The sequence below is a fragment of the Paenibacillus vietnamensis genome, from assembly GCF_020169515.1.
Taxonomy (GTDB): domain Bacteria; phylum Bacillota; class Bacilli; order Paenibacillales; family Paenibacillaceae; genus Pristimantibacillus; species Pristimantibacillus vietnamensis.
Genome location: NZ_JAHMHW010000001.1, coordinates 173,015 through 403,700 on the forward strand (window position 1 = coordinate 173,015; position 230,686 = coordinate 403,700).

The 230,686-nt window shown below is 53.6% G+C and carries 188 protein-coding genes, 2 tRNA genes and 4 pseudogenes (2 of these 194 cut by a window edge); 159 read left to right on the forward strand and 35 right to left on the reverse strand.

Going from position 1 to position 230,686, the window contains the following annotated elements:
- The 3 genes from KP806_RS00650 to KP806_RS00660 all read left to right on the forward strand — a co-directional run.
- On the forward strand, window positions 1-481 hold the 3' portion of the coding sequence (locus KP806_RS00650; protein WP_224721627.1) for a YVTN family beta-propeller repeat protein. The gene continues 434 nt to the left of window position 1, outside the view; 481 of the gene's 915 nt are visible here — the last part of the coding sequence; its start codon lies beyond the left edge, outside the window; its stop codon occupies window positions 479-481.
- A 90-nt stretch (window positions 482-571) separates the two neighbouring features.
- Window positions 572-1,000, forward strand: coding sequence for a DUF4395 domain-containing protein (locus KP806_RS00655; protein WP_224721628.1), 429 nt, complete (start codon window positions 572-574; stop codon window positions 998-1,000).
- Window positions 1,001-1,303: 303 nt separating this feature from the next.
- Complete coding sequence (locus KP806_RS00660; protein WP_224721629.1) at window positions 1,304-2,692, forward strand: ABC transporter substrate-binding protein; 1,389 nt, start codon at window positions 1,304-1,306, stop codon at window positions 2,690-2,692.
- A gap of 28 nt (window positions 2,693-2,720) precedes the next feature.
- On the opposite strand, the gene KP806_RS00665 is transcribed toward KP806_RS00660, so the two are convergent.
- The 5 genes from KP806_RS00665 to KP806_RS00685 all read right to left on the reverse strand — a co-directional run bounded on the left by KP806_RS00665 (window position 2,721) and on the right by KP806_RS00685 (window position 10,367).
- Window positions 2,721-3,581 carry a hypothetical protein gene (locus KP806_RS00665; RefSeq protein ID WP_224721630.1) on the reverse strand — a complete coding sequence of 287 codons (861 nt, stop codon included), beginning with the start codon at window positions 3,579-3,581 and terminating at the stop codon, window positions 2,721-2,723.
- A 92-nt stretch (window positions 3,582-3,673) separates the two neighbouring features.
- On the reverse strand, window positions 3,674-4,636 hold the full coding sequence (locus KP806_RS00670; protein ID WP_224721631.1) for an alginate lyase family protein: 963 nt from the start codon (window positions 4,634-4,636) through the stop codon (window positions 3,674-3,676).
- 45 nt (window positions 4,637-4,681) lie between these two features.
- Window positions 4,682-8,674: a glycoside hydrolase family 2 protein gene (locus tag KP806_RS00675; RefSeq protein ID WP_224721632.1), complete on the reverse strand. Its 3,993-nt coding sequence runs from the start codon at window positions 8,672-8,674 to the stop codon at window positions 4,682-4,684.
- 33 nt (window positions 8,675-8,707) lie between these two features.
- Window positions 8,708-9,346: a hypothetical protein gene (locus KP806_RS00680; RefSeq protein ID WP_224721633.1), complete on the reverse strand. Its 639-nt coding sequence runs from the start codon at window positions 9,344-9,346 to the stop codon at window positions 8,708-8,710.
- A gap of 151 nt (window positions 9,347-9,497) precedes the next feature.
- Window positions 9,498-10,367, reverse strand: coding sequence for an AraC family transcriptional regulator (locus KP806_RS00685; RefSeq protein ID WP_224721635.1), 870 nt, complete (start codon window positions 10,365-10,367; stop codon window positions 9,498-9,500).
- A gap of 157 nt (window positions 10,368-10,524) precedes the next feature.
- Between KP806_RS00685 and KP806_RS00690 the strand changes: the two genes are divergently transcribed.
- The 14 genes from KP806_RS00690 to KP806_RS00755 all read left to right on the forward strand — a co-directional run bounded on the left by KP806_RS00690 (window position 10,525) and on the right by KP806_RS00755 (window position 26,795).
- Window positions 10,525-12,492: an alpha-amylase family protein gene (locus tag KP806_RS00690; protein ID WP_224721636.1), complete on the forward strand. Its 1,968-nt coding sequence runs from the start codon at window positions 10,525-10,527 to the stop codon at window positions 12,490-12,492.
- Window positions 12,493-12,524: 32 nt separating this feature from the next.
- Window positions 12,525-13,661 carry a serine hydrolase domain-containing protein gene (locus KP806_RS00695; protein ID WP_224721637.1) on the forward strand — a complete coding sequence of 379 codons (1,137 nt, stop codon included), beginning with the start codon at window positions 12,525-12,527 and terminating at the stop codon, window positions 13,659-13,661.
- Between the two features lie 187 nt (window positions 13,662-13,848).
- Window positions 13,849-14,217 (forward strand): helix-turn-helix domain-containing protein, encoded by a 369-nt coding sequence (locus tag KP806_RS00700; protein ID WP_224721638.1) that lies wholly within the window; start codon window positions 13,849-13,851, stop codon window positions 14,215-14,217.
- A complete protein-coding gene (locus KP806_RS00705) occupies window positions 14,214-15,179 on the forward strand; it encodes a lysylphosphatidylglycerol synthase transmembrane domain-containing protein (protein WP_224721639.1) in 966 nt (321 codons plus the stop codon). The genes KP806_RS00700 and KP806_RS00705 overlap by 4 nt, the downstream gene beginning before the upstream one ends.
- The gene (locus KP806_RS00710) at window positions 15,176-16,654 is read left to right on the forward strand and encodes an alkaline phosphatase family protein (RefSeq protein WP_224721640.1); all 1,479 of its coding nucleotides are present in this window, start codon (window positions 15,176-15,178) and stop codon (window positions 16,652-16,654) included. The genes KP806_RS00705 and KP806_RS00710 overlap by 4 nt, the downstream gene beginning before the upstream one ends.
- A 30-nt stretch (window positions 16,655-16,684) precedes the next feature.
- A complete protein-coding gene (locus tag KP806_RS00715) occupies window positions 16,685-17,443 on the forward strand; it encodes a glycosyltransferase family 2 protein (protein WP_224721641.1) in 759 nt (252 codons plus the stop codon).
- Window position 17,444: 1 nt separating this feature from the next.
- Complete coding sequence (locus tag KP806_RS00720; RefSeq protein ID WP_224721642.1) at window positions 17,445-19,004, forward strand: hypothetical protein; 1,560 nt, start codon at window positions 17,445-17,447, stop codon at window positions 19,002-19,004.
- Between the two features lie 30 nt (window positions 19,005-19,034).
- Window positions 19,035-20,099 (forward strand): hypothetical protein, encoded by a 1,065-nt coding sequence (locus KP806_RS00725; RefSeq protein ID WP_224721643.1) that lies wholly within the window; start codon window positions 19,035-19,037, stop codon window positions 20,097-20,099.
- Window positions 20,100-20,171: 72 nt separating this feature from the next.
- Window positions 20,172-21,653, forward strand: coding sequence for a stalk domain-containing protein (locus KP806_RS27735; protein WP_224721644.1), 1,482 nt, complete (start codon window positions 20,172-20,174; stop codon window positions 21,651-21,653).
- Window positions 21,654-21,739: 86 nt separating this feature from the next.
- Window positions 21,740-22,654 (forward strand): FTR1 family iron permease, encoded by a 915-nt coding sequence (locus KP806_RS00735; protein WP_224721645.1) that lies wholly within the window; start codon window positions 21,740-21,742, stop codon window positions 22,652-22,654.
- A 12-nt stretch (window positions 22,655-22,666) separates the two neighbouring features.
- Entirely contained in the window at window positions 22,667-23,428 is a 762-nt protein-coding gene (locus KP806_RS00740) for a hypothetical protein (RefSeq protein WP_224721646.1), read from the forward strand.
- Between the two features lie 131 nt (window positions 23,429-23,559).
- On the forward strand, window positions 23,560-24,249 hold the full coding sequence (locus KP806_RS00745) for a response regulator transcription factor (protein WP_224721647.1): 690 nt from the start codon (window positions 23,560-23,562) through the stop codon (window positions 24,247-24,249).
- Between the two features lie 2 nt (window positions 24,250-24,251).
- Window positions 24,252-25,697: a sensor histidine kinase gene (locus tag KP806_RS00750; protein WP_224721648.1), complete on the forward strand. Its 1,446-nt coding sequence runs from the start codon at window positions 24,252-24,254 to the stop codon at window positions 25,695-25,697.
- 3 nt (window positions 25,698-25,700) lie between these two features.
- Window positions 25,701-26,795: a Fe(3+) ABC transporter substrate-binding protein gene (locus KP806_RS00755; protein ID WP_224721649.1), complete on the forward strand. Its 1,095-nt coding sequence runs from the start codon at window positions 25,701-25,703 to the stop codon at window positions 26,793-26,795.
- Window positions 26,796-26,893: 98 nt separating this feature from the next.
- Here KP806_RS00755 and KP806_RS00760 read toward each other — a convergent pair whose 3' ends face one another.
- Both KP806_RS00760 and KP806_RS00765 read right to left on the reverse strand, forming a co-directional pair.
- Window positions 26,894-27,946: an NAD(P)-dependent alcohol dehydrogenase gene (locus KP806_RS00760; protein WP_224721650.1), complete on the reverse strand. Its 1,053-nt coding sequence runs from the start codon at window positions 27,944-27,946 to the stop codon at window positions 26,894-26,896.
- 71 nt (window positions 27,947-28,017) lie between these two features.
- Window positions 28,018-28,812: a Nif3-like dinuclear metal center hexameric protein gene (locus tag KP806_RS00765; RefSeq protein ID WP_224721651.1), complete on the reverse strand. Its 795-nt coding sequence runs from the start codon at window positions 28,810-28,812 to the stop codon at window positions 28,018-28,020.
- Between the two features lie 236 nt (window positions 28,813-29,048).
- Between KP806_RS00765 and KP806_RS00770 the strand changes: the two genes are divergently transcribed.
- The 6 genes from KP806_RS00770 to KP806_RS00795 all read left to right on the forward strand — a co-directional run bounded on the left by KP806_RS00770 (window position 29,049) and on the right by KP806_RS00795 (window position 40,466).
- Entirely contained in the window at window positions 29,049-31,292 is a 2,244-nt protein-coding gene (locus tag KP806_RS00770; protein WP_224721652.1) for an AraC family transcriptional regulator, read from the forward strand.
- A gap of 183 nt (window positions 31,293-31,475) precedes the next feature.
- Entirely contained in the window at window positions 31,476-33,074 is a 1,599-nt protein-coding gene (locus KP806_RS00775) for an extracellular solute-binding protein (RefSeq protein WP_318153461.1), read from the forward strand.
- An 89-nt stretch (window positions 33,075-33,163) separates the two neighbouring features.
- A complete protein-coding gene (locus KP806_RS00780) occupies window positions 33,164-34,072 on the forward strand; it encodes an ABC transporter permease (protein WP_224721654.1) in 909 nt (302 codons plus the stop codon).
- A 58-nt stretch (window positions 34,073-34,130) separates the two neighbouring features.
- Window positions 34,131-34,964 carry a carbohydrate ABC transporter permease gene (locus KP806_RS00785; RefSeq protein ID WP_397376352.1) on the forward strand — a complete coding sequence of 278 codons (834 nt, stop codon included), beginning with the start codon at window positions 34,131-34,133 and terminating at the stop codon, window positions 34,962-34,964.
- Window positions 34,965-34,971: 7 nt separating this feature from the next.
- A complete protein-coding gene (locus KP806_RS00790; protein ID WP_224721656.1) occupies window positions 34,972-38,394 on the forward strand; it encodes a glycoside hydrolase family 2 TIM barrel-domain containing protein in 3,423 nt (1,140 codons plus the stop codon).
- A gap of 8 nt (window positions 38,395-38,402) precedes the next feature.
- Entirely contained in the window at window positions 38,403-40,466 is a 2,064-nt protein-coding gene (locus KP806_RS00795) for an alpha-glucuronidase family glycosyl hydrolase (RefSeq protein ID WP_224721657.1), read from the forward strand.
- Between the two features lie 267 nt (window positions 40,467-40,733).
- Here the strand turns inward: KP806_RS00795 and KP806_RS00800 are convergent.
- Window positions 40,734-41,237: pseudogene (locus KP806_RS00800) on the reverse strand (transcriptional regulator).
- A 572-nt stretch (window positions 41,238-41,809) separates the two neighbouring features.
- On the opposite strand from KP806_RS00800, the gene KP806_RS27515 reads away from it, so the two are divergent.
- The 23 genes from KP806_RS27515 (at window position 41,810) to KP806_RS00910 (ending at window position 76,020) form a co-directional block, all read left to right on the forward strand.
- Window positions 41,810-41,935 carry a hypothetical protein gene (locus tag KP806_RS27515; RefSeq protein WP_263575522.1) on the forward strand — a complete coding sequence of 42 codons (126 nt, stop codon included), beginning with the start codon at window positions 41,810-41,812 and terminating at the stop codon, window positions 41,933-41,935.
- Window positions 41,936-42,512: 577 nt separating this feature from the next.
- Window positions 42,513-44,930: a nitrite reductase large subunit NirB gene (gene nirB / locus KP806_RS00805; RefSeq protein WP_224721658.1), complete on the forward strand. Its 2,418-nt coding sequence runs from the start codon at window positions 42,513-42,515 to the stop codon at window positions 44,928-44,930.
- A 16-nt stretch (window positions 44,931-44,946) separates the two neighbouring features.
- Window positions 44,947-45,282 carry a nitrite reductase small subunit NirD gene (gene nirD / locus KP806_RS00810; protein WP_224721659.1) on the forward strand — a complete coding sequence of 112 codons (336 nt, stop codon included), beginning with the start codon at window positions 44,947-44,949 and terminating at the stop codon, window positions 45,280-45,282.
- Between the two features lie 35 nt (window positions 45,283-45,317).
- Window positions 45,318-46,496 (forward strand): nitrate/nitrite transporter, encoded by a 1,179-nt coding sequence (locus KP806_RS00815; protein ID WP_224721660.1) that lies wholly within the window; start codon window positions 45,318-45,320, stop codon window positions 46,494-46,496.
- Window positions 46,497-46,537: 41 nt separating this feature from the next.
- The gene (gene nirB, locus KP806_RS00820; RefSeq protein WP_224721661.1) at window positions 46,538-48,913 is read left to right on the forward strand and encodes a nitrite reductase large subunit NirB; all 2,376 of its coding nucleotides are present in this window, start codon (window positions 46,538-46,540) and stop codon (window positions 48,911-48,913) included.
- A 4-nt stretch (window positions 48,914-48,917) separates the two neighbouring features.
- The gene (nasC, locus tag KP806_RS00825) at window positions 48,918-51,056 is read left to right on the forward strand and encodes an assimilatory nitrate reductase catalytic subunit NasC (RefSeq protein ID WP_318153455.1); all 2,139 of its coding nucleotides are present in this window, start codon (window positions 48,918-48,920) and stop codon (window positions 51,054-51,056) included.
- Window positions 51,057-51,215: 159 nt separating this feature from the next.
- Window positions 51,216-52,538 (forward strand): multi antimicrobial extrusion protein MatE, encoded by a 1,323-nt coding sequence (locus KP806_RS00830; RefSeq protein WP_224721662.1) that lies wholly within the window; start codon window positions 51,216-51,218, stop codon window positions 52,536-52,538.
- Between the two features lie 135 nt (window positions 52,539-52,673).
- Window positions 52,674-54,251 (forward strand): MDR family MFS transporter, encoded by a 1,578-nt coding sequence (locus KP806_RS00835; protein ID WP_224721663.1) that lies wholly within the window; start codon window positions 52,674-52,676, stop codon window positions 54,249-54,251.
- 6 nt (window positions 54,252-54,257) lie between these two features.
- On the forward strand, window positions 54,258-54,866 hold the full coding sequence (locus tag KP806_RS00840; protein WP_224721664.1) for a PadR family transcriptional regulator: 609 nt from the start codon (window positions 54,258-54,260) through the stop codon (window positions 54,864-54,866).
- Between the two features lie 597 nt (window positions 54,867-55,463).
- Window positions 55,464-58,739, forward strand: a complete 3,276-nt coding sequence (gene icmF / locus KP806_RS00845) for a fused isobutyryl-CoA mutase/GTPase IcmF (RefSeq protein WP_224721665.1) — start codon at window positions 55,464-55,466, stop codon at window positions 58,737-58,739.
- A 182-nt stretch (window positions 58,740-58,921) separates the two neighbouring features.
- Window positions 58,922-59,110 carry a GapA-binding peptide SR1P gene (locus KP806_RS00850; RefSeq protein ID WP_224721666.1) on the forward strand — a complete coding sequence of 63 codons (189 nt, stop codon included), beginning with the start codon at window positions 58,922-58,924 and terminating at the stop codon, window positions 59,108-59,110.
- A gap of 175 nt (window positions 59,111-59,285) precedes the next feature.
- The gene (locus KP806_RS00855) at window positions 59,286-61,553 is read left to right on the forward strand and encodes a helix-turn-helix domain-containing protein (RefSeq protein ID WP_224721667.1); all 2,268 of its coding nucleotides are present in this window, start codon (window positions 59,286-59,288) and stop codon (window positions 61,551-61,553) included.
- Window positions 61,554-61,769: 216 nt separating this feature from the next.
- A complete protein-coding gene (locus KP806_RS00860; protein WP_224721668.1) occupies window positions 61,770-63,401 on the forward strand; it encodes an extracellular solute-binding protein in 1,632 nt (543 codons plus the stop codon).
- Between the two features lie 81 nt (window positions 63,402-63,482).
- Entirely contained in the window at window positions 63,483-64,379 is an 897-nt protein-coding gene (locus KP806_RS00865; RefSeq protein ID WP_224722397.1) for an ABC transporter permease, read from the forward strand.
- Between the two features lie 58 nt (window positions 64,380-64,437).
- Window positions 64,438-65,310 carry a carbohydrate ABC transporter permease gene (locus tag KP806_RS00870; protein WP_224721669.1) on the forward strand — a complete coding sequence of 291 codons (873 nt, stop codon included), beginning with the start codon at window positions 64,438-64,440 and terminating at the stop codon, window positions 65,308-65,310.
- A gap of 18 nt (window positions 65,311-65,328) precedes the next feature.
- The gene (locus KP806_RS00875; RefSeq protein ID WP_224721670.1) at window positions 65,329-66,333 is read left to right on the forward strand and encodes a sugar phosphate isomerase/epimerase family protein; all 1,005 of its coding nucleotides are present in this window, start codon (window positions 65,329-65,331) and stop codon (window positions 66,331-66,333) included.
- On the forward strand, window positions 66,330-68,141 hold the full coding sequence (locus KP806_RS00880) for a hypothetical protein (protein WP_224721671.1): 1,812 nt from the start codon (window positions 66,330-66,332) through the stop codon (window positions 68,139-68,141). The genes KP806_RS00875 and KP806_RS00880 overlap by 4 nt, the downstream gene beginning before the upstream one ends.
- The gene (locus tag KP806_RS00885; protein WP_224721672.1) at window positions 68,138-70,381 is read left to right on the forward strand and encodes a glycoside hydrolase family 88/105 protein; all 2,244 of its coding nucleotides are present in this window, start codon (window positions 68,138-68,140) and stop codon (window positions 70,379-70,381) included. Before KP806_RS00880 ends, KP806_RS00885 begins: the two co-directional genes overlap by 4 nt.
- Before the next feature lie 298 nt (window positions 70,382-70,679).
- Window positions 70,680-71,693, forward strand: a complete 1,014-nt coding sequence (locus tag KP806_RS00890) for a LacI family DNA-binding transcriptional regulator (protein ID WP_224721673.1) — start codon at window positions 70,680-70,682, stop codon at window positions 71,691-71,693.
- 209 nt (window positions 71,694-71,902) lie between these two features.
- Window positions 71,903-73,789 (forward strand): ABC transporter ATP-binding protein, encoded by a 1,887-nt coding sequence (locus tag KP806_RS00895; protein ID WP_224721674.1) that lies wholly within the window; start codon window positions 71,903-71,905, stop codon window positions 73,787-73,789.
- A gap of 524 nt (window positions 73,790-74,313) precedes the next feature.
- Window positions 74,314-74,937: a GyrI-like domain-containing protein gene (locus KP806_RS00900; RefSeq protein WP_224721675.1), complete on the forward strand. Its 624-nt coding sequence runs from the start codon at window positions 74,314-74,316 to the stop codon at window positions 74,935-74,937.
- A gap of 309 nt (window positions 74,938-75,246) precedes the next feature.
- Complete coding sequence (locus KP806_RS00905) at window positions 75,247-75,675, forward strand: hypothetical protein (protein ID WP_224721676.1); 429 nt, start codon at window positions 75,247-75,249, stop codon at window positions 75,673-75,675.
- Between the two features lie 15 nt (window positions 75,676-75,690).
- Window positions 75,691-76,020, forward strand: coding sequence for a low molecular weight protein tyrosine phosphatase family protein (locus KP806_RS00910; protein ID WP_224722398.1), 330 nt, complete (start codon window positions 75,691-75,693; stop codon window positions 76,018-76,020).
- 395 nt (window positions 76,021-76,415) lie between these two features.
- On the opposite strand, the gene KP806_RS00915 is transcribed toward KP806_RS00910, so the two are convergent.
- Window positions 76,416-77,420, reverse strand: a complete 1,005-nt coding sequence (locus KP806_RS00915) for a LacI family DNA-binding transcriptional regulator (protein ID WP_224721677.1) — start codon at window positions 77,418-77,420, stop codon at window positions 76,416-76,418.
- A gap of 159 nt (window positions 77,421-77,579) precedes the next feature.
- Here KP806_RS00915 and KP806_RS00920 point away from each other — a divergent pair, with 159 nt between their 5' ends.
- From KP806_RS00920 to KP806_RS00975, 12 genes are all read left to right on the forward strand, one after another.
- Complete coding sequence (locus KP806_RS00920; RefSeq protein WP_224721678.1) at window positions 77,580-78,341, forward strand: SDR family oxidoreductase; 762 nt, start codon at window positions 77,580-77,582, stop codon at window positions 78,339-78,341.
- A complete protein-coding gene (locus KP806_RS00925; RefSeq protein ID WP_224721679.1) occupies window positions 78,338-79,615 on the forward strand; it encodes a lactate racemase domain-containing protein in 1,278 nt (425 codons plus the stop codon). Before KP806_RS00920 ends, KP806_RS00925 begins: the two co-directional genes overlap by 4 nt.
- A complete protein-coding gene (locus tag KP806_RS00930) occupies window positions 79,612-81,126 on the forward strand; it encodes a gluconokinase (RefSeq protein ID WP_224721680.1) in 1,515 nt (504 codons plus the stop codon). Before KP806_RS00925 ends, KP806_RS00930 begins: the two co-directional genes overlap by 4 nt.
- Window positions 81,127-81,152: 26 nt before the next feature.
- Window positions 81,153-81,968, forward strand: coding sequence for an ATP-dependent sacrificial sulfur transferase LarE (gene larE / locus KP806_RS00935; protein ID WP_224721681.1), 816 nt, complete (start codon window positions 81,153-81,155; stop codon window positions 81,966-81,968).
- Complete coding sequence (gene larB / locus KP806_RS00940) at window positions 81,965-82,639, forward strand: nickel pincer cofactor biosynthesis protein LarB (protein WP_224721682.1); 675 nt, start codon at window positions 81,965-81,967, stop codon at window positions 82,637-82,639. The genes larE and larB overlap by 4 nt, the downstream gene beginning before the upstream one ends.
- A 1-nt stretch (window position 82,640) precedes the next feature.
- Window positions 82,641-84,092, forward strand: a complete 1,452-nt coding sequence (larC, locus tag KP806_RS00945) for a nickel pincer cofactor biosynthesis protein LarC (protein ID WP_224721683.1) — start codon at window positions 82,641-82,643, stop codon at window positions 84,090-84,092.
- A 44-nt stretch (window positions 84,093-84,136) separates the two neighbouring features.
- Window positions 84,137-85,408: a glucuronate isomerase gene (locus KP806_RS00950; RefSeq protein WP_224721684.1), complete on the forward strand. Its 1,272-nt coding sequence runs from the start codon at window positions 84,137-84,139 to the stop codon at window positions 85,406-85,408.
- Window positions 85,409-85,630: 222 nt separating this feature from the next.
- Entirely contained in the window at window positions 85,631-87,133 is a 1,503-nt protein-coding gene (locus tag KP806_RS00955) for a spore germination protein (RefSeq protein WP_224721685.1), read from the forward strand.
- Window positions 87,060-88,289, forward strand: a complete 1,230-nt coding sequence (locus KP806_RS00960; protein ID WP_224721686.1) for a Ger(x)C family spore germination protein — start codon at window positions 87,060-87,062, stop codon at window positions 88,287-88,289. Before KP806_RS00955 ends, KP806_RS00960 begins: the two co-directional genes overlap by 74 nt.
- Before the next feature lies 1 nt (window position 88,290).
- On the forward strand, window positions 88,291-88,536 hold the full coding sequence (locus KP806_RS00965) for a hypothetical protein (protein WP_224721687.1): 246 nt from the start codon (window positions 88,291-88,293) through the stop codon (window positions 88,534-88,536).
- On the forward strand, window positions 88,533-89,627 hold the full coding sequence (locus KP806_RS00970; RefSeq protein ID WP_224721688.1) for a GerAB/ArcD/ProY family transporter: 1,095 nt from the start codon (window positions 88,533-88,535) through the stop codon (window positions 89,625-89,627). The genes KP806_RS00965 and KP806_RS00970 overlap by 4 nt, the downstream gene beginning before the upstream one ends.
- Window positions 89,628-89,667: 40 nt before the next feature.
- Complete coding sequence (locus KP806_RS00975; RefSeq protein ID WP_224721689.1) at window positions 89,668-90,588, forward strand: hypothetical protein; 921 nt, start codon at window positions 89,668-89,670, stop codon at window positions 90,586-90,588.
- Window positions 90,589-90,674: 86 nt separating this feature from the next.
- On the opposite strand, the gene KP806_RS00980 is transcribed toward KP806_RS00975, so the two are convergent.
- On the reverse strand, window positions 90,675-90,893 hold the full coding sequence (locus KP806_RS00980) for an alpha/beta-type small acid-soluble spore protein (protein ID WP_224721690.1): 219 nt from the start codon (window positions 90,891-90,893) through the stop codon (window positions 90,675-90,677).
- A gap of 154 nt (window positions 90,894-91,047) precedes the next feature.
- Here KP806_RS00980 and KP806_RS00985 point away from each other — a divergent pair, with 154 nt between their 5' ends.
- The 10 genes from KP806_RS00985 to KP806_RS01030 all read left to right on the forward strand — a co-directional run bounded on the left by KP806_RS00985 (window position 91,048) and on the right by KP806_RS01030 (window position 106,697).
- Window positions 91,048-92,877, forward strand: coding sequence for a sensor histidine kinase (locus tag KP806_RS00985; RefSeq protein WP_224721691.1), 1,830 nt, complete (start codon window positions 91,048-91,050; stop codon window positions 92,875-92,877).
- The gene (locus tag KP806_RS00990) at window positions 92,870-94,387 is read left to right on the forward strand and encodes a response regulator transcription factor (RefSeq protein WP_224721692.1); all 1,518 of its coding nucleotides are present in this window, start codon (window positions 92,870-92,872) and stop codon (window positions 94,385-94,387) included. Before KP806_RS00985 ends, KP806_RS00990 begins: the two co-directional genes overlap by 8 nt.
- Before the next feature lie 122 nt (window positions 94,388-94,509).
- The gene (locus tag KP806_RS00995) at window positions 94,510-95,979 is read left to right on the forward strand and encodes an ABC transporter substrate-binding protein (RefSeq protein WP_224721693.1); all 1,470 of its coding nucleotides are present in this window, start codon (window positions 94,510-94,512) and stop codon (window positions 95,977-95,979) included.
- A gap of 70 nt (window positions 95,980-96,049) precedes the next feature.
- Window positions 96,050-96,988 carry an ABC transporter permease gene (locus KP806_RS01000; protein ID WP_224721694.1) on the forward strand — a complete coding sequence of 313 codons (939 nt, stop codon included), beginning with the start codon at window positions 96,050-96,052 and terminating at the stop codon, window positions 96,986-96,988.
- 18 nt (window positions 96,989-97,006) lie between these two features.
- The gene (locus KP806_RS01005) at window positions 97,007-97,930 is read left to right on the forward strand and encodes a carbohydrate ABC transporter permease (protein WP_224721695.1); all 924 of its coding nucleotides are present in this window, start codon (window positions 97,007-97,009) and stop codon (window positions 97,928-97,930) included.
- Window positions 97,931-97,993: 63 nt separating this feature from the next.
- Complete coding sequence (locus KP806_RS01010) at window positions 97,994-99,313, forward strand: glycoside hydrolase family 125 protein (protein WP_224721696.1); 1,320 nt, start codon at window positions 97,994-97,996, stop codon at window positions 99,311-99,313.
- On the forward strand, window positions 99,310-102,435 hold the full coding sequence (locus tag KP806_RS01015) for an alpha-amylase family protein (RefSeq protein WP_224721697.1): 3,126 nt from the start codon (window positions 99,310-99,312) through the stop codon (window positions 102,433-102,435). The genes KP806_RS01010 and KP806_RS01015 overlap by 4 nt, the downstream gene beginning before the upstream one ends.
- Before the next feature lie 16 nt (window positions 102,436-102,451).
- On the forward strand, window positions 102,452-105,196 hold the full coding sequence (locus tag KP806_RS01020; RefSeq protein ID WP_224721698.1) for an alpha-mannosidase: 2,745 nt from the start codon (window positions 102,452-102,454) through the stop codon (window positions 105,194-105,196).
- 159 nt (window positions 105,197-105,355) lie between these two features.
- Complete coding sequence (locus tag KP806_RS01025; RefSeq protein WP_224721699.1) at window positions 105,356-105,553, forward strand: DUF2188 domain-containing protein; 198 nt, start codon at window positions 105,356-105,358, stop codon at window positions 105,551-105,553.
- Between the two features lie 232 nt (window positions 105,554-105,785).
- Window positions 105,786-106,697 (forward strand): DMT family transporter, encoded by a 912-nt coding sequence (locus tag KP806_RS01030; protein ID WP_224721700.1) that lies wholly within the window; start codon window positions 105,786-105,788, stop codon window positions 106,695-106,697.
- Window positions 106,698-106,774: 77 nt separating this feature from the next.
- Here the strand turns inward: KP806_RS01030 and arfA are convergent, their stop codons facing one another.
- A complete protein-coding gene (gene arfA, locus KP806_RS01035; RefSeq protein ID WP_224721701.1) occupies window positions 106,775-108,292 on the reverse strand; it encodes an arabinosylfuranosidase ArfA in 1,518 nt (505 codons plus the stop codon).
- A gap of 472 nt (window positions 108,293-108,764) precedes the next feature.
- Here arfA and KP806_RS01040 point away from each other — a divergent pair, with 472 nt between their 5' ends.
- Window positions 108,765-109,667 (forward strand): ArsR/SmtB family transcription factor, encoded by a 903-nt coding sequence (locus tag KP806_RS01040; protein ID WP_224721702.1) that lies wholly within the window; start codon window positions 108,765-108,767, stop codon window positions 109,665-109,667.
- A gap of 55 nt (window positions 109,668-109,722) precedes the next feature.
- Here the strand turns inward: KP806_RS01040 and KP806_RS01045 are convergent, their stop codons facing one another.
- A complete protein-coding gene (locus KP806_RS01045; RefSeq protein WP_224721703.1) occupies window positions 109,723-111,348 on the reverse strand; it encodes a response regulator transcription factor in 1,626 nt (541 codons plus the stop codon).
- Between the two features lie 187 nt (window positions 111,349-111,535).
- Between KP806_RS01045 and KP806_RS01050 the strand changes: the two genes are divergently transcribed.
- A complete protein-coding gene (locus tag KP806_RS01050; RefSeq protein WP_224721704.1) occupies window positions 111,536-112,423 on the forward strand; it encodes a carbohydrate ABC transporter permease in 888 nt (295 codons plus the stop codon).
- Window positions 112,423-113,256 carry a carbohydrate ABC transporter permease gene (locus tag KP806_RS01055; protein WP_224721705.1) on the forward strand — a complete coding sequence of 278 codons (834 nt, stop codon included), beginning with the start codon at window positions 112,423-112,425 and terminating at the stop codon, window positions 113,254-113,256. The genes KP806_RS01050 and KP806_RS01055 overlap by 1 nt, the downstream gene beginning before the upstream one ends.
- Before the next feature lie 86 nt (window positions 113,257-113,342).
- On the opposite strand, the gene KP806_RS27740 is transcribed toward KP806_RS01055, so the two are convergent.
- The 4 genes from KP806_RS27740 to KP806_RS01075 form a co-directional block, all read right to left on the reverse strand.
- Window positions 113,343-114,674, reverse strand: a complete 1,332-nt coding sequence (locus tag KP806_RS27740; protein ID WP_224721706.1) for a DUF11 domain-containing protein — start codon at window positions 114,672-114,674, stop codon at window positions 113,343-113,345.
- A gap of 165 nt (window positions 114,675-114,839) precedes the next feature.
- The gene (locus tag KP806_RS01065) at window positions 114,840-116,144 is read right to left on the reverse strand and encodes a YheC/YheD family endospore coat-associated protein (protein WP_224721707.1); all 1,305 of its coding nucleotides are present in this window, start codon (window positions 116,142-116,144) and stop codon (window positions 114,840-114,842) included.
- A 46-nt stretch (window positions 116,145-116,190) separates the two neighbouring features.
- Entirely contained in the window at window positions 116,191-116,613 is a 423-nt protein-coding gene (locus KP806_RS01070) for a DUF11 domain-containing protein (protein ID WP_224722399.1), read from the reverse strand.
- A 345-nt stretch (window positions 116,614-116,958) separates the two neighbouring features.
- Complete coding sequence (locus KP806_RS01075; RefSeq protein ID WP_224721708.1) at window positions 116,959-117,876, reverse strand: helix-turn-helix domain-containing protein; 918 nt, start codon at window positions 117,874-117,876, stop codon at window positions 116,959-116,961.
- A 140-nt stretch (window positions 117,877-118,016) separates the two neighbouring features.
- Here KP806_RS01075 and KP806_RS01080 point away from each other — a divergent pair, with 140 nt between their 5' ends.
- The 11 genes from KP806_RS01080 (at window position 118,017) to KP806_RS01130 (ending at window position 127,471) form a co-directional block, all read left to right on the forward strand.
- Window positions 118,017-118,751, forward strand: coding sequence for a ThuA domain-containing protein (locus KP806_RS01080; RefSeq protein ID WP_224721709.1), 735 nt, complete (start codon window positions 118,017-118,019; stop codon window positions 118,749-118,751).
- 169 nt (window positions 118,752-118,920) lie between these two features.
- Entirely contained in the window at window positions 118,921-120,537 is a 1,617-nt protein-coding gene (locus KP806_RS01085) for an S-layer homology domain-containing protein (RefSeq protein ID WP_224721710.1), read from the forward strand.
- A 132-nt stretch (window positions 120,538-120,669) separates the two neighbouring features.
- Entirely contained in the window at window positions 120,670-120,975 is a 306-nt protein-coding gene (locus KP806_RS01090; RefSeq protein WP_224721711.1) for a hypothetical protein, read from the forward strand.
- Between the two features lie 158 nt (window positions 120,976-121,133).
- Complete coding sequence (locus KP806_RS01095) at window positions 121,134-121,391, forward strand: hypothetical protein (protein WP_224721712.1); 258 nt, start codon at window positions 121,134-121,136, stop codon at window positions 121,389-121,391.
- Window positions 121,392-121,520: 129 nt separating this feature from the next.
- The gene (locus KP806_RS01100; protein WP_224721713.1) at window positions 121,521-121,841 is read left to right on the forward strand and encodes a Dabb family protein; all 321 of its coding nucleotides are present in this window, start codon (window positions 121,521-121,523) and stop codon (window positions 121,839-121,841) included.
- Entirely contained in the window at window positions 121,834-122,295 is a 462-nt protein-coding gene (gene nikR, locus KP806_RS01105) for a nickel-responsive transcriptional regulator NikR (RefSeq protein ID WP_224721714.1), read from the forward strand. Before KP806_RS01100 ends, nikR begins: the two co-directional genes overlap by 8 nt.
- Before the next feature lie 149 nt (window positions 122,296-122,444).
- Window positions 122,445-124,043, forward strand: a complete 1,599-nt coding sequence (locus KP806_RS01110; protein ID WP_224721715.1) for an ABC transporter substrate-binding protein — start codon at window positions 122,445-122,447, stop codon at window positions 124,041-124,043.
- 15 nt (window positions 124,044-124,058) lie between these two features.
- Complete coding sequence (locus KP806_RS01115) at window positions 124,059-125,054, forward strand: ABC transporter permease (RefSeq protein ID WP_224721716.1); 996 nt, start codon at window positions 124,059-124,061, stop codon at window positions 125,052-125,054.
- Window positions 125,051-125,920, forward strand: a complete 870-nt coding sequence (locus KP806_RS01120) for an ABC transporter permease (RefSeq protein WP_397376340.1) — start codon at window positions 125,051-125,053, stop codon at window positions 125,918-125,920. The genes KP806_RS01115 and KP806_RS01120 overlap by 4 nt, the downstream gene beginning before the upstream one ends.
- A gap of 35 nt (window positions 125,921-125,955) precedes the next feature.
- Window positions 125,956-126,882 (forward strand): ATP-binding cassette domain-containing protein, encoded by a 927-nt coding sequence (locus KP806_RS01125; RefSeq protein ID WP_224721717.1) that lies wholly within the window; start codon window positions 125,956-125,958, stop codon window positions 126,880-126,882.
- Window positions 126,872-127,471 carry an ABC transporter ATP-binding protein gene (locus KP806_RS01130; RefSeq protein WP_224721718.1) on the forward strand — a complete coding sequence of 200 codons (600 nt, stop codon included), beginning with the start codon at window positions 126,872-126,874 and terminating at the stop codon, window positions 127,469-127,471. Before KP806_RS01125 ends, KP806_RS01130 begins: the two co-directional genes overlap by 11 nt.
- Before the next feature lie 9 nt (window positions 127,472-127,480).
- Here the strand turns inward: KP806_RS01130 and KP806_RS01135 are convergent, their stop codons facing one another.
- Window positions 127,481-128,326 carry a helix-turn-helix transcriptional regulator gene (locus tag KP806_RS01135; protein ID WP_224721719.1) on the reverse strand — a complete coding sequence of 282 codons (846 nt, stop codon included), beginning with the start codon at window positions 128,324-128,326 and terminating at the stop codon, window positions 127,481-127,483.
- Between the two features lie 127 nt (window positions 128,327-128,453).
- Here KP806_RS01135 and fabF point away from each other — a divergent pair, with 127 nt between their 5' ends.
- The 3 genes from fabF (at window position 128,454) to KP806_RS01150 (ending at window position 131,813) form a co-directional block, all read left to right on the forward strand.
- Window positions 128,454-129,689, forward strand: a complete 1,236-nt coding sequence (gene fabF, locus KP806_RS01140; protein ID WP_224721720.1) for a beta-ketoacyl-ACP synthase II — start codon at window positions 128,454-128,456, stop codon at window positions 129,687-129,689.
- Between the two features lie 96 nt (window positions 129,690-129,785).
- Window positions 129,786-130,898: an AI-2E family transporter gene (locus KP806_RS01145; RefSeq protein ID WP_224721721.1), complete on the forward strand. Its 1,113-nt coding sequence runs from the start codon at window positions 129,786-129,788 to the stop codon at window positions 130,896-130,898.
- A gap of 90 nt (window positions 130,899-130,988) precedes the next feature.
- On the forward strand, window positions 130,989-131,813 hold the full coding sequence (locus KP806_RS01150) for a uroporphyrinogen-III synthase (RefSeq protein WP_224721722.1): 825 nt from the start codon (window positions 130,989-130,991) through the stop codon (window positions 131,811-131,813).
- A 51-nt stretch (window positions 131,814-131,864) separates the two neighbouring features.
- On the opposite strand, the gene KP806_RS01155 is transcribed toward KP806_RS01150, so the two are convergent.
- The gene (locus tag KP806_RS01155) at window positions 131,865-132,698 is read right to left on the reverse strand and encodes a DUF4163 domain-containing protein (RefSeq protein ID WP_224721723.1); all 834 of its coding nucleotides are present in this window, start codon (window positions 132,696-132,698) and stop codon (window positions 131,865-131,867) included.
- Between the two features lie 267 nt (window positions 132,699-132,965).
- Window positions 132,966-133,913, reverse strand: coding sequence for an AraC family transcriptional regulator (locus tag KP806_RS01160; protein WP_224721724.1), 948 nt, complete (start codon window positions 133,911-133,913; stop codon window positions 132,966-132,968).
- Between the two features lie 71 nt (window positions 133,914-133,984).
- On the opposite strand from KP806_RS01160, the gene KP806_RS01165 reads away from it, so the two are divergent.
- The 27 genes and pseudogenes from KP806_RS01165 to KP806_RS01290 all read left to right on the forward strand — a co-directional run bounded on the left by KP806_RS01165 (window position 133,985) and on the right by KP806_RS01290 (window position 163,736).
- Window positions 133,985-135,070, forward strand: a complete 1,086-nt coding sequence (locus KP806_RS01165) for a Gfo/Idh/MocA family protein (protein ID WP_224721725.1) — start codon at window positions 133,985-133,987, stop codon at window positions 135,068-135,070.
- 27 nt (window positions 135,071-135,097) lie between these two features.
- Window positions 135,098-135,934, forward strand: coding sequence for a sugar phosphate isomerase/epimerase family protein (locus KP806_RS01170; protein WP_224721726.1), 837 nt, complete (start codon window positions 135,098-135,100; stop codon window positions 135,932-135,934).
- A 478-nt stretch (window positions 135,935-136,412) separates the two neighbouring features.
- Complete coding sequence (locus tag KP806_RS01175; RefSeq protein ID WP_224721727.1) at window positions 136,413-138,863, forward strand: glycoside hydrolase family 95 protein; 2,451 nt, start codon at window positions 136,413-136,415, stop codon at window positions 138,861-138,863.
- Complete coding sequence (locus KP806_RS01180) at window positions 138,860-141,688, forward strand: glycoside hydrolase family 3 C-terminal domain-containing protein (RefSeq protein ID WP_224721728.1); 2,829 nt, start codon at window positions 138,860-138,862, stop codon at window positions 141,686-141,688. Before KP806_RS01175 ends, KP806_RS01180 begins: the two co-directional genes overlap by 4 nt.
- 103 nt (window positions 141,689-141,791) lie before the next feature.
- The gene (locus tag KP806_RS01185; RefSeq protein ID WP_224721729.1) at window positions 141,792-142,166 is read left to right on the forward strand and encodes a hypothetical protein; all 375 of its coding nucleotides are present in this window, start codon (window positions 141,792-141,794) and stop codon (window positions 142,164-142,166) included.
- A 154-nt stretch (window positions 142,167-142,320) separates the two neighbouring features.
- Window positions 142,321-144,123 (forward strand): sensor histidine kinase, encoded by a 1,803-nt coding sequence (locus tag KP806_RS01190; protein WP_224721730.1) that lies wholly within the window; start codon window positions 142,321-142,323, stop codon window positions 144,121-144,123.
- Window positions 144,116-145,672 (forward strand): response regulator transcription factor, encoded by a 1,557-nt coding sequence (locus KP806_RS01195; protein ID WP_224721731.1) that lies wholly within the window; start codon window positions 144,116-144,118, stop codon window positions 145,670-145,672. The genes KP806_RS01190 and KP806_RS01195 overlap by 8 nt, the downstream gene beginning before the upstream one ends.
- A gap of 278 nt (window positions 145,673-145,950) precedes the next feature.
- Complete coding sequence (locus KP806_RS01200) at window positions 145,951-146,910, forward strand: ABC transporter permease (RefSeq protein WP_224721732.1); 960 nt, start codon at window positions 145,951-145,953, stop codon at window positions 146,908-146,910.
- Between the two features lie 12 nt (window positions 146,911-146,922).
- Complete coding sequence (locus KP806_RS01205) at window positions 146,923-147,816, forward strand: carbohydrate ABC transporter permease (RefSeq protein WP_224721733.1); 894 nt, start codon at window positions 146,923-146,925, stop codon at window positions 147,814-147,816.
- A 70-nt stretch (window positions 147,817-147,886) separates the two neighbouring features.
- Window positions 147,887-149,584 carry an ABC transporter substrate-binding protein gene (locus KP806_RS01210; protein ID WP_224721734.1) on the forward strand — a complete coding sequence of 566 codons (1,698 nt, stop codon included), beginning with the start codon at window positions 147,887-147,889 and terminating at the stop codon, window positions 149,582-149,584.
- Window positions 149,585-149,751: 167 nt separating this feature from the next.
- Window positions 149,752-150,228: pseudogene (locus tag KP806_RS01215) on the forward strand (beta-galactosidase trimerization domain-containing protein); the annotation flags it as partial.
- An 11-nt stretch (window positions 150,229-150,239) separates the two neighbouring features.
- On the forward strand, window positions 150,240-150,368 hold the full coding sequence (locus KP806_RS27915; protein WP_397376341.1) for a Beta-galactosidase C-terminal domain: 129 nt from the start codon (window positions 150,240-150,242) through the stop codon (window positions 150,366-150,368).
- 360 nt (window positions 150,369-150,728) lie between these two features.
- A complete protein-coding gene (spoVAC, locus tag KP806_RS01220) occupies window positions 150,729-151,220 on the forward strand; it encodes a stage V sporulation protein AC (RefSeq protein WP_224721735.1) in 492 nt (163 codons plus the stop codon).
- A 1-nt stretch (window position 151,221) separates the two neighbouring features.
- Window positions 151,222-152,238, forward strand: coding sequence for a stage V sporulation protein AD (gene spoVAD / locus KP806_RS01225; protein ID WP_224721736.1), 1,017 nt, complete (start codon window positions 151,222-151,224; stop codon window positions 152,236-152,238).
- A 2-nt stretch (window positions 152,239-152,240) separates the two neighbouring features.
- Window positions 152,241-152,591, forward strand: coding sequence for a stage V sporulation protein AE (gene spoVAE, locus KP806_RS01230; protein ID WP_224721737.1), 351 nt, complete (start codon window positions 152,241-152,243; stop codon window positions 152,589-152,591).
- A gap of 138 nt (window positions 152,592-152,729) precedes the next feature.
- Window positions 152,730-153,686 (forward strand): AAA family ATPase, encoded by a 957-nt coding sequence (locus tag KP806_RS01235; protein WP_224721738.1) that lies wholly within the window; start codon window positions 152,730-152,732, stop codon window positions 153,684-153,686.
- Between the two features lie 4 nt (window positions 153,687-153,690).
- Window positions 153,691-154,941 (forward strand): DUF58 domain-containing protein, encoded by a 1,251-nt coding sequence (locus KP806_RS01240; RefSeq protein WP_224721739.1) that lies wholly within the window; start codon window positions 153,691-153,693, stop codon window positions 154,939-154,941.
- The gene (locus tag KP806_RS01245) at window positions 154,938-157,187 is read left to right on the forward strand and encodes a DUF4129 domain-containing transglutaminase family protein (RefSeq protein ID WP_224721740.1); all 2,250 of its coding nucleotides are present in this window, start codon (window positions 154,938-154,940) and stop codon (window positions 157,185-157,187) included. Before KP806_RS01240 ends, KP806_RS01245 begins: the two co-directional genes overlap by 4 nt.
- 142 nt (window positions 157,188-157,329) lie before the next feature.
- The gene (locus KP806_RS01250; protein ID WP_224721741.1) at window positions 157,330-157,854 is read left to right on the forward strand and encodes a YqeG family HAD IIIA-type phosphatase; all 525 of its coding nucleotides are present in this window, start codon (window positions 157,330-157,332) and stop codon (window positions 157,852-157,854) included.
- Entirely contained in the window at window positions 157,851-158,978 is a 1,128-nt protein-coding gene (yqeH, locus tag KP806_RS01255; RefSeq protein ID WP_397376342.1) for a ribosome biogenesis GTPase YqeH, read from the forward strand. Before KP806_RS01250 ends, yqeH begins: the two co-directional genes overlap by 4 nt.
- A 53-nt stretch (window positions 158,979-159,031) precedes the next feature.
- A complete protein-coding gene (aroE, locus tag KP806_RS01260) occupies window positions 159,032-159,874 on the forward strand; it encodes a shikimate dehydrogenase (protein WP_224722401.1) in 843 nt (280 codons plus the stop codon).
- A 350-nt stretch (window positions 159,875-160,224) separates the two neighbouring features.
- Window positions 160,225-160,515, forward strand: coding sequence for a ribosome assembly RNA-binding protein YhbY (gene yhbY / locus KP806_RS01265; RefSeq protein ID WP_224721743.1), 291 nt, complete (start codon window positions 160,225-160,227; stop codon window positions 160,513-160,515).
- A gap of 14 nt (window positions 160,516-160,529) precedes the next feature.
- Window positions 160,530-161,120: a nicotinate-nucleotide adenylyltransferase gene (nadD, locus tag KP806_RS01270; protein ID WP_224721744.1), complete on the forward strand. Its 591-nt coding sequence runs from the start codon at window positions 160,530-160,532 to the stop codon at window positions 161,118-161,120.
- A complete protein-coding gene (gene yqeK, locus KP806_RS01275; protein WP_224721745.1) occupies window positions 161,110-161,682 on the forward strand; it encodes a bis(5'-nucleosyl)-tetraphosphatase (symmetrical) YqeK in 573 nt (190 codons plus the stop codon). The genes nadD and yqeK overlap by 11 nt, the downstream gene beginning before the upstream one ends.
- Window positions 161,683-161,686: 4 nt before the next feature.
- Window positions 161,687-162,034 carry a ribosome silencing factor gene (rsfS, locus tag KP806_RS01280; RefSeq protein WP_224721746.1) on the forward strand — a complete coding sequence of 116 codons (348 nt, stop codon included), beginning with the start codon at window positions 161,687-161,689 and terminating at the stop codon, window positions 162,032-162,034.
- On the forward strand, window positions 162,031-162,969 hold the full coding sequence (locus tag KP806_RS01285; protein ID WP_224721747.1) for a CvfB family protein: 939 nt from the start codon (window positions 162,031-162,033) through the stop codon (window positions 162,967-162,969). Before rsfS ends, KP806_RS01285 begins: the two co-directional genes overlap by 4 nt.
- Complete coding sequence (locus tag KP806_RS01290) at window positions 162,969-163,736, forward strand: class I SAM-dependent DNA methyltransferase (RefSeq protein ID WP_224722402.1); 768 nt, start codon at window positions 162,969-162,971, stop codon at window positions 163,734-163,736. The genes KP806_RS01285 and KP806_RS01290 overlap by 1 nt, the downstream gene beginning before the upstream one ends.
- A 266-nt stretch (window positions 163,737-164,002) precedes the next feature.
- Here KP806_RS01290 and KP806_RS01295 read toward each other — a convergent pair whose 3' ends face one another.
- Complete coding sequence (locus tag KP806_RS01295; protein WP_224721748.1) at window positions 164,003-164,218, reverse strand: Maf family protein; 216 nt, start codon at window positions 164,216-164,218, stop codon at window positions 164,003-164,005.
- A 283-nt stretch (window positions 164,219-164,501) separates the two neighbouring features.
- On the opposite strand from KP806_RS01295, the gene nrdI reads away from it, so the two are divergent.
- The 20 genes from nrdI (at window position 164,502) to KP806_RS01395 (ending at window position 187,780) form a co-directional block, all read left to right on the forward strand.
- On the forward strand, window positions 164,502-164,861 hold the full coding sequence (nrdI, locus tag KP806_RS01300) for a class Ib ribonucleoside-diphosphate reductase assembly flavoprotein NrdI (RefSeq protein ID WP_224721749.1): 360 nt from the start codon (window positions 164,502-164,504) through the stop codon (window positions 164,859-164,861).
- Window positions 164,848-166,932, forward strand: coding sequence for a class 1b ribonucleoside-diphosphate reductase subunit alpha (nrdE, locus tag KP806_RS01305; protein ID WP_224721750.1), 2,085 nt, complete (start codon window positions 164,848-164,850; stop codon window positions 166,930-166,932). The genes nrdI and nrdE overlap by 14 nt, the downstream gene beginning before the upstream one ends.
- Window positions 166,933-166,975: 43 nt before the next feature.
- Window positions 166,976-167,932: a class 1b ribonucleoside-diphosphate reductase subunit beta gene (nrdF, locus tag KP806_RS01310; protein WP_224721751.1), complete on the forward strand. Its 957-nt coding sequence runs from the start codon at window positions 166,976-166,978 to the stop codon at window positions 167,930-167,932.
- 95 nt (window positions 167,933-168,027) lie between these two features.
- Window positions 168,028-169,005 carry an ABC transporter ATP-binding protein gene (locus KP806_RS01315; protein ID WP_224721752.1) on the forward strand — a complete coding sequence of 326 codons (978 nt, stop codon included), beginning with the start codon at window positions 168,028-168,030 and terminating at the stop codon, window positions 169,003-169,005.
- Complete coding sequence (locus KP806_RS01320; protein WP_224721753.1) at window positions 169,005-169,808, forward strand: ABC transporter permease; 804 nt, start codon at window positions 169,005-169,007, stop codon at window positions 169,806-169,808. Before KP806_RS01315 ends, KP806_RS01320 begins: the two co-directional genes overlap by 1 nt.
- 7 nt (window positions 169,809-169,815) lie before the next feature.
- Window positions 169,816-170,598, forward strand: a complete 783-nt coding sequence (locus KP806_RS01325; protein WP_224721754.1) for an ABC transporter permease — start codon at window positions 169,816-169,818, stop codon at window positions 170,596-170,598.
- Between the two features lie 113 nt (window positions 170,599-170,711).
- A complete protein-coding gene (hprK, locus tag KP806_RS01330; RefSeq protein WP_224721755.1) occupies window positions 170,712-171,620 on the forward strand; it encodes an HPr(Ser) kinase/phosphatase in 909 nt (302 codons plus the stop codon).
- A gap of 129 nt (window positions 171,621-171,749) precedes the next feature.
- Window positions 171,750-172,202 carry a GyrI-like domain-containing protein gene (locus tag KP806_RS01335; protein ID WP_224721756.1) on the forward strand — a complete coding sequence of 151 codons (453 nt, stop codon included), beginning with the start codon at window positions 171,750-171,752 and terminating at the stop codon, window positions 172,200-172,202.
- A gap of 108 nt (window positions 172,203-172,310) precedes the next feature.
- Entirely contained in the window at window positions 172,311-172,754 is a 444-nt protein-coding gene (locus tag KP806_RS01340; RefSeq protein ID WP_224721757.1) for a hypothetical protein, read from the forward strand.
- Between the two features lies 1 nt (window position 172,755).
- The gene (locus KP806_RS01345; RefSeq protein ID WP_224721758.1) at window positions 172,756-173,547 is read left to right on the forward strand and encodes a PhzF family phenazine biosynthesis protein; all 792 of its coding nucleotides are present in this window, start codon (window positions 172,756-172,758) and stop codon (window positions 173,545-173,547) included.
- A gap of 736 nt (window positions 173,548-174,283) precedes the next feature.
- Entirely contained in the window at window positions 174,284-175,237 is a 954-nt protein-coding gene (locus KP806_RS01350; protein WP_224721759.1) for an ABC transporter permease, read from the forward strand.
- 33 nt (window positions 175,238-175,270) lie between these two features.
- Entirely contained in the window at window positions 175,271-176,155 is an 885-nt protein-coding gene (locus KP806_RS01355; RefSeq protein WP_224721760.1) for a carbohydrate ABC transporter permease, read from the forward strand.
- Window positions 176,156-176,245: 90 nt separating this feature from the next.
- Window positions 176,246-177,841 (forward strand): extracellular solute-binding protein, encoded by a 1,596-nt coding sequence (locus KP806_RS01360; RefSeq protein ID WP_224721761.1) that lies wholly within the window; start codon window positions 176,246-176,248, stop codon window positions 177,839-177,841.
- A 300-nt stretch (window positions 177,842-178,141) separates the two neighbouring features.
- Window positions 178,142-180,484, forward strand: coding sequence for a helix-turn-helix domain-containing protein (locus KP806_RS01365; RefSeq protein WP_224721762.1), 2,343 nt, complete (start codon window positions 178,142-178,144; stop codon window positions 180,482-180,484).
- 147 nt (window positions 180,485-180,631) lie between these two features.
- Entirely contained in the window at window positions 180,632-183,220 is a 2,589-nt protein-coding gene (locus tag KP806_RS01370; protein WP_397376343.1) for an exo-rhamnogalacturonan lyase family protein, read from the forward strand.
- The gene (locus KP806_RS01375) at window positions 183,217-183,891 is read left to right on the forward strand and encodes a DUF1961 family protein (protein ID WP_224721763.1); all 675 of its coding nucleotides are present in this window, start codon (window positions 183,217-183,219) and stop codon (window positions 183,889-183,891) included. The genes KP806_RS01370 and KP806_RS01375 overlap by 4 nt, the downstream gene beginning before the upstream one ends.
- A gap of 36 nt (window positions 183,892-183,927) precedes the next feature.
- A complete protein-coding gene (locus KP806_RS01380) occupies window positions 183,928-184,728 on the forward strand; it encodes a polysaccharide deacetylase family protein (protein WP_224721764.1) in 801 nt (266 codons plus the stop codon).
- Between the two features lie 15 nt (window positions 184,729-184,743).
- A complete protein-coding gene (locus KP806_RS01385; protein ID WP_224721765.1) occupies window positions 184,744-186,009 on the forward strand; it encodes a hypothetical protein in 1,266 nt (421 codons plus the stop codon).
- A gap of 237 nt (window positions 186,010-186,246) precedes the next feature.
- Window positions 186,247-186,696 (forward strand): hypothetical protein, encoded by a 450-nt coding sequence (locus tag KP806_RS01390; RefSeq protein WP_224721766.1) that lies wholly within the window; start codon window positions 186,247-186,249, stop codon window positions 186,694-186,696.
- Between the two features lie 298 nt (window positions 186,697-186,994).
- Window positions 186,995-187,780: a DUF817 domain-containing protein gene (locus KP806_RS01395; RefSeq protein ID WP_224721767.1), complete on the forward strand. Its 786-nt coding sequence runs from the start codon at window positions 186,995-186,997 to the stop codon at window positions 187,778-187,780.
- Window positions 187,781-187,811: 31 nt separating this feature from the next.
- Here KP806_RS01395 and KP806_RS01400 read toward each other — a convergent pair whose 3' ends face one another.
- A complete protein-coding gene (locus tag KP806_RS01400; RefSeq protein ID WP_224721768.1) occupies window positions 187,812-188,966 on the reverse strand; it encodes a GGDEF domain-containing protein in 1,155 nt (384 codons plus the stop codon).
- 122 nt (window positions 188,967-189,088) lie between these two features.
- Between KP806_RS01400 and KP806_RS01405 the strand changes: the two genes are divergently transcribed.
- The 3 genes from KP806_RS01405 to KP806_RS01415 are packed head-to-tail and all read left to right on the forward strand — an operon-like array spanning window position 189,089 to window position 194,829.
- Complete coding sequence (locus KP806_RS01405; RefSeq protein WP_224721769.1) at window positions 189,089-190,219, forward strand: glycosyltransferase family 4 protein; 1,131 nt, start codon at window positions 189,089-189,091, stop codon at window positions 190,217-190,219.
- Between the two features lie 38 nt (window positions 190,220-190,257).
- Complete coding sequence (locus tag KP806_RS01410) at window positions 190,258-191,553, forward strand: metallophosphoesterase family protein (protein WP_224721770.1); 1,296 nt, start codon at window positions 190,258-190,260, stop codon at window positions 191,551-191,553.
- 3 nt (window positions 191,554-191,556) lie between these two features.
- On the forward strand, window positions 191,557-194,829 hold the full coding sequence (locus KP806_RS01415; RefSeq protein ID WP_224721771.1) for an AAA family ATPase: 3,273 nt from the start codon (window positions 191,557-191,559) through the stop codon (window positions 194,827-194,829).
- 26 nt (window positions 194,830-194,855) lie between these two features.
- Here KP806_RS01415 and KP806_RS01420 read toward each other — a convergent pair whose 3' ends face one another.
- Window positions 194,856-195,896: a YkvI family membrane protein gene (locus KP806_RS01420; RefSeq protein ID WP_224721772.1), complete on the reverse strand. Its 1,041-nt coding sequence runs from the start codon at window positions 195,894-195,896 to the stop codon at window positions 194,856-194,858.
- Between the two features lie 111 nt (window positions 195,897-196,007).
- Here KP806_RS01420 and KP806_RS01425 point away from each other — a divergent pair, with 111 nt between their 5' ends.
- On the forward strand, window positions 196,008-197,297 hold the full coding sequence (locus tag KP806_RS01425) for an ArsB/NhaD family transporter (RefSeq protein ID WP_224721773.1): 1,290 nt from the start codon (window positions 196,008-196,010) through the stop codon (window positions 197,295-197,297).
- Between the two features lie 13 nt (window positions 197,298-197,310).
- Here the strand turns inward: KP806_RS01425 and KP806_RS01430 are convergent, their stop codons facing one another.
- Window positions 197,311-198,021 carry a hypothetical protein gene (locus KP806_RS01430; RefSeq protein ID WP_224721774.1) on the reverse strand — a complete coding sequence of 237 codons (711 nt, stop codon included), beginning with the start codon at window positions 198,019-198,021 and terminating at the stop codon, window positions 197,311-197,313.
- 215 nt (window positions 198,022-198,236) lie between these two features.
- On the opposite strand from KP806_RS01430, the gene KP806_RS01435 reads away from it, so the two are divergent.
- The 3 genes from KP806_RS01435 (at window position 198,237) to KP806_RS01445 (ending at window position 199,533) form a co-directional block, all read left to right on the forward strand.
- On the forward strand, window positions 198,237-198,806 hold the full coding sequence (locus tag KP806_RS01435) for a xanthine phosphoribosyltransferase (RefSeq protein WP_224721775.1): 570 nt from the start codon (window positions 198,237-198,239) through the stop codon (window positions 198,804-198,806).
- An 83-nt stretch (window positions 198,807-198,889) separates the two neighbouring features.
- Window positions 198,890-199,210: a hypothetical protein gene (locus KP806_RS01440; RefSeq protein ID WP_224721776.1), complete on the forward strand. Its 321-nt coding sequence runs from the start codon at window positions 198,890-198,892 to the stop codon at window positions 199,208-199,210.
- Between the two features lie 101 nt (window positions 199,211-199,311).
- The gene (locus KP806_RS01445) at window positions 199,312-199,533 is read left to right on the forward strand and encodes a hypothetical protein (protein WP_224721777.1); all 222 of its coding nucleotides are present in this window, start codon (window positions 199,312-199,314) and stop codon (window positions 199,531-199,533) included.
- A gap of 56 nt (window positions 199,534-199,589) precedes the next feature.
- Here KP806_RS01445 and KP806_RS01450 read toward each other — a convergent pair.
- Window positions 199,590-199,676: transfer RNA gene (locus KP806_RS01450), tRNA-Leu, on the reverse strand.
- 143 nt (window positions 199,677-199,819) lie between these two features.
- Window positions 199,820-199,906 (reverse strand) — tRNA-Leu (locus tag KP806_RS01455).
- Window positions 199,907-200,052: 146 nt separating this feature from the next.
- On the opposite strand from KP806_RS01455, the gene KP806_RS01460 reads away from it, so the two are divergent.
- Window positions 200,053-200,925 carry a divergent polysaccharide deacetylase family protein gene (locus KP806_RS01460; RefSeq protein WP_224721778.1) on the forward strand — a complete coding sequence of 291 codons (873 nt, stop codon included), beginning with the start codon at window positions 200,053-200,055 and terminating at the stop codon, window positions 200,923-200,925.
- On the opposite strand, the gene KP806_RS01465 is transcribed toward KP806_RS01460, so the two are convergent.
- The gene (locus KP806_RS01465) at window positions 200,890-201,600 is read right to left on the reverse strand and encodes an N-acetylmuramoyl-L-alanine amidase family protein (protein ID WP_224721779.1); all 711 of its coding nucleotides are present in this window, start codon (window positions 201,598-201,600) and stop codon (window positions 200,890-200,892) included. The genes KP806_RS01460 and KP806_RS01465 overlap by 36 nt on opposite strands.
- A 126-nt stretch (window positions 201,601-201,726) precedes the next feature.
- Here KP806_RS01465 and KP806_RS01470 point away from each other — a divergent pair, with 126 nt between their 5' ends.
- Entirely contained in the window at window positions 201,727-201,924 is a 198-nt protein-coding gene (locus KP806_RS01470) for a YqzE family protein (RefSeq protein ID WP_224721780.1), read from the forward strand.
- Here KP806_RS01470 and KP806_RS01475 read toward each other — a convergent pair.
- The 3 genes from KP806_RS01475 to KP806_RS01485 all read right to left on the reverse strand — a co-directional run bounded on the left by KP806_RS01475 (window position 201,915) and on the right by KP806_RS01485 (window position 205,715).
- Entirely contained in the window at window positions 201,915-202,814 is a 900-nt protein-coding gene (locus KP806_RS01475) for a hypothetical protein (protein ID WP_224721781.1), read from the reverse strand. The genes KP806_RS01470 and KP806_RS01475 overlap by 10 nt on opposite strands.
- 124 nt (window positions 202,815-202,938) lie before the next feature.
- Window positions 202,939-203,895, reverse strand: a complete 957-nt coding sequence (locus tag KP806_RS01480) for a YqhG family protein (RefSeq protein WP_224721782.1) — start codon at window positions 203,893-203,895, stop codon at window positions 202,939-202,941.
- Window positions 203,892-205,715 carry a DEAD/DEAH box helicase gene (locus tag KP806_RS01485; protein ID WP_224721783.1) on the reverse strand — a complete coding sequence of 608 codons (1,824 nt, stop codon included), beginning with the start codon at window positions 205,713-205,715 and terminating at the stop codon, window positions 203,892-203,894. The genes KP806_RS01480 and KP806_RS01485 overlap by 4 nt, the downstream gene beginning before the upstream one ends.
- Window positions 205,716-205,985: 270 nt before the next feature.
- On the opposite strand from KP806_RS01485, the gene KP806_RS01490 reads away from it, so the two are divergent.
- Window positions 205,986-208,592: an adenosylcobalamin-dependent ribonucleoside-diphosphate reductase gene (locus KP806_RS01490; RefSeq protein ID WP_224721784.1), complete on the forward strand. Its 2,607-nt coding sequence runs from the start codon at window positions 205,986-205,988 to the stop codon at window positions 208,590-208,592.
- 139 nt (window positions 208,593-208,731) lie between these two features.
- Here KP806_RS01490 and KP806_RS01495 read toward each other — a convergent pair whose 3' ends face one another.
- Window positions 208,732-209,955, reverse strand: a complete 1,224-nt coding sequence (locus KP806_RS01495) for an eIF2A family protein (protein WP_224721785.1) — start codon at window positions 209,953-209,955, stop codon at window positions 208,732-208,734.
- Between the two features lie 368 nt (window positions 209,956-210,323).
- Here KP806_RS01495 and KP806_RS01500 point away from each other — a divergent pair, with 368 nt between their 5' ends.
- The 4 genes from KP806_RS01500 (at window position 210,324) to KP806_RS01515 (ending at window position 212,588) form a co-directional block, all read left to right on the forward strand.
- On the forward strand, window positions 210,324-210,554 hold the full coding sequence (locus KP806_RS01500; RefSeq protein ID WP_224721786.1) for a hypothetical protein: 231 nt from the start codon (window positions 210,324-210,326) through the stop codon (window positions 210,552-210,554).
- A 506-nt stretch (window positions 210,555-211,060) separates the two neighbouring features.
- Window positions 211,061-211,330 carry a VanZ family protein gene (locus KP806_RS27920; RefSeq protein WP_224721787.1) on the forward strand — a complete coding sequence of 90 codons (270 nt, stop codon included), beginning with the start codon at window positions 211,061-211,063 and terminating at the stop codon, window positions 211,328-211,330.
- A gap of 461 nt (window positions 211,331-211,791) precedes the next feature.
- A complete protein-coding gene (locus tag KP806_RS01510) occupies window positions 211,792-212,217 on the forward strand; it encodes a hypothetical protein (RefSeq protein WP_224721788.1) in 426 nt (141 codons plus the stop codon).
- On the forward strand, window positions 212,214-212,588 hold the full coding sequence (locus KP806_RS01515) for a hypothetical protein (protein ID WP_224721789.1): 375 nt from the start codon (window positions 212,214-212,216) through the stop codon (window positions 212,586-212,588). The genes KP806_RS01510 and KP806_RS01515 overlap by 4 nt, the downstream gene beginning before the upstream one ends.
- A gap of 63 nt (window positions 212,589-212,651) precedes the next feature.
- Here the strand turns inward: KP806_RS01515 and KP806_RS27925 are convergent, their stop codons facing one another.
- On the reverse strand, window positions 212,652-212,942 hold the full coding sequence (locus KP806_RS27925) for a MarR family winged helix-turn-helix transcriptional regulator (RefSeq protein ID WP_224721790.1): 291 nt from the start codon (window positions 212,940-212,942) through the stop codon (window positions 212,652-212,654).
- 44 nt (window positions 212,943-212,986) lie between these two features.
- On the opposite strand from KP806_RS27925, the gene KP806_RS01525 reads away from it, so the two are divergent.
- The 3 genes from KP806_RS01525 to KP806_RS27930 all read left to right on the forward strand — a co-directional run bounded on the left by KP806_RS01525 (window position 212,987) and on the right by KP806_RS27930 (window position 215,690).
- Window positions 212,987-213,889: a chloride channel protein gene (locus KP806_RS01525; protein ID WP_263575560.1), complete on the forward strand. Its 903-nt coding sequence runs from the start codon at window positions 212,987-212,989 to the stop codon at window positions 213,887-213,889.
- Between the two features lie 651 nt (window positions 213,890-214,540).
- The gene (locus tag KP806_RS01530; RefSeq protein ID WP_224721792.1) at window positions 214,541-215,074 is read left to right on the forward strand and encodes a DUF6143 family protein; all 534 of its coding nucleotides are present in this window, start codon (window positions 214,541-214,543) and stop codon (window positions 215,072-215,074) included.
- A 307-nt stretch (window positions 215,075-215,381) separates the two neighbouring features.
- Window positions 215,382-215,690, forward strand: a complete 309-nt coding sequence (locus tag KP806_RS27930) for a transposase (protein WP_397376353.1) — start codon at window positions 215,382-215,384, stop codon at window positions 215,688-215,690.
- Here the strand turns inward: KP806_RS27930 and KP806_RS01535 are convergent.
- The gene (locus KP806_RS01535) at window positions 215,657-216,100 is read right to left on the reverse strand and encodes a hypothetical protein (RefSeq protein WP_224721793.1); all 444 of its coding nucleotides are present in this window, start codon (window positions 216,098-216,100) and stop codon (window positions 215,657-215,659) included. The genes KP806_RS27930 and KP806_RS01535 overlap by 34 nt on opposite strands.
- Before the next feature lie 35 nt (window positions 216,101-216,135).
- On the opposite strand from KP806_RS01535, the gene KP806_RS27935 reads away from it, so the two are divergent.
- Window positions 216,136-216,261 (forward strand): zinc ribbon domain-containing protein, encoded by a 126-nt coding sequence (locus KP806_RS27935; protein WP_224722404.1) that lies wholly within the window; start codon window positions 216,136-216,138, stop codon window positions 216,259-216,261.
- A gap of 119 nt (window positions 216,262-216,380) precedes the next feature.
- Here KP806_RS27935 and KP806_RS01545 read toward each other — a convergent pair whose 3' ends face one another.
- Window positions 216,381-216,941, reverse strand: a complete 561-nt coding sequence (locus KP806_RS01545) for a hypothetical protein (RefSeq protein WP_224721794.1) — start codon at window positions 216,939-216,941, stop codon at window positions 216,381-216,383.
- A 516-nt stretch (window positions 216,942-217,457) separates the two neighbouring features.
- On the opposite strand from KP806_RS01545, the gene KP806_RS01550 reads away from it, so the two are divergent.
- The gene (locus KP806_RS01550) at window positions 217,458-217,601 is read left to right on the forward strand and encodes a hypothetical protein (RefSeq protein WP_224721795.1); all 144 of its coding nucleotides are present in this window, start codon (window positions 217,458-217,460) and stop codon (window positions 217,599-217,601) included.
- A gap of 262 nt (window positions 217,602-217,863) precedes the next feature.
- Window positions 217,864-218,416, forward strand: a pseudogene (locus KP806_RS01555) (recombinase family protein).
- A 577-nt stretch (window positions 218,417-218,993) separates the two neighbouring features.
- On the opposite strand, the gene KP806_RS01560 reads toward KP806_RS01555, so the two are convergent.
- Together KP806_RS01560 and KP806_RS01565 are read right to left on the reverse strand one after the other, a co-directional pair.
- Entirely contained in the window at window positions 218,994-219,599 is a 606-nt protein-coding gene (locus KP806_RS01560) for an IS4 family transposase (RefSeq protein ID WP_224721796.1), read from the reverse strand.
- Window positions 219,600-219,907: 308 nt separating this feature from the next.
- The gene (locus KP806_RS01565; RefSeq protein WP_224721797.1) at window positions 219,908-220,054 is read right to left on the reverse strand and encodes a hypothetical protein; all 147 of its coding nucleotides are present in this window, start codon (window positions 220,052-220,054) and stop codon (window positions 219,908-219,910) included.
- A 546-nt stretch (window positions 220,055-220,600) separates the two neighbouring features.
- On the opposite strand from KP806_RS01565, the gene KP806_RS01570 reads away from it, so the two are divergent.
- From KP806_RS01570 to KP806_RS01600, 7 genes and pseudogenes are all read left to right on the forward strand, one after another.
- Window positions 220,601-221,101 carry a hypothetical protein gene (locus KP806_RS01570; protein ID WP_224721798.1) on the forward strand — a complete coding sequence of 167 codons (501 nt, stop codon included), beginning with the start codon at window positions 220,601-220,603 and terminating at the stop codon, window positions 221,099-221,101.
- 14 nt (window positions 221,102-221,115) lie between these two features.
- The gene (locus tag KP806_RS01575; RefSeq protein ID WP_224721799.1) at window positions 221,116-222,084 is read left to right on the forward strand and encodes a hypothetical protein; all 969 of its coding nucleotides are present in this window, start codon (window positions 221,116-221,118) and stop codon (window positions 222,082-222,084) included.
- 19 nt (window positions 222,085-222,103) lie between these two features.
- On the forward strand, window positions 222,104-222,580 hold the full coding sequence (locus KP806_RS01580) for a stalk domain-containing protein (protein ID WP_224721800.1): 477 nt from the start codon (window positions 222,104-222,106) through the stop codon (window positions 222,578-222,580).
- Window positions 222,581-223,061: 481 nt separating this feature from the next.
- A complete protein-coding gene (locus KP806_RS01585) occupies window positions 223,062-225,740 on the forward strand; it encodes a DNRLRE domain-containing protein (RefSeq protein ID WP_224721801.1) in 2,679 nt (892 codons plus the stop codon).
- Window positions 225,737-229,984 (forward strand): polymorphic toxin-type HINT domain-containing protein, encoded by a 4,248-nt coding sequence (locus KP806_RS01590; protein WP_224721802.1) that lies wholly within the window; start codon window positions 225,737-225,739, stop codon window positions 229,982-229,984. The genes KP806_RS01585 and KP806_RS01590 overlap by 4 nt, the downstream gene beginning before the upstream one ends.
- Window positions 229,985-230,019: 35 nt before the next feature.
- Window positions 230,020-230,325: a hypothetical protein gene (locus tag KP806_RS01595; RefSeq protein ID WP_224721803.1), complete on the forward strand. Its 306-nt coding sequence runs from the start codon at window positions 230,020-230,022 to the stop codon at window positions 230,323-230,325.
- Between the two features lie 203 nt (window positions 230,326-230,528).
- Window positions 230,529-230,686, forward strand: a pseudogene (locus tag KP806_RS01600) (recombinase family protein); its annotated part runs 89 nt beyond the window's last position; the annotation flags it as partial.

The window sequence follows — 230,686 nt, forward strand, 5'->3', positions numbered from 1 at the left end:
TCATGACAGCAATACGATCTCTATTTTCGATGTGAAAAAGAATAAGGTTATCGATACGATAAAAGCCGGCGTCGGCCCGGATCAAATCGCTTTCACGATGAACGGCAAATTAGCTTATGTCACTACGGATAAAAATGTTGTTTTGGTTATAGGTGTTCGCAGCCGAAGGATCCTGAAAAAGATTAAAGTCGGACGTAAACCGATCGGCGTAGCGATAACCCCTGACAACAAATTTGCCTACGTCGCTAATGAAGGGGATAATACGGTTTCCGTCATAAAACTAAGAAATAATAAGGTAATAGCTACCGTTCCAGTGGGAAGTAAACCTGGTATTGCAGCCATCACTCAAGATAGCAGATTTGCCTATGTTGCCAATTTTGGCGAAAATACAGTGTCTGTAATAAGAATCAGGGATAATAAGGTGATTAAGACGATAAAAGTAGGAAATGCAGCTTCCGGGCTTGCCATTATCCCTATATAGAAGATATAAAACATATCGTTCTATGATTTTGTTTATCAGGCGTAGGATATATAATGGAGATAGTTCGATAAGAAGGGTGGTATAGGAAACGTGAACAACAGCTCATCGTCCATTCCGAGGCCTTTAGTCAGAACGAATCAATGGGTCATTGTATTGTCCGTCCTATTGTCCTGGATCACAGGCGTCTATTGGATTTTGGCCGTTCCATTGATTGCCGGATTGATGGGATTGGTTTTTGATTTTAATCCCATCATGCGAATAGCAAATGGTTTTCTTAAAAAAGATCCCTCCGCATACCTTCCCGAAGATAAAGGGCAGCAGAGGTTTAATCAGCTGCTGGCTGTTATCTTTTTGCTGATTGCACTAGTCAGTCACATCATGCATTGGACCGTCTTCGGTTATGCTGCTTCAGCGATGGTCTGCCTGGCGGCTTTCATCGCCATACTTGGATTTTGTATCGGCTGTTTTATTCATTACCAGTGGTCCCAATTGAAGGCTCGCAGCCGAAAACGGACTTGATAATGGTCTTGCGGTTTATTAAGATAAGGCATCGCCGTTTTGGGCGATGTTTTTTTGTTGGTTAAATGAGCCTATAACAGGGCGGAAATGCCCCGTTGAGGGTAAGTGCCGAATCCTTTATGTTTGGAACAGCAGCTTAAAGAATCACATCCTAGAAGCATCACTTTAGACTTTCGTGACGAACGGGGGGTGAAATAATGACCGTATGCCGGCAGCTGATCTGAATATTTGTAAGCGCTTTTTATGGAAGTATTCGCTCTTCTGCTGTCTGGAACATTGAATCCGAATGGAGGTTATTTAATTGTGAAAAAGTCTATCAGTATGATGCTTCTGATCATGATGGCCGTGTTGGCCATTATCGGCTGTACGAATGAAGCTGGGGGTACTCCGAACAGCTCCGATGGACCGGACAACGCGATGAAGGATCCCGCCGAAGAGTCCGGCAATGTCAATGAGGAAGCTGCCGCAACAAATGACAATGAGCTGTTCATTTATACGGGGGACCAGCTTTTTAACAAACGTTACGTGGATGAAGATAATTTTGAACTGCTTATCGGCCAATTTATCAAAAAGAAGTTTCCGGATATTGTGATCAAGCATGTTCAGTGGGACGACGGCAACCGTTACGAGGATCTGGTAGCGAAACGAACCTATCCGGATATTATCCTTGAGGATGTACGCCGCAATACGCACCGGTATGTGGAAAGGTACGGTCTGCAATATGATATGAGCGAACTGATCAAAAAGCATAATTTTGATACCGGAAAGCTGGATCCGGCCTTCCTGCAGATGTCGGAAAACGCGTCGGACGGCAAGCTTTACTCCCTGCCCTTCGAAGGAAGCGAGTACCTGCTGTATTACAACAAGGATATTTTCGATAAGTTCGGCGTGGATTACCCTAAACCGGGGATGACCTATGACCAAATTTATGAAATGGCCAAAAAGCTGACGCGTCAGGACGGGGATATCACTTATAAAGGATTCCAGCAGCACCCTGAATATTATATGATGTTAAACCAGCTTTCGGAGCCCGCTCTCGACCCGGTCGAAGACAAAGCTTCCTTGCTGTCGGACAATTGGGGCAAGATCGTAAACAATCTCAGGCGGTTTTATGACATTCCCGGCAATCAGTTTACGACGGTTAAGGACTTTCCGAAAGGCCAAATCGCCATGGCGGTCGATGTCGAACAGGGTATCGTCGATTATGCGAAAAACTATAAAGACCTGAATTTCGATATTGCGCCTGTACCGGTATTTGCGGAAGCGCCGAACTCCAAATATCAGCCTTACTCATACGGAGCGTTTATTACGAATCAGTCCAAGAAAAAAGATCTTGCATTCGAGGTTCTGTCTTATCTTCTTTCGGAGGAAATCCAAATCGAAAGGTCCAAGCTCGGCGTCAGTTCGCCTTTGACGAGCGAGGCCGTTCGGGAAGCGTATTTGCAAAACGTTCCGGAGATGCAAGGAAAGCAGCTCCAGTCGCTCTTTGCCCTTGACAGTGCGATGCCGGCTGCCCGCAAGCCCGGATTGACGTTCATCGACCCTAAAGTGCGCAATGTATTTAACCCCTTGATCTTCGAAGAATCCAAAGACACCCAGACCGCACTGAGGGTCGTCGAAGAAGAGATGAACAAAGCGATTGACGAGACGAAAGCGGTTGAAGGGCAGGGAGGGTTCAGCTCGCATTTGTAAGAACCCTCATCAAACAAACAACCGATCCTCAAAAGGATCGGTTGTTTGTATAGGATTTCGTCCCGAATCGTTCCAGCTTGTGGCGGATTACGGCAATCAGGCACAGCACGGCAGTGCAGCAAGGCGCATAGATGAGCCAAAATTGCCATAGCGGAATCATAATTTTTATGATTCCGAGCCGCATCAGGACGATGTGCGCAGCGAAGATGACGAGCAGCGAAATTGCTTTGGTCAAGGGCCGTCGGCCAGCCGTCACGAAGGAGGCAAGCACGACCGCCTTGAGAAAGCTGTAGATCGCCGAGATAAAGAGATCGTCGTGGTAAGGATCTGCGAAATAGCCAATATGGAAAATGCGAATACCCGTCAAGGCCAACACGAAGACAAGCGTCGCTGCGACGCTCCACGAAATCATCAAAAGTGTAACGAACCGGATGACACGGCCGCGTCCCGCTAACCAAATCGGCCATTGCCGGGCGAGCCGGAAGAAAAAAAGCTGCGCTATTAGCGTGTAAGCCGTTTTCCACCAATACTGCTCGTAAATGCCGAGCTCAAGGAACAACCATTCTATTCCGGCGAAGATAAGCGCAAGGCAGACGATCCACCGCCAGCTCAATCGGTAGACGGCAACATAAGCGGCAGCTACCGGCACTGCGAGCAGATTGGAGACGACGGCTCCGAGCGTACTGTCATAAAAAGGAATACCGACAAGGCGTGGAAAATAACGGTAGCTATCGAACCAGAGATAAATAAAAAATTCAAACACGTAGATCATGCCGGAGAAGGAGAGCAGCAGGATGAGCGGCCAAGCTGCGCGTTTATGGAGCATCAGTACCGATATGGCGATCACGCTGAACGCAGTGAGAATGAGATAAGGTATTGAATTCGGCATAGGATCCTTTCCGATCGAATCAAAATGATTTTATTTCCATTTTGACCAGTTCGGAAGTAAAACAGACTCTTGCTGCTTATTCAATTTCTTAGTCAATCGAGCTGCAGCTCCGGATACACCCAAGCATATGACTGAAAATACCCGCTGTTTTTATTGGTATTGCCGATGATGGGACGATAGGGGGAGACAAAGCGTTCATATTCGGGATCCCCGTAAATGCCGGACATGGCTCCGAATAAATCCAGAGGCCATGTATCGGAAGACAGCGGCGCAGGAACGTTCTGATCCTTGCCGTACGGCCACTCCGCAGCGCGGCCATCGGTATAATACATTAACGTGTCGAGCGATTTCTTGATGCTTGCTCCGCTGGGGGAGGTCCAGCGGAACAGGTTTTCGCCGGTAACGTCCATAATTTGCTTGGCGGCCGCCGTTAGCGGTGCCAGGGCGAAATAGTGGTACCAGATCGAATTTTTTCCCCTGTTTGTCTCTTCCGGGATGAATCCCGCGGGCGCAAGAGAGTGGTCGATTTGCTCCTTCAGATTGGCGGTTTCCTCCGCAAAGCGGTCTTTGTCGTCGAGGAAACGGAACAGGGACAGTTGGGCATACAAGCTCCAGCTCCACCAGTTGTTCCGGAGCGGGATACGATCCCACTCCGGCAAGCAAACCCCGGTCATCCATCGGACGAACCTCTCTTGAGCCTCCGTACGCCAGTCCGAATAGGCTTTGAGCAGCTCCGCCGCTCGTATGAGCCCTGTTCCCAGATAGGCGGAGACGAGCGGACCGTCATTGTCCGCAAGTGCCCGATTGACGGAAGCCCAGCCATCGATCAGCTCGGCTGCCTTATCGGCATAGGCTGCTTCGCCTGTAAGCCGGTAAGCAAGCGCAGTTGTGTAGGCCGCTTGGGCATCCGCCTCCATGAGCCGCTTGGCTGCCTGATGTCCGGCCGCATCGAAATAAAAACCGGGAATATGCCAGACCGGAACGGCGTGGCAGCGAACCGACAAGCTCTCGCCGGCGAGTCTAAGAAGATGGTCACTTGCAGTCGGGTTATTCATAAGCGCTCGGTATCCTTTCCAGTCTTATTTTGCGGATTTCCGCTCTTATTTGGGTTCCACTTCATCAAGGGTCAGGCGGTATTGGAGGTTTCGCATATAGGTGCCGTCCGTATTCTTGAACACCATGCCGAAGCGGATTTCCTCCCCCGGGCTGTGTACAATGGCGATCAGACGGTTGATCCCGGCTTGCAGAGCGATATGCCGCTCCGGCTCGGGAACCCTTCGTCCGTTCATATAGATCTCATAGGCACAGCTCGCGTTTATTTGAAGCTGTCCATTGACCGCTTCATCGCCTGAATCGCCGGCCGGCCGAAGCAGATGCACGAAGCAGCTCAGAAACCAGCGGTCACCCCCCGGATTGCCGATATGGAAGGTTCCGCCGGAGCCGCTGCGTTCCTTCTTCTGCATCCAGCCGTAAAGTCCTTCGCCCAAGTTGTTAAGCGAAAATTCCGGGTCGATGTAATAGGCTTTCATAGCCTCGTAATCCACATAGGGACGGCAAGGCATAGCCATCACCTTCTCGACGGCCCACTCTCCGTCCCCCTTGACACTGGATAAAAATCCGTCGTCGAAGACAGCGCCCAAATTAGCCAAGAGTTTCGTGTACAGGCGAATAGACTTATCATTGTCCGGGTCGAGAAGCAGCTGGGAGAGCACGTAGAGCCCTTCCCCCGATTCAGCCTCCAGCACATACGTTCCTGGCGGCCGTTCTTTCTCCTTATTCAGCTCCACCAGCGCTACCCTGCTGTATTCATCCGTATGCTGCCCTAAAAAATAATCCTTCCAAGCCGTTCCTTCCACGCCGGTGCAAAGAGCAGCCGTGCCGGCCGCCTCCAGGCTGTACAAAGCGAGAGGGCGGTTCACAGCTTCCCGGGGCGAGAGGAATACCTTGTCAAAGCCGAACAGGTCTACCGGACTTAAGCCTTGGACCTCAGGCATGGAGTATTCCGCCTCCAGATGGTAGGTTTCATGCTCCCGGATGGCCACATCGCGCTTCAGCAAATGAGACAAGATATTTTCTTGACCGGGCTCCGCCGGCAGGATTACGACTTTGCCGCCGCCCTGCGCATATTCCCGGATGGCCGCAGCCGCTTCTGGCTCCGAAAGCAGGTGCGGCTGGGCCGCAATGAGCCCATAGGCATCAAGCGTTTGGCCGCTTGGCTCCAGCAGCATATCGAACCTTAGGGCAAGCGTCCTCAGGAAGGCTTCGGCTTTGCCTCCCGGCTGTACGATGGCCCCTGTATTGACGCTGACCGTTTTGGTATTTCCCGCATAAGCAAGCAGATTACGCAGTAAGATGCATGCCTGGGGCACTTGATGGAAATTGTCCATCAGCTCAAGCTGGCTGGCGATAAACAGTCCTTTTCCGCTCCTGTACTCCAGAAGCGGCGACCACAAATCTCCGCCGTCGCCGAAATCGCCGGAGCCGCATTCCAGGATCATGGTGAAATTGCCTTTGACGGGCTTCTCAAAGGCGGCCCGGATAATCGGAAGCGGGCCTTCCTCGCGAACTTCTTCATGCCAGAGCATCAGATCCTCGTTGTCCAGGCCGAGAAGCACAGGGTGATCATAGCTTCCGGCATGGGCTCGAATGAAGTCCTGTCTTGAGATGGCAAGCTTCCCGAGCGACAAATGAAGCTGCTCCAGCAGCAGAACCCGTCCTCCGGAGGCTACAAATCGTTTGAGAGCCTGCTCCAGCTGCCCGTCCGCTTCCTCCAGCTTGCTGCCGGCAACCAGCAGATGATCCGGCGAAAGCAGTCCGATCTGCTCCGCAGAGACGTGTCTGCATTCCGGGACAAGCGTGCCGATGATGCGGAAATCCCGCTCTCCGCCCACATAGGCGACCGGTCTGCCGACCGCTGCCGGGTCGGTTTTATAGCGGGAGGGATACAGCTTATAGCTCAGGTCCAGCTCGTGCACGGGCTTGTTATCGTGAAGCATGTCGGCATGAAAGTGCAGCGATGACACGGCTTCGACAGGCTCTGAAATCCAGGTGAACGTCACGGTTTTGCGGCCGGCCGGCTCTTGTTCAAATTCCAGATGCTCCTCGTGAATGAGCCTGCCTTCCTGCCGGACTTTGCATTCAATCCGAATCCGGCGCGTATGGAGCGTGTCGTTATACACATCAAAGCTTCTGACGACCGGATTATCGTTGAAGAAGGAGCCGTTATATTCTGCCGGTATCATCGTGGCGGGCTTGAAGGAAGCCGCCATCCTATCGAACGCCGGGTTTTTCCGGTAGGCCGGATATTCCTCCGGCAGGAGGCCGTTGTTCAGCGTCAAGGAATATCGCGGAATGACCTTCGGTTTAGGAAAGGCCGTATCCGGTTCGGCCGCCTGCAGCGGAATATCTTGGTCGGGCATGGCGCGCATAAAATAATGGGCGAAGTTAAAGGCGGATATCCCGGTTACTCCTTGCCGCCTTGCATATTCCACGAACAGCCGCTCCTTTTCCGCCAATCCTTTCACGCTTTCATCCGTGCTCCGGTACGCCGCCAATCCCGTGTACATGCTGCTGTTCTGGGGGCAAATATACCACCAGCCGCCATGCTCGCCGAACACAAGAGGCACCTTCCGGTCCCACTGGGCGATCGTTCCGTCGATATTGTAATGCCGGCTTTCCACCTCGGTGAGATGTTTGGGGAGAAGCCGGTTGTCGCCCTCCGCAATGACGGGACGGGTAGGATCAAGCTCCCGGATGCTGTCTATCATGGACGGGATATGCTGCTTGTAACCGTCGCGCCCATCCACCCAGCGCATTTCGTTCTGCAAGCTCCACATGATGACGGACGGGTGATTGCGGTCCCGTTCCACCAGTCTTCGGACATGGGCTTTGCAGTTGGCGATAAAATCGGGATGATCCGCCAGCATCGATTTGCCGGAGCCGTAAATGGCGGTTTCGTCGACAATCAGCATGCCTTCCTCGTCGGCGATGTCCAGATAATAGGCCGGGTGCGGCTCTGCGTGAAGCCGGACGCAGTTGACCCCAGCCTCCTTGCACATGCGATACCAGTTCCGGACATACTCCTTTGTTTGCTGAAGCCCGCCCTGAAAATGCCAGGAATCGCCCCGCAGGTTGACGGGAATTCCGTTAAGAATAAAGCGAGGCCCTTCGGTCCATATTTCGCGGAAGCCGAACCTTTCCTCCACACGGTCGATGATAAGGTCGCCGTCCATCAGCAAGAGCTCCAGCACATAGAGAAACGGCCGGTCCGGGTCCCACCGCTTGGCATCCGCCCAGTCCAGACGGAAGGCGGCAAAGCTTGTAAACTCCTGCAAGACCCATTCATCGGCACCGGCTTCGGCCCTGAGAATAGGGGAAGCATGCTGCCGTCCATCCTCCCGTACGGTCAACTCAAGCCTAAACGGCGTCCCGTCAAGCTTCGTGAAAGGATGGCTTACCGAAGCATCTACCTCAAGCCGGTTTTCCCGGACCGACGTGCGGATCGCGACATCCGACAGCGAGATGTCAGGCCGGCTTTCCAGGTAGACGTCCTGCCAGATGCCTCTGGCGACGGAGCCGAACCAGGAGCCGGCAAGTCCGGTTATCTTTTGCTGTCCGGAAGGCAGCGCTACCTTGTCGAAGCTGCCGCAAACGACATGCAGGTCGTGCTCGGCTCCCGCCTTGACCCATTTCGTTATATCTGCCAGAAACGGCAAATAACCGTCCTCCCAAAGGGCGAGCAGGCGGCGGTTCAGGTAGACGGCGGCCTTCTGCATGATTCCGTCCAAACGCAGGAAAATACGCGTCTCCTGTCCCGTCATCGAATCGGGGAGCCGGAACACCCGATGAAGCACTCCCGCATCCGCGCGCGCCCACTCCTTCGGGTAACCGTATATCTCATAGGGGGAATACCCGTGTTCGGTTATTTCCCCGAAGATTTTCCCAGACGGCCGTTCGTACGATCCCCTCCAGCTGGAAGGAACCGTAATTTTACATTCCTCATAGACTAGCTCCGCAGGGAGCCCGAAGCCAGGTCCGTGACCGTACAAAGGCATGAAATCCCATTCGCCGTTCAAGCAAAAAGCTGTTCTCATCCGTGCTTGCTCCTCTTCTAATCGCGATTGTCGTTAGGCCTGGATAACCAGGGGAATTTCCAGCCAGATCAGGGAGCGCTCCGTCTCCTCGTCCCACTTGATGAAGTGGGGCTCCATGACGGACATCCAGTCCGGCGGAGTGCTGGAGGTGGAGAGCTTGCCTTTGTATGGAGGCGGTTCGACGGAAGCCGGCGCTTCCGAGTAGAAAAACATCAGGTTCTCGTGAAGGGCGATGATCCCGTATTTGTCGCCGTCGCCGGGCTTTTCTTCCTGGTACTGATAATGGTAAAAAATATAGCTGGCCGCCTGCTCCGGCTTCAGTTTTGCAATACGGGCATACGGTTTGGTCTCCGGGTCCCGCCGCCGCCAATGCTCCTCGCTGACAGGCTGCTGATAATGAAAGATGTCGGTCATCGGCACCCAGCTTCTGGGCATGTCCTCACCGGGCCAGGCTTCCAGAGCAGCCTCGCAATGGCTGAAGAGGACATGGGGATCAGCCTGCTTCGTCAAGCTTTCATAATAGAGAAACAGCCGGACGCCGCTGCGGAACAGACTAAGCTGACGGACTCCGTATTCCTCCATCCGGGCCCTAAGCACGGGCAGGGCGCCGCGGAAGTACGCTTCTGGATCGATGCCGTCGCGGCATTGCGCCCGATAATGATATCGCTGCATAAGTCACCTCCTGTTAATGCCTCCATTATAAAGCCGGTCTAATGAGGCTCGGTTGTGCTATAATACAGCTATATTGCGATTATGGCGCTGCCCGGCGGGAGGGGGGACGTCATTGATCGCTCCCTAATTCAGAATGTCGCAGCCGTTATCGTTATGCTCTTCCGATTCTTCCGGTACGGTACTGACCCGGCGTTAATCCCGTCTGCTTACGAAAGAGACGGATGAAGTAATTGGCATTTTCAATGCCGACCTGCCGGCCGATTTCGGACACGGTCAGCCCCGTATTTTCCAGCAGCGATTTCGCCGTCTTGATTTGCAGATAATGCAGGTATTGCAGCGGGCTCATCCCTGTGTATTTTTTCAGGCATCTGGCAAGATAGTCGAAATGGAAGTGGAGCGTCTGCTCCATATGCTTCGCGTCAAAGGGGCGGGTCAGATGCTGCTGCAGGTAGACAATCGTTTGGTCGCAGAGCAGCCTGGAGCGGGGGGCTAATTGTGTGCGGACTGCCGTTTGCAGGTGGACAAGCAAGCCCGCCAGCTCGGTTTGCAGCTGCAGGGAGGTGGCGGGCGACAAAGTGTGATGCAGCTCCAGCATCCTCTGCAGAAACGGAAGGAAATCGGGGACATGCAGGCCGGTGAATTTCGGAATATACATAACCTGACTGTGAGGGGCCACATCGAAATTTGTCCCTTTGGCAGAAGGGGAGGACCAAGGGATTTGCCCGCTCTCGATCGTCCGCACCGGTGCCGGATGGACAAAATGGATCCAGTAGATTTCCGTTATTTCTTCGCAGGGGCGATGCCCGAAATGCATGCGGTTCGGCTCGAGCACGAGCATGGAGCCTTCTTTGATTTCGTAGGGCACATCGTCTTCCGTCATATACAAGGCGCCCTTCGTGACGAACAGCATGTCGTATACATTAAATGAACGGTCAAAATGCTGCTGTCCCGGTGCCCAGAAAGCATGACCGATCATGACAAGCTGCGGCAGCGGGGGGATGATAAGCTCGAGGCAATTCATAGGGCCTTGCATCTCCTTTATGTAAACGTTGTCTTATTGTAGCACGGTCAAATCCGGGAAGGTAGAAAATGTGCTATAAAAAGTCGCTTATGAACCTGTCCGATCATGCCGGGGATTTATATACTTAACCTATATGATCCGGAAAGGAAGAGATAATATGCGATTTCGTCAGGTCCATCTCGATTTTCACACCTCCGAAGCGATAGCGCCGATCGGAGCCCGTTTTGACAAAAAGCAGTTTCAGGAGATGCTGCAGCTAGGCCATGTGGATTCCATTACGGTGTTCTCCAAATGCCATCACGGCTGGGCATATCATCCCTCTGAAGCAAACGAGATTCATCCGGGACTGGGCTTCGATTTGCTGGCGGCCATGATCGAGGCGGCCCATGAAATTAACGTGAAGACACCGGTGTACCTGTCGGCCGGTCTGGATGAGAAGCTAGCCAGACGCCACCCGGAATGGCTTATCCGCGACGAGAACGATCAGACGAATTGGGTCAAAGGCTTTATGCAGCCGGGCTATCACCAGTTTTGCCTGAACACCCCTTACCTGGATATTCTGCTCGAGCAAACGCGCGAGGTCGTGTCCCGGTATGAGGTGGACGGCCTTTTCTTCGATATTGTCGGGGTGCGAAAATGCTACTGCCACAGCTGTGTAGAGAACGTCCGGCAGGAGGGGAACGATCCGCGGGATGAGAAGGCGATGCGCAAGCTTTGGGAGAGAACCTATGCCAATTACACGGCAAAGGTGAAAGAAACGGTAGAATCGATCAAGCCGGGGCTGCCGATCTTCCACAACGGCGGGCACATCATGCGCGGACGCCGCGATTTGGCGTTTATGAACACTCATTTGGAGCTGGAATCGCTGCCGACAGGCGGCTGGGGCTATGACCATTTCCCGCTGTCGGCCAGGTACGCGCAGACGCTTGGAGTCGATTTCCTCGGCATGACCGGCAAATTCCATACGTCCTGGGGAGAATTCGGCGGCTATAAGCACCCGAATGCGCTCCGTTACGAAACGGCGCTCAGCATCGCCAGCGGCGCCAAATGCTCGATCGGCGATCAGCTGCATCCGGACGGCCGGATGGATGAGGCGACCTATGCGCTGATCGGCGCAGCGTACCGCGAGGTCGAGGACAAGGAAGCCTGGTGCGCGAAGGCGACGAATGTCGCGGATGTGGCGCTTCTGTCATTGGAAGCGACCGGCGTGCATCCGAAGGCGGAGGCGCATGCGCCCCAGTCCGATGCAGGGGCTGTGCGCATGCTGCTGGAAGGGAAGCTTCTTTTTGATGTCATCGATAAGGAGCATGATTTTACGGACTATAAAGTGCTGATTTTACCGGATTATGTGGCGGTGGATGACGAGCTGCGGGACAAGCTGAAGCCGTACCTGCGGCAGGGCGGCAAAATTCTCGCGACAGGCTGGTCCGGACTTGATCCGGAGGGCAGCCGGTTTGCGATCGACCTCGGCGTGCGGCATCTGGGGGCAAACCCGTACCGCCCCGATTATTTCCGTCCGATGTTCAAGCCCGGGAGCTTGGGAGAAGCCTCCTATATTTTCTATTCCCAAGGCCAGAAAATCGAGCTGGCCGGCGGAACCGGGCTTGGACGACGCGAGAACCCGTATTTTAACCGCGGCGTATTTACGTTCTGCTCGCACCAGCATACCCCTAACAGCTATGCCGACGGCGGGCCGGGCATGGCGGAAAGCGGCAGCGGCATTTATATCGCCTGGAGTGTATTTGAAGATTACGCGACCAAGGGCAGCCTGATCTTGAAGGAAGCGGTCCTCTTTGCACTGAATCGCCTGCTGCCGGGCAAGGCGCTGCATACCAGCCTGCCGGCGCAAGGCGTCGTCACGCTGCAGGAGCAGAAGGAAGAGAAACGGCTCGTCAACCATCTGCTGTACGCCTCCCCGGTGCGCCGCGGAGACGGCGTTGAAGTAATCGAGGATATCGTCCCGCTGTACGACGTCGGGGTTTCCGTCCGGACTTCACACCGCGTAAAAAATGTGTATTTGGCGCCGCAGATGTCGCCGCTTCCCTTCGAATGCGAGGACCGGACGGTTCATTATACGGTACCTAAGCTGGAGTGCCATCAGATGGTCGTTATGGATTATGAATGAACATGACTAATCAGCGTAAAGGATGAATAATAATGGACTTTAAGCCATTGTCTCAATTTATCGACCGCATCACCTCTTGGCGGATTCCATGGGCGGAGGTGCTGGTCATGCACCGGAACGAAACGGTTTTCCGTTACCGGAACGGCTTTGCCGACCTGGAAGAGAAAACGCCGATCGAAGAGGGGCGGATCATCAATATTTACTCGATGACCAAAATCATGACGTGTACGGCAGCTCTTCAGCTCATTGAGAGGGGAGCGATGCTGCTGAACGATCCGATAGCGGCCTATCTGCCGGAATACGCCGAAATGAACGTAAAGAGAAAGCTGCCGGACGGCGAAGTCGTACTCGATAAGGCAACGAGGCCGATTACGGTGCGCGATCTGTTTACGATGACGGCCGGGTTTTCCTATGACTTTGGAGCGCCTTCCATTAAAGAAGTCGTGAGAAGCACGGACGGCAAGGTGCCGACCCGCGCCTTCGCCGCGGCGCTTGCGAAGGAGCCGCTGCTGTTCGAGCCTGGCACGAGGTGGAATTACAGCTTGTGCCATGATGTTCTTGCGGCTCTTGTCGAGGCGGTGGACGGAAGGCGCTTCGGCGAGTATATCCGAGATGAGATTACCGGGCCGCTCGGCATGCGCGACACGGGCTTCGATCTTTCGGATGAGCAGAGAAGCCGTCTCGCTCCGCAGTATGAATACAACGATAAGCTTGGCAAGCCTGTACGCAAGGACGGGAACGGCTTCCGGGTCGGAACGGAATTTGAAAGCGGCGGGGCGGGTCTTCTGTCTACCGTGAGCGACTACGCTCTTTTTCTGAATGCGCTCACGAATCAGGGAACAAGTCCGGACGGCGTACGCATTTTGTCGCCGGCGACGATGGATTTGATGCGAACGGACCAGCTGACCGAGCCGATGAGAAGCGATTACGGTTGGGACCAGCTGAAGGGCTACGGATACGGACTTGGCGTCCGGACACATATTTCCAAAGCCGTAAGCGGATCGCTCAGCCCGCTTGGAGAATTCGGCTGGAGCGGCGCCGCCGGCTGCTTGGCCGTCATCGATCCGGCTTCGCAGCTGACCGTCATGTATGCGCAGCACATGCTGAACAACCAGGAGCCGTACGTGCATCCTCGCTTGAGAAATATTGTATACGCCTGCCTGGCGTAAATATAGGGTGAAGGGCCGCGTTTCCGGACGCGGCCCTTTTTTTGTTGAGGTGAAAAAAATTTATTTTTCACATCATTTTCTCATTTTCGTTCGCTATAATTGCCTAAGAGTTCGGAATGATAATCATTATCAAGTTGCATTCGGATCGAATCCGGTGCAGTCAGCATAGCAGGAAGGAGGCGGGGGAGTGAACGCTCAAACCTTAAACCGGGCCGTCCATTACCATCGAAAACGCACCGCAGGATTCAGGGATCGATTGCAGCGGAGAAGATACATGATCCTTCAGCAGCTGATCGAGAGCGGCCCGCTATCGACTGGGGAGCTTGCGATTCAGCTGTCGATGACCATACACGCCGTTAGAAAAGCGGCTCTAAGCTTAACTGTCAGCGGCTTAGTCGCAAGGGATGAGTCAAACGGTGAGCGAATGACCGTCACGGACACCGGCATGCGGGTCTGGAAGGAGGCCGACCGGGAGAAGCAAAGGTGGCTGGAGCGCCAATCGGCTCTCGGCACCGCCCTTGAGCTTGAGCCGTCCGTTAGCGCCCGGGTAAGATGAAGGGAAAATCGTTAGCCGCGTATGGCGGTCTGGGACTTTTGATCATTTTCCTGATGTTAAGCTGGCAGCTGTTCGACCTTCACCTTCTGGTCGAGCAGCTGCGGGGCATGCTCGCCGAGCCCGGATGGCTGTTTTTTATGTTTGTCGTCTACCTCCTTTCCTTTGTACTGAAAGCGGCGGCCTGGCAAGCCTATGCCGGACGCGAGCATCCGTTCGGGCTATACCTTCACGGCATATTTTACAGCTTGCTTGTCAATCACCTGCTGCCGATTAAGGCCGGTGATTTCGTACGCGCCGGTCTGTTAATGAAGAAAGCGCGGATGAGGTGGGATACCGCTCTTCATTCCGTTGTGATGATGCGGTTGACGGACTTGTTCGTTTTAGGGACGATTGCCGCAGCGGGCATGCTCGGGCTCGGGATGGCCGTTTCGTGGTATACGATAGCCGGGGCGGCTGCGGCGGCACTTATTTTAGGAGCTGCATTGAAGCTTATGCCGATCCGGCGCTGGCCGTTCGTTAGCCGTCATGCTGAGCAGTTCAAGGCGGTAGCGATCTCCAGGCAAGGGCCGTATATTTTTGCTCTGGTTGCCGCCAGCTGGGTGCTTGAAGCGGTTATTTTGTACGGGATTGCCCGAATGGCGGACATCCGGCTTGGCGCTGCCGCCTCGATTTGGGCGAATAGCGTAACGATAGGAGGCCAGCTCTTTCACGTCACGCCCGGCGGAATAGGCACCTACGAAAGCACGATGAGCGGAACGCTTGCGCTGCTGGGAGTCGACTGGGAGAAGGCCTACGCAACGGCTTTGCTGGCCCATGCTTTTAAATTCGCGGTGTCGTTCCTTGTTGGCGCCTATTCCTTACTTCGAATGCCGATCGGCTTACAGGAAGCAAGGGGATGGCTGCGCATGCCGCGGAAATCTGACTTACAAACGAATCAAACGAGCGAGAGGATATTCAAATGAAACATGCATCATCTTTTGAGATTGTGGCGGCAAGATGCTGGAATCTGCTGAACGAAGGAAAGCCGTTTACGCCGATATTCACCGTTTCGGTCTTCCTTCTGTACCGGTATGACCAGTGGCTGAACGGAGGCTTCTGGACGGCCGCGGGCCTAAGCCTGCTTATGATTTTGCCGGTGCTGGCTATATTTTATCATTATGATTTTCCGTTGTTTCTAAGAAACTATTTGTGGTTTCCGGCAGTAGCGGCGCTGCTGCTGTGGGAGCCGGCCCATCTTCCTCTGCATGCGCTGTCGATCGGCCTGTATCTGTTCTTCACGATCTACTTCTGGGGAACGTTCTATTACCGGATGCGAATCGGCACGTCCTGGTGGAACTTTAGAAGGTTCTGGAAGCTGGTGCTCAAGAACAGCGACTCGACAAGCGGCAATGCGCAGGAACAGCTGCCGAAGCTGCTGCTGCTCCTGTTTCTCTGGGATCATTTTTATTCCTTGCTGTCTTCGGAAAGCTCCTGGACCGCAGCGCCATTCGGGGATGAAGTGACCGTACTCGCTGTATTCACAGCCTGTTTGTGGCTCTACAGCTGGATTTTGCATCGTTATCTGTTCGATTGGAAGCCTAAGGAGCCGGAGCGTTTCACAAACGGGCCTGACCCTGCAGGAAAAGCCGTAAACGAGAAGGTTATTGTAATTGTAGTCGACGGCATGCGCAAGGAGCGGTTCGAGGAGGCCGATGCGCCGTTTCTCAAGAAGCTGAGGCAGGAAGGAACCGAGTATACGCAGATGGAGACGGTATATCCGGCGAGAACGGTCGTTTGCTTCTCGTCGATGTTCACCGGAGCCTACCCGAAGGACCACGGCATCCGTTCCAACATGGTATGGAAGCTGGGCATCCGGGTGGAGAGCATCTTTGATTCGCTGCGGAAGATCGGGAAGAAGGGGCGGCTGCTTGGCATCGCCCATCTGATCGACTCGATGGGCGACGATGTGGAAAGCGTAACGGCGGTTATGCATAACGACAAAGCGGACCGCAACATTATCGAGCGCGCCAAAAAGATCATGGCCGAGCAAAATCCGGATTTATTCGTGGTGCAGATGATCGCGGTCGATCAGACCGGCCACAGCATGGGCGTGCTGTACGACGAGTATTTGCAGAAAATCGCGGAGGCCGACAGGCTGATTGAGGAATTTGTAGGCTGGCTCCGTGACCAGGGCATGATGAAAAATACGACGCTCGTCCTTTGCGCCGATCACGGCCAAGCCGACGGCATCGGCGGTCACGGGCATTTGGACGAAGGAGAACGGTTTGTGCCTTTCTTCCTGCACGGTCCTGCCGTTCGGCAAGGCTGCAGAATCGATGAGAGACACTCGCTCGTTTCGGTTGCCCCGACTCTCGCTTACTTGCTCGGGGCGCCATATCCGAACTCCAGCCGCGGACCGGTGCTGACCGAGGCGTTCAAAAGTGATGACCAGGCCTGAAAGGAATCGCGTGATGAAAGTAGGTAAATCATGAAATCTTCAGTCAACAAGAAGCTTATCGTATTCATACCGGCTCACAACGAGGCAGGAAACATTGAGAGCGTCATTGCCCGCATCCCGAGAAGCTTCCATCCCGATTACGACGTTCAGGTGATCGTAATCGACGACGGCTCGACCGACCGGACGGTCCAAGCGGCTAAGGAAGCCGGCGCCGATTATGTCTACTCCTTCGGGAAAAACAGAGGGCTCGGAGCCGCCGTCAGGGAAGGCTTGGCAAGGTGCTGCATGCACGATGCCGATATCGGATTGATGATCGATGCGGACAACGAATATCCGCCGGAGCAAATTCCCGATGTCGTCGCACCGATCATGAACAGGTCGGCGGACTACACATTCGGCTCGCGGTTTAAAGGAAGCATTGCGGGAATGAGAGTGCACCGCCGGCTGGGGAATTACTTGTTTACGCTTCTCCAGTCCGTCCTGCTGCGCAAATGGATCTATGACGGTCAGTCCGGCATGCGCGGCTTTTCCCGCGAAGCGATGGAGTGTGCGGAAATTATTCACGATTACAACTATGCTCAGGTGCTGACCTTGAATTTGCTAAGGCAAGGATTTCGCCTCGAAGAGGTTCCAATCTCCTACAAGGTAAGGACGCAGGGGCAATCCTTCATCAAGTTCCGTCAATACGTAACCTCTGTCATCCCGGCGATTTATAAGGAGATGAAGCGGCCGGTTGTCCGCCGCAGCTCCTTCGTCTCAAGCAGACAGGTAAGGGAAACGTCAGGTTAGCATGTCGCGGTCCGTATTCATACGTTACTTCTCGATTAGCGCTGCCTGTATAGCCATATTGATGCTATTCGTTCTGAATTTGCATTACGCCAGTCCGTTTGTACGTTCATGGGATGAAGTGGATTTTGTCCTCGCTGTCGACAGGTTCGATCTGCTCGCGATGCAGCCCCACTTTCCGGGATATCCGTATTTTATTGCGGGTGCTAAGCTGATCCATCTTTGGCTCGAGGATCCTGTACAGTCGCTGATCGTGTGGAATGCGGCGCTTGCCGGCAGCGCAGCCGTCCCGATCGCGCTGCTGGCCAGAAAGTATATCGTCGCTGGAGCTGCCGCCTGGGTGCCGGTTTGCGTACTGTCGCTCCCGTACCTGTGGCTGATGGGCTCAAGGCCCATGTCCGAATGCGCGGGCATCGCCGTGCTTTGGTGGTACCTGTGGAGCGTGCGCTGCGCAGCGGACCGTCCTCGATCGAACGTCCGGTTAGGGGTCGCATTGTTATTGTTCAGCATACTGATGGGAATTCGCTTGTCGTACTTTCCGTTCGGCATGGCGCTGCTTCTGCTGCTCATTTTCCAGTATAGAAGCGCCCCGGAGGGAAGCGGAAGGCTGCGCAGACTGCTCCTGGCACTGGCGGCCGGAGCCGGAGCCCAGCTTGTCTGGATCGGCGGGCTGGTTCTGTCCGAAGGGACGCTGCAGGGCTTCTGGCAGCTGTCGATGGCATTTGTCGCCGGACATTTCTCGGAATGGGGCGGGGGCATCGTCTCGGTGAAAATGCCGATCGGGCTGCGGTTCGTCACGTTATTTTCCGATCATCTGATCCGGGACGTATGGCTGAGCCGATCGGCCGTGCTGGCAGCGTGCTACGGCTTGCTTATCTTCGCAACAGGATTTGGAATCATCCGGCTGAGGGGCGGCGGGAGGCAGACGTTCAGCGTTCCAAAGTATGCCGGGTGGCTGCTCATCTGTTTGGCCGCATATGCGGTATGGGTATTGCTCGGTCAAAATATCGAGAAACCGCGCCATATCGCACCGGTCGCCGGACCGCTGCTGCTCATGTTGTTCGCCGCGGCTCTGAGGACGGCGCAGGTGCTGAAGCGGCCTGCGGAGGAAAGCCGCCGCTCCCGATGGAATCGGGCTGCCGCGACAGCGATTCAGCTGTCCGTCGCAGCGGTCGCAGCCGTTCAAGTCATCACCGGCCTGCAGCAGCTGGAGCTTCAAGCCGGACAGCAGCCGGCCGTCTATCAGCTCAATAATTATATGAAAGAAATAGAAGAGCCTCTTGTTTTGTACACATGGGAGGAAACCCGGGTGCTCGGATATTTGCAGACGGATTATGAGCACCGGAAGGTGTATACGTTCGATTATTTTTATTCGCTCGCACAGGCGGATACCGGCAGACGGATATTTTTGACGGATCATGTGCTGAGCGGTTTTTTGAAGCAAAATGAGGCTTCGGCATCGCAGGTCGTGCCTGTCGCCCATTTTGTCTCAGATCCGTTATTAGACCCGGTCTATTCCGAGATTACGCTTTACGAGTGGAAAAGACAGGATGAACCTAAATAGAAACATACGAACAGACAGGGGAGAGTGCAAGTGTCTAGATGGTTAAAAAGCGGTCTGGCGGCGATTGTCTTCTTTTTATGGCTCGCTCCGGCCGGCGTTTCGGCTTACTCTTACGGAGATGCGAATACGGAGGATGTTGCCGAGACTTTTAAAGTAATCGCATCTGCCTTAAACGGAAGCAAGCCGGATTGGAAAACGGCTGCCGACACGCATCAGGTAAGGCGTTCGGAAATTAAATCGCATTTTGGCGAATCGGTTGCGCTGACGCTGGATAAAAATCTGGAAGCAAAGGACAGCAAGCTGCTGATTGCCAATTACAAAGCGGTTCTCGTCATGAACCTGGACCGGCGGTTTACATACGCCCTGAAGGATGTAGAGGACTACGCGGCAGCAAAGCTGCTTCTGGCCAAAGCGAAGGCTACCTTCGATACGCTTGCTCCGTATATGTCCTCCGGAACGGACGACATGAACCGGGCTTTCGAAGACGCGCTGGAAGCGCTCGGCAATCCCGGCTTGTTCGGAGTCGGGCAGAAGGACGCCGATCCGGAATTGTTCAAGCAGAAGGTCAATTTCATTTACGGAAAAGTAAAGCCAAGCTTTCCTTACAAAGCCTATGTGAAGCCGGCCGCCACAGAAAAACCGGTCAAGCAGCCGACTGCAACGCCGAAGCCGCAGCCGAAGCCGACCAAAGCGCCTGCCGCGACAAGCAAGCCGGCAGCAAGCGCCAAGCCGGCCGCAGCCGATGCGGAGAAGGAGACGGAAGCGGCGACGCCGACCCCGGCGCCAAGCACCGAGCCGGAGGAATCGGCATCCGCGAGCCCTGAAGCATCGGCGAGTCCGGAGCCGTCCGCAACGGACGAGGCGGCCGCAGCCGAAGCTTCCCCGCCTGCCGCGACCGGCAGTCAGACGGATGAGCCGGCAGCCGATACCGAGGCTTCTGCACAGCCCGCATCGGGTGAGGAGCAGGCGCTGGGCCATGCACCCATGGAGCGGTCCGATAAGACAAATCCGATCGTTACGGTGTCCGTCATCGCGGGAGTCGCCATAATCGGCGGCGGAGCACTTTGGTTTATACGCAAAAAAGGTTTTATGTAAGATTCCATTTCACAATTCCAAAGTGACAGTGAAGTTGAATCGTATCTTAATCATATATGAGGAGAGATGAAAGTGCGTAAGTTATTATCCATTGTTATCAGCTTTGCCCTAGTTTTTTCTTCCTTTTTCATGCTGGCTTCCGCAGTCGGCGCTGAATCGAAATTCGGCATTACCGAGGATGCGGATATCGTCGCCAAGGTTACGGCTTTTGCGGAGATTAAAGCTTTGTTCACAGAGAATACGGATCTGAACGCCGTTAAAGACTTCTATGTTACAAATTTCCAGACCGATGTCAAACGCATTGACGCAACGATCAAGCCCGACGATCCGAAAATCGATGAGAATGTTTCGTTCGTACTCGAAAATGCGATCAAAGGAAACCTTAACGCAGGCCAAGCTAAACAAGCGGTAGACAAAGGCCTTCAATGGTATTTCTACTTCAGCATGCGCGATCTGATCAGCAACAAGGTTAGACCTGCACTGGCAAGCGGAGATTATAACACGGCCAAAACGGAATTTGAAAAGGTAGTACAAATCTATGAAGGCGTCATCCAAAGCACTGTTCAAAAACGCGACGACAAGTATGGATTGCATATGGTCGCTATTTTGCAAGGCACGATCGAGCAGCTGTTGACCGACATTGAAGAAAAGAACGTCAACGATTTTAACGTGCACCGTCAAGTGCTGGACAAAACGATTATTAAAACGTACGCGCTGGCTGCCCTGACTTATGCAACGACTATTCCGACGAAGCCGGCTGCCGATCAGCCTGCTGCAATTACGGAAGGCTACTTCCTCTTCCTGCCTGTATATACTTACCTGAGAGGCGGAAGCGTCGAGGACGCCAACTACATTTTGAATGCATTTGCATCCGGAGACGCGAGCAAAATCGATAAAGATAAAATTCAAGCGGCTATGCAGCGCACGATGATCGGCAAAGTATCCGAATACGTGACAAACGCATTTGTGAAGCTGGCTGCCGGAGATTTGCAGGGCGCTCGCGGTTACGCGATGGAAGGCAACATGTTCTTGTCCTCGCAGGAAGTGTTCTTCACCAAGGAGGAATATGCGGCGGCGGCAGCTTACGCGCAGCAGTTCGCCGATGCGATCGACAAGTCGGATGTTCGTACAGCCGGGTCCGCTTCCTTTAAAATGCTGAAGTACCTGGTTGCCAAAGACGGAACGCAAATCAAAGTGGGCGACAAAACGTACAAAGTAGACGGACAGTCCCGCACAGCGGTTAGCGCGCCGTTCATCAACACGAAGACTTCCCGTACGCTCGTTCCTGTCCGCCTGATTGCCGACGCAATCGGTGCCGAGGTAGGCTTCGACAATTCGACGAAGACGGTTTCCATTATCAAAGACGGCAAAAAGACCGAACTGAAGCTGGGCTCCGACAAAGTCGTGCAGGACGGCAAGGTGAACGAAACGGTGAAGCTGGACCAGCAGCTTATCATCGTGAAAGGCAGCTCGTTCATTCCGCTCCGCGCAGTTGCCGAATTGTTCGGTAAAGGCGTGTTCTACGAGAAAAACGAAATCATTATCCTCCGCTAATCGACTGTCCATTTCCGGGAGACGCCTGCGCATCATGCGCAGGTGTCTTCCGCCATGTATTCAACTTACAGAACGGGGGGCAAAATATGGATGTACAATCATTTCTGATTACGTTCCGTGAGGCGCTCGAAGCGATTTTGATCGTTGGCGTCATTCTGACATATTTGAAAAGAATCGGTCAGACGGAATGGAACAAGTGGGTATGGGTCGGGGTAATTCTCGCGCTGGGCGCCAGCTATGGCGTTGCTCTGGTCTTTCAGACGGTGTTGACAGGCTTCTCAACGATGGGCAGCCAAAATTATTTGAAAATCGGCATTATGCTCGTCTCCTGCGGGCTTCTCTCGCATATGGTGCTGTTCATGAGCCAGCAAAGCCGCAATTTGCAGGGGAAGGTCGAGCACAAAATTTCAACGATTCTTACCGTCGGCGGAGCGCTGAATATGATTCTCCATTCCTTCCTCGTTGTCGTCAGGGAAGGCGTAGAAACCGTGTTTTTTTTCGCGGCGATTACGGGCGGAGATATTCAGAAAGCGCTGCAAAGCTGGGGGGCGTTGATCGGTCTGATTCTCGCCGTCATCGTCGGATATTTGTTTTTTAAAGGAACGAAAAAAATTCAGCTTAAAACGTTTTTCCGCATCACCGGCGTGTTTCTCATGATGATTGCGGGAGGTCTTCTGGTTCAAGCCGTCGGCATCATGCAGGATATCGGCATGATCGGCTCGGTCTTCCGGACGCCGGGCGGCGAGATCGGTGAGATTTACAATCTGACGGCGATTATGCCCGAGCATCCGCTCGACGAAGTCCAGTATATCCGCGACACCGGCGAGCATCCGCTCATTAACGGGCAGGTCGGTATTTTCTTCAAAGCCTTCCTCGGTTATTCGCAAAACCCGTCCGTAGAAGAATTTCTGCTGTATTGGGCCTTCTATTTGATGATTGTGATTCTGCTGGGATTGCAAAAAAAACGGAGCGAAAACATTCGGGCTGCAAACCAGCAATAAGGAGAGAGAATGTTGAAAATCGGAATTATCGGTTACGGACATGTAGGAAAAGCGATGTTTAAACAATTCCCGGCTGCGGCGGTTTACGACGGGCCGCTTGGCATCGGGAGCCGGGAGGAGCTCGGCGGTCTAGATGCGGCCTTCGTCTGCGTGCCTACGCCCGAAGCCGCTGACGGCAGCTGCGATACGTCGGTCGTCGAGGAGGTGCTGAGCTGGCTCGAGGCGTCGGTCATCGTGATCCGCTCCACCGTGCCGGTCGGCTTCACCGACAGCCAGATCAGGGCGACCGGAAAGCGGATCGTATTTCAGCCCGAATACTACGGCGAAACGGCCGCACATCCGTTCTCGGACTTGACTTCGAGAGGCTGGATGACCTTTGGCGGATTAAAGCCGGATGTGAAGCTTGCCGTGAAGGCGTACCAGAGCGTTTGCAATGCGGAGGTCAAATTTGTGATGACGGATGCCCGCACCGCAGAGCTGGCCAAATATATGGAAAATTGTTTTTTGGCGCTGAAGGTTACGTTCTGCAACGAATTTTACGAGATTGCGCAGGCCTTTGATGTCGATTACTCCGAATTAAGAGAGGTTTGGCTGGAGGATCCGAGGATTGGAAGAAGCCATACCTTTGTATACGAGGAAAACCGCGGCTTTGGCGGGAAATGTCTACCCAAGGATTTGAATTCGATGCTGCATCAGGCCGCAGGGAAAGGCTTGAATGTCGGGCTGCTGCAGGCGCTGCGCACGAGAAACGAACAATTTAAGAAAAACGATTGATTGGCGTACGGTTATCGCATAAAATAGGTTCATGCACAATAATGATAATCATTTTCATTTATTATCCAGCATGCATGTAAGTAGGGCCGGCATAAAAGCATGGCTTTAGCCTTGCGGGGGGAAAAGGCGTCGTGAAAAAAGTTTTGCTGATTGAAGACGAGAAAAATATGTCACGTTTTATCGAGCTTGAGCTTCAGCATGAGTCGTTTTCGGTCACCGTTGCTTTCGATGGCAACACGGGGCTGCAATTAGCGCTGTCCGAGGATTGGGACATTATCCTTCTCGATATTATGCTGCCCGGAATGGACGGACTCGAGATTTGCAGGCGGGTTCGTTCCTTTAAATTTACGCCGATCATCATGTTAAGCGCCCGAGACAGCGTTTCCGAACGCGTATCCGGACTCGATTGCGGAGCCGACGATTATTTGCCCAAGCCGTTCGCCATTGAAGAGCTGCTGGCGCGCATGCGGGTCGTATTCCGGAGGCAGCGGGCAGAGGAGAAGGAATACGGGAAAGATCTTCTCCCTATCCTTTCCTTTCAGGATTTGAGCCTGGATCCGAATTCGAGAAAGGTATGCCGGGCGGGTCTGCCGATCGAGCTGACCAAGCGCGAATATGCTCTGCTAACGGTGTTTTTAAGCAACGCGAACCGGGTGCTTGACCGCGAGACCCTGCTGGATAAAGTGTGGGGCTTTGAGGTGGCCGTCGATACGAATGTCGTGGACGTCTACGTCCGGTATTTGCGCCGCAAGATCGACCCTCCCGGTGAAGCCAGCTATATTCAGACGATGAGAGGCATCGGATACGTGATGAGAAAATGAGCTTGAAAAAATGGACGGGCTTTTACTTTCGGATGCCGATCAAGTTCAAGCTGACCTTTTGGTCAACCTTGCTTATTATGGTGCTGTTCGTCGGGTATAATGCGCTGCAGTACATGTTTATGGAAAAGTGGATTATCCACCGTGAGAAAAAAAATGTGCAGCACAGCATGAACTCCATCCTGAACTACTTCCTCGAAGAGGAGGAGGAGTTCCGGCCGGAAAATCTGGCGAAGATCAGGCTGTATTTGGGTAAAATGAACCGGGACGACCAGCGGATCCGGATTCTCGGGGCGGACAACCGCCCAATGCTGACGATATCCGATAATGTGCCGGAAGCGGGACTGGAGACGGTCTCCGTTCCCGGTCGGCAGGTCGGCATTTACAAGGTGGACGGCTATTCCCTTCTTATTCTGAGAAGCCCGCTCATTATTCACGATTTTACCGGCACGGTGGAAATCGTGAAGAGTCTGGCCCAGTTTGAGAGTCTGACAAAATCCATTTCGCAGGTGATGTATGTTTTCGCTTTGGGTGCGGTCGTTTTAAGCATACTTGTCGGCTGGCTGCTGACGCGGAATTTGCTGAAGCCGCTGCAGGGGATGGCCGAGACGATCAGAGACATCAAGGATAAAGGGATGCAGGAAAGAATGCGTCCATCCCTGAATGGAGACGAAATCTCAACGCTGATGGTTATGTTCAACGGCATGATGGATCAGGTCGAGGACGCTTTTCGGCAGCAAAGCCGGTTTGTCGAGGACGCCTCCCACGAGCTGCGGACGCCGATCGCCATTATCGAAGGGCATTTGGCGCTTCTGCGCAGATGGGGGAAGGAGGATCCCGTCATTTTGAACGAATCGCTGGACGCCTCCCTGGAGGAGTTTGCGCGGTTAAAGCGGCTCGTGCTCGAGCTGCTGGCCTTGACCCGGGCTGAGAAGGAATCGCGGAATGCCGAAGCTCTGCTGACGAATCCGGCTGAAGCGGCCGGGAAAATGGTTGAACGATTCGCGCTTATTCATCCTGATTTCCGGCTGGATACCGATTTGCAGAGGCTGAGCGGTGTCAGCTTGCTAATCACGATCGAGCATTTGGAGCAAATTTTGCTCATTATTTTGGATAATGCGGTCAAATACTCCTTAGAGCTTAAGGAGGTTTCCGTTAAAGCATCCGTGAACGGGACACAAGCCGAAATTGACATTATCGATTACGGAATGGGAATTCCCGAAAAGGATTTACCGTTTGTGACCGACAGGTTCTATCGGGTCGACAAAGCGAGAAGCCGGGAGCTTGGCGGCAACGGGCTGGGCCTTGCGATCGCCAAGCGGCTCGCTGAACGTTACCAGGGTAAGCTGTCCATCCGTTCCAAGGAGCTTTCGGGCACGACGGTTACGGTCAGCTTGCCCTGCTTGGCTAAAGAAGGGAAGCCGGTTACGGACACCGATCGAGGAGGGTAAAGGGTGAAAGGGTTGTTGATCTTCATATTTATTTCCATCGTTTGCGCGGCCTGCAGCATAACGGGAACCGGCGGAGAGCCTCCTCGAGCCCATTCGGAGCAAAACGGTGCGGACAAGCCGGATACCCGACAGTCCGATGCGAAGAACGGGTCTGTGACGGTCTATACGGCAAGACATTACGAGGCGGATTCCGTCTTGTTCGAAGCCTTTACGGAGCGGACCGGTATCGAGGTGATCGAAATCAAGGGCACCGCGGAGGAGCTGGTCGCGAGGATGAAGCGGGAGGGAGAGCGCACGGATGCGGATTTGTTTTTTACCGTGGACGGGGGCGTATTGAACTTTGCGAAGCGCGAAAACGTGCTCCAGCCGCTGCGCTCCGACACGCTGGATAACCAGGTGCCCGCCAGATGGCGAGATCCGGATTATTACTGGACGGGCGTAGCTACGCGGGCGCGGGTTATCGTCTATGCGAAGGACCGGGTGAAGCCGGAGGAGCTGTCGACTTACGAAAGCTTGACCGACGAGAAGTGGAAAGGGAGAGTGCTGATCAGATCCTATTCCAATCTGTACAATCAGTCCATGCTCGCCTCCTTTATCGCTCTGAACGGAGAAGAGAAAGCCGAACAGTGGGCCAGGGGCATCGCGAACAACTTCGCACGCGCTCCTGAGGGCGGCGACCGCGATCAAGCCAAGGCGATTGCCGACGGTATAGGCGATGTTGCGATCATGAATACGTATTATGTAGGCCAGCTTGCCGCTTCCAAGGACCCGGAGGAGGTGCGGACAGCGGAAAGCTTGGGCGTTTTTTTTCCTAACCAGGAAACGACCGGGACCCATATTAACATTAGCGGAATCGGCTTGGCCCGTTATTCCCATAACCCGGACAACGCTTTGAAGCTTGTGGAGTATTTAACCGGCAAGGAAGGGCAGACGCTGCTCGCGAAGGAAAGCTTTGAATTTCCGGTGAATGAAGCGGCGGAAGTAACGGAGCCGTTAAAGTCATGGGGGTCCTTCAAGGCGCAGCGGCTCGATTTTTCGGTCATGGAGAAATACCGGGAAAAAGCGGTTGCGATTTTCAAACGGGCGGGCTGGGCTTGACGTTCAAACACGTAATCGTCTGGAAAAAAGGCGATGCGCTCGCCGGTGTCCTTTACGGATCCGTGCGGGCGCATCGCAGCCAATGGACGGCGTAGCCGTCACTCAGGCAAATTCGGATAAATCATGACTTTGATACTGGTGTCCTTCTTCGTCATGGCCGTCTCTACCGCTTCCTTAATATCCGTCAGTGCGTACCGGTGCGTAATAATCGATTCAATGTCCACGGAAGAGCTCTGCAGAGCCTGAATCGCCGCCGGATACGTGTTGGCGTACCGGAATACGCCAAAAGCGTCGATTTCGCCGTCGATCAGGGCGGCCATATCCATCGGCACCGTACCTGCGGCAGGCAGCCCGACGTACACAATCCGTCCGCCCCGCTTCACAAGCTTCACCGTATCGGCCATCGCTCTGGCATTGCCCGACGATTCGACGACAAGCGTAATGCCGGCTCCTCCCGTCAATTCATCCAGCCGTTCCTCCAGCCGATCCGCCGCAGGGTCGAATACCGCCTTAAAGCCCATTTCAAGAGCCAGCTCGCGCCTGTATGCGACCGTATCCGTCCCATAAATTTCAGTAATGCCGAACAGCTTCGCCGCTTGACCGGCCAGCAGGCCGATCGGACCGAGTCCGGTAATCAGCACGCGATCGAACGGCTTTGCATTGCCGCGCTGCATCGCGTGGAAGCCGACCGACAGCGGCTCCAGCAGCGCTCCCGCCTCGTAGCTCATCGAATCGGGCAGCTTGAACAGATAGTCGCTAGGCATGACGATATATTCCGCCCAGGCTCCGTTTACAGGAGGAGTCGCGAGAAAAACAACATCCGGACACAAATTGTAGCGTCCCGCTTTGCAATATTCGCAGCGGCCGCAAGTCGCGCCCGGCTCTACCGCCACCCGGTCTCCCGGCGACAAATGCGTGACCGCTTTGCCCACCTCTACGACTTCGCCCGCCAGCTCGTGGCCGAGTACAATCGGCTCCTTCACGACGTATCGTCCGATTTGACCGTGCTCGTAATAATGGACATCGGAGCCGCACACGCCGATGCAATACACTTTAACGAGCGCCTCATTGTCCTTTGGAACGGGGATATCCACCTGCTGAACCGCAATTGACAGCGGTTTGTCCATAATAGCTGCATTCATTTTGCTCATTTACTTTCTCTCCTTCTGCATAATTAATGTCAGGTACTGCACATGTGAATGCACGCCCGGCCGATTCGCGCTCAAATGACCCGAAATACCGGATTTACCGGAATAAAATGAACGGGCACCTCAGGGTACTCTTCCTGCAGCCGATGCGCCAGGGAGCGCATGCCGGGCTCTTCGCTCTCCGCATGCCCGATAACGATCAGCGATTTCGAAACGCCTTGCCAGGCGGAATCTCTTACATATTCGGGAGTTTCCCACTCGGGCCCCTCTCCGCAAATGACCAGGTCGAGTCCTTTCTCGCGGTAAAGCGGGATGGCATTGGCGCCGCCGCCTCTGTAGCCCACCAGAATGCCGATGCGGCTGCAGAGCATTTCCGGGTCGCCCGCGATCCGGGCGTAAGGAATCGACAGCTTTTCCTTGACATAGGCCGCAATGTCCGCCAAACGCCTTTCGGGCAGCCGAAGCACGGCAGCCGTCGGCAGCATTTCCTCGACGTCAGACTCCCATTTCAATCTTTGCAGCAAGCCGGTCATAATGATATCGGGCTCCAGCCTGTGGCAATAATCGTGATGCCGGTAAATGGCGATGCCGGATTCCCTGAGCGATTGTTCTTTGCGTCCATACACCGGATCGCCGGTCAGCAGCCCTTCGGTCATCCGATGGCTGTAGAAGGGAGCCTCATGGGAAATCAGCAAATTCACTCCCATGGAGACGGCTTGTTCGATGACCTGGTGCGTAGCCATAAACGTCGTCGCGATCCCGCGCACCTCGGCTTCGGGATCGCCGGGCGCAAGCACGTCGACCGTATCCCCGATCGGCTGGACGGATGAGCGCAGCCGATCGATCACTTGTTTGATTGTCAGAGTCATTTCTTTCTTCCTTTCCGCCGCGGCGAATTCGTCCGCCTACTCTATTCACTTCGATGCTCGGGCTTATAATCCTTGTTTTATCGCGCCGCCCTTAAATAATGGCGATCAGTTTCAAATTGTAGATTGAATTGATTCGAAATTATCGGTAGAATCCACGTATTGCGGAATGGATTCAGCCGATCGATTGGGTATAATGTAGATCAGGCAACGAGACTAGATTTAATGGGGGAGAGGTTATGTTGCGAAACCGATTCAGGTTCGGCAAGAGCATAACGAATAAATGGTTAATTTCATATGCAGTCATTTTGCTTATTCCGGTTCTTGTAAGCTTAATTGTATATATGCAAACGACGCAAATCGTCAAATACGAAATTCAGCGGGCAAGCAGCGCGATGCTCAAGCAGGTGAAATTTATTGTGGACAGCGAGCTGAACCAGACGGAGAAGCTCGGAACGCAGCTGTCTATTCATACCGAAGTGCTCAAATTTTTGAAGCTGGACAAACAGAACGAGTCGGCCTATTCCTTTGATATTTATAAAACGGAGCAGGAGCTCGGCAAATATAAATCCGCGAACGATTTTATCAACGGCATCTACATTTATTCCGCAAAGCTGGATAAAGTGCTCACGAACGAGACGTATGCGGACAGCAAGCTGTTTTATTCAATGAATCATAAGTCCGAAACCTACACGTACGAACAATGGCTGTCGGATATGCGGAATCAGAAATTGAACAAATACCAGTGGATACCGATGCTCGAATACGATAAATTCGACAAAACCGTCGTTTACACAAAACCTCTGGCGGGGATGACGGGGGGCGTCGTGAACGGTACGCTGGTGATGCCGCTGAACGGCAACAAAATTCAGCATTTGCTCGAGAACGTCGACTGGGTGAATAAAGGGAAGGTATATATTGTGGACGATCAGAACCAGGTGCTGTTTCATAACAGCGGCGGGACGGGCTCTGCCGTGTCCTACGAAGAGCTGCTGAACGACAGAAACAGCATGGTTGCGTCCATCGATTCGGACAATACGAGCTGGCGATATGTAAGCGTATTTCCTTCTGATGTTTTCTGGGAGAAAGCCAGAGAAATCCGGATGATGAATCTGATCGGATTGCTGGTCTGCTGCTTGATCGGCGGCGGGGTCATGACGTATTTCGCCCGCAGGAACTATAATCCGGTGCGCGAGTTGGTGAGCATTTTTCCCGCGGGCCGCGAGGGCAGCAAAGAGGAAATGGACGAATACGCGTTCATCCGTCAAAGCGTCATGACCGCGATCCGGGAGAAGAACGATATGAGCAGCCACCAGTCGCGGCAGCTGCGCGTGCTTCAGAGCTATTATTTGGGCAAGCTGCTGAAGGGGCAGACGGAGCAGGCGACATCGGTAGAGGAAGCGGCCAGCATCCACCGGATGGACTGGCAGTCGGAGCATTTTGCGGTGCTTCTCTTTTACCTCGATCCGTCTGAGAAAAAGGAGCTGCCGCTGTCGCTGTCCCAATTTATCGTCTCCAATATCGTGAAGGATCTCATCGACCGGAGCCATAATGTGCATTTTACGGATGTAGACGGACTGCTCGCGGCAATCGTCAATATTCATCCGGATCGGATGGATACGTGGAAGGAAGAGACCGAAGAGGCGATTTCGGAGGCTCACGAGTTTATTGAGCAGCGTTACGGACTGACGTTCTCCGTATCGGGAAGCGACAGGAACGACTCTCTGGAGGGGATTCACAAGGCGTTTTTGCAAGCGCTTGAAGCCCAGGAATACCGGGTCATGCTGGACGAGAAGTTCGTCTGGTACGGCGATATCAAGCTGGACGAAACCGACTATTATTATTCGATCAATGAGGAGCTCGTGCTCCATAACATTATTAAAAGCGGGGATTTCGAGAAGGCATCCGAGATGGTAGACCACATGATCGGCCAAATTTTTAACCGGCAGGCATCGATTGAGATGGTCAAATGTTTCCTGATCGACCTGGCGAGCACGATGATGAAGATGGTGCCGCAGGAGGCCCAAACGAATGCGCTGTGGGAGGAACGGCGGCCGGTCAAGCGGCTGCTGTCCTGCACGACCCGAAGCGAATTCAGGCAGGAGCTGATGGAGATTCTTCTGGCGGTGTGCGAGCTGGTGAACGAAAAGCTGTCGGCCGCATCCCATTCGCGGCTTGGAGAGCAAGTCGAAGAATATGTGAAGAAGCACTATGCCGATATCAATCTCAGCGTTTCTTTGATCGGATCGCATTTCGGCATTACGCCGCAATACGTTTCCAAGCTGTTTAAAGAGCATGCCGGAGAAGGGCTTCACGAATTTATAAGCAAAACCCGCGTCGGCGAGGCCAAACAGCTTCTGGACACCGGCGCTTCGATTGACGAGACGGCGCTCAAGGTCGGGTTCTCCAGCAGCAGCGCATTCATCCGGGTATTCAAAAAATACGAGGGCATTACGCCCGGCAAATATAAAACAATCCAATAATAGGCATGCCGCACGCGCCAGACGGCGTATAGACGATCAGATTCAAACGATCTATCGTCTATTTTACTTTTCGTAGACGGAGTTTCGATTTTGAGCATTGCCGCGGATGTGCCGATGACTTACATTGGGGTAGCGGCGCACCGAACGCTGACAATAGATAAATACGGAGGTCTGATTGTTACGATGAAACGGTTGACGAAAAATAAGTTTCGGATGGCTTTAGTTTCGATAATGGCGATGTCGATTCTCGCTGCCGGCTGCAGCGATGCCGGCAAAGGTCAGAACGAACAGGAGCAAGCTCAGAACGCAGGCTCGAATCAGGAAGGCGCAGCTTTCTCCTATCCGATGAGCGGCAATGTCGAGCTTACCTATATGACGGAAGCGCTCGGCAGCGTTCCGGACCGGTTCCCGATCGACGACGAATACGAGAAGCGCACGGGGATCAAGATCAAGCATCTGGGCGGTACCCCGATGACGGATCAGAAGTTCAGCCTGCTGCTTGCCTCGAACGAGCTGCCGGATATTTTCCTGAACACTTGGCTGCAGTATCCGGGCGGACCGGAGAAAGCGGTCGAGCAAGGGTATATCCTAAAGCTGAACGACTATATCGACAAATACGCGCCGAACCTCAAGAAAGCGCTGGAAGAGAATCCGGAGATCGATAAAATGATCAAAACGGACGACGGCACGTATTACGCCTTCCCGTTCATCCGCTCGGAAGCGGGACGCGTCTACGGCGGCCCGATCATCCGCAAGGACTGGCTGGACGAGCTCGGACTTGCCGTTCCGGAAACGATCGACGAATGGTATACGGTGCTGAAAGCGTTCAAGGAGAAGAAAAACGCCGCAGCTCCCGTAACGTTCCGGACGATGTTCCTGGGCGAGCGCACTGGCGGCTTCGCCGGCGCCTTCGGCGTCATGGGCAACTTCTATGTGAACGACGGCAAGGTCGTGTACGGTTATTTGGAGCCGAAGTATAAGGAATATTTGGCTTTGATGAACAAGTGGTACAAGGAAGGTCTGATCGATAAGGACTTCGCTTCGATCGACGCGGCGACGGTCGACAAAAAAATGAGCTCGGACGTAAGCGGCGCCACCTTCGGCTGGCAGTTCTATATCGAGAAATACAATTCGGCCGCGCAAGCGGCGGATCCGAACGCCAATTTCGTTGCGGCTCCGTATCCGACGCTTGTAAAAGGAACGAAGCCGGAATTCGGCCAGCTTGATAACGCCTATGCAGGTACAAGCTCCGCCGCGATTTCTGCGAATACAAAAAACATCGAAGCCGCAATGCGCTGGCTGGATTACGCCTACACCGAAGAAGGCAGCATGCTGAACACGTTCGGCATCGAGGGAACGACTTACGAGCTGAAGGACGGCAAGCCGGTTTACACCGATCTGGTCGTCAAAAATCCGGACGGTCTCGGCAGCGACCAGGTCATGATGCAGTATGCGCATGGAACGAACTTCCCGATGATTCAACGGGACAACAACCTTCCGGCGAAATATCCGCAAACGGCGGAAGCGCTTGACATCTGGAAAAATACGAATCACGAAAGCCATCTTCTGCCTCCTGTTACGCCTACGGCGGAGGAAGCGGACGAGCTCGCAAGCATTATGAACGACGTTAATGCGCTCGTCAAGGAAGCGGAACTGAAAATGATGATCGGCACGGAGCCTGTGGACGCTTACGACAAATACGTTGAGCAGCTAAAAAGGCTCGGAATCGAGCGTGCGCTCGAAATCCAGCAAGCGGCTTACGATCGTTATTTGAAGCGCTAATCCGAATCCGTCTGACAACCGCCGCTTGCCATACGCAGGCGGCGGTTGCTTCAACACGGCCAAAAACGGCATTGAAGGAGGGACATTAGATGTCCGAGACCCGATTGGGTAAAGATTTGATACGAAATAAATGGCTGTACCTCATGATACTGCCCGTTCTCGTCTATTACGTCATGTTCCATTATGTCCCGATGTACGGGGCGATTATCGCATTCAAGCAGTACGTGCCCTCCAAGGGGATTTGGGGGAGCGAATGGATCGGCTTCGAAAACTTTCAGGATTTTTTCTCGAGCATTTATTTTTTCAGGGTGATCAAGAACACGGTTTTGCTGAGTCTGTATAACCTGCTGTTCGGGTTTCCGGCGCCGATTATACTCGCACTGCTGCTGAACGAGCTGAAAAGCTCGGTGTTCCGCCGCATTACCCAGACGATTACGTATATGCCACACTTCATTACGCTTGTTGTCGTCGCCGGGATCATTCGTTACTTTACGCTTTCGGACGGTTTGATCAATGATGTCATCGCCTTTTTCGGCGGGGAGCGGATCGCCTTCCTCCAGCAGCCGGAATCGTTCAGAGCGATTTACGTCATCAGCGAAATCTGGCAGCAGATCGGCTGGGGCACGATCATTTATTTGGCGGCCATTTCGGGCATCGACCAGCAGCAGTATGAAGCCGCCAAAATAGACGGTGCGACGAAGCTCCGGCAAATCTGGCATATTACGCTGCCGGGCATTTTGCCTACGGTCATGATCATGCTTATTCTTGCGCTCGGAAATCTGATGAACGTCGGCTTTGAGAAGATCATTTTGCTTTACAGCGCCAGCATTTATGAAACGGCGGATGTTATTTCGACCTATGTTTACCGCAAAGGCATTTTGGAATTCGATTACGGCTACAGCACCGCGGTAGGGGTATTCAACTCCGTCATCAACTTCGGCATCCTGCTGCTGGCCAACTATTTCAGTAAACGTGTAAGTCAGAACAGCTTATGGTAAGGAGTCGAGTACGTTGAACAAAACATCTGTAGGTGAACGACTTTTCGATTGGACGAATATGGCCGTTATGACGGTGCTGATCGTCGCGACGCTTTATCCGATGCTGTATATTTTGTTCTCCTCGCTTAGCGACGGCAACCGGTTAATCTCGTTCGACGGCATCCTGCTATGGCCACAGGGGTTCTCGTTGGACGGCTATAAGGCGGTATTCAGCAACGCGACGTTCCTGCAAGCGTTCAAAAACACCTTTTTTGTCCTCATCGTGGGCTTGACCGTGAATCTGTCTCTTACGGCGTTTGGCGCCTATTTCCTTTCCCGGGACGGGGTGCTGCTAGGCAAGCCGATCATGTTTATGATCGTATTCACGATGTTTTTCCAGGGTGGACTCGTTCCTTTTTATCTGATCGTCAAAGAATACGGGCTGCTGAATTCGTTATGGGCGCTTATTTTGCCGTCGGCGGTCAGCACGTTCAATTTGATCATCATGCGCACGTACTTTCAGTCGATTCCGAAGGAGCTGGAAGAATCCGCTTTCCTGGACGGCGCCGGTCATTATAAAATATTGTTTAGCGTTTTCATTCCGCTGTCGATGCCCGTTATCGCGGTCATGATCCTGTATTACGGCGTCGGACACTGGAACAGCTGGTTTAGCGCCATGATTTTCCTGAGGGATCAGGAGCTGTTCCCGGTTCAGCTTGTCGTCCGGAATATTTTGCTGGAGAACGACAATGCGAATATGATCGGCACATCGACGCTGCAGCACAGCCAAAGCGTGGCGGAAACGTTAAAATATGCGGCCATTATGGTGACGACGGCACCGATTCTGCTGCTGTACCCTTTCCTGCAAAAATATTTCGTAAAGGGCGTCATGGTAGGGGCTTTGAAAGGATGATGCGGGCATGAACAAGAAAACATTGTTTAACGGCGGCTGGGAATTTGCCAAGAGCGGTCTGGAGGCGGCGGACAGCAAGGCATTGACGTTCGAAAAGGTCGATCTTCCTCATGACTGGCTTATTTATGACACCTTGAATCTTTACGAGAACAGCATCGGCTGGTACCGGAAAAGATTTACGCATGCGCTTAACGGCGGGCAGCTTCTGCTCTGCTTCGACGGGGTGTATATGGATTCCACCCTTTATGTGAACGATCGGTACATCGGAGAATGGAAATACGGCTATTCCTCCTTCGAGCATGACATTACAAGCGCGGTCCGGGACGGGGAAAACGAAATTTTGCTGAAGGTCGTGCACAAGAGCCCGAACAGCAGATGGTATTCGGGCGCGGGGATTTACCGCAGCGTGTGGCTGAAAGCAAGAGACCGCAATCATATCGCGACGGACGGCATTTATGTCAGCACGAAAAAGGAAGAGGACGGCTGGAAGGTTGAAATCGAGACGGAGCTGAGCCTTGAGCATGACGTTCATCTGGCTCATACAATTCTGTACAAGGACCAAGTTGTTGCCTTAACTGCCGCTCGTGTCGAAGCGGACGGCGGCCCGGTAACGAAGCATCGTCAGACGCTCACCGTGCACAATCCGCTGCTGTGGCATCCGGACCATCCGGAGCTTTACCGGCTCGTGACCGAACTGCGCAAGGATTCGGAGGACGGAGACGTCATCGAAGCTGACGCACAAACGATCGGCTTCCGCGAGATCGTGCTGCATCCCGACCGCGGCTTCCTGCTGAACGGGCAAAAAATGAAGCTGAACGGGGTTTGCGAGCATCACGACTTGGGAGCGCTCGGTGCCGCGTTTAACAAAGAGGCGCTGAGAAGAAGGTTCGTTATTTTGAAAGAGATGGGCGTAAACGCCATTCGAACGGCGCATAACATGCCCGCCAAGGAATTGATGGATTTGGCGGACGAGATGGGCATGCTGGTCGTCTCGGAAGCTTTCGACATGTGGGAAAGGCCAAAAACGGCGTACGATTACGCAAGATTTTTTAAGGAATGGGCTCCGGCCGACGTGAAAAGCTGGGTCAAGCGGGACCGGAATCATCCGAGCCTGCTGATGTGGAGCATCGGAAACGAAATTTATGACACGCATGCGGATGCCAGAGGGCAAGACATTACGAAAATGCTGATGGATGAAGTGTTGAAATACGATCCGAATGAAAATGCCAGAATAACGATCGGTTCGAACTATATGCCATGGGAAAACGCGCAGCAGTGCGCGGATATCGTCAAGGTGGCGGGCTATAATTACGCTGAAAAATATTACCGCAAGCATCATGAGGAGCATCCGGACTGGGTCATTTACGGAAGCGAGACGGCTTCGGTCGTGCAGAGCAGGGGCATTTACCGTTTTCCGTTCGAAAAATCGATTTTAGCGGATGACGACGAGCAGTGCTCCGCATTAGGCAACAGCTCGACGAGCTGGGGGGCGAAGTCTGCGGAAGCGTGCATCATCGCGGAACGGGATACGCCGTTCTCCCTCGGTCAATTTATATGGACCGGCTTCGATTATATCGGCGAGCCTACGCCTTATCATACGAAAAACTCTTATTTCGGACAGATCGATACGGCTACGTTCAAGAAGGATTCCTATTACGTCTATAAGGCGGCCTGGACGGATTACAGAACCGAGCCGATGGTTCATATTTTCCCTTATTGGGACTTTAACAAAGGCCAGACGATCGATGTGCGGGTATGCTCGAACGCGCCGAAAATCGAATTGCTGTTCAACGGCGTTTCGCTTGGCGTGCGCGACATCGATCACCTGCACGGGACGGAGCTTTCCGGCTGGTGGAAGCTTCCTTATGAAGAGGGAGAATTAAAGGCGTTCGCCTATGACGAAGCAGGACGAGTCATTGCGCAGGATGTGCGGAGATCGTTTGGCGACGCGAAGAGGATTTGCCTGCAGGCGGACAAGAACGATCTGACCGCCAACGGGGAGGACCTGCTGTTCGTCGAAATTACGATGGAGGACGAAGCCGGCAATCCGGTAGAGAACGCGAATAACCGTGTACGCGTGGACGTTACCGGCGCAGGCCGGCTGCTTGGCCTGGATAACGGCGACAGCACGGATTACGATCCGTATAAGGGCGTGAGCAGAAGGCTGTTCAGCGGCAAGCTGATGGCGATCGTCGGGGCAACGCTTACGCCTGGCAAGCTGCGCATCGAGGTGACTTCTTCCGGCATGGGAAGCCGGACGCTGGAGCTCGAGGCGCGGCCGTCGGAGGTGACGGCTTTGGATGGAATATCCGCAGCAGCTAGAAACGAAGACCTGCCTTGCGTGACGGGAAGCCTTGATGAAATCCCCCTCCGCAAAATCGAGATCATCAGCGATTCGGGGCAGTCGTTCGATCCGTCGAGAAAGGAGATTGCCGTCCGGGCCAAGTTATGGCCGGCAAATACTTCTTATCAGGAAGTGGAATGGAGCGCCGTGAACGATACCGGCATCGTGTCGAGCATCGCCAAGGTAGAGGCGTCCGGACTTGAGGCCAAGATTACGGCACTCGGCGACGGAGAATTCCGGATTCGCTGTACAAGCAAAAACGGCACCGGCAAGACGAAGCTGATCTCCCAGCTGGAATTTACGGCCGAAGGCCTTGGCACGGCTTACAAGAATCCGTACGGCTTTATTTCCGCCGGTCTTTACGATTACAGCAAAGGGGAAGTCGGGAACGGGAACGAACGGGGAGTCGCGACGAGCAGGGACGGCGAAACGCAGGTCGGCTTCCGCGACATCGACTTCGGCCCGTACGGCTCCGATCTCCTTACGCTGCCGATCTTCGCTTTGACGAGCGAGCCGTATTCGCTGCAAATTTGGGAAGGAATGCCGGACGAGGAAGGCAGCGAATTGCTTGCCGACGTTATCTACCAAAAGGAATCCAGATGGAACGTTTACCAGGAGGAGACGTACCGCCTGTCCAGAAAGCTTCGCGGCATCACTTCGATCTGCTTTGTCCTTCAAAAGAAGGTGCATATTAAAGGCTTCACGTTCCAGTCTCAGAACAGAGCCCTCGAGCGCAACGACGCCGCGGATTGCGACCGCATCTACGGGGATACGTTTGCGATCCGGGACAGCCGCGTTGAAGGAATCGGAAATAACGTTTCGTTAGTGTTCGATCAGCTGGATTTTGCGGGCGTGGGCGCAACGAAACTTGTCGTGTGCGGCCGTTCGCCGATCGATAAGAATACGATCCATATCCGGTTCGCGAACCAGGACGGCGAGAGCAATCAGCTTCTGGAATTTACGCAATCGGACGGATATGAAGAGCGGGTATTCAGCCTGGAGAAAGTGGAGGGCATTCAAAACGTAACCTTCATCTTCCTGCCGGGAAGTAATTTTGACTTCGGTTGGTTCCGATTTGAAAGGTAGGAGAGAAAATGCACGAGCATTTTACGAAGGACAGTCCGGGCTACAAAGCCTGGCTTGCGTATCATGCGCCCGGGAACGAGGCTCTGAGGAAGAAGGAAGCGGCCCGCTACGGCTGGATCGCTTCGTCCGGCAGTGACGAAACCGCAAAGGCGGCAGCAGCGGAGCTGATTGCCGGGATCGGCTCGATGCTCGGAGCGGAACCTTCGGTTCTGGAGAATGGGCTGCCGGAGAACGGCATTATACTTGGAACGTTTCAGGAAAACGGACGGATCCGCGACATTTGCGGCGATGCGGCGGACAAGCTGAATGCCGAAGGCTTCGTCCTCCGGACGTCGGGCGGTGTGACCGCCATCGGAGCGCATTCCTCTGTCGGCGTCCTGTACGGCGCATTCCATTTGCTGCGGCTGATTGCGCTCGGGCGAGGGTCTTCCGGGCTTGACATGATCGAAAATCCGGCGAACGGACTGCGGATGGTGAACCAATGGGACAATATCGACGGCAGTATTGAACGCGGCTACGCGGGGCAGTCGATTTTTTACCGGGATGACGAGATTTCGTACAGCCCGGACCGTATCCGGGATTATGCGCGGATGCTGGCTTCGGTCGGCTTGAGTGCGATCGCGATCAACAACGTGAACGTGCACCGGCTGGAGACGAAGTTTGTGACGGGCGAATATTTGCCGCAAATTGCGGAGCTGGCTTCCATTTTCCGCGTTTACGGTGTGAAGCTGTACCTCAGCATTAACTTTGCGAGCCCGATCGAGGTCGGCGGATTGGAGACGGCTGACCCGCTGGAGCCTGAGGTCCGCCGGTGGTGGCGCGAGCGCGCGGCTGATATTTATGAGGCGATTCCGGATTTCGGAGGTTTTCTCGTGAAGGCGGACTCCGAGAACCGCCCGGGTCCTTTCACTTACGACCGGAACCACGCCGACGGCGCCAATATGCTGGCCGAGGCGCTGGAGCCGTACGGAGGTCTCGTCATCTGGCGCTGCTTCGTCTACAACTGCAAGCAGGATTGGCGGGACCGGTCCACCGATCGCGCAAGAGCGGCGTATGACCACTTTATGCCGCTTGACGGGGCGTTTAAGGATAACGTGATTTTACAAATCAAGAACGGTCCGATGGACTTCCAGGTACGGGAGCCCGTATCTCCGCTGCTCGGTGCGATGAAGCGGACGAACCAGCTTCTCGAATTCCAAATTACACAGGAGTACACGGGCCAGCAGCGTCATCTTTGTTATCTGGTGCCGCAGTGGAAAACGGTTCTCGACTTCGAAACGTACGCGCTCGGGGACAGCTCCCCGGTCAAGCGGGTTGTGGACGGAAGCGTCTTCGGCAGGCGGTACGGGGGCTTCGCAGCCGTATCCAATATAGGAGACGACATGAACTGGACCGGGCATCCGCTTGCTCAGGCGAATCTGTACGGCTACGGGCGGCTCGCCTGGAATCCGGAGCTCACCTCGGAAGGAATTGCGGAGGAATGGGCGGCTCAGGCCGTCGGATCCGACGAAGCCGCAGTCGGCCTCATATGCTCCATGCTGATGGAATCGCTCGGTATTTATGAAGCCTACACAGCACCGCTTGGCGTAGGCTGGATGGTCAATCCGAATCATCACTACGGCCCTAACGTGGACGGCTACGAATACGACAAATGGGGAACGTACCATTTTGCCGACCGCGACGGAATCGGCGTGGACCGGACCGTCAAAACGGGAACCGGCTATTCCTCCCAGTATTTGGGCGAGAACGCGGCAATTTATGAGTCGCTTGACCGCTGCCCGGACGAGCTGCTGCTGTTCTTCCATCATGTGCCGTACACGCATATTCTTAAGTCGGGAAAAACGGTCATTCAACATATTTACGACACTCACTTCGCAGGAGCGGAGCGTGCGGCTGCGCTTGCAGGGACATGGGAAACGCTCCGCGGCCGGATCGATGAGAGGATTTACGTCCAGGCGGAAGCCAGACTTCGCGGGCAAGCCGAGCATGCCAAGGAATGGCGCGATATCATTAATACGTACTTCTACCGCAAAAGCGGAATCGCGGATGAGCAGGGTCGAACGATTTATTAAACGAAAAACGGTTGGCTTCGTTTTGGAGACGAAGCCGGCCGTTTTTTTTCGGGACAGAAGGGATGCGGAATAGAACAAAACGAACTCTAAAACAAACTATAACGAATCCCACGATGCCTATCATAGCGAAAACGGCAGCTTTTCTGGGCTAACGAACTCCATCGGCCTTATGGTACCAGTTACTGACCAGACAATGCTTCAAAACAGCAAACAAAGCCGGTGGAGTTCGTAAGGTTTCCAAAACCGTGTGTTTCGAGCAAATAAGAGTTACTGAGTTCGTAAGCCGTATGTGCGATAACGCTGCTTGCCGCTGACCACCGACAGATGTTGGAGTTCGACCAGCTTGTGAAGAATAAACGAAAGAATTAACTGCTGGCAGCGTTTCGTCTCTTCCGTTACGGACAAATAAGCAACCGGCATAAAAGCCAATCGTCAAGAGATAATAAACAATGACGCCAGCACAAATCCTTAAAGCGTCTCCCATCGAGATTTCTGGCATGCGGACCATAGCCTTGAATTTCGATCCCTCCTTTTGCTTCGCCGCCGGGCAGATAAGCCAAATCCAAATACCGATAACCATTGTGAAAATCACGTACCTCCCACTCGGCATGCAGATGGTTGAAATTTCTCACGACGGGAAACCAAACAGCGCGCAGAAACTCAACGGTTCCATGACCAAGCCCCTTCTCCAGAAGCTCGCGTCTTCTGTGATTTTTCTCTTGTGCAAGAGGACTGTATCCATTCCTCATAAGCTTGGTCAAATTTTCTCATCGCTAGCTGCATCCTTTCATAAATAGGCCTCAAAATAGAAAAAGCCGCTTCGACACAAATTCATCCCACAGGGTGAAAATGGAACAGAGCGGCGTATGCTTTACGACCTGCTATCTAGAGTTCGTATGACGTGACCAAATAGCGATCACATAGTTAAATATATCTCAATTTAAAAGGATTTCAATGCCGATCAGGTGTAACTACAGCATCACATAAAGTACCATTCAATCCGCGCCCCAAGTATTTGTAGCGCCTTTACCGTTAGGGAATTAGCGTTACCGAATCTGCATCAAGAATTCACACCTCAAGAACGATATAAGCACTTCGAGACTTAACAAGTAACACGTTAAAAAATATCCCCATTTCGAACGAATTTCTGCTTTATTAGAATAAATGAACAAGTCTATAAGTAAACCAAATACTTTTTCCGCTCCTCATCAATTGACTGTTTTCTTCTCGTGTTATATTATCTGACATATAAACAAAACGCATAAACAAACTGCCAATTTCCAAGTGTCATGTAAATTAACGCCGAGTAAGCATCAACGAATAAGCGATAAGGAGCGATTGAGATGAAATTATTGTTTATCATTGTAGGTATGCTGAACGTAGCTAATCATAGTAAAGTGGAAGACGATTGCATGAGCAAGTTTAACGAAGCCTTTGTCGGCGACGAGCGTTACTGGAAGCAGGTGTAATCGGCAGAATGGGAAAAGGCGTTTCCTGGTCAGGGGGACGTCTTTTTTTCATGCCGCACAACTATTTCGCCCTGATAAGCGCTTTCAATCGATCGAATGTATTCCGGCCCATAATCAGCCTCTGCTGATTATGCTGTAACTCCTGCAAGAAGTAAGGCTTCAGCTAAATTAACCCTCAACATCCAACGCAATACATAACCCGTCCTCCACGGGAGTACGCCGGCCCGGTTCGCCCGATAGCTGCCAATTGATAGATGTGGTTGTCACTTAAGGTGACATAATCGAAATCACATTCCTGAATCAACTTAAGAAGCTGGTAGCGATAGGAAATTTTCAGCACCCAATTGATAGATTTCACGCGAAAAAACGAACGATTTTAAGAGGTTGAAAGATTTCATACGTCGTTTTGTTACAAATGTTAAATTTCCTCACAAAAAACGGTTGTTATATACGTGAAAATGATGTAAATTAGTAATCAAGAAGCGAATGTCAGTATATGTGACGCTGATTTGAGAGATTGTCCAATAAACCTAATGTTAGATAAGCGAACGTTTAATTATTTAGGAGTGTGAATGGGATGAAGAAGAAGCTGGTTTTGATTGGAAATGGTATGGCGGGCGTGAATTGTATTGAGCAGATTTTGAAATTGGACCCGAACCGGTATGACATTACCATCTTCGGCAGCGAACCTCATCCGAACTACAATCGAATCATGTTATCGTCGGTACTCGCAGGCGATGCGGATATAAACGATATTGTCATCAATAGTTGGGACTGGTACAGAGAAAACAACATTATGCTCCACGCTGGGCATACGGTAAACAATATCGACACGAAACGCAAGATCGTCAGCACGGAAAGCGGCATTAAAGCACCTTACGATGAAGTCATTATTGCAACCGGCTCGCTGCCTTTCATGCTTCCGCTTCCGGGTGCGGACAAAGAAGGCGTTATCGCATTCCGCGACATTAAAGATTGCGAAACGATGATGGAGACGGCGAAAACATATAAAAAAGCGGTTGTTATCGGCGGCGGCTTGCTCGGACTGGAAGCGGCCCGGGGACTGCTGAATCTGAATATGGAAGTGTCCGTCGTTCACAGCAACAAAATTCTGATGAACAGACAGATGGATGAAACGGGCGGGATGATGCTGCAGAAGGAGCTTCAGCAGCAAGGCATGAAATTCCTTCTCGGAAAACAAACAGAGAAGATTCTAGGAAAAGGGCGGGTAACGGGTCTAAGATTTACGGACGGTACCGAAGAGACTGCAGATCTGGTTGTTATGGCAATCGGTATTAAGCCTAACATGGCAATGGCTAAGAAGAGCGGCATTGAAGTTAACCGCGGTATCCTCGTCAACGATTTCATGGAAACGAGCATTCCAAATGTTTATTCGGTCGGCGAGTGCGTGGAGCACCGCGGCATTTCGTACGGACTTGTCGCGCCGTTGTATGAGCAAGGCGCCGTGCTTGCCAAGAAATTGGCCGGCTTGGAAACGGACGGCTATACCGGCTCCGTCGTTTCTACGAAGCTGAAGGTTTCGGGTGTGGATGTGTTTTCGGCGGGTCAGTACTGGGATGAGGCTGATACACGCGCTGTTCGTGTGCAGGATGAATTCGGCGGCGTATACAAAAAAGTCGTCATCCGGGACGGCAAGGTTGTCGGCGCCGTATTGTTCGGCGATATAAGCGACGGCGCGCGCCTGTTCTCCATGATCCGCAGCGGCGAAGACGTTACGGGGAAAGAAAAAGAAATTTTGCTCGGCTCCGGCGGATCGGCCCCTTCCAACCATGATCTGATTGCATCGATGAGCGACGATGAGATTGTTTGCGGATGTAACGGCGTTTCCAAAGCTGACGTTGTAAATGCGATCAATGAAAAAGGCTGCACGAGCGTTAACGATATTAAAGCGTGCACGAAAGCTTCCGCTTCATGCGGCGGCTGTAAGCCTCTCGTTGCGGACGTTCTGACCTATGTACTTGGCGCTGACGGCGTGAAAACGGTCAAGGAAGGCATTTGCGGTTGTACGACGCTTAGCCGTGATGAAGTAGTTGCAGGCATTCGCGAGATGAAGCTGACAACTTCGAAGGAAGTCATGAACGTCATGGGCTGGAACAATCCGGAAGGCTGCTCCAAATGCCGTCCTGCCTTGAACTACTACCTCGGAATGGTATGGCCGGAGGAGCACGAGGATGAGCGTGAATCCAGATTCGTTAACGAAAGAAACCATGCCAATATTCAGAAGGACGGCACGTACTCCGTTGTTCCGAGAATATACGGCGGAGTAACGACACCGCAGGATTTGAAGAAAATTGCCGATGTAGCGGTGAAATATGAAGTGCCGCTAGTAAAAATTACAGGCGGACAGAGGATCGACCTTCTGGGCGTTAAGAAGGAAGACCTGCCTTCGATGTGGACGGATCTCGACATGCCGTCGGGTTACGCATACGGTAAAACGCTTCGTACGGTTAAAACATGCGTAGGCTCGACGTTCTGCAGATTCGGAACGCAGGATTCGATGGCCATGGGAATCGAAATGGAGAAGCGCTTCGAACGTTTGAGCACGCCGGCGAAATTTAAGATGGCCGTATCCGGCTGCCCTCGTAACTGTGCGGAAGCGACGATCAAGGATTTGGGCGTCGTAGCAATCGACGGCGGATGGGAAATTCATGTCGGCGGAAACGGCGGTACGAAAGTTAGAGTCACTGACCTGCTCGTTAAGGTAAAGACGGAGGAAGAGGTTCTGGAATGGACGGGAGCGTACATGCAGTATTACCGTGAAACCGGAAAATATAACGAACGTACGGCGGAGTGGCTGGAAAGAGTCGGCCTGGATACGATTAAAGCCGCGCTTGAGAAAAAGGAAGACCGCCTCGCGCTTGTCGAACGCATCGAGCTTGCTCTCAGCCTGACGCAGGATCCTTGGAAAGAAATCGCGGAAACCGACAAGCTTCGCACAACATTCGAACAAATGCCTGTACCGGCAATGAAATAGAAAGGGAGTCATCAGCATGAAGCAAATTAAAATCGGCCATATCTCAGAAATCGAAAGCATGCGTTCAAGAGTGATAACAATCGAGGATACGGAAATCGCGTTGTTCAAGCTCTCGACCGGCGAAATCAAAGCCATCGAAAATAAATGCCCGCACAAAGGCGGCAAGCTTTCCGAAGGGATTTTATGCGACCATCATGTGTTTTGTCCGCTGCACGATTGGAAAATCAATTTGAATGACGGATTGGTGCAAGAGCCGGACGAAGGCTGCGTTGTTTCCTTCCGGGTAGAAGCCGACTCCGAAAGCGGCGATCTGTATTTGTATATGGAAGATAAAGCCTATAAAGCATCCTAGAAGGATAACGTTCGGGAAGAAAGGGACCAAAGGGCATGAATCCAACTAAAGCACTTATCTACTCGACGGTCGCGATGACCGTATCCTTTATCATCTGGTCGGTGTTTCCTCCAATTGCAGGGCAGATTCAGGAGTTGTTTCAGCTGAGCACGCTTGAGAAAAGCGTGCTCATCGCGACCCCCGTGCTGCTCGGTTCGATCATGCGGATTCCAATGGGAATTTTGACGGACCGGCATGGCGGCAGAAAAGTATTCACGCTGACGATGCTGTTCTTGATTCTACCGATGGTGGCGGCCGGATTCGCCGATTCATATGCATGGATGTTGATCTGCGCTTTATTTATCGGCATGGCGGGCACCACGTTTGCGATATCTTTAACCTTCGTATCCAGATGGTACCCGCCTCAAAGCCAGGGATTTATATTGGGCATTGCGGGTCTTGGCAATTTGGGAGGTGCGGCGGCGAATTTCCTGATTCCGTCCATTTCGTCCGCGTACGGCATTCCTTGGGTGTTTTTTAGCCTGGCAATTATGGTAGCGGTAATGGCTTTGGTGTTCCACTCCTTTACGAAGGATCCGCCGAAGCCGGCCGAGCCGAAAACCTTGAAGCAGTCGTTGTCCGTCCTGAAGGAGAAAGCGACCTGGCATTTATCGATCTTCTATTTTCTGACCTTCGGCGGCTTTGTCGCTTTCAGCGTATATTTGCCTACCTTTCTGAAGGATTTGTTTCAGCTTAACGCATTTGATGCGGGATTGCGGACTGCGGGCTTTGTGCTCGCCGCTACGCTGATCCGTCCGGCGGGCGGATACTTGGCGGACCGGTTCGGAAGCAAACGGGTGTTATCGGTCGTTTTTACCGGTATATTGGCTGCCGCGCTTGGACTGTCGTTTTCGCTCGAGCATTTCGTTGCGTTTACGGTGCTTTGCTTGCTGATTTCTTTGCTTCTCGGTCTTGGCAACGGCGCCGTGTTCAAAATGGTGCCTGAGGTTTCTTCCGGCAACACGGGAGCGGTAACGGGCATCGTTGGCGCGGCAGGAGGCGTCGGCGGATTTTTCCCGCCGATCGTGCTCGGCATCGTCAAAGACGCGACAGGTGAGTACAGTTTGGGATTTATTTTTATGGTCGTATTCGCCTTGGCATGCTTGATCATTAATTATTCCGCCCTGAGGCCGAAGCAGACGGGACTTCAGAACGGTGTGGAGACTACGGCATAGCAGCCGGATCAAGTCGTTTCTACTTAAATGGAGGTTTCATGATGGCGAAGAGAAAATTGGTTGTGATCGGAAACGGAATGGCGGGCGTGCGCTGTGTCGAGGAGATTTTGAGCCTCGACCGGGACGCCTTTGAAATTACGATTTTCGGCAAAGAGCCCCATCCTAACTATAACCGGATCTTATTATCGAAGGTGCTGCAGGGCGATACGACCATCCAAGATATTACGATTAATGACTGGCAATGGTACAAGGACAACAATATCCAGCTGTTCACGAATGAACCGGTAACGCAGGTAGATACGGAGCGCAAAAGAGTCGTTACGGAGACAGGCAGATCCGTCCGATACGACGAGCTGATCTTCGCTACCGGTTCTTTGCCGTTTATGCTGCCGCTCCCGGGTGCAAACAAAAAAGGTGTAACCGCTTTCCGGGATATTCGCGACTGCGAAACGATGGTAGAAGCGTCCAAAAGCTATGAAAAGGCCGTCGTCATCGGCGGGGGCTTGCTGGGACTCGAAGCGGCACGCGGCTTGCTGAACCTGGGCATGAAGGTGGATGTCGTTCATATTTTCGACAGCATCATGGAAAGACAGCTGGACCGGACCGCGGCCAAAATGCTGCAAGCCGAGCTCGAAAAACAGGGGATGCGTTTCTTGCTCGAGAAGCAGTCCGAAGAGATTATCGGCCGCAGCCGGATCGTCGGGCTGAAGTTTAAGGACGGTACTAAGACGGATGCCGACCTGCTGGTCATGGCAGTAGGCGTAAGGCCTAACGTGCAGCTGGCCAAGGATGCGCAAATCGAGACCAACCGCGCAATCGTCGTGAACGACTATATGCAGTCCGGCGTGCCGAACGTCTATGCGGTCGGGGAATGCGCGGAGCACCGCGGCATTGTGTACGGCCTCGTCGCACCGCTTTACGAGCAAGGAAAGGTGCTCGCCAAAACGCTGTGCGGAGTGGAGAACGAAGGGTATCACGGTTCGGTGCTGGCCACTCAGCTGAAGGTTTCGGGCGTGGACGTCTTCTCGGCCGGCGAATTCATGGACAGCGACGAAGTGAAGTCGCTGAAATGGGTTGACGGAATCCGCGGCAAGTACAAGAAAATCGTCGTCCGCGACAATAAAATCGTTGGCGCAGTATTATTCGGCGATATCAGCGAAGGAAATAAGCTCCTTAATATGATCAAGCAGCAGACGGATATTTCCGTCTACGAGAAGGAAATGAACGCTGGAGCAGGCGGCCAGGAGTCGGCGGAAGCCGCAATCGCGGCGATGTCAGACAAGGAGCTGGTCTGCTCCTGTAACGGCGTGTCTAAAGGAACGATCGTTCAGGCCATTCAGGAGCACGGCTTGCAAACGGTCGATGAAGTGAAAAAGTGTACGAAAGCCTCCAGCTCCTGCGGAAGCTGTAAAACGTTGGTCGGCAGCATTTTGGATTATGTGCATCTTCACGGCTTCGGGCAGACGGCCGAGAAAGAAACGGTTTGCGCCTGCACGACGCTCAGCCATGACGAACTTATGCTGGAAATCCAGAACCGCCGGTTTGCCGATACGGGCGAAATTATGGCCGCATTGGATTGGCAAACCGAAGCAGGCTGCGAGGGATGCCGTCCCGCATTGTCTTATTATTTGGGTGTTCACGGTACTGCTGCGGCGGCTGGCCCAAGCGCACAAACGGATGTGCAAGCAGGCAGGCTGAACGACGGTACATACGCTGTTATGCCTAAGCTGTATGGCGGCGTTACGACTCCCGAGCAGCTGAGGCATATTGCGGATACGGCCGAGAAATTTGCAATTCCGCTTGTGAAGCTGCTGGAAGGACCGCGGCTTGGCTTGCTCGGCGTGCCGGAAGCGGATGTCGAAGCTGTCCTTACGGAATTGAATATGCCGCTTGTCGGGCCGGTCCATGGCAAACCGGTGAGCTCGGTCGGAACATGCAGCGGAATCGGTTATGCCGCGGATGCAATGCAGGATTCCATCCCGCTCGGCATTTCTCTGGAGAAAAGGCTGGAGCGGATGCAGCTGCCGTATGAAATCAAAATCGGCGTATCCGCCAGTCCGCTAAACGAGGCAGGATCTCTGACGAAGGATATCGGAATCGTAGGGGCGCCGGGCGGCTGGGAGCTGTATGTAGGCGGCAGCGGCGATCGCATCGTGAAGCAAGGCCAGCTGCTTTGCACGGCTGCAACGGACGGGGAGCTGCTGACGCTTGCGGCTGCATTCCTTCAGTATTACAGGGAGACGGGGTATTACGCGGAGCGTCTGCCGCAGTGGATCGAACGGATGGGACTGCTGCAGATCAGAGAAGCGCTATTCGACCCTTATGTTCTGAGCTTATTGGAAAGCCGCGCGGAAACCGCGTCGTCCGCTTTGCCGGAGCAAGCAAATCAGCAGCCGTCGGCTGTGGTGACAAGGTGATCAGATGAAACCATTATCGGTACTTACCCAAAAAGCGGCAGCTTCTCCGGAGCATGACCTTATCATGGATACGCAATGTCCTTTTTGCAGCGTGCAGTGTAAAATGCAGGTCATCGAGCATGCCGGCGAAACTCGCAGCACGTATACCGTTCTTCCGAAGCCAAACGCGGCTTCGGAAGGGCGTTTGTGCATCAAGGGGATGAACGCGTACCAGCATGCCCTCAGCGGAGAGCGGATCGCTTACCCGATGGCCAAGGTGGACGGGGAGTTCGTCCGCGTCAGCTGGGAGGAAGCTTATCGGCTCATTCAATCCCGGTTCTCGCAAATCCGGCAGGATTTCGGAAGCGATGCGGTGGGCGTGTACGGCGGCGGGTCGTTAACGAACGAATCCGCCTATTTGCTCGGGAAGTTCGCCAGGGTCGCGCTGCGGACCAAGTATATCGATTACAACGGCCGGTTTTGCATGTCGGCGGCAGCGTCGGCCGGCAACAAGGCATTTGGCATCGACCGCGGCCTGACGAACCGGCTGTCGGATATTGCTGCGGCGAAGTGCATCATATTGGCGGGGACGAACATTGCGGAGTGCCAGCCGACGCTGATGCCGTATTTTACGGGAGCCAAGGAAAACGGCGCTTTCATCATTGCTATCGACCCAAGAAATACGGGCACGACGGAGATGGCCGATCTGCATTTGAAGGTGAAGCCGGGTATGGACGCCGCATTGGTTAACGGCATGCTGAAGGTGCTGCTGGACGGCGGGTTTGCGGACGAAGCGTTTATCCGCAGCCGCACGAGAGGCTATGACGAGCTGAAGGCGCATCTGGCAGCGATCGACTTGGACGAAGTCTCGGAAATAACGGGCGTCCCGCTGGCGCAAATCCGCGAGGCTGCCGAAGCGTTCGGCAAAGCGGCGACCGGTATGGTGTTTACCGCAAGGGGCGTGGAGCAGCAGACGGACGGATATATGGCCGTTCGAAACTTCCTCAACATGGTACTGATAACCGGTAAAATCGGGAAGGAAGGCTGCGGCTACGGCGCGGTTACCGGCCAAGGCAACGGGCAAGGGGGCAGGGAGCACGGGCAAAAGGCCGATCAACTTCCGGGCTACCGTTTGATTGAAAATCCGGCCGATCGCGCTTATATCGCTGAGGTTTGGGGCGTGCAGCCGGAAGACTTGCCGGGCAAAGGCGTTTCCGCTTATGAAATGATGGAGAAGGTACATGAAGAGGAAATTCGCGCCCTGTTTGTCATGGGCTCCAACCCGATCGTCTCCAATCCTAATGCCAACTTCGTGGAAGAGGGCTTGCGCAAGCTGCAGTTTCTGGTCGTTGCGGATATGTTCTTATCGGAAACGGCTAAACTTGCGGATTTGATTTTGCCGACGACTTCATATTTGGAAAATGAAGGCACATTGACGAACCTCGAAGGCCGCGTCCTCTTAAGGGAAGCAAGCCGGCCGCCGGCGGGAGAGGCGAAGAACGACTGGGAAATTCTGTGCGCCATTGCCGGTACGCTCGGCAAGGAAGCTTATTTTCCATTTACGTCGGCCGAGCAAATTTTCGAGGAGCTTCGTGTGGCAAGCCGGGGCGGCATCGCCGATTATTACGGCATCACCTATGACCGGCTGCGGCGGGAAGAAGGAGTTTATTGGCCTTGTCCAAGTCCGGATCATCCGGGGGAGAAAAGGCTGTTCGAGACGTCGTTCGCTCATCCGGACGGCAGGGCGGAAATGATTGCGGTAGACAATCACTTCCCTGATGAGCAGGTAAGCGGGGAGTTTCCGCTGTATTTGACGACCGGCCGCGTGCTCTCGCACTATTTGACGGGTGTTCAAACGAGAAGGAGCCATACGCTGGCCGCCCGCAGCTTCGAATCCTTTATGGAAATCCATCCGAAGACGGCGAAAAAATACCGGATCGAGGACGACTCGTTAATCCGGCTGGAATCGAAGCGGGGAAGCATCGTCGTCCGCAGCAAGCTGACGAGGGAAATCCGCGAAGATACGGTATTCGTGCCTATGCATTGGGGCGATATCCAAAATGTTAACAAAATTACGAACCAGGCGCTGGATCCGACGTGCAGAATGCCGGGCTTCAAAGTATGCGCCGTTAACGCAAAGCCGCTTGTCGGTGCAAATAGCTAATCGAATCGCCAAACCGTTCCGCCCTTTCCGGCTGAACGGTTTTTTTATTGCGGCGATGCCGATGAACACTGCTGCAGGTGTAGGCATACCGCCTTGATGGGGCTATAATTGAACAAGAAATCAAATCACGTTCATGTCAGCAATGAAGGAGTCCATGCAATGAGCCAGCCATTATCACAGACAAAGCAGCAGCCGGTCAGCATGATGAAGCTATGGTCGTTTTTTCTTCCGCTAGGTATTTCGGCAAGCTTGGTCACGATTTCGCATGTCATCATTAACGGTACGTTAAGCCGGTCTGCCGACCCTGAACGCATTATCTCCAGCTACGCTGTCGCGATGAGCCTGCTGGCGATTACGGAGCGGCCGGCCGTGCTGCTGCGGCAAACCTGCTCCGCGCTCGTCCGGGACAAGCGTTCCTTTCAGGCGACGCTGACGGTTGCGCAGCTCGTATTCACAAGCATTTTGGCGATGGGACTGATTATCAGCTATACCCCGCTCGGCACGCTTGTATTCAAAGGGATATTCGGAGTCGGCGAAGACAGCGTCCGGGACGTCATCCGCGTCTATCAAGTGCTGATGTTCGTCAGCATTTTCTCCGGAATCCGCTGCTTCTACCAAGGCGTTATCATTTATAACCTGCGTACCAAATGGCTGACGATCGGCATGGTGATCCGGCTGGCCGGGATGTATGCCATGTCCTTGTATTTCATCAATACGGGCGTTCACAGCGCGGTTGTCGGGGCCGTTATTTTTCTGTTCGGCATGATGATCGAGGCTGCGGTCAGCTTCGCGGAGGGGCGCCTGCTCGTGCGCCAAATGCCGGACAAGCTCGAGAGCCATGACATCGAAAGAAAGCGGCATGTGTTTTCCTTTTACCGTCCGCTTCTGTTCTCTTCGTTCATATCGGTATGGATCGGTCCGGCCATCAATGCCGTTCTCGGGAAAACGTGGGATGCGCATTTGTCTATCTCATCCTTTGCGATCGCGGCCAGTCTGATTATGCTGCTGAGCAGCTTTTTCAGCTATTTTCATCAAATCGTCCTTAACTTTTACCGGATCGATCCGTCCGCGGTGCGGAAATTTACGTTGATGCTCGGCTTTGTGCCTGCGATTTTAATGGGTATTATCGCCTTTACGCCGGTGGGGGCGCTGCTGCTTGAGCACGTGATCGGAGTTCACGGCCGGCTGCAGGAGGAGAGCATGCGGGTGCTGCGGGGCTTTGTCCTGTTTGCGCTGGTGATGCCATGGCTGGATGTGATGAACGGGCTTGTCCTCGTGCGCGGGCAAACAAAGCTGATTATCGGCTCGCAGCTCTCGAATCTTAGTATAACGTTGACGACGCTGATTCTCTGCCTATGGACGGCGCCGGAATGGAATGGGTCGATCGGGGCTTGGGCGCAGTCGGCCGGCATGGCGGCGGAGCTGCTCTTTGTCATGTTAGCGCTGCGGTTCATTAAACCGGCGGATACGAATATAAGGTGACGGTATCGTTGCGCAGAAGAGGCGGGTGCTTGAGAAATGAATTCTCAGGCTGCTGTTTTCACCGGCCTTGAATCTTACTCAAATTTGATTATAATCAGAAATGGTTATTCAAATTTGAGTAGTGAGGTGTTACATATGGATACAGCGAAAAGCAACGTCAAGCTCGTCGTGGCGGGACTTTTGCTCGGCTTGTTCATGTCCGCGCTGGACCAGACGATCGTCTCGACGGCCATGACTACGATTATCAAGAAGCTTGGGGGCATGGAAAGCTTTATTTGGGTTTATTCCGCCTATATGATCGCAATGGTCGTGTCGACGCCGATCTTGGGCAAGCTGTCGGATATGTACGGGCGCAAACGGTTTTTCCTGCTCGGCTTAGTGTTGTTTATTGCCGGCTCCGTTATGTGCGGCATGGCGCAAAATATGGACCAGTTGATCGTGTATCGGGCCATACAGGGCATCGGCGGCGGCGCTTTGATGCCGATTGCGTTTACGATTATTTTCGATATGTTCCCGCCTGAGAAACGCGGCAAAATGATGGGCTTGTTCGGCGCCGTGTTCGGCATATCGAGCGTTTTTGGTCCGATTTTGGGCGGCGCCATTACGGACAATATCAGCTGGCGCTGGATTTTTTACATCAACGTGCCGATCGGAATCGTTGCGATCCTGTTCATTTTGAGGGCATATCATGAAACGCCCAACAAAAAGAAGCAGCATATCGACTGGACCGGAGCTGTTCTGCTGACTGCGGCCATCCTGTGCCTGATGTTTGGCCTGGAGCTCGGCGGCTCGGAAGGATGGGCCTGGAGCTCGTTCAAAACGGTTTCCTTATTTGTCGGCTCCGCCGTGTTTCTGATCGGCTTCCTGGTGGCGGAGAGGCTGGCGAAGGACCCGATCATCAAGCTGAGCCTGTTCAAGGAACGGTTATTTACAAGCAGCATGATGATCAGTCTTCTGTATGGCGGGATCATGATCGCATGCGCCACCTATATTCCGATTTTCATTCAAGGCGTCTTCCATATTAGCGCTACGGAGACGAGCACGGTCCTCATTCCGATGATGCTCGGGGTTGTCGTAAGTGCGCAGCTGGGAGGACGGGTTGCCATCAAATTCGCGTACCGTAACGTCATGATGATTTCGGCGCTCGTTCTCGTCATCGGCACGAGCCTGCTCGGCTTCGCCATGGATACGTCGACGAGCCGCGGCCTGATTACGCTGTATATGGTCATAGTCGGCCTGGGCATCGGCGTCTCGTTTTCCCTGCTTAACATTTCTACGCTCAGCGCCGTTCCGCCGCAGTATAAGGGCTCGGCTTCGTCGCTTATCACGTTTTTCCGCACAATCGGCTCTGCGTTAGGCGTTACCGTATTCGGGGCGCTGCAGAAGCATACTTTTCAGGAAGGAATTACGGAAGGGACCAATCTTCCGCCGCAAGTGGTCGAGCAAATCAAAGGCGGGCAAGCGCTGCTCGATCCGGCCGTACAGGCGCGGATGGGCCTCACGCCGGAAATTGTCAACAATCTGATCGGAAAGCTCGCGGATTCCATCGTTTTCTTATATCAGTGGTCCGTTCTGCTGCCGGTCGTCGCGATTATTTTCGTCATCCTGATGGGACGAGCCCGTTTGGAGACAGGCCAGCAGGGCCGGCACGGCCATTCTAACGTGCAGGGAGACGCCGCGGTGAAGCAGGATCCATCCTTCAACAGGGGGTGACCGCTCGTGGCCATCAAGCTGCTCATTCTTGGTCTGCTGATGGAACGCGACCGGCACCCTTACGAGATACGGCAGACGATGAAGGAGCGAAATTGGCATGTCGCCTTCAAGGTACGGGACGGATCTTTGTATTACGCGGTCGACCAGCTGCGACAAGACGGCCTAATCGAGGCTGCGGAAATTATCCCGTCGCAGGGCGACAACCGTCCGGACAAAAGAATTTACCGGATTACCGAAAAGGGCAATGAAGCGTTTCTGGATCTGCTTTACGCCCAGTTCGGGCAGACGGCGGTCCCTTTCCATCCGCTGTTTCCCGGTCTTCCTTTCGTCCGCCGCGGAGAGATGGAGAAAGTGGCGGAGCTGATGGAGAAGCAGCTTGCTGACTGCGAGGCCCGGATCGCGAAGCTCAGCGCGGTACTGGAAATGAAGCATGCCTATCTTCCCCGCGGTGCCATTCATATGATCCAAGGGATTATCCGGTTCAGCGAAACGGAGCTGGACTGGCTGAACGACATGCTGGACGACGTGCGTTCCGGCAAGATGGCCGAGCCGGGTTATGACCCCCGCGGCGCTGAAGGCTGCTCTGGCGCAGCAGATACTAATGAAGTCGAATAATCGATTTACAGGTGCGGGCTGTCTCATAAGTAAGTTGGCTCCCCACATAGATGATTCACTTTATCAATAAGACTTTCCAAAAGCCGGAAATGGCGGTGCCAGGGATGCTTTCCCTGCTTCGCCATTTCCGGCTTTTGGTCTATTGCCGCCCTCTTGAGCAAGTTGCGAGCGAAAGCCACCCGACCTCCAGGTTTACCTTTGCCAGGCCTCGAAGCGCTCTACGATGGTAAACTGCGAATCCGTTGCAGTTTCTGCAGCAAAAAAGCAATCTGCAATTATTGACCGCTATTTCGCTGCAGTTTCTGCAGCAGATTCCAGACCGAACGGCCGATTGAGGCTCCTATGGGCTTATTCTGCTGCAGAAGTGCAGGCTAACGATAACAAAGCTCCTCCATGTGAGGTTTCTACTGCAGTTCGTACATCCGAGACAGCCGCTTTTTTATTTGCAGCCAAATTCGTTTGCCGATCCTTGCGGGAGGCGTCGTCCGCCGAACATAATCTGCAGTCCATACACGTAGAGTTTAAAAACGAATGAATTCGTGCGCCGGGACAGCAGATAAGGTTCGCAGCTAACAGAAGTGAAAGGCGGGATGCGGGTTGGAAACGGAGGTATATCGTCCGGCATGTCATGTGCGTTTTGTAACGGCCGCCGCCTTGTTCGACGGCCATGATGCTTCTATTAATATTATCAGGAGGCTTCTCCAGGCTTCCGGTGCAGAGGTTGTGCATCTCGGGCATAACCGCTCGGTGGAGGAGGTGGTGAATGCGGCCGTGCAGGAGGACGTGCAGGCGATTGCCGTCAGCTCGTACCAGGGCGGTCATGTTGAATACTTGAAGTATATGTATGATTTGCTTCGCTCGAAGGGGGCGGGGCATATTCGGATTTTTGCCGGCGGGGGAGGCGTCATCATCCCTTCGGAAATCAAGGAGCTGACCGATTACGGCATCGCCCGGATTTTCTCGCCTGACGACGGGCGCGAGCTGGGCCTGCAGGGCATGATCAACGAAATGCTGCGGCAGTCCGATTTCCGGACGCCAAAGCAGCTGGATCCGGAAGGCCTGAGCCCGGGCAGCTGGAGTGCCATCGCCAAACGAATTACGCTGGCGGAAGAAGCGACGCCTGCGGAGGAGCGGGCGGATAACACTTTGCAAGCGCCTTCTTCAGGGCCGCCGCAAACGGAAAAACCCGTCATTCCCGTCTTAGGTGTGACCGGCACGGGCGGAGCGGGCAAAAGCACGCTGACGGATGAAATTGTACGCCGCTACCTGCTCTCCTACCCGGACCGCACGATTGCGATCATTTCCGTAGATCCGTCCAAGCTGAAAACCGGCGGAGCGCTGCTGGGCGACCGGATCCGGATGAATGCGGTCGGCGGCTCCCGCGTCTACATGCGCAGCATGGCGACGCGAGGCTCGAAGTCCGAGCTGAGCGAAGCGGCGGAGGAAGCGGTCAACATCGTCAAAGAAGCCGGTTATGACTTCGTGATCGTGGAGACGAGCGGCATCGGCCAGGGCGATTCCCGGATTGTCGAGCTGTGCGACGTTGCGATGTACGTCATGACAAGCGAATTCGGCGCTGCGTCCCAGCTGGAGAAAATCGATATGATCGATTTTGCCGACCTTGTCGTGATCAATAAGTTCGACCGCAGAGGCTCCGAGGATGCGCTGAGAGATGTACGCCGGCAGTTCAGAAGAAGCCGGATGCTGTTCGACGCAGCCGACTCCGAGCTGCCCGTGTTCGGAACGGTGGCTAGCAGATTTAATGACCCGGGGACCGATGTTATGTTTGCCCGCCTGATGAAGCTCGTTGAGCGGAAAACCGGCGGCAGCTGGCCTGCAGCCTATAAGGAAGGAATGGCCGGCGCACAGGAGGAGATTACGATTATTCCCCGCGGCAGAACCGGGTATCTGGGGGAAATCGTCCAAACGGTCAGGCAGCAAAAAAAGATCATCGAGGAGCAGGTTGCTGCCGCCCGCAGCCTCTCCAAGCTTCGCGGCGCTGCCGGTCTGCTGCGGCTGGAGACGGACGGCTCCGTACCCGAGGCCGATGCCCGGATTGCCGCGTCCAGACTGGAGGAGCTGGCACAAATCTACGAGGCCAAGCTGCATCCCGAGAGCCGTAAACTGCTGGAAGTATGGCCAAAGCTGAAGGCGGCCTATAAGCAGGAGCGGCTGGTTACCGTTATCCGCGGCAAGGAGCAGGTGACGGATTTATTTACGGAAACGCTGTCCGGCAGCCGGATACCGCGGGTCAGCCTGCCAGGCTGGGAGGATGAGGGTGAAATTCTCCGCTGGCTGCTTACGGAAAACATACCCGGCTCCTATCCTTATACGGCGGGCGTATTTCCGTTCAAACGGACAAACGAAGAGCCGAAGCGCCAATTCGCCGGGGAAGGGACGCCGGAGAGAACGAACCGGCGGTTTCATTATTTGTGCCGGAGCGAGGAGGCCAAACGTTTATCCACCGCATTCGACAGTGTTACGCTTTACGGGCAGGATCCCGATCTCCGTCCGGATATTTACGGCAAAATCGGCAACAGCGGCGTGAGCGTCTGTACGCTGGACGATATGAAAAGGCTGTTCGACGGCTTTGACCTTTGCCATCCGTCGACGAGCGTGTCGATGACGATCAACGGACCGGCGCCGGTCATTCTCGCCATGTATTTGAACGCAGCCATCTGCCAGCAGACTGACAGGTTCGCGGCGGCAAACGGCCGGCAGCCGGACGATAACGAATATGGTGAAATAAAAGCTTATACACTTCAGGCGGTGCGCGGAACCGTGCAGGCGGATATATTAAAGGAGGATCAGGGGCAGAACACCTGCATTTTCTCAACGGAGTTCGCGCTCAAAATGATGGGCGACATCCAGCAATATTTCATCGATCATAAGGTTCGGAATTATTATTCCGTCAGCATCAGCGGGTATCATATTGCCGAGGCCGGCGCCAATCCGATTGCCCAACTGGCGTTCACGCTGGCGAACGGCTTCACTTACGTGGAGTATTATTTGAGCCGCGGGATGGCAATCGACGATTTTGCGCCAAACCTTTCTTTTTTCTTCAGCAACGGGCTGGACGCCGAATATACGGTCATGGGCAGGGTGGCGCGCCGTATCTGGTCGACCGTCATCAAGTATAAATACAAGGGTAACGAGCGGAGTCAAAAGCTGAAATACCATATCCAAACATCCGGCCGCTCGCTGCACGCCCAGGAAATGGATTTTAACGATATCCGCACGACGCTGCAGGCTCTAATTGCTATTTACGACAACTGCAACTCGCTGCATACGAACGCTTACGACGAGGCGGTGACCACGCCGACCGAAAACTCGGTCAGGCGGGCGATGGCCATCCAGCTGATTATTAACAGGGAGCTCGGTCTCGCCAAAAACGAAAATCCGCTGCAGGGCTCCTTTATTGTAGAGGAACTGACCGATCTTGTAGAGGAAGCGGTATTGGCGGAATTCGAGCGCATCCATGACCGCGGCGGCGTGCTCGGCGCCATGGAAACCCAATATCAGCGCGGAAAAATTCAGGAGCAGTCGCTGCATTACGAGCATATGAAGCATTCCGGACAGCTCCCGATTATCGGCGTGAACACCTTCATCAACCCGCAGCCGGATGAAGCGGCTTACGATATGGAGCTGGCCCGTTCCACGGAGGAGGAGAAGCAAACCCAGCTTGCCAATCTGCAGGCTTTCCAGCGTCAGCACGAAAGCTGCTGCCCGGAAGCGCTGGAGCGGCTGAAGCGGGCTGCCCTCGGCGGCGGCAATCTGTTCGAGGAGCTGATGGAAACCGTAAAATTTGCATCGCTTGGCCAGATTACGTCCGTTTTGTTTGAAGCGGGGGGGCAATACCGCAGAAATTTATAGGAACTGAGACTCATGAAATGACGTAGGTCGAGCTTTTGTGACATACTATTTATCATTAGAGTTAATTAATTATCCGATTTTATTAAATATCCCTGAAACACCTTGCTATATAATACACATCATATTATAATTATGATGTACTATATAAGAGCGTAAAACATATTTCAGGAGGCGATGTTGGAATGGAGAGCCAAAGCGTTGCAATCGAAAGAATCGACGATAAGCAGGAGCGTCTGGAACTGGGCTACGTGATTTGCAGACATTGCAGCAAGTTAATCGCTACCCTGCCGACTAATCGCGTGAAACGCTTCTACGGACAATGCTCGGAAGGCTGCGAAGAGAGCCGTGCAGGCTTGAAGGAATTCGACTAGCATCATACCGATCGTTACAAAGACCGTCCCGGACGTCCGGGACGGTCTTTGCTTTGTTTGCAGCTTCTTCGCAAACAAAGATTGAAAGAGAGGCCGATATCTCTTAAAATGGAGGGGTAAGCGCTTTCCCTGGCTTTCTCCCGCCATGTGCGCTTCTATACCGAGGAGTGATGAAATGAAAAAGAACTGGTACCGCAAATTGCTGCTATCCTATTTTCCGATCTTTTTGTTTACCGTGACAATTCTTGTCTTTTTATCCTTTATCGCTTTAAACGATATTTCACATAAAGAAACCGCAAAGGCGGACCGGATGACGACGGGTTATATCGTGGACAGGCTGTCCCGTTCGCTTAAGGGAATCGAAATGGACGTATTGGAGGAAGTCGAGAAGAACGACATATACAGCGATTTTCTCGATGCCGGGCAGAGCGGCAATGACCGCGAAGCGCTGTTCGATGTCGTCGACAGCATGCGTTCGCTCATTGCAAGCGACACCTTGATCGATTCGATCTATATTTACCGGAACAAGGACAAGCAGGTGCTGACCCGCAGCGGCATGGTCGAATGGAGCGGATTTGCGGACAAAGCTTATATCGAACAGGCGCTGGACAATCCGGATAACCGGGTCTGGTCCTCGATCCGAACGTATCGGGAATTCAGCATAGAAACGGACAAGCGCGTTATTTCCATGTTCAAGAGATGGCCGCTGCCATTTGGAACGGACGGGATTATCGTCATCAATGTTGATATGTATGCGGTTGAGCGGATGATCCGGTCCATGAACAATGATGAGGTGTCCTTTCTGAACGTCCGTGACGGGCAGGGCAAAATGATCTTCTCCACACAAGCTGCCGGCACGGGGGAGAGCGGCGAGCCGGGCGGCAGCGTGCTGAACCGGGTACCGTCAGACCTGCTCGGCTGGACGTTCGAGAGCGGCAGCAATACGGGCCAGCTGTTCGTCTGGCTTTCCGTTATTTCTTATGTATGGGTCGTCATTGGGATTATTACGGTATTATTCGCGATTATTTATATGATCTACATCACTCGCAAAAACTATAAGCCGATCAGGCTTATGATGAACCGGATCGAATCGATCCAGCTCAGCAAGGGAGAATTCGGGACGAAGCTCGACGAGCTGTCCATGATCGATATGACGCTGGAGACCCTGATCAAGCAAAGCGCGGATTACGAGAAGCAGCAGCGCGAAAATTTGCTGGTCGGACGGCGGCAGCTGTTCCATGACATTATTCAAGGAGAGCGGCTGGAAGCGGTGGAAGAAAGACTCATGAAGCTAAGATTGCTTCCGGAAGGGACGACGCTCGACCGGCCGGCATTTGTCGTCGTCGAAATCGGGCAGTACGGCGATTTCCGCAGCGGATTTTCACTGGGGGATCAAAATACGCTGAAATTTGCGTTGACGAACGTTCTTCAGGAGCTGGCGCAGGCGGGCGGGATGTTCGGCTGGGCGGAATGGATTGCCGAGAACCGGATGGGCATCATCGTCAACGTAAGCGGCGGGGAGCAGGATGCGAAGGAGCGGATCCGCAGCTTTGCCGACACAGGACGAGGCTGGGTGACCGAGCATTTGCGCATGTCGCTGCTGTTCGGCGTCGGCTTCGTAACGGACGATTGGCAGCGTCTCGGACAATCATACAAAGCTGCGGTTAAGGCGCTGGAGCATAAAATGTCGCTCGGTAAGGAAGCCGTCATTATGAGCGAGGATCTGCCGGCCGGCGAAGGGCGCAAATGGTACAAGTACGTGCAGATGTGCGGCGAGCTCGTCAAGGAATTCAGGCTCATTACCGGTGAATGGCGCGTTCATCTGGATGCTTTTTTCGCGCAGCTGGAAGCCGACCGCCTGAAGGATGAGGATATCCGGACGCTGCTGCAGACGATGACGGACATGCTGGGAAGCGAGCTGAGCTCGGTCTCGGAGCAGATGCGCGAGCATTTCGCCGGTGAGCAGGCAGAGGCAAGAAAAAAGGTGGCAGAGGAGACGGTGTCGCTCGAGCAGTTGAAATCGGTTTATCTTGACGATTTTACGGAAATTTACCGGACTTACGTCGCTTACAGCGAAACGAAAAACCACCGCGCCATGATTAACGAAATGAAAGCTTATATCGAAGAGCATTTCGAAAATCCGGATTTGTCATTAAAGCATCTGAGCGACCGTTTTCAAATATCGGGCAAATATGCCAGCTACTTATTCAAGGAAGAATTTAATATGAAGTTCGTCGATTTTATCGTTCAGCTGCGCATCGAGCGAGCGGAGGAGCTGCTGGCGGGGACGGAGGAACCGATCCAGAGCATCGCCTTGAAGGTCGGCTACGCGAACTCGATCACGTTCGGCCGAGTATTCAAGCGGGTCGTCGGCGTAACGCCGGGCGACTTCCGCAAACTGAAGATGAAGCCCGGAAATGCGAGCCAATTCAACGATTTTTGAAAAAGGTTTATTGCGTGACTACGGTTTATCTATACAAAATATGGGAAAATAACCTCAGGTTTATCGGTCGGAATCTAGTTTATTGCAGCCGTTTCGGATGACATGCCATACTGTGGTCATTCCGGTAACGGCTGCGGCAGTGTCAAACGAAAGCGTTAACATGATGCTGTAGCGGCACGCCTGGAACCTATCCAAATCATAGAAGGGGTTGGAACGATGTTTGGAAACAAGAGACGAAATGGAATTCCGGGCTCGAATGGCTCGAAAAAATCTTTAGTGGTGCTTGCGACGGCTTGCTCCTTATTATTTACCGCCTGCTCGGCGGATAAAGCGCCAAGCTCGGGAGGCGAAACGGACGGCGCCACTTCAGGCAAGCGCGTCACGCTGAAGGTTGAGGTGTTCGATCGCGGCAACTCGCCGGACGGCATGACGATTACGGACAACTATTTGACGAAATTCGTACAGGAAAAGTTTGGCGATCCGAACAATATCGATGTCGAGTTCGTCCCGGTACCGCGCTCCGAAGAGGTTGAGAAGCTTAACGTACTTATGGCGAGCGGCAGCAACGTGCCTGACATCGTCTTCACTTACGACCCGAATACGTTTAACCGTTATGCGAAGCAGGGCGGTTTGACCGATGTAGGTCCGCTGCTTGATGAGCACGCTCCTAACCTGAAGGCTTTCCTCGGTGAAGAAGTATTGGGCTACGGCCAATTCGAAGGTACCCAGTTCGCCGTTCCGGCAAAACGTTCCAACGTGGGCAAGTACGCTTCTTTTATCCGTCAGGACTGGCTGGACAAATTAGGCCTGCCGGTGCCGCAAACGACCGATGAATTGTATGACACGTTGAAAGCGTTTAAGGAAAAGGATCCGGGCGAGACGGGCGGCCAGGTTATTCCGATGGGCATGACGATTGCTTCCGCTCAATATGAGCCGCTCTTGTGGTCTTTCATTAAGCCGCTGACAGAGGAAGAGCAGTACACGCTGACGCAGCAGCTCGGCTCCAACGACTATCCGACGCTTCTTCCGGGCTTCAAGGACGGGCTGAAGTTCATGAATACGCTGTACAACGAAGGGCTGATCAGCAAGGATTTCGGCCTCGACAAGGACAAGAAGAAGCTGGGCGAGGATGTGGCGACAGGCAAGGTCGGCTTCTACAGCGAGGACGACATCAACCCGTTCTATGAAAATGGCTCTGTCGAAACGCTTCAGAAAAACGTTCCGGGAGCGCTGCTCCATTCCGTAGACGTATTTACGAATGAGGAAGGCAAACATGCGAAGCCGATGTATGCGCCGAACGGCATGTACATTATGATTCCGAAATCGAGCGAGCGCTCGGTCGAGGCGATCAAATATTTGGAATGGATGGCAACCGGCGACAACCTGTTCCAAATGCAAAACGGTATTGAAGGCGAGAACTACACGATGGTCGACGATATTCCGGTAGCGGTTGAGAACCCGACGGAGGAAGCGTTAAATCGTCTGTTCAACGGCGGCGACATGACGATTATCTCGAACGGCAAGCAGCTTGGCAGCATGGAGAAAAACTTGAAGGCCAGAGCGCTGCAAATGCCGAAGCAGCTCCTTGAACAGGTGGAAAAAGCTCAAGAAATCGCGAATACGGACGTTATTGCGCCGGTGCTGATGAACAGGCCGATCGAGGCGCAAACGAAATACGGCACGACTTTGCTGGATAAATTTAACGAAATGATCGTCAAAACGACGATGGCGAAGCCCGATCAGTTCGATGCCGTATACGAATCGATGATGAAGGACTACATGTCCAGCGGCGGTCAAGCCATTCTGGACGAGCGCAAAGAAGCATACAAAGAAATGCAGGCGAAATAGACGTTATCAGGCAGGTTCACGGAGGGGCCGGATTTGGCCCCTTCGTCCGAACCTTCCGAATAAGGAGGAACCGCTGTGAGCATGAACGCCTATTTCCGCAGATACTGGCAGCTATACGCGCTGCTCGTGCTGCCGTTGGCTTATTTCATCATTTTCAAGTACGGACCGATGTATGGCATCCAAATCGCATTTAAAGATTTTAACTTTTTCCAAGGCATTGGCGGCAGCGAGTGGATCGGCTTCGAGGCTTTCAAAGAAGTTTTCGGGATGAAGGACTTTTATTTGACGCTGCGCAATACGCTGATGCTTAATTTTCTCGATTTGCTCGTTTCGTTCCCGGCGCCGCTTATTATGGCGATTATGCTGTATGAATTGAAAAGCGCGTGGTTTAAAAAGCTTTCCCAAACGATTTTGTACATTCCGCATTTTATCTCCTGGGTCATTATCGGCGGTATCGTCTACCAGGTGTTCGGCACGCAGTCCGGCATGATTAATAATGTGATCACTGGTCTAGGTCTGGAAGCGATTCCGTTTCTGACGGACAAATCCGCATGGCTCGTTACTTATTTGCTCGTAGGCGTATGGCAAAGCGCCGGCTGGGGGACGATCATTTATTTGGCTGCCCTTACCGGAATTAACAAAGAGCTGTTTGAGGCGGCAGGCATTGACGGCGCGGGCAGGCTGAAAAAAATCTGGCACATTACGCTCCCGGGATTAAAACCGACAATCGTGATGCTGCTCATCATGAATTTGGGCCATATGATTTCCATCGGCTTCGAACGTCCTTACGTGATCGGCAATTTGGCGGTCCGTGATTATTCCGAGGTGCTCAGCACATTCGTATACAGAATCGGCCTTGAATCCGGCCAATACACGCTGGCGACGGTCGTCGGCTTGTTCCAGGCAGTGGTAGGTCTCGTATTCGTTCTTGGAGCGAACTATGCTTCCAAAAAACTGACCGACGAAAGCATTCTCTAAAATAACATAAGGTCAGTCGCAAGGATAACTTTGATTATTAGGAAAGGGGCGGACGGCTTTGAAAGAGCAAACCGCAAACCGCGTGTTCGATACCGTCAACTTTGTCTTATTATTCGTTTGCACGGTCGTTTGTCTGGCACCGTTTCTTCACATAGCGGCCATTTCTCTCAGCTCGGTAAGGCCGATCATTTCGGGAGAGGTTACCTTATTTCCGGTCGAACTGAATTTCGAAGCGTATGTAAAAGTGTTTTCGGACATTTCGATGATCAAGTCGCTCGGCTTTACGGTGCTGCTGACTTCCCTGTTCACCTTGTTATGCATGGTGATGACAGTTGCAATCGGATATCCTTTAGCCAAAAAGAAGCTCAAGGGCCGCAAAGCGATTATGATCGTCGTCGTCATTACGATGTTTTTCAGCGGCGGCATCATCCCGGAATATATTTTGATCCGGAACCTGCATTTGCTCGACTCGATTTGGGCGCTCGTGCTGCCGGGACTCATTAATCCCTTTTATCTGATTATTCTGATTACGTTCTTCAACAACATTCCGGAAAGTCTGGAGGAGTCGGCGGAAATCGACGGAAGCAGCCATTTCCGCACCTTGCTCAGCATTATGCTGCCATTGTCGATGCCGGTTATCGCGACGCTCAGCCTCTTCTACGCGGTAGGGCGCTGGAACGGCTTCACCGATACGCTGATGTATATTACGAGTCCCGAGCTTTACCCGCTGCAGCTGAAGCTGTACCAGCTCATTCAGAACAATATGATTACTGACCTGCTGCAAAATGAAGGAGCGCAGATGGCGACCGTCGTGCCGGAAAGCCTGAAAGCGGCGAGCGTTATTTTCGCAACCGTACCTATTCTGATCGTGTATCCTTGGCTTCAACGCTTCTTTGTAAGCGGCGTAATGCTTGGGGCGGTCAAAGGATAACGGAGGGCGCAGAGACGAATGGGAACACCAAAAGGAGAGTATTCGTTCTCGACGTGCTGGAATATTAAACGGCATACAGTCGGAAGCGACATGATCGAGGAAATCCGCTCGCTCGGCTTCAGCCGTGTGGAGCTCAATTATAACGTGACAAAAGAAATGCTCGCGACGATCGAACCGATGATCGAGCGGGGGGAAATCGGCGTTTCCAGCGTGCATAACACGTTTCCGCATACGGCCGATCCCGATTACGGAACCGATTCCGTGCTGCTCGGCTTTGAAGATGAGGACAAACGGAAACGTGCGATCGGATTGCTCGTTCAATCCGCCGAATACGCAACCCGATACGGAGCAAAGGCGGTTGTCGTGCATCCGGGAGAAGTGCCGTTCGATTCCAACATTGACGCTGAGCTGAAGAAGATATACCGGGAACAGGGGCTCGATTCGGAGGCGTATGCGAAGCTGTGGAAGGAAATGACGGAGCGGCGCGAAGCGCTGGCAGGCCATTATTTGCGCCGCATCCGCGACAGCCTGGAGGAAGCTTGCGACCGGATTGCCGCCAAAGGATGGGCTGTCCAAATCGGCATCGAAACGCGCTCGAGATGTTATCAGCTGCCGACCCTCCGGGAGGCCAGGTCGATAATGGATGGGCTGAAGGGCGCGCCGGTCGGGCTTTGGTATGATTTCGGCCATGGCATGATGATGGAGAGGATGGGGCTTTACGACAACGCGCAGGAGATGGAGCTGATCAGAGGCAGCATCGCCGGCGTCCATATCCATGAAACGGTTGAACTGTCCGACCATTGGTGCCCGTATGTGCACAGCGGCGACAACGACTATTTCGACAGATTTCTGTCGGTCATCCGGGAGGCGCCGGTGAAGGTCTATGAGCTGAAGGCCGCCTGCACGCCGCAGGAAATCGAGCAAAGTCACAAGATGCTGGTTTCCAAGCTTGCAGCCTTGAGGCTCGGGGAGGATATTGCCAATCAAAGCCTGACGGCGGGGAAAGAGAGAGGAAAAGGATGACGATATACGAGAAGCTGGTTTCGATGAACGACGGTTGGGTGAGGGACGGCATGAGCCGGCAGGTGCTCGAAAGCGGCAGCCGGTTTTACGGAGGCGTTGCCGATCCCGCAAACGGCATTCCATGGCCTAGCCATGGCGGTACGCCGATGGAGATGGCCGTATGGGCGGCTGCGTTAGTCAACAAAGATTCAGGATTTTACCGTGACGAAGAGCTGCTGTCGCGGCTTGAGCTCGCCGCACAATTTATGCTGGAGTGCCAGCACGACGACGGCACCATTTCGCCTCCTTGGACGAATATGCATTCGCCGCCGGATACCGCGTTCGTCGTAAGCGGACTTGCCCAGGCGTACGAGCTGCTCGAGGCCGACGGCTGGGAGCCGCTGCGCAGTGCGGCAGCCGACATTCTCCTGTTTCTGGAGCGGACCGTTCCGGCGCTGCTCACCGGCGGCTGTCATACCCCGAACCACCGCTGGGTGATCACGGCTGCGCTTGGGTTTATGTATAAGCTGACCGGGCGTCCCGAATTGAAAGCGCGGGCGGAGCAGTGGCTTGCGGAAGGCATCGATTGCACGGCGGACGGGGAGTGGACGGAGCGCAGCAACGGCATTTATAACACGGTAAGCGATATCGTGCTTTATTACGCGGCCGAGCTGTTCGACCGTCCGGATTTGCTGGAGCCTGTCCGCCGCAATTTGCGGATGATGGCCTATATGATCCATCCGGACGGCGATATCGTCACCGACTATTCCGGACGCCAGGATTTCGGAATCAAATTTGACATGGGAGGCTATTTCCTCGTCGCGAAGCTGATGGCGCATAAGGACCGCGATCCTCTGTTCGCCGCCATGGCGGAGCTTGCGGAGCGCTCGTTGTCCCATCAAGGCTTTCTGCCTAATCAGCCGCTGCTCGGACTGCTCCGTTATCCGGAGCTGCGCAGGCAATCGGCGGAGCCGGGAAAACTTCCGGACCAGTACCGGGTGCTTCTGCACGGCGATTTTCCGCGGGATCGTTATTTGGCCGGGATGGAGTCGGCGGGACACGGCGGACGCATTTATCACAGCCGCCTGCATCCCGATTTCGGGGCTCCGGTCGCACGCCAGCGGAGCGGTCCGACGAGCGTTACGGTCATGACGGAGACGAACTCGTTTTTCGCGCTGCGGCATGGTGCTGCCAGGCTGCTCGCCGTACAGGTCGGCACGTCCTTCGAGCCAGGCTTCGTCAAGATGAAGCGGATGGAGCAGCTGGAGGGCGGCTACCGCTTGGAAGGCGAAGAAAGCAAGGGCTATTACGGTCCGGTCCGGGCGGAGCAGCTGCCGGAATCGGCAAAGGGAGAAGTCAGCCCTTGGTATTTGCTGCCGCATCATTTGCGGGAGATTACGCATGAGCAGCGCCAGCAGGTGCAGGCCGAGCTGACGGAAACGGGACATGGCTGGAGGATCCGCGTATGGAGCGACCGGCCGGAGCCGATGATGGCTCAGCTTTCGTTCATCCTTGGCAGCGAAGGCGAGCTGTCCGGGGAGGGACTGGCACAGGCAGGCGAAGGAACCATGTTCTGGTCGGGCGGCCCGGCCCGGCTCACTTCGGGCGGCGATTGGATCGAGCTTCGGGGCGGTGTGCAGGAGCATCTCGCGAAAGGGCTGAACCAGGTGAGCTATCCGGCGAACTGCCAGACGCTGCTTGTCAACCTGCTGACGCCGTTCGACCGGACGTTCGAAATCCGGCTATCGCCGGCGGACGGCGATGGCGCGGGCAGCGCAGCAGATGCCGCGAACCCGGAGGAAGTTGTTAACGGGGAGGCGATCCGATGACCGTTTATATGGAGCAGCGGGACAGCTCGAGGTACTGGTTCGGCGATGATGAGCAGCGTGTGCTGGAGGTGCTCGCTAACCGTTATGTGGGAGCAAACCCTCCAATCCCGTTCGCGCTTCGATCCTTTGCCAAGTCGGGCATTTTACAAAACCGGGAAGGCCTTTACGAGATGGATTTCGCCGATAGGCTGCCGCAAGCGGCTAACGGCGATTACGCTTACGCCTTTGGTCTCGTATGGAGCGACGATGAGCGCTCGATCGACGGCATTATGGAGCCGCTCGGCCCTGTCAGCTTATATGTCAACGAAGAGCGACTATACAGGTCGTCGGCAGCGGAGGAGCTGAAGCCGGATACGAGAGCCGTCATTCCGCTCCTGCTGCGCAAAGGCTGGAACAGCTTTCTGGTCGAAACGCGCAGGACGCCCGCAGGCTTCGGCTGCCGCTTCGGAGCGGACGAGGCGAAGGTGCGCATCATGCAGGTGCTTTCTCCCTTTGCCGGCCGTTCGGGATATGCGGGCTGGGTGTATGCCGGTCCTTCGTCTAAACCGTTGTACGGCGTGGAACTCCGTTTTCCCGATTATGCAAAGCCGGAAGAGGACAGCGGCCAAGCCTGGCTGCCCCGGACGAGCTGGAAGGAAGAGGAGGCTGCTTTGCCGGTGTTCGAGCGGCTGTTCGGCCGGCCCTCGCGTCCGGCGGCGGCCCTCGGCTGGAACCGATTGTCCGTCCCTGCTGAGGCCGACGGCGCGTCGCTGATGCTCGAAGGCACAGCTTTTGGGCCGACGACGGTGTGGCTGGACGGCCGTCCCGTTGTCGAGCTGACCGAGGAAGGCGGCTTTCAGCTGACGGTACGAGCGGAGGCTGGAATTCATCAGCTGCTTGTTCGAAGCGTAAGCGGCCCGAACGGCTGGGGTTTTTCCCTCAAAGCAAGTGCAGGCGGCAAGCCGCTGGCATTCGAGCCGCCGGCGCCGATTCACGGCAGCGGGGAGGCTTGGCTGTACGCGGGTCCGCTTCATCCGCAGACGGCGCTGCCGGAGCCGGCATCGGTATGCACGCTCACGATGCTTCTGCCTTCGGCGGATTTGGAAGGCCGTCCTGCCGGCAGCACGTATTGGATGACCGGCGCGCCGGATACGATGGTCAGGCCTTATTACGAGAACGCGATGCTCAGCAACAAATGGACGACAGGAAGCGCAACCAACTATGCAAGGTGGGATTATCCGCTCGGCGTGACGATGTACGGCCTGCTGAGAACCTCGCGCGAGCTGAATCGGCCGGATTTGGCCGACTATGCGCTGGGCCATATCCGCAGCTGCACGGAGATGTACGATTATTCCATATGGGACCGGGATCAATACGGTTTTCCATCCGTTAACCACCAGCTTGTGCTGATCAAGATGCTCGATAACTGCGGCTCCTTCGGCTCAGCCATGCTTGAGGCTTATTCAATGACGGGGGAGGATCGTTTTCTCCGGATTGCCGACGGGATTGCCGACTTCATGCTCCGCAGGCTGGAGCGGAGGGAGGACGGCGCGTTTTACCGGCTATGTCCCGGCGAATATTCGGCCGACACGATGTGGGCCGACGATCTGTACATGAGCGCACCGTTTTTGACGAGATATGCATCGGCGGCCGAATGCCCCGAGGCGCTGGATGAGGCGGCGCGGCAATTTTTATTGTTCAAGCGGTATTTGCTGATGGAGCCGGAGAATGTGATGTCGCATGTATACGACTTCAAATACGGTCAGGCGACGCGCGTGCCTTGGGGCCGGGGCAACGGCTGGGTTCTGTTCTCGCTGTCGGAGCTGCTGGAGAAGCTGCCTGAACAGCATAAGGATCGCGAAGCTCTTCTTGCGATGTTCCGTGATTTGTGTGCGGGAGTGGCTGCTTTGCAGGCGGACTCCGGCCTGTGGCGTCAGGTGCTTAACGAACCGGATGCTTATGAGGAAGCTTCGTGTACGGCGATGTTCGCGTATGCTTTCGCCAGAGGGGTGCGGTTCGGCTGGCTGCAAGACACGGAGAAATATTCGGAGGCCGCATTGGCGGCATGGAGGGGCTTAACAGGCCATGCGATCGACCGGGGCGGCAACGTTCACGGCGTATGCAGCGGGTCGCGGTACTCTTTTGCTCCCGACTATTACATGTACGATTTGCGCACGGTCGTGAACGATAATCACGGCATCGGCATTATGATGCTGGCAGGCGTGGAGATCAGCCGGTTGAAGCGCAGGGATCTTAAGTAACTGGAATTTTTACCCTTATATTATTTAAGGAACAAGCCTGATGCTGAAATAGCTGTATTTTATGTATATAAATGGACTGTTTTGGGTGAACGAGCTGTTTTTCGGAAATTTAACTTCATGAAATCCATCTATATTTGCCTTATCGGATGAATCTCTGTAAATAGATACACGAAATACAGTTACACCCTTAGGTGCAACTGGTCAAGCTATCGACCCCACACGGGAATGGGCATTGCCAAATCCTTCCCTTTTTTAGGATAATGGAGGTTAAGAATAAAGCGGACGGGGAGGATGCCTGATGAAAGCGACTATTTACGACGTGGCCCGGGAAGCCGGCGTTTCGATCGCGACCGTTTCGAAGGTCATCAACGAAAAAGGGAAAATAAGCGAGGAGCGGCGCCGGGAAATATTCGCGATCATGGAAAGGCTGCAATACCGTCCGAGCGTCATCGCCTCCGCGCTGACAGGCAAGCATACGTATACGCTCGGGCTGCTCATCCCGGACATCGCGAATCCGTTCTTTGCCGAGCTGGCGCGGTCCGTGGAGGACCGGGGGCATCAGCTGGGCTACAGCGTCATCATCTGCAGCACCGACAACCAGGATGACCGGATCGGCCAATATGTGTCGATGCTGAAGCAAAAGCAGGTCGACGGCCTGATGATCGGGACCGGCATGACCAATATGGACTTGCTTCGCGACATCAGCGCCGCGATGCCGACCGTAGTGCTGGGCCGCGAGGTGCCCGATTTTCCGGCCCACACCGTTGTCGCGGGAGACTTCGGCGGCGGCGGGCTGGCTGCCCGGCATCTGCTGCAGCTCGGTCACCGGCGAATGGCCGTATTGGCCGAGGACGAGACGATCAGCAGCAGCCGCGATCGGGTCCGCGGATTTAAGCAGGCGCTCGAAGACAGCGGAATTTCGCTGCCGGAGCGCGACGTGCTGCTGTGCCGGCACCGGATGGAGGACGGCAAGCGGGTAGCGGCTGGCTTGCTGAGCCGCGTTGAGCGGCCGACCGCCGTCTTTTGCTGCAACGACCTTCTGGCCGCAGGAGCGCTTCAAGCAGCCAAGGAGGCGGGGATCCGGGTGCCCGAGGAGCTGTCGGTCGTCAGCTTTGACAATACGATACTGGCATCGGTGACGGATCCTCCGCTCACCTCGGTCGCGCAGCCGATCGAGCTGCTGGGGGCGGGGGCCGTCGACCTGCTGATCAAAGAGTTCGAGCAGGCGCAGCCCGCAAAGGAGCGAATCGAGCTGCGGACGGAGCTGATCGTTAGAGGCTCGACGGCGGTGGCGAACGCAACCTTTAATTAAACAACATTTTGAAAATGGTGTAAACTTAGACGTTTCTAATTTTTCAGCATTCTGCCAAGGATTGCTCGCGCATCTTCCGCCATAGCTATTGCAGCCAGCGGTTTCTCCGGATTTCCTGTATTTCCTTTGGTTTCCTCAGGCAAACGGTCTTTGTAATCCCTTACATCTTGGACTAAGATAGGAGGGGTTTCAGAAAACAAAGATCTGAGGTGATCAAGATTCATCCCGTCCGGCGATATCTGTTATGGGCAAAACCGTATTGGTGGAGGATCGCGTTTATTATTTTTCTAGGCATCTTCCAATTCATCGCGCCACTTTCGACCCCGATTTACACGCAAATCCTAATCGACGACGTCCTGGCAGGCAAAGGCGGCTGGGGATTGTTTCAAATTATTGGAATCATGTCCGCCGTTCTGCTCGCCGGGGTCATCGTCAGCTTTTTCCGCAATTATTTTTCCGCGATTCTAGGCAACCGAATGATGCTCGACCTTCGCGACCAGCTGTACAACCATCTGCAGAAAATGCCCGTCAGCTTTTACGATCAGCGGCAGGTAGGGGGTATTTCGTCAAGAGTCATCCATGACATCGGCGGGGCGCAAAACTTGATCGGCGGCGGCATCATCAATCTCGTTCTGGATCTTTTTATGGTTTTGTTCGCGGCCTTCCTGCTGTTCCGGATGAATGTTTCCTTGGCGGTGCTGTCGCTTGCCATCCTTCCGTTATACTATTTGTCCTTTACGAATATGAACGTGCACATCCGTCTGGCGTGGCGTTCGGTTCACAGGCAAATGGAACGGATTTCGGGGACGCTGGTGGAGCGGATGGCCGGCATACGGATCGTGCAGGCGTTTAACGGGGAACGGCAGGAGCAGGTGCGGTTTGCCAGGCAAATCAAGCAGCACTACAAGCATACGATTTCCGCGCATATCTTTTCCAACGTGCTTGGCAGGCTGAGCGAGACGTTTGCCCATATCGGGGGTATCGTCATTTGGCTCGTCGGCGGCAGTCTGGTGCTTGCAGGTAAAATGAGCGCCGGTGAGATTATCGCATTTCAGATGCTACTTGGCACTTTATACGGTCCGATTCAGCGGTTTGCGGACGTGAATGTGACGATTCAAAACTCCGTTACGAATATTGAGCGGGTGTTCGAGGTGCTCGACGAGCAGCCTGCAATCGTAGAAAATGAAAATCCGCTGCCTATGCCGGTATGCGCCGGCCATGTCGTATTCGAGAACGTAACTTACAGCTATACGACACGCAATGTAGTTCCAAAGATGACTGCGGGCGGCGGTATCCATCCCGATTTGATTGAACGGGAGAAGGCGCCGAAACGTTTTTTCTGGAAGCCGGTCAATTTGCAGCCGGAACCGCCGGACGTCACGCTCGAGGTTCGGCAGGGGATCAAGGACATTTCGTTCGAGGCTCGTCCGGGGGAGGTCATTGCGCTGGTCGGACCGAGCGGCGCGGGAAAATCGACGCTGATCAATTTGATTCCGAGGTTTTACGATCCAGGCCAAGGGTCGGTCTATATAGACGGCAACGATGTAAAAGAGTACTGCATGGACGATTTGCGGCGGCATATCGCGCTGGTGCTTCAGGATAACATTCTTTTTTCCGGAACGATAAAAGAAAACCTGATCTACGGCCGCCCGGGCGCGACCGAGGAGGAGTTGTTCGCCGCGGCGAAGGCGGCAAATGCACATGATTTCATCATGGAGTTTAAGGACGGCTATGAATCCGTCATCGGCGAGAGGGGGATGCGCCTCTCCGGCGGACAGAAGCAAAGGCTGGCCATTGCGAGAGCGATTCTGAAGGATCCCAAAATATTAATTTTGGACGAAGCGACCTCCGCCCTCGATTCCGAGTCGGAAGCGCTCGTCACGGAGGCTTTGGAGCGCCTGATGGCGGGCAGGACGACATTCGTCATCGCTCACCGCCTCGCGACGGTCGTCCGCGCCAATCAAATTCTCGTCATCGATGACGGAAGGATCGTGCAGCGAGGCAGCCACGGCGCGCTCCTTCGCGCAGGAGGACTTTACCGCAAGCTGTACGAACAGCAGCTGAAGGCGATGAAGCCGGAGGAAATGAAGGTGTAGCCTAAGCTGCTTAGCTGCGGCGGTGGGATGATGGCGTGACGGATATAGATGGACGCTCCCGTGTTTAACGGGGCGTCCTTTTTTTTGTAAGCGTGGCAGCCATGAGCACGGGATTGATTAGGATGACGTTAGCACACTTTACTCCCCCGTCTCTGTGTATCTCCAGATGTAATTTATGCATCAGAATCGGGAGTGCAAGAGCTTTTGGCTGCTGTGCTGTACATTATGCATCAGAATCGTGCCAGCGGGGCAATATTAGCCGACGTTGCTCAATTTCCGCTGCATTTCTGCAGGGTAGGCGGTTTAGCTCAGCTTCATGTGAGTTTTTTGATGTAATTTGTACAGTGGAAGAGTTTCGGCAGCTTGATTTCAGAAGTAACAAAACTTACGTTGCCGTTCTTATGTAACCTTTAGTTTTAGGCTAAGTTAAACCGAATTGTTGATTTTTGCGAACATATGTTCTATAATTGAGGTAACATCCTGGTTCGGACAAGAGGCTAATCGTACAAAAGGAGATATCGGCTTTGGACAAAAAGGTAGATTATAAAAAAGATTTTAAGGAACTCTATTTGCCAAAAACTTTACCGGAAATTGTGGTAGTGCCGAGGATGCCATTTTTTCTGGTCAGCGGTTCCGGGGACCCTAACGGCGAGGAATTCGCCATGGCGACAGGAGCTTTGTACAGTATGAGTTATGCGGTGAGAATGTCTTACAAAAGTGAAATAGTGCCGTTTGGATACTATGAATATACGGTTTTTCCACTTGAGGGTGAATGGGACTTGCTTGATCGCTCAAAGCCTGCAACAGACAAAAGCAATTTTAAGTATACGATTATGATACGCCAACCCGATTTTGTGACTGAAGAAATTTTCTTGCGGTTTTTGGAACAGTCGAAAAGAAAAAAAACAAATCCGTTTCTTGAGAAAATTCGATTTGAACAGGTCGAAGATGGATTGAGTTGTCAGATGATGCATATGGGAAGTTTTGACGAGGAGCCGGAAAGCTTTGCGCGAATGGAAGTGTTTTGTATAGAACAAGGGTTTATCCGTTCAAGTAAAATTCATCGGGAAATTTACTTGTCAGATCCACGTAAGACTGAAAGGTCAAAGTTAAAAACGGTATTAAGATTCCCTGTAAAAAAAATCTGATAGTTTGGTTTAGAGTTCCTTGCCTTGATTTTTTAGAACGAAGGTATCTAGTTACAGCAAGTGCACTGAATTATGCAGGACATCATGCTCCTTCATATGATCGAATTATTTTCACTTTAATTGATAGACCCGACAATGGAATTAAGGTCATTCAGGTAAAAAAAGTAATAAATATTTCTGAAAAAGAAAGCCTGATGCAATTCAGGTGATTAACGGAAACAAATTAATTTCCCTGCTTAAATCAGCATCATCCTTCGATGGTGCTTTTCTTATGCTCGCGAGATAGGGGAACTGTGAAGTGAATGGCGTATGTGTGTTTTACTCCTTGCATTGATGACAGTTTTGTCGGGCTGCATAAACGAACAAAACGAACCAGCCGAAAATAAAAGATTGATTACAGAAGATGGAAATAAAAAAGTAATTCAATTACAGGGAGCAGAAGGATATTATAAAAAATCCCTCGAAGATGAACTTGGTGGGGATTTTGATATGGCAAAGATATGGGAAGTGTTCAAAGCATTTTCAAAAGTAGAGGTTGGCAATGATGATCGTGAGGTAGTGTCGGGATTGCTCTTTGAATGCGGATTTTCGGACTCAACGGTTTTTTCTCTTGGCAAGGAACGATTTTATGTACAATTTGTTCGTCAATTTTCCGTTTATGAGGCCAATGGTTCGTTTAAAGCGGCTTTAAAATATAAACCGGTTAACTCTGTGATCTACCAAACGGAAGTTGAGTGAGGAGGGGATGATAAAATAAAAATTCTGTTTATATGCAGCAGAAACAAGTGGCGGAGTCCAACGGCAGAAAAAATATTTCATAATTATAATGGCTATGATGTCAGATCTGCCGGGACAGAAAATGGTGCCAGGATCAAAGTAACAAGCGGACACATTGGTTGGGCAGAGCTCATATTCGTAATGGAAAAAAAGCATTTAAGCCGGCTCAAACAAAAATTTGGATCAATGCTTAATCATAAGGCGATCTGGAACTTAGACATACCTGACGATTATGGTTATATGGATGAAGAACTTATCGAAATACTGAAAGCCAGAGTATCGGTCTATATAGAAGCACCGAAGTGATGATTCGTTTTTTAAAATCAGAAGGTCCCTGTAATATGGAGGAACTGGTCTATTGCCGCTCCTGGTAAGGTAATGGACATAAACGCCGCTTGTAATGACGATACATTAAGTGTCTGCGGCTAACGGACAGGAGAGTCGTTTAGGTTGGTTGGAGGTGTGTTTACTTTAGGAGAATGGCTGTAAAGTACTGAGATGACCGTTAGAATGTGGAAGTCGCACAATTGGAGGTCTATGTGTTGTTTTTGTCCATAAAAAGTTGACCGGCACCTCCGCTTCCGGCGCACAAACTGAATGATGGGATCTGCCGCTAATCGGAGACAGACTATACCATAAAAAAAGGGCTGCCTCTTTGATCATTTTATGACCGATAGCGACAGCCTCTTTGTATGGGCAGGTCAGCCGCTTTCACCTTTCTTCGAAGGAGCACAGGTCGAGTCGCGGACGACGAGCTCGGGCTCCAGATGGACCGTTTTGACGGCTTCGGGCTCGTCGATGAGCTCCAAGATCGTCGACGCGATGACGGATGTGATATCGGAAATCGCTACGCCGACAGAGGTCATCGGAATTTCCAGCTCGGCCATCTCGGGAAGATTGTCGTAGCTGACGACCGAAATATCCTGCGGCACGGAGAGCCCGCGTTCCTGTATCGCACGGACGATGCCGCGGGTCAAATCGATGCCGCCGCTGATGACGGCCGTCGGACGGATTTCCCTGTCCAGCATCGCACGTGCAGCCGTGTAGCCGTCATGAAATTCCAGGCCTTCCATCGGGAGCACGGGACATCCGTCCGGGTGCAGGCCCAGCTGTGAAATTTCTTCATAAAAAGCTTGAATCTTCACGGCCTGGAGCGGATCGTGCGTTCGGGGCTCCCCGATATAAGCGACCGCTTGATGGCCGAGCTCGGCCAAATGCCGGATGGCCAGCCGGACGGACTGGCCCCGGTTGACGTCGACTGCCGAATGTGACGTATAACCGGCAGCGCCGTAGGTGAGAATAGGAATTTGTTGGAGCTGCGAGCCGGTCTCTCCGCGCGAATCGTCCCGGTCGCCGAAGACGAGAATCGCGTCGACCTGATATTTTCGGAACGTTTCGATCGCCGCCTCGATATGGCTAATCGAAAGCAAGGTGACGTAGCCGTGCTTTTCGAGCTCGCCGTTAAGTCTCGTAATAAGAGAGGAAAGGGCGGCTCGCTCGATGGACGGCCATACGACGCCGATTGCTCCGCTTTTCCGGGAGACGAGGCTGCGCGCCGCGAGATTGGGCTGATACCCTAGCTTGGCAGCGATTTCCAGAATATGCTGTTTCGTTTTGGGCTTGACCAGGGGGCTGTCCCGTAAGGCTTTGGACACGGTGGAGAAGCTGACGCCCGCCTTCTCTGCGATGTCTTTTATCGTTACCATGAAAATTCCCTCCGAAGCAAGGATTGCGGGATCGGCCGCAAGTCATTCTTATCATCATCATACACATATTTTGCAGAAGTAAATTCGAGTGGACAGCTTAAGCATAATCGATTAAGATAAAAATAACAACGTTGTTATTATCATTGGGGAGTGACTTTGATGTTTACTTTAGATAATTCCGTGTCCGCCGTCATCGGCGGGAACGGTGTGCTGGGCAGCGCCATGGCCGCCGCGCTGGCCGAAGCGGGCTCCAAGGTCGCCATTATCGGCCGCGATATGGAGAAGGCAGACCTCGTGTGCAGGCAGATCGAAAGCGCCGGCGGTCGGGCGACAGCGGTGAAAGCGGACGCCACGAAGAAAGAGGAGCTAGAGGCTGCCCTGGAGCAGGTGCTGCAGTGGGGCGGTCGTGTCGATACGCTGGTGAACGCTTCCGGAACGAACAGCGCGACGCCATTTTTCGAACTGGAAATGGACGAGTGGGACCGGATTATGGACGTGAACCTGAAGAGTGTCGTGCTCGCCAGCCAGGTGTTTGGCAAAAGGATGATCGAACAGGGAGAAGGAGGCTCGATCATCAACATTTCGTCCGTTTCGTCTGAGCCGCCGTTGTCCCGGGTGTTCACTTACTCGGCTTCGAAGGCCGGCGTGAACAGTGTGACGAAATTTTTGGCCAGGGAATTCGCCCCGCACCGCGTAAGGGTCAATGCGATTATTCCGGGCTTTTTTCCGGCGGAGCAGAACAAGAAGATTTTGTCTCCCGACCGGGTTGAATCGATTATGCGCCACACCCCGATGAACCGTTTCGGCGAGCCGGAGGAGCTGAAGGGTACGGTCGTTTATTTGGCTTCGCCTAAAGCATCTTCCTTCGTAACGGGAGCGTTGCTGCGGGTTGACGGCGGATTTGGAGCGATGACGATATGAGCGGATTATTAACAAAACTGGTAGAAAACACGCCGATTCCGAAAATGGTGAAAATCCGGCAGTCGTTCGACGATACGAAATTGGCCGATCCGATTGGAGATCTTTCGGCTCTGCTGCGCGCAGAAGGCGCAATGCACGGCGTTTCCGCCGGACAGAGGGTGGCGGTGGCTGTAGGAAGCCGCGGCATCTCCCGCATTGACGAATTAACGAAAACCGTGATCGACGAGCTGAAAAGAATCGGAGCAGAGCCGTTCATCGTCCCATGTATGGGAAGCCATGGCAGCGCGACCGCGGAAGGGCAGGCGGCGGTACTCGCTCATCTCGGCATCGATGAAGCAAGAATGGGATGTCCGGTCCGCTCCTCGATGGAAGTGATCGAGCTGGACCGCCTGCCGAACGGTTTGCCGATCTACTGCGACAAAATCGCGGCAACGGAAGCCGATGCGATCGTCGTCATCAACCGCATAAAGCCGCATACCGCCTTCCGCGGCCCGATCGAAAGCGGACTGCTTAAGATGGTGGCCATCGGCCTCGGCAAACAGAAAGGCGCGGAAGCCTGCCATCAGCTCGGCTTTAAATATATGGCCGTGAACGTCCCGGCGATGGCGCGCGTCATGCTGGAGAAGCTGCCGATCCGGTTCGGCGTGGCTGTCGTGGAGAACGCTTACGACCAAATTTGCCGGATAGAGGTTCTCGGTTCCGCACAAATGGAGGACCGGGAGCAGGAGCTGCTGCTGGAGGCGAAGAGCCGGCTGCCGCAAATTTTTTTCAAGGAGCTGGACGTGCTCGTCATCGACTACATCGGCAAAAATATTAGCGGAGACGGCGCCGATCCGAACATTACGGGCAGATATCCGACTCCGTACGCTACCGGCGGTCCCGAGGTGAACAAGATGGTCGTGCTCGACCTGACGCCGGAATCCAAGGGCAACGCGAACGGGGTCGGTACGGCCGACTTCACGACGAGCCGCCTGGTAAGCAAAACCGACTGGCCGGGGACGTATGCGAACGGCCTGACTTCTACAGTTTGCGCGCCGACCAAGCAGGCGACTACGCTCGATAACGACCGGGACGCCATCAAGGCAGCGGTCAAAACCTGCAATATTCTCGACTACGAAACCTGCCGGCTGGTCCGCATCCGCGATACGCTGCATCTCGGCGTTATCGAAATTTCAGAATCGCTGCTAGAGGAGGCGAAGGCCAACCCGCGCATTGAAATATTGGAAGGGCCTTATGAGTGGCAGTTTGACGAGGAAGGTTATTTGCCGAAATGACCGGGGACAACCGAATCATTCTGGCGATCGATATCGGCACGACGAGTACGAAGACGCTGGCGGTCGATCAGACGGGCGGCATTTTGGCCAGCCATTCGGTGCCGTATCCGCTGCATACGCCTGCGCCGGGGTATGCCGAGCAGGATCCGGCTGTTATTTGCGAGGCGGTAATCGAGGGCGCGGCGAACATTATGAAGCTGGGGGGCTGGACGGGAGAAGATGTGTTATGCGCGTCCTTCAGCTCGGCCAACCACAGCCTGATCCTGTTGGATGAGAACGAACACCCGCTGACACCGAGCATCACTTGGGCCGATTTGCGGAGCGCGGCTCAGGCGGAGCGTCTGCTCAAGGACGGGACGGGCTTGTCCGTCTACTCGCGGACGGGAACGCCGATCCATCCGATGTCGCCGCTCGTCAAGCTGATCTGGATGCGTGAAGAGCGCCCGGATTTGTTCCGCAGGGCCAAGCATTTCGTCGGGATTAAGGAGTACGTGCTGCTTCGGCTGTTCGGCCGGATGGTGACGGACTATTCGATGGCAAGCGCCACCGGCATGTTTAATTTGGAGAAGCTGATTTGGGATCCGGAAGCGCTGCGGCTGGCAGGCGTCCGAGAGGAGCAGCTTCCCCGACTCGTGCCGACGACGGAGCGGATCTCCGGGCTGAAGCCGGAGGCGGCGCGCCGCATGGGACTGCGCCCGGATACGCCGTTCATCGCCGGGGCTCAAGACGGCGTGCTTGCGAATCTCGGCATAGGCGCCGTAGAGGAAGGGGTATTGGCAGTCACGATCGGAACGAGCGGAGCCGTACGAGCCGCCGTGAGCCGCCCCGCCTTCGACCCTGAAGGCCGATTGTTCTGTTACGCTCTGACGGAGGACTGCTGGATTGTCGGCGGACCGTCCAACAACGGCGCGATTGTCGCCCAGTGGACGACCGACCGGCTGTTCCCGGGGAAAGCGGTGGAGGAGGTGCTTCCGCTCGCCGCCGAGGTTCCGCCTGGCGCAAACGGACTGTTGTTTCTGCCTTTGCTGTCCGGAGAGCGCGCTCCTTTCTGGGATGCCCAGGCCAAAGGCGTTATGTTCGGTCTGACGCTGGCGCATTCGGAGAAGGAGATGCTGCGGGCCGCGATGGAGGGCGTTCTGTTCCAGATTACGGCGATCGCGTCGTTCATGGAGCGGACCGGAGGCAAGCCGAGGGAGGTAAGGGCTTCCGGCGGTTTCGCCCGATCCGGCCTATGGTGCCAGATGATGGCCGATATGCTGGGCGTGCCTGTCCGCATCCCCGACTCCGTTGAAAGCTCCGGTCTGGGAGCCGCTCAGCTGGGCCTTTATGCGATGAATGGCTGTGAGGGTCCGCTTCTGAGATGGGCGCGCGGGGACGGAAAGCAATATGTGCCGAATGAGGAGAATCACAGGCTGTACCGGCGTATTTTGCCGCTTTATTTAAGCTTGTATGACCGATTGAAAGAGCCGATGCGGGAAGCGGAGGAGCTGCTGGCTGCGCATGCGGAATAAGCACATCAGGAGGAGAGACCGTTAACATGCATGATAAATATACCAGGCTGCAAGCGATTTTGGTCGACATGGAATCCGTTGTTGTGGCGTTCTCCGGCGGCGTGGACAGCACGTTTCTTCTGGACGCGGCGATCAAGACGCTCGGCAGGGATCGGGTGCTCGCCGTCACGGCCGATTCGGAAACGTATCCGACCGAGGAGCTGGAGGAAGCTATCAACCTGGCGAAGCGGCTCGGAGCCGTCCATAAGGTCATCGAAACGTCCGAGCTCGCCATTCCGGGATACAAGGAGAATACGGGGAACCGCTGCTATTTTTGCAAAAAAAGCCTGTTCGAGCATCTGGAGCCGTTCGTGGCGGACGGTGCCTACAAACAGGTCGTCTACGGGCTTATCGCAGACGATATGAACGAGCACCGGCCCGGCGTTCAGGCGGCGAAGGAGCGCGGCGTGCGCGGCCCGCTGCAGGAAGCGGGGCTGTTTAAGGAAGAAATCCGGGATTTGTCCCGCGAGCACGGGCTGCCGACCTGGAACAAGCCCTCGTTCGCTTGTCTGTCGTCCCGTATCGCCTATGGGGAAACGATTACGGTCGAGAAGCTGGGACGTGTAGGCGAAGCGGAACGGTATATCCGTTCGCTTGGCTTTGGTCAGGTCCGGGTAAGAAGCCACGGCGATATCGCGCGGATCGAAGTGGAGAAGGATGCGATGCAGCGTCTGATCGAGAACGGAGCGGGCATTTCGGATAAATTGAAAGAGCTTGGGTTTATTTATGTGTCGATGGATCTTTCCGGCTACCGCAGCGGTAGCATGAATAAAGTGCTTGAGCAGGGAGGCGCGGTAAAATGAGCGGTTTCGAGGACCTCGGCTTTTGCAAGCTGGATGTGGACCGCTATGAGCGGACCGGGCATCCGGAGATCGTCTTCGGTCTTGGCAAGACGGCCGACCATGTGGAAGCTATCTTTTCCCGCTTGGTAGAGGTGCATGGCAGAGCGCTCGTGACCCGGGCGACCGCGGAAATGGCGGAGCGGGTGCTGCCGAAATTTCCAGGGGCAAAATTCGATGAGGTGTCCAGACTGATCTCCTTCGGCGAATCGGCGCGAAGGCTGCCCGGCAAAGTGGCCGTGCTGACGGGAGGAACGTCGGACATCCCGGTTGCCGAGGAAGCGGCCGGGACGGCGGAATGGATGGGCTGCGAGGTTGACCGCATCTACGATGTAGGAGTGGCCGGGATCGACCGGCTGCTGAGCCATAAGGACCGTATCCGGGAAGCATCGGTCGTCATCGGTGTCGCCGGCATGGAGGGCGCTCTGGTCAGCGTAGTCGGAGGGCTGGTGCGCAGGCCGGTTATTGCGGTGCCGACTTCCATCGGCTACGGAGCTAACCTGCAAGGACTGACGACGCTGCTTGCGATGATGACCTCCTGCGCTTCCGGCGTCACGGTCGTCAACATCGACAACGGCTTCGGTGCCGGCTTTCAAGCCGCGATGATTTTGCAGCTGGTAGCGGAGGGCGTATAGCATGCGAACGGTATATTTGGACTGCATGTCGGGAATCGCGGGGGATATGGCGCTGTCGGCGCTTGTAGACCTTGGGGCGGATCCCGATTATATTATCGGACACTTGAAGAAGCTGCCGATCGATCCGTTCACGATGGAATTCGTGCAGGTCGACCGGCGGGGAATGACGGCAAAATGGCTCCAGCTGAGCTTTGACGTCGCAAATGCGGGGGGAGGCGAGACGAGCCATTCGCATAAGCATCATCATGCACATGATCATCAGCATGCGCACGAGCACAATCATGAGCATGGGCATAGTCATGCGAACGAGCACAATCATGTGCACGGGCACCATCATAATCACGAGCACCATCATAATCACGAGCACAATCATGATCAAGAGCATCAGCATGCACACGGGCACTATCATGATCATGAGCATCAGCATGCACATGAGCATCAGCATGCGCACGAGCATCACCACGAGCATGAGCACCATCATGAGCACCACCATCCGCATGAGCACCGGAAGGCATCCGACATTTTGCAAATGATCGAGAGTTCAGCTCTGCCCGAGCGAGTTAAGGAGCGCAGCCTGTCGATCTTCCGCCTGATCGCCGAGGCCGAGGGTAAAATTCACGGCATGGACCCGGCCGATGTTCATTTCCATGAAGTGGGCGCAATGGATTCGATTTTGGACGTCATCGGCGTATGTCTTGCGCTGGAGAGCCTTGACGCCGGGCATATCGTCGTCTCGCCCGTGCCGACCGGAACGGGCAAGCTTCGGATGGCCCACGGCCTGTACCCGATTCCGGCGCCGGCGACAGCCGAGCTGCTGCGCGGAGTCCCGCTGTCGGCCTTCACGGCCAAAGGGGAGTTGACGACGCCGACCGGCGCCGGCATCGTGAAGGCGCTGGCCTCCGGCTTCGGCCCGATGCCGGCCGGCACGATCGACCGGATCGGCTACGGTGCAGGCACCAAAAATTTCGAGCATCCCAATGTGCTGCGTGCGGTGCTTTATGAGCCGGAGCGGGCGGAAGCGGCCAGGGAGCACGTCGTCGTACTCGAAGCGCAGGTGGACGATTCCACCGGGGAAACGCTCGGATACGCCATGGAGAAGCTGTTCGAAGCCGGGGCGCTCGATGTCTACCACACGCCTGTTTTTATGAAAAAAAGCCGGCCCGGCGTCCTAATTACCGTCCTTTGCCGCCCGATCGCTGCGGACCGCTGCGAAGACACGCTGCTTGCGGAAACGTCCACCTTCGGCGTCCGCCGCAGCGAATGGAGCCGGCGGGCGCTCGGACGCCGTTGGATTCAAGTGGATACGCCATTCGGAGAGATCCGGGTCAAGCAGGCATTGGACGGGGAGAGAATTATACGCCAGGCCCCGGAGTATGAGGATGCTGCCCAGGCGGCCAGACGGAGCGGCATGCCGCTTGAGGCGATTTACCGGGAAGTATTTAAACGGTTGTAAGGTTCGGTTTTAAGAGAGTGTAGGAATGAAAGGGAGATAGAGAAATGACGGTTCAAACGGCTGTAAGCAAGTCCGATTTGCGTCAAACGGTGGAGCGTCTTGCAATGGAAACGCGGGTCACCGATATGCATACCCATTTGTACGCGCCGGAATTCGGGGAGCTCCTGCTGTGGGGCATCGACGAGCTGCTGACTTATCATTATTTGATTTCCGAATCCTTCAGATGGTCGGACGAGGAGTATGAGCATTTCTGGTCGCTGTCGAAGCGGGAGCAGGCCGACCTCATCTGGAAGCTGCTGTTTATCGACCATTCGCCGGTCAGCGAGGCGGCGAGCGGCTTCATTACGATTTTGCAGCGCCTTGGACTCGACGTATCCTCGCGTAATTTGGACGACTATCGGGAGGCGTTCGCCAAGCGCTCGGTGGAGGAGCAGGTCGATGCGGTCATGCAAATTGCGGGAATCGAAAAAATCGTCATGACAAACGATCCGTTCGATGCCGTGGAACGGAAGGTTTGGCTCTCCGGCAGCGGAAACGCGGACTCCCGCTTCTACGCCGCCCTTCGCGTCGATACGCTGCTGAATGACTGGCCGCTTGCCGTGAAGGAGCTGCAAGGTTTGGGCTATGATGTCAGCGAGGAATGGAGCGGCAAAACGCAGCAGGAAACCCGCCGGTTTCTGACGGAGTGGATTACGCGTATGGATGCCCTCTACCTTGCGGTATCGATGCCGGGCGATTTCACGTATCCGGCCGAGGATCACCGCAGCCGGATGATCGACGACGTCATGGTGCCGGTGTGCCGGGAGACGAACATTCCATTTGCGCTGATGATCGGCGTCAGAAGAAAGGTCAATCCGTCACTCAGGCTGGCAGGCGACATGAGCATGCGCTCCGACGTCTCGGCCGTCGAGGAGCTGTGCCGCCGCTACCCGGAACAGAAGTTTCTCATTACGATGCTGGCGCGGGAAAACCAGCACGAGCTGACCGTTCTCGCGCGAAAGTTCCGGAATCTGATGATTTTCGGATGCTGGTGGTTTTTGCATATCGAATCCATGGTCGAGGAAATGACGAGGTTCCGCATCGAGCTTCTGGGCACCTCCATGATTCCTCAGCATTCCGACTGCCGGGTGTTCGAGCAGCTGGTCTATAAATGGGAGCATTCCAGAAAAATCATCGCAAACGTTCTTGCGGAGAAGTACGAAAGGCTGCGGCAAAGCGGCTGGAACGTGACGGAAGAGGAGATTCAGCGCGATTTGGACGATATGCTGAACCGGAATTTCTGGCGTTTTCTGGGCCGTGACAAGCAGCTTCGTTAAACGGCTGCGATAACGGGTGACGATAAAGGTTTTGGGGTCGTACGCAGGTACGGCCCTTTTTGCATTGCCTTGCCGGCATTCCCTGTCTGGGCTGCGAAGCATTCAGCCGTTAGCCGTGTCCCGTTCTCAATCAGGGATGCATACTTGCAACCGAAAGTTCCAATAATATGGTGCATTGGTTCAAAACGGAACAGCCGGAAATCGGTTCAAGGAGGCCAGGCTTTGGAACAATCCCTCACTCCCATACATCCTTCCGCTTTATTAAATGCCGAAAGGCTTCAATGCTTGTTCGCCGGCAGCGAGTTTCTGACCGTCCGCCTCGTGAAAGATAACAATGAAACAATCGTTGGGGCTGTTGCTTACCACAATATCCTTGTAGACGAGAAAAACGTCATTCAGCAGTTCATCCGGAAAATTAACGAAGATCTTCATCAGATGACCGGGCACCGGGACGTCAACTTGATAACATCGCTGGACTCGCTGGGAGGCGGCAAAGAGCTGCGGCATATGGAGACGGCCGCCGATCTGATCTTGGATGCGGGTGCCGCCGTCTTCATAGAAGGCCTGTCGGAGGCATTCGGATTCATGTTTCCGGGCTATGAAACCCGTTCAATCGACGAGCCCAAAATCGAGGTGAACGTAAGAGGGCCGAGAGAAAGCTTTATCGAGGATTTAAATACGAATTTGAGCATGATTATTCGCAAATTGAAAACGCCCGATTTAAAAGCCAAGCCTTACATCATCGGCTCCCAAAGCCGTACGAGGGTGATGCTGCTGTACCTGGAAAGCCGGACGGACTCTCAGGTGGTGCAAGAAGTTCAGCGCAGATTAGAAGCGATCAGTCTGGATATTCTGATTGTCAACACTCAGATTGAGGAGCTGATTCAGGATAGTACCTATTCCCCTTTTCCTCAATTGTTCAATACGGAAAGACCCGATCGTGTCGTGACCGCCTTAAACAGAGGGAAAATCGCCATTTTGACGGACGGTACACCCATCGCGCTTCTTACGCCTACGACCTTCTTCGAAATGCTGCATCCCAGCGAGGACTTGTATGAAAGGTTTTATTTTGCCAACTTTTTGCGTATCATTCGCGTGCTTACGTTGTTTATTTCATTGTTTGGGCCCGCGCTGTATATCGCCTTGACGACGTTTCATCTGGAAATGATCCCAACCCCGCTCATGCTGGCTTTTATTTCGGCGAAAGCCGGCATTCCGTTTCCAACTTTTGTCGAAGCGATCATCATGGAGGTGGCCTTCGAGGTGCTGCGGGAGGCCAGCTTGCGGCTGCCCCGGGCCGTTGGCCAATCCGTCAGCATCGTCGGGGCGCTCATTATCGGGGAAGCCGCCGTGCAGTCGGGCATCGTTTCCCGTCCGATGGTCATTGTCGTGGCGATGACCGGGATCGCCTCCTTCACGATTCCTTCCTACAGCACGGCCATTGCGTTTCGAATGCTCCGCTTTCCGATGATGCTGCTTGCCGCGTGGAGCGGTGTGCTGGGGTTATCTTTAGGCCTGCTTATTCTCTTATCGCATTTATGCTCCTTGCATTCATGCGGAATACCCTTTCTGGAGCCCGTGGATCTCGGCCGTTTCAAAGACACGGTCAAGAAATACATTCTTCTCCCGGTCAAATTCCGCAGGTCGGCAAATGAACCGTCCGGCGACGCGGCTGCCAAGCGGAGCATGGGAGGTGTTTTACCTGAAGGGCGCAATGACGGGTAGAACGAAATTTAAAGGCTTGATTGCGATGATATCGCTGGCCGTGTGCCTCTCGGGTTGCTCGCCGGACATGACCGAAATCAGCGAAATCGCGATGGTGATGGCCTTCGGAATCGATTACGATACCGAAAGCCGCAAGTATACGGTTACGTCCTATAGTGTCGTTCCTTCCGCGTTAAGCGCCAAGGATTCCGGAAAACTATCGGAATGGGTCATCAGTGCTAAGGGCGATTCGATATTGGAGGCGTCCAAAAACCTGCGCAGCCGCTCCGGAAGAATCTTGATCTGGCAGCACAACAAATTCGTTCTGGTTGGAGAAACAGCGGCGCGCCGCGCATTTTTCGAAATCGTTGATTTTCTTAACCGGAACCGGCAAATCCGGATGACCAGCTATTTGCTTGTCAGCGAAGGAAAGGCGATTGACAAGCTTAACGATAACGTAGAAACAGAGGATTTGCTCTCTAACGATCTGCTGGGAAAAGTTCGGAACGAGAAGGAATGGGGGAAAAGCGTCAGTCAAATCCTCCAGGATATTGCCAATTGGTATCCCAACCCTTATAGAGGATTCGTAACGGGAAGGATCGGTATCTCGAAGCTGCCGGACGGTTCGCGGGATGCTCTGGTGCTAAACGGCGGCGCTGTCATTGATAAAGGGAAATTTAAGGCATGGCTTGATGGCGAGCGGGTTATTGCCGTCCAGCTGTTATCGGATAAGAGTAAATGGGGAATGCTGGAGTTTGCAAGAAGCTTCGAATTCCAGTCCTCGCAGGTCAGCCTGTTTTTTAGAGTGGAGCATCAACGGATCGATAGCCGCTGCAGGGAAGGCAAGCCTGAAATCGATATCCGGTTGACGTTAAGTGCGACGATGGGCGAAATCGATCACCAACTGCCGCTGGGCAATCCTGAGACGATAGTGAAACTGGAGCAGGCCGCGTCCGATGAAATCGAGAAGCTGGTCAGGGAAAGTGTCGCCTATTATCAAAAGGTGCTGAAATCGGATATTCTCGGATTTTCCGAACGATTTGCCCAATATTATCCTGATGATTGGGAGATGCTGCAAAAGGAGTGGGGAAGCGTGTATCCGGTAATGCCCGTCAGCGTACATGCGAAGGTAAAGGTTGAAAAAATGGGCATGGTCAAATATACAGGGGTAGATTAGGATGTTGAATCTAGCGATTGGCGTCGCAGCCTTCAGTTACGGAGTGGCGGCATTTATCCGATTTCGCAGGACGAAGGAGAATCGGGACGCTTTCGTGCTGCTGCTGCTTTGCGGAACGATTGCCGTCTATTGCCTGCCGGGCTTAGGCGATTCGTTGCCTACGGTGGAAGGCGTGTACAAAATTGTTTATAGACCTGTCTCCGAATATGTGCAGCATCTATTCGGGATCAATTGGGAGGACACATGAAGCCGCATCCGGATCTCATCTCGCCAGGACAGCTGGGCTGTCTGCTGTTCAGTTTTTTGTCCGGTTTTTCCACTTTGTTTTTAATGGAAGCCAAGATGGTCAAACAGGATGTCTGGGTATCCTATCTTCTTGGCATCGCGCTGTCGGGCGGTATGCTGTGGCTGCTTTGCTACGTGCAGAGACAGCATCCGCACCTGTCCATGTTTGAAGTATTCGACAGACTGCTGGGCAGATGGGCCGCAAAACTTCTGCTGGCGGTTTATTTGGTCTATATTCTTGAGATTCAAGCGGCGGCGATGCAGGCATTAACGACGTTCTACAACACAGTCGTGCTTCCCAATACGTCGCCGGACCATATTTTGCTGCTCATTGTGTTGTCCACTACGTACGCAGCTTATCTCGGACTGGGCACGATTGTCCGGACAGTGCAGGTTACTATGCCGTTTTTTATCGTTGCGATTGTGATTATCAGCTTGTTTATTTTGAAAAATGTAGACAGTAATCCCTTTCTGCCTATGTTCCGGCACCGGCTGCCGGAAATGGCGTACGGCGGGCTCCTCTCGTTTTATTTTCCCTTTGGCAAAAGCGTTGTTTTTTGTTTTCTGCTGTCGCATGTGACCCGGAAGGAGAGGCTGTATGCCGGTTCGATGACTGCGGTCGTCCTGTCGGGCGTCTATTTGTGCGCAGCCACCTATTTGACCTTCGGTTCGCTGGGCATGCAATTGTCTACTGACGCTTCGTTTCCTTTTTTCTCGGCGATCCAGTTGGTAAAATTCGGCGAGTATTTGGAAAGAATCGAAATTATGATCATTGGCATATGGACCATGTTCACATTGTTTGAGGTCATTGTGCTGCAGTATGTGTTCACGAAGATCGTCGGACATCTGTTTGGATTAAACAAAACGCAGGCCTTTATTTTTCCGGTCGGCTTGTTCTTTTTTGTTATAGCGCAAAAAAGCTTTCCCAATATTAACGATCTAACGCTTTATAACCTGACCATCGCTCCTTTTTCCACGTTGATCCCGATGGCGGCTATCCCTTTGCTGCTGGCGTCCCTTACTTATTTTACCAAGCGGGGAATCCCCCGATAATCGGATCATTCGCCGAATGTTTTATAAGAGGTGATGGATCATGATACAGAAAAAGAATTGTTTGTTCTGCGGCGAGCTTGCCGCTATCGATACGGTCGGCAGATACGAGCGGTTTAACGGCTGTTTCTGCGCCCCGGGCGGCAGCTATACTTTATTCAAAGATAGCTATGCGGCTATCCAGTCGTTCCCATACGCGAAAAAACGCGGGTTGTTCCCCATCGTGTCGGGCTACATCCGCGAGCTGACCGATTGCGAAGAAAAGGTGTCGCTGACGCTTGAGGAAGTGGATGCGATCGAGAGTTCTCCGAAAATCCCGGCTACGATAGAGGAAAAAGAAGCAAAGCTGCTTCAGTTTTTATATAGGCACAGCGAAGGAGCCGGCGATCCGGTTACTCTCCAGCCGCTATCCCAGCATTTTAACCTGACTTATTCCCCGAATCTGCAGGAGTTTGTCTACATCATCGAGAAACTCAGGGATGTCCAGTTCATTACCCGTGAAGGCGGGACCTTGAGGCTGACGGAGGAAGGCTGGAAGGAAGCCGTCGCCCGTCAAGGCGGCAAGAAGCTGAAGAAATGCCTGATTCTGATTTCGTCGGTTGAAGAGTACGGCCTGGAATGGTCGAAGGTGATTTTGCCGAAGGTCGAGCAGTACGGCTATGAGCCATGCGTGATCAACTATTCCGATCAAGGAAAGCAGGACAGCTGCCCGACGGCCCTCATCGCCGAGAGCAAGCTCATTATCGCCGATGCAACGAGAAGGTCGCCGGAGGTCTACTGCGCAGCCGGCTACGGCCACGCGCTTGACATCCCGCTGCTTTGGACGGTGAAGAGCGACCGGATGGAGCCGGACCAGGCTGCTCCGTTCGATTCGATCAGACAAATCGAGTGGGACACGGTCGATCAGCTTTCGACCGCCCTGACGAATGCCATGACCAATACAAAAAACCTCCAATCTCGTTAAGAGAGCGGAGGTTTTCGTTTTTGCTATGAAGCGCCCCGCCTTTGCCGCCGTCAAGCGGTGCAGGCGCCGGCGCTTCATCTATTTTTTTAGAAACGGCCTTGACCGCCCAGTTGCTGCTCAGCGATTTGAACCAGCTTCTTCGTGATGTAGCCTCCGATAGAACCTGCGTCGCGAGTGGAAAGGTTGCCATTGTAGCCGTCTTGCGAGAATTGCACGCCAAGTTGTTGTGCAGCCTCAGTTTTCATTTGATCCAGTGCGCCTCTAGCTTGTTGGACAACTAATTGATTTGAATTTCTTCTGCTCATGTATGTTCACTCCTTCTTGGGATGTGAGGTTATTATGTGATATGGCTTACAGGTTTATACAATAACAAATTAAAATTTTCAAAAAATTTTTTTGAGTTTTCCATTCATGCTATAATGCGAAGCAAACAACCTGCATCGGGAGGAAGCATGCAGCATGAGGGCCGGAAAACTGTACCGTACTTATTTTAAAAACAACCTGTTTATGAAGATGATACTGCTGTTCGCCGTTATCACAATCGCGACGATCGTCACCTTCTCGTATATTATGTTCGACGTCATGTCCGGGTCGATCGTGCGCAATGAGCTGGATAACCAGAAAAAAGCGATGGAAGGCGTCAGCGCCTATTTGAATCAAAAATATTTGGCGGTGCAATCCTATGTGCTTGATGTGTACCGGGATCCGTCGCTTCAGACGAACATTTCTTATTTTTTCAGCCATCCGTTTGAGGATTACGTGAAAAACCGTCTTGACCAATACGTGGAGACGGGAGGCACCGGCTCGCCGAAAGGCCTCGAATATTTCGAGAACAAAATGGACGATGACCCGGACATTGCGAATTTGATCCTGTACAGCACGGACAAGCAGCATTTGTACGTCTTCAAGAAACATAACGTTTCCAAGCTGATTGCCTCCAACGCCGCGCAGTCCTACATTCCCGATGCGATGGCGATGACGATGGAAAACGGCAACGTATCGGTCCCGAACCTGTGGGTGCGCAAGGCGATTGAGCAGGGCGATCCGAAGCTGTATTCGGTCCGTTCGCCGGTTAACGACAAAACGACGCTGAAAAATATCGGGCTGCTGCTCGTCTATTACCAGTCCGAAGGCATCGAGCGCGCGCTTGCCAGCTACCGCAGCGAGATGAAGGGCTACATCGTCGTGCTCAGCCCGGACGGGCAGGTCATCTTCGACTCCTCGAACCGCTATTACGGCAAACCGTATCCGTATATGGATCGCATCGACACGCTGCATGAAACGGCCATGCTGGAGGAGGAATCCTACGTCACGAATTTGACCCAGACACAGGCGGGCTATACGGTTGTGGGGGTGGCGCCTGTCCGCGAGGTGGCGGCCGCTTATGAAGGACTAAAGCGGACGATCCTGCTGATCAGCGCGATCTGTATCGTCGTGGCGCTTGTCATTCCGACCGTCTTTGTCATGAATTTCGCCAAGCGGACGAATAAAATTATCCGGTTCATGAGAAAGGTGGAAACAGGGGATCTCGGAGCGCGCATTCAGGATGAACGGGAGGACGAGCTCGGGCAAATTTCGCGCAGCTTCAACGAAATGCTGGATGAGCTGACCAAATATATCGACAGCGTGTACAAAGCGGAAATCAAACAAAAACATACCGAGCTTGCGGCGCTGCAGGCGCGCGTCAACCCGCATTTTCTGTACAATACGCTTGAGGTGATCCGGATGAGGGCGATGTCGCAAGGAGCCAAGGACGTCGGGGAGATGATCTACAGCTTGTCCGTGCTGTTCAAGAGCTACGTCCAGCCGAAGACAGTCCATACAATAAAGGACGAGCTGGAAAACAGCAGACTGTATCTCGAGCTGTTCCGCATCCGCTATAAGGATAGATTCGCATATGAGATATGCTGCGACGAGGAGCTGAAGGACCGGGAGCTGCCGCGCATGACGCTTCAGCCGCTAATCGAGAATTACATCGTGCACGGCTTGAAGGGCCGCAGAGACGATCATTTTATTGCAGTTGCCGTCACTAGGGAGGACGGGCATATCCGTATTGTGGTGAAGGATAACGGCAGCGGCATCCCCCCGCATAAGCTTGAGGAAATCCGCAGAACGCTGCAGCTGCCCGAGGAAGCGGGGGAATCGTTCGGCCTTCGAAGCGTGCACGAGCGGCTGCGGCTGTTGTACGGTAGCGAGTACGGCATCGAAGTGGATAGCGAGCAGGGAGCCTGGACGACGGTTACCGTTACATTACCCGATACGAAGGAAGGACAGGGAAGCGATGTATAGAGTGTTTATCGTTGACGATGAGCCGTTTATTATCGACGGGTTGTACGATGTCGTTGATTGGGCTGCATTCGGACTTGAAATTACAGGGTCGGCCGAGAACGGGCTGGAGGCGCTCGAGGCGCTGCGCGATACGCCGGCCGACATTGTGATTACCGACATTTCCATGCCGGAAATGACCGGTCTGGAGCTGATCCGGGAGCTTCGCGGAATAAAGCCCGGCCTGAAGTTTATCGTCCTCAGCGGCTTTAACGAGTTTGACTACATCAAAGAGGGACTTCGGCTCGGCATCGAAAATTATTTGCTGAAGCCGATCAATTTCGACGAGCTGCAGGAGACGCTGGCGGGCACGGTGGAGAAGCTGAACGCGGAGGATGCCGACCGGCTGTTCCGCGCCCACGACAACCGCATCCTGCGCGACAACATCCTCTCCCGATGGCTGAGCGGGAGGATCGCGCCAGCCGAGCTTGCGGAGAGGGCGGCGCTGCTGCAGCTTAAGCTGGACAAGCCGTACTTGCTTACCGCGGTCGTGAGGACGGGCGGGATGATCGCGGAGGTCAGCCAGGCTGCCGAGCGGCTGTCGGAGCAAATCCCCGGCCTGATTCCGTTCCTGGACCCGGACGGCGACCTCGTCATCCTGATTTTGCTGGATAAGCCGGAGGAAGGGAAAATCAAGGCGCTCGAGACGTTCTCCGGCCTGCGGGAGCGCGTAGCGTCCGGCAAAATCAGAATATCGCTCGGCAGCGTGGAGGAGCTGGAATCCGGCGCGCAGAGAAGCTATTCCAACGCCAAGAAGGCCCAGGAATATTTTCTCGTGCTCGATCCGCCGGACCTGATGGATTACGAGCAGCTCGGGACGGGAAACAAAGCCGAGGAACCGGATATGACGGGCGAATGGCAGGAATTTGCGCGGCTGATCGCGTCGAGAAACAAGGAAGCGCTGCTTGACAGGGTCGAAGAAACGTTCAGGCGCGCCCAAAGGCTCGAAGGCGTCACGCCCGCGATGATTCAGAGCATGGCCGTCGAGCTGATGATCCGCTTCAAGATGGAGCTGAAGGAAATCAAGCAGGCCGATCAGCCCGAGCTGTACCGGGAAGGCTTCGAAAGAGTGCTGAAGGCGGACACGATGGAGGAGCTGGCGGCGCTGGTCAAGGAGGCGGCCGAGGTGACGGTCGACGCGCTGCTCCGCGACGTGAAGAGCCCGGTCATCGCCCAGGTGCTTTCCTTCGTGCACGAGCATTATAACGAGGCGCTTTCGCTCAAGGCGCTGAGCCAGCAGTACAACATTCATCCCGTTTACCTGGGGCATTTGTTCAGTAAGGAAACGAATGAATCCTTTACGGAGTATATCAACAAATACAGGATCGACAAGGCCAAGGAAATGCTGAAGGAAACGAGCCTGAAGGTGCATGAAATCGCGGCCAAGGTCGGCTATTACGAATCCGGTTATTTCTACAAGCAATTCAAAAAGTACGTGGGCATTTCGCCTACAGATTATAAGGGACTGCACTAATTCAATATTAGGCGGTCTTTTTTTTCTTTAATTTGTACATCATAACTTTAGTTTATGGCCTATTTGAAAATCGTTACATCCTGTATTTTTAGTTATGACAACACGTAAGGGGAGGACGAAAAATGAACACTACGAAAAAAAGATGGCTGCCCTTGCTGGCCGCGATCATGCTGGTATCGCTAGTCCTGAGTGCATGCGGAAGCAAAGAAAGCGGCTCGGGAGCTGAAGGGACGGCCGAAAAACCGGTCGAGCTGATCTGGTACACGATCGGCACGCCTCAGAAGGACGTTAACGCAGTCATGGAGGAAGTAAGCAAATATACGGCTGAGAAAATCGGCGTCACCGTTAAAATGACAATGGTCGATTGGGGCGATTACGCGCAAAAGCTGCAGGTCGCTACGGCGTCCGGCGAGCCGATCGATATGATGTTCACATCTTCGTGGGCTTTCGATTATGTTCAAAACGCAAGAAAAGGCGCATTTATGGAGATCGACGAGCTGCTGCCGAAATACGGACAAGGCATAGTCGACGCGCTTGATCCCGCTTTCCTGGAAGGCTCCAAGGTAGACGGCCACAATTACGGCATTCCGGCCAACAAAGAGCTTCCTGCTCAAGAGGTATGGCGCTTCAACAAGCAGCTGCTTGACAAATATAAACTGGGCACGGAAGGCATCTATTCGCTCGACAGCCTCGAGCCGCTGCTCAAAACGATCAAAGAAAACGAGCCGGACGTTTATCCGCTGGCCGTTGACAAAAACCAGGCTCCATATGTGCCTTACGATTATGTGATCGAAAAGCTGCCGATGGCGGTATCGCTTAAGGACAGCGGGCTGAAGGTCGTCAACGTGCTTGAAACGCCTGAAATGAAAGCGGCGCTTAACACGATGCACAAGTACTACAAAGCAGGCTACATTCCTACGGAAGCGGCAAGCCTGGATTCGCTGACGGACGTTCAGGCAACCGGCAAATGGTTCATGGACCGCGCAACAAGCCAGCCTTTCGCCGACAACCTGTGGTCCGCAAGCTACGGTTATCCTGTCGTATCGACGCCGGCAAGCGAGGCGCTCATCTACAACTGGTCGGTTATGGGTTCGATGCAGGCGATTTCCGCCAATTCGAAATATCCGGAAAAAGCGATGGAATTTTTGAACCTGCTGAACACCGATCCGGTGCTTCGCAACATGGTCGACTCCGGTATCGAGGGCACTCACTATGAGATGGTCGGCGACAATGTGATGAAAAACCTCGATAATTCCAAAAACTACGATATGCCGACGTTCTCTCTTGGTAATCTGTTCATTACGCATTTGAACGAAACCGATCCCGCCGACAAATGGGAAGGCTTCAAAACCTTCAACGACGCAGGCGTCGAAGCGCCTCTGCTGGGCTTCAACTTTGACACCTCGAAGGTGACGACCGAAATCGCGGCGGTTCAGAACGTGAAGGAAGAATTTTGGGCGGCGCTCATGACGGGAACCGTCGACCCTGAGGAATATTTGACCCGCGCGAACGACAAATTCAAAGCGGCCGGCCTGGACAAAATCATCGAGGAAGCGCAGCGCCAAATCGATGAGTGGAAAGCATCGAAGTAAGAAACTGGGACAGGGGGCGGATGGTGACATTCGCCCTCTTTTTAAATAAGGGGAAATAAGGGGTGATCGCGTGAAAGCCGTAGGGCGGTTTATGAAGGATATCGGCAGAAACAAAATGATGCTGCTGATGGTATTGCCGGCAACGCTGTGGTTTATTTTCTTCTCGTACCTGCCGATGGCGGGGATGGTTATCGCATTTAAGGAATACCGGTACAGCCGCGACGGATTTCTTGCCAGCATACTGGAGAGCAAGTGGGTCGGGCTGCAAAACTTCAAGTTTCTGTTCAGCACGAACGACGCCTATATTATTACGAGGAATACGGTGCTGTATAACGCTGTGTTTATCGTCCTTGGCTTGGCGCTTGCCGTGCTGATGGCGATCGTGCTGTCTGAGATCGTCAATAAGAGACTTGCGAAACTGTATCAGACGGGCATGTTTTTGCCTTACTTTCTGTCCTGGGTTATCGTCGGTTATTTTGCGTTCAGCTTTCTGAGCGTTGACCGCGGCATGGTGAACCAGATTTTCGCTTGGCTTGGCTTTGATCCGGTCAGCTGGTACACGAATCCGGCGTATTGGCCGGTCATTATCGTCGTCGTTTTCTTGTGGAAGTCGGTCGGCTACAACAGCGTCGTCTATTTGGCGGCGATCATGGGCATCGACAAATCGCTGTATGAAGCGGCGATGATCGACGGTGCGAACAAGTGGCAGCAAATCCGCAACATTACGATTCCGATGCTTACTCCGCTTATGACGATTTTGACGCTGCTTGCGATCGGAAAAATCTTTTACGCGGATTTCGGCCTGTTCTATCAGGTGCCGAGAGATTCGGGCTCGCTGTACCCGGTTACGAACGTCATCGATACGTATGTGTACAGAGGACTCAAAACGACCGGCGAAATCGGGATGAGCACGGCCGCAGGCCTTTATCAGTCGTTCATCGGATTTATTCTCGTTATTACTTCTAATGCTGTCGTCAGAAGATTCAATAAAGATAACGCTTTGTTCTAAGCTTTCAGGAAGGGAGAAATGGCTGTGTCCGCTCTAACCAAACGAAGTCGCGACTTCCAGCAGTTAACTCCGGCATGGAACGTCTTATTTAATTTATTTGCAGGCATCTTCGCTTTTTTATGCGTGTTTCCGTTTCTGTTCGTGGCGGTCATCTCGTTTACGGACGAGAAATCGCTGGCCAGAAACGGCTACAGGCTCATCCCGGAGCAGTGGAGCTTTGACGCTTACCGCTATATTTTCAAAGCCGGCGACCAGCTGCTGCGCTCCTACGGGGTGACGATTCTGATCACTGTAATCGGGACGGCGATCGGTGTCGTTTCCATCGCCTTGTTCGCATACGCCATCTCGCGCAAAAGCTTTAAATACCGCAATTTCTTTGCTTTTTTCGCCTTTTTTACAATGCTGTTCAACGGAGGGCTCGTGCCGACTTATATCGTCGTTACGCAGCTGCTCGGCATGAAGGATACGCTGTGGGCGCTTATTTTGCCGCTTGCGGTCAATGCCTTTTACATTATGATCATGAGAACTTTCTTCTCGACGATGGTGCCGGACGCGATTATTGAATCGGGCAAAATAGACGGGGCGGGCGAATTCGGCATTTTCTTCAAGCTGGTGCTGCCGCTGTCGCTGCCCGGCCTGGCCACGATTTCCTTATTCAGCGTGCTCGGCTATTGGAACGACTGGTTTAACGCGCTGCTTTACATCGACGATCCGAACCTTGTGCCGCTCCAGTCGATGCTGATGCGGATCGAGAACAGCATGCAGTTTATTTTGCAGAACGCCCAGAACGCTTCGATCAGCACGGGACTGCTGCAATCGATGCCGCAGGATACGTCGCGGATGGCGATGGTCGTGCTCGCTACGCTGCCGATTATTTTCGCTTATCCGTTTTTCCAGCGGTACTTCGTGCAGGGGCTGACGATCGGAGCCGTGAAGGAATAACGGCATTGCGCCTAACCTTGACTATAAACAAGACTTTTATATAAACGGAGGATCAATATCGCCATGGAACAATTTAGACTGCCGAAAATTCCGATGTCGAAGCTGGAGCTGCCGCGCGCGGTTCAAGAGGTGCTGGCCGAAGCCGAGGAGAAGCTGGCTCACCGGCCGAAGCTGCTGCAGCTGTTCAAAAACTGCTTTCCGAATACGCTCGAAACGACGACCAAGCTGATGGAGGACGGGACGACCTTTGTCATTACGGGCGACATTCCTGCAATGTGGCTGCGCGACTCGGTGGAGCAGGTTATCCATTATGTGCCGTTTGCCAAAGAAGACAAGGACCTGCAGCGCATCATCGGCGGGCTGATCAAACGGCATATGGCGATGATCCAAATCGATCCTTACGCGAACGCCTTCAACGAAACGGATAACGATTGGCATTGGAATACGGCCGACGAGACCGAGATGTCGCCATGGGTATGGGAGCGCAAATTCGAGCTGGACTCCATCTGCTTCTCGATGCGGCTTGCTTATGCGTACTGGAAGGAGACCGAGCTGACCGACATTTTCGACTCGGGCTTTAAAGCCGCGATGCGCAAGGCCGTGGAGCTGTGGAAAACCGAGCAGCGCCACGCCGAGCGTTCGCCGTACCGTTTCGTCCGCGACAACGGCATTCCGACCGATTCGCTGCGCGGAGACGGCCTTGGCATGCCGGTCAACTATACGGGCATGATCTGGTCGGGCTTCCGCCCGAGCGACGACGCCTGCGATTTCCATTACAATATCCCGGACAACATGTTCGCCGTCGTCACGCTGCGCCAGATGGGCGAAATCGCCGAGTGGGTATTCCGCGATACGGACTTCGTGAAGGAGCTTAAGAAGCTTGAACAGGACGTCGATCACGGCATCCAATTGTACGGTATTTACCGCCATCCGGAATTTGGCCCTATTTACGCCTATGAGACGGACGGCTTCGGCAACTATTGCCTGATGGACGATGCTGGAACGCCGGGACTGCTTTCGATTACTTATTTGGGCTACACGACGCCTGACGACCCGATTTATCAGAACACGAGAAGATTTGCGCTCAGCAAGCAAAATCCGTTTTATTACGAAGGCAAAGCGGCCAAAGGCATCGGAAGCCCGCATACGCCTCCGGGGTACATTTGGCATATGGCTTTGTCCATGCAGGGACTGACGGCCGATCATAAGGAAGAGCAGCTGGAGGTGATCCGCGTGCTGGAGGCGACCGACGCCGACACCGGATTCATGCACGAAGGCTTCCATTCTGACGATCCTTCGATCTTTACGCGCAAATGGTTCGCCTGGTCGAACAGCCTGTTCTCGCAGCTTGTTTACCGCGCGATGAAGGATGGCATCCTATGAGCAAATTAATCATCTTCTACGATCCGTCGTTTCCGATCGGCGGGAAGCCGATATTGGTGACGGCGGAGGAGCTGGCCGGGGCCGGCGTTGTCGTTCAGGCCGCAGGCTTGGCTGAAGCATTGAGGGACTGTACGGCTGGCGACGTGTTCGTCAATCTGCATGCTCCTTATTTTCCGAAGGAGGCCTGGACGGACATTCTGTCGTTTCTGAAGCGGGGCGGCGGACTGATCAGCGCGGGCGGAGCGCCTTTTAAACGTCCGGTCCGGTTCGAGGACGGGGCTTGGCAGGCGGAAGCGGAGCAGACGGCTTATCACCGTGAGCTGCTTATTCATGAGACGCTGCCGGTGGACGGTACGCCGGTCGGGCATTTGTCCGCATCGGCCGAAATTCCGCTGCTGGAGGGCAGGGAAGCCCTGTTTGAGGCTGGCGGTACGTGGAATTTGGTGCCGCATGTGTCGAAGAGCAGCGACCTGCCGCATCAGATGGGTTCGGCGGGCCCGATGGACGCGCATCTGTATCCGCTCGTGAAGGGGATTTCAGACAGCGGACGCGAAGTCGCGGCGCCGGTGCTGCTGTGGGAAAATACGAAGGGCGCTTTTGCGGGAGGCCGATGGCTGTTTATTAACCAGCCGATTACGGAGGCGTTCTGGTCCCGCGGAGGAGCGGCCGAAATCGGTCGGCTTGCAGCTTATTGCGCGGCCGGGGTAACGGAGCTTTGGCTGAAGCCGGGTTATGCCTCCTACGAGGCGGGCGAGCGGGCGCTGCTGACGCTGCAGGCGCAAAGGCTTGGCAGGGACACGGCGAAGCGCGTAGGATGGTCGTTTGCGATCAGCGTGACGAAGGATGGCGAGCCGAATGCCGGCTGGAGCACGGAAGCCTCGCTCGAAGCGGACAGCCAGCTGGAAATCGTGCGTTTCCCGGTCGATCTGGAGCTGACCGCCGGTTTCTACCGCGTGGAATGCCGTGCCGTATCGGCGGACGGAGAGCTTCGTCTGCTGCGCCAGGGCTTCTGGGGATTTGACGCGAAGCTGCTTGCCGAGGGAAGCCCGGTCGCATGTGAACGGGATTATTTCGTGAAGGACGGGCGCCCGCTGCCTGTAGTGGGGATGACCTATATGACCTCGGACGTTGCGCGGAAATTTTTGTTTTTGCCGAACGCAGCCGTCTGGGACCGCGACATGGCGCAAATGCGCAAGGCGGGCATCAACTGGATCCGCACCGGAATTTGGACCGCGTACCGCAACATAATGCAGGTGGACGGGCATGCCTCGGAGGAGGTGCTTCGTTCGATCGACGCCTTCCTGCTGACGGCAAAGAAACATGATCTGCAGGTGACCTTTACGTTCTTTTCCTTTACGCCGGAGCCTTGGGAAGGACTTAATCCGTATCTGGATCCGCGCAGCGTGGAAGCGCAGAAACGGTTCGTACGCTCGATCGTGTCCCGGCACCGTACCTCGACGCATGTGGATTGGGATCTGATCAACGAGCCTTCGATGTTCGATCCGCCGCGGATTTTCTCGGACGGGCCGAGATCATGCCGCGATCCGTTCGAGCGGGCGGCCTTCGCCGCTTGGCTTGAGAAACGGCACGGGTCGATCATGGAGCTGCAGGCCAAATGGAATATGACGCCTGAGCAGCTGCCGGACTTTGGCGCGGCGGTGCCGCCGGAGCCGGAGGAAATCAACTTCGATGTACAGGATATGCACCAAGGCAAAAAAGGGACGCGCTGGCTCGATTATGCGCTGTTCTCGATGGATATGCACAACGAATGGGCGAAGCAGCTGACGGAGGCCATCAAGGATATCAACCCGGACCAGCTGGTGGCGGTCGGCCAGGACGAGGCGCTTGGCGCGCAAAGGCCTTCGCCGTTTTTCTACGAGCAGGCATCGGATTACACGACGGTCCACTCCTGGTGGCTGAACGACCATCTGGTATGGGACGGCATTTTTGCCAAAACGCCGTTTAAGCCTAACCTGATCCAGGAAACGGGCATCATGTACGTGGAAACGCCGGAGGGACGCGCCAAGCGGTCGGAGTCGGAGCTTCGCAGCATGCTGGAGCGGAAATACGCCTATGCGTTCTCGACGGGAGGCGCCGGGGCGGTTCAATGGATTTGGAATACGAATTTTTACATGGACAATGCCAACGAATCGCATATCGGAGCGCTGCGTGCCGATGGTACGGAGAAGCCGGAAGCCGACGTATCGTATGACTTTGGCCGGTTTATGGAGCAGATCCGCGATTTGTTCGCCGGGCGTGAGCTCGAGGACACGGTTGTCGTCTTCCCTTATTCCAACGACTTCTCGAACCGGAAGCTGGCATTCGACGCAACGACGAAAGCGACCCGCGTGCTGGCCTACGAGCTGAACCAGCCGTTCCGCGGCATCGGCGAATACCAGCTGGACGCGCTGAAGGAGCAGCCTGCGAAGCTGATTATTTTGCCGAGCGCGCATAATGTCGACAATCAGGCTTTTGAGAAGCTGATGGCGGCAGTAAGGGAGGACGGCGCGACGCTGCTCGTCACCGGACCGCTCGGACTGGACGAATATTGGCGGACAACCGCCAGGCTGGAAAACGAGCTCGGCACTTCGGACATCCGCAACGTATGCCGGGAGGAGGCGCTTAAGCTGGAAGGCAAGCTGCTTCCGCTGTCGTTCGGCGCGAGACGGATCGCCGAGGTTTCCAAGGAAGTACGCACGATGCAAGGCGGGGTTTCCGGCGCAGCAGGCGACGCGGTCGTGGACATGCCGCTGGGCAAGGGGCGCCTGATCTGGAGTCCGCTGCCGGTCGAGCTGAACGAGCGCACCGGTTCGATAGCCGCGCTGTACAATTATGCGCTTGCGGCGGCGGACTGCCGAAGCGAGCTGGAATGGCTGCAAGGAGGCGAGCTGCCGGGCGTTTACGGACGGAAGCTTACGTTTGAAGGAGGCTCCCTATTCGTCTTCGTATCCGAGTACGGCATGGACGCAGAAGTGAAGGTGAAGGACCGGACGACCGGGCAAGCGTACTCCTTCCTGCTGGAGAAGGAACGCTCCGTGCTGTTCGCGGCCGATCCGCTCGGGAACGTGTATGCGGTATACCGCGACGGACAGGTGAAGATCGACATCTTGGGTCAATCATAATAAGGGAGGCTTCGCCATGACGAAGAAGCGCACCGCGCACATTATTTCCCATACCCACTGGGACCGGGAATGGTATTTGCCTTACGAGAAACATCATGTGCTTCTCGTGAAGCTGATGGATACGCTGCTGGATACGCTCGAGAAGGATGAGGAGTACCGCAGCTTTTATTTGGACGGCCAAACGATCATTTTGGAGGATTATTTGCAGGTGCGGCCGGAGAAGCGGGCCAAGCTTGAAAAATATATCCGGGACGGGCGTATCTTTATCGGACCTTGGTATATTTTGCAGGACGCCTTCCTGACGAGCAGCGAAGCGAACGTACGCAACATGCAGATCGGGCATAAGGATGCGGAAGCTTACGGCACGATCGCCAAGGTCGGCTACTTTCCGGACACCTTCGGCAATATCGGGCAGGCTCCGCAGCTGATGCGCCAGTCGGGCATCGACAATGCCGTGTTCGGGCGCGGCGTAAAGCCGACCGGCTTCAATAATACCGTTTCGGACTCCGATTATGAATCCTCGTTTTCGGAGCTGCTGTGGGAAGGTCCGGACGGCTCGCAGGTGCTCGGCATCCTGTTTGCGAACTGGTACAGCAACGGCAACGAAATACCGGCGGGCGAAGCGGAGGCCAAGGAATACTGGGACCGCAAGCTGGCGGATGCGGAGAAGTATGCTTCTACGGGTCAGCTGCTGTACATGAACGGCTGCGATCACCAGCCGATTCAGCAGGATTTGTCCGAAGCGCTGCGCACGGCGCGAGAGCTGTATCCGGATACGGAATTTATCCATTCCAATTTCGCGGATTACCTGGAATCGGTGAACGGAGCGCTTGACCGCGAATTGTCGGTCGTAAAGGGAGAGCTGCGCAGCCAGCGCACCGACGGCTGGTCGACGCTAGTCAACACGGCTTCGGCTCGCGTTTATTTGAAGCAGATGAATCAGCTCGGACAAGCGATGCTGGAGAAGGTCGCCGAGCCTCTTGCTGCCTATGCGTCCCTGCTCGGTGCGGAATATCCGCATCATCTGTTCACGTACGCGTGGAAAACGCTGATGCAGAACCATCCGCATGACAGCATTTGCGGCTGCAGCGTCGACGAGGTGCACCGCGAGATGGTGACCCGGTTCGATAAAAGCCGCCACGTCGCGGAAGCGATCGCGGACGACAGCAAGAGATGGATCGCATCGGCCGTACGCACCTCCGGTTTTTCCGGCTATGGCGGGGATGCGCTGCCGCTAGTCGTCTTTAATACGACGGGCTGGACGCGCAGCGGCGTAGTCGCCGTCGAGCTGGATATCCGGCGCGTTTATTTCCGGGAGGGCTTTACGCTCGAGGAGATGAACCGCCAAATGCGCGAGCTTGATATTTCGGGCCGGACGCTCGTTGCGCATGACGGAACTCCGGTCGCTTTCGGGGTCGAAGATTTGGGTCTGCAATTCGGCTACGATCTGCCGGACGACCAATTCCGCCAGCCTTATATGTGCCGCAGGGTTAGATTGACGTTCGAAGCGGTAGACATTCCGGCTCTTGGCTTATCGGCATACGCATACGTCACCGGAGCCGCCGCTCCCGCGCAGGAGGCGTCCCTGCTCGCAGGCGACCGCATCATGGAAAATGATTATATCCGGGTCGAGCTGGCCGATGACGGTTCGCTGACGGTGACGGAGAAGCAAAGCGGAAGGGTGTTCCGCGATCTGTGCGTCTATGAGGATTCCGGAGATATCGGCAACGAATATATGTACAAGCAGCCGGACGGCGAGCAGGCCCGAACGACAAAAGGGCTTAGCGCATCAATCGAGCTTGTTGAAAATACCCCTTACCGGACGGCGTTCCGGATCGTCCACGAGTGGGAAGTGCCGGCTTCGGCGGACGAGCTGTTCGAGCGCGAAAAGCAGGAAGCCGTTTATTTCCCTCAGCGAAAGGCACAGCGGGTGAGCCGCATGGTTCCGCTTACGATTGAAACGGTTGTCAGCCTGACGAGGAACGGCAAAGGCGTGCTGGTGCGGACCTCTTTCAACAACCAGGCGAAGGACCACCGGGTACGCGTGCTCTTCCCGACGGATCTCGAAACATCCACGCATCAAGCGGATGCGATTTTCGAGGTGGCCGTCAGGAATAACGAACCGGCAGCCGAATGGCAAAATCCGAGCAATTGTCAGCATCAGCAGGCTTTTGCCGATGTTACGGACGAGAGCGGCGAAGCCGGTCTCACGATAACGAATCTCGGCTTGAACGAATATGAAATTTTGCGTGACGGCCGAAATACGATCGCGGTGACGCTGCTCCGTTCGGTCGCCGAGCTTGGCGATTGGGGCGTATTCCCGACACCGGAAGCGCAGTGCCTCGGCGAGCATCAGGCGGAATTCATGATCATTCCTCATGCCGGCGGCGGCGTGGAAGCGGGAGCGTATACGGAGGCCTATCAGTTCCAGACGCCATGGACAACGGCGCAAACGGATTTGCATGACGGAGAGATAGCTCCGCATGGGGCACCTCTGGCTTGGGAAGGCCGGCAGCTCGCCTTCTCCTCCATGAAGCTGGACGAAGCAAGCGGCGACGTTATGCTGCGCTGGTTCAACCTGACTCCGGAAGCAGCGGAGCTGAAGCTGAGCACGCCGCTTCTGGACTGCGGCATCTACAAAACGACGATCCTCGAGAAGCGGGGCGAGCGCATCGATGCGGGCGGCAGCAGCCGGCTTGAACTGCAGACGGGTCCGTGCGAAATCGTTACGCTGGGCTTGATGGTCGGTTCGAATACGTAAACGATAGTTCGAAAAGGACACAATTTCCGGGTTATGAAATGCATAGCTTTCATCGGCTGTGGAATTCGACGGTGCTGAGCGGTCTTTCGAAAGTCAAATGTTTACCGCGCTTGTCTTCGGGTTAAAGGGTTAGTAATTCCTTTGATTGGAGTGAGGACCATGCCCTGGACCAAAGACGACTACCCGGATTCGCTGAAAAACTTTACCGCTCCCATACGCAACAAGGCCGTTGAAATCGCCAACGCCTTGCTGGAGGACGGCTATGAGGAAGGGCGGGCCATTGCGATCGCGACCTCGCAAGCCAAGGAGTGGGGAGAAAACCGCGATAAGCAGATTCGGAAAAAAACGGAGTCATAATTCCGGATTCGGGAGAATCGACGCAAAGCAGCGCTGCACCGGGGCAATACGACCGGTTGCGGCGCTGTTTTATTTGTGCCGGACGGGGCCCCGAAATCGGCCGACTGCATGGCGAAGGCAAGACGATAGCCGGTTGATTTCGATAATTTGTAAGTTGATTACTTAAATTAAGAGGAGTATGATGAACATGTTCATATTCTTTAAGCCATTTAGACAGCAAGGAGTTTTCATCATGTCAAAATTATCGAAATTACAGTCGTTTCTGCTGATCCTGTTTCTGGTTATCGTGTGGGGAATCAACTGGCCGTTGTCCAAATTCGCGCTTGCCTATATGCCGCCCGTGCTGTTCTCGGGAACAAGGACGCTGCTTGGCGGCCTTCTTTTGCTTGTCATCGCGATCCCGCGGTACAAGAAGCTGAACCTTGGAAAAACATGGCCGATTTATCTGATCTCCGCCGTGGTGAACGTCGTCTTATATTATGGCCTGCAAACGGTGGGGCTGAACGATTTGCCGTCGGGGCTGTTCTCGGCGATCGTCTTCCTGCAGCCGGTGCTGGTCGGCATCTTTTCATGGCTGTGGCTGGGGGAATCGATGAACGGCATGAAAATTGCCGGCCTGCTGCTCGGCTTTGTCGGGGTTGGAGTAATCAGCAGCGGCGCCGGCGGGCTTTCCGGACACATTTCCGTAGAAGGCGTGCTGCTTGCGCTCGGATCCGCGCTCAGCTGGGCATTAGGGACGGTATACGTGAAGCGCGTCGGCCCCCGTGTCGATCCGATTTGGCTCGTTACGCTCCAGCTGATCGCAGGCGGTTTGGCGATGACGGCCGCGGGCAGCGGGGTGGAGAGCTGGCGGGACGTGCAGTGGAATCCGGCTTTTATCGCGAGCCTCCTGTTTATTTCAATCTTCGTCATCGCGATTGGCTGGCTTGTATTCTATAAGCTGATCGATTCGGGCGAAGCGGGCAAGGTGGCCTCCTACACGTTCCTCATTCCTCTCGTCGCCATATGGGCGGGCACGATCTTCCTCGACGAGCCGTTCACGTCAACCCTGCTGATCGGCCTGGTTTGTATTGTCGTCAGCATCTATCTGGTCAACCGCAGACAGCCGGCGGCACGGTCCGGACTGGTCGGAAAAGCCGGCTAAAAAATTAAGGTATGCCCCTGCACGGACGCCTGTCCGTGCGGGGAGCATACCTTTTTTGTGTCGGCACTCGCCGATCGTTAACCTCTTGATCCCGCAACCTGAAGGCGGATGACGTTCCACGACGCCTTGCCGAGACGTGCGCTGACCTGACCGCCGTCGATGACGGATTGGCCGCCCGCCCGCGGAACGACGTTGTTCGGATTGGCTTTTGTGTTGATCGCTTTGAGGTCGTCGTTTTCGAGCACGAGATGCTCGATCAGCCTCAGCTCGCCGAAGCTGCGGACATCGACCTTAAGCTCCATGTCCTCGCTCAAGTGGCGGTTTACGGCAAATACGGTCACCTGACCCTGCTCCTCGTTGTGCACGGCGATCGCTTCCAGGTAAGGGACGTCCGTGAAATCTTTGGCGTCGTATTTTGGCGACGAGACGATAGGCTGCAGCACCGTGCCTCTGCCGTACAGCGACGCATGCAGGTAAGGATAATAAGTCGTCTGCAGCCAAAGCGGTCCGCCATTCTCCGTCGTAATTGGAGCGATGACATTAATGAGCTGCGCGATGCAGGCCATTTTCACACGGTCCGCATGTTTCAGCAGCGTAATCAGGAAGCAGCCGACCGCAAGCGCATCCTCAAGCGTGTAGACGTCCTCGAATTCCGGCGGAGCGATCTGCCAGCGTTCTTCCGCGCGGCTGCTGCCGATGGAATTCCACACATTCCATTCGTCGAGGGAGAGCATTAGCTTCTTTTTGCTGCGTTTTTTTGCTTTGACGTAATCGCAAATGGAAGCCACGCTGTCGATAAATTGATCCATATCGAGCGAACGCGCCAGGAAGTTTGGCGTGTCATTGCTGTTGTTATTGTAATAAGTGTGGAGGGAAAGAAAGTCTACCTGATCGTAGGTCAGGTCAAGAACGGTCGCCTCCCAATCCGCAAATGTGCTCATGCCGCTCGATGAGCTGCCGCAGGCGACAAGCTCCAGCGAAGGATCTACCCAGCGCATCGCTTTGGCGGTTTCATTGGCGAGCCTTCCGTACTCCACGGCCGTCTTCGCGCCGATTTGCCACGGCCCGTCCATTTCATTGCCGAGACACCAGGTTTTGAACCGGTGCGGCTCCTTGTAGCCGTGCGAAATACGCAAATCGCTCCAGTAGGAGCCCGAAGGATGATTGCAGTACTCGACAAGATTGCGGGCTGCGTCGATGCCTCTCGTACCGAGATTGACGGCCATCATGACCTCGGCACCGACAAGCTTGGCCCAATCGGCGAATTCGTTCGTGCCGATTTCGTTTGTTTCGGTCGTCCACCAGGCCAGCTCCAGCAGACGTTTACGTTCCGACTTCGGTCCTACGCCGTCCTCCCAGTTATAGCCGGATACAAAATTGCCGCCCGGATAGCGGATAATGGGAACGTTTAAAGCGCGGATCGCATCCAGCGCATCACGGCGGAAGCCGTTCTCATCAGCAGTCGGATGGCCGGGCTCGTAAATGCCGCCGTAAACAGCACGGCCGAGATGCTCAATAAATGAGCCGTACAGGCGTGGATCCACCTCGGAGACGGTGAAATTTTTATCGATCAGCATAGTGGATTTAATGGACATGAGAAAATGCCTCCTCTAAAGAATTCGTTAATATGTTAATTCTGATTATCTCGTGATATACTAAATATTAATACTGAACGGGTTAAATGATCAATATGCGATTTTAGAATTAACTAAATTGCTTATTCTATAATGAGATATATTTCCACTGAATGAATGTTTGTCTGGAACTGGAGTTTGAATAACTGGATTATATATGTCTTTTATTTTTAGATGCTCAACTTTTTACGAAATAAATGGATTTGATCCATCTAAAATCGACTATCCACCTTACATCAGCCATTTTCCGAGATTTATATGCAGTAAATCCAACTATTTCGCGAAAAAGAGGTTATCTGCTGAATATAGATCCATCAGATCCATTTATTTCAACAAGCATACAAAATGTATGGAATGACAAGCGGTGAGGGGCGTTTCAGTCCGGAAAGCGCAGCCGACCTTTTCGCCATACTGCCAAGAAGGAGTCGACCCTATGTTCTTAACGACGGACGCCGGCTCGCTGCGCGTGTACGAGGCTCTCGCCAGCGAGGTACGGCTGCAAATCATCGACAAGCTGTTTCTCAAGGAAATGAATATTAAGGAGCTGGCTTCCGAGCTTTATTTGAGCAGCGCCATCGTGAGCACCCATGTGAACAAGCTGCAGCAGGCAGGGCTGGTCACCTGCCGGATGAAGAGGGTGAATGGCGGAACGTACAAATACTGCTCGATGAGCTCGGAATATTTGCAAATCAAGCTGTCGCCGGCACAGAGCCTGGCAAGAAAATTCGTAGAGGTTGCCATCCCGGTCGGCCACTATACCGATTTTGAGGTTTCGCCGACATGCGGCATCGCAACGGCCGAGAAGCTGATCGGCCACTACGATAATCCGACCTATTTCCTGGATCCGGAGCGGGTGAACGCCGGCATTCTTTGGTTTGCCCGCGGCTATGTCGAATATAAGATTCCCAATTATTTGTTTAAGGATCAGTCCATCGAGGAAATCGAAATTTCGCTGGAAATCGGCTCCGAAGCGCCGCATGTAAGCGATGAGTGGCCGTCGGATATCCAATTTACGCTTAACGGCAGGCTGCTCGGGGTTTGGACAAGCCCCGGCGATTTTGGGGGAACGAGAGGCAAGCTGACACCGGACTGGTGGCATGAAGACGTGAACCAGTTCGGTTTGATGAAGGTGCTGCGGATTAACAAAGCGGGAACGTTCATCGACGGCCGGCAAATGTCGGATGTGAAGCTCGGGGATTTGCAGGAGGAGCAGAAGCAGTGGACGTTCCGGATCAGCGCCGAGGATACCGGCAGGGGACGAGGCGGCTTGACGCTGTTCGGCAAGGGCTTTGGCAACTACGATCAGGATATCGTTATCCGCAGCTACTACAGGTAACAGGGAGGGGGGGGAGGGCTGCCCAGCCGGACCAGCCCCGAGGCTCTGCAGACTTCTAGCTGTCCCCGATATAGTGATGCTTCCGGTAATCGTTCGGGGAGCAGCCTGTCCATTTTTTGAATACCCGGCTAAAGTACTTTTCGTCCTGAAAGCCGACCAGCTCCGCGACCTGGGCGATTCTCAGCTGTCCGTTGCCGAGCAGCTCCTTGGCCCGGTTGATGCGGACGCTCGCGATAAAGTCCGACAGATTACCGTTTGTCTCCTGCTTGAATTTGCGGGAAATGTATTCACGGCTTAAGAAAAACCGCTCGGAAATGTCCTGCAGCGTAATGTCCTCCTGAGGATGCTGCTCGATGTAGCTTGCGATCTCCTGAATGATGCTCCGGCCTTTATCCTGACCGGCGATTTTGGCCGCAGCTGCGCAGGCCGCCTCGTAAACCGAAGACTCCCATGCCTCAATATCGAAGTGGCCATTCGCGTCGACCGGGATGCGGTACGAAGCGAGGCTGACGGCGGCAGAGCCGCCGCTTTTTTCTCCGCCTGGCTGCGCCGCCGTCCAGGCCGTTTCGGCCAAGGCATATTGCTGCATGGCGAGCTTCAGCGCATCCACGCTCAGATAGTCCCGCCGGCTGAGCTCCTCGAACCATGGCTTCAACGCACGGGCGATTTGATCCTTGTGCCCGCCTTGCACCGCAAACCGGATTTGCTCCTCATACTCCTGGAAGGCCGGCTGCCTGCCGGTCTGGCGGAAGAGCTCCGGGTCAAAGCAGTGAATATACGCGTCCTTGTCGAACAAGTTGTGCTGATTAAGTGCGGCGCGGGCTTGCTCATAGGCAGGCCCGGCCGCCTGCGGAAAGCATTCCGCCCGTCCCAGTCCGATATGGAATTTTGTCTTCAAAGCCACAAAAATCGCCTCGTTTATGTCGGCAAGCAGCCCGGGCGCCTGTCCGCCTTCTCCCCAGAACAACAGCACGATTTCATGCTCCTTGCCCCAGTGGCGAAGCGCGTAACCGAGCCCCCGGTCCTTTAACAGCTCATTGCAAACATTGGTAACCGAGAACAGCAGCAAGTCCAGCCCCGACGCAAACTTTTCCCTTACCGCCGGCGGAAGCAGCTCTAAATTCAATACGGCCATCCGGACGCGCCGGACCGGCTCCGTCACGCCCAGCTCGCGGCATATGATATCCCCGAAGGCGGGATACGCGCCGGGCTCGGCGATCATTTTCGATACATACTGCTCCAAATACAACGGCTTAAGCTGATTCAGCTCCATGCTCATCGTGCGGCTTTGGCTTCTTCTCCGTTCTTCTTCCTTCAAGGCCTCCACCGCCTTTGTCAAGGCGCCGGTCAGCTGCCCGGCGTCGATCGGCTTCAGAATGTAGTCGACGCCGCCGTATTTCAAAGCATGCCTGACGAAGCTGAAATCGTCGTGTCCGCTGATGACGATGATTTTGCAGGCGGGAGCATGCTCGGCCGCCCATTCCAGCAGTGCCGTCCCGTCCATATTGGGCATCATCATATCGGTGAAAATGATCTCCGGCCGCTGCTCCTGAATCAGCCGCGTCGCGGCTTGTCCGTCCTGTGCTTCCAGAATCTCCCCAATGCCGTAGCTCTGCCAAGGCACGAGCAGCCGGATCGCCTCCCTTACATGCTTCTCGTCGTCGATAATGAGCGCCTTCATCCGTCGTCTCGCCCGCCCTTCCGCTTGATTCGTTTGCCTATACACTAACCGAAGTGGTGCCGAATGGTCAATATAGTCCACCCACCTCATCATTTTCCTCTGTGGTTTAATCGGGTATGCGGTTTTATACTGTGAACATTGAGGGACACAAAGTCATTAGGGGAAGAGAAGGGGGACTAACAAAATCATGTCGAAGCGAATCAAATGGAGCGAATGGCTGCAGCAGACGGTATTCGTCGGACCCGGGCTCGCCGCATTCGTATTAATCGTATTGGCTCCTTTCGTGATGGGATTTTACTACACGTTTACCGAGTGGAACGGAATGGATCTGAATCATGCGAAGTGGGTCGGGTTTAGCAACATCTCACGCATCTTCGGCGATGACCCGCGCTTTTGGCAGGCGTTCTGGTTTACGACGAAATTTACGGTTGCGGCCGTTGCATTCACGAATGCGACCGCTTTCCTGCTGGCGCTGCTGCTGACAAGCCGGCTCAAAACCCGCAGCCTGCTGCGGACGATTTTCTTCCTGCCGAACGTGATCGGCGGCCTGCTGCTCGGCTATATCTGGTATTTCATTTTTGTCCGCGGCTTTCGTGCAGTCGGAGAAGCGACCGGCATCGGATTTTTTAATTGGCAGTGGCTCGGGACGCCGAACACGGGCTTTTGGGGTATCGTGATCGTTTTCGTCTGGCAGACGGCCGGTTATATGATGATCATTTACATTGCGGCGATGGTCGGCATACCGAAGGAGCTCGCCGAGGCGGCCAAAATCGACGGAGCCGGCAAATGGCAGACGCTGCGCTCGATTGTCGTTCCGCTCATCATGCCGGCCATTACGATCTGCCTGTTTCTGACGACGTCCAACGCCTTCAAGATGTTCGACCTGAACTTATCGTTGACGGCCGGCGGGCCAGGCAACTCTACGGAATCGATTGCGCTGAACATATACAGGGAAGGTCTTGTCAACAACCGGTACGGGCTGGGGACGGCGAAAGCGATGATTTTCTTCTTCGGCGTAGCGCTCATAACGATTACGCAGGTATGGTTCACCAAGAAGAAGGAGGTTGAGGCCTGATGGAGAGTAAGCAGCGTTATACGCCGGGCCTTCTGGCTCTGGAGGCGGCCGGTCTCGCACTGGCGCTCCTGTTTTTGACGCCGTTTTATTTTTTGCTCGTGAATTCGTTTAAAAAACTCGGAGATATACTGCTGAACGCGGCATCGCTGCCGGAGGCGATCGGTCTGGACAATTTCAGACGGGCCTGGGTCGCGATCGATTTTCCGAAGGTGTTCATGAATTCGTTCCTCGTCACATCTGTGAGCGTGCTGATGCTCGTCGTTATCAGCTCTATGATGGCTTACCGGCTGGTGCGGCGTCCGACAGCCTTCAATAAGCTGCTGCTGACGGTGCTTGTAGCGGCGATGATTATCCCGTTTCAGTCCGTCATGCTGCCGCTGATGAAAATTACGTCCATGTTTGAGCTGAGAGGGCAATTTTACGGGATCGTCATCTGTTATATGGGGTTCGGCATTTCGTTATCCATGTTTCTTTATCACGGCTTCATCAAGTCGGTGCCGCTGGAAATCGAGGAGGCTGCCGTCGTGGACGGCTGCTCGCCGTACGGCGTGTTCTGGCGCATCGTATTCCCGCTGCTGAAGCCGATCTCAGTTACCGTCGTCATTTTGAACGTGCTGTGGATATGGAACGACTATCTGCTTCCGGTGCTCGTTATCAACGATAATATGACGACGATTCCGCTGGCGGTTCAGAAGTTTTTCGGTCAGTACTTGCGGAAATGGGATCTGGCGATGGCGGCGCTGACGCTCAGCATGATTCCGATTATTCTGTTTTTCCTGTTTTTGCAAAAACATATTATTGAAGGAATTACGGCCGGCTCGGTCAAAGGCTGAATTCCGTATCAGGCAAAATAAAGACGCCGCTCCATGGGTGGAGCGGCGTCTTCTGTTCAAAAGCCCGCGAAGGTAAGCCGATGGATTTATTTGCGGGAAGGCAGCACGGTGGAAGTTATCGTGGCGGTGTTGTTATCGGGATCGTCATTAAAGGTCGTCGTCGTCGCCGTTACCGTATTCGTGATTTTTCCCTTCTTATTCGGAATGACCATCATCTCAATGGTAGCGGTAGCGCCGTTCGGTAAAGTGCCCAGGCTGCATGTGACGACACCGTCCGCTTCCGTACAGGCTCCTTGAGAGGAGGCGGCCGAAAGGAAGCTGACGCCGGCCGGCAGCGTATCCGTAACGATCACGTCGGTTGCATCCGATGGGCCCGTGTTATCCACCGTCACGGTATAATGGAGAATTTGCCCGACTCTTACCGGGTCGGGGGCAGCCGCCTTATTCACGACCAGATCGGCACCCGTTATTCCGGTAAAGGCAAAAATAAATACGTTAGGTCCATTTGTCGCGGGTTGATCGTTGGCATCTGTCGGATATCCAAGGCTGTATACCTCAGCTTCGACTAAAGAGAGCGTCAAAAATGCCTCCGACTCGTTGGCCGCAGCGCCGTAAAATATCGTAAAGCGCAATGCTCTGCCAGGCGCGAGAGAGCCGAACGCAAAATCAAAGAGTGCGCCCTGGTCGTCAGGACCGCCAAAGTAATCGGGACTTCCGGGGGTCAGGGTAGTCGGGGGACTGCCAACATTGTCGGGACCCGGGGATGACAAAGGGTCAGCGGACTCAAACCCGTCCGTAGTGGCAAGCATGAGTCCGGCCGCATTACCGACATGAATTCTAACCCATTCATTGAAAATTGTAGGAGGGACATCCCAGTCCATGACCCGGCGGTAGCGAAGGTCCCCGATCGGATCCGTCCCGGTGTTGCGGATTGTAACCGTGACTGCATACAAGTTAGCAGTTACCGCCGAAGGATTGAAATCATGCGTCACTTCGACACGGCTGTCGCCGTCCCGCACGACGGATCGAAAGGCGCTTCCTACGGAATCCGGCTGGCTTTGACCGCTGTTATTTGTCACTCCGGTTCCTGGCAGCACGACCAGATTGTCAATGCCAAAGTCTAAATTCGCAGAAGCAGTAAAAATGCCGGTAGCGGCATCGGCATTGGCGACCCCCCAGCCTTCGCACAGGCAGCCATTTGCGGTCGCCTCACCGCCGGTCGTCAGGATATTCGGGATATATCGCAAACCTACATCCGTTGTATCTTCCGGAGGGGTAGGCACACCGCCGGGAACGTTCAAATTCCCTTCCGGATTAATACCAAGCTGGATCAAAGAGCCGTTGTCGATGATCGGATCGAGCGACGGGCTTGAAGCTATTCTTCGTTTATTTTTACATTTCTGATTTCTCTCACTCACTGGACAAACGCCTCCATAATCAGGATACTACATAGGTATATGAGGGCAGCCCGCAATCTGTATAGTCGTTTGTCTAGTCGGCAGCATTTTTTACAAAGCGATATCTCTTTCCCGTAATAGGCAAAACAAAGACACCTCTCCTTCGATGGAGCGGCGTCTTCCGTTTTACCCTGATTCAAAACCCGCCAGCGATTTCGCATATTCGAACGGCTGCCGCATCATATGGTAATACAGCTCGCGCTGGCCACGAATATACAAGGGCAAATTGTTTTGCGGAAACTTATTGATCTCCAAAATCCATATATTCATTTTTGGATCTACGATGACATCGAAGCCTACATCGCCAAAGGTGCCGAATTGGTCGATCCTCCTGCAGCATTTGAGGCAAACACGAGCGATTTCCTGCAGCTTTGCCGATGCCTGCTTGCTGTTGAGCCGGAATATCCGCTGCAAAGCCGGCTTGGCAGCCTCCAGCTTACCTTCCTCCGTGAAGTTGGTCGTCACGCTGTCCAACGCCCCGAACCTAGCGAATATTCCCGTACAGGCCCATTTTCTAGTCCGGCCTTTTTGCATAATAACCCTGAAGTCGACGTGGCGGCCGTAATATTTCAGCGGAACGGCCTGCTGCACGTGATAGAGGTAGCTTTCAGCCAGATTTTTGATGAATGCAGGAGCGTCGCGGCTTTGAAGCGTTATTCGGTTCCGGTCCCTGTCAATGAACAGATACCCGTCCGCCGTTTTTTGTACCATGAACAATCCGAGCGATTGCAGGGTTTGGCTCCTTTTGACATAGACGGAGGAGTGGGTTCGCAGCATGGCGTCCAGGTCGTGTATGCTGTTCAATTTTTGCGTATGCGGCAGATGCGAGCAGACGTCGGAATCCTCAAAGAGGACACGCCATAATTTCCACTTATCGTCGAAAACCGTAGGATTAAAAAGCTTTTCACCCATCTCGTTTACGAACTCATGGGGAATATCATGGCCGAACGCTCTTCGGTAGACGATATCCGGGTAGGGGATGACAATTTCCTTCCAGACCGGCGGTTTGCCGTTTGCAGGGGGCGCGTAGTAACAGGCGCGGATGGTTCGATCGGCAGCATTGATGTCTTTGGGAGAGAACAAACAAATGAGTCCGCCGATATGTTCATAGTCGCGCAAATAATCCTCATAACGCTCCAGCCGCCGGACAGCGGGAACGATCATTCCAATGACGGGACCAATATAAATATGGTTTTCTTTTATTCTGATCCGGTAAGGAAGGTGCCTGGGGATGGCAAAAGGCTTAAATGCAGCGGTCGATATCCCAATCGTATTGGCAGGCAGCAGAGGATCGACTTCCACCTCCATTTCGATTTCAAGCTTGCCTAAATGCAGCCAAACCTTGCTCGGAACCGTCCCGTAGCCAGATACATTCGCGCTGGAAAAAGAGAGGCAGGAAGCTTTTTTTCCGTTCAGCCATTTCAGCTTCAACTTCTCCACCTCCTTTTCTTAATGAATTAGCAACATTTCGTTAGGCTTATTTGCGGGAAGGCAGAACAGTGGAGCTTATTGTGGCGGTGTTGTTATCGGGATCGTCATCGAAGGTTGTCGACGTCGCGGTTACCGTGTTCGTAATTCTTCCCGTTTTAATCGGAATGACCATGATCTCGACGGTAGCGGTAGCGCCGTTCGGTAAAGTGCCCAAGCTGCACGTGACAATACCGCCTGCTACCGCACAGCTGCCTTGAGAGGAGGTGGCCGAAAGAAAGCTGACGCCGGCTGGCAGCGTATCCGTAACGGTCACGCCGGTCGCATCCGACGGTCCCGTGTTATCCACTGTCACGGTATAATGAAGAATTTGCCCGACTCTTACCGGATCAGGGGCAGCCGCCTTATTCGCGATCAGGTTGGCGCCGGCTCTTCTGGTAAAGGCAAAGAATCGGCGTTTGCTACCCCCCAGCCTTCGTCCGGGGCACCAGCTGCGAGAGCTTCTCCGCCGCTCGTCTCAATAGTCGGGATATATCGCAAACCTACATCCGTTATTCCACTCGGAGGAGGGGAAGGATTACCTCCGGGTACAATCAAATTCCCTTCCGGATTTATGCCAAGCTGGACCAATGAACCGTTGTCGATGATGGGGTCTAACGGGTTTGAAGCCGTTAAGCTTGTATGATGATTTTTTGATTTTTCTCATTCAAAGTACAAACGCCTCCATAAACGGGATATTAATTAGGTATATGAGGGGAGTCTGTACTTTGTATGGATGATTGTCTAACAAGCATAGATTTTGATGTCATCCGCCTGATCAGAACGGCCCCGACAGCCGCTCCTTGAACTGTCCCGGTGAACAATCGTTGTACCGCCTGAACATGGAATAGAAGTGGCCCATATTCGTCATGCCGACGGCCTCGGCTACTTCGGCGATGCTCATGTTGTTCGTGAGCAGCAGCTGCTCCGCTTTTTTGATCCGCTTGAACGATACAAAATCCGTGAAGGACATCCCGACCGTCTTTTTGAACTGCTTGATGAAATAGGTGTAGCTGAGGTTGATTTGGCGGCAAAGGTCGGGCACGGCGATTTTGTCGCTGAGATGGGCTTCAACGTAATCGAGCACAGGCTGCATGCGGCGGAGCATGGCGTCGTCGCTGTAGTGCAGCTTTCCCCTCCGGTCGTGGCGGAGGAGCAGCAGCAGCATTTCCTTAAATCGGGCCGACACGGCCAGATCGTAGCCTTCCTGCCCTTGCTGCATTTCTTCGTGTATATCCCGGATTAGCTGTCCGCACGCAGCCCGAACGGACGGGTTTTCCTGAAAAATATAATTCAGGGCGCTCAGCGGGCGAATCATTTCCGAAAAACGTTTCATGCTGCCCATGCTGCTCTGGTCCCAATAGTTTTGCAGATCGACCTGAAAGACGTAATAGCTTAGCTTCCGGTCCGTCGGCAGCGTCTTGTGGGGCTCGTGCGAGCCGAAGAGGGCGATATCTCCCTTATTTAATACGAGCTTCTCGTCAGGACAGAATGCCGTTAACTGGCCATCGGTAATGAGAATAAACTCGATTTCTTTATGGTAATGCCATTGGACAAATTTTTTCTGGGTCCAGTCGGTCTCGGTTTGGCGCTGAATCTCTTCAGGGGTAAGGTCCTGTGAGATGATTTGCCAGATTCGGAGCGCAAGCAGCGGATTTTGGTAGATGACCTTTTCATGATGCATTTCGGGATACATAGCGTCTCCTGTCGAATCGTTTTTATTTATTATACAACAGAATAGCGTAATAATTAGATGGATTATGGTATTGGTAGCCGTATAAATATTGACTACAATGTAGAAGATCGAAGTAAAAATCGCATAAGGACGTGAAAACGATGGCAGAAACGATAAACGTAACGATTTGGAACGAATACCGGCATGAGAAAACAAACGATAAGGTAAGAGAAATTTATCCGAACGGAATTCACGCGGCAATCGGGGAAGGCCTCGACTCACGCCACAATATTACGTATGCCGTACTGGACGATCCGGAGCACGGCTTGTCCGAAGAGGTGCTGAACAAGACGGATGTGCTGCTGTGGTGGGGACATATGGCGCACGGCGACGTCAGTGACGAGATCGTGGAGCGCGTCTACAACCGCGTATTGAAAGGAATGGGACTGATCGTCCTGCATTCCGGGCATTTCTCGAAAATTTTCAAGAAGCTGATGGGAACGTCCTGCGACCTGAAATGGCGCGAAGCGAACGAGAAGGAGCGTATCTGGGTCGTCAATCCGGGACATCCGATCGTGGACGGCATCGGGGAATACATCGAGCTGCAGGAGGAGGAAATGTACGGGGAGCATTTCGACATTCCGCAGCCGGACGAGCTGGTCATGGTCAGCTGGTTCGAAGGCGGCGAAGTGTTCAGAAGCGGCTGCTGCTATACGCGCGGAGCGGGTAAGGTGTTCTATTTCCGTCCGGGCCATGAGACGCACCCGACATACTACAATGCGGACGTCAGAAAAGTAATCGCCAACGCGATCGGCTGGGCCGCGCCCGTGAAGCGCGATTATCCGCGGTACGGCCATGCGGTGCCTTCGCTCGAACCGATCAAGGGCAGGGGCTAACGGCCGGTTCGTCCCACCTTTTGTGCAACTTAATTGAAGGGCGGCTCGTCATTATTGGCGGGCTGCTTTTTTTTGTGCCTGCGGAGACCAAGGGGAGAGATGATTCCCGCAACAAATGAAGGAACAAGGGAGAGGAAACGGTTTGAAGAGTAGGATGAAGTTGAAGTTGATGGGGAAAACAACGCTGATCGCAGGGGCCGTTACGCTGCTGCTCCTTAGCTCGGCGCTGCAGGCCTTCGCTTACGACGCCCGGCTCAGCCTGTACAAGGACGTGCCGGAGAAGGACTGGGCGGCGGAGTCGGTGTACCGCTTGTCCGCGCTCGGCGTGATCGACGGCTATGGGGATAATACATACCGGCCGGGCGACGCTCTGACAAGAGAGGCGTTCGTCAAGCTGCTCGTACAATCGGTAGAGCCTGCAGCCGGGAAGGAGAAGGCTGCCGCCCTCCAGGACGTGGCCAAGGACCGCTGGTCTTATGAGCCGATCAAAAAAGCCTATGACGCGGGTTGGCTTGACGCGCTTACGGCGGGCGGCAAATTTAAGCCGGCTCAAAGCATCAAGCGCGAGGAAGTGGCTGCCTTGATCGCCCATGCGCTGCTGCAGAACGAATCCGAAGAGGAGAAGCGGCTCTGGTTCGAGAAGGGCTGGCTGGAAGCGCGCGAACAAGCCGATTTCGGCGATATGGGAAGCGCGGATGCGAAGCTCGCTCCTTATGTCATGAAAGCCTATTCCGAATCGATTATGCTGGGGGATACTAAGGGCAACTTCCTGCCGGCGAAAACACTGACCCGCCGCGAAGCGGCCGTCACGATCGACCGGCTGACCGGGCATCAAAGCGACGGCCGGATTCTTGAGCTGTCCGCGTTTGATTCCGCAGGAGGCCCGTACAAAAATTACGGCCGCTTCGCCTCTGCGGACGAAATGATATTCGATTGGGCGAACCTGAATTATGAAGGTGCAGGCCATGCAACCGCCGCCTTGAAGCTGCCGGCCGATTACAAGCAGGCACTGAGCGCAGCGGAGGCGGGCGGAGCGTCCAAGACGCTGATGGTGTTCGGGAATACGATAAGCCAGAAGCTTGGCGAATTTGTTATGGACCGGGAAGCGCATCAAGCGTTCGCGGACTCTCTCGGCAGCCTGGCCGCCGATCCGGCCTACGGCTTCGATGGCGTCACTATCGATTTCGAGGGCCTGATCCCGGACTCCTACCGGGAGCCTTTCATCGAGCTGCTCCGTACGGTGAAGTTCGCGCTCGGAGACGATATCGCCTTATCTGTAGCGGTTCCGCCGTCTAATTATTACGATGGTTTTGACTACGAGCAGATCGGCGGGCTGGCGGACCGCGTCATCCTGATGGCCTACGATTTCACGCACGCAGCCAGCGGGCTGCCGTCGGCTCCGCTCACGCTAGTCGGAGACTCGGTGCGGGACATTTTGGAGCACGTTCCGGCGGATAAGCTCATGCTTGGCATTTCGAAGCAGGCCAACCAATGGACGACGAAGCCGGACGGTACGGTCGATTTCTTCCGTTCGCCGGCTATCGCGGCGGTTGAAAGCCGGATCGCCGATCCGGGGACGAAGTCGGATATGCCGCTGCCTTTCTTTTTGAACCGCTTGACGTTCACGGATAACAGGGGCTCGCACCTGCTTTGGTATGAGGACGCGAAAAGCATCGAAGCAAAGCTGCGGCTGGCGCGGGATTTGGGCTTGCGGGGAGCGGCGTTGTGGCAGATCAACCAGCTTACCGATACCGATTGGACGATGATTTCGTCGTTTAACGAGTAAGGTCGACGGAAGGAAGGAGCCGCTTGCGGTAAATCTGAGATTTTTCTCATCGGCGTTTCTGTTTCATCGTTGATTCATCGGTTAAATAACAGGTAGCAACATCAACCACGAGCCTGAAAGGGGAAAATAACCATGAAGAACACGCCGAAAAAAAGAAACGCCGCCAAGCTGCTAATGATCGCCATCATGAGCGCCGTGCTCGTCTTTTCCGCGGCTGCTTGCAACAACAATGAAAACGACAACGGCAACACGGATGTCATGACCGATGTGGATACGAATAACAATTCGGACGCAGGAACAGGCGGGGGGAATGACGCTTCTTCTGCCGATAATTCGGACGCGGCGACAGGCGGAGGGAACGACGCTTCTGGCTCTACCGATACTCCATCTGACGACGATTCGGCGGCAGGAGAAGGAACCGGTTCCAGCACGCCATAATAAATAGTACGATAAAGGGACGCCTGCTGCGGCAGGCGTTCCTTTCCTTTATTTTCCTTTCGTAAAAAATATTTTTCGACTTCGCGATTCGACAAACTTTGAAAACGGAAGAAGTTATACTTAATTCGGAAGTTATTCATAGACATCGGAGGTCGTTCATGATTAATTCAACGCTGAAAAAAAGGGTCGTCTGGTTCATTCACAGTGAAGTTGAGCGGGTACTGAGCAATTTGAAAAACGGAGCCGTCAATAAGGATAACGCCTTAGGCAGCCTGAGCACGCTGTTTCAGGTCGCTTCGTCAACCAAGGATGCGGATTCCATGGAGTATATTTGTACGGTCATTGATCATATACGAAGCTCGAAGCATACGATCGGCTTGTTTTATTTTACCGAGATGAGACAAGAGTCGTATTAGAGCCAAGAGGTCCGCAGCTCTTCCTCGAACGAGGGGCTGTTTTTTTATGCCTTCGGAGGCAGTTGTGGGGGAGGGGATTTCAATATAGTATAGAAAGTATGATTATGAACCGACAGGGGATGAGAGAAGTTGTACGAGCACCTGGTATCCTTTAAATTTCGCGAACCGCTTGATCAGGGCAAGGAGCGCGAGCTGCTGGACGCCCTGCACGCATTGAAAGAAGCTGTCCCGGGAATCGTGGAGCTTACGGCCGGAGCGAATCAGACTCCCGAGACCGATAATATTCAAGGCTATACGCTAGGCCTCAGAGTAACGTTCGCCCACCGCCAGGCGCTGCTGGATTACGGTCCGCACCCGGCCCACCAGGCTTTTGTCCGATTGCTGGACGGCTTGATCGACAATGTGATCGTTGTGGATTATCCCGTACACGAGGTGCATAAGCGTGGCTGATGCGAAAGAAGAGCTGGTCCGTTTCGGCGTTTCGTTCCCGGCTCCGCTCATCGAGCAGTTCGACCGGTACATCGACGAGCAGGGGTATACGAACCGTTCGGAAGCGATCAGGGATTTGGCGCGGCGTTCTTTGCTGGAGCCGTCCAGAATGAACGGTCAGGAATATGTAGCCGGCACGATCGTTATCGTCTTCGACCATCATGTGACCGATCTGCCTGTCGTGCTGATGGAGATCCAGCATCGTTATCATCATGCGATTATCTCCAACATGCATGTTCATTTAAACCATGCCCAGTGCCTGGAGGTGATCGTGGTTCGCGGACAGCTGTCCGGGCTGCGGGAGCTGCACCAGCAAATTCAGACGCAGAAAGGCGTCACCTATGCCGAGCTGTCCGTTACGTACGCCGATAGGCATGGTGACGATACGCATCACCACGATCACGGGCATCCGTAAACGCCTCCTGAACAATAGAACCGCTCAAGAGTCCGCTCTTGGGCGGTTTGTTGCGTTTGGGAGGAGGTAAAATAACGTGTAAGAACAGGCAGGCCGTGTTACAATATTCCATAATCGTGTCACAAAAGAACAATAGAGGATGAGGGAGCTTGAGGAGAAGCGTACTGGGATTCATATCAGCACTTTTATTAGTCACAATAGCGACGGGATGCGCAGAAGGCAGGGACGAGCCTGGGTCGGAGGAGCAAGCAGCGCAGGATGGGCTGGTGCTGGCGGTCGGCTCGGAGCCGGAAACGGGATTCGATCCGGTTAAAGGCTGGGGCCGCTATGGCTCTCCGCTCTTTCAGAGCACTTTGCTGAAGCGCGACGATCAGCTGAAAATTGTGAACGATTTGGCGACGGGCTACAAGGTCAGCGGAGACGGACTTACGTGGACGGTTAAGCTGCGGGGGGATGCGGTATTTTCCGATGGGGAGAAGCTGACCTCAGACGATGTCAAATTTACGTTCGATACGGCGGCAAGCGGAGGTTCTTCGATCGATTTGACGAATCTGGAAAGCGTCGAAGCGGCGGAAGGACAAGTAAAGTTTAAGCTGAAAAAACCGCAGTCTACCTTTGTGTACCATCTGATTACGACAGGCATCGTTCCGGAGCACGCTTATTCAGACGGTTATGCTGAACATCCCGTTGGCTCCGGGCCGTATACGTTCGTGCAATGGGACAAAGGCCAGCAGCTGATCGTCCAGGCAAATCCGAATTACTACGGGGACAAGCCATCCTTCAAGCGGCTGACGTTTTTGTTTCTTCAAGAAGATGCGGCGTTCGCGGCAGCGAAGGCCGGAAGCGTCGACGTTGCATACATCCCCTCTACCTTCAGCAGCCAGGCGGTCAAAGGCATGCGGCTGGAGGATATCAAAACCGTCGATAACCGCGGCATTGCGTTTCCTTACGTGAAGGCAGGCGCGAAGACGGACGAAGGTTATCCGATCGGCAACGACGTAACGGCGGATGAAACGATCCGCAAGGCGATCAATACGGTCATCGACCGTCAGCGGCTGGTGGACGGCATTTTGGAGGGCTACGGTTCGCCTGCCTATACGGCTGTCGACGGCTTGCCTTGGTGGAACGAGCAATCGGTCATAGAGGACGGCGATGCCGCGGCCGCCAAGCAAATGCTGGCGGATGCAGGCTGGAAGGATACGAATAACGACGGAATCGTTGATAAAGGCGGCCTGGAGGCAGTGTTTACGCTGCTGTACCCGTCGGGCGACATGACCCGTCAGGCGCTTGCGCTGGCCGCCTCGGAGATGGTGCAGGCCGCCGGCATCCGCATGAACGTCGAGGGGAAAAGCTGGGACGAAATCGAGAAGCTGATGCACTCGAATGCGGTGCTGCTCGGCTGGGGAAGCCACGATCCGCTCGAAATGTATAATCTGTACAGCAGCATTTACGGCGGTGTCGACTACTATAATACCGGCTTCTATGCAAACGAATCGGTAGATAAATGGATGGATAAGGCACTTGATGCAAGATCGGAACAGCAATCGCTGGAGTTTTGGAAAAAAGCGCAGTGGGACGGGCAAACGGGCCTCAGTGCCAAGGGCGATGCGCCTTGGGCGTGGCTGGTCAATATCGATCACCTGTATCTTGTCAATGATAAGCTGGACATCGGCGAGCAGCGTATTCAGCCGCACGGCCACGGTTGGCCGATTACGGACAACATTGAAGACTGGGCTTGGAGAGAGTAGCGGGAGAGGTATACTATGTTACGTTTAATTGCCGGATTTATCGGAAAAAAAGCGATCCGTCTGCTCACCCTTCTGGCTGCGGTCAGCGTCATCAGCTTCGCGCTGGTCAATGCGTCTCCGGTTGATCCGGTGCAGGCGTATATCGGCGCGGACGTCATGCGGGTCGGCCCGGAGCAGAGAGCGGAAATCGCCGCCTATTGGGGGCTTGACCGGCCTTTTCCGGAGCGCTTTCTGAAATGGGCAAACGCTCTGCTGCATGGAGATATGGGAACTTCGATGATCTACCGCGAGCCGGTTGTGAAGGTGATCGGAGAACGTTTTCTCTCCTCCGTGTGGCTGATGGCGCTCGCCTGGACGTTTTCCGGCGTTATCGGCTTTGCGGCCGGTATCGCGGCTGCGATGCGAAAGGACAGCTGGATCGACAGGCTTATTAAAGGCTTCTGCTACACGCTAGCTTCGACGCCGGCTTTTTGGATCGGCCTGCTGCTCATGATGTTATTCAGCGTGTGGCTGGGCTGGCTTCCTGTCGGACTTAGCGTACCGGCAGGCGTACTGGCGGATGAGGTCATCCTTCTGGACCGGCTCCGTCATCTTATTTTGCCGGCTGTTACGCTTAGCGTGGCCGGCATCGCGCCGATCGCGCTGCATACGCGCCAGAAGCTGGCCGACGTGCTGGAAAGCGACTATATTTTGTTTGCCAGAGCCAGGGGGGTGAGCGGGCTGGCTTTGATCAGAAGGCATGGACTTCGCAATATTGCGCTGCCCGCCTTGACGCTGCAGTTCGCTTCTTTCGGGGAGCTGTTCGGAGGGGCAGTGCTGGCGGAGCAGGTGTTCTCTTATCCCGGACTCGGTCAGGCGACGGTAGAGGCGGGACTTCGCGGAGACGTGCCGCTGCTGATGGGGCTTGTCCTGTGCAGCACGCTGTTCGTGTTTACCGGCAATACTTTGGCCGATTTCCTGTACCGGATCGTCGATCCACGGATGAGGGCCGGAAAGGGGATGATCCGATGATCCGGAGGCATATGCTGCAGGCAGCGGGAATGAATACGGGCATTCCGCGCTGGAACGGCCGGATACGTACCGCTATATCCGTCTCGGGCGCGATCGCCTTATTGGCCGTTATTATGCTGGGCAGCCGGCTGATGGGCAGCGAAGGGCTTGCCGTTTCACTGGAGGAACGGAATATGGCGCCGTCTCCAGCCCATCTGTTCGGGACGGACTGGCTGGGCCGGGATATGCTTTCCCGGACGGTGAAGGGTCTTGCGTTAAGCATTCAAGTCGGGCTTCTCGGCGCCGCCTGCAGCACATTGATCGCGGCGGTTATGGGCCTGGCGGCCGCGACGCTTGGCAGAGCTGCGGACCGGTGCATCAGCTGGCTGATCGATGTCAGCTTGAGCGTCCCTCATCTGGTCATGCTCATTCTGATCGCCTTCGTCTGCGGAGGCGGCATGAAGGGCGTTGCGATCGGCATAATGCTGACGCACTGGCCGAGCCTGGCCCGCGTCGTCAGGGCGGAGGCGCTGCAGCTGATGTCCGCGGATTTTGTCCTCGTGTCCCGAAAGCTCGGGAGATCGCGGATGTGGATTGCTTCGCGTCACTTGGCGCCGCATATCGGGCCGCAGCTGCTGGTCGGATTTCTTATGCTGTTTCCGCATGCGGTGCTGCATGAAGCGGCGATTACGTTTCTGGGTCTCGGCATGTCGCCGCATCAGCCGGCTATCGGCATTATTTTATCCGAATCGATGCGTTATCTGTCGACAGGCATGTGGTGGCTCGCCGTCTTCCCGGGGGCGGGGCTGCTGCTTGCGGTTTGGGCGTTCGACCGGATCGGCGGCCATTTGCGGAGGCTGACCGATCCCGGAAGCGTTCGCTTATAAGAACAAAAGTGCTGCGGAAAAAGGAGGAGATTCATATGACGTTGTTGGAAGTCAAAGATCTATCGATTTCCTTCCTGCACTATGCGAAGGGCAGCCGCCGGGACAAGACGAATGTCGTGGACGGCCTGGACCTCGAGGTTCATGAGGGCGAGATCGTGGCGGTCGTCGGGGCCAGCGGCTCGGGCAAAAGCCTGCTCGCCCATGCCGTTATGGGCATCCTTCCGAAGAACGTCCTCGTATCCGGCGACGTGAGCTACAAAGGCGAGCGGCTGGATGCCGCTCGCCTGAAACGGTACAGGGGCACGGAAATCGCGCTTGTTCCGCAATCCGTCGCGTTTCTCGATCCGCTGATGAAGGTGGGCGAGCAGCTGCATGCTCCGGCGGACGGCAGGGAACAGGCTGCCGAGCGCCGGACGCTGTTTCAGAAGCTGAAGCTGAGCCGGCAGACGGAGAAGCTGTTCCCATTCCAGCTGTCAGGAGGGATGGCCAGAAAAGTGCTGTTCTCGACCGCAGCTGTTGCCAGAACGCGTCTGATCATTGCCGACGAGCCGACGCCGGGCATGCACGAGTCGGATGTCCGCGAGGCGCTCGCGCGCTTTAAGTCGCTTGCCGAGAAAGGCTGCGGCGTGCTGCTGATCACGCACGATATCGAGGCGGCGCTTCGGATAGCGGACCGTATCGCCGTCTTTTATGCGGGAACGGCGGTGGAAATCGCCCGGGCGGAGGATTTTTCAGGCAGCGGAGAGCAGCTCAGACATCCGTATACGAAAGCGCTGTGGCGGGCGCTGCCGCAAAACGGCTTCGAGCCGCTGAAAGGGGCTGGCCAGGCGTCCGGGCCGGCCGTGGAATTGGGCTGCCCGTTCGGGAGCTGCTGCGGATCGGCAACGGGACGCTGCGCCGAAGGAAAACCCGAGCCTCGCGAGCTGCGCGGCGGATGGGTGAGGTGCGTACATGCTTCTTGAAGCGAATCATGTGGGCTGGCGATATGACAAGGGCGACTGGCTGTTCCGGAATGTGGACTTAACGGTGCGGGCGGGCGAAGTCGTCGGTTTGACGGGACCAAGCGGAAGCGGAAAAACGACGCTTGGCCGTCTGCTGGCCGGTTATATGCAGCCGGCCGAGGGGACTGTGTCGGTCCAGGGCAGATCGCCCGGCGGAAACGCACACGACCCCGTGCAGATGGTTTTCCAGCATCCGGAGCGGGCCGTCAATCCCCGCTGGCGCCTTGAGAAAACGGTGAAGGAAGGCTTTGTGCCGGAGCCCGGCCTGCTGGAGGCGCTCGGCATCCGGCCTGCATGGCTGAGCAGATATCCAAGCGAGCTGTCGGGAGGCGAGCTGCAGCGCTGCTGCATTGCGCGTGCGCTCGGCCCGGAGACGCGCTTTATCGTCGCCGATGAAATGACAACGATGCTGGATGCCGTTACGCAGGCGCAAATATGGCACGCAATGCTGGACATCGTCCGCGAGCGTCAAATCGGCCTGCTCGTAATCAGCCACGACCGTCCCCTCGTCAGCCGGATTTGCGACCGGTCGATCCCGTTCGGGGAATAGGAGAGTATGCTATTCCCCGTTTTTTTCCATCCGCTTTCTAAGCTTCGATTCCGTGGCGGTATCGGGAGCCGGCGTATAGATGCTGCAGCGCAAATCGCTTTCGCCTTGAACCTGCAGCGAGGTCAAATGAAACAGCATTTTGCCGGCTTTGGCATGCCGGAATTCCAGCAGCACGTCGGGGGCGGTGCTGACCTGGCTTTGCTCCCACAGCCGCCGGAATTCCGGATGACGCGCTTTCATTTCTCCGATAAACCCTTCATACCAGTCATCCTGCGCATATTGACCGTAATAGGCCCTGAAGATAGCGAGAAAGCCTCCTGCAAATTGCTCCCAATTGACAGACAATCTCCGAAACTCCTTGCGCTCGAACAATAGCTCGATAATGTTCCGCTGCTCCGCCGGAATGCGCTCAAAGTCCATAAACACAAGAGACGCCGCATCGTTCCAGCCCACGATCCGGCATCGGCGGTCGGAAATGATACAGGGGCAAAATCGCAGCTCTTGTACGATTTTTTGGAGAGAGGGCGTCATCTCCGCGCTGAAATCCTTTAGGGGAGCCGCTGCCGGTCCGCTTTCCTTGGCAAGGGAATGAATGTACTTGCGCTCGTCCTCGTTAAGCCGAAGAGCCGCCGCTACGCAATCCAGCACGGAGGCGGAAACGGAAATGTCGCGCCCCTGCTCAAGCCACGTGTACCAGGTCGGGCTGACTCCCGCCAGCTGGGCAACCTCCTCTCTGCGCAAGCCGGGCGTCCTCCTGCGGCTTCCGGCCGTAAAACCGGCGGAGACAGGATCGATCTCAGCCCGTTTGGACCTCAGAAACTCCGACAGCGCCTTCAAACGTGCATCTCGCTTCATCCGCAAACGCCTCCGTTCCGTTCGATTAAACTGGTAGTCATTATACTATAATAAACGACAACTTGTAATAGGATAACACCTGTGACAAACTCTAATCATCCTAGCAGACAAAAAAGGAGAGCTTACGATGGAGAGGGTTGTTATTACGGGGATGGGTGTCATCTCGCCTTTGGGCAACGAGGTAGAGACGTTCTGGAAACGGCTGTCGGACGGGCAGTCGGGCATTACGCCCATAGATCGTTTCGATACGGCGCAGCATAAAACAAAAATCGCCGGACTTGTCCGGGAATTTGATTCGGAGGCGCTGTTCGGGCGCAAGGAAGCGAGGCGTATGGACCTCTTCACCCAATATGCGCTCGCAGCCGCCATGCAGGCGGTCCGCCATTCGGGGTTACAGCCGGACCGGATGGACCCCGAACGACTGGGAGTTTATGTCGGCTCCGGCATCGGCGGGATCCAGACGCTGATGGAGCAGGCGTCAGTCCTGCAAGAAAAAGGCCCTTCACGCGTAAGTCCGACGCTGGTGCCGATGATGATCTCGAATATGGCGGCTGCGACGATCAGCATTCATTTCGGGGCGCAGGGACCGACGATGTCTCCGGTAACGGCTTGTTCCATCGGCAACACGTCGATCGGCGAGGCATGGAGATTGATCCGCTCGGGCGGAGCGGACGCCGTTATAGCGGGCGGGGCGGAGGCTGCGGTTACCGGCATCTCGCTGGCAAGCTTCGGCAACGCGACCTCCATATCGGCGCGCAATGCGGAGCCGGAGAGGGCGAGCCGGCCGTTCGATGCCGGACGAGACGGATTTGTGATGGCCGAAGGCGCGGGCATTGTCGTCATGGAAGCTTTATCTCATGCACTGCGCCGGGGCGCGCCTATTCACGCCGAGGTGATCGGCTATGGCGCCAGCTCGGACGCTTATCATATGGTAGCGACGCATCCAGAGGGAAAGGGCGCTTACCTGGCGATGCGGCAGGCATTGCGCGAAGCGAACCTTGCGCCCGCCGACATCGACGTGATCAGCGCTCATGCGACCGGCACGGAAATCGGGGACCGGTCGGAAACGGCCGCGATCAAGAGGCTGTTCGGCGAGCAGGCCTACCGGGTTCCGGTTACGGCAAACAAGTCGATGACCGGGCATATGCTCGGCGCGGCCGGAGGCGCGGAGGCGATCGCACTGGTCAAGAGCCTCCAGGAGGGGCTGATCCCTCCGACCATTAACCAGGAAGAGCGCGATCCCGAATGCGATCTCGACTATGTCCCGAATGCCGCACGCGAGGCGAAGCTGGAAATCGGCATGTCCAACTCGTTTGGCTTCGGCGGCCATAACGCGGTCATCCTGTTAAAAAAATTCCGCTGACCCCGAATTTTTCGGCGCAGCTTGTCGCGTACATGCTGTTTCTATCCATCCGGCCCCGGGTACTACAGTGATAAAGACCGGAAACGGGGCGATGGAATGACGAATATCCGAAAAGACCGGAAGGGCCGCAGAGGGAGCTTGTCCACCTTCATCAAATGGTGCTTCGCCATCATATTGGTGCTGATCATCTTGTACCTGTGCAGGCAGGTCGATTATATTTTCAGGCCGCTGCTGTCGTTGTTCAGCCTCATTATCGTACCGCTGATGCTTGCCGGGTTTTTGTATTATTTGCTGCGTCCGGTCGTCGATTGGCTGGAGGAGCACAAGCTGCACCGGACGCTGGCCATCGTGCTGCTTTATGTGGCATTCGCGGCTATCGCAGCCGTCTTCAGCATCGGGATCTGGCCGTCGCTGCGGAATCAGGTCATGAATTTGGCGGAAAACGCCCCCGACCTGTTTGAGACGTTAAGTCAGCAGGTAATGGAGCTGGAGCAGAAGGGATTTCTGTCTTCGTTTCTCCCTGAGGATGTGAATCCGCTAACCAAGCTGACGGATTATTTGAACAGGGGCTTTTCCGTGCTGTCCGAGTACGTGTCAGGATTATTTACGTTTTTCTCGAATTTTGCAATCGCGATGGTGACCTTTCCGATCTTGCTGTTTTATATGCTGAAGGAAGGCGGGAAATTTGGGGATAATATTGTTGCATTTACCCCAAAACGGTTCAGGAGCGATGCGAGGGAAGTGCTGATCGATATCGACCATGCGATCGGCAGCTTTATCGTGGGACGGGTCGTCGTCAATCTGGCGCTCGGGGTGCTGATGTACGTCGGATTTGTTCTGATCGACCTGCCGTATGCGCTGCTTTTGACGGCAGTAGCCGTCGTACTGAACTTTATTCCTTTTATCGGGGCGTTTCTGTCGTCGGTTCCCGTCGTCATTATCGCATTTATCGAATCTCCGTCCATGGCGCTCTGGTCGGTCGTCATCATTACCGCGGCCCAGCAGATTCAGGACAATCTGATTGCGCCGTATGTGTTCGGGAAGCAGCTGGATATCCATCCGTTCACGACGATCGTCCTGGTGCTGGTCGGCGGAGATATGGCTGGAATTCTTGGCATCCTGCTTATTATTCCCGTCTACATGACGATCAAGATCGTCTGGCTTAAGCTTTACGAGCTGTTTTTCAGGGAACATTGGGAAAATGCTTAATAGGGGTGTGCAAAACGCCCTCTTTTGGTATAATGATGTCACATTATATTACACAAGCTTAGATAATAACGGAAAGTACGGTGGCATACGATGGGAATCCCGGCCTTGAAGGATAAAAGGATCGTAATCGCGGGCTCGCGAAAAACGGATGAAATGTCTTTAATCGTGGAGAAACAAGGCGGAGAACCCCTGATCCGGTCCTTGCAAGGACTGACGATGTTTGATGAAGAGTCGCTTGAGGAGCCATTGCGGCGGCTGGCCGAGCAAGGAGCCGATTGGATCATATTGACGACGGGCATGGGCTCGGACAGCCTGGTAAATGCGGCTGAGAAGCTGGGCATCAAGGATGAGGTGCTTAAGGCATTGGCGGGTGCTCAAATTGCGACAAGAGGGTACAAGACGTCCGCTTTCATCAAGCGGATGGGGCTGCAGGCCGCCGTCAGCGACGATGACGGAACGATGAACGGGCTGATCGAGAATCTGTCTTCGCTCGACTTCGAAGGGAAGCGGGTATGGATTCAGCTTCACGGCGAGCCGGCACCGGAGCTGGAGCGTTTTCTGAAGGAAAAAGGGGCTGCTCACGTGGAGCCGGTTTTGCCTTACCGGCATGTGCCTCCCGAAGAAAGCACCCTCCGCAAATTCATCGACGAGCTGCAGACTGCAGCCGTAGACGCGGTTTGTTTCACGACGGCCGTGCAAGTGCTCTATTTGTTCAGGCGTGCGAAGGAAACGGGCCAGGAGAAGATGCTGCTGCAAGCGTTCGAAGGACCCGTGCTCGCTGGAGCGGTAGGTAAAGTAACGGCACAGGCGCTGCAGGATTGCGGAGTGAAGCGGATCATCGTTCCGGAGCTGGAGCGCATGGGGGCGTTGATCATTGAGCTTGGACGTTATTATGAAAGCGAGCCGACGGAATAATCGGCTTTGGGCTGTGCCCGCGGGTTGAATCGACCTGCGGACACAGCCTTTTTACTTCCGCCATATCGGCGATTGCGGATCGGCCAGCTCCCCCAGCACGGCTTCCGGAAGGTCGAGTTCGTAAAAGCCGATGGCGTATATGGCATCCCGGAACAAAGTCAGCGCCTTTCCGTCTTCCGTTTCCCGGACCCAGAACTGCACCGAATCCGGTTCGCTCATAAATGAGCCTGGTTCGTGGAGAGTTTCCCCGGTCCCTTCGGGCCTGAGCCGGCCTTTCGCGATCTGCTCCCGTACAATCCGGCTTAGCTTCTCCTCCGTATCCGGTCCGGCGCGCAGCGCATCCTTCACGCGCAGCCGCTCGCCCGTGCGCAGATCAAAAACGAAAGCAGCGCGTTTCTTAATCGGATGCGCCTGCGGCATCATGCTGAAGAAGCCGTCCGACACGATGCTGACGATATGCGGATTCAAGTAAGTTACTTGATACCGGTTGACTATCGTCCCGTAGAAAAAGGTTTCGTCCTCCGCGCCGTAAAGCTCCGCCCACCGGTCTTTGTCCGCCTGCCTCTCCGTCAAATTTTGCTCTACGGCAGCCAAAGCCTCGGCAAGCTCTTCCTTAGCGTGAGCCTGAAGGGCGGAGTTGATTTTGGCTTGCGCATCCCGATTTTGCAATCCGTCCAGCTGAACAAGGACGGAGTCCTCCGAATAGCTGACACGTTTATCGGGAGAACGGAGCGGGACGGCATGGGCGACAGCCAGTCCGGCAGTTTGGCTGAGCGATGCGCGGCCGGCCGGCGCAGCACCCGCTGCATACGCTTCGCACCGCAAACCTGCGGGATATCCCGCAGCCGCCAGGCTGATAACGATAAATAACAATAACATTCTCATCATTCGTTCCTCCGCGGCTTCGGCGATTTTTCTCCATCGGACAATTTCCGCGTTGTCCCCGGGCACATACAATAGGGTAAATAGCCCAATCGGTGCCGGAAGGGGAGCAGCGCTGTGAATAAGCGGACTTTAATGATCATATCGCTAGTCATTTACATCTTGCTTGCCGTATTATTCGTTATTTTATCGGTTTTTGATTGAACACATACGCATGAGCATGAGAAAAGGAAGCAGCCGCACTTCAATTTGTGCAGGTCTGCTTCCTTTTTAACGGGCGGCCGCATCCTCTGGGGATTGCTGCAGCTTCATCTTCCGGTAGTCCTTCGGAACGACGCCCTTTGTCTCGCGAAAAATTCGAGAAAAGGTTTTGTACGAGCCGTAGCCGACCTCCAGCGCAATATCGGCGACGCTCATATCCGTCGATACGAGCAGGCTGCAGGCATGCCGAAGGCGAAGATCGTTCAGAAAATGAACGAAGGTTTGGCCGGTGGTCTGCTTGATCACCTCACTGATGCGCGAGACGCTGAGCGAGAAGCGGGAGGCCAGATCGGATAGCGCAAGCTCTTCCTGGTAGTTCCGGTGGATGTAGTGGATGATCGGCCACACGGCCGCGCTTGCCTTCGGATTTGCCGCATGTTGCGTATGCTCGGGGGCGGGAGCATGCTTCCTCCGGTAACGGTCAAAGCAGGCCAATATTTCCTTCAGCCTGATCTTAAGCATCGTACGCCGCCAAGGCTCTTGCCCTATATATTCGTGATACATATCTTTAATTAAAAAATTCATTCTATCTTTGTCCGCCCCGCTCATATGGACGAACGGCGGCAGGGCATTTTGGCCGATCAAGTCCATCAGTCCTTCTTCCTGCCCGGACTCCATCAGCAGGTCCATGCTGAACATACAGTTGTATAAGACGAGCGTGCTGCCGGGCTCTGTGAACAGCTCATGCACCTGGTACGGCAGCACGAAGGTGAAGGTGCCCGGAACCATCGGATGATTGACATTGTTAATCGATTCGGAGCCGATTCCGTCCACGACGAAGGAAAACTCCAAAAAATCGTGGCGGTGCGGACGGAAGCCGTGGTACAGCCGGTTTAAGCTAATATGAAGAGGAGAAGACGTATTCATGTTTGGATACGTTTTCAAGTAGTCGGGAATATAGGTCATGTAATAATCGATTCCTCCGAAAAACTGAGACTTTTTCCGAAAAACAAGCACGATTTCTTGTCCCGTTTATTTTAACATAAATATCGGGATCGGGCTTATGGAAAGCACACAGCCAAGGAGGAATGACATTGACAGCACCAAATAAAATCAGAATCGGCATTATCGGAGCCGGCAATATCGGCGGCGTTCACGCCAGCCAATTTTCCCTTTTGAAGGACCAATGCGAAATTACAGCGATAACAGACACATATTTGCCGGTTGCGGAAGAGCGCGCCAAGCAGTACGATATTCCGCACGTGACAGCGTCGCCGGAGGAGCTGATTCAGCGTTCCGATGTGGATGCCGTCGTGATCGGGGTGCCGAACCAGCACCACGCGCCGCTGGCGATACAGGCGATCGAAGCGGGCAAGCACGTGCTGCTTGAGAAGCCGATGGGCATTAACGGAGATGCGGCCAGACAAATTTATAGAGCTAGCCGGGCATCGGACCGCGTGGTGATGGTGGCCCATCAGATGCGCTGGGAATCGGTTCCGATGCAAATCAAGGAGCAGATCGACCGCGGCGAGCTGGGCAAAATCTATACGGCCAAAACAGGCTGGTTCCGCCGCAAAGGCATACCGGGCTGGGGAACCTGGTTTACCCGCATGGACCAGTCGGGCGGCGGCCCTCTGATCGATATCGGCGTCCACATGCTGGATTTGGCTCTTTATTTGATGGGCAATCCGAAGCCGGTATCGGTATACGGCGCGACCTATGCGGAGTTCGGGCCAAAACGCAAAGGGATCGGCACTTGGGGCAAGCCGGACTGGAACGGCGAATACGACGTCGAGGATTTGGCAACCGCGCTTATTAAAATGGAGGACGGCAGCACGCTGTCGCTTGAAGTGAGCTGGGCGGTCCATATGGATACGGACAATACGCCGTTCATCCATGTGATGGGCTCCGAAGGCGGCGCAAGCTACCGCGGCGCCAAGGGCAAACTGCTGACAGAGAAATTCGACCAGCCGATCGAAACCGAGCTTGTGAAGCCGGAGCATGACGAAAGCGAGCGTACGCGCCTCAGCCGTCATTTCCTCGAGTGTATCCGTGAAGGAAAACAGCCGCTTACGTCGGCTCTTACGGGACTTACGAACAATCTGGTACTGGATGCGATTTACGAGTCTTCCCGTACCGGCAGCGAAGTGAAGCTGGATTGGAATCTCAATTAAGACGAAACCATAGAAGAGGTGAAGGTTATGCTAAGAGGGTTGACAGGTGCAGGCTTGGGTCGGCTCGAAAGCGATGAGCAGCTGATCAAGCTGGCTTCGGAGCACGGCTTTCAAGCCGTCGATCTGGACGCAGCCGGACTTATTGAACGCCATGGAGTCGAGGGGGCCCGCGAACTGCTGGACAGTCATCGCGTGGTGATCGGTTCGATCGGCCTGCCGGTAGAATGGAGAACGACAGAGGAAGCGTTCCTGGAAGGCCTGGAGCGACTGGTTCCCGCCGCGGCAGCAGCTGCGGCGCTTGGCTGCACGAGCTGCTGCACGTACATTTTGCCTTCGACGGATTTGAAGGCCGCGCATTTCATGGCGCTTGCGACACGCAGGCTCCGTACTTGCGCGCAAATATTGAGCGCCTACGGCATCCGGCTCGGTTTGGAGTTTGTAGGTCCGCATCATCTGCGCACACGCTGGGCGAACCCGTTCATCTGGACGCTCGAAGAAACGCTCGATTGGATCGGAGCAATCGGCGAAAGCAACGTCGGACTGCTGTTCGACGCCTATCACTGGTACACGAACGGGCTAACGGTCGCCGATATCGAGGCGCTTAGCGCGGAGCAGATCGTACACGTTCACATTAACGATGCGCCGGACGTGCCGGTTGAGCAGGCGCTTGACAACGGCCGCATATATCCGGGCGAAGGCGTCATCGACTTGGCAGGTTTCCTGCGCGGGCTGAACAACATCGGTTACAAGGGCGCCGTATCTCAAGAAATTTTGACGGCGGAGCCGCCGAACCAATCGCCGGAGGAGCTGGCGCTTCGCTCGAAAGCGGGCTTTGACAAGGTGTTTGGCGCGGCCGGTTTGTAGCGGAAAACAAACTATATAATGAAAACGCGAATCTATCGGATTCGCGTTTTTTGACATTCTGGTACTAATCCTAACGAATCCGAACACCTTCCACTGCAGTTTTTACATCAGAAACCTCGCACGACCATATCCCATCACATCTCTGAAGCACTTTCTACAGCAGATTTAACTTAAATAGGGGACAGATGCCGTTTTTGTGAACATCTCATGAGATTCTGCTGCATGAAGTGCATCAGAGAGGAACTGATCCCCTCCTGATTGTATTTCTGATGTACGAAGTACATCAGGAAGCTGGAAGGGAAGATGCATCGGAGTTGAAGTTATTGTGAATTCCATCCCGTTCATTCCGCCAACGACCGCTAATTTCCATATGAATTTTCACGAAATCTACAGGGTACTGTAGGGGGAAGCTGTGTCTTATGATGAATTATGACGTTTTCTAACCAAACCATGAAAACGATAACAGGAGAATGGACGAATGGGACAATCGGAAACGAAGGAGCATTCTTTGATTTTATGGTATAAGCAGCCGGCCGCCAAGTGGGAAGAAGCGCTGCCGGTCGGCAACGGCAGGCTGGGCGCGATGGTGTTCGGCGGCATCGGCAAGGAACGGTTTCAATTAAATGAAGATACGTTATGGTCGGGTTTTCCGCGGGATACGAACAATTATGAGGCTTTACGTTATTTGAAGCGTTCGCGCGAGCTCATTGCGGATAAAAACTACGCGGAAGCGGAGAAGCTGGTACAGGACAAGATGCTCGGTACGAATGTTGAGGCTTACCAGCCGATGGCTGACTTGTACATCGAGCAGCATTTCGGAACGGCAAGCGCAAGAGACGCAGTGCAGCTGGGCGGCGATGGGAAAGCTTCCGATGAAGGCAGTTCCGGTTCCATCGAAAACTATGTCCGTCAGCTTGATATCGACGCCGGTTTGGCATCGGTCAGCTTCAATGCCGGCGGTACGCGCTACATCCGGGAAACGTTCGTCAGCGCAGTCGATCAGGTGCTGGCCATCCGATACCTTGCGGAAGGCGAGCATACGCTCGAGTTGACTCTGTCTATGAAAGCGGAGGTCCGGTTCGTGCTGTCCTCGGATGACAGCCGCACCCTGCAGCTGTTTGGCCGCTGCCCGAGTCATGTCGCAGACAATTATTTGGGGGATCACCCCCATGCGGTCAGATACGAGTCGGATCGCGGCATTACGTATGAGACGATGATAAGGGCGGAGCTGGACGGAGGATCGGCGAGCGTGGACGGTGAGTCGCGCCTTCACATCCGAGGGGCGCGGTGCGTCTTACTGCTGCTCAGCGCTGCGACCAGCTTCCAAGGGTATGACGTTCAGCCTGCGGTGCCGGCGGAGGAGCTGAACGTACGGAACGAGGCGATTTTGAAGGCGGCATTCGCCCGCGGCTACGAAGAACTGCGCGAACGCCATACAGCGGATCACCGCAGTCTCTTCCGGCGCGTCAGCTTGGAGCTTGGCCAATCGCCGAACGGGCAGCTGCCGACGGATAAGCGCCTCGAAGCGTACAAGCGGGGCGAACGAGATCCGCAGCTGGAGGCACTGTATTTTCAGTTCGGTCGTTATTTGCTCATGGCCAGCTCGCGTCCGGGGACGCAGCCTGCCAACCTGCAAGGCATTTGGAACGACCGGGTGCAGCCGCCCTGGAACAGCGATTATACGACGAATATTAATACGCAAATGAACTACTGGCCGGCGGAGACCGGCAACCTGAGCGAATGCCACGAGCCGCTGCTGCGGATGATCGGGGAGCTGAGCGCGAACGGCAGCCGCACGGCGGCGATTCATTATGACTGCCGCGGGTGGACGGCGCATCATAACGTTGACTTGTGGCGCACGTCGACGCCGACGGCGGGACATCCGAGCTGGGCGTTCTGGCCGATGGGGGGCGTGTGGCTGACTCAGCACCTGTGGGAGCATTATTTGTACAATCCGGACGAAGCTTTCCTGCGCGGGCAGGCCTATCCGCTCATGAAGGGGGCCGCCTTGTTCTGCCTGGACTGGCTGCATGAGGATACGGAAGGGAGTCTCATTACCTCGCCGTCAACGTCGCCGGAAAATAAATTTATCGCGGAGGACGGCAGCGTAAGCAGTACAGCAGCGGCGTCTGCGATGGACATGACGCTGATCCGGGAGCTGTTTCTGCAATGCATCGAGGCGGCGGAGCTGCTGCAGACGGATGGCGGGTTTGCGACGGAGCTGAAGACGGCTCTCGGGAAGCTTGCTCCGCTGCAAATTTCGAAGGACGGCATGCTTCAGGAATGGCTGGAGCCGTTCGGCGAGCATGAGCCCGGCCATCGGCATGTATCGCATCTGTACGGTTTGTATCCGGGGACTTCGATCAACCGCCAACATACGCCGGAGCTGGTCGAAGCTGCCAGACGGTCGCTTGAAAGCCGGATCAAGAGCGGCGGAGGCCATACGGGCTGGAGCTGCGCCTGGCTGATCAACTTGTACGCCAGGCTGCTCGATGCGGAAGCTTCCTACGGCTTTATCCGGACGCTGCTGGCGCGATCGACCCACCCGAATTTGTTCGACGATCATCCGCCGTTTCAGATTGACGGTAATTTCGGAGGCGCGGCGGGCATATCCGAGCTGCTGCTGCAAAGCCATTCAGGCGGCATCGAACTGCTGCCTGCGCTTCCTGCCGCTTGGCCGGACGGTTTTGCCAAAGGCTTGAAAGCGAGAGGCGGGTTTATCGTCGATCTGCATTGGAAGACAGGGAAGCTGACGGAAGCATGCATCCGGTCGACGCATGGCTCACTTTGCAGCCTGCGCAGCCATGAGAAGCTCATCGTCAGAGCCGAGGACGGCCGGACGGTCGACGCTTCCCGGCCATTCCGGACTACTGCGGGCGCATGGTACACCGTCACAACATTTCATGATGAGGAGAGAACAGAACAATGACGATCCATACGAAATTTCCCTTTCAAAATATAGAGCTTCCGCTTGAAGAGCGGGTAGCCGATCTTGTTTCCCGCTTTACGCTTGACGAAAAAATCGAATCGATGGTGCAGTATCAGCCTGAAATCGAAAGGCTCGGCGTCAAGCCTTACAAACATGGAACCGAAGCGGCGCACGGCATGGCATGGCTTGGCGAAGCGACGACATTCCCGCAGCCGATCGGGCTCGGGTGCACCTGGAATCCGGAATTAATGAAGGAAATCGGTTCCGTCATCGGAGACGAAGCGCGCGTCTATTACCAGCGCAATCCCGCGATCAACGGCTTGACGCTTTGGGCGCCGACCGTCGACATGGAGCGCGATCCGCGCTGGGGACGGACAGAGGAAGCGTACGGCGAGGATCCGAAGCTGACGGGCGAGCTGACGGCGGCGCTCGTGCAGGGCATTCAAGGAGACCACCCGCGTTATTATAAAGCGGTGGCCACCTTGAAGCATTTTATCGGCAACAATAACGAGATTGAACGCGGCAGCTGCTCGGCAAGCATCGACCCCCGCAATATGAAGGAATATTATCAGGCAGCTTTCAAGCCGGCTTTCGTGAAGGGCGGAGCCCAATCGATGATGACCTCGTACAACTCGGTGAACGGAACGCCGACGATTTTGCATGAGGACGTCAACAAGGTCGTTAAAGGCGAATGGGGCATGAACGGCTTTATCGTCAGCGACGCGGGGGATCTGCTTGGCATCGTGAACGACCACAAGTATTACGACACTTACAAGGAAGCAGTGGCTAACAGTATCAAGGCCGGCATCGACAGCATTACCGACGACAAGGATAAATCGTGCCAGGCGATCCGTGAAGCGCTTGCCGAAGGGCTGCTGGCGGAGTCGGATTTGGATAAGGCGCTGATCAATACGTTCCGCGTCCGGTTCCGCCTCGGCGAATTCGATCCGGCTGAACAGGTGCCGTACTCCGATACGCCGGAGTCCAAGCTGTGTGCGCCCGAGCATGCAGAGCTGTCGCGAAAAGCGGCAAAGGAATCGATCGTCCTGCTTAAAAACGAGAATCGGGCTTTGCCGCTCGATAGCTCTAAGCTCGGCAGCGTTGCGGTCATCGGACCGCTTGCCGACGTCGTCTACCGCGACTGGTATTCCGGCTCGCTGCCTTACAAGGTGACTCCGCTGGGCGGCATCAGCAGCCGGTTGGAAGGCAAGACCGTCCGTTTCGCCAGCGGCAATGACCGTATCATTTTGAAATCCGCGGCAACCGGGCAGCCGTTGAACGCCTCCTCCGGCGAAGAGGCCCGTTTACAGCCCGCCGGAGCGGGCGCGGAAGGCGAAGTGTTCGAGGTAACCGACTGGGGCTGGGGAAGCTTTACGCTGGAGAGCAAGACAAGCGGCAAGCTGCTGTCCAGCGCCGACGACGTATCGGTGGCGGCTTCCGCAGCCGAAGCGTTCGGCTGGTACGTCAAGGAGGTATTCAAGCTTGACGCGCAGGATGCCGGAACGTTCGCGATCCGGACATGGAACGGCAAGCTGGTGACGCTGCCGGAAGGGGAAGCGGCCTCGCTGCAGATCAAGGAAGACGATCATGTCGGAAGCCGGGAACTGTTCACGAGGGAGGTTGTTACAGACGGCATCGAGGAAGCTGTAGCTGCCGCGAAAGCATCGGATACGGCGGTCGTTGTCGTTGGCAACAACCCGCTGATTAACGGCAAAGAGGAAATCGACCGTCCTGGACTTGAGCTCGCAGCTGCGCAAAACGAGCTGATCAGCACCGTTTATGCCGCCAATCCGAATACGGTCGTCGTCGTGATCGGAAGTTATCCGTTCGCCCTTAATGAAGCCAATGCGCAAATTCCGGCGATCGTATATTTATCGCATGCCGGCCAGGAGCTCGGTCATGCGCTTGCGGACGTGCTGTTCGGCGATTATTCGCCTGCCGGAAGACTCAATATGACCTGGTACAAGTCGGAAGAGCAGCTGACCGGCATGATGGACTACGATATCCGGAAGGGGAAGCGGACGTACTTGTACTTCGACGGGGAGCCGCTTTATCCGTTCGGCCACGGGCTCAGCTATGCGCAATTCCGTTACAGCGGGCTTGAATTGACGAATTGTACGGACGGACTGTCGGGCAGCGTTCTTGCAAAGCTTCAGGTGACGAATGAAGCTGAAATGGCAGCTGACGAGGTCGTTCAGCTGTACGTGAGCACCGAAGGGTCGCGGGTACAGCGTCCGCTCAAAAAGCTGGTCGGCTTTGCCCGCATCAGCCTGCAGCCCGGCGAAACCGGAACCGTCGAGCTGGACGTTCCCGCGGAAGAGCTGGCAATTTGGGACGTGACGCGTGACCGATTCTGTCTGGAGTCGGCGGAATATACATTTACGGCAGGCGGCTCGTCAGCGGATATACGCGTAACGGCATCGATCGCCATAACAGGCGAGACGATACCGGCCCGCAATTTATCTGAACTAACGCGCGGAGAAAATTACGACGATTACAGCGGCGTTTATTTGGATGAATGCAAGGAAGGCGGAACGGCGGTATGCTTGTCCGGCTCCGAAGGCTGGCTCCGGTTCGCCGATATCGATTGGTCGAAAGGCTCTTCCTTGTTCGAAGCCCGTATTGCCGGAGGAGCAGCCGGCGGCGCAGTTGCCTTGTCCGCAGGCAGCGCGTCCGGCGCCACGATCGGCTCCTGCACGGTTGAACCGGGAGGTGTACAGGAATGGCGGACGATACGGATCGAGCTGACCGGCGCCGAGCCTGACGGAGATTTGTATATCGGCCTCAGCGGAAGCGTGAAGCTAAGCCATTTCCATATGAAATAAATAAAAGCCGTTCTTTGCCCGCTGCTGCGGGCGGAACGGCTTTTTATCGTCATCCGCACCAGTTGATTTTTTTGATGGCCGCCGTTATCCTTGAGGATGGCAAATGAACGAACAAAGCGAGGGACAGACAATGGCAGCTATTCAAATGGATTTATACCGCGACTGGATCGATACGGTAAAGGAAGTATTCCGGGGCTCCGGCCATCCGCTGCCCGCCGGACTCAGCGACAGCGAAGCGGCGCTGGCTTATTTCATGCAAACGGCGAAGGACGAGGAAGAGGCGCAGTCGCTGAGCGTTCAAAACGAGGACCGGCTGAAGGAGCTTCAATCGGTCATCCTAACCAACTTCGAATCCGTCATCCTCCCCGACATCCGAAGCCGAACCGGGTATACCGGCAGCGATTTCGTTTTCAAATGGATATACAATAAAGGCGAGCATATTATCGAACAGCATTCTTCCTACCGGATTCCGCTCTAGACGGAGCGGATTCCCGGAAGGCGCGCATCTCTGATTTTCATATGAAAAAAAATCCGATTGACCATGTATGTTTATAAGGCCGTTCCGTTTATAATATAGGTTGCTTTTTAAATGACAAAGAAAACGCTTACCTGTTAGGGAGAGTGGCAGCCTCATGCTCGGAGTTATCGGAAGTCTTACCCGAAAAATGAACAATATCCGCATCAAAAACAAGCTGATCATCTCCTTTGTGCTTGTTGTTTTTGTGCCGGTCCTTATCGTAGGCATTTTTTTGACGGCGGCTTTCCGGCAAAACGTGCTGGACCAGGCTACGCAGCAAATTACGAATAACGTCGAACGGATCAAAAAACAAACGACGGACACCATCCGCATGCCGATCGAAATTTCCGATAAGCTGCTGGTCGACAGCAGGCTGACGAACGTCGTCAATACCCAGTACAAATCCACCTTCGATGTGGTGAAGGCGTTTTGGGATTACCGCGATTTTCGGGATTACGTCCGCCTGTACAGCGAAATATTCAATATCCGGTTTTATACGACGAATATGACGATTCTGGATAACTGGGAGTTTCTGAAGGTAACGGACGCGATCACCGGTACGGATTGGCACAAGGCGGCCATGGAGGAAGACGGCATTCACTGGGAGTACATAGCCGACGAAACGAAAGGCCATGCAAAAGCGTTAAGCCTGATCCGCAAAATATCGTTCCCGGCCTACCGTACAAGCGGAGTGCTCGTCATCAGCGTCGATCAAAGCGAGCTGAACGCAATGATCAGCCAGGAGCCGTTCGACACGATGATCATAGACGATAAAGGCTCGATCGTGGCCGCCAAAAATCCCGACTGGGTCGGCCGACATACGTCCGAGCTGGATTTCGCCAATCAGCTCACGGATATCGCCGAGGGCACTTATGAATTCAAATTTGACGGCAAACCGTCCAAAATCGTCGTCGAAAATCTCATTCCGTCTTCCAGCCGCAACGGTCTCAAGATCGTGTCGGTGTTTACGATCGACAGTATCGTAAGCGGAGCAAACCGGATCAGCCTGCTCGGCTTCGGCATTATGATGCTGAGTCTGCTAATCGCCGTCATCCTGATCTATTTTCTTTCCGACATATTGTCCAAGAGGATGCTTGTACTGAACAAAGATTTGAATAAAGTGGCGATGGGCGACCTGAACGTTATTTCGAACGTTACGGGCAACGATGAGCTCGGCATTTTGTCCAAACAGTTCAACAACATGGTCGTCAGCATCCGCGGCCTGATGGACGAGGTCAAGGAATCGCAGCAGCAGAAGGCCCAGCTTCAGCTGAGACAGAAAGAGATCAAGCTGAAAATGATGGCCAGCCAGATTAACCCGCACTTTCTGTTTAACGCGCTTGAATCGATCCGGATGAAGGCGCATTTGAAAGGCGAGAAGGAAATTTCTACAGTCGTTCGGATGCTCGGTAAAATGATCCGCCGAAATCTGGAGGTCGGCTCGCGCAAAATCGCGCTGAAGGACGAACTTGAAATCGTCCGCTGTTACCTGGAAATCCAGAAATTCAGATACGGCAACGACCGGCTCACCTTCCGGCTCGATATTGACGAAGCGGGTAACGGGCTGGAGGTCCCCCCTCTTATCATACAACCGCTCATTGAGAATGCGGTTGTCCATGGGCTGGAGAATGTCGCAGAAGGCGGCTTCGTCTCGTTAACGACAAAAGTGGACGGCAGCCGTCTTTGGGTGGAGGTCGCCGATAACGGGATAGGGATCAGCGAGGAGAAAATCCGTGAAATCAGCGAAGCGCTGGGCGATATGGAGGAAGAAGAGGAATACCGGATCGGTCTGCGCAACGTCCATCAGCGGCTCGTCATGATTTACGGGGAAGGCTCCGGTCTTGTCATTGACAGCACCGTCGGGTCCGGGACGAGAATTACGTTTGAAATTCCGACAGGGGGTCATCCATATGCATAAAGTTATGATCGTAGACGACGAGCCGATGATTCGAAACGGGTTAACGACGCTCGTCGACTGGGAGAAGCATGGCTTTACGGTTGCGGGAACTGCCGCGAACGGCAAAGAAGCGGTCGAGAAACGGCAGGAGCTGAAACCCGACCTGATCTTGATCGATATCCGCATGCCCGTGATGGACGGACTGCAGGCGATCGAGGAAATCAGAAAGACGGATAAAGCCTGCCATATTCTGATTTTGAGCGGATACGCGGACTTTAACTACGCAAAGCAGGCGATCGCCCACAGCGTGGACGGCTATATTCTGAAGCCGATTGACGAGGATGAGCTAGAAAGCTACGTGGAACGAATCGGCGTTCAGCTGAAGAAGCAATCCGATCTTCTGTTAAGCTCGGAGCAGACGGCAAGCCTGCTGCGCGAGGAGCTGCTTCAACAGCTGGCGGCGGGCAGGCTGGAGGGGCGGTACCAGGAGAAGCAGGGAATGAAGGAGCTGCTCGGAAGTCCTGCGAAGGTATACCAGCTGCTGCTCATCGAGCTTTACAGCAGGGAGCATTCGCTGACGATGAACGCCATGCTGAGGAAGAAGCTGTCCGAGGTCGTGGAGAGCAGGCAGCTCGGTTGGGTCTTTTCGGCGGAGCCGTTTATTGGGGTGCTTCTTAAGGATTTTGTGCTGCAAAGCGGGTCACGGGAACAGATGAGGCAGTGGATCGAGGAATGCTGCGGCGAGAGGATCCGGTTTGCCGCAGCCGCAAGCGAGCCCGTACGCGAGCCGGAGGAGCTGCTATCATCGGCCGAGGCGGTGCGCGGGCTGCTGAAGAAACGTTTTATGCTGCAAGGCCAGCAAATTCATATGGCCCGGGTGTCCGGGCAGGATAATAGCACCGGCGAGGAGCTGCGGGATGAGCCGTCCATCGATTCGCTTGCGCAAAAGCTCTACTATATGATCGACATCGGCAGCAAGGAAGGCGTCGCGAAGACGCTGGAGGAAGCTTCCGAACAGATCGGCAGGCACAATGAAGCCGAGCAGTCGGTCAAATCGAGTTGGGCGCAGCTGCTTACCATCGTCCTGAACAAAGCGGCAACCTTCAATCCGCAATTTTCCGTCCAGGACGATCTGAACGTCGTGACGGCCGTCTACTTGGCGCATCACTACGACGAAATGCTGGAGCAAGTAAAGCGGAAGCTGGTCTCCTTGGCCGAGCGGATCGGAAAAGCGGACAGCTCGTCGGTCATGAAGCAGATGACGGATTTTATCGAACGCCACTACAGCGAGAATATTAAGCTGGAGACACTGGCGGAGTTGTTTAACTATAACAGCGGTTATCTCGGCAAAATGTTCAAAAACCACACCGGCGAGCACTTCAATACGTACCTGGACCAGGTTCGGATCCGGCATGCGATCGAGCTGCTGCAGGAAGGGCTCAAGGTGCATCAGGTATCCGAGCGGGTTGGCTACGCAAACGTGGATTACTTTCACGCCAAGTTCAAAAAGTATAAAGGCGTATCGCCTTCCTCGTATAAGACCTCGCCGGGGAAATCCGGCGGCGAGTAACCAGCCGCACAGTGCCGCCATAGGCGCCGCAGCTCCTTCCGTTTCTAGCGACGGAAGGGGCTGCGGCGGTTTTTTTGTCCATTTGTTAAATGAAAGCGCTTGATTCACTTTGAAAGAGCGTATTTTCATATGATTTTAAGTCTAATTTACCGGGTGTAATCACAAGGCGGCAATCGTTTATGATAAGGACAGTTAAGCGAGGGCAAGCTACACGGATGGAAAAAGAGAGAGTCGGCGTGCCCGATTTGCCGGAGCAGAAAAGACTAGGAGGAGCACAGATGAAACCGCTAACAGAAAACGCCCCGAAGGCAGGGGCGGTCAATCAGAGCAGCCGGTTCTGGACGAAGGCGTTCCAGCAGCGTTACCTGTACATGATGTCCCTGCCGTTCGTCATTTGGATTTTTATTTTCAGTTATGTGCCCGTATGGGGCTGGTTGACGGCATTTCAAAATTACAAGCCGAAGGATTCGATTCTAAATCAGAAATGGGTCGGGCTTGAGAATTTTATCGAGCTGTTTCAGGATGAACGGTTTTATATCGTATTGCGGAATACGCTGGCGATGAGCACGATGGGATTGATCGTCGGATTTACGATTCCGGTTGTTTTCGCCTTATTGCTGAATGAGATGAGAGGGCAGCTTTTCAAGCGTTCGGTACAAACGATCTCCTACCTTCCGCATTTCGTGTCCTGGGTTGTCGTTGCGGGTCTCGTATCCAAAATGCTGTCGACGGACGGAGGCGCGGTCAACCAATTGCTGATGTGGCTTGGCGTAATCGACGCGCCGGTACAGTTCATGGCCAAAGGGGAGCTGTTCTGGGGCATCGTCACCTTGTCGGACTTGTGGAAGGAAATGGGCTGGAATTCGATTATTTTCCTGGCGGCGATGGCCGGCATCGATCCCGAGCTTTACGAGGCTTCGACGGTTGACGGAGCAGGCAGATTCCGCAAAATGTGGCATATTACGCTTCCGGGTATCCGGACAACCTTCATGGTGCTGTTCATTCTGTCTATCGGGCACCTGGTCAGCATCGGCTTTGAGAAGCAGTTCCTGCTCGGCAATCCGCTAGTCTCCGATTACTCTGAGGTGCTCGATCTGTACGCGCTAAAGTACGGTATTCAAATGAGCCGGTATTCCTACGGAACGGCCATCGGGATATTTAACTCCGTCGTCAGCATTCTGCTTGTCTTCATTGCGAACGGAATCTACAAGCGGGTCACCAAAGAATCGATCATTTAGGAGGTACGGCATATGCAGGGCGCTCTAAAAAGACAAACCGGCGATAAAATATTCGATTTTTGCATTTATGTATTCATGATTATCGTCACGATTGTGACTTTATATCCGTTCCTGAACGTACTTGCCATTTCGTTCAACGATTCGGTCGATACGGTAAGAGGCGGATTGACCATCTATCCGCGTGAGTTCACGCTGAAAAACTATGAGACGATATTCGGCTTCGACGGGCTGCTTACCGGCTTCCAAAACTCCGTCATCCGGACGGTTCTTGGTACGGCAATCGGGGTCATATCCGCTTCGATGATGGCGTACACGCTAAGCCGTCCCGATTTCCAGGCCAGACGATGGATGTCGGTCGTGTTCGCTCTGACGATGTACTTCTCAGGCGGTCTGATTCCGGGCTTCCTTCTGATGAAAAGCCTTGGTCTGGTCGGCACCTTCGCGGTGTATATCATTCCTGCTATCCTGAGCGTCTGGAACGTGTTCGTCGTCCGCTCCTACATTGACGGACTTCCATATGCGCTTCAGGAATCGGCGAAGATCGACGGCGCGAACGACTGGACGATTTTCTGGAAAATTATTTTGCCGCTCTGCCAGCCCGTGCTTGCAACGATTGCGCTGTTCATTGCGGTCGGCCACTGGAATGCCTGGTTCGATACGTACCTGTTCAACAACCGGAACGCGGAAAATACGACGCTCCAGTACGAATTGATGAAGGTGCTGCTCTCGACGCAGACGGGCAGCAATTACCGCGACCCGAACGCCCAGCAAGCGATCGCGTCCGTATCGCCGGAATCGATTAAAATGGCGATTACTATCGTCGTAACCGTACCGATCCTGCTCGTGTATCCGTTCCTTCAAAAGTATTTCGTCAAAGGCATGACGCTTGGCGCGGTTAAAAGTTAATTTTGGTAATGGCAGGTATCCTGTTGTTATATAAGCTCTTCACGCAAACAAAAAGGGAGGCAATACAGCAATGAAAAGAAAGATGCAAACGTTCCTCAGTTTGTTGCTCGCACTTGTATTCGTATTCGTCACGGCATGCAGCGGTTCGAACAACGAAGGGACTAACACCGGTTCAAACAACGGAACGGCGAATGAAGGCGAATCTACTGAGCCAATGACGATCCGTCTCGCGTCCGGCGACAACAACGCGAACTGGGATGATATGCAATCGGAAGTCGGCAAGGCGATTCAAGAAAAAACCGGGATTACGATTAAACAGGAATTTCCGGTAGGGGGCTCGGATGCCGACATGTTCGCTCTTATGGTAGCGAGCGACGATTATCCCGACCTCGTTATGCCGAAGGGCAACGCAGGCAAGCTGGTTGACGCTGGCGCCCTGGTCGATCTTCGTCCTTTGATCGAAGAATACGGCCCTAACCTCAAGAAGGTTTACGGCGAATATTTCAACCGTCTCCGCTGGAGCGAAGATGACGATGCGATCTACATTTTGCCGCAAGCAGGCGTAAATCAAACGTACTTTGAAGCAGGCGGCGGCTTCCAGCTGCAGCACCAAGTGCTTGAAGCGGCAGGTTATCCGGAAATTAAAACCGTTCAAGACTACGAAAATGCTATCAAAGCGTACATCGAGAAAAATCCGAAAACGGCCGACGGCCAGCCTACGATCGGCATGTCGCTGAACGGCGGCGAATGGCAAATCCTGATTTCCGTTACGAATCCGGCGTTCTACGCAACCGGCGCACCGGACGACGGCGAATTCTATGTCGATCAAGAAACGCATGAAGCGATTATGCACTACCAGCGCCCGGAAGAAAGAGAATATTTCCGCTGGCTGAACCACATGAACGACATCGGTCTGCTTGACAAAGAAAGCTTCGTACAAAAATACGACCAATACAAAGCAAAAATCGCATCCGGCCGCGTTCTTGGTCTGATCGACCAGGATTGGGATTATGCCGATGCTCAAAACGCCTTGAAAGCCGAAGGCAAATTCGGCGCGACTTATGCTCGCTTCCCTGTTACTTTGAATGAATCGTACCAGGATCACTCCTTCCAAGGAACAGGTTACCTGGGCGGCTTCGGCATCGGCATTACGAAGAGCGCTCAGGATCCGGTCCGTCTGATCAAATTCCTGGACTACCTGGCTTCCGACGAAGGTCAAGTGCTCGTCAACTGGGGGATCGAAGGCAAGCATTACAACGTAGTAGACGGCAAACGCGTGATTCCTGAAGATGTGCAAGCGATGAAATCGAACGACAACAATACGTTCAAGAAAACGACCGGCATCGGCAACTACCTTCTGTCCGCCCGTTACGGCGACGGTGTTAAGGATCCGTCCGGCAACTACTACACGACGACGTTCCCTGAGCAAATTCAAACGAGCTACTCCGAAGAGGACAAAAAGACGCTGAAAGCTTACGGCGCAACGACGTACAAGGATCTGTGGCCTAAGGACGACGCATTCCCTGAGCGCAAATACGGCGCGGCATGGACGCTTCCGTTCGAAACGGGCTCTCAGGCGAATGTTATTTTCCAAAAAACGCAGGATATTATGAAGAAGCGCATTCCGGAAGCGATCCTTGCGAAGCCGGAAGACTTCGACAAAATTTACGATGCCTTCCTGAAGGATCTGGAGGATGCAGGCGTTGCGAAGCTGAACGAAGAGTTTACGAAAATGGTTAAAGACCGCGTAGCGCTTTGGTCCAAATAAGAGCATACAGGCATGAAGGGGAGAGGGCTCATTCGATGGGCTCTTTTCCCGTGTTCCAAGCAAAATGAACGTTTGAAGGTCGGTCGGACAGCTGAACAAGGCATGGAATACAAGTTTTTCTGGGGCCATACCTTCTACGATTGGGACGAGATCGTTCCGCCTAATTTGCGAAGGCTGCTATTCTATACGATTGGGAAAACCGCTGGGCGGTGGAGCTGTCGAGCGGTCCGAGCATCGCGCTGAAATACGTCGACGAAGTGCATAAGTATTATGACGCCCTGTTCGGGCAAAATATTCAAACCGATCTGATAAGCGTGGAAGAAAGCCTTGACCGGTACGATCTGGTCAACTCCCCGGTCATGTATATGATCAAGCCGGGCTTTGCCAAGAAGGTAGAGGCGTTCGTGGAGCGAGGAGGCACGTACCTGACGACGGTTTTCAGCGGCATCGTGAACGAGACGGACATCGTGACGACCGGCGGATACCCCGGCAAGCTGAGAAAGGTGCTCGGCATTTGGACGGAGGAAATCGACGCTCTGCTGCCCGGCCTGCAAAACCGGATTGTCATGAAAAAGGCGGAAGGCGAACTGAGCGGAACGTATGCTTGCGGCATTCTGTGCGATCTGATTCATTCGGAGGGCGCTTTACGTTTATTTTGAACCATAACGCGGAGGCGAGCGAGCTGCAGCTTCAGGCAGAGCCGCGCCGCGACTTGCTTACAGGCGAGCTGGTGAGCGGAACGTACCGCCTGTCCGCCAAAGGTGTAATGATTATCGAGGAATAACGCGGCCATGGCCATAAATGCCGTTAGTTTGGAATAGCTCCTGTACCGGGTTCCGCGCATATACTGGTGGCAAATGCCCGGTACGGGAGGTTCGACATGAACGCGGGAATGAGACGCCGGAGCGGCCGCATAGGCGTACTGGTGCTTGTGCTGTATGTGCTGCTTGTTATACTGTTAATGGCTGTTTTTATATGAAAAAGGATTGCTCTAAAGCCGGCCCCGGCCGTATGGAGCAATCCTTTTTTTTGCTCGGATAATGCCAACTCGAATTACAGATAATGAAAAAGAACATTCAGATGCGATGCGGGAATTGTCGCCCTCATAAGCGAAGAACCGCGGCAGAGAAGGAGAGTGCAGCATTTGGCAACCAAAAGCAAGGGCGGTCAACGCTACAAAAAAATGTCCATGTCGCCTAAGGAATATCAATCGTTCGCCAAAACGATGGAGCCGCAGCGGTCGGTATTCGCCAATTGTATAAAAGCATTTTTGTTCGGCGGCGTCGTCTGCGTCATCGGACAGGTAATTACGGAGCTGTACGTACATCTGATGGGCATGACCCGGGAGGATGCCGGCGATCCGACGGTCGCGACGCTTATTTTAATATCCGTTATTTTAACGAGCCTTGGCGTTTACGATAAAATCGCGCAGTGGGCCGGAGCTGGCTCCGCGGTGCCGGTAACCGGATTCGCCAACTCCATGTGCTCCGCGGCGCTTGAGCACCGCAGCGAAGGTCTCGTGCTTGGCGTCGGCGGCAATATGTTCAAGCTGGCGGGCTCCGTTATTGTATTCGGTACCGTCGCCGCGTTTTTTGTAGGCATCATCCATCTCATTCTCGGAACTGGGGGACAATAACATGCTGCGCGGGAAACAATCGTGGTGGTTCGAGAACCGGCCGGTTATTGTCGGCGCGGCGACCGTTGTAGGTCCTGACGAAGGGGAAGGGCCGCTTGCGGCCGATTTCGATCTCGTTCACCCTGAGCTGGACATGCAGCAGAAGAGCTGGGAGAAGGCGGAGAGGCTGCTGCTGGAGCAGGCCTCCGAGTTTGCGATCCAGAACGCCCGGATCGAGCGAGACCAGCTTCAGTTCTATATCGGCGGAGATTTGATGAACCAGATTATCAGCAACAGCTTTGCGGCCCGCTCCTTGGGCGTGCCGTATCTCGGTGTATTCGGCGCATGCTCAACCTCGATGGAAACGCTGGCGCTTGCTTCGCAGCTGGTCGATTCAGGAGCGGCGGATCATGTATTGGCGGGGACGTGCAGCCATAACTGCACGGCTGAGAAGCAGTTCCGGTATCCGACCGAATACGGCTCGCAGAAACCGCCTACCGCACAGTACACCGTTACCGGGGCCGGAGCGGCCGTCATCGCCGCGTCAGGCGACGGGCCTGTCGTGGAATGCGCTACCATCGGCAAAATCGTCGATCTGGGCATTAAGGATCCGTTCAATATGGGGGCGGCGATGGCGCCTGCAGCCGTCGACACGATACAGGCTCATTTCAACGATACGGGCCGCAAGCCGGGCGACTACGATTTGATCGTGACGGGCGATTTGGCCGGGGTCGGCCATCCGATTGCTAACGAGCTGCTTCTTCAGAACGGTGTCCCAATGAAGGACACGGTGTTCGGGGATTGCGGCCTGATGGTTTTCGATGTGAACAAGCAGAAGGTACAGGCCGGCGGGAGCGGCTGCGGCTGTTCGGCTGTCGTTACGTACGGCCACTTGTTGAAACGGATCAAACAGGGCGAGCTGGGCAGAATTCTGGTCGTAGCGACCGGCGCGCTGCTGTCGCCATTGTCTTTCCAGCAGGGCGAGAGCATTCCGTGCATCGCCCATGCGGTTGCCATTAGTGCAGGAAAGGAGAAGTGAGCATGATCTTTTTATGGGCTTTTTTGGTCGGGGGAGGCATTTGCGTATTGGGCCAGCTGATGTTCGACGTATTCAAGCTGACGCCGGCGCATACAATGTCCACGCTCGTCGTGGTCGGCGCAATTGTGGATGGCGTTGGTTTATACGAGCCTTTGGTCAAATTCGCCGGAGCGGGGGCAACGGTGCCGATTACGAGCTTCGGCAACGCGCTCGTTCACGGAGCACTGACCGAGCTTCACGATTCGGGATGGATCGGCGTCATATCGGGCATCTTCAAAGTAACGAGCGCCGGCATATCGGCGGCGATCATCTTCTCGTTTTTGGCCGCTTTGATTGTCAGGCCCAAAGGGTAACGCGTTGCCGGAGGTTGGAGGATCCTGTGGGATCTTCCAATTTTTTTTGGAGTGAAAAAATTTGTGCTCCCGAAAGAATGTACTGTAAAATAGTAGTATTGGAGACTCATTTTAATGCTACTTTCGGGAGGTAATCATATGGATATTCGTCCTGCGGACATGCAATTATGCGCTGCCATTCTACGAAGCTTAGAATCTTGTATATTAGGAAAACAGGAAGAAATCCAAAGGCTGCTGATAGCCGTTGTCGCAGGAGGGCACGTTCTGCTCGAGGACGTTCCGGGCACCGGCAAAACGCAATTGGTGAAAGCGTTGGCAAAAACGATCGGCGGACAATTTCGCCGGATCCAGTGCAATCCCGACCTGCTTCCGACCGATATTACCGGCGTATCCATTTACCACCCGAAGCAGGAAGCCTTTATATTCAGGCCCGGCCCCGTCATGGCCAATATATTGCTGGCGGATGAAATTAACCGCGCCACGACAAAGACGCAATCCGCTCTGCTGGAGGCGATGGAGGAAGGCCATGTGACGGTAGACGGAGATACGTTCGAGCTGCCAAGTCCTTTCGTGCTGCTGGCAACGCAGAACCCGATCGAATTCGAGGGCACCTATACGCTGCCGGAGGCGCAGCTCGACCGTTTCATGATGAAGCTGTCGCTCGGCTATCCGACCGAAGACGACGAGCATCTCATGGTCGTATCTAATGAAGGAATACATCCGTCCGACCGCGTGGTGCCGATGATTCAGATTCATGATATGCTTCGTTTCCAGGAGCAGGCACAGCAGGTACATATCGATGACGCAGTCGGTAAGTATTTGGTCAGCCTGGTCCGCGGCACGAGGGAGCATGCCGGCGTCATGCTCGGGGCAAGCCCGCGTGCGGCGCTCGCTCTGGCAAGAGCGGCGAAGGCGTGCGCGTACATTCGCCAGCGTCAATTCGTGACGCCGGACGACGTCAAGGAGCTGGCTCCATTCGTGCTGGCTCACCGCCTGCTGCTCAGAACGGAAGCCAGAATGAACGGACTCAAGGCGGAGGACATTATCCAGCAGGTCATTCAATTGACGAAAGTGCCGGTCCGGCTGGAGCGCTGATGCGATGAAGGCGCTCAAATCAACTAAGCTGCGCTGGCAGCTTGTCGCAGTTATTTATACGACCTGTCTTTTTTATTTTCTCTTTCAAGGCGGCAAAACGGCATTCATGCTGTTTATGATTTTGAATCTGCTGATCGGTTATTTGCTGCTTGGCAGGTGGAGCGGCATTCACAAGGTGAACGGCAGCAGAGCTTATGCGAGCTCCGGCGCGGCGCCGCTTGAGCAGTCCTTGTCGGCGGGAAGCACGCTTGACGTCAGCCTGAACCTCAAAATTCCAGGTTATTATCCGCTGCCGTACGTGATCGTTAGAGACCAGCTGCAGCGCCACAACGGCCAGAAGCTTGCGTTCGAGACGTCGTTCGTCCCCAATTGGAAGCGCAGCGGTCAGGTCGCTTATCAGACGCCGCCGCTGCAGCGCGGCGAATACCGGTTTACGGATACGGAATGCATCTCGTATGACATCTTCGGTTTGTTCGAGCATAAGGGCCGGTTCGGCTCGGAATCCGTCTTCAGCGTGCTTCCGCAAACGGTACCGCTCCGGCAGTGGAACGGCGTCCAGCGCGGCATCCGCGGGCCATATTCGCATGCGATCGCATCGCGGTCGGCGAAGGAGACGACCCAGATCAACGGAGTCCGCGAATATTTGTACGGCGACCGGCTGTCGCGCGTGCATTGGAACGCCACGGCCAAGACCGGCCAGTGGAAATCGAAAGCGTTCGAGCGGGAATCTCTGCCGCGTACGCTCGTTATTTTGGACAGGGATGCAAGTGCCTATAAGGATGAGCAAGGGGCAAGCTTCGAGCTGGCCGTCTCGGCTGCGGCATCGCTGCTTGAGAACGGACTGAAGGAGGATACGGCGATGGGGCTTGTTTCCGTTGGAGAGAGCACGACGGTGCTGCCTCCGAAATCGGGCCATGACCAGCACAATCTGGTGATGAAGCATTTGACCTTTGTCGATGCGGACGCCCATCAGCCGCTTTATGCATCCATGCAGCGTGCCGAGCACGCGCTGGAGCCCGGCAGCTTCGCCGTCATCGTGACGCCGGCGGCAGGCGCAGGCGTCATCCGGAGCATGGAATGGCTTTCGCGAAAGGGGATCGTTCCATGCCTCCTTCACATTCGTTCATCCTCGGAGAAGCATAACCCGCAGGCTTCCGCCTGGAAGAGCGTGCTCCGGGAGCGGGGATGGCCGGTATTCGAAATCCGCCAGCTGCAGGAGCTCCCTGGCGTTCTGGAGGGGAGTGGAATCGCATGAAAATGATGATCAAAACGATATTCGGCTATTTGACCGCCGATTGGTACGAGAAGCTTACCAGCTGGTTTGTCGCCATCGTCATAGCGAATGCGATCGCGATATTCGAGGGGTTTTGGTGGGACGAAACGTACCGGATCGCTTATTGGACGCTGTTCATCGCTGCGGGCATCGATTTTCTGCTGCCTTACCGCATGCGGTTTCTCAAGCTGGTGATCAAGCTTTGCGGAGCAGCGGTCGTTACGATCCAGCTTGCCCGAATGGACTGGCTGATCGCGAGGCCGGAGCGCTGGCAGGAGTGGGTCTGGTGGCTGCAGGCGCATGCCGCTCAGCTTAATCCGTTCATTTGGGTAAGTATTGCCCTTCTTCTGCTGCATGTTTTATTCAGCGTATGGACGACGACACGGACGCGGATGTTCGGCCTGATCGGCGTCAGTCTGCTTATTCTGACGATCGCGGATTCGTTCACGCCGATCTGGCTTTGGGACGAGGTCGGCATGGTCGTATTCGTCGGGCTGCTCTGGCTGGTCGCAAGCCATCTGTCCCGCCTGCAGCGGGAGCATCCGAGAAGCTGGCGGGAGCTGCTTGAATATCCGTTTCAATTAATAATGCCGATCGCTTTCGTGCTTACGGTACTGATGGCTACCGGCCTGAACATGCCGTCGCTTTCGCCGATTTTGCAGGATCCTTACACGATTTGGAAGGAATCGAAGGGTCAGACCGTCCAGGTTTTTCTGGGCGACAAAGGTAATGATCCTGTCACTTCAGACGGCAACGGCAACGCCAGCTCGGGCTACAGCCGCAGCGACGAGGCGCTGGGCGGCGGCTTTGATTTCGATTATTCCCCGATGATGACGGTAACGACCTCGCACCGGAGCTACTGGCGCGGGGAATCCAAAGCCTTGTATACGGGCGAAGGCTGGGAGGACAGCGAAACGGCCCGGGATGAGCAGGTATACGCGATCCAGAAGGGCGCCGAGCTTGCCAGCCTTAACGAGCCACCCGCAGCAGGAACGATTGAGGTCAATCAAATCGTCACGATGATCCGCAAGGACAGCTATCCGGTCCTGTTCTCGGCTTCGCCGGCTTCCACGGTGAATTGGATCGGCAGCGAAGATGGGGTGCTGCCGAGCGGATTCGTTTGGCTGCCCGAATCTCTCGAGCTGAGGCTGCTGAATTGGCCGAGCAGAAACCGGAAATACCCGGAAACCTATTCGATCACGTCTTCCGTCCCTGTGCTGGACGAGACTGCCTTGCGTGAAACCCGCGCCGGCTGGTCGGGGGCGAATTCCGTGCGAAATGCGATGTATTTGCAATTGCCGGATACTTTACCCGCGAGGGTGAGGGAGCTGGCCGAAGACGTGACGAAGGAGGCGGAGAGCGACTATGACAAGGCTCGCCTGCTCGAGGAGTATTTGCGGCTCAATTATACGTATAACAACAAGCCGGATATAAGCAAGCTGACCGGCGAGAGCGTCGATTTTGTCGATCAATTTCTGTTCGAGCTCCAGGAGGGCTACTGCGATTATTTCTCCACGTCAATGGCCGTTATGGCAAGAAGTCTCGGACTTCCGGCACGCTGGGTCAAAGGGTTTGCTCCGGGCGTTCTGCCGGCAGGCTCGTTTGTCACGCCGGAAGAATATATGGAGGAGAATCTTAACCCGTCGGGCGCAGGGACGTATACGGTCCGCAATTCCGATGCCCACTCCTGGGTAGAAATTTATTTTGAAGGCTTTGGCTGGGTGCCGTTTGAGCCTACATCGGGGTTCTCGTTCCCGTACACGGTAGCGGAAGAGGAAGCCGCGCCTTTGCCGGATGCGGACTCGAGCGAGACGACGCCGGCAGCGCCCGAAGCGGCTCCAAAAACGAATCATGCTGAACTTTGGGCCTGGATTTCGGTTTCCCTGATCGTTGTTGCCGGAGCGGCTTGGGCGTTCGTGCGCCGCAAGCAAATGATCGCATATTGGCTTAAGTTGAGACACGGCTCCTACACGGCGAATGACCGGATCGTGCTGGAGACGCAGCGGCTGCTTCGAATATGCAAGAAGCGGGGTCTAGTGCGGCAGGAGCATGAGACGCTGAGGGAAGCGGTGCTTCGCTGGTCGCAAGCCCAGAAGCGGCTGCAGGGCGAATTCCGGTTCGTGCTCGACGGCTTCGAGCAGGCGAAATACAGCAAAGTCTCCGTTACCTCCGAGGATGCGGAAAGGTTCGTCCATAAGGTTCGGGCCCTGATCGACGAATTAAAATAAGTGCAATCCTTCTATAATAAATATGCCCGGAACAGCTTTAGCCGTCCTCTAATGAAAAAGGGGGCGGTTTTTTTTGCAACAAATTTGGTTTGTATGGTATAGTTTCGTAAGAAAGCAGGCAGAAAGCAGAGGGATATCGACTATGTTTGAACGGCTGTTGCCGCATATGCGAGTTAATACGGTATATGAAATTAATTTAGATGAGCTGCATTCGCGCGGCGTTCGCGGCATCATTACGGATTTGGACAATACGCTAGTAGGCGCCAAGGAAGCTTTGGCGACGCCCGAGCTGGTTCAGTGGCTGGACTACGTCCGCTCGCGAGGCTTTCAGGTCGTCATCGTCTCCAACAACAACGCGACGCGCGTCGGCAAGTTTGCCGCTCCGCTTAACATTCCTTATATTCACGCTGCGCGCAAGCCGGCCGGCAAAGCGTTCCGCAAGGCGCTCCGCGTCCTCGGCATGGCTGCGGAGAATACGGTCGTTATCGGCGACCAGATGCTTACGGATGTTCTTGGAGGCAACCGGATGGGCTTGTATACGATTCTTGTTACGCCGATTGCGCCTGCCGATGAAGGCATCATGACGCGCGTAAACCGGAGGATCGAACGATTTGCATTGGTGCGGCTAAGGAAAAAAGGGTTATGGTACGAGGGGGAAACGAAGTGAGAGAACAACATCTGAGTCAGGCATCGCCTGCCTGTGCAGGCTGCGGCGTGCAGCTGCAGTCCGAAAAGCCGGAGCTTCCCGGATATTTGCCGCCTGCTGCGGCCGGACGCGAGCCGGTCATTTGCCAGCGCTGCTTCCGTATCCGGAATTATAACGAGGCAGCGTCGGTTGCCGTCGATCAGGACGATTTTTTGCGGCTCCTCGGCAGCATCGGTTCTACGGACAGTCTGGTTGTACATATCGTCGATCTATATGATTTTGAAGGCAGCCTGATCTCGGGCCTGCAGCGTTTTGTCGGTAACAACCCTGTCCTTCTGGTCGTCAACAAAATCGATTTGCTGCCGAAGTCGATGAACGTCAACCGCCTGCGCAATTGGGTTCAAAGACAGGCAAAGGCGGAAGGACTGAGGACCGTCGATGTCGTATTATGCAGCGCCAAACGGAATATGGGCTTTGAGCATGTGATCGACGCCCTTGAGAAATACAGGGACGGACGCGATGTATACGTCGTAGGTGCGACAAACGTGGGCAAATCCACGCTGATCAACCGTCTGATCCGCGATTACAGCGATATGGAACGCGAGCTGACGACTTCCCGTTATCCGGGGACGACGCTCGATGCGGTCCATATCCCGCTCGACGACGGCAAGGCCATTATTGACACGCCGGGCATTGTCTACGAATCCAGGATGACGGAAATCGTGCCGCGCAGCTTCCTCGGCGCCCTGCTTCCGGACAAACCGATCAAGCCGCTCGTCTATCAGCTCAATTCGGGGCAGACGCTGTTTATCGGCAGTCTGGTACGGTTTGATTTTGTCGAAGGAGACCGCCAGTCTTTTACGTTCTATATTTCGAATGCGCTTAACGTGCACAGGACGAAGCTGGAGCGCGCGGAGGCGCTTTATGCGGATCACCGCGGCCAGCTGCTGGGAGGTCCGTCGCTGGAGGAGCTGGAGAGCATGCCGGCCTGGACCAGGCATTCTCTCCGCGTCAGACGCGGAGAGAACAAGGACGTATTCATTTCAGGCCTCGGCTGGATTCAGGTGAACGGAACGGGCGGAGCGCAAATTGACATTTATGCCCCTAAGGGCGTCAAGGTTATGCTCCGCGAATCGATGATTTAACATAAGGCTTGGAAGGGGAGCTCACTGTGACGATTGGCGTCGAAGGAAGCCGTATGGACAGCCATACGGTATTATACGGGGTAATCGGCAATCCAATCCGGCATTCGAAATCTCCGATTATGATGAACCGGGCTTTCCGCGAAACGGGAATTAACGGGGCGTATGCCGCATTCCACGTAACAAGCGAGCGGCTGGCCGATTTTGCTGCGGGAGTAAGGGCGATGGGCATTCGCGGAGTGAACGTCACGATTCCGCATAAGCTGGATATTATGTCATTATTGGATGAGATCGATGCGGGTGCGGAGGCGATCGGCGCCGTCAATACGATCGTGAACGACGACGGCCGCCTGATCGGCTATAACACCGACGGGATCGGCTACGTCCGGTCGTTGAAGGAAGAAGCGGAGCCGGAGCTCGCAGGCAAGAAAATGGTTGTGCTCGGAGCCGGCGGGGCCGCGCGGGGCATCGTCTACGCCTTGACGAAGGAGAGCCCGGAGCGGATTACGATCGTGAACCGTTCTGTGGAGCGCGCGGAGGAGCTGGCGAAGGCATTCCGTTCGCAAGCGGACATCGAAGCAGCAGCGGTGGAAAGCTTGAAGGAGGCTTGCCGGCAAGCGGACATCGTTATCAATACGACTTCCGTCGGCATGTACCCGAATACGGAGGATACGCCGATCGACGGCGCTTGGCTGCAGCCCGGCGCAGTTGCAAGCGATCTGATCTACAATCCGCTGAAAACAACCTTTTTGCAGCAGGCGGAGCGGCAGGGCTGCCGTGTGCACGGCGGGCTCGGGATGTTCATATACCAGGGCGCCTATGCTTTCGAGTACTGGACAGGCCGGCCGGCCCCGGTCGAAGCGATGCGCGAAACGGTGCTGGACTCGCTGCAGGGGTAGGCATCCGTTTAAGTTCGTGGCAGGCGAATGGGGTTAAAAGGATTTTCTGCGGTTAAATTCACTGCATTTACGAATTCGAGTTGAATAACTGGATTTACTCCCGTTAACGCTGCCAATGTGTCATCAAACCGAAATTCTGCCGAAATTAGCGGGAGTTTTTCCAGTTATATGAGATAAACGGTTATTTTTGGGTAAAATAACTGTAGAAATGCCTTTATTACTGACCGGCTGACGAACGAATAAAGAAGATTCTCTTATTGCTGAATGACTGCAGCAATAAACCCGCATGATGAATTATTTATGCTTATTAACAATATCGATTGATCGAGATGAAAGAAGGAACACTTACTATGCTTACAGGCAAACAAAAACGTTATTTAAGATCGCTGGCGCATCACTTGACTCCGATTTTCCAGGTCGGCAAGGGCGGCACGAACGACCAGCTCGTACGCCATATTGAGGAGGCGATCGAGACCCGCGAGCTGATCAAGGTATCCGTCCTGAACAACTGTCTGGACGATCCTCGCGAGATCGGCGCGGAGGTTGCGGCTGCAGCGGGCGCCGAGCTCGTTCAGGTGATCGGCAAGACGATCGTTCTCTATAAGGAGTCCAGAGACAACAAGCAAATCGAGCTTCCCTAGAGGAGGTGCAACACGTGAGAAATATAGGCATCATGGGCGGCACCTTCGATCCGATCCACATGGGTCATATGATTGCCGCGGAGACGGCGCGCGAGCAGTGCGGCCTTCACGAGGTGTGGTTCATCCCGTCCTACGGGCCCCCGCTTAAAGCGAATGAGCCCGGCGTAAGCAGCCGGCACCGCTATGAAATGGCCTGCTCCGCGGCGGAGGACAATCCTTTCTTCCGCGTGCTGGACATCGAGCTGCAAAGAGGCGGAGTCAGCTATTCGTACGATACCGTCATGGAACTGAAGTCCCGTTATCCGGAGCTTCAGTTCTCGTATATTATCGGGTCCGACAGGATTAACGACCTTCCGCAGTGGCATAAGATCGAGCTGTTGGCCGAGGCCGTCTCCTTTATCGGGCTCGAACGGCCGAACGAGCCGATCCTTCTGGAGGAGCTGCCCGATTATTTGAGAAGCCGGATCCGGCTGATCCGGATGCCGGCGATCGAGATATCTTCCACGGCGATCAGGGGCAAGCTAAAGGCTGACGGCTCCGTCCGCTACCTCGTGCCTGATTCCGTACTTAGCTATATAAGGAGGTACGGCTTATATGAATCGTGAGCAAATGATCGAGAAGGTAAAAGCGGAAATGCCGGAGCGCAGATGGCTGCACACGCAAGGAGTCATGGAGACGTCCGTTCAGCTCGCGCAGCGTTTCGGAGAAGATCCGGAGCGGGCAGAGCTGGCGGCGATTTTGCATGACGTGGCAAAATATTGGCCGACCGAGCGGATGGCCGGTATTATCAGGGAGCAGAGCCTGCCTGCCGAGCTTCTGCTGTACGACAAAGAGCTGTGGCACGCACCGGTAGGGGCATGGGTTGCCGAGCACGAATACGGCGTAACCGACACCGGCGTGCTGGATGCGATCAGGTACCATACCTCCGGCAGGAAAGGCATGTCCCGTCTGGAAAAAATCGTGTGCCTGGCCGACTACATGGAGCCTGGCCGGGACTTTCCCGGCGTGGACCGGATCAGGGAGCTGAGCCGGGAGCGGCTGGACGAAGCGCTGCTAGCGGGCTTTAACTCTACAATTTCCTTTCTTCTGGAGAAAGGAAAACGTATTTTTCCGCTGACGGTGGAGGCACGGAACTCTTTATTGGAATCATCTATCACAGGAGGTTGAGTCTATGACACTACAGTCGGATCAATTGCTTCAAATAACGGTCGCGGCCGCCGAGGACAAAAAAGCGGTGCGGGTCGTTGCCTTAAATTTAAAAGAAATATCATTGGTAGCGGATTATTTCGTCATCTGCAGCGGTAATTCGGATACGCAGGTGCAGGCGATCGCTACGGAAATCAGGAAGCAGGCGGAGAAGAACGGCACCCGCGTCCGCGGCATCGAAGGCATGGATACGGCCAGATGGGTGCTGATCGATCTCGGTGACGTGATCGTACACGTCTTTCACCGCGACGAACGCGATTATTACAATATTGAGCGGCTCTGGTCCGATGCGAAGGTTGTGGAATTCGCATGAGCTTTGTCGCAGGTACGACGCAGACGCTCAAGGTGGCGCGCGAGGTGTCGCCTTACGGCTATTTCCTGAGCGACGGCGAATCGGAGATTCTGCTGCACTATACCGAGCTGGTAGGCTCCAAGCCGAACATCGGCAGCGAAGTCGAAGCGTTTCTGTTTTACGATTCGGAAGACCGGCCGGCCGCCACGATGAAGAAGCCGCTGCTGCAGCTCGGAGAGCTCGCCCGGCTGAAAGTGGCCGACGTTCATCCCCGTCTCGGCTGCTTTCTCGAGATGGGCCTTGGCCGGCAGCTGCTGCTGCCGCTCTCGGAGCTGCCGGAGAGCATCGATTACAGGCCGCTGCCGGGGGACGAAGTTTTCGTCGTTATGCAGCATGACAAGATCGGCAGACTTGTTGCGAAGCTGGCTTTCGAGGAAGAGCTGTCGAAGCTCGTATTTCCAGCTCCGGCGATCTGGAACAACCAGTGGGTCGAAGGCTGGGTGACGAAGACGCTTCAGCTTGGCTCCTTCGTCATTTTGGACGGCGGGGTCGTCGGCTTCGGGGTGTACGGGCTGATCCCAAGCTCCGAACGTATCCGGCCGCTCCGGCTTGGAGAACGGGTAAGGGCCCGCGTCACGTATATCCGGGAGGACGGGAGAGTGAACCTCTCGATGGCGCAGCGCAAGGAGGTCGGGCGGCTTGAGGATGCCGACCGCATTCTTGCCTTTTTGAAGGAGCGGCCAAACGGAGCCATGCCTTATTCCGACGAAACGGAAGCAGACATCATCAAGCATAAATTCGGCATCAGCAAAGGCGCTTTCAAGCGTGCAATCGGGAAGCTGATGAGAGAAGGGCTGGTAACGCAAAAAGGGAGCTGGACGCACTTGACGTCCGAAAGCGAAACCCCGGCTGCAGGGGCGGATGCTTCCGTAAACGAAGGGACGGAAAAGCTATGATGCGCTCGTACGGGCAGTTTGCAACGGTATACGACCTGCTGATGGAGGAGATGCCTTACGCGGATTGGCTGGGCTTCGCCAGGGAATGCTGGTCCCGCTACGGCAATATGCCGGCCACGGTCGTGGATCTCGGCTGCGGCACCGGCAGCATTGCCATCCCGCTGGCCCGCTCGGGCTTTGACGTGTACGGGCTCGACCTGTCCTCGGACATGCTTACCGTCGCGCGCAGCAAATGGGACGAGACGGCCCAGACGGTCACCAGGCCGCGTCAGGGCACAATCAGATGGCTGCAGCAGGATATGCGGGAATGGGGGCTCCAGGAGCCCGTGGATACGGTCATCTCTTTCTGCGATTGCTTGAACTATCTGACGGAGGAAGCCGATATCGAAGCGGCGTTCCGGGCAACTTATAACGGTCTCCGGAACGGAGGCTCGTTCCTGTTTGACGTGCATCCGCCGAAGCAGCTGATCCGTTATGCGCAGGAGCAGCCTTTCGTGCTGGACGAGCGGGAAGTGGCCTATATTTGGACCTGCGAGCTGGAACAGGAGCGCTGCGAAATCGAGCATCATCTGACGATTTTTGCGCGGGATAAGGATTCGAAGTTTTACCGGTTCGAGGAATCGCATATTCAGCGGGCTTACGACCCCGACTGGATCGAAGGCGCCTTGCGGAGGGCGGGGTTCCGGACGGTCGAGCGGTTTGCCGATTTCGAGCTGAAGCCGGCCAGCCGCGAATCGGAGCGATTGTTCTTCGCCGCACTCAAATAAATCGTTTATACAATGAAACGGGCTATCCCGGAAGGCTGTTTGCCTGAGGGGATAGCCCGTTTTGCCGTTCGGAACCGGAAATGGGAACGTGGCGGGCGCCCGCCCGGCGCTCTGCCCCGGCCAGCGAACGGCTTGGATGCCGTGTATTGTCGAAATATACGAATTTTGTCGAAATTGCGGCGGACGCGTATCCGTTTTCACCTGACGGAGGAAGCAAGCCCGAAACGAACGGCCGTATCTATATCTAGTGGTCGCCCCTGCGGCCTCTATTCGCGCAGAGCGTCACGCAGACGGCTGTTCATGCCTGTCCCCGGCCCGGATCGGCGCGCCGCCTCCAGCCGCCACTTTCTGGCGTTCTCCGCCAGAGCGGCGTTGTCTTCCTCCAGCTTATCTATGTAATCCAGCAGCTCCGGCACCTCGTACCCCGCGTCTCTGAACAGCTTGCCGATTAAATCCCGCATTTGCCCCCGGGTATCTTCCACTTGCATCACGCCTTTCAAAATATCAATAAAATGTCACTATCCCATCATATCCGCTTCTGGTAAAATAGTCGAGTGCGCCAAAATAACGGATTCATAGAATCTCCATAATTTTCATTGACGGAACCTATATATTGATGTAGAATCAAAAACATCAACTACATATTGATGTACATAGGATCTTTCAATGATTACCTGCTGGTAATCGCAAATAAGCGCAGCCGACCGGATTGCTAGTCGTAGGCGCTGTTTAATGCCTTAATTTTAGCAGGGGAGCGAACGAATTATGCTAGTCGTCTATGATTCCAAAACAGGTAATGTCAAGCGTTTTATCAACAAATTGAATATGCGAGCCATGCCTATTGATGAGAAGACAGAGATCGAAGAGCCGTTCGTGCTGGTCACGTACACCACAGGATTTGGACAGGTTCCGGAGAAGGTTGCTTCGTTTCTGAAGAGCAACTCGGACATGCTCCGGGGCGTTTCCGCGAGCGGAAACCGGAACTGGGGAGCAGGGTTCGCGAAAAGCGCGGACACTATATCTGCTATGTATGATGTCCCTGTAATTTTGAAATTCGAGTTGTCGGGCACGACTCAGGATACGCAACATTTTGTCGAAAGGGTGCGAACCATTGAAGCATATTGAACTCAATAACGAATTAATGCAGCGCGGCGCGGACGGTTTTTACCAGCTGGATAAAGATAAAGAGGCGGTAGCCGCATTTATGGAAGAAGTGGAAGAGAAGAGCGTCAAGTTCGATTCGCTTCGCCAGAAGCTGGATTATTTGATCGGGAACGACTATTACGATAATGTGTACGAGACGTATACATATGAGCAGATTGAAGCCGTGTTTCAGCTGACGGCAAGCGCAGGCTTCGAATTCCAGTCGTATATGGCCGCATCGAAGTTTTACAAAGACTACGCCATGAAGACGAACAACAAATCGCAATACCTCGAGCAGTACTCCGACCGCGTTGCGATCGTCGCGCTGCACCTGGGCGAAGGAGACGCGGCCCGCGCACTCCGCATTGCCGAAGCGATGATCGAGCAGCGCCTGCAGCCTGCGACACCGACCTTCCTGAACGCCGGCAAGAGCCGCCGCGGCGAAATGGTTTCCTGTTTCCTTCTCGAGATGGACGATTCCCTGAATTCCATTAACTATGTGCTCGGCACCTGCATGCAGCTGTCCAAAATCGGCGGCGGCGTAGCCGTCAACCTGTCGAAGCTTCGCGGACGCGGAGAGCCGATCAAGGGCGTCGAAGGCGCGGCCAAAGGCATTATGCCCGTTCTGAAGCTTATGGAGGACGCATTCTCGTATGCGGACCAAATGGGCCAGCGCAAAGGCTCCGGCGCAGGCTACTATAATATTTTCGGCTGGGATATTATCGAGTTCCTGGATTGCAAAAAAATTAATGCGGACGAGAAGGCTAGAATTAAAACCTTGTCCATCGGCCTTATCATTCCTAACAAGTTTTACGAGCTGGCTGCGCAGAACAAACCACTTTACGTATTCGGCCCGCACTCCGTACACAAAGCCTACGGACAGCATCTGGACGACATGGATATGGATCTGATGTACGAGGATTTGCTCGCCAACGAGCAAGTGACGAAGAAGAAGGTTATGAATGCACGCGACATGCTTACGAAAATCGCCTCGATTCAGCTGGAATCGGGTTACCCATACATCATGAACAAATCGAATGCAAACAGCATTCATGCATTGAAGGATATCGGCTCGATCAAAATGTCCAACCTGTGCACGGAAATTTTCCAGCTGCAGGAGACGTCCGAAATCAAGGACTACGGCCACGAGGACATTATCCGTCGAGATATCAGCTGCAACCTGGCGTCGCTTAACATCGTGAACGTCATGGAGCGCAAGAAGGTGAAGGAATCGGTCCATGTCGGCATCGAAGCGCTGACGACGGTCAGTGACCTTTCCAAAATCGACAACGCTCCGGGCGTCCGCAAAGCGAACGAGGAGCTGCATTCCGTCGGCCTTGGCGCCATGAACCTGAACGGATATCTCGCGAAGAACAAGATCGCTTACGAAAGCGACGAAGCGAAGGATTTTGCTAGCGTATTTTTCATGATGATGAACTACTACTCCATTGAGCAGAGCATGGAAATCGCCAAAGAGCGCGGCATTACGTTCAAGGATTTCGAGCGCTCCGAGTACGCCAAAGGAACGTATTTCACGCGTTATGTGGAGAACGACTTCCGTCCGAAGACGGAACGCGTGAAGGAGTTGTTTGAGGGGATGCATATCCCGTCGCCGCAGGATTGGGCGGAGCTGAAGGAGAAGGTTCAGCAACACGGCTTGTACCATGCGTACCGTCTTGCAATCGCTCCGACGCAGAGCATTTCGTACATCCAGAATGCGACGTCCAGCGTTATGCCGATCGTCGAGCACATCGAAACGCGCACCTATGCGAATTCGACGACGTATTACCCGATGCCTTATTTGGCTCAGGACAATTACTTCTACTATAAATCGGCTTACAACATCGACCAGTTCAAGCTGATCGATCTGATTGCGGAAATTCAGCAGCACGTCGACCAGGGCATTTCTTCGGTTCTGCACGTGAACAGCAACGTGACGACGCGCGAGCTTGCACGCTTCTACGTATATGCTGCGCAAAAAGGTCTCAAATCGCTTTATTACACGAGAACGAAGCGCCTTTCCGTCGAGGAATGCACCAGCTGCGCCGTATAATTTTAATAATGAAGTTAAAAGCAACAAAAAAGGAGCACATCTGATGAAAGCTGTGAACTGGAACCGCCCGGACGACGATTTTACCTTAACGTTTTGGCAGCAAAACGTCATGCAATTTTGGACGGACGAAGAAATACCTCTATCCGACGATAAAATGGACTGGATGGAGATGACGGACGCCGAGCGCACGCTTTACAAAAACGTCCTCGGCGGCTTGACTCTGCTCGATACGATTCAGGGCGGCATCGGCATGCCGAAAATTTTGGAGCATGTCGACGGCCTGCAGCGTAAAGCGGTGCTGTCGTTCATGTCGATGATGGAGCAAATCCACGCGAAGTCTTACAGCAGCATTTTCACAACGCTCGCATCCGGCGAAGAGATCGACGGGATTTTCAAATGGGTGGAGCAGAACGAGCAGCTGCAGAAGAAAGCGACGTTGATTTCCTCGTGGTACACGAGCATTACGGGACCGAAAGAGCTGTACAAAGCGATGGCGGCTTCGGTATTTCTGGAAAGCTATCTGTTCTACAGCGGCTTCTTCTATCCGCTTTACCTTGCCGGACAGGGCAAAATGACGAGCAGCGGCGAGATTATCGACCTGATTCTCCGCGACGAAAGCATCCATGGCTTGTACGTGGGCGTGCTGGCGCAGGAGCTGTACCAGACGTTCAGTCCGGAGGAGCAAGCCCAGCTGCAAACCGAGGTTTATGCTTTGCTGAACGAGCTGTACGAGAATGAAATTACGTACACCGAGCATTTGTACACGCCGCTTGGCTTGACGGAAGAGGTTAACGCCTACGTCCGCTACAATGCGAACAAGGCACTGATGAATTTGGGCTTTGAGCCGTATTTCCCGGAAGAGCCGGTCAACCCGATCGTGTTTAACGGCATCAGCACGCACACGAAGCAGCATGACTTCTTCTCCAAAAAAGGAAACGGCTACGTACGCACGATTCACGTAGAGCCGCTGAACGACGAGGACTTTGTATTTAACTTTTAAACATTAACTATAGCAAGCAACAGCAGGATCGCTCTCCATTCGGCCTTAAGCCGGAAGAGGGCGATTTTCGTTTTGCACAAAAAGGAGGAAATGAAATGATTACCATTCAAGGTTTAAACAAAACGTTTCATGTCGCCAAGCGGAATGCGGGAGTCGGACAAGCGTTCAAATCACTGTTCCGCAGAGAGTACACGGCTGTGGAAGCGCTGCAGGATATCAGCTTTTCGATCCGGCCGGGGGAGATCGTCGGTTATATCGGGCCGAACGGGGCCGGGAAATCCACGACGATCAAGGTGATGAGCGGCATTCTTGTGCCTGACAGCGGCACCTGCTCGATAATGGGCTATACGCCGTGGAAGGACCGGACGCAATACGTCAAAAATATCGGCGTCGTCTTCGGCCAGCGGTCGCAGCTGTGGTGGGACGTGCCGGTTCTCGATTCCTTTGAGCTGCTGCGCGACATTTACAAGGTGCCCGAACGTGAGTACAGGGACAATCTCGAGCTGCTTACGGAAACGCTGGAGCTGAAGGAGATTATCCAAATGCCGGTCAGGCAGCTGAGCCTCGGGCAGCGGATGCGCTGTGAGATCGCGGCGTCGCTGCTGCACAGTCCAAGCCTGCTCTTCCTGGACGAGCCGACGATCGGGCTGGATGCGGTGTCCAAAATCGCGGTCCGGCGGTTCATCCGCACGATCAACGAGGAGAAGGGCGTGACGGTCATATTGACGACGCATGACATGAACGATATCGAGGCTTTGGCGCAGCGGATCATCCTGATCGGCAAGGGCAGGCTGCTGTTCGACGGAGGCATCGACCGGATCCGAAGCCGGTTCGGCACGCACAAAACGTTAACGGTCGTGTACCGTCATCATGCGCAGCCGCTGAAGGTGCCGGGAGCCGAGCTGCTGTCATGGTCGCCCGAACGCGCCGTATGGCGAATCGATACGGCAAGCTTGAACATTTCCGAAGTTCTGCTGCAGCTGTCGGGCCGGGTGGAGCTGCTCGATGTGGAAATCGAGTCACAGCCGATCGAAGAAATGATCGTTCAATTGTATAAGGAGCATCAAATCTAATGAGAGCTTATTTATCCGTTTTCAAGCTGCGATTGAACCTTGGCATGCAGTACCGGACGGCGGCGGTCGCGGGCTGCGCCACCCAGTTTTTCTGGGGCTTCCTCATTATTATGGTGTTCGAGGCGTTCTACAGCCACGCGTCAGGAACACCGCCGATTTCCTTGAAGCAGTTAATCAGCTATGTGTGGCTGCAGCAGGCGTTTCTCGCATTCATTATGCTCTGGTTCCGCGACAACGAGCTGTTCCAGCTCATCACAAGCGGCAATATCGCGTACGAGCTGTGCCGGCCGAGCGGACTTTACGGCTTATGGTTCGCAAAGCTGCTGGCGCAGCGGTTGTCCAGCGCGATTCTGAGAAGTCTGCCGATTTTGGCGGTGGCCTTGTTTCTGCCGGAGCCTTACAGGATGCCGCTTCCGCACGACTGGCTTGCTTTTCTGCTGTTTGGAGCTGCGCTGCTGATCGGATTGCTGATGATCGTATCGCTGTCCATGCTGATGTACATATCCGTATTCGTGACGCTGTCGCCCTCCGGCTCTCTGCTGATGTTCGGCGTATTGGGCGAATTTCTGGCCGGCATGATCATCCCGGTGCCGCTTATGCCGGATTGGCTGCAGCAAATTGTTTACGTGCTGCCGTTCCGCTGGACGGCGGATTTTCCGTTTCGGGTTTATTCGGGCCATATTCCGCTGCAGGAGGCGGTTGCCGGCATCGGGATTCAGCTGCTTTGGCTCATGGGGCTATTGTGGCTGGGCAAATCGGCGATGACGAAGGTGCTGCGTAAAGTCGTCGTACAAGGAGGCTGAACATTCGATGGTTTTGTTCTGGAAATATGTCGCTATTTTATTCAAATCGCAAATGCAGTACCGTACTTCGTTTTGGCTTCTGACGCTGGGCCAGTTTCTTGTGCCGTTCTCGGCGTTTGCCGGGCTTTATTTCATGTTCGAGCGGTTCGGGCAAATAAGAGGCTGGGCGTTCGACGAGGTCGCGCTTTGCTTCGCCGTCATTCATATGGCGTTTGCGGTCAGCGAGTGCTTCGCCCGCGGCTTCGACAGCTTCTCGACGCTTGTAGCAGGCGGGGATTTCGACCGCCTTCTGGTCCGTCCGCGCGGCACGATCGTCCAGGTACTGGGCTCCAAATTCGAATTCAGCCGCATCGGCCGGCTCGTGCAAAGCACCTTGGTGCTGGCATGGGCGGTCAGCCGGCTTTCCGCCGAATGGAGCGTGCTTAAGGCGCTTGTTCTGGTGCTGATGATCGTCAGCGGCGTATTCATTTTTTCGGGCATTTTTATGCTGGCGGCGACGATGTGTTTCTGGACGATCCAGGGGCTCGAGATCGCCAACATTTTTACCGACGGCGGACGGGAGATGGCGCAGTATCCGCTCAATATTTATAAAAAATGGGTGACACGTTTCTTCACGTTCGTCATCCCGTTCGGCTGTGTCAATTATATACCTCTGCTGTATATTTTGGACAAAGGGAACGGCAATGGGCTGATGAGCCTGCTGTCGCCGCTGGCCGGCATTGCCTTCATCATTCCGTGCCTGCTTGTCTGGCGGCTCGGCGTCCGGCATTACCGGTCCACCGGGTCGTAAGCGGACTTGGAAAGGCCGGCATTTTCGCCGCAGAGGCAGGGAATTCCCGGGCTTTGTGGAATAGTACCATGGATACCCGATCTTTCTTACACATGAACGGAAGGAGCAGCGCTGTGAAATCGATAGAGGTTAGAGAGCTAGTGGACAAATTTTCGTTAGAGGTGCTGGCGGGACGGGACAAGCTGGACCGGAAAATTATGAAGGCCAGAGTTTACCGCCCGGGCCTGGAATTTGTCGGCTATTTTGATTTTTTTCCGCAGGAGCATGTGCAGATACTCGGGAAAAAGGAGATCACCTACCTGCACTCCTTGACGGAGAAAGAACGCAATCATCATATCGGGAACATTGTAAAATACCATCCGCCCTGCTTCGTCGTGACGTCCGGACAGGAAGGGCTTAAATATTTGACAAAATATTGCGAGGAGGAGGGTATTCCGCTGCTGCGCACGAACGTGCTGACGGCTGCGTTTCTGGGTATGCTGGACGCTTTCCTCCTGAAGGCGCTTGCCCCGGAAATGTCCGTGCACGGCGTTTGCCTGAACGTATCGGGCATCGGCATTTTGCTGCGCGGCAAATCGGGCGTAGGCAAAAGCGAAACCGCGCATACGCTGATCAGGCGCGGCCACCGGCTTGTCGCAGACGACATCGTCGTGCTCAAAAAGCTCAGCTCGCAGACGCTGCTCGGCAGCCATAACGAGAAGACAAAGGAATTTCTCGCGCTGCGCAGCGTCGGGCTCGTCAACGTCGTACGGCTGTACGGCCGCAAGGCGTTTCAGGACGAGACGCGGATTGCGCTGGATATCGAGCTCACGAAGTGGCGGGACAACGAGCTTAATAACGAGCTGGAGCTGGAGCCTAAATTTACGGAATATATGGGCGTTCGAATCCCTCATTTCGAAATTCAGCTGCAGCCGGGCAGGGACGCGGCGGGTCTGATCGAGGCGGCCGCCAACAACTGGTATCTTCGCCAGCAGGGCTACAGCGCGGTCGAGGAATTTATGAAGCGGCTGGAGCTCGAGTAATCCCGGGGAAACGTTTCGGCACAGATTTTCGAAACGGGTATCCATCCGGCGGTAAAACATGTTAAACTGTTGGAGTAGAAAAGCTCATCCTTGCGCACAAGTCCTGACAGACCTAAAGGAGGAAATGGCGTGGAAAACTGCTCAATCGTTACAAAGCCTGCGCTCCACTTGGCGGGAATCAGCTATTGCGGCCCGTATTCAACCTTCCCGGACGAAGCCATCAGGCTGCAAACCGAGTTTTTGACACGTAAGCATGAGCTTAACGGCCAAATGAAATCGACGGTGCTTTACAGCCCCTACTTTGGCAACGAAGCGTTCGCGACCTACTGGGCCTGCTACGAGGTACAGCATCTGGAGGAGGTGCCGCCGGGCATGGTGCAGTTTACGATTCCGGCCCACCGGTACGCGATGGCTGCATGCTCGAACAAACGGATCGGCGAAGGCTACGAGCAGCTCCATGCCTGGATGAACGAGATGCGGCTTGAGAGACAGGAAAATGCCGTATCGCTGGAATTGTTTTATATCGACGAACATCATTTGGAGGAAGAGCCGGTAGAGCTGCTTATCCCTCTGAAGGATTAATGTATACACAACGCTTGCACGCAAACGAATCAGATAAAGACGCCGGGCCGTCTTTACGATTCGTTTTGCGAAGGCAAGTTTTTTTATTTTGCGGGGAGGGGAACGTACATGCTGCGCATAAGGGGCGGCTTGGCTTACGCAGGGCTGGCGGCCGGCGCCGTGAGCGGCATCGTGCTGGGCCTTGCCATGAAGCTTCTGGAGCTTGCGTCCGGGAAGAGCGTTTATCGGCTCTTGCTCAGCGTGGAATTTGTTCCCTGGCTGCCGGCTGCGATGCCGGAGCCGGCCGAATTTGCGCTGCATCTGCTCGTGTCGCTGCCGCTCGGGATCGTCTATTGGTCTCTTTTATCCGTTTGGTGGGCACCGCTTGGGCTGGGCCTCTGGATGGGCGGCGCAATGGCCGCCTGCACATGGATCCCGCTGACGCAGCTGTCGGAGCGAGTGCCTGCCCTTCAGGATTGGAGAGCCCTGGCCATGTGGATGGCCGGCCATCTCGTTTACGGGCTAACGCTTGCTCTGTTTGGAAAATACTGGTTGAAGAAAGGCGTTGAATAAAATGAGTACTCGATTGTTTATCGTGGATGCGTTTACGAAGGAAAGCTTTAAAGGAAATCCGGCGGCGGTCTGCCTGCTTGACGCGCCCCGTGCGGAGGGCTGGATGCAGCAGGTGGCGGCGGAAATGAATTTGTCGGAAACCGCCTTTGTCGTACCGGCTGTGGAAGGTTATGATCTGCGGTGGTTCACGCCGGAGGCGGAGGTTGAGCTGTGCGGGCATGCGACGCTTGCGGCCGCGCATGTACTATGGGAATGCGGCGTATTGGACGAAAGTGAAGCGGCGCGTTTCCATACGAAGAGCGGCTTGTTAACCGCAAAGTTTACGGATGGCGGAATCGTTATGGATTTTCCGGCCGAGCCGCCGCAGGCTGACGTTGCTCCGGAAGAGCTGCTGCAAGGCCTTGGGCTGATCCCTCGGTTTGCCGGCCGCAACCGGATGGATTATTTCGTCGAGGTGGACAGCGAGGAGACGGTCCGGACGCTTCGCCCGGATTTCGGCCTGCTCGCCCGGCTGCCGGCACGCGGCGTCATCGTGACGAGCCGGTCCTCCAGCCCGGCTTACGATTTTGTGTCCCGCGCCTTTTATCCGGGAGTTGGTGTTGGCGAGGATCCCGTAACAGGCTCGGCTCATTGCGCGCTCGCTCCTTATTGGGCCAAAAGGCTCAGGAAATCCGAGCTAACCGGCTATCAGGCCTCGAAGCGCGGCGGATTCGTCGGAGTCCGTCCCGAAGGCAGCCGCGTTCACTTGACGGGCCAGGCGGTAACGGTGCTGCGCGGCGAGCTGGCGGAGTAATAGAGGGAGGCGCTGCTCTGACCTTCTAAGCGGTTGGCTGCTTGGCTTCATAATTGCATTTGATGTAGCTGATGGCTGCTCAGTGGTCAGACGACCGATGATTAGATGTATGATTTATATACGAATTAAGTGGATTCAACGAATCTATTCAAGCTGCATGAGCTTTATTGGTGGAAATAACTGTATTCCTTGTATCTATATCCGGAAAGAGAGAAGCTTCAGCCCATTTTTCGCGGATTTAGATACAGCGATTACAGTTAATCCAAGAGCAAGGACTAATTAATCGAAAATATATACATCAAATCCATTTGTGATCAAACTGCGATGGACCTGCCGCCAAGATTAACCTCGCCTAACGGAAACTTCCTTTCACGCCCCCATAAGTACGTCCAAGACCCTTCATGCACTTCCCTTAACCATCTCGTAACCCGGCTTTCCACATCGTTCGGATCGCTTGCACCGGGCATCTCCCCGAGCTCAAACCTCTAAACCGTCAGGTTCAAAAGTTCCCGTATTCATCAACAGCGGAGCGCCTATCATTAGTGATTTATTGATTATCCGCCTGATTGAAAGCGCTTGCGACAGTTTTGACGCAGTTTGGACTTTCTTGAACAAACGCCGGAAAAGCCCGCTGTTATGCGGTCAAAAATGTCCGATTGCCGGAAAAAAACGCCGACGCCATACTAAGGCTACAAACGTCGATGAGGCGGTTAACGACATCCGGAGGTGAATGTTTATGAAGCAGGTTGCAGTCCCTAAACTTAAACAGACGGCAGCCGATTACCGGCCGAGCGTGCTGCGGAGGCTAATCAAAGATAAATGGTTATACATTTTGCTGATGCCTGGTTTGCTTTACTTTTTGTTGTTCAAATATGTTCCGATGTGGGGCGTGCTGCTCGCCTTCAAAAACTATCAGCCCTATACGGGGTTTTGGAACAGCGAATGGGTAGGAGTGGAGCATTTCCGATTGTTTTTCTCGAACCCGGAGTTTTTTATGCTCTTGCGCAACACGCTGCTCTTATCCTTTTATAATCTTGTCTTTTTCTTTCCGGCGCCGATCATTTTGGCCATCCTGCTGAATGAGATCAGAATTGCTATTTTCAAACGGTCGATCCAGACGCTGATCTACATTCCGCACTTTATCTCAATGGTTATCGTCGCCAGTATGACCTATGTATTCCTGACGACGGCGGGCGGTCCGGTCAACGAGCTGCTCTTTGCTTACACAGGCAAAAAAATCGAGTTTTTGGCCAGTCCCGACTGGTTCAGGCCGCTAATCATCATTCAAACGATTTGGAAGGAATGCGGCTGGGGCACGATTATTTTCCTGGCGGCGCTTGCCGCGGTGGACGTGGAGCAATACGAGGCGGCCATCATGGACGGAGCGAACCGTTGGAAGCAGATGTGGCATATTACGCTGCCTTCCATTAGCAGCACGATCATTATTTTGCTTATTTTGCGGATGGGGAACGTGCTTGAAAACGGTTTTGAGCAAATCTATTTGATGCTGAACCCGCTTAACCGCGAGGTGGCGGAAGTGTTCGATACTTACGTATACATGATGGGGATTACGCAGGGAGCGTTCAGCTACAGTACGGCGGTCGGCTTGTTCAAATCGATCGTTGGCGTCATTCTCGTACTCGGAAGCAACTATTTGGCAAAACGATTCGGACAATCCGGTCTCTACTAAGGGCTGGACGTAAAGAGAAAGGAGAACCAGACTATGGCCAGAACCTACCGGACAGTGTCCGGCACCACGTTTGACGTCATCAATTATATCTTTTTGACAGTATTTGCAATTGCGGCGGTGCTGCCGTTCATTTACGTCATTTCCGGCTCGTTTGCGACGGATGCGGAAATTACGAGACGGGCGGTATTCCTCATACCCGAAACCTTCTCGTTAGCCGCTTATGAGTTTATTTTTTCGACGGATACGATTTTGAAAGGCATCGGCGTATCCATGTACGTTACGGTTTTCGGTACGATCGTTAACCTGTTCTTCACCGTAACGATGGCGTATCCGCTGGCTAGGCGGGGCTTGATGGGACGCAACGTCGTCCTCAATCTGGTCATCTTCTCCATGCTGTTCGGCGGCGGGATGATCCCTACTTATCTCGTTATCCGCGAGCTGAATTTGCTCGATTCTTATTGGGCTCTTATTTTGCCCGGCGCGATCAGCGCTTTCAACCTGATTATCGTAAAAAACTTTTTCCAGGAGCTCCCGCCCGGACTCGAGGAAGCCGCCAGAATCGACGGCTGCTCGGAGCTTGGACTGCTGTGGCGGATCGTGCTGCCGCTTTCGAAGCCGGTGCTTGCTACGTTCACCTTGTTTTATGCAGTAGGCCATTGGAACGATTTTTTCGCAGCGCTTCTCTATATTAACGATCCTGCCAAATGGCCGCTTCAAGTGCTGCTCCGCCAAATCGTGCTGCTGTCGCAAGCGGCGGCCGGCGATTTGAACTCGATGGATCCCAATTTCGTGAAGCCTCCGGACCAATCGATCAAAATGGCGGTTATCGTAGTCGGCACCGTGCCGATCCTGCTCGTCTACCCGTTTCTGCAAAAGCACTTTGCCAAAGGCGTGCTCATCGGCTCGATCAAAGGCTGATCCCGGTAACATTCGTACAGGTCTGCGGAGTGCTTGTCCGCCGGCGGACGATTTTACGATATAATACAAATAACTAAGGGAGGTACTTTCATGAAAGGAAATCGAAACAGAAACAAAAAATGGGCTTCGCTGCTGCTCGTTGGCACACTTACCGCAGGTACTTTGATCGGCTGCTCGCAGCAGGGCACCGGCGGAAACAATGGAAACGCAGGAGCCGCATCCCCTGATGCCACAGCGAATAATGCCGGCGGGAAAACGGAAGGCAAGCTTCCGATCAACATTATGCTGCCGATTTTCAAAACGAATTATCCGAAGGACGACAGCCCGGTTGCCGCGGAGCTGGAGAAAGCAACGAATACGGATATTCATTTCGAATGGGTGCCGAACGCTTCTTATAACGATAAGTTCAATATTACGCTTGCTTCCGGCAAGCTGCCGACGATTATGTACGTTCCCGACGTCAAATCGCCAAGCTTCGTGAACGCAGCGAGGTCCGGAGCGTTCTGGGAAATCGGTCCTTACCTGAAGGACTTCAAAAACTTGAGCGGCGCCAACCCGGTCATCCTGAACAACTCGTCGATCGAAGGCAAAAACTACGGCATTTACCGCGGCCGCGCGCTTGGACGTAACGGCGTATATTTCCGCAAGGACTGGCTGGATAACGTAGGCCTTACGGTGCCGACTACGGTCGATGAATTTTATAATATGCTGAAGGCGTTTAAAGAGAAGGATCCGGACAAAAACGGCAAAAACGACACGTACGGAATGGTGCTTGTCAAATGGACGGGCGGATGGGCCAGCGGCTTCGATACAATCAAGCTGTGGTTCGGAGCGCCGAACAAATGGGGCGATGTCGACGGCCAGCTCGTGCCTGAGCATCTGACGCCGGAATATTTGGAAGCGCTGAAATTTATGAAAAAGCTTTATGACGAGCAGCTGATCAATCAGGACTTCGCGGTCATGGATTCGGCGAAATGGACCGATCCGATCGTAAATAACCAAGCCGGCGTCATTATCGACGTCGTTGACGGAGCTGCGCGCGCCGACGATAAAATCCATGCCGCTCTTGCTGCGGTAGGCAAAGACCAGCCGGACGTTCACTACATGGATGTGTTCGGCGGCGTGAAGGGCGCGGACGGAGAGCTTCATACGCTTCCGACCTCCGGCTTCGCCGGCATGCTCGCCGTACCGAAGTCTGCCGTTAAGACGGAGGACGAGCTGAAGCGGGTGCTTGCGTTCATCGACCAGATTAACGAGCCGGAGCTGCAGACGATGCTGGGCTACGGCCTGGAAGGCAAGCACCATACGCTTGAAGGGGATGCGGTTGTCGTCAGCAAAGATTCGGTTCTGATGGAATCCGAGGTGGAAGGCCTGAACCAGATGCTGACCTTCATTCCGGAGGACCGGGCGAAGAAAGTGAAGCAGACTCCGCTGCGCATCAAGCAAACCGAGCTGCAAAAGGAAAACGAGAAGTATATCGTGACGAACCCGGCCGAGCCGTTCATCTCGAAGGTATACACCGAGAAGGGCGCACAGCTGGATAACATTCTGAACGACGCGCGGATTAAATTTATCGTCGGACAAATCGACGAAGCCGGCTACAAAGCGGCTCTCGAGCTGTGGAAGAGCAGCGGCGGCAACGATCTGATTAAGGAAATGAACGAGCTTTACGCGGCAAGCAAGTAAGCTGCAGCATGCATAAGCAGAGCCCGCCGGACCATGGCGGGACTCTGTTTTTTGCAATTCTAAGAATTTATAAGTTTCACACTCATATCCGCTTAGAATTCTTCGCGAAACGAAGCTTCGCCGCCAAAGGACGGCGAAGTCGTTTACGCTTGGGTTCTATCCTTCGAAATCGGGTAAATGCCAGGAAAAAAGGCTTGTTCATTTGCCGGACGCGTTATATTCTTGGACAATAGAATTGAATGCGGTTACAGTTATATGATATAGGTAAACAAATCCATTTCGAATTCGGTTGGTGAGAATATGCTAAACGCAATGAAGAAGGCAGTGCTGCAGTGGAGAAAAGAAAAGCCGGGCACAAAAGGCAAATTTTATAGAAAAAGCTTGGTTACGCTTCTTATCGTTTCCAGCATTCCCGGATTGATTACGGGGATGCTTGTATACAGCATGGCTGGCGGCAAGCTGGAAAAGGAGCTGCTGCAGCTTCATAAAAGCCAAATCGAGCAGCGGGCGCGCAACATTGATTCGCAGCTGACGAATCTGGAGCTTATGCTTTCCCACTGGGCTTTCGACAGCAAATTCGATTACAGTCTGGGAAATCGCGATTTCAAGAAGGACTTCCCGATCGCCCATGACATTACCAAGACGCTGCTCGTGATGCAGGGCTCCAATACGATGAATAAGGTCGTCGGTCTTTATGTGAAGGGCGGACCTTCGGTCCTGTTCGAGCCGGAATACGGGACGATCGCCTCGCAGGAGGAGCAGGCCGTGTACGAAGGGCTGCTGCAGCCGGGGCAAATGACGTACTGGACCAAGGCGGCGTTCGATCCGAGCCGGCCGCAGGAGAAGGAGCTGACGCTGGTTCATCAAGTTCCGGGAGGCAGCCTCCAACCTTTCGGCGTGCTGTTCATCCGCCTCGACAACGAGCGGGTAGGCGATATGCTGCGTACGATGACCCCGTATGACGGAGGAGAAACCTTCTTTATGCAGGACGGAGGGGCGTTATTCGCTTCGACGAACGGGAAAGGCGCCGATTCGACCTTCACGGCCGATTTACGGGAAAAGATCGCGGGCCGCGAAGCGAATGCAGGCTCGTTTTTCTTCGAGTACGACGGGGTCACCTATACGGTTACGTACGGCAAATTTTCGCGGATTGCAGACAGCTGGACCTACGTGACCGCTTCGCCGATCTCGAGCATAACGGCGCCGGTCGTCTTTATCTCCAAAATTATTTTCGGCGTCAGTCTGAGCGCCCTGCTGGTTGCCGCGCTGCTCGCGTGGTTTGCCTCGCAGCGGATCTATTCGCCGATCGGGCGTCTGATGACGGTGCTGATGGCGGACAAATCGTACGAGGAGGCGAAGGAAGACGAATTCACTCTGATCGAGCGGCAGTGGCATCACTTGAACAGGGAAAGCTCGGAGCTGCATACGAAGCTGACGGAGCAGCTCCCTTACGTGAACGAGAGCTTTCTGCATCAGCTGCTGCAGGGTTATTTGTACGCCTACTCGGAGGAAGAGCTGCTGTCGCGGATGGAGCGCTACAAATGGAAGGTGACCGGGCAGCGGTTTACCGTGCTCTACATGCAGCTGACGGGAATGACCAGTCTCGAAGGCAAATTCAAATACGGCGACGAAGGGCTGGTCACCTTTGCGGCCGTCAATATGATCGAGGAGTTTGCCGGCAAGCATTTCGAGCAAAGCCAAACGATCAATTTCCACGATCTTTCGGCCGGCCTGCTGATCGCGGCTCCCGACGACGGCAGCGGGAATGAGGCGCTTGAAGCGTTCGGCGAGGAGCTGACACTCGCGGTGAATCTGATCCTTAAGATGAAGCTGACGATTGCGGTAGGCGAGCCGACGGCCTCCATATCGCAAATTCCGCTGTCCTTCGAGGAAGCGAAACATGCGGCGAACCAGCGCGAATTCGGCAACGAGAATCAATGGATCGATATCGGGCGGCTTCACTCGGCCGGCGAAGGCGCGGACGAGCCTCAGTATCCGTTTACGCTGGAGCGGGAGCTGCTGCAGGCGCTAAGGACCGGACAGGAATCGACGGCGTACGAGCTGCTTCAGGCTTTCCTGGAGGCGCTGTCCTGCAAGGGGGCGAAAGCGGTCGACGTGCAGCAGGGCATGCTCCATCTGCTTGGCAGCGTGCAGCATGCGATGATGGTGTCCGGCATCCAGCCGACGCGCCTGTTCAAATGCGTCAACATGTACGAGCAGCTGTCGCAAATCCGGGAGCCGGAGCTGATTTTGGTCTGGTTCCGCGAACGCGTTTGCGAGCCGTTCCTGCAGGAGCTTGGCGCACGCTCGGATACGGGAGCGAAGCGCCTGATCGAGCAGGCGATGATTTATTTGCAGCAGCATTATATGAATGACATTTCGCTCGACCATTGCGCGGACCATATCGGGACCAACCCGTTTTATTTGAGCAAAACGTTCAAGCAGGTAACCGGGAAAAACTTCATCGACTATTTGACCGGAATCAGAATGGATAAAGCCAAAGAGCTGCTGCGCGAGTCTACTATGAAAATTAACGACGTGGCCGAGCAGGTCGGCTACCAGCACAGCTATTTCAACCGCATATTCAAAAAGCTGGAGGGGATGACCCCAACCCGCTACCGCGAGCTTAGTCAAGCGGATTAGAGGCCGCGCAATATAGTGCAAAACGGTTAAAAATGTGCAAAGCCCCGGCTTCCGGGGCGCAAAAAAGTCTGGTTGCAGGCAAGCCGGAGCCGCTCTAGGATAAACGTATTCATCACCATGAACTTTACCCTAGAGGAGGCTAATTCATTGACAGTTGAACAATCCGTTATGCTTCGCTGGTTGAAGGAGCCGGCCGCAGAAAAGGCCGGCATAACGTGGGGGATCCCGTGGAAGGAAGGCGAGCTGCTGCGCGGCGAGGAGCTGACCTTGCAGGAAGCGGACAGCGGCGAACCGGTAGCCATGCAGAGCTGGCCGACAGCCTTTTGGCCTGACGGCAGCATCAAATGGTCGGCTCATTCCGCCGTTGCAAATCCTTCTGGCCGGAGCGGCCTGAAGGTTGCGAAGGGGACGGGCGCGCCCGCCCGGCACCAGGTTACCGCCGAGGAAACGGAAACGGCGATTAAGCTGGATACGGGCGTTATGCAGATCGTGATCGGCAAGCGGGGTCAAGAGCTTATTGCGGGCATTTCGCGAGGCGGTTCCCTGCAGTGCAGCGGCGCAAGGCTGATTTCGATTAAAGAAACCCGAAGCCGCCTGACCGGGACGACCGTTACCAAGGAGGAGCCGTTTGCTTGCCGGATCCGTCATGCCGTCATCGAGCAGAGCGGCCCGGTGCGGGCCGTCGTGAAGGTGGAGGGCATGCACCGCCTGGAAAACGGATCGAAGGAATGGCTGCCTTTTTCCCTGCGTATTTATGTTTATGCCGGTTTGGAAACGATCCGCATCGTGCATACGTTTCATTACGACGGCAATCCGAACGAGGATTTCATCAAAGGTCTCGGCATGCAGTTCACGGTGCCGATGAAAGGGCCTCTTTATAATCGGCATGTAAGATTAGCCGGAGACGGCGGCTGGTTCAGCGAGTCTCCGAAGACGCTGCACACGCGCCGGACAAAAGGCAAATACAGAGAGCTGTTCGAGCGCCAGACGCGCGGCGAAAGCGTCCGGTTCGACGAGGAGGAGGACCGGTATTTCCTCGGCCTGCTGGACGATTCGGCCGTATGGGACGATTTCAAGCTGGTCCAGCGTTCGTCGGAGCATTACGGCATTTGGAAGCGTACTCAGCAGGAATGCTGCTGGCTGAAGTCTGCCGAAGGCCGGCGTTCCGGCGGTCTTGCCTATATTGGCGCCGAAGCCGGCGGACTGGTGGCGGGGCTTCGACATTTTTGGCAGAAGCATCCCGCCGGCCTGGAAATTTCCGGTACGTCCGGGTCAGCGGCAGAGCTCACGCTCTGGCTCTGGTCACCGGACGGAGATGCGATGGACCTTCGCCATTACGATACGAAAACCCACGTGGAATCGTCGTACGAGGGCGCGGAGGAGCTGAGGGCGACGCCGTACGGAATCGCGAACACCAGCGAATTGATGATCTGGTGTACGGAGGAGACGCCGGGTCCGGAGCTGCTCCGGGCGATGGAGAGCCAGCTGGCTTCGCCGCCTGCGGTTGCCTGCACGCCGGAATATTTGCATGAAACGAAGGCATTCGGCTTATGGAGCCTGCCGGACCGCAGCACGCCGGAGAAAGCGCTGCTAGAGGAGCGGCTGGACGGGATCGCGGCCTTCTACATGAACGAGGTGGAGCAGCGGAAGTGGTACGGCTTCTGGGATTACGGCGATTTCATGCACAGCTACGACCCGGTCCGGCACGTATGGAATTACGATCTCGGGGGCTGCGCATGGCAAAATACGGAGCTCGTTCCGAATATGTGGCTGTGGGTTATGTTTCTGCGCTCGGGCCGGGAGGATTTGTTCCGGCTGGCCGAGGCGATGACGAGACATACGAGCGAAGTGGACGTGTATCATTTCGGTGAGTACGCAGGGCTCGGATCCAGGCATAATGTCGTCCATTGGGGCTGCGGCTGCAAGGAAGCGCGCATCGCAATGGCCGGCCTGCACCGTTATTACTATTATTTGACGGCCGATGAGCGCACCGGCGATCTGATGGATGCGGTGAAGGACGCCGATTTTTCGACGGTCAATCTTGACCCGATGCGCGCGTATTTCCCGAAGGACGAGCACAAAACCCATATCCGGATCGGTCCGGACTGGGCAGCCTTCAGCTCGAATTGGATGACGAGATGGGAAAGATTCGAGGACGAGGCGTACCGGGATAAAATTTTGACGGGCATCGATTGCGTGAAACAGGCGAATTTCGGCCTCATCTCCGGACCTACGTACGGCTACGATCCGGTTACCGGCGTCCTGACGCCGATGGGTGACGACAATTGGGGCCGGCATTTGGCGATCTGCATGGGAGCCCCGCAGGTCTGGTTCGAGCTGGCGGACATGCTGAAGGATCCGGAATGGGAAAGGCTGATGGCTGACTTCGGTCTGTTCTATTTGCTTCCGCAGGAGGAGAAGGATAAGCTGACCGGCGGCGCGATCAGCCACAGCCGCTTCGAGCACCCGGTGCTGAGCATTGCGATCGTCGCCTTCGGTGCCTTCTACAAGCAGGACGGGAAGGCGGCGAGAGCCGCTTGGGACGTGCTGCTGGAAAACCCGTTCGCCCGCGTCGATCTTCAAAGTGAAGCCAATCGCGTAATGTATGTGGATTCGCTGCAGGAGATCGACTGGATCAATACGAACGAAGCCGCTCAATGGTCGCTAAACACGATCATCAGCCTGGAGCTGATCGAAAATTGGCTGCCGCAAAAGAAGGAGGCGGCCGTGCGATGATTCCTGAGGAATGGAAGCTGCTGTATCATAATGCGCTGAACAAAGAGGATGACGTGAAGGAGTTCAGGCTGGAGGGAGACGCGGCCGTAACCTTTCCGATGGGGAGGCTGCGGCTGGAGAGCACGAGGAATCCGGAGGAAGGCCAGAAGGCGAATTTCGTCTTCTGGTGCCCGTTGGAGTTTCCCGCCGATCTTGCCATCACTTGGGAGTTCAGGCCGATCCGCGAGCCCGGTCTTGCCATTATGTTTTTTGCCGCGAAAGGAGCCGGAGGCGCCGATTTGTTCGACGGCAGCCTGATGCCCAGAACGGGCGAATACGAGCAGTATCATCACGGAGAGATGAATGCTTTGCATTTGTCCTACTACCGGCGGCGCTGGCCGGAGGAGAGGCGGTTTCATACCTGTAATTTGCGCAAAAGCTACGGCTTCCATCTGGTCGCGCAGGGAGCGGATCCGCTCCCGCCGGTTGCGGACTGCACAGGCTTTTACCGGATGAGATTAGTAAAACGCGGCGATAACGTCGAATTTTCGATCAACGAGCTTCCCGTGCTGTCCTGGAAGGACGACGGGATAACGTACGGAAAACCGCTTGGCGCGGGCCGGATCGGCTTCCGGCAGATGGCGCCTTTCATTGCGGAATATGCGAACCTGAACGTATACTCAATCGAATGACATTTGTTATCAAACGGAAGGAGAAGGTAGACGAACATGCCGAAAATATTGCTTTGTTTTCCGGAGGGCAGACATAAAGCGCTTACGCTGAGCTATGACGACGGAACGGTTGCCGACCGCAGGCTGATCGAGCTGTTGGGCCGATCGGGGCTGAAGGGAACTTTCCATCTAAACAGCGGACTGTTCGGCATTCCCGGACGGCTGACGGAGGAGGAAGCCGCCGGACTTTACGAGGGCCATGAAATTTCCGCTCACACGCTGACCCATCCGACGATCGCCAGATGTCCGCGGGAACAGATCGTACACGAGATTATGGAGGACCGGAAAGGGCTGGAGCGGCTGGCAGGCTATACCGTCCGCGGCATGTCTTATCCGAACGGTTCCTTTAACCGTGAAATCAAAGGAATGCTGCCGTCGCTCGGCATCGAGTATTCCCGGGTAGTCGAATCGACGGGAGGTTTCGGCATGCCGGACGATTGGCTGGAATGGAAGCCGACCTGTCACCACAAGGACCGGCTGTTGGAGCGGACGGAAACCTTTCTCGGCCTGCATAAGACGCAATACTTATATTTGATGTACGTATGGGGCCACAGCTACGAATTCGATAACGACAACAATTGGGAGCTGATCGAGCGTTTCTGTGAGCTTGCAGGCGGTCATGACGACATTTGGTACGCAACGAACATCCAGATTTTGGATTATGTAAAAGCTTACGGTCAATTAAAATTTTCAGCGGATATGAGCTTCGTGCAAAATCCGACGGCCGGCAGCATTTGGCTTAGCGTTGACGGACGTATCGTTGAGGTAAAGGGCGGAAGCCGAATCGATCTTGCATAGGAGGATGAAACCGGAATGAAAGTGGAGACGATAGACGCCGTTTTGCTTGAGAAAATCGATATTCGCGCAGCTGGACCCCGCTGCAAAATGCTGCTGGGCGACTTGAACGGGGACGGCCGCATGGAGCTGCTGCTGGTGCAGCCCGATGACCGGAAGGACGTGCGGTATATTCCGCATCAGGTGCAGTGCTTGACCGCATTCGATTTGAGCGGGAACCTGCTCTGGCAGACCGGGACACCCGATCCCGATCCGGGAAGCCACGGCTCGGACTATCCGGCCCAAATCTATGATATTGACGGCGACGGCAAGCTTGAGGCGCTGGCGGTCATGGACGGCAAATTCCAGGTGCTCGACGGGGCGACCGGCGAGCTGAAGAAAGCTTATCCGCTGCCTGATCCGCATGCCCATGACTGCATCATTATCGCTAATTTGACCGGCGGCAGCCGGGCCGGCGATATCATATTGAAGGACAGGTACCATAAGCTTTGGGCGATGGACAACGAATTTAATCTGCTTTGGACGCATGAAGGCAATCCGGGTCATTTCCCATGGGTGTACGATTTTGACGGCGACGGAAAAGACGAGGTCATGGCGGGCTACGACATGCTGGATTCGCAGGGCAAGGTGCTCTGGAGCTGCAAGGATCTGGACGATCACGCCGACTGCATCTGGGTAGGCGATGTGAACGGCGACGGGCGTCCCGAGCTGGTGATCGGCGGCAGCGTAACCGTTATGTACGACGCCGAGGGGCGCGAGCTGTGGCGGTATGAAGGCTCGGTGGAATCCCAGCATATTGCCCTCGGGCGGTTCCGAAAGGAGCTGCCGGGCCTGCAGGTGGCCGGACTGGACCGGCTCGTCCGCGAGGATGACGGCCTCGGCAAGAAGGGCAAGGACGCTTTGTTTTTGCTGGACTCGCAGGGCAAGGAGCTTTGGAAGGAAGACCGCAAGACGGACGGCTGGCTGACGATCATTGAGACGCTGCGCGGCTGGGAGCCGGATGCGCCGGATTACATTTTGGCCTACCGGAGAGGCGGCGGCGTCTATCCGGGCCTTTATGACGGCCATATGAATCAGGTCGTGCGGTTCCCGGCGGAAGGCTATGCAGCGCATGTGGATTTACTGGGCACCGGAACGGAGCAGGTCATCATTTATAGCGACGATACCGTCTCCATCTACGGCAGCGTCCGGCAGTCCTTAGGCGAGGACGCTTCCGGCGGGAAACCGCTTCCGCAGCCGAAGCGCCTGTACAGTTCGACGCTTTATCCGGGCGGAGAGGCGTAAACGGGAGTGGGAAGCTGAGACATGCAGGCATTGAGACGCTGAAGCTTCGGCGTTATTTGAAGAGAGCAGTTACGCTTGTCAGCGCACAAAACCTCATAACACCTTCAAGAAATGGAGCCTTGTCGTAAGATAGGGTGCCAGCCTTGAAGGTGTTTTTGCGTTGAGTAATGGGGAGTGCGAAACATTCTAATTGAGGAATACGTCTTACATAAACAAACCGATACGGGGGGAGTCTCATTGAACAAATTGAAATATATCAGAATTTTCCTATTGGCGGGAACAATTTTGAGCGGCTGCAGTCAATTTGGTCAAGAAAACAGTATATTGACCACTGGAGGAGTTGAAGAAGAAAGATTTAACGAAAACGATGCCATTGCGGTGGTATTAAATTCTCTGGCCAAAGATACCAACGAGTCATCTTCTTTCGTTTTTCCTTCTGAATCCGGAGAAACAAAACAGCTCGAAGCTGCAATAGGCGGCAAAGCCGGAACAACAACAAACGTGGAGTTAACTACGAATGTTGAAAAAAAGGACGAGTCTTTTATCGTCAAGCTAAATAAAGATTGGAATGTAACGGTAGGCAGCAAAGAAGTGGTCAGCTATTGGGAATATAAAGTGGACACCAAAGCAGGAGTAAAGCTTATAAAAAGTGAAGACAACGACAATAGGATCGCGTTAATCAAATAGTTCCATGAGCTTAGTTCCATGTGGAGAGGGTGAAATATTGAGTCGGGTAACTGCAAAAAGAGCAATAATCGTCATGCTTAGTATGGGGATCTGTATACTGTCCTTGAAGTAGAGTTATCCAGCATATATGTAAAGAAAAACGCCGTCGGCTGGTATGTCGCCTCCCGAGGTACTGCTCCATAAAACAAGAAATATAAAAGTCGCTAATTTCTCTTTTTCCAAACCCCTTGCCCATTTATGATGAGTGTAAGGATTAAAGGTTTTGTGCGATCAAGGGCATAGGGAGGAGAAGACACCATTGAAACCTTTCGTACAGCTGCTTCACTTTGGTTATCATCAGGCAATGAGCTGCATCTTTCCGGTTGCGATTTTTGGAACCTTGGCGGTCTCAAGCGCGATCGAGATGCCTTTCATACCTCGTTATGATGCCATTCTGCTTATCTTGCTTGGCGTGCAGTACCTCATGTACCGCAGCGGTTTAGAGACGCTCGACGAAATCAAAGTCATTTGTGTATTTCATTTGATCGGTTTGCTTCTGGAGATATACAAGGTATGGATGGGGTCATGGTCATATCCGGAGCCCGGGTATACGAAGCTGCTCGGGGTTCCGCTCTATAGCGGATTTATGTATGCAAGCGTAGCAAGCTTTATGTGTCAGGTATGGCGGAGACTGCGGATGGATATGACCGGCTGGCCCGGGCTTGCGTCTTCGGCACTGCTTGGCGGGGCGATTTATCTCAATTTTTTCACCCATCATTTTATTCCGGATTTTCGCTGGTGGCTGACGGCGCTTGTATTCATTGTCTTCCGGAAAACCTGGATCATCTATCGGGTAAGGACGAAAACCTATCGTATGCCCTTATCGCTCGCATTTATCATTGTCGGTTTTTTCATTTGGCTGGCGGAAAATATTGCCACGTTTTTTGATGCCTGGAAATACCCGGACCAGCACCAAACCTGGCAGCTCGTCAGCTTCAGCAAGATCAGCTCCTGGTTCTTGCTTGTTATCATCAGCGTCATTATCGTGGCTCAGCTCAAACATGTAAAAGCTGGCCGGACATCGAACAGCACGTTTCACGACTGAGAGTTCACAAAAAACAGAGTCATCAAGGACTTCATTTCCCGCTTTTTGCCTTGGCTGCCGCTTTATACGCCGTCACTTTGTTTTTGCCCGACTTCTTCGACACGTACATCGCTTCGTCGGCTTGCTTGATCAGCTCATGGAGCTCCTTGCTTTCCTTCGTCGTGCTGAAGCCGATGCTGACCGTTACCATCGTTTCCGATTCGATTCTGCGCCGGATCGATTCCGCCGCCGCCGCGGGCTTCACTTTCTCCGTGCCGATGCATGCGACCAGCTCTTCTCCGCCATACCGTCCCGCCGCCCCGTTGCCGCCCGTCTCCTCCTTCAATATGCCGGCTGCCTGCCTGAGAACGGAATCCGCCTTGTGATGCCCATATGTATCGTTCAACAGCTTGAAGTTATCCAAATCGCAAAAAATGACCGCCGCCGATTTGCTCTGACGAAGCAGGCGGGCGGCTCTCAGCTCAAAATGCCTGCGGTTATAAAGGCCGGTCAACCCATCCGCAATCGAGGATTGATAGGTAAGCTGCAAGCGGTCGAGCACCCACTCGAACAGCTGCACGAACAACAAGGCGCAATAGACGACCGGCAGCAGTCTGCCAAGGAGCGTCAGCCAGCCGACGGACTGTGCGAATGCATACGCATCCGCAAGCCGGGCGAGCTCGCCGGCGAAATACACGAGAAGCCCGGCGTAGTAGCTGGTGCCCATGGCCGCTGCTCTTGACCCGAGCATGATCATCAGGATGACGATGACGCCGTACAGATCGGCCGCAGGAAAGCCGAAGCCTGCAGACGCCGCCGAGGGACCTGCCGCGTACCCGATGCCGGCCGCCGCGAACGCCAATAGACCCATCGCAACAAAAGGAGCGGCTTTCAAATGAATGGAGCGGCCGGTATGTAATTTCATGAAAACAAAGTTTATAATGATAAATGAAACGATTTGCAGCAGGTATCGTCCCAAATAGAGCCGAGCGGATGCCGCAGCGCCCGTAACGGCGGACGCAGCTGCCGGCAGCTGCGCCGCAATCATAAGCAATAATGCGAGAATAAGCCATGAATAAAGCTGCTTGCTGCGGTAGCTGGCGTACAGCCTCAGCGACATAAGGAGCATGAGCAGTAAAATGACGGTTTGGGACGCAAGGAACAGCAGCCGGCTGTCCGGTCCCGCGAGCCATTGCGTAAAAGTCATAAAATAACCACCATTATGTAAGATTTGAACCCGCGCTTTACAGAAACATACGTTCTACTATATCATGTTTAACGGTAAACGAATAGATTAGCATTAGGATTTACGTTGAAGGGATGGGACGAATGAACATATTGCAGGCATTATTTTTTCCACCGGAGCAGCCGGGCGGAGTATCGTCGATGGTCCCGTACATTCAGGAAAGATTTTTGAAACTCGGCTGGCAGATGGAACTGTTTTCGCTGCCGAAGCGGGTGAGGGGAAAAGGTCAGGAGCCGGTCGTGTTCGATACCTTCGATCATACGGCCTTTAACGGTAATGCGACGGTCGACAAATATATACAAACCTACCAGGACTACGTCTGGTGGACGAAAATGCGCGTCAAAAAAAATTACGACATTATCCACGCGCATCACCCGATCGCCGCGCTTGTCATGAAGCAGCTGTTTCCCGACACGCCGCTGGCGGTTACGATCCACTCCAGCTATGAGCGGGAGCTTATTTTAAACGGAAAAATCAAGGAAGGCGGTCCGGAGCATCGATTTCTGATGAGCATTTACCGGGAGCTGGAAGTGAAGGCGGATCAGCTGCTGACGGTATCGGAGTCGTTCCGTTCCTATCTGTCGCCGTTCATCGAGCAGCCGGACCTTATCAAGGTTATTCCGAACGGTTTTGACGAAAAGAGATTCAAGCCCATCGCGCACGACAACGCGATTACGCAGCTGATTACAGTATGCAGGCTCGTTCCCGCCAAAGGGTTAGATGTGCTGCTGCATGCCTGTGCCATGTTGAAAAAGCAGGGCCATCCATTCGTGCTGCATATTATAGGGGACGGCCCGATCCGCGAGGAGCTGGAAGCGCTCGCTGTCAGCCTGGACTTATACGATGACATTATTTTTTACGGCTATATGCTGCATCCGGAGGAGTTCATGCCTTTCTTCGACGTTTTCGTCCTTCCTTCGCGCGCCGAAGCGTTCGGCTCCGTATTCGCGGAAGCGGCGCTGTGCTGGCTCGCTCTGGTCGGAACGAATGTCGGGGGCATCGCAGAGCAAATCGACGACGGCGTCAACGGCCTGCTCGTACCGCCCGAGGATCCGGCCGCGCTTGCCGCTGCGCTTGAGAAGCTGGTTACCGATCCGACGTACCGGTACAACCTCGCCAGGTCGGGCTGGGATAAGGCGAAGAAGGTCTATTCGCTTGCGCGCGTCATTTCGCAGCTTAAGAAGGTATATATTCAGATGAAACCGGAGGAATAGCCAAAGGCGTCCATTTATAGAAGACGGGAGGAGATCACGTGGCTGAACCGTTTCGATTCATTCATGCCGCCGATTTGCATCTGGATAGCCCGTTCCGCGGTCTGGCAAGGGCGCCGGAGCGGGTCCGGGAGCAGCTCGCGGAATCGACCTTTGCGGCGCTGCGGCGGCTTACGGAAGCCGCCTTCGATACCGAAGCGGATTTTATCGTGCTGGCGGGGGATTTGTTCGACGCGGCCGACCGGTCGCTTAAGGCGCAGCTGATGCTGGTCCGGGAGTGGGAGCGGCTGCGGGAGCACGGGATCGGGGTGTTCGTCATTCACGGCAATCACGATCCGCTGAGCGGAGCGGGGGCAAAGCTGAAGCTTCCGGACAATGTGCATGTGTTTGGCACTGAGCAAGTGGAATGTCGGCCGGCCTATCGCAGAAGCGGTGAGCTGGCCGCTTTTGTTTACGGCATTTCGTACGGCAGCAGAACCGTGACGGAAAATTTGGCCGCCCGGTACCTCGCCCGGCCCGGCGCGCCGTTTCATATTGCGCTGCTGCACGGCAATGTGGGCGGACATGCGGCGCATGACCCTTACGCGCCCTGCTCGCTGGAAGAGCTTACGCATGGCGGAAAAGGCATGGACTATTGGGCGCTTGGCCATATCCATACGAGGCAGGTTCTCCATGAATATCCGCATGCCGTCTATGCCGGCAATATTCAGGGCCGCCATCCGCGCGAAGCCGGTCCGAAGGGCTGTTATCTGGTCGAGGTGTCGGCGTCCAGAGAAGTCCGGCTGACCTTCAAGCCGCTGGACCAGGTGCGCTGGCTCGAGGCGGAGGTCGGCATCGGGGAGCTGCAGACGGAGCAGGAGCTGTTTGAGCTGCTAGCCGCAGAAGCTGAACGGCTGGCCGCGGAGCATGCCGGCGGCGGGCTGATGCTTCGCTGCCTGCTCACGGGCAGGGGGGCGCTGCATCAGACGTTGTCAAGCCGGACAGTCGTACGTACGCTGCTTGAGCAGCTGCAGGACATCGGACCGGCACATGCGGATTGGGGCTGGATCCATGTCTATGAGCTGGAGGTACGGACGGGGCTGCCGATCCATTGGGCGGAGCTGGAACGGGAGGACAGCTTTTCGGGCGAGCTGTACCGGTTAAGCAAGCGGCTGGAGGCCGATGAAGATCTGTGGCGGTCATTTGCGGAATCGGCGGTTGGTCCGCTTGCGTCTCACGCCAAGCTGGGCAAATACATAGGCCGCGCTCTGGACGAGCTGCCCGGGCGCTGGCTGGAAGAAGCGCGCGAGCTGACGCTTGGACTTGTGCAGGGGACGGAATCGGAGGAACGGGGGTGAGTCATGAAGCTGTATCGAGCGGAAATTGACGGCTTCGGACAGCTGCAGCGGAAGGAGCTTTCTCTGCATGCGCCGGTCGTCGTTGTTTACGGTCCGAATGAAGCGGGCAAAAGTACGGTATTCGGCTTTGTCAGGACAATGCTGTACGGCTTTGCGAAGCGGGGTCAGGCAGCTGACCGGCAGGAGCCGGTCAACGGCGGCCGGCATGGGGGCAGGCTTTTTTTTGAGGCTGCGGACAGGGAAACGTATGTGCTCGAGCGTTATGCAGCGGATAGCTCGGGAAAGCCAAAGCTGCGGCTCCTTGGACCGGGCGGCGCTGACGGGCCGAATGACGTCCGCGTACTGACTCAGGCGGAGTGGGAGCAAAGCTATCTTGGAGGTGTAGGCGAACGCCTGTACCGCCAATTGTTTGCAGTTACGCTTAGCGAGCTGCAAGAAGTAGGCGCTTTGTCCGGCGAGGAGCTGGGCCGTTACTTGTACCAGGCAGGCTGGGAAGGCGGCAGGGCGATCGCCGCCGCGGAGAAGCGGCTGATGCAGGAGATGGACCGGCTGTTCAAGCCGCGCGGGACGAATCAGCAAATGAATCGGCAGCTGCAGTCGCTCGAGCAAATCGAGGCGGCCCTGCGCAAGCGGGCCGATGCCATCTTGTCCTATAACGAATGGATGGAACAGCTGGATGCGGTCGAAGCGGAGCTCACTACGGCGGAAACGGAGCTGCCCGCCGCGGAAGCAAGGCTGCTGCTGCTGAGCAGAGCCTGCGCAGGCCGTTCGCTCTGGCTTCGGAAGCAGGAGCTGCTTGTCGAGCGAGCTGCGGCGGCATATTCCCTTCAGCTGCCCGAAGATGCAGACAAGGCATGGGAGGAGCTGCTTAGGCTGCGCGAAGGGCGCCGTGCCGAGGCTGACGGCATCCGGCGGGAGCTGGGCCGGATTGGCCTACAGCTGCAGGAGATCGAATACGAGGAGGAATTGATCCGTTTGGGAGGCAAGGCGGAAGCGCTGCTGCAATCGTCGGAGCGGATCGGCCTGTTGAAGGAAGAGAGAACGAGGCTCGAGACAGAGCTGCAAGAGCATGACGATGCGATTGCCCGGCTCGCCGGCGCCATCGCTCCGGAATGGACGGAGCGGCGGCTGCGCGAATTGCGGATTACCACGGCCGATCGCGAGTATGTCCGAAGCATGCAGCAGCGGCGGCTCGAGCTGCTCCGCGCGGAGGAGCGGCTGTTTGCGGAGCGGGAAGGGCTGAAGCGGGAGGAGCGCGAAGCCGCTCAAGCGCTTGAGCAGGCGGCTGGAGCGCTCGCCGCGGAGGAAGCCGGACAGCGTGAGCGGGACAGCGGCTCACCGTTTGCGCTGCTGCCGCTGAAGCGGGAAGCGCTGGCGGAGGTGTGGAACGCCGCGGACCACGCGCTCCGCGAGTGGGAGCTCGAGCGCGCGCGCGAGGACGGCGCCGCCGGTGCCGGCCGCAGCGCCGGAGCGGCGGGCCGGAGCGGAGCCGTTGCGCTCTGGGCAGCGTCTGCCGGCGCAGGCGGAGCGGCGGTGGCGCTTGGCGCAGCCGCGCTGAGCGGCGCTTGGGCCGGCGCTTGGGCCGGCGCTTGGGCCGGCGTTGCCGCGCTGGCTATGGCGGGCGCGGCACTCGCCCTTGCCGCGCTGGCGAAGCGGCGCGGCGGCAGCTCCGCACGGGCTGGAAGCCGTGCGGAGGAGGCGCGCGCGGGGCGTTCGCGCGCGCGGCGGGACGGCCGGGGAGCGGCAGCGGACCCCGGCCCGGGGGATGCCGAGCAGCGGGTGCGCCGCGCGCTCGAGGGGCTGCTGCGGGAGCCGGGCATTGCGGCGGACGCGCTGCTGCTTGCGAGGCGCGGGCGGCGCAGCCCGGCCGAGCGTCCCGCTGCCGCGGAGCGGACGCTCGCGCAGCTGCGGGCTGCCGTGGAAGCGCGGCAGGAGTCGCTGCGGCTGATCGAGCGCCACGCGGAGCGGCATGACGAGCTCGCGCGGCGCCGCGACAGGCTGCGCGAGCACGGCGCGGAGCTCGGCATTGCGGCGGCCGCCGCCGAGCGGAACAAGCAAGCCGCCGCGGCCGAATGGGCCGCTTGGCTTGCGAAGCGCATGCTGCCGCCGGAGATGTCGCCGGAAGCGGCGCTCGAAGCGTTCGAGCTTGCCGGGCAGGCGCTGCAGCGGCTGCTCCAATACGACCGGCTGGCGGCCAAGCTCGACGCCGCCGGCAGCCAAATCGCCGCTTTCGCTGCGCAAGCGGCCGAATTATGCGGGCCTCTCGAGGAAGCGCGAAAGCAGCTCGCCGCTGACCCCGTGCTCGCCTTGCGGCTGCTGCTTGCCGAATCCCGGCGCCACGCGGCAGCCGCGGCGGAGGAGCGCGGCTTGCTCGAGCGCCGCGCCGCGCTGCACCTCAGCCTGCAAGCGGCGGAAGCCGCCCTGCAGGAGCTGGGGAACGCTGCCGCCGCAAGGCTGGCGGCAGCGGGCATCGAAAGCGAAGCCGGTTACGAAGCGGCGCTTGCGCACCGGCAGCTGGCGATCCGGCTCGATATCGAGCTGTCCAGGCTGGAGCCGGAATGGACGGCGGGCTTGCCGGACAACCGGATTGCCGAGCTTGAGGAGCTGTGCGCTTCTAAGGAGGAAGCGGAGCTTCAGGCCTTATTCGCGGACGCGGAAGCAGCCGCCAGGAGTCTTGAGCGGAGTAGGCGGGATGCTTTGGAACGCAGGGGAAGCTTAAGGCAATCGGTGGAGCATTTACTGCAGGAGGAGGAGCATCGCCGGCTGCTTGAGCAAAGGGCGATGGCGATATCCGAGCTTGAGGCGGACAGCGAGCGGTATGCGGTGCTGGCGGTCAGCGCCGCGCTGATCCGGGGGACGAAGCGGATCTACGAGGAAGAAAGGCAGCCTGCCGTGCTGCGCAGAGCCTCGCAATATATTTCCCGTCTGACGGAAGGGAAGTACATCCGGGTCGTGTCGACGCCGGGCGAGCCCGGCATCAGGCTTGAGACGGCGGACCGCCGGCTAATTGACAGCAGCGTTCTGAGCCGCGGCACGGCGGAGCTCGTCTACCTGGCGATGCGCTTCGCACTTGCCGAGGAAGCGGCCGGGCCCGTCAAGCTGCCGCTTATGCTCGACGATGTATTCGTCAACTTCGACCGGGGACGGCTTCGTGCGGTGGCCAAGCTGCTGGCGGAGCTTGCCGGGGAGCGGCAGATCATTGTCATGACGTGTCACGGCCACATTCGCGACGAGGTGCTGGAAAGCTGCGCGGATGCGGAGCTGGTAGAGCTGTAAGCCGGATCCGGAGCAGTCTGGGTGCTCTACTCCGGCACGGCTTTTTTGCGGATAATTAAGGCGAGCCAGCCGAAGCTGATGAGTCCGAACAGAGGGTACAGGGTGGAGAGCAGCATGCCGAAGCCGATTTGGCTGGCGAAGTAGCATACGGTGAGAATAAGCAGCACGATAACGCTGCGGTTCCATTTCAGCCGTTCGTGAAGCTGAAGCGTCAAGCCGTAAATATCCGCGATCAGCGTCGTGAAGATTTCGGCGAAAATAATAAAAATATAAATGAACTGCACGCTGTGTCCGAGCTGCTTGGCAATGCCGCCCATCGGGATCGCATACTGCTCAATGCCCGGCATATGCACCGACAGTGCGATATGTCCCGAAAGCAGCATGAAGCCGATTCCGATGCCGCCGATCCAGGAGCCGGCAACGATCGTTTTCCGGTCGCCGATTTCGGAGCCGAGCGGTACGAGCACAGCCTGCGACATCGACAGATTGAAGGCGGTATACAGAAACGGCGAGGCCCAGGCGGCAAATATCGAATGGTCGCTGGGAAGCGTCATGAACTTATCGGCTCCGGGAGTCTGCAGCGTGTTCATGATGATCAGCACGGTGAACAGAAGCATGACCGGAACGACGATCGTATTGACCGTGAGAATCGCCTTCATTCCTTTTCGCAGCAGGAAGTAACAGGCGGTTACGGTAATCAGCAGGCCGGACTGGTAGGAAATGTTCCAGTGCTCATAGAAGATCGTACCCGCGCCGGCCAGCATGACGGCCGTCACGCCGAGCAAAATGACAAGCATAAAGTGGCTGATATACCGGCCGTATTTTTCGCCGAACAGCGCTTTGTTGAGATCCTCGTACGATTTGGCGCGGATATCGCTTGCGATGAGCATCATTTTTGTACCCAGCCAGATGAACAAAACCGTTGCCAGAGCGATCGTAACCGTCCCCCAATAACCGAAGCGCGTAAAAAATTGCAAAATTTCCTGGCCGGTGGCAAAGCCCGCCCCGACTACGGTGCCCATATAGGTCGCCGCAATTTGCAGCACCTTTCCCAAACGCTTCCACATGACTACCTTCCTCCGTTCCAACAGCCTTGTATACTTAGAAGGTATGTCCAAGAGCGGACAGGCATGACTTTTTTCAAAAACTATAGAATCAGCAGCATAGGAGCCGTTTTTATGTCGATGTTCATTACCTCTGCCGTTTTCATAGCAGCGCTGGCGCTTATTTTGTGGAAGCCGAGAGGCCTCCACGAGGCGTTCGTCGCCCTTGCGGGCGCGGCGCTGCTGTTTCTGGCCCGGCTGCTGGAGCCGGAGGATGCCGCCTATATATGGGGATTTGTCTGGAACGCGACTTTCTCCCTCATCGGCATCATGCTTTTTACTTCCTTGCTGGACCAGAACGGCTTTTTCCGCTGGGCGGCGCTCCATCTCGTCAAACGCTTTTACGGCCGGCAAATGATCCTGTTCGTCGGCTTGTCTTTGCTTGCGGCAATCATCACGATTTTTTTCAATAACGACGGTACGATTCTCATTATGGTGCCGATCGTGCTTGAGGCGACGGCGCTGCTGAAGCTGTCGAGGAAGGGGCGGCTTGTCTTTTTGCTGGGCGTCGGTTTCATGGCCGACACGGCGAGCGCGCCGCTTATGATGAGCAATTTGACGAATATATTGACGGCGGATTTTTTCGGCATCGAATTCGGCGAATACGCGTCCAAAATGCTGCTGCCCGGCCTGATTGCGATTGGGGCGACGCTTGCGGTGACGAGCGCTTGTTTCCGGAAGCCGATCAAACGCGAAGAAAGCCGGGAGCTTGACCCGGGATCGTTCCCGGAGCCCGCTTCGGCTGTCCGCAATCGTCGATTATTCTGGTTGTCATGGGTAAATATCGTCCTGATGATGGCCGGTTATATGCTATCTGAACGGGCAGGCATACCGGTCGCTGCCGTCGCTCTATCCTGCGCCGCGATCCAATGGGCTGCTTCCCGGCCGGCAGGGCTTGCTCCGTTCAAGCAAACCGTGCTTCGCGCCCCGTGGCTGATCATCGTATTTGCGCTCTCGATGAATCTGATCGTTTACAGCCTCCATGTTCACGGCGCGACGGCCTGGTTTCCGGCCGTTATCGCTCCGGCATCGGACAAGAGCGAGCTGCTTGGCATCTTCGGCTCCGGAATCGTCTTCTCGCTGCTGTCGGCGGCGGTCAACAATCTGCCCGCGGTATTGATCGCTTCGCTTGCTATCGAGCAGGTGAACGGACCTAGCTACTTGCCCTATGCCAGTCTGCTTGGAGCATCTGTCGGCGCAAAGCTGACGCCGATCGGGTCGCTCGCCACCCTGCTATGGCTCCAATTGGCCAGGCAGGGCGGCGTCGAGCTGAGCTGGCGCGAGTATTCGAAGTACGGCCTGCTGCTTACGTTCCCGATCCTATTGCTGGCGCTGCTCGGCTTATGGCTGCTGGACTGGGCATAGCCGCTGACGGCCATTAAAGCGCCAGCAGCTTGATCGAGACGATGATGTTCTGCTCTGGGTCGAGGTCCAGCTTAAGCAGCGCACCCTTGGCCTTATAGGTGAGCATAAACGAATTCTGCTTGCTTGGCTTTCCGAGCAGCCGCAGGGCGGTCTCCGCTTGGTCGCCGATTCGCAGACCGCTGAGGCCCGGGTAAAGCCCTTCGCCGTACACTTCGACGAACTGCACGGTTTTCGCTGAATTGACGCCGATAGAGAAGCCTTCGTATTCCAGCACCTTGACCATATCCGATCCTTCATCCAGCGTATAGCTGCCGAGCTCCTGACCGAACTGGCTGCCGACCGCGGCATCGCTGTCGCCGATCGCCACGCTCATAAGCTTGGGGCTCGATGAGCTCCAGGCCGCTTTCTCGCTTTCTGTCCGCACAACTGCCTTGGAATCCGGAGTCTTGTTCAAGGCCGTTGCTTTCGCATCCGTGCCGCCGGAAGCATCCGAAGCGTTCGCATGCGGTTCGCCGCCGGCAGGCTTGTCCCCGCCGATCTCCGTGTATGTTTTCTGAGGGCTGTCCGGCTCGGAAGGGCTTTGAACCGTCTTGTCGCTCAAGGAGCTGGAAGGCGGATCCTCGTGAATTGCGGCAGGGCTCTGGCAGCCTGCGAGCAGGATGAATAATGACGAAGCGGCGGTAAGCAGGGCTGATTTGGCCGTTAACTTCTTGGTCGGATACATCGGCGTCGCTCCTTCCGGCAGTTTACGCTTAACTATTTAGTTAGACGTGCAAAAATAGGAAAAAGTTGCTCCCGGCCGTTAAGATTTTGAAAAATTTTCTAACTGCCGGATACGGAAAGAAGAAAATTTGACCAAATGTTTTCATCAATTTGGTTGCACTTTTTGCCTCACCTATGGTACGTTAACGAAAAGGATTTTGGTGGAGGTCATGATTGATGGAGAGCTTAAAACAACGCATTTTGGCGGAAGCATCGGTATTGTCTAGCGACGTGCTGCGAATAGATGCTTTACTGAACCACCAGGTCGATCCGGCCTTGACGATGGAGATGGGCCACGAATTCGCAAAGCGGTTCGCGGAAGAGAAGATTACAAAGGTCATTACGGTCGAGTCCTCCGGCATTCCGGCGGCTTTCGCAACGGCTTACGTGCTTGGTGTACCGCTCGTATTCGCAAGACGCAAGAAGACGCTTATCGCCGATCCTGATGCCTATGTCGAAAGAGTGCCGTCCTTTACGAAAGGCATGGTCACCGATATTATGGTTTCGAAGCAGTTTCTATCCGAGGAAGACCGGGTATTGTTTATTGACGATATCATTGCGAACGGCGACGCGGCGCGCGGGCTGATCAAGATTATACAGCGTTCGGGCGCGCAGCTGGCAGGCTTCGGTATCGTAGTCGAGAAGAGCTTCCAGGCAGGCGGAAGAACGATCAGGGAGCAGGGCATTCGCGTGGAGCCTCTCGTCCGGATTTCTTCACTCGAAAACGGAGAGATTACGTTTGAGTAAGAAGTTCCAGCAGAAATGCTCTTTTCCCATCCGCTAATTTCGCTTATAATGGTACAGTAGTGATCGAAGGGAGGGCACAAGCTATGGGAGAAATGTCCGCGGAGTTTATGTATGCGAAATTAGGTGACGCAAAGGTGCACTTCGAGCGTGCTCTAGATTGCAAACATACCGAATTTGATGATTTGTATCCTTATATGATCGAGCATCCGCAATTTTTTTGGTACAAACGTTATGTAGCTTGGTCTGAGCTGCTGACGATCGTTAAATTGTGCGAAGAGCTGTCAATCGAATGGCGGGAGCAATTCACCGACCGTCAGAGCGAATATATCGGGAAACGCGTCATGTCATCCAGAGTGCTGGACGAGTGGTATGAAACGAACGATGCTAAGGAGCATGCCGGCTAGGCGATATAGAGTAACTTGAACGAAACCTCAATGCTTTGCGCAAGCAAGCATTGGGGTTTTTCTAACCAAACTGGGACAGCGGAAGGGAAGATTAATGGCTTATGGTAAGCGAACAGAAATTGGATGAATACCGGATTAGCGGCGAGAAAATCAGAGTAGTAAGGGATGGCATGGAAGTGAACGATGTCATCGGCATTGTCGTGGCATGGGACGATGCTACGGTTGTCATCCGGCGTCCGAACCGCCGGGTCGTCAAGCTTAGCCGGGATTACTTGTATGTGCCGGCATCGGAGGCGCGGCCGGACCCGCTCGAGCAGGCTTAAGCCGCGACCTCTATACATAGCAAAAACCCCAGCTCATGAGCTGGGGTTAATGAGGTTGGTGCGGTCGAGAGGACTCGAACCTCCACGGCTGTTACACCACTAGAACCTGAATCTAGCGCGTCTGCCAATTCCGCCACGACCGCGTATTTTGCGTGACAACAGAGATTATCTTATCATGAGATTGCAGGACAAGTCAAACATTTTTAAAAACTTTTTTGAAAAGCCGACATTGAACAAAAGGCAGTCAAAACAAAAACTCCAGCTCATGAGCTGGAGTTAATGATGTTGGTGCGGTCGAGAGGACTCGAACCTCCACGGCTATTACACCACTAGAACCTGAATCTAGCGCGTCTGCCAATTCCGCCACGACCGCATTTTGCAATCACGTATGTTATAATATCACGCAGCTTACCGTCATGTCAACGATCTTTTGCGACTGAAAGATTAGCTTTAAGCTGCGGCATATTTTACGTCTTCTTCACAAACAATGAAAGTAAAAAAATGAAGGGGCGTACCGCTATGGACGATCAACGTCAAAAGATTCAACAGCAGAGGAGAAGGGGGAAAACAGTCCGAACGGTCCGTCTAACGGCCATCGCAGCATTTATCTCGGTATTGCTTGCGTGTACGCTCACAGGGACCGGAGCAGCTGCACAAGAGGCGGGGGGGTCTACTGCGCCTCGGGAGCAGCGTTCGATCGCTATCGTGATCGACGATTTCGGCAACGGCATGGACGGTACGGAGGAAATGCTTCAGCTTCCCGTCAAGTTTACGGCGGCGATTATGCCCTTTATGCCGACGACGAAGCAGGATGCCGAGGAGGCCCACAAGCGGGGCCATGACGTGATTGTGCACATGCCCATGGAGCCGAACAAAGGATTGAAGAAGTGGCTCGGGCCGGGTGCGCTGACGACGGATTTGAGCGATGAAGAGGTTCGGCGGCGGGTGGAGGCGGCCATTGACGACGTGCCGTATGCGATCGGCATGAATAACCATATGGGCTCGAAGGTGACGGCCGACGAGCGGATGATGCGGATCGTACTCGGCGTCTGTAAGGAACGCGGACTGTTTTTCCTCGACAGCCGGACGACCTACAAGACCGTTGTGCCTAAAGTCGCCGCGGAGCTTCAAGTTCCGATTGTTTCGAACGATGTGTTTTTGGACGACGTTTATTCCGTTCAGCATATTTCGGGGCAAATCGAGGTGCTTCGCAAGCATCTGGAATCGCACGAAAGCTGCGTCACTATCGGCCATGTAGGACCACCGGGCAAAAAGACGGCCTCCGTGCTCCGGCAATCCATACCGGTCATGCAGCAAAATGCCCGGTTCGTGAAGCTTACTCACATGATTCCGGGGCTAATGAACGATCCATTTATACTGCCGAATTCCTGAGGCGACTGCCATGGCGATCTGCTGCTGCTTGTGCGGATCGGTCAGCATGGAGAGGTCGCGGCTGTTGCTGATAAAGCCCATTTCGACAATGACCGAAGGCTGCTTGACGCGTTTCAGCAAATAATACGGTTTTCCTTCCTTCGGCAGGTAAGCCGTATTCTGCTGCCTGTTAAGCGTATCCTGGATGCAGAAGGCAAGCAGCGCGCTTTCGCCCTGCTTTTGATGAAGGACGATTGGGCCGTGGGTAGACCTGTTTTTGGACCAGTTGACATGAAGACTGACGAGCAGCTCGCTTTCGATTTCTTCCGTCAGCTGGCGGCGCTGAGACAAATCCTTGCGGTGTCTCGAGCTCGACGCATGCCACCGGTTGTCCTCGCTTAGTGCGTAATCGCCGGTACGGTTCAAAACGGCGGGGATTCCTTGGCTTTTGAGCAGCAAATACAGCTTTTTGGCTATGGCAAGATTAATATCCTTTTCAAGAATTTGGCCTGCGGATGCTCCGCCGTCAACGCCACCGTGGCCGACGTCGATAATGACGGCTGTCGATGGTAAAGCCCAATTCTGATCGGAATCGGAATTTGCGGGAAGCTGCGGCCGCTCGGCGCTTGCGCCTGCCGAACCGGCGTTTATTAAGGTCAAAGCCGAAAGGGCCATGAAGATTTTACGAAGCATCATGACATTTCCTCCACATCCTCAAGAGATAACGTTAGCGTGGCTTATTGGAGGAAAACTCATGCATGTTTACGGATGGGAGCGGGCGGGCAAACTGATAGCATCATCAAAGCGGGAGAGGTGATGAGGATGGCTAAAGGCGGAGACGAATACGTGAAATATGTGGCGGAGCAGTTTATCGCATATATGGAAACTTCCAAGGAAGACCGCAGGCAGCTCAAAACGTCAGCCAAGGCACGAAGAGAGCCTTGGCTGACGAGATGGTTCGGCTACGGTCCGATGAGCCTGCTGCTCTGGTGGCGCGGTATGACCGGACGTCACCGGTAGAAGCGGCCAAGCTCCAGAAGCAGCAGAAGAGGGACATAGCGGCGGCTTGTGCCGGCATCATCGGTTTCAAGCGCTACGTACAAATGGCCGCTGTCCCACTTGGAATATCCGACGACTGACCAGACGTACAGCATTTGACCTTCGAACAGCTCTGCGGTGTAGCGGAGCTGTTCTTTATTATTTAAAGTATTAAAAAGTCCCCAATAGGATTTTGTGCTTAGCGGCATCGGCGCTTTGGTGAGCCACGGAAGTTTGCCGAACGGATCGATGGAAGCGAGAGAGACGGACTTAAGCAGCTTTGCCGACGAAGGGGCCTGTTTTTTCTCATTCACGATCAGCTTCATGGACGAGGCGATTTGCCAATCTTTGTCCCGTACCGGGAGCAGTTCACCGCTTGCGGCGTCAGCGTAGTTTTCTTGATCCCCGTCATTAATTTTCCAGGCGGCCAAAAGCGGATGAACGTAAAGAGATTCGACGCCGTTCGAGGGCTGCATAAGCTCGAGCCTCTTTATGGCTGTTGATAAAGTATGCTGATCGAAGAAAGGGTGGCTTCCCGTTCCGTACTCCCCGAGCTGATAACCTCCGGTTTCCACAGCATTGATGACGAGATAACCAACCGTTTCCCGGTTTTGCTTCACGAGCACCAGCCAGCTGTGCGTGCCGGGTCCGATCGGCGAAACCTGAAGCGTCGCATTTTTCCAGCGTTCAAAATGCGGCTGTCCCGACAGCTCGTCCACAAAATGCCGGGCTTGCTCCTCGACAGACTGGTAATCGGTGCTTGGGCTGCCTGCTTCCGTCGTTGCCGCGGCCTGCTGCTGCAAGCCTCCGGAATACAGTGCAATCGCGGTTAATACGCAGGCTGCCGTCAATTTAATGAATGGTTTTCGCATCTTTGATCACCTCGTGCTTATTGTAGCGGACAAGCCGTACGAAGACTGTTGCAACCTGTCAGGCAAGGGCGGCCGTATGACCGCCTTTTTTTGACGTAACGATGCGGATCTCGTCTAAATAACGTCAATCGATGCCTTCGAGGTGGAAGATTCCGCAGTTAATGGCGGATACGGTGACCCGCGGCTCATATTGCCACCGGATTTCGGCTTGACGCTGCGTGAACTGCTCTTCGACCGCAGATTTGTTTTCATCCAGCGCATTTTGAAGCAGCGGCTCGTAGTAGCCATTGATGCGCTCAAGCTCCTCCTCCAGCCGCGCAGTGGCGTCAGCGGCCCAGCTGTAATCGTAGCTGCGGAGCTTTTTCTCCAGAGTCTGCTCGGCGATCGTTAGCGCTTTGTTGAAGGATATGCCGTTTTTCGTAATATGCACATTGGCGGGAAGACGAGGCGAGAGCTTCATCGTCAGGAGCCGCTCATGGAAATGCTCCAGGCAGGTGCCTGTTGCCAAAGAAATTCCGAAGCTATGAATTTCCTCGCGCTTGCGGTCGCATGCGAACTCGACCCTCAAATTGACTCCGAGCCAAGCGGTGTAGGGTGTCGAGCTGAACGGGTTGCTGCTCCGTTTGTCCGGCTCCTGAAACAAGTAAACGAAGCTGCCTTTTGCCTTCGCGGCATCGAATACCTGATCCAGCTTCCGGGCTCCGAAATACAGGTCCTCTCGCGGAATGCGCGCCGGAGCGGCGAGACTGCCGTGAACAAAGCCGAGCGAGCGGCCCAGAGCCGCATTTGCTGCAGCTTCCGGCGAACCTGCAGCTTCGGCTCCTTGCTCTGCCGGCGGAGTGGCTGTGGCTTCAAGTGCCGCATCGTATTTTTGCTTGTCCGTCACGAATAGGAAAGTCATCGTCTCCGGCTCGGCGTTCACGCGGTCGACAAAGCTCCAATAATAGGGGCGATTAGTCAGCTCGCGGTCGGCATGGGGAGACAATTTTACCGTAAAATGGGCGGGCGATTTCTCTAAAATTTGGCATTCCGTAGCATCCAGATACCGGTTTATAAATTTGTGAACCTGCTTCTCGTTCAAGGTCTCACCTCCACGGATTCTCCTAACGAATCCAGCTTCACGAGCAAATCCGGCGCTGCTGCATAAGCGCTGCTGCCCGTCTGCACCTCGTCTCTTATGCGGCTTAACGAAGAGCCCAGCTCGCTCAGCTTTTCCTTCAAGGCGTCATCGTTGCCTGCCTCGATCAGCACTCTTGCCAGCTTCTGCTCGAGCGTGCCTTCCCCGTTCTCAAAGCGCTCCAAAATATGATCCAGCTCTCCGATAACGAGCTCAAACAAATTGATTTTTTCGTGAAGCAAATTGACGATATGCTCCTCGATCGTGCCGAGCGTGCACAAATTGTAAATTTTTACGTCCTCCGTTTGTCCAAGCCTGTGAACGCGTCCGATCCGCTGCTCGACCCTCATCGGATTCCACGGCAGGTCGAAGTTGATCATATGGTGGCAAAATTGAAGATTAATGCCTTCGCCGCCGGCTTCCGTCGCGATAAGCACTTGAGCCCGTCCGCGGAACAGATCCATCATCCAGTCCTTCTTGCCACGGTTCATCCCGCCGCGGTAAGGAACGGCGACCATATTTTGCGCCCGGAAAAACTGCAGCAAATACTCCTGGGTCGCCCGGTATTCCGTGAAAATAATAACCTTTTCGCCGAATTCCTTCACGAGCTCCATCGCTTTTTCGGCCTTCGTGTTTGCCTTGATGTTTTTGATCTTGTCGACAAGCTCCCAAATTTTCGGGCGGAGCGGCGAATCCTCTGCAGTCTTCTTGAACAGGTTCACCAGCGTCAGGAAAACCGCGTCCCGGCTGCTGCACACCTCGCGCTGAAGGGTAACGAGGGAGAGCATGCTGCTCATATCTCCGCCGCTTTCGTCATACCGTTCCCGGACGAAGCCGGTAACCGCGTCGTACAGCGCCTTTTCATCCGCCGATAATTCGATGGGGATGTTCTTCACGAACCGTTTCGTGAAGTGGATGCCGCCGTCCCCGCGCCGGTTGCGGATCATAACCGTGGACAGCGCCTCTTGCAGCTGATCCTCGTTTTTCGGAAGCCGTTTGTCGACGACGAAATTAGCCGCAAATTCGCTTTGTCCGCCGAGCTGGCCGGGCTTGAGCAGGGTGATCAGGTTATACAGCTCGTCGAGATCGTTTTGAATAGGCGTTGCGGTAAGCAGCAAACAATATTTTTTGCGAAGCTGGTTGGCGAACTGGTAATTTGTCGTTTTTTTGTTTTTCAGCTTATGCGCTTCGTCGATAATGATCAGATCGTAATCGGTGCCGAGCACAATGTCCCGGTGGGGCTCGCGTTTGGCGGTATCGATCGAAGCCACGACGACGTCGTAGCCCCACGTATGCTCTTTTTTCTGCGCAACGGCGGCGATACCGAATTTCTGATTCAGCTCGCGCACCCATTGAAGGACAAGCGAGGCCGGCACGAGAATAAGAATCCGCTTCGCAAGGCCGCGCACGATATATTCTTTAAGGATTAACCCGGCTTCTATCGTTTTGCCGAGACCGACCTCGTCTGCAAGAATGGCGCGTCCGCCCATTTCATGAACGACCTTGCGCGCTGTGCTGATCTGGTGGGGCATCGGCTCGAACGACGGCAGTGAGCGCAGGCTCAGCAGCTGCTCGAAGCTTTCAATCCGTTTGGCCTGCTCGGCTTCCATCGTAAGCTGGTATAAGGTCCAGTCATCCCACGGCCCTCCGCGGGTTAACCGGTTTTGAAGCTCTTCGAACCAAGTACGGTCGCATTGCAGATCGACCAGCGAATGCAGCTTGCGAGTGAAGATGGCGGAGCCGCTCTCGTTGGAGGCGGTCTGAGAAGTCGGAGAGTTAAACATCAGCTGTGCAGCTCCTTCCGCGGTAAAGGATAATTTGTAATAAGTATTGCCCTTTCTTTCAAGATTAATAAGAACAGGCCTAAAAAAGAGATTGAACCAGAATGGATGGGAGAAACGGAGAATGGGTGGATAAAGGTGGAAATTATGGCCTGTCAAGCAGATGTTTATCAATATATTGTGTAGTATAATGGAAGTCAGACACAATATATTGAAATTTATCGATTGACGTGTAAACTTCATTTAACGAACAGATGAGGGGGAGGAGCGGCGATGGCGACGTTACGCGGCAAAGGACTGGAAGGGCTCAGCGAAAAAATCTTTTTGGACCGGTATGCTTGGAAAAACGCGGATTCGAATGCGGCAAAGGTCGGCGACATCGTGCTTGTTCTGACGAAGGACGATCCGAAATTTCCTGCGAAGGAAGTCGGAGAGGTGATCGAGCGCAGCGGAAGCTCGGTAAAGGTACGTCTGCGCAGCGGCGACATCGTGGAATCGAGCGTGGAAAAGCTGACGCTCACCATCGAGAAGACGCCTCAGGAGATGTGGGCACGGCTGGCCGCGGCGATGGCTTCGGTCGAGAAGGACCCGCAGAAACGGCTGGAGTGGGAACGAAACTTCCAATATATACTGGATGATTGGAAGCTGGTGCCTGGCGGCAGAATTGCGGCAGGCGCGGGTGCAAGCGAGGAGCTGACGCTGTTCAACTGCTATGTCGTCCCGTCGCCGAAAGACAGCCGCGGCGGTATTATGCAGACATTAACGGAAATGACGGAAATTATGGCCCGCGGCGGTGGCGTCGGCATGAATCTCTCATCCCTCAGACCAAAGCGGTCGATCGTCGCCGGCGTTAACGGCACCTCGAGCGGTTCCGTCTCCTGGGGAGGGCTGTTCAGTTATACGACGGGGTTGATTGAGCAGGGTGGAAGCCGAAGAGGCGCTTTAATGATGATGATGAACGACTGGCATCCCGACGTCCAGGAGTTTATCACTGTCAAGCAAACGATGGGCCAGGTGACTAACGCCAATCTGTCTGTTTGCGTCAGCAACGCCTTCATGCATGCGGTGAAGGAGGATCTCGATTGGGAGCTGGTTTTCCCGGATACGAAGGAAGACGGCTATGACGATCTATGGACCGGGGACTTGGAGGCATGGAAGCGGCTCGGCAAAAAAGTAGTGTTATATAAAACCGTCCGCGCACGAGACATGTGGCATACGATCATTGAATCGGCCTGGAAATCGGCGGAGCCCGGCGTCGTGTTTATGGAATATTACAACCAAATGTCGAACAGCTGGTATTTTAATCCGATAATTAGTACTAATCCTTGCGGCGAACAAGGATTACCGGCATGGGGTGTTTGCAACCTGTCTGCCCTTAATTTATCGAAGTTTTACGACGAGGAGAAGCATGATGTTGCTTGGAATGAGCTGGCCAAGGTCACGCGGTGGTCGGTTCGCTTTCTGGACAATGTCATCGACAAAACGCCGTACCATTTTGAAGAAAATGAACGAAATCAGAAGCGTGAGCGGCGGATCGGCCTGGGTACAATGGGGCTTGCGGAGCTGATGATCAAGCTGGGCATCCGATACGGTAGCCCGGAATCGTTAAGGTTTCTGGATAAGCTGTACAGCTTAATCGCGCGCGAGGCTTATCTGGCTTCTAGCGAAATCGCGGCGGAGAAGGGGTCTTTCGAGGCGTTTGACGCCGAGCTGTACGTGAAAAGCGGCTTCATGCAGCATATGATCGATGCTTTTCCCGAAATCGGAGAAGCGGTTGCGGTTGGCGGCATGCGTAATGTGACGGTGCTGACCCAGGCCCCGACAGGCAGCACGGGTACGATGGTTGGCACCTCGACCGGAATCGAGCCCTATTTTGCGTTCGAATATTTCCGCCAAAGCCGTCTAGGCTTCGACCGGCAGTTTGTGCCTATTGCGCAGCAATGGAAGGATGCTCATCCGGGTGAGGAGCTTCCCGATTATTTTGTTACGGCCATGAGCTTATCTGCGGAGGATCATATCCGGGTGCAGGCAGCCATCCAGCACTGGGTCGACAGCTCGATTTCGAAGACGGCGAATGCGCCGGCCGATTTTACGGTGGAGGACACGAAGCGTTTGTATGAGCTGGCTTTTGAGCTTGGCTGCAAAGGCGTGACGATCTACAGAGACGGAAGCCGCGATGTGCAGGTGCTGTCCACTTCCGGGGAAGAGAGCAGGGAAGACCGGGCAGGTGCGGATACCGATGTTTCATCTGCCCTGCATGACGAGCGCCTATTTGATGAGAATTTGGTGGAAGGGGCCGTACTGGACGCATTGCCCGACCAAGTGGTCGACAAGAAGTACAAGCGCAGGCCTCAGGTGCTCCGCGGCGCAACCTATAAGGTTAATACACCTTTCGGCATGGCTTATATTACGATCAACGATTTGAACGGAACGCCTGCCGAGATTTTCCTCAATGTGGGCAAAGCAGGCTCGGACGTTTTCGCGATGGCTGAAGCGTTAGGCCGAGTGTGCTCACTGTTTCTCCGGTATGGCGAACACGGTCATAAGGCACAGCTGTTGATCAAGCATTTGAAGGGGATCGGCGGCTCGGGCGCAATCGGCTTTGGAGTAAACCGCGTGGAGTCGATCGCCGATGCGGTAGCGAAGTCGTTGGAAATGCATCTGGAGCAGCACTCCGAACATGCGGCCGGAATGGAAGCAGCTATAAAGGAAGAAACTTATTTTGCGGAAGAAAAGGCTGCAACTCATGCAATAGTGAAGCCGCATCGCGAAGCTGCTGTGACATCACGGGATCTATGCCCATCATGCGGCTCGGCTTCGCTGATCAATCTCGAGGGCTGCAAGCAGTGTATTAATTGCGGGTATAGCAAGTGTAATTGAGCGGTTCGGTTCGGTTAAAAAAACGGTAATTTGCATTGTTTTTAAACACATCTAACTTTAAAAACCCAGCTACCTTCACAAGAGAAGATTAGCTGGGTTTTTTAATTATTTTTGCTGAATTAGATTATTCAACATATTCTTAGGAACTTTGCTCCGGTGTAAAAAACGTTGGAGCGTAATCTACATTTTTTATCCATATCTGCTCCTGACCATTTAAAGCATTTTTTACCCATACATCCCCTTTAGCTTGCTCTGCCTTTCGAAACCAAGTAAGGTAAGGTCCAACAACTTGAGGATCTTCGTCACGTTCATTTTTCCCAGGAAACGAGATTTGTTTTTGCTCTCCTGTTCTTATGTTTATAGCGTAAAGTGATGTGAACATAGTTGGTACAGGTCCTTCTTTCCACTCCTTGTTCTCTTTCGCACGAGCCACAATTACCAAGTCATTAGAGAACCATTCCAGATCAAGGTCTACAAATCCTTTAGGTGTGTATTCTTTTTGCTGTTTAAATGCTGGTATTTCGGCTATCGTCATTTTCTTGTTTTCAACAAAAAATCTTCCTTCTCCTGAAATATAAGCCAATTGATTGGCAGAAGGAGCCCACTTAAACCAGTCTTTAAACCCTAACATTTTTCCGACTGCTTTAAATTGTTTTCCTTGTGATGATAAAACACTTAATGTATTACTGTCCATGGACCAAGACGCTGTAGGAATAACTAAAAAGCTAACCCGCTTCCCATCAGAACTCCACTTAAAATAATCGGCATCAATCCCAAACAAGTCAGGTTCTTTCGTTTGAATCGTATAAAAAGGCTTTATTTTATCTGTAGCAAGATTTGCATCTACAGGTATTCTATAAAGTGGAATTGGACTCCATCCAGTAGGAAGTAAGTTGGATTGTGAGGAAACAATAAATTCTTTCCCGTTCGGAAACCATTCAAAACCACTAACGCCTAATGAGACATTTTCAAAGCCTTGCGGCCGGTCATTCTTTGTTTTTGTCACATTTAATATACCTTGATCCGTGTAGGCCAACTGATTTTTGTTAGAGGACCATTTAAAGTCAGATGTCGCGACCCTTAAGTAAGGCTGGTAGCTTTCTTTTTCCTTTGTATCATAAATGAACAAATCCGATTTTTCTCCCTTTTCATCACCATCAATATATCCAATGAAACGACCGTCATATGACCATTTCGGAGAATACACATATCGGTCTTTGGTGAGTTGTATTTCTTGACTACCCTTTTTGAGCCACAATTGATGATCACGGATAAATACAGCTGTTAGCGGGGTTTCTGCACTTGCTATCGACGAAAAATTAAAACAGATGAGTGCAAGTAGTAGTAAAATCCGAATTCTCACGTCAATCCCTCCTGCATCGAAGATTTACCAAATCATATTTTTCCCAAGTTAATAACAACTATCCTCTTAAGTTTATAGCGAGGAATAATAGTAAAGGACAAGATGGGGCCAATGCCCGACTCCAATAATTTCCTTTTATGTTAATATAGTTGGGTTAACTTATTCGATTAATGGGTGTGTCAGTTTAACGGCTATCACCCAAAAATAAATGATGCAAGCATGTTGGACTTAAAAAATCTTATGGGGCAGATTCAAGAATAAACACATCGTATGCTCGCAAATCGCATGAATGTTTAGTTGTTCACTTGAGGGAATCATCACGGTAATAACAGCGCTAAAGAGATAAATTCTACGATGAGGTGAATAGGGTGAACGATGATGATGAAACGAATCAGATTACGGACCGGAACGGGAATATGCTGGCGAGGGATTCGATCGCTTATAACATCGCGGTTAATCCCCAGGCGATTCATGATGCCGAAATTGAGGATGAAGTGGTTAACGGCCTTAATGAAATTTTGGATAAGCCAGGCGAATATTTAGAGCAGGTCGTGTCCGACCAGGAAAACGGTACTATCCGACGCAGCGTATTTACTTAATTACGGAGCCGAAGGATAAGCTGGTTATACCGGACTTGACCGGCGTCTCGCTAAGAGATGCGCTCGGATCGCGTCATTAATCGGTATACGTCTTATTCCGGAGGGACAAAGTTTTGTCGTTACCCAGAAGGAAAAACCTTAAACAATGTGAAAGTTCTGAAGGTCGTTCTCGCTCCGCCATCCGATACTGCTACAGAGTAGGATCAATCCTTAAGCAGCGCCGGGTGGTTGTCTCATTGAGGTGGTTAAATAGTATAGCTCGTTCAATAACACGAAAGGGATGTTTTTTTTGAGTAGAATTATAAGGGCATTTTTATGGATTGTTTTCATTATTTACTGTCTGGTTCTTGTTAAGTATTTAGTTCTTGATCGTCTTCATTTCATAAGTTTTTCAGAGAGATATTATAATTTTTACCCATTAAAATCAATTAGTACATATTTTATTCGAAGAGAACATTATAATTTCAATATCTTATTTGAGAATTTGTTTGGGAATCTAATAATGCTTGTTCCATTTAGGAATTTTTCTGCCAATGATGTTTAAAAAATATAGAAAAGCGATTAATTTTTTTATTTTTATACTCATTGTTGATTTATCCATCGAGATTCTTCAGGTCACTATAAAGTTAGGGACTTTTGATGTTGATGATCTTATTTTGAATTGTACTGGTGCAATGATTGCTTATGGGATTATTCGATTACTATTGCGTATTCCATTTATCAACAAATTATTAGAAACAACTAAAAGGGACTATCTGAAACGGAACATGATTTAATTAGTGCAGTAGGTGAGGATGGTACTATGGGGATGTACTAGATTTACAGGGTGAGAAGCCCAAGACACCCGATGAAGCTATAGCAATACAAATCTGTAGGCCTCCAGGTGGTTACGATATTCCGTTGTATGCATTGATGGTGAAACCGTAATTGGTGTGTTTCATGTTGGATGAAAGTAATAAAAAGTATGTTCAAGTGTTCGCTAACGGGCACATTAGTTGAGTTAAACAGCGGCAGTCTAGGCGTTATATTTCGTCCAAGGCTGTCGCTGATTCTTTTGATAGGGTTATTCTAATGCTCTTCTGTAGCATGTATATTTATGGAAACTTTTTAAGCGAATATGCCGTCTATGTTAACGCATGGAAGCTGTCATCCGACAGTGTTCCCAATCAGATTAGAGCGGGGGCGAAATAATGCAGAAAAAAACGGGCAAATGGAGAAAAGGGGTTCTAGCCGCAGGGTGGTCGTCGCGTTCGGGGTAGGAGCAGCTTGGCTTCTGCAAGGAGACTTGGACTACCGTACGACCGCAGACGGAGAAACCAAACGAAGCCTGACGGCGGAAGCTTCCGCGGAACCGAGTCCGTCAGCCGCGACCAGTCCGGTCAGCCGAACGCCGGACGGAAGGTTTGCGTTATTCGCTGCTTCCGAGCAAGGGTGGCAATCGGTGTTTACGATCAAACGGGAGGACGGAACCCGCCAAACCTACGACTGGCCTTACGCACGCGAATGGGGAAAGGCGCCTCCGGCGTTGAAGTACAGCGATCTGAACAACGGTGGGATAGATGAGCTAGTTGTCCATTGGACCGGCATCGCGTCGGATGGCGATCGGATCGAGAAACTTCGCGTGATCGACGCCTGCAAGATTGGGATGACGAGAAGGATTTGAAGCAGCTGCTTGGCAAGCCCAAATCAGAGAAGGTCGAGCAGCTCGGCTGGGATGCGGGAACTTTTCAAGGGATGTATGTGAAGACGCTGGCCTACGACGGAATGGAGATGACCATGTATTCTCCCAAGGGCGATCGGTTCTATGTAGTCAATATGCGAGTCACCGGTCCCGCATATCCGACGTCATTGGGTAATCGAGTGGGCGACCCGGCTTCGCGCGTGCTGAAGAAATTTGCAACTATTGCCAAGGACGGACGTGAGCCTCCCGATAGTTTTGCGTATGCGGTTAATGACTATATGTACATTGATCTTTATTTTGTTATCAAAGAAGGCATTGTAAGCGAGCGGTACTATGAATATTTAATTGATTGAAAGATAGAACGCAAGCGAGAATCCGAAATTCTATGGATTTTCCACAGTCATTTATTGCATGTATCACTTAATGTGAGTTACCCTGGGGATTATTATCAAACTGCAGCACAAGATGAAGGTCACAAATTTGCTGTAAAAGAACCGAGGATATTTCTCAAGCAATGCCAATCCATTTTCCGTCAGGGTGATATGTACACTGCGGGCATCAGCGGGATTTGGACGCCGAACAATCAAGCCGCTCTTCTCGCAACGGGTCACAAGTCCAACACATGCATGATGGGTGACCTGCAGCCGTTCGGCCAATTCCGAAACGGTAGCGTAATCGCGTCCTGGAAAGCCTTGAATAGAGTGCACCAATCGCTTCTGTGCTGTTTGTCATTGAACTGCTCGCGTTTGAGATGAGACCCCGTAGCGGTATGCCAATCGCGCTGGCTAGCGGGGTAGCTGCTTTTATTCGGATGAACGTCCTCGGGACAGGAGCGATATTTCCATCCGATGCTGCACTTGTCATGAATGCGGAAGGGATGGGTATCTGCCTTCTATTCGCAATAGTGGGCCCTGCAGTTGCCTACATTTTAACAAAATTGATATACGGATCGGAAGATCTTTTCTCCAAATTGCCTCTTCATTGGATGTATTGGCCTGCAATTGGAGGGATTGTGGTCGGGATCGGAGGATTTGTTGTCCCACAGGTCCTAGGGGTAGGTTACAATACGATCCAAGGATTGATGGTCGGCCAAATTGCCCTGTCATTGGCTCTGAAAATACTGATTGTTAAAACAATCATATGGGCCATCTCACTTGGTTCCGGTACATCGGGAGGCATCCTTGCTCCGGTATTAATAATAGGCGGGACCCTTGGAGAAATCATGGGAATTTTCATTCATGCTCCTAGTCCGGCGGCTTGGTCGATTCTGGGGATGGCATCCGTCTTCGCGGCGGTTACTCGTTCGCCGTTTACGGCGATTCTGTTCTTGGCGGAGCTAACGCATGATATGAGTATGCTGCTCCCGCTCACAATATCTTGCACGCTAGCTTCCGGGATGTCGGCGCTCATTCTTCCAAGGTCGATACTGACGGAAAAGATTGCACGTCGTAATAAGCTTGTCTCTCGGGATTACAGCATCGATCCGTTGGAGCTGTGCGTTTTGCATGATCTTACGTTTGAACAACCGGCTATTGTTCAAGTAGATGCAAGGATGTCAGAAATTGTGGATCGGCTGGCGGAAGAGGAGAACCCGGTATATAAAACGGGCTTGTTCATCGTCACAAAAGAGGAGCGCTTAACAGGTTCAGCATAATAGGGCAGCTAATCCGCGAGTTGGTGACCATTGCTTCGATACGAGGTTAAATAATAAAATCTGAAGATTATCCATATCGTCCAATTTTACGAGGATCTCGGTCATCTAACACGACAAATGATGTTGACTGACCAAGTAACGTCTAGGCGGATAACGCATACACTAACTCATAATATTGAGAAAGTAAGGAGTGAGACGCAAATGGCTTGTGTTATTGGTTTTGTCAAAATCATTCGTGCAGGTACTAGTTCGATCATTCAATTTGGAGATGCCGTTTAAGTGTCGCCTTCAAGCAGTTCCAGATCGTACGCCTTTTCGTTAACTCTGCATCCCTGGGCGCATCATTCACAAATATTTGCACAATCGTAAAGAAGTTCGATCCGGGTTCTTCACTCCCTTTAAAGTATTCTTAAATAGTATATTCAGTGTGTGAATGTCCCGTTCATTCAAAGGGAACCTTCCACTGGCACAGATAAAAACTACGCAAAAAATCGTGTATGACCGACCCGGGTAAATCAAACGGTGATTGATACCGATACCCTTCGTAACGAAAATGTGAAGGGTACACATTGAGGCATCGGCGGTAATAGTATGTCGCCGACCCGGAAGGGATCGGATCGTCAGATTGCATACCATAAAGGACGGTGTACGATGTATTTCAAAGAACCTTTGAGTGTAGTTAATGTGGCAAATTCCCTCGTTAAAGCAGATGCTGGTAAATATTTCTTAGGCGAATCAGAGTTTTTGAATGTTGGCCGGATGAATTTGGCTTGGACCGGTCTTATTAATCCTTATAATTCTGGAGTAAATCTATATCTCGATATTTTTGTGTCAAGTAATATGTCACCGGAAAATATGCTTGCAAAAATTTGGTTTTGTTCTATAGTACCCCCTACTGGTAAAATATCCCCTAAAGTGACTTCCGCCAATCTCGCGTACCAACCCAAACCTATTCCAAGAGGACAAATTCAGTCAGGTGAGGGAGTAAATCCTGCGATAAGCGCAGGCACAGCGGTTTCGACTCGATTAATTCTTGCTAGTACAACAGTCACGAGTGAGAAGCACGGACATTGGATTATCGGACCTGGTACATGTATCCTATTCTCCTACGTATCTCAAGGAACGAACAACGCACATGCAGTCATGGCATTTGGCTGGTGGGAAGAGTGTGTCCATCAGTTATAATTCAATTGTAGTTTAGTAAGTTACGTCTGAATACGAACTGATTTTATTCCATTTATTGTGTGGCAATGCAAGAAGCGTGAAAGCGCGTATACCGAGTAAGGTGGGAGTAGTAACGAAAAAGATAAATTTAGAATGAGCGGACGAAATCGGGCAGATGAAAGTCCGCTTAGCCCGAAATCCCCCTTGTGGAGATGCAGGGGCAAAATATTGCATCGCTCCAATATAAGCACTATAGAACCTACGTTACAACGTCAATTATCACATCGTTTGGTCGGTAAAGTACCACCGACCGGTTCGGTCAGCAGAGATTGAAGCTTATTTTATTCATGTTTTTGCATCTGCTTATCCCCCAATAGCCCCTTCCTGCATCGTTAAAATGTTAAAAAGGTATCTATGCAAGAAAACTGTTCTGAAGTTACCTCATTTGAAAACAAGATTATGGGACGGGCATCTCTGGCAAAGCATCCGACCAAAGAAGAGCATGAGAACATTCATTTTGCGCTGGAACGCTGCTCTCCTCTACAATCGCTTGCTCGCCGAACGAATCGCTGCCTACAAGCAAACAGGACACAGATTGACCTATTACGAACAAAAAGCAACGATGCCAGAGAAATAAAGTACATACTCGAGCTTAAAAACGTCAACTCCCAGGTTCTTCAAAATATGGTGAAATAGCTGGATAAGGCGTACCAGTCCATTTTTCGTTGCGACAAAACCGGCGGGAAAGCAGGCTACCCGAGATTCAAGCCGGAAAGTCGATACAACTCTTTTACCTACCCTCAAAGCAGGTTTTCCATAGAGGGAAAGCATCTTCGGCTTTCCAAGATTGGCGATGTGCGAATCCGACTTCATCGACAGCCGCGAGGATTCATCAAGACCTGTAAGATCATAGTCAAAAACAGCAACTATTACGCCTGTTTTTATTGTGAAGTCGAGAAGGTGAAAAGAAAGCAGCGTGCCGTCTCGAAGAAAAAACGCGGTTCTAACCGCCGCCGCAAAGCGGTGCTCGAACTCGCGAGACTTCATGAAAAGGTAGCCAATCAGCACACAAGTATTACGGGCTGGTTCAATTCGTGACGTACAAAGCTGAAAGCGCCGGCCGTCAGGTTGTTCAAGTGAATCCTTACCGCACCTCGCAACGTTGCTCGAATTGTGGAGAAATCGTCCTACGAGTCCCGATGATATGAGAAGCTCTCCAAAATTCATTGGAGAGAGGTTCACGAGTATATAAACACGGTATTGGCATGCAGAAAGCGCTTATACTGTGTTTTTGTTGCTTTTTTGCTCGTAAGTGATCGTATTCCCCTTACGGAGTCGATCTGGGAGCCGCGGCAGGCGACGGGATCGTTCCCGGGGGCAGTATGGCCAATCCAGGAGCAATCTGGACCGAACCGGGCGGTAGCGTAAAACCGGGCGGAATGGCAGTCACTCCCGACGCCCCCGGCGGAATCGGAAGCCCTGGCGGAATCGCCATTCCTGGTGATAGGGTTGGGCTGGGGGCTTCTAAAATCGGTGCACCCGGGAAAACGCCAGGAGCCCCGCCCGTAACCGGAACTTGAGCGCCAGCCGGAGCCCCGCCCGTAACCGGAACTTGAGTGCCAGCCGGAGCAATCGCAGCGGTCGGACCAGCCTGAGGCGTTATGTTTGTCGTTGATATTGTAGGCGGCAAAGCTCTAGAAGGCGCGGAGGCGTTGAACAAGCCGCTTTGGAAGGAGCCGCTTAGCGCTCCCAAGTTGATCGCATCGTGACAAATTCCAAATTTTTTTAAATCGTTATAAACATACTTATTAGTAGGCTGGCTGTTCTGGTTCATTTGCGACACGGCGGATTGTATGTCGGCCAGCTCACCCTGCAAATTCAGTGTCATCTGCAACGTTCGCTGCCGTTCAAGCTCCAATTGATGTATGGATTGGAATATCATTGAACTGGAAGTTGGCGTACTGTGAGAGGATGGAGCGTACGGATATGGGGAGGGATGTGCGGAAGAATAAGAAGGATGCCAGGCGTAGGTGTTACAATGCTCGTTCACGTAGAATTCCCTCCAGATCAGGTGGTCGTATTCCCGCCATTGCCAATCGTTAATACGGTTACCGTATAAGAACCGCCGGTTGTTGTTGCCGGCATTGAGAGAATCAGCACCTCAACCCAAGCCGGTAGTTTCGTTATTACTTAGGATATGTTAGTTGCGGTTTTAAGGAGAATGTCTATACGAAATTTTTACGGCCATTCTACGCGCCTAGGTCGTACGTTATCGCGTGGGCCCGTGAAGGCCGCTCTGACCGCAGCCCTTTCCTAAAAGGGACACACGGACGGGAATATCGGTCGGTGGAGGTCACACCGTCGGATCTGGTGATTGCAGGGGCAATCGGAAGGGACGTCCGTATTGGTAAAAGGACCGGCATCTGCTGAAGGCTGGCGAGAATCGTGGGTGCAGGATATTAACCGGATCTTCGAGAAGGCGATCCATCCGGAGCGGAATCGATCACCGCAGCCTAAAACGGCAGGCGTGACTGAAGTGACTCCTTAAAGTAAAGCTATAACGCCGTAAACATCATTATCTCATTTAATTTTTGACAAACCCAGCACTAATCATAAAATTGGTGTTGGGTTTTATTCTGAAACGATATGCTGTGCGACGTCTGACTAAAAAACGATCGTTTTATAGACTCTGTCAACATTAGTTTAAAATGCCCCAAACTGACCATTGTTCCTGTCTATTTAATCGTCTATTATTCAAAGTATATTAAATATGATAATCAAAGGTTTAATAGACAAAAGGGGATTGTTAAATGGGTAAAATAGGGTACGCACGTGTTTCGACTGCCGATCAGTCCATGGATTTACAAATCGACTCATTGAAGGCAGCTGGATGTGAACGTATTTTTGAGGAAAAGGTCTCCGGGGAAGAAAAGTGATCGACCGGAGTTAGCTCGTTGCTTGGAGTACTTGCGTCCCGGGGATACTTTAGTTATCTGGAAATTGGATCGACTTGGGCGGACGACCAAGCAGTTAATCGAACTTTCGCATGATCTTAAGGAAAGAGGAATCAGTCTACAGATAATTACTTTAGGAGTAGATACTAGCACACCGGCGGGAAAGCTTTTCTTCGCTATTATGGCTGGTTTAGCTGAAATGGAGGCAGAGACAATACGGGAAAGAACCCAGGCCGGCTTACAAGCCGCTCGGGCTCGAGGTAGAAAAGGAGGAAGACCACCATTAGATAAGAGCAAAGTTGAAATGGCGTTGCTTCTATATGATAGTCGGAAATATACCATTAAAGAGATAACTGAGCAGACAGGAGTGTCTAAAGCAAAGTTATATCAAGTTCTCAATGTCAGGTAATGCAAAGTGACATGTATGTCAGTAAATACTCTGAGATTAATAAAAAAACCGGCAAGTGAAGCGATAAATTCAGCTAAGCAGCACGCCATAAATAATTAACAAATAAAAAAAGGGTTTTTGATTTATGAATACTGTGGGAACGTCAGGCATAAAAAAAGGGATCACTAGCGTTGCATAAAATCTAAAACTCGATTGGTCAGAAAATTAAGAAAACGATTTTTCAACCTAAGATCCAAAAGGTTGAGCAGCTCATAAAGGTAGCTCTGTTCATTTGGGAATTTTATGTATTTATGTTCATGTACGTCATTTATCCTTGCTTAATGAAGCTCAAGAAGACTCGATCCGTCGGCCAGCAAATGTTCGGGTTGGCTTTCGTTTCATTCGCTCTAACCACTTTGAATAAGGCTTCCAGAGCAAAGCTTTGAGCCAGCGAGTTAGTTGCAACAAGCTGTGTGCGACTTTCGTTTCCATCTTGACGTACGAGCAAACAGAACACAATGAGTGAAATCCAGACCTGGTTGTACACGGCGCGTTCACTAGTGCCGTAAAGATGCTTGATCTGCAAATGCTGTTTCATCTACTTGAAGAATGTATCGATGGCCCAGCGGCTACGGTACATTTCACTGATTTCATCGCAGGTGAGATCGAACCGATTCGTCACCAGAAAGAGCAGGTTACCCTGTGAATCTTCGGTCTGAATCATCCGCAGCGTATGCTTCATCTTCTTCTGCTGCGAGCCGATTCGGACGAGCACATCGGCGGAAACGCCGCTGCCCTCCGGGACTTCCAGCTCCTGCAAAGGTTCGATGTGCGTATTGTTCTTGAGGCGTGTCACGAAAAAGATACCGTCAAGACAAAAGCGATCAAATGCCGCATAGTCGATATAACCGCGATCGAAGACATACGTCACGCCGGGCTCATGAACAAGCTCGTTCATCTGGGTACGGTCATTTTTCTTTGCCACGGTTACGGTTGCTTTCTCCGGGATGACTTCTTGTTCGCCAACAAAGGCCAAGCGCATATGCACTTTGATATCGGCTTTCGTCTTGCGGAACTCGGCCCATTTGTATTTCTGCAGACAGAGCGTGACCGTCGTCGAGTCGATGATCTTGATCTTATTGCGGTGAGCCTGAGAGCCCTGACGTGACAGCACACGCCGCCTTGCCAGCAAGGCATAAATCATTAATATCCAAACTCGACACAAAATATCACTAGCGTTGCATTAATGTTTTTGGAATCTTCATAACTTTCTGTCACATCTGCATTCGAGCATAAAAAAATCCTTTACAATAGATAGGAGAGGTAGACCTGTCCATAATCCATTGAAAAGGATAACACGTATGGACAATCGTACTCTATTATCTTCATTTGCAAGCCTTCGCGACCCTGCAATTGTGCAAGTCAAATACGCGATAGTTGTCAGCTTTTTCGTGTATTTAACCTGCTGACATTTAGCCACGGTATTTGTGAACATTTTTGTACAAATGGGCGCTAGCCATTTTCGAACACTTGTCGCAGCAGTTCGGGATCGACCTGTTTGTGTTTGCGACTGATCTGCGCGGCCGAGATGGAGGTCAGGCCGAGCTCATGCTGCATGTCCTCACACAGCACATCATCTGCGATATGACGCGGCTCCATTTATGCTCCCTATGATAACTGGTCCTAAAACAACATTCACTTTAATAAATTGAATATGGCATCATTTTATCCAAATGGCGCCGCACAGCCTGTGCCCGGTACATGCGGCGAGGCAAAACGATACATCGTCCCGAACTGGCAGCAGATTCAGATTGCGATATCGTGGTATTGTACAAGAATCGCAATCATTTCAATTGTCTTTGGCGACTCTTGAGTGGTTAAGTCAGCCGCGGCTGTCTGCTCCCAGATCTGATTAAATATCGTTACCCTTAGCTTAAAACAAACTAGGGAACATCTGCCAGAGTGGGAGGGACAACTTACAGATATGTGAGGAAACTTATTATTTACAAGGTAATCCATATTATGATAATATTTCACTTGGTTATTGTATCCATTTCTAAAAGGGATAATATTCTTTTATTTCCACCATCGGCCGACTTTGACGGGTGATAGTATAGGTATGACTTGTCATTCCCTTAAATTAATATGTGGCTGAAAAATTAAGAATGAGAGAGATAAAATTAAATTACAGTAGGAGGACGTGTTATGGCTTTTAGTAAAGTTCAAAAAGCAAGTATATTAGGCAGTTTAATGGGAGTATTAGTTCTAGGAGTATCTGTAGCAGCTTCATCGAGTAATTTAGGTTCATATGATGAACTTCCTGATGCCCCTTCACAAAATGCCCCTCTTGAGGAACAGAAAGAATATAGAAAACTCGTTAAGAAACACATTGAAAAACATGGAGAAAAGGTTTCCGTTTCTGGGCAGGAGACAAAGGGCATCGATATTGAAGTCGCAGGAAAGAAGATAAAGCTACCAGAAGACACCTATATAGATGGTATTATCGTTTCTGGTCACGTAGAAGGAAGTAGTTTACCTGCGTATGTAATTCGTAAAGGGAATTCTTCAGTTAAAATTGGCGTAAATACCGGAATAGTTTTTGATGAAATAGTTGATTCTAATGACTCTGATCCATTTAAATTCCTTGATGCTGTTAAACAAGATAAGGGAGAAGAATATGAACTAGACAATAATCACGTTCATTAATGGAGGGTTTAAATATGAGAAAATTTATTATTAGTTTTTTGGCTTCATTTTGTGTATTTTTAATAGTTCATTCTTCTATGGCATCTGCACATCATTATCGTTGGATTGTATATGATACTCGCTTACAAGAGCCTGCTGGATCTAATCATATTCCTACTAATATATTATATGGAACTTGGATAGATTTCGATTACTCGCCAACCAGTACTATAGGGAGTGAAATTTGGAATGCAATGAGAGCCTGGAGAGATGCTGTTCCCATTATCAATCTACAAGATTGGGATACATATGGTGATCTTGCTGTCGTCCAATTACCACAAAATGAATATAATCTTAAATGTCCAGTAAATTCTGTGGGTTGCTATCAAGTTACCGAAAAAACGAAAGTGTCCGATCACGGCCCATGGTACGTAACCTATGGTACGATTTACTTACCAGATACTCGGGTTGGTGATGATGCATTTAAAACTTTACTGCATGAAATAGGACATGCAATTGGGTTACATGAACAATATATTGATAGTGGAAGTTTTGGATGCAATAGTTCAATAATATCTGTTATGGATGGGATTGGTTGCGACAACTTGACTGCTCCTTCAAGTACAGATGTGATAGAGATTAATAATATGCTTGGTGGTGGCACAGGCAAAGCAACTGATTTAAACGTTGCGTGGAACTCTACTACATTAAACTTAACATGGAAAGATAATGCTTTAGGTGAATGGAATTATAAAGTAGATTATTATAAGGTTTCAGCAACGGGTTCATTAACCTTAATTCAATCCTCTACAATTACTAAAGATATTGGATTAATAAAAGGAATTACAACTAGTACACTTTTTACTTTTAGTGATAAAACGATTATAGATTCTAGCTTCTCAAAATCTGGTAAAGCGCTTGGTAATTATAGAGCCATTGTTAGAGCATACTATCAAAATACAAACCAATACGGTCCTTCTACATCTATTAATTTCACAATCTAATCATTAGGAGACGATAGTAATGAAAAAATTTATGTTCGGTTTCATCCTAGGAGGTCTATTGTTTGGATCAATCACAGCTACAGCAAACAGTTCAACAACAGGCAGATTTATTAAAGTTTTTGATACTGTTAAAGGAATTTATTTAGATGATACTAAGCTTGAAACGGATGAAGACTTGTTTATTTATAATCAACGCGTATATGTTCCACTTCGATTTATGATAGAACAAACCAAAGCTCCCGTTAGTTGGGATTCAAAGACCAAAACAGTAAATCTTAAAACACCATATATCATTAATAATCTTTTTGTTTATTTGCCTGATGATATCGAAAATAGAGGAACTATTATAGAGGGAGATTTAGCTTTTGTTTTTGGAAAAGGAAAGTCGGAAATAATCATCCAAACGGATGGGCATGTCCGAAGTGAATATATAGACCCTGCTCATGAAGGTGAAAATCCATTTTCTTTTCTAGATGAAGTAAGAAAGAAAGACTAATAGATTTCTTAGCCCTGAAAGGGGCTGTCCCAAACTACCATGGCCGTAAAGCCATGGTAGTTTGAGACAGCCCCTTTTTAGTTTAACGATCAGCAAGAGTGTCATTAAAGTGATACTCCTGTTCATGGGATAGCTACTGACTAATACTAGCCAATAGAAAGGATAGCGGTCGAGAGATGCTTTTCATCATTACTACAGAATGGATACATAAATCTTTCGTATCCAATTCTTTTAGTTCTGGGGGATAATCCACAGTCCAGATAGATTATGAGTAGCAGTAACAAATTGAGAACAAAAGACCATGTTTTCTCTCTCAGAATGATCTATAGTAAAGTCTTATGAGACTAAATTTTAATTCAAGTTTAATCTTATTTTCAGGTTGCTTTAAGTATTCTAGCATATATAACTAGATCCAATTATTAGCTTCCTGATATATTAACTTTTGAAATTTTGTCTAACATTAAGAAAAGGAGACTTTAACTTGAACGCCCATTTCAGAAAGTATCTTAAAACCCTGTTCAGACGAAGAAGTATGAAGGTAGTTCGGATAGGACTTGCACAATTCCTGACGATTTCACTTATAGTCGGGCTAATCTCGCCTATAGGACCTATCAGTGCAGCTCCGAACGAGAAAGTGGATCAAATTAGCACAAACGAACTGACAACGGTAAAAGAGGTAAAGAAAGAATTCCCCCAAAGACCGAACAAAGGTGGAAAAATTGAAATTGTAGACTGGCGCACGGCCAACTCCAAGCATTTCGTCAAGGATGATGGGGAGTTCGTCGTAGAACTGTATGAGAAAGAAATTTTTTATCAAGACAAGGAGTCCAAAGAGTGGAAGGAAATCGACAACACCCTCGTTCCTACCAACAAAGAGAAGAAGGGACAAGGGCATGTAACGAAAGCCAATAAGTTTGAAGCTTTCTTTCCTAATGAGTTTAAAGAAAAGGGCCTATTGTTCAGTTTTGAGCAAGATGGAACTTCCATTGATTTTTATGCCGTAAATGCCTTAAACAGCACACCGAAGGTTACAGGGAATGAAGTTATATTCAATAATATCTATAAGGCGACGGATATCAAATATACAAGTGATTCCAATCAAGTCCGTGAGGATATTATTCTTCAATCTCCTGAAGCAGCTTCTTCTTATTCCTTTGAGATCAAGCTTGAGAATTTAAATTATGAGTTGACCGAAAAGGGAGACATTCTTTTTACCCGTAAGGACAGCAAGCGATTTGCATTTGTTATTCCGCGGCCATTTATGTATGAAGCCGGCCTTATTCCTAACGTCTCCGCCGCCGTAACGCAGACGATCAGAGAAGAAGAAGGGCGAATTTTCATCGACATTAAGGCAGACGAGAAATGGCTTCAAGATCCCGATCGGCAATATCCGGTCACTATTGATCCACCGATTACAACTAACCCTAATTATTTCGCAGACACGTTTGTCAGCAGTGCACAGCCCACAGCGACGGGACTGGATCAATATCATCACGTATATGCAGGTAATAATGCAACCTATGGAAAAACAGAGGCGTATATTCGTTTCCCGCTGCCACAGCTGCCAACAGGAGCGTTAGTAACCAAAGCGACCGTTTCTTTATACAATTACCTATCCGTTGCTAGCCCGACGAATGTTGATGTGTATGAAATCAACGAGTCATGGGAAGAAGATGCGATTAACTGGAATGCAAAACCTAATAAAACACCGATATCCGGAAAAACATTTACCGTGACCGGTGCAGGAACTTATACATTCGACTTAACAGCCACCGTGGAATCCTGGTACCGTGGGTTTAAGCCAAACAACGGTGTGGCTTTGGTGGGAAATCCCGACACTTCGTCCATCGTTGGCTTTACTTCCAGCAACTACAGCAGTTATCAGCCTAGCATGTCTCTTGAATATTCGATTGATCCGAACGGCACAACGGATTTCTGGACCTACACGGACGAAGATGTTATGCCTTTTAAAGGTAATCTCTTTTTAGATGATATCGACTTATCCGTTGAAGGTCGTGGCGTTGGACTGGATGTAACGAGGTATTATAATAGCCGTCAAACCTCGCCTCACGGATTTTTCGGTCCTAACTGGCTGTCAAATTTGGATATGAAGGTTTGGAACCTGCATGGCTCTTACGCCTTCTTAGATGAGAATGGAACAAGATATCTGTTTGAGAGAACCAGCGGCAGTGAGGGAGTGTTCAATGGCTACGCGCCGCCACCAGGGGTTCCTCTGGGGCTAAAACTTGAGGGAAGCGGTTCGGAGCAGAAGGTCATCATTACAACCAATGATCATATCCAATATGTATTTAATGCGGGTACTGGACGCATTGAAAAGATCATCGATAACAACAATCAAATCACGTCTTATACGTTCAATTCAGATAGTATCGTTATGACCGACCCATCCGGGCGTCAATTAACGATGCAGCTTAATCAAAACGGGAAAGTGACTAGCGCAACAGATCCTTCAGGTGTAACTGTCACGTATACGTATGATACTGCAACTGGGGCATTAAAAAGCGTCCAAGTAACTAAGGGAACTGAAAGCAATGCAACAACATATACCTATGAAGCGGCGATAGTGGCTCTAGGAAATATGAGGTTGACGCAAGTAACGGACGGGGACAATAAGACAACCAATTATCAATACGATATTCACGACCGAATTGAAAAAGTTTGGGATACTGTGGACGGTAAGACATCCGCATCTACTTATGCATATGTGCAATCTCCACGCACCGTAACGGTGACAGGTCCAGGGGTAACCGGACTGACAGGTGACGCGGAGCGTCAGTCAATCGTCTACTCGTCAAATGATAATGCCAATGTGACTACAATTGAAGAGAAATTGAACACTACCGAAAAAGCACTAACCATTTATACATGGTCTTCGCTGAACCAATTGATTGGGGTCAAGGATCCGAATTCACAGACGACTTCCATTTCATATACCGATGATGGAAAGCCGATGGAAGTCGATTTCCCGGATGGGAATGACATTCGGATGAACTACGATCCAAACGAGAATTTAATTTCTGTTAAGGATCGGACAGACGATGTGCAGGGTACTCTCTATGACGATAAGCATAATCCGACAGATGTATCCGATGGCATCGGAAATACGACTATGCTCGATATGATGCGAATGGCAATTTGATTAGCCAGACTGATGACTTGAGTCTTGCTCATAATCTAATAGCAAACAGCGGCTTCGAGAATGGAACAACCCATTGGAAAACCGTAGGCACTTTGGGAGCTTCAGAGAAATTTGAAACAGTTGCTGCAGATAGCGTTAGTAACGGGTATAAGACGCTTCATCTGCTGTCACAGGATGGAGTAGATGTAGAATCCGTCTTCACATTCCCGGTAAATGAATATCAGAAATATACGTTCAGCATGAGCTTGAAAACGGCGGTTCAGACAAAAGCGACGCTGAAAGTGACCTGGACCAAAAAAGATAATACGAAGATCGAACAAAGCTTCACCATGTCAGGTATAGATACAGTTGCAAGAGATTGGACTCGAAAATCTACAGGAATTGAAGCGCCGGCGGATGCGGTAAAAGCGAACGTACAACTCGGCATTTTTGGTGCCGGGGAAGCTTGGTTTGATAACATCGCGGTAGAAGGTGGAGCAAGTCGCTCGGATGACAACCTCGTTACAAACGCTGGCATGGAATTCGATGCAGATAAAACTCAAAAAGCAGATGAATGGTATCCGCCATCCGAAAGCGTAACGGGAATTTCGATTAACTATAATAAGTTCAAGTTTGGAAAGTCTTCTGAACGAATCAATGGATCCACTGGCGTCGTCAAATATGTGAAGCAGAACCTTCAAGTTGACGGTCGTGCTGGCAATAAGTTTTCGTTATCTGGATGGAGTCTAGGAGAAGGAATCCCGGCGGATGCGGGCATTAAGTGGCGGATTCAACTTAATGTTCATTATGACGATGGAACCATCGGCAACTACGGGATTGCATTTGACGCTGCGAACACGGACTGGCAAGATGTATCTCGAATCGTGACGGCTGAGAAGGACTTTAATGATTTATCCGTCGTCTTGATGTTTGACAATATGCCATCAACCGCAGATGCTTATTTTGACGAAATCAAAGTGACTCGTGTGGATGCGCCATCGACAAGCGCAGTTGCTGGCTACAACATGATTGATAATTCCTCTTTCGAGCAGGATTATGATGCAACGAATCGTCCTGACGGATGGGTGTCGCTGTCGTCAACGAACTACTCGGAATGGATCAATCTTGAACGGCAGGATACGGATCCGCAGAGCAGTCCAATTGACTACAAGAAAAGCAATACATTTACGGGAACAAGATCCATTCTCTTATTCGGAAACACTTCGGAGGATGCAACGCAAGTGCGTTTAGAATCGGTACCTGTCCAATCTGGGAAGAAGTATACCTTAGTTGGATACGGTAAAACGGTGAATAATGCCCCTGCGGCAGGATTGTTACTAATTGCGCTTGACGCCGCGGGTAACGAACTGACCAGAATTAAAACGCCTCTAGCCGATAAAGACACGGATTGGAAGCGAGTCCGTTATGTGTTCGACACCAGTATGTTACCAGCAAACACGGCTAAGGTGCAAGTTGGGGTTTACAAAGAAGCCGATACAGCGGGCAAAGCGTTTTTTGACAATATCCGCCTTCAAGAAGGGGAATTTAGAACCTCCTACACGTACGATAGCCAAGGCAATTATCTTAAAACGGTAACGACGCCAATCGGAAATACAACGACTTTATTGCCTGATGCCAATACAGGCGATACCAAGGAATATACGGACGCTTTAGGGAACAAATTTTTGTATGACTACTTTATGGATGGAAACGCCAAAACGTTTACCTTCCCCTATCAAAGCACGATGGGCGGACCGATTTCTAACAAGTCGTATACCTACGAATATGATAAGTCGGGCAATCTTACGAAAATTAAAGATCCTAACCAGAATGCCGTCACTGTCCAATACAATGAGCAAAATCAGGTCGATAAGCTGACCGAAGTTGCTTCGAATGCGAGCGGCACACCAAAGTCGCTAGTTTGGGATTACAATTATGACGCTTCCGGAAGACTGATCTACGTAAAATCAGCAAACGGAAAAACAACCAACCTGACCTATGACTTAGGCAATCGTATCAAATCTGTTCAGCTCGGAGCCAAGACGTTTAATTATAGCTTTGATCGCAATAGTAATATGACTGGCTATGGTACAGGCAGCTCGATGTTCCAAGCTGTGTTCGACGAGATGAACAATGTGACCAAAGTAACGGAGCCTACAACTACGCGTTATATTGAAGCGGAGTATGACGCAGAAGGGGATCGCACTCATCTAAGTGTGGTCGCAAACGCATCTGTCTTCGATTATGAATATGAGTATGACAGCTCAGGTAGTCCTCTTCGATTTACGGATGAGCTGTCTGGTAAATCGGCGTATTATCTACATGATGAGTCAGGGAGATTGGTGAAGTCGTTCATATCGGGTGATATGTCGACGTTCTACACATACGACAGGGAGGGCCGAGTTGCGACAAGCCGAACGGAATTGTCAGGCAAAGTAACAGGCAACTGGACGTATGAATACGATGCCGTCGGCAATTTAACGAGAGTGACGGATTTATTGGATGCTTCTAAATGGCTCTCCTACCGCTATGACTCACTCGGCCAGCTGGCAGAGGAAGAAACCGCACAAGGGAAGAAAACCTATTCGTATGATGAGATGGGCAATCGGACATCTATCGTTGATGGTGGACAAACCACGAATTATACGTATAACAACGAAAAGAACCGTTTGTTAAGCGTGGGGGCGAAAGCATACACTTATGACGACAGCGGGAATGTTCTGAGCGATGGTAATAATCAGTACGTGTGGGGAGATGAAAACAAGCTAAGCATTGTTAAGAATGCCGCTGGGACAACAACGATCGCTTCGTTTGATTATGACGCTCTGGGACGACGTCAGACGATTACGTCGGGTGGTGTCACGAAAACTCTACACTATGACGGAAACCTGGTCACTTACGCGACAAATGCAAGCAACACCATCTTGTATCGCATTGGTTATGATCACAATGGCCGGCCTGTTCTCTTCCGTTCTAATAACGTCAACTACTGGTATCAATTTAATACGCACGGGGATGTTGTAGCACTTCTTGACGATACTGGCGCAGTAAAAGTTTCTTATAGCTATGACGCATGGGGTAATCATACTTCCGCGGCGCCGACAGATGCTACGTTGAAGTCAGTGTATGAAAACAATCCTTATCGTTACGCCGGCAGCTGGTATGACCAAGAAACGGGGAAGTATTATCTGGGTGCACGCTTCTATGATCCGAAGATTGGGCGTTTCCTCTCAAAAGACCCGGTTAGCGTAAGGGTAGGAAGCCATCTTGGATCCAATGCATACGCCTATGCAGACAATAACCCGGTGATGTATGCCGATCCGCACGGGGAATGGGTTTGGATTGTCGTAGATATCGCTACAGGCATTGCACTTGATTATGCGATGTACAAGTATGGTGGAAGCAAAGGAAAGTTCAGATTTGGTGCTTCGCTTAGAAGTAATGCTGCATGGAGCTTGGTTCCAGGCGGAGGATTTGCGAAAAAATATAAATTAGCCAAAAAGCTATTGAAGATGAAGCGCAAATCGAGGATTAGAGGCTGTAATTGCTTTACGGCGGGAACGAAGGTTCTTACAGACGAAGGGGAGAAAAATATCGAAGACATTGAGGTCGGAGATAAGGTTCTTTCCAAAGACGATGATACAGGTGAGATTGCATATAAGGAAGTTGAATGGCTCTTCCAACGTGATGTTGAGGAAACGTATAATATTACTGTTGGCGGCGAAGTCATAACGACAACTGATGAGCATCCGTTTTGGATTGTCGGCAAAGGTTGGGTGGAATCAAAAAACCTTGTGGTAGGCGATGTTCTAACAACTTCGGATGGCAAAGAATTAGCCATTGAGAAAATTGAAGTTAAGAAAGAACATAAGACCGTCTACAACTTTAAGGTAAAGGATTTCCATACGTATTTTGTCTCCAATCTTGAAGTTTGGACGCATAATAAATGTAATCTTGGTCCAGGTAAAGTCAACTTTACTGGTGACGGGGTTAAGCATGTCAAGGATAGACATATTGGTAACAAATCAGGTTGGGAGCATAAAAGTAAGTGGACTGTAACAGGCGGCCATTGGCGTACCTACAGTAGGGCCACAATTAAAAACCCCGACAGAATATCTATGGATGGAGACAGATTTGTCTATGAGAAAGTATTCAATAAAGTCATGGGCGTTGATGCAAATGGGAATAATTTGTACAAGGTTAGAGTGGTTGTAGATAAGAATGGGAATCTTGTAACTGCATTCCCACAAGCCGCTTGGAAATAACGAGATTGAGTTTAATAGTATAATCAGGAGGGGCTATGGGACTAGATATTGTATTATTTGATGAAAAAAAAGTCAGGATAGGGCTAATAGAAATACCAAATAGTTTGCATGATGCTATATTCATGGGTACATCAAATTGGACTAGTTATATGTATTTAAGGAAAGTTAAAGATTACTACAAGACTAACCTTCGGCTTAATCAATCTGAACTCTCATGCTTTGTGGAAGACTTGAAACAAATACGTACATTTATTGACTCCGTGCATCATTCTTCCTTAGATAGATTGGTTCAATCTTTAAGTGATGCTAATGTTAAAGCTGTACATGTCGCAGGTGATTAACATCTTGACCTTGGGGGTATACTCCCAAGGTCTTTCTTTTACCCCCACCCAGTGCCGAATGAATCGGGCGGTAAGATGAGTTTCATAAAGCATGCTTTTTGAGACGCAGAAAAAATTGCTGTTTTTACGTGTCAAAATGCCATAAAATGAGTTTAGGAACGTCCCAACTTTTACATAGGTATTTTGAGACGGAGTGAGGGCTAATGAAGTTTGCATATGGCCGCGTGTCGGCCAAAGATCAAAATCCGGAACGGCAGCTCATCAAGTTTCGGGAGCTAGGCATCGAGGAGCGATTTATCTTTGTCGATAAGCAGAGCGGTAATTCGAGCGGCCGCGCTATCAGGCCATGCGTTCCATGATC

Coding starts and splice junctions, on each gene's coding strand:
- KP806_RS01530 (WP_224721792.1), top strand. CDS start 214,541: ATGTATTTCAAAGAACCTTTGAGTGTAGTTAATGTGGCAAATTCCCTC.
- KP806_RS01365 (WP_224721762.1), top strand. CDS start 178,142: ATGCTAAACGCAATGAAGAAGGCAGTGCTGCAGTGGAGAAAAGAAAAG.
- KP806_RS01015 (WP_224721697.1), top strand. CDS start 99,310: ATGAGCAAATTAATCATCTTCTACGATCCGTCGTTTCCGATCGGCGGG.
- KP806_RS00765 (WP_224721651.1), bottom strand. CDS start 28,812: ATGACTCTGACAATCAAACAAGTGATCGATCGGCTGCGCTCATCCGTC.
- nirB (WP_224721661.1), top strand. CDS start 46,538: ATGGCGAAGAGAAAATTGGTTGTGATCGGAAACGGAATGGCGGGCGTG.
- KP806_RS00665 (WP_224721630.1), bottom strand. CDS start 3,581: ATGCCGAATTCAATACCTTATCTCATTCTCACTGCGTTCAGCGTGATC.
- KP806_RS00675 (WP_224721632.1), bottom strand. CDS start 8,674: ATGAGAACAGCTTTTTGCTTGAACGGCGAATGGGATTTCATGCCTTTG.
- KP806_RS01285 (WP_224721747.1), top strand. CDS start 162,031: ATGAGCTTTGTCGCAGGTACGACGCAGACGCTCAAGGTGGCGCGCGAG.
- KP806_RS01460 (WP_224721778.1), top strand. CDS start 200,053: ATGGACGATCAACGTCAAAAGATTCAACAGCAGAGGAGAAGGGGGAAA.
- KP806_RS00690 (WP_224721636.1), top strand. CDS start 10,525: ATGCGATTTCGTCAGGTCCATCTCGATTTTCACACCTCCGAAGCGATA.
- KP806_RS01170 (WP_224721726.1), top strand. CDS start 135,098: ATGCTAAGAGGGTTGACAGGTGCAGGCTTGGGTCGGCTCGAAAGCGAT.
- KP806_RS00680 (WP_224721633.1), bottom strand. CDS start 9,346: ATGCAGCGATATCATTATCGGGCGCAATGCCGCGACGGCATCGATCCA.
- spoVAE (WP_224721737.1), top strand. CDS start 152,241: ATGATCTTTTTATGGGCTTTTTTGGTCGGGGGAGGCATTTGCGTATTG.
- KP806_RS01175 (WP_224721727.1), top strand. CDS start 136,413: ATGGGACAATCGGAAACGAAGGAGCATTCTTTGATTTTATGGTATAAG.
- KP806_RS00995 (WP_224721693.1), top strand. CDS start 94,510: ATGAACACTACGAAAAAAAGATGGCTGCCCTTGCTGGCCGCGATCATG.
- KP806_RS01355 (WP_224721760.1), top strand. CDS start 175,271: ATGGCCAGAACCTACCGGACAGTGTCCGGCACCACGTTTGACGTCATC.
- KP806_RS00670 (WP_224721631.1), bottom strand. CDS start 4,636: ATGAATAACCCGACTGCAAGTGACCATCTTCTTAGACTCGCCGGCGAG.
- KP806_RS00790 (WP_224721656.1), top strand. CDS start 34,972: ATGAACAAGAAAACATTGTTTAACGGCGGCTGGGAATTTGCCAAGAGC.
- KP806_RS01020 (WP_224721698.1), top strand. CDS start 102,452: ATGACGAAGAAGCGCACCGCGCACATTATTTCCCATACCCACTGGGAC.
- KP806_RS00970 (WP_224721688.1), top strand. CDS start 88,533: ATGAAGCCGCATCCGGATCTCATCTCGCCAGGACAGCTGGGCTGTCTG.
- arfA (WP_224721701.1), bottom strand. CDS start 108,292: ATGTCCATTAAATCCACTATGCTGATCGATAAAAATTTCACCGTCTCC.
- KP806_RS01405 (WP_224721769.1), top strand. CDS start 189,089: ATGAACATATTGCAGGCATTATTTTTTCCACCGGAGCAGCCGGGCGGA.
- KP806_RS00760 (WP_224721650.1), bottom strand. CDS start 27,946: ATGAGCAAAATGAATGCAGCTATTATGGACAAACCGCTGTCAATTGCG.
- KP806_RS01290 (WP_224722402.1), top strand. CDS start 162,969: ATGCGCTCGTACGGGCAGTTTGCAACGGTATACGACCTGCTGATGGAG.
- KP806_RS01565 (WP_224721797.1), bottom strand. CDS start 220,054: ATGGAGCCGCGTCATATCGCAGATGATGTGCTGTGTGAGGACATGCAG.
- KP806_RS01235 (WP_224721738.1), top strand. CDS start 152,730: ATGGATATTCGTCCTGCGGACATGCAATTATGCGCTGCCATTCTACGA.
- KP806_RS00735 (WP_224721645.1), top strand. CDS start 21,740: ATGGATGTACAATCATTTCTGATTACGTTCCGTGAGGCGCTCGAAGCG.
- KP806_RS01575 (WP_224721799.1), top strand. CDS start 221,116: ATGAGAAAATTTATTATTAGTTTTTTGGCTTCATTTTGTGTATTTTTA.
- KP806_RS01005 (WP_224721695.1), top strand. CDS start 97,007: ATGGCTGTGTCCGCTCTAACCAAACGAAGTCGCGACTTCCAGCAGTTA.
- KP806_RS00785 (WP_397376352.1), top strand. CDS start 34,131: ATGGCCGTTATGACGGTGCTGATCGTCGCGACGCTTTATCCGATGCTG.
- KP806_RS00965 (WP_224721687.1), top strand. CDS start 88,291: ATGTTGAATCTAGCGATTGGCGTCGCAGCCTTCAGTTACGGAGTGGCG.
- KP806_RS00720 (WP_224721642.1), top strand. CDS start 17,445: ATGTCGCGGTCCGTATTCATACGTTACTTCTCGATTAGCGCTGCCTGT.
- KP806_RS00885 (WP_224721672.1), top strand. CDS start 68,138: ATGACCGTTTATATGGAGCAGCGGGACAGCTCGAGGTACTGGTTCGGC.
- KP806_RS01325 (WP_224721754.1), top strand. CDS start 169,816: ATGGTTTTGTTCTGGAAATATGTCGCTATTTTATTCAAATCGCAAATG.
- spoVAD (WP_224721736.1), top strand. CDS start 151,222: ATGCTGCGCGGGAAACAATCGTGGTGGTTCGAGAACCGGCCGGTTATT.
- KP806_RS01115 (WP_224721716.1), top strand. CDS start 124,059: ATGTTACGTTTAATTGCCGGATTTATCGGAAAAAAAGCGATCCGTCTG.
- KP806_RS01385 (WP_224721765.1), top strand. CDS start 184,744: ATGAAAGTGGAGACGATAGACGCCGTTTTGCTTGAGAAAATCGATATT.
- KP806_RS01195 (WP_224721731.1), top strand. CDS start 144,116: ATGCATAAAGTTATGATCGTAGACGACGAGCCGATGATTCGAAACGGG.
- fabF (WP_224721720.1), top strand. CDS start 128,454: ATGGAGAGGGTTGTTATTACGGGGATGGGTGTCATCTCGCCTTTGGGC.
- KP806_RS00695 (WP_224721637.1), top strand. CDS start 12,525: ATGGACTTTAAGCCATTGTCTCAATTTATCGACCGCATCACCTCTTGG.
- KP806_RS01155 (WP_224721723.1), bottom strand. CDS start 132,698: ATGAGAATGTTATTGTTATTTATCGTTATCAGCCTGGCGGCTGCGGGA.
- KP806_RS01090 (WP_224721711.1), top strand. CDS start 120,670: ATGAAGAACACGCCGAAAAAAAGAAACGCCGCCAAGCTGCTAATGATC.
- KP806_RS01435 (WP_224721775.1), top strand. CDS start 198,237: ATGGAGAGCTTAAAACAACGCATTTTGGCGGAAGCATCGGTATTGTCT.
- KP806_RS01315 (WP_224721752.1), top strand. CDS start 168,028: ATGATTACCATTCAAGGTTTAAACAAAACGTTTCATGTCGCCAAGCGG.
- KP806_RS01045 (WP_224721703.1), bottom strand. CDS start 111,348: ATGAAGGCGCTCATTATCGACGACGAGAAGCATGTAAGGGAGGCGATC.
- KP806_RS01025 (WP_224721699.1), top strand. CDS start 105,356: ATGCCCTGGACCAAAGACGACTACCCGGATTCGCTGAAAAACTTTACC.
- KP806_RS01080 (WP_224721709.1), top strand. CDS start 118,017: ATGGCAGAAACGATAAACGTAACGATTTGGAACGAATACCGGCATGAG.
- KP806_RS01400 (WP_224721768.1), bottom strand. CDS start 188,966: ATGACTTTTACGCAATGGCTCGCGGGACCGGACAGCCGGCTGCTGTTC.
- KP806_RS27515 (WP_263575522.1), top strand. CDS start 41,810: ATGAAATTATTGTTTATCATTGTAGGTATGCTGAACGTAGCTAATCAT.
- KP806_RS01050 (WP_224721704.1), top strand. CDS start 111,536: ATGTCGAAGCGAATCAAATGGAGCGAATGGCTGCAGCAGACGGTATTC.
- KP806_RS00950 (WP_224721684.1), top strand. CDS start 84,137: ATGACGGTTCAAACGGCTGTAAGCAAGTCCGATTTGCGTCAAACGGTG.
- KP806_RS01240 (WP_224721739.1), top strand. CDS start 153,691: ATGAAGGCGCTCAAATCAACTAAGCTGCGCTGGCAGCTTGTCGCAGTT.
- KP806_RS01360 (WP_224721761.1), top strand. CDS start 176,246: ATGAAAGGAAATCGAAACAGAAACAAAAAATGGGCTTCGCTGCTGCTC.
- KP806_RS01165 (WP_224721725.1), top strand. CDS start 133,985: ATGACATTGACAGCACCAAATAAAATCAGAATCGGCATTATCGGAGCC.
- KP806_RS01535 (WP_224721793.1), bottom strand. CDS start 216,100: ATGAAGTCTCGCGAGTTCGAGCACCGCTTTGCGGCGGCGGTTAGAACC.
- KP806_RS00930 (WP_224721680.1), top strand. CDS start 79,612: ATGACCGGGGACAACCGAATCATTCTGGCGATCGATATCGGCACGACG.
- KP806_RS01570 (WP_224721798.1), top strand. CDS start 220,601: ATGGCTTTTAGTAAAGTTCAAAAAGCAAGTATATTAGGCAGTTTAATG.
- KP806_RS01145 (WP_224721721.1), top strand. CDS start 129,786: ATGACGAATATCCGAAAAGACCGGAAGGGCCGCAGAGGGAGCTTGTCC.
- KP806_RS00815 (WP_224721660.1), top strand. CDS start 45,318: ATGAATCCAACTAAAGCACTTATCTACTCGACGGTCGCGATGACCGTA.
- KP806_RS01485 (WP_224721783.1), bottom strand. CDS start 205,715: ATGTTTAACTCTCCGACTTCTCAGACCGCCTCCAACGAGAGCGGCTCC.
- nirD (WP_224721659.1), top strand. CDS start 44,947: ATGAAGCAAATTAAAATCGGCCATATCTCAGAAATCGAAAGCATGCGT.
- KP806_RS00975 (WP_224721689.1), top strand. CDS start 89,668: ATGATACAGAAAAAGAATTGTTTGTTCTGCGGCGAGCTTGCCGCTATC.
- KP806_RS00990 (WP_224721692.1), top strand. CDS start 92,870: ATGTATAGAGTGTTTATCGTTGACGATGAGCCGTTTATTATCGACGGG.
- KP806_RS00715 (WP_224721641.1), top strand. CDS start 16,685: ATGAAATCTTCAGTCAACAAGAAGCTTATCGTATTCATACCGGCTCAC.
- KP806_RS00905 (WP_224721676.1), top strand. CDS start 75,247: ATGTGTGTTTTACTCCTTGCATTGATGACAGTTTTGTCGGGCTGCATA.
- KP806_RS01340 (WP_224721757.1), top strand. CDS start 172,311: ATGCTGCGCATAAGGGGCGGCTTGGCTTACGCAGGGCTGGCGGCCGGC.
- KP806_RS00925 (WP_224721679.1), top strand. CDS start 78,338: ATGAGCGGATTATTAACAAAACTGGTAGAAAACACGCCGATTCCGAAA.
- KP806_RS01250 (WP_224721741.1), top strand. CDS start 157,330: ATGTTTGAACGGCTGTTGCCGCATATGCGAGTTAATACGGTATATGAA.
- KP806_RS01120 (WP_397376340.1), top strand. CDS start 125,051: ATGATCCGGAGGCATATGCTGCAGGCAGCGGGAATGAATACGGGCATT.
- KP806_RS01205 (WP_224721733.1), top strand. CDS start 146,923: ATGCAGGGCGCTCTAAAAAGACAAACCGGCGATAAAATATTCGATTTT.
- larC (WP_224721683.1), top strand. CDS start 82,641: ATGCGAACGGTATATTTGGACTGCATGTCGGGAATCGCGGGGGATATG.
- KP806_RS01010 (WP_224721696.1), top strand. CDS start 97,994: ATGGAACAATTTAGACTGCCGAAAATTCCGATGTCGAAGCTGGAGCTG.
- KP806_RS01525 (WP_263575560.1), top strand. CDS start 212,987: ATGAGACCCCGTAGCGGTATGCCAATCGCGCTGGCTAGCGGGGTAGCT.
- KP806_RS00985 (WP_224721691.1), top strand. CDS start 91,048: ATGAGGGCCGGAAAACTGTACCGTACTTATTTTAAAAACAACCTGTTT.
- KP806_RS01375 (WP_224721763.1), top strand. CDS start 183,217: ATGATTCCTGAGGAATGGAAGCTGCTGTATCATAATGCGCTGAACAAA.
- nrdF (WP_224721751.1), top strand. CDS start 166,976: ATGAAAGCTGTGAACTGGAACCGCCCGGACGACGATTTTACCTTAACG.
- KP806_RS01545 (WP_224721794.1), bottom strand. CDS start 216,941: ATGACACTGAATTTGCAGGGTGAGCTGGCCGACATACAATCCGCCGTG.
- KP806_RS01135 (WP_224721719.1), bottom strand. CDS start 128,326: ATGAAGCGAGATGCACGTTTGAAGGCGCTGTCGGAGTTTCTGAGGTCC.
- aroE (WP_224722401.1), top strand. CDS start 159,032: ATGGACAGCCATACGGTATTATACGGGGTAATCGGCAATCCAATCCGG.
- KP806_RS00875 (WP_224721670.1), top strand. CDS start 65,329: ATGGGAACACCAAAAGGAGAGTATTCGTTCTCGACGTGCTGGAATATT.
- KP806_RS01040 (WP_224721702.1), top strand. CDS start 108,765: ATGTTCTTAACGACGGACGCCGGCTCGCTGCGCGTGTACGAGGCTCTC.
- KP806_RS00830 (WP_224721662.1), top strand. CDS start 51,216: ATGAGCCAGCCATTATCACAGACAAAGCAGCAGCCGGTCAGCATGATG.
- KP806_RS01185 (WP_224721729.1), top strand. CDS start 141,792: ATGAACGAACAAAGCGAGGGACAGACAATGGCAGCTATTCAAATGGAT.
- KP806_RS01580 (WP_224721800.1), top strand. CDS start 222,104: ATGAAAAAATTTATGTTCGGTTTCATCCTAGGAGGTCTATTGTTTGGA.
- yqeK (WP_224721745.1), top strand. CDS start 161,110: ATGAATCGTGAGCAAATGATCGAGAAGGTAAAAGCGGAAATGCCGGAG.
- KP806_RS01465 (WP_224721779.1), bottom strand. CDS start 201,600: ATGATGCTTCGTAAAATCTTCATGGCCCTTTCGGCTTTGACCTTAATA.
- KP806_RS01470 (WP_224721780.1), top strand. CDS start 201,727: ATGGCTAAAGGCGGAGACGAATACGTGAAATATGTGGCGGAGCAGTTT.
- KP806_RS00920 (WP_224721678.1), top strand. CDS start 77,580: ATGTTTACTTTAGATAATTCCGTGTCCGCCGTCATCGGCGGGAACGGT.
- KP806_RS00780 (WP_224721654.1), top strand. CDS start 33,164: ATGTCCGAGACCCGATTGGGTAAAGATTTGATACGAAATAAATGGCTG.
- KP806_RS01490 (WP_224721784.1), top strand. CDS start 205,986: ATGGCGACGTTACGCGGCAAAGGACTGGAAGGGCTCAGCGAAAAAATC.
- KP806_RS01425 (WP_224721773.1), top strand. CDS start 196,008: ATGTCGATGTTCATTACCTCTGCCGTTTTCATAGCAGCGCTGGCGCTT.
- nrdI (WP_224721749.1), top strand. CDS start 164,502: ATGCTAGTCGTCTATGATTCCAAAACAGGTAATGTCAAGCGTTTTATC.
- KP806_RS01415 (WP_224721771.1), top strand. CDS start 191,557: ATGAAGCTGTATCGAGCGGAAATTGACGGCTTCGGACAGCTGCAGCGG.
- KP806_RS00835 (WP_224721663.1), top strand. CDS start 52,674: ATGGATACAGCGAAAAGCAACGTCAAGCTCGTCGTGGCGGGACTTTTG.
- KP806_RS00865 (WP_224722397.1), top strand. CDS start 63,483: ATGAACGCCTATTTCCGCAGATACTGGCAGCTATACGCGCTGCTCGTG.
- KP806_RS01180 (WP_224721728.1), top strand. CDS start 138,860: ATGACGATCCATACGAAATTTCCCTTTCAAAATATAGAGCTTCCGCTT.
- KP806_RS01345 (WP_224721758.1), top strand. CDS start 172,756: ATGAGTACTCGATTGTTTATCGTGGATGCGTTTACGAAGGAAAGCTTT.
- KP806_RS00685 (WP_224721635.1), bottom strand. CDS start 10,367: ATGAATTGCCTCGAGCTTATCATCCCCCCGCTGCCGCAGCTTGTCATG.
- KP806_RS01430 (WP_224721774.1), bottom strand. CDS start 198,021: ATGTATCCGACCAAGAAGTTAACGGCCAAATCAGCCCTGCTTACCGCC.
- KP806_RS00770 (WP_224721652.1), top strand. CDS start 29,049: ATGTTGCGAAACCGATTCAGGTTCGGCAAGAGCATAACGAATAAATGG.
- KP806_RS01560 (WP_224721796.1), bottom strand. CDS start 219,599: ATGATTTATGCCTTGCTGGCAAGGCGGCGTGTGCTGTCACGTCAGGGC.
- KP806_RS01380 (WP_224721764.1), top strand. CDS start 183,928: ATGCCGAAAATATTGCTTTGTTTTCCGGAGGGCAGACATAAAGCGCTT.
- KP806_RS00915 (WP_224721677.1), bottom strand. CDS start 77,420: ATGGTAACGATAAAAGACATCGCAGAGAAGGCGGGCGTCAGCTTCTCC.
- KP806_RS01150 (WP_224721722.1), top strand. CDS start 130,989: ATGGGAATCCCGGCCTTGAAGGATAAAAGGATCGTAATCGCGGGCTCG.
- KP806_RS01440 (WP_224721776.1), top strand. CDS start 198,890: ATGGGAGAAATGTCCGCGGAGTTTATGTATGCGAAATTAGGTGACGCA.
- rsfS (WP_224721746.1), top strand. CDS start 161,687: ATGACACTACAGTCGGATCAATTGCTTCAAATAACGGTCGCGGCCGCC.
- nasC (WP_318153455.1), top strand. CDS start 48,918: ATGAAACCATTATCGGTACTTACCCAAAAAGCGGCAGCTTCTCCGGAG.
- KP806_RS01085 (WP_224721710.1), top strand. CDS start 118,921: ATGGGGAAAACAACGCTGATCGCAGGGGCCGTTACGCTGCTGCTCCTT.
- KP806_RS00880 (WP_224721671.1), top strand. CDS start 66,330: ATGACGATATACGAGAAGCTGGTTTCGATGAACGACGGTTGGGTGAGG.
- KP806_RS00850 (WP_224721666.1), top strand. CDS start 58,922: ATGGAGAGCCAAAGCGTTGCAATCGAAAGAATCGACGATAAGCAGGAG.
- KP806_RS01475 (WP_224721781.1), bottom strand. CDS start 202,814: ATGCGAAAACCATTCATTAAATTGACGGCAGCCTGCGTATTAACCGCG.
- KP806_RS01125 (WP_224721717.1), top strand. CDS start 125,956: ATGACGTTGTTGGAAGTCAAAGATCTATCGATTTCCTTCCTGCACTAT.
- KP806_RS01245 (WP_224721740.1), top strand. CDS start 154,938: ATGAAAATGATGATCAAAACGATATTCGGCTATTTGACCGCCGATTGG.
- KP806_RS01595 (WP_224721803.1), top strand. CDS start 230,020: ATGGGACTAGATATTGTATTATTTGATGAAAAAAAAGTCAGGATAGGG.
- KP806_RS00710 (WP_224721640.1), top strand. CDS start 15,176: ATGAAACATGCATCATCTTTTGAGATTGTGGCGGCAAGATGCTGGAAT.
- KP806_RS00980 (WP_224721690.1), bottom strand. CDS start 90,893: ATGAGCAGAAGAAATTCAAATCAATTAGTTGTCCAACAAGCTAGAGGC.
- KP806_RS00795 (WP_224721657.1), top strand. CDS start 38,403: ATGCACGAGCATTTTACGAAGGACAGTCCGGGCTACAAAGCCTGGCTT.
- KP806_RS00705 (WP_224721639.1), top strand. CDS start 14,214: ATGAAGGGAAAATCGTTAGCCGCGTATGGCGGTCTGGGACTTTTGATC.
- KP806_RS01095 (WP_224721712.1), top strand. CDS start 121,134: ATGATTAATTCAACGCTGAAAAAAAGGGTCGTCTGGTTCATTCACAGT.
- KP806_RS01350 (WP_224721759.1), top strand. CDS start 174,284: ATGAAGCAGGTTGCAGTCCCTAAACTTAAACAGACGGCAGCCGATTAC.
- KP806_RS01190 (WP_224721730.1), top strand. CDS start 142,321: ATGCTCGGAGTTATCGGAAGTCTTACCCGAAAAATGAACAATATCCGC.
- yhbY (WP_224721743.1), top strand. CDS start 160,225: ATGCTTACAGGCAAACAAAAACGTTATTTAAGATCGCTGGCGCATCAC.
- KP806_RS01200 (WP_224721732.1), top strand. CDS start 145,951: ATGAAACCGCTAACAGAAAACGCCCCGAAGGCAGGGGCGGTCAATCAG.
- KP806_RS01055 (WP_224721705.1), top strand. CDS start 112,423: ATGGAGAGTAAGCAGCGTTATACGCCGGGCCTTCTGGCTCTGGAGGCG.
- larB (WP_224721682.1), top strand. CDS start 81,965: ATGAGCGGTTTCGAGGACCTCGGCTTTTGCAAGCTGGATGTGGACCGC.
- KP806_RS00960 (WP_224721686.1), top strand. CDS start 87,060: ATGAACCGTCCGGCGACGCGGCTGCCAAGCGGAGCATGGGAGGTGTTT.
- nirB (WP_224721658.1), top strand. CDS start 42,513: ATGAAGAAGAAGCTGGTTTTGATTGGAAATGGTATGGCGGGCGTGAAT.
- KP806_RS01030 (WP_224721700.1), top strand. CDS start 105,786: ATGTCAAAATTATCGAAATTACAGTCGTTTCTGCTGATCCTGTTTCTG.
- KP806_RS00855 (WP_224721667.1), top strand. CDS start 59,286: ATGAAAAAGAACTGGTACCGCAAATTGCTGCTATCCTATTTTCCGATC.
- KP806_RS01130 (WP_224721718.1), top strand. CDS start 126,872: ATGCTTCTTGAAGCGAATCATGTGGGCTGGCGATATGACAAGGGCGAC.
- KP806_RS01320 (WP_224721753.1), top strand. CDS start 169,005: ATGAGAGCTTATTTATCCGTTTTCAAGCTGCGATTGAACCTTGGCATG.
- KP806_RS01445 (WP_224721777.1), top strand. CDS start 199,312: ATGGTAAGCGAACAGAAATTGGATGAATACCGGATTAGCGGCGAGAAA.
- KP806_RS00775 (WP_318153461.1), top strand. CDS start 31,476: ATGAAACGGTTGACGAAAAATAAGTTTCGGATGGCTTTAGTTTCGATA.
- KP806_RS00890 (WP_224721673.1), top strand. CDS start 70,680: ATGAAAGCGACTATTTACGACGTGGCCCGGGAAGCCGGCGTTTCGATC.
- larE (WP_224721681.1), top strand. CDS start 81,153: ATGCATGATAAATATACCAGGCTGCAAGCGATTTTGGTCGACATGGAA.
- KP806_RS01210 (WP_224721734.1), top strand. CDS start 147,887: ATGAAAAGAAAGATGCAAACGTTCCTCAGTTTGTTGCTCGCACTTGTA.
- KP806_RS01420 (WP_224721772.1), bottom strand. CDS start 195,896: ATGTGGAAGCGTTTGGGAAAGGTGCTGCAAATTGCGGCGACCTATATG.
- KP806_RS01075 (WP_224721708.1), bottom strand. CDS start 117,876: ATGTATCCCGAAATGCATCATGAAAAGGTCATCTACCAAAATCCGCTG.
- KP806_RS00860 (WP_224721668.1), top strand. CDS start 61,770: ATGTTTGGAAACAAGAGACGAAATGGAATTCCGGGCTCGAATGGCTCG.